Genomic DNA, 227,640 nt, shown 5'->3' on the forward strand with positions numbered 1-227,640 from the left:
GTACCTGACGGGCCAGATCGTTTTCCAGCGCCGACCGGCGCAAATCGTTGGCCGCAAACAGGTCGCCATGGCTCCACTTGGCGGAAATACCGGCCATCTCGACCTTCCAGATTTCAAACGAGGTGCGCGGACGCAGGCGCATGCCCGAATCAGAATTTTCCAGATCCAGCGGCTTGCGCGGATCGCCACTCCAGTTGATGTTTTCTTTCACTTCCGCCCGGAACCACAGCACGCCGTTGTCCACCGGTTTTGGCAGGCTCATGGCAAGTACGCCGCTGGCCACGTGGGGATACTGCGCGGCGGGTGGATAAACGCTGGCCAGATGGTGACTGGCGAACACCGGCTCGGCGCTTTCCTGCAACCATTTGTGCAGGGCGCGGATGTCTTCCGGTTCAGGGCAGTTGCCGTAACGATGCAATTGCTTGTCTTCAATGATTGCGACACCGCCGGCATCGGCCAGCGCCATCAGAACCTGTGGCTGATTGGCCAAGCCGTCGAAGACATTTTGCGGCGAATCGATCATGGCCTGATTGAGCAGCGCCAGCGCTTCGACCTTCTCTTCACGCTGGCGACTGACCTCCAGCGCCTCCATCGCGCTGATCTGCAGCGACAGCACCTGGCCGATGGTCTGGCAAGCGGTGCGCAATTCATGCGGTACATGCAGTGGCTGACGGTTGCCGCAACTGATCAGCCCCCAGAGCTTGTCACCCTTGAGCAGGGAAATGCTCATCGACGACAGCACGCCCATGTTCTTCATGTACTGGCAGTGAATCGGCGACACGCTGCGCAGCGTCGCAAAACTCAAATCCAGCGGCGTCTGCGTATCCGGACGCAACTTCGGTACAAGTGGCACCGGTTGATAGTCGGCGTTGGGGATGATCCGCAGCCAATTTGTCCGGTACAGCTCCCGCGCCTGCTCGGGAATATCCGAGGCCGGGAAGAACAGTCCGTTGAAGACTTCCATCGACGGATCGGACGCTTCGGCGATGACCTGGCCGTGTCCCTCTTCTTCGAAACGATAGATCAGCACCCGGTCATACCCGGTGATCGCCTGGATTTCCTTGACGCTGATGTCGTACAGCGCCTGCAGCGTCGTGGCCGCTTGCAGACGCTGGAGCATGCGCCCCAGATTTGTCTGGCTGCCGGCAACATTGCGCGGCTGGAAGTTTTCGACGTGAATCTCCAGCTCAAGAATCAATACGCCCTGATGTCGATGCAGCAACCCCTCGAACGCGGTGCCATTGAGGTGGAGGTACAACCGCGGCGCGTCGAAGAACGCCGCTTGCTGCAACGCCTCACGCACCTGTGCTGTGTGCACTTCACCCAGCAAATCCACCAATGGCTGGCCAATCAACGCCTCTGGCGCACGGCCCAGCAAGGTTTCGACGTTGGCGCTGATCTGAATGATCTCAAGCGCCGGTTCGCTCAACGTCAGCAGTAAACCGTGAGGCTGGATTGCGCCGGGGAAGCGGATCGGCTCGTCAGCACAGTTGGCCAGCAGTTCTTCAAAGTCTTTCTTGTCTTGCGGATTCATGCCAATACCTCCTGGCATTCGAGCCAGCGCTCGAAGCAACTGAATGTGGTTTGCGCGGCCAGCACGACCGCATTGCGCTCATCAGCGTCCATCGGGCGATTGCCCAGGTATTCGATGAAATCGCGCCAGCGACGGCCGGTGGCAGCGCCGTAGACATCGAGGAAGGCAGCGCCGTTGTCTGCTTCAAGGCCCAACCGTGCGGAGATTTCTCGACGCAGGATCTGTCCGCCGAGGGTTGCGCCTTCGAGCACGTACAGCACACCCAGGCACGCAGCGCTCGAATCAATCACGGGCAACTGATCGCAGATCGGCAGGTTTTCCAGCGAAGCGGGCGCTAACCCCAACGCTTGCAGATCGCCGCGCAATGTATGGGTTTTGAGGCGTGGCGTCAGGTCGAAATCGTCGGGGACTGAACCACTGCGCTGCAATGCGTTTTCCAGCGGGAAATAGAAGCCGTAATAGGCCGCTATCAAGCGCTTGAAAGCAGGTAAATCGAGCGTATCGGAGAAAAAAGGAAGGCGTTTTTCCAGTGCGATGTGCAGGTCGGCAGTGCCGGCCCGCAAATCTTGCAGCACCGGTGGCACATAAACCTCACGGGCCTTTGCTTGCATGTATGTCGCTCTTGGTGAGGCCGCCTGGGGCCATTCGGGGTGTAAAAACGTCGCGTGAAATTTTACACGTCAAACGACATTTCTGACCGCGCAGATCGTTTTTTCAGACGAAACCACGGCCCTCGGACATTTCAGAGTTCCCTCTGACGCGAAAAGTTCGACCCGATTTGATGCGCCTGGGGTTGCTGTACTGCGACAGCATTGCCTGATTGTATGGGCCTGCGAAGCGTGCTTAAGTCTGCGACGGACCTTTGAGTTCGACCTGATTGCCATCCGGGTCGAAACAGTACAGCGACAAGCCGTTGCCCTCGGCACCGAAGCGGGTGGCGGCTTTTTCCACGCTGAGGCCGTGTGCCCGCAAGTGCTCGATCAGCGCCGCTTCATCGAATGGCTCGATTCGCAGACAGAAGTGATCGACGTTGCGCCCCTCCGCACCCGCCGCTCCACCACCCTGGCGGCCGATGTCGCCCGCAAGGTCAACGAGATCGATCATCGACGTACCGGCGCGCAAATGCACCAGCCCCAGCGGTTCGTTGAATTTGACCACTTCGGCGCCGAACACCTGGCCGTAGAAATCGATGCTGCGTTGCAAGTCGGCGACGCGCAGGACGATGTGATCAATGTGCTGAATTACAAACGGATGCATTGGGCAGACCTCAACAAACTGTAGGAGCTGCCGCAGGCTGCGATCTTTTGATCTTGTTTGTTCAGGATCAACATCAAAAGATCGCAGCCTGCGGCAGCCCCTACAATAGTTCAGCGTTAGCCGGAATTCATTGTCGATTTTTCGGTGGAGCCATCGAGAATCTGGTTTTACTCTCACCCCATGAACATACAAACCGCTGCCCTGCCGCCCCACGCCGAGATGGTTCGCGCCATGCTCGAACGCGACACTGCCTATGAAGGCGTGTTCTTCACGGCCGTAAAAACCACCGGGATCTTCTGCCGTCCCAGTTGCACCGCACGCAAACCGAAACCGGAAAACGTCGAGTTCTTCGCCCATGCCGATGAATGCATGAGCGCCGGTTACCGCGCTTGCTTGCGCTGCAAACCGCTGGACGCTGCGGCCATTGCGCCGGACTGGATACAGCGTTTGCTCGCGGCCGTCGACGCTGACCCCGAGCTGCGCTGGAGCGATGCGCAATTGCTCGCCGAAGGCATTGAGCCGCTGAAGCTGCGGCGCTGGTTCAAGCAGCATTTCGGCATGACATTTCATGCCTGGCTGCGTACCCGGCGCCTGGGCATGGCGCTGGGCGGGATCAAGCAAGGCACCTCGATCGACCACGCAGCGTTCGATTCCGGGTATGAATCGCTCAGCGGGTTTCGCGACGCCTTCCAGAAATCATTCCACATCACCCCGGGCCGCACCGCCCACAGTGAACCGCTGTTGTTTACCCGACTGACCACGCCGCTGGGGCCGATGATTGCCATGGCTGAGCAACGCGGTCTGGTGTTGCTCGAGTTTCTCGACCGGCCGGCATTGACCCGGGAAGTCGAGGAGTTGCAGAACCGCTATGGCTACGTGGTCGCACCGGGGCATAACGCGCATTTGCAGCAGATCGAGCATGAGCTGGTACAGTATTTCGCCGGCCGCTTGACCGCGTTTACCGTCGCCTTGCACCTGCCCGGCAGCGAGTTCGCCCGGCAAGTCTGGTCGGCCCTGCAGCAAATCCCCTACGGCCAAACCAGCACCTACGGCGCCGTTGCCGCCAGCCTGGGCAAACCCGGCGCCAGTCGCGCGGTGGGCCTGGCCAACGGTCAAAATCGCCTCTCGATTGTGGTGCCTTGCCATCGGGTGATCGGCGCGGACGGCTCGCTCACCGGCTATGGTGGAGGTCAGCCGCGCAAGGCGTTCCTGTTGAGGCTGGAAAACGCCGCCGTTCAGCTCACACAACAACTGGCTTTCTGACGACTTGAATCGACTCATAAAAAGGGATTTCGATGGACGCATGCGACACTCGGATTGATTTCGCCAGGGCAATCAACCGCCCGGGCTGTCAGCGTGACTGACGCTTATAAAGCGGCCAGCTCATTCCTCGCCGCCCTCGATGCCGACTGGCAACGACACATCGCCGCTGTCGGCCCTTGCCTGCATCAACCGCATCCGGCGCGCGACCCGTACGAATCGCTGGTGCGGGCGATTGCCTATCAGCAACTGCATGCCAAGGCTGGAGATGCGATTGTCGGTCGGTTGGTCGGGTTGTTTCCCGGGCAATCGTTTCCGCGACCGGAGCAAATCCTCGCCACCGGGTTTGATCAACTGCGCAGCTGTGGGTTTTCGGCGGGCAAGATTGCGACGATTCAGGGGATTGCCCAGGCGACGCTGGATGGCGTGGTGCCGGATTACGCCACGGCGTTGGCGTTGGATGATGAAGCGCTGATCGAGCGGTTGGTCGGCCTACGCGGGGTCGGGCGCTGGACAGTGGAGATGTTGTTGATTTACAGCCTTGAGCGGATGGACATCTTGCCGGCGGATGATTTTGGCGTGCGCGAGGGGTATCGGCGGTTGAAGGGGTTGGAGGTGCAGCCGACGCGAAAACAGATGGTTGAGATTGGTTTGGGCTGGAGTCCGTATCGGACGGTGGCGGCGTGGTATTTGTGGCGGGTGGCCAAGCCGTAGACCGCATCATCGTTCATCGCTGGCAAGCTCCCACAGGTTTTGTGTCGGATGGAAAACTTGTGTTCGCCGCTAGACTCTGTGGGAGCTGGCTTGCCAGCGATGGCCTCTACACGTTCCGCACATGTTCCAAGACCAGACACTATCCCAATGTAGGAGCTGCCGAAGGCTGCGATCTTTTGATTTTGTCTTTAAAAAAACCAAATCAAAAGATCGCAGCCTTCGGCAGCTCCTACAGAGGAATGCGGTGGACTGTATCGCACTGTGTACCGCCAGGCGGCAGACACATCCAATGCACAAATTCGCACAGTGGCGACACACCAACGATACACCCCAACGCTCAAATCACCCGGTCGATCCCACTCACCCGATCCACCGGAGATTCCCCATGACCACCACCCTTTCGAGCGCCGTCAAAGGCTTGCACCTGAACCTTGACCGCGCCGGTGCCTGGCTGGCGCCGCTGACCCTGCGCGTGTTTATCGCCTGGGAATTTTTCGAGTCGGGGCTCGAGAAGTTCAACGGGCAGAACTGGTTTGAAGACATTCAGGACAAATTCCCGTTTCCCTTCGATCACCTGCCGGCGACACTGAACTGGGAACTGTCGATGTGGGCCGAGCTGATCTGCGCCTTGGCGATCCTTATCGGTTTCGGCACGCGAATCTCGGCCATTTCGCTGATCGTGGTGACCGTCGTCGCCACCGCCGCCGTGCACTGGCCTGCCGACTGGTCGTCATTGAGCGAACTGGCCCAAGGTTACGCGATCACCAACAAGGGCTTCGGCAACTTTAAGCTGCCGGTGATTTACCTGGCAGCTTTGGTGCCGCTGGTGTTCGCCGGCGCCGGCAAGTTGAGCATCGATGCGTGGCTGGCGCGGGTGTTGTGGAATCGCCGCGACCGCTGAAGCTCAATGCGCGCGATCCAGGGCCACCAACAAGGCACTGTCACGGCTGTAGATGTCTGGCGAATAACGCACATGACCGGCGCTGTCGACCTGCGCCGTCCAGTAGGTCATCAGGATCGGCACCGGCGCCGACAAGCGAAACTCATGGGTGGCGCCGGTGGCGAGCAAGGTGTCGGTGCGCGCCCTTTCCGCAGGGCTGAGCAGCAGATCGCGCAGTTGCATCGGGTGCTCGACCCTGACGCAGCCTGAGCTGAACGCCCGCGGCCCTTTGTCGAACAGTGCCTTGCTCGGCGTGTCATGCAGGTACACCGAAAACGGATTGGGGAAGCGAATGACCATCTGTCCCAACGGATTACGTGGCCCCGCGTCCTGGCGCAAAAGGATGTTGCCGGGGTGGTCCCAGTCGATGTCTGCGGCCGCCAACGGCTGACCGTTGGCATCCAGCACTTGCAGATTATGCCGACTGAGGAAGGTCTGGTCCTTGCGGATCTCCGGCAGTTTGTCTTCCTTCCAGATGGTTGGCGGCACGGTCCAGGTCGGGTTCAGCGTCAGGCGCGTGACGCGGGATTTGAGCAGCGGGGTCTGGCGCTCGGCACGGCCGACCTGGGTGCGCGTCTGCCACACCGGTTCCCCGCCCTTATACAAGGTCAGTTCCGCCGCTGCGACGTTGACCAGCAAACCATCGGGCTCCATGTCCTGGGCCAGCCAACGGAAACGCTCAAGGTTGACCCGCAGTTGCTCACGGCGGGTCAGCGGGCTGATGTTGAGTTCGGCAATCGTCCCCGGCCCGACCACACCGTCAGCCTGCAACGAATGATTGGCCTGGAAGCTTTTCACCGCGTCCACCAACGCGCCTTCGTAAACAATGTCGGTAGTGCCGACCGCGTGGCTCAGATAGCCTTCGCTGTACAAGCGCTGGGCCAGTTCCGGCACGCGTTTGTCTTCCATGGAGGGGCGCAACAGCGGCCCGCTGCCCACCGACTGCCATTTCGGCAAGGCTGTGAGCCGTTGCGCAGCGTAGAGCTGGCGCAATTTCTGATATTGCGCCAAGTGCGGACGGGCCAGGTCGAACGCCGCCGGAATGTCATGCATACCCGGCACGGCTATCGCCAGCAGTTCGGCCTGACGGTCACGCTGTGTGTCATCGGCATGCCACAACGGCTCGAAGTGTGATTGCAGCAGACGGCCGTAATGCAGATCCTGCAGGGCTTGCAGGTAATAGCGGCTGATATCGATATCGGCGCACAACTCGCCATCCTGCGGCGCGGCCAACGCGACCGGATAGCGTTGCGGGCTGAGCCCATCGTCGGCCAACAGCGGCAGTTGCGTCTGCAAAGCCTGCAATCGTCCCGACTCGCTGGTCCAGACCGGCATCCAGTCCTGTTGCTGATAGAAGGCTTGCAGCTGTTGCAACGACGGGCCGCTGAGCTGCTTTGCGAGCGCCGGGCAGGTCTGTGGCAGACCGATCAATACGGCATGCAATGGACTTTGCAACTCGACCGGCATTTCGGCAGGAGGTGTCGGCAGCGTCTGCAATGGCGGCAGTGATTCATCGGCACAAGCGACAAACGGCGCTGCGAGCAAACAAATGCTCAAGTAGGATGCGTACTTTTTGAACAACTGCTTTACTCCAATCCATGGCCAACTTGATGATGGCCACCTTACATCAGGTGCGCTGAACAGTCAGGCTCGAACTTCGGGCTTGCAGGTTACGACTGGACGTCAGGAGCCAAAGTGCCAAATAAGTAGCAAGTTGAGGACACTTTATAAATGTTGACGTATTTGCGCCGACTTCTGCTGACCACCGCGACCCTTGTCGCCGTGAGCAGTCCAGCTTTCGCCGCCGGCAAACCATCGCCGGTTCTCTTCACCAGCCTCGCGCACGCCGCGCCAGAACTCAATCCCCAGGCGCTGAAAGGTGCCTTGAGCGCCATGCAATGTGCGGTCAACAGCGGAGCCAAGCCGTCCCGCCACCTGGCGATCATCGACTATTCGCAACCGTCCACCGAACGCCGACTGTGGATCTTTGACCTCAACCGGAAAAAACTGGTGCTGCGCGATCTGGTCGCCCACGGTTCCAACTCCGGGGAAAATTTCGCCACCCAGTTTTCCAATGTCGAAGGCAGCTTTCAATCCAGCCTCGGCTTGTTCCGCACCCAGGAAAGCTACAGCGGCACTCATGGTTACTCGCTGCGCATGGATGGTCTGGAACCCGGCTTCAATGATCTGGCGCGTGATCGCGCTATCGTCATTCACGCCGCCGATTACGTGAATCCGTTGTGGAGCAAGCGTCAGGGCCGCATCGGTCGCAGCCAGGGTTGCCCGGCCGTCCGCCCACAGATTGCGAAACAGGTGATCGACAAACTGAAGAACGGCCAGTTCATGTTCTCGTGGTACCCGGATCAGCGCTGGTTGAAGAAGTCGCCGTATCTCAACTGCCAGCCGCAGCAGGTGGCGAGCATCATCAGTACCCACGCCAGCTAACGAATCACCGCAATCCCCGTGTAGGAGCTGCCGAAGGCTCGGGCCGCGATCGGACGATCTTTTGACTCTGCTTTTTTAAGATCAAAAGATCGCAGCGTGCCGCAGCTCCTACAGGGATTTGTGGTGCTTAGAAATTATCTGAGCCACGCAGACCTCCTATGGGAGCCAGCCCGCTGATCTGCATTCGGCTGATGATCAGGGCCATGACCATCAATGCCGTGCCCACACCGAAAGTGATGTGCATGCCACTGCCGATGACGGCGGCGGGCGCTTGCGTCGGGTTACCGGTGGCCACGGCAAACACCGCGCCCATCGCCGCCGCGCCTGTGATCAACCCCAGGTTGCGGGCCAGCCCGAGCAGCGCCGACACCACGCCGCGCTGGTCCTGACTCACCGCCGCCATCAGCCCGGTATTGTTGGCCGCCTGGAACAGCGCGTAACTGCCGGCGATCACCGTCATCGGCAACACGTAAGCAGGCAATCCGAAACTCATCGGCAGCAGCGCCAATAACCCGCAACCGCAAACCATCCCGAGCAAGGCACCCGGCACCACCCGCTGTGCGCCGAAACGATCGACCAGCCGTCCGGCAGGCACGCCACCGAGCGCAGCCAGCAACGGCCCGACCGACAACACCAGCCCGACCACGGTGGGGCTGAGACTCAAACCGCGACTCAGGTAAAACGGCCCTACCACCAGCGTGGTCATCATCACGGTCGTCACCAGCAACGTCAGCGCCAGACTGCCACTCAGGCGTAGATCGGCGAACAGTGACAGGCGAATCAGCGGTGCCCTGGCTTTCATCTCGATCACGATGAACAAACCCACGCCGCACAGGCTGATCAACAGCAACCTCAGCGTGAAACCTTCAAGCGTCATCGCCAGCGCATAGGTCGCCAGCGTCAACACCAGCACCCCGCTGCCAAGGTAATCAAACGCAACTCGCGGCGCTGCGGCCCGATCTGCGGGCAGATAGCGGTACACCAGCCATGCGTTGAGCAGTCCCAATGGCACGTTGAGTAAAAATATCGATTGCCAGCCAACATGCGCCATCAACAACCCACCCAGCGACGGGCCGAGGGTGGTGCCGGTGGCCGACATCGTTGCCAGCAACCCCATCGCACTGCCCGCTCGCGTTTTGGGCACCGCATCGGCCACCAGCGCGACCGTCAATGCAAACATGATCGCTGCGCCAATGCCTTGCACCGCCCGCGCGCCGATCAGCCAGCCAAGCCCCGGGGCCAGCGCGCAAAACAATGAAGCACTGGTGAAAATGCCTATCCCGATCAACAGCAATCGCCGCCGACCAAAGCCATCGCCCAGACGTCCGACGCTGACAATCAACGTGGTGATTGCCAGCAGGTACGCCAGAACAATCCACTGCACCTGTTGGAACGTTGCATCAAACGCCGCCGCCAGCGTCGGCAACCCGGCGTTGGCAATGCTGGTGTCCAGCGACGGCATCAACATCGACAGCGCCAGACTGGTCAGCGCCCAGCGGGCTTGGGTATCGAGGGGTTGTCTGGGCATGGCGTGCTCACTGTACAAAGGACATGCGCCATAGCCTGAGCCTCGACAATACAAGGCGCAAGACGCATGCTTTGCACTCAATACCTGCATGGAACGCCATATCATGACTACTCCGGATCTGAACCTGCTGATCACCCTCGACGTGCTGCTGCGGGAAGGCAGCGTCGCTCGCGCCGCCAAATGCCTGCGGTTGAGCCCTTCTGCCATGAGTCGCGCCTTGGCCCGTCTGCGCGAAACCACCGCAGATCCGTTGCTGGTGCGCGCCGGTCGAGGCCTGGTGCCAACGCCGCGTGCGCTGGAATTGCGCGAACGGGTCAGTCATCTGGTGCAGGAAGCCGAGGCGGTTTTGCGCCCCGCGCAAGTGCTTGATCCCGCGCAGCTACAACGCACCTTCACCTTGCGCAATACCGACGGGTTTGTTGAAACCTTCGCCGCCGCCCTGCTCGCCCGCATTGCCGCCGAGGCGCCCGACGTGCGTCTGCGTTTTGTGCAGAAAGCCGACAAGGACAGCACGTTGCTGCGCGAAGGCCGGGTGGATCTGGAGACCGGTGTAGTCGACGACAGCACCGACCCGACGCTGCACAGCCGCATCCTGTTTCACGATCACTGGATCGGTGTGGTACGTGAGGGTCATCCCTTGAGCGCAGGCAAGGTCAGCGCCAAACGCTTCGCCTCAGGCCAGCATATTCTGGTGTCACGGCGCGGGCGCAGCAGCGGCCCGGTAGATGAAGCGCTACTCGAGTGCGGACTGACGCGGGACATCGTCACGTCGTTCGGCGGTTTTTCGGCGGCACTGACGCTGGTTCGTGAATCAGACCTGATTGCCACCGTCCCGGAACGTCACACCAGCAAACTGCGCACGGGCCTGCACAGTTTCGAGCTGCCATTGAAGATGCCGCAGATCAGCGTGTCGATGCTCTGGCATCCGCGCATGGATGCCGATCCGGCGCATCGCTGGTTGCGCGATTGTGTGCGGGAAGTCTGCGCCTAGCGCGCATCGCCGCCGGCGGGTTTATAAAAGAGGAATTTTTTCGTCTCGGCGGTTTTCCGGTATTCCCTGGCCCAACTCGGGTGGACATTGCGGTCGTGGAAATACAACGCGCCGTTGGTGCGATCCTTGAGTTGACGGTTCAGCGCCTTGCCGGCAACTTCCTTGGCGAGCGCGTATTCGGCGTCTTCCTTGACCTGATCCGGACGCCCGTCACACCACCAGGAAAACTGGCAGCTCCTGGTTTCCGAACCTTGCTTGACCACGGCACACACCGTGTCTGGAAAACCTTCATGGCCGAGGCGATTCATCACCACACTGGCCACGGCCTCCATTTCCGGCGTGTCCTTGCCTTTGGCTTCCCAGTAGATGCTGCGCGCCAGACAAGTGATCGGATCATCCAGCGGCGCGGCGCCGGCAGGGTCGACCGCCTGCACTTCCTTCGGGGTGATCGCCTCGGATTTCGGCGCCGGTGCCGCGCTGACTTTATCGGCGGCCTTTTCTTCCAGCACCTGGGCTTTCTCTTCGGCCTTGGCTTTGATCGGCGCTTGATCGGTGGCCCACGCAGCGCTGGCCAACAGGGTTATTGCGAAGCAGCCAGCCAACCATTTCAATCCCATGTGAACTCTTCCGGCAGGGCCCGGTGCGGGCAAGGTGTTACGTCGGGGAGACGCCCGGATCCCGGGGTCTTGGCTGAGTGTAGACGGCTAAATCAACCGCAGCGTTCCGTAGAAAAAACTGTCGACGGAAGAAAAAGACATTGCACCCACCGGGGGCGTTTCGCGCATCATGGGCGCATTCAGCTCAAGGGAGAATTCCATGCGCTTCATGCCGTCCGTTTTGCGATTTGCCGCGCTGTCCGCAGGCCTGATGTTTGCCGCCTCGGCCTTGGCCACCGACGAGTTGCAACTGATCGAGTCGATCAACAGCTATCGCAGCCAGCCGCAACGTTGTGGCACGCAGGCGTCCAGTGAGTTGCCGCCCCTGTCGGCTGATCCACGCCTGAGGTTGCCGGCCAGCGGCGCCGTCAATCTGCAGCAAGCCATGGCCAGCGCCAGTTACCCGATGGTCAACGTACAGGCGATCACCCTCAACGGCCCACGCGATGCGGCGTCGGCGATGAAGGCGATTCAGGAGAGCTTCTGTCAGGTGGTGCTGGATCCACAGTTTGTCGATGTCGGCGTCAGCCGCGCCGATCGCGACTGGCGCATTGTGCTGGCGCGGCCGCTGCTGTCAGCCAAACTTGGCGACGCGCAGAGTGAAGGACAAAAATTGCTCGAACAACTCAACACCGCACGCAGCCAGCCACGCCAGTGTGGCGGCCAGGCCTTTGCCGCCGCCGCACCGCTGGCGTGGAATGCGACCTTGGGCACTGTCGCTCAGGATCACAGCCGCGACATGGCCAACAAAAACTACCTCGACCACAAAGACCGCGACGGCCGCACCCCCGGCGATCGCGCTGAGCTGTCGGGCTACAGCGGGCAACTGGTTGGTGAAAACATCGCCGCCGGCCAAGACACCGTGGGCAAAGTCGTCGACGGCTGGCTCGCCAGTCCCGGCCACTGCGCCAACCTGATGAACCCGCAATACAAGGAACTGGGGGCCGCTTATGCGACCGATCCGAAAAGCGATGCGGGGATTTACTGGACCGCGATGTTTGGTGCGCAATAACCCTCAGGCTCACGCCTGCAAAGTTCGGTGATGTGTACTGATTCTGTGCACACCACAAAATGTGTGGGAGCTGGCTTGCCAGCGATGGCGGTGGGTCAGCCAACATCAATGTCGACTGTGCGGCCCTCATCGCTGGCAAGCCAGCTCCCACAGGGTCTTGCGGTGTTCACGGATTTTCGACCAACACAGCTCCCACACTTGATCATCGACGCGATCAATCAGCCGTTAACTTTCACTGATTGGACGCCCATGGCAGTTACGCCTACCCTGCCCGTCCAAACCCGTTCATCAGCGGTTTCAATACTGCGAGGCTGTCATGACAGAGCGCGTCCTGGTCGATGCTCACAACCGCCGCGTCGACTATCTGCGCATGTCAGTGACCGACCGTTGCGACTTCCGCTGTGTCTATTGCATGGCTGAAGACATGCAGTTTCTGCCGCGCCAGCAAGTGCTGACGCTGGAAGAAATCTTTCAACTGGCGCAGAGCTTCGTCGCGCTGGGCACCCGCAAGATTCGCCTCACCGGCGGCGAGCCGCTGATCCGTCGCGGCGTGGTGCAGTTGTGCGAACAGATCGCCGCGTTGCCCGGCCTGCGTGAACTGTGCCTGACCACCAACGGCTCGCAACTGGGCAAACTCGCCGCGCCGCTGTTCGACGCCGGGGTCAAACGCCTGAACATCAGCCTCGACAGCCTCGATCCCGAGCGCTTCAAGCAGATGACCCGCACCGGCGATCTGGCGCAAGTGATCGACGGCATCGATGCCGCGCGCCAGGCCGGTTTCACCCGCACCAAGCTCAACTGCGTGGTGATGCAGGGCCGCAACGATCACGAGATCAATGATCTGGTGAGTTTTGCCATCGACCGTCAGCTCGATATTTCTTTCATCGAGGAAATGCCACTGGGGATCATCAGCGACCACAGCCGTGCGGAGTCGTTTTTTTCCAGCGTGCAGGTCCGCGAGAAAATCGCCGAGCGCTACACGCTGATCGACTCTACGGAATCGACTCAAGGCCCGTCGCGCTATTGGCGTCTGGCCGAGGCTCCGCAGATTCGCTTGGGGTTTATCTCGCCGCACAGCCACAACTTCTGCGGCACCTGCAATCGGGTGCGGCTCACCGTCGAAGGTCGTCTGCTACTGTGTCTGGGTAACGAACATTCGGTGGATTTGAAAGCAGTGCTGCGCGCTCATCCGGGGCATCCGCAACGTCTGGAGAACGCCATCATCGAGGCGATGAAAATCAAACCGTATCGGCATAACTTCGAAATCAACGACGACGTCCAGGTCGTACGCTTCATGAACATGACCGGCGGCTGATCCGCCGCTTTCCTGCGTTATCGGGACCGCTCTGCATGATCATAAGACCCAAGGTCAGCCAGTTCGCCATTCTCTTCACCCTCAAGGGCTCGATTGCCAAGCGCATCGCGTTGCGCACCTTGATGGTCACGCTGCTGGCCTCGGCCATCGTGCTGGTCGAAATTCTTCATCCGAGCAGTTTCACCAAGGTCAACGCCACGCCGTTCACTTTGCTCGGCTTGTCGCTGTCGATCTTCATGAGCTTTCGCAACAACGCCTGTTACGACCGCTGGTACGAGGCACGCAAGGCCTGGGGTGAGGTGATCGTGCACATTCGGTCGGTCATTCGCGAAACCCATGTCATCCGCGAATCCGCAGAACGCAAACCGCTGCTGCTCAACCTGTGCGGGTTTGCCCATGCGCTCAATGCGCGGTTGCGCAAGGAGAGTGAAGCCGACGCCAGCCGTCAGTAGATCACCCCAAAACACGATGCGGGGGTGCCGGATTACAGCGCGCGGATCCTGCAACAGGTCGGCCAGCAGTGTTCCGATCTGCATCAAAACGGTGAGCTGAGCGAGTGGCGCTACATGCTGCTGGCCAATCACCTGACCAGCCTGACGCAAGCGCAAGCCGTGTGCGAGCGGATCAAAACCACGCCACTGCCGTTTCCCTACACGCTGCTGTTGCACCGCACGATCTACCTGTTCTGCATTCTGCTGCCGTTCGCCATGGCCGAACCGCTGGGCTGGCTGACGCCCTTGTTTACCGCGATTGTCAGCTACACCTTTTTTGGTCTGGACGCGATTGCCGATGAACTGGAAGACCCGTTTGGCCGCGATGAGAATGATCTGCCGACCGACGCGCTGGTGCGCACGATCGAGCGCGACATTCTCGCCGAACTCGGCGTGGCGGATCTTCCGCCGCCGCTGAAGCCGGTCGATTATGTCCTGAGCTGATCACCCCGTTTCCAAGCGCGGGAGCCATGTCATGTTGATCGTTTGCGTCTCCGTGAGACCGGGCGTTCGTCTGCTGCGCTGAGCAACCGGTCACAGCGCATCCCGGAAACAGTCGTTTACACGCCCGCAGATTCCCCCTTACTATCCGGGCACACCGGTCGACGGGTCAGTCCCGCCGCCGACGTTTTCCGCCAACGGAAACATGCGTTATGAGCACGTCACTACAACAACCAGAATCGTTGACCGTCTCTACTCAGCGCGCCCTCTCTCACAGGGGCGGCGTATGAATCGTATCGTCAATCTCCCCATGGCCCTGCGCCGTTCCAAGCTGCGTCACTCCGCACGCCCGCCGGATATCGCCCGGACGCTCTGATCGCGCGCGTTTAAAGCCGCGACAGCCCCCTGCTCCCTGATATCCCCTGCCAGGACGCCCGCGCCTATTCTCGCGCCGCGTCTGGCCTGAACCTGCGCGCCTGTGCGGCGCCAACGTGAGTGTTTGCCATGAAATTCGCAGCCATTGAAGACGCACGCCTGTTCCTTGAACAAAACCCCGACATCGACATGATCGAGCTGTTCATCCTCGACGCCAACGGCGTGCCGCGCGGCAAGTTGTTGCACCGCGAAGAATTGCTCGCCGTGTATGAAAGCGGTCGCCCGCTGCCCAGCACCATCCTCGGTCTGACCGTGCAGGGTGAGGACGTCGAGAACTCCGGCCTGGTCTGGGATGTCGGCGATATCGACTGCCGCGCCTATCCGCTGGAAGGCAGTCTGGTGCGCCTGCCGTGGCGCAAGATTCCGACCGCTGCAGTGCAGGTCAGCATGCACCCGACCGAGGGCATGCCCGCCAGCATTGCCGACCCGCGACACCTGCTGATCAAGGTCATCGACGGCCTCAAGGCCGAGGGCTACAACCCGGTGATGGCCTGCGAGCTGGAGTTTTATCTGCTCGACGCCAAACGCGATCACAACGGTCGTCCGCAACCGGCACTCGATGCTGATGGTGGTCGACCGCGACATACCCAAGTCTACGGTTTGCGCGAGCTTGAGCAGATCGAACCGTTCCTCGCCGACCTTTACAGCGCCTGCAAACTGCACGGCATTCCGGCGCGTACGGCAATCTCGGAATACGCACCGGGTCAGGTGGAAATCACCCTCGAACACGGTGATGCGCTGGAGGCAATGGATCAGGCGGTGCGCTACAAGCGACTGGTCAAAGCCGTGGCGCACAAGCACGGCATGCAGGCGACATTCATGGCCAAGCCGTTCGATGATCTGGCCGGCACCGGCATGCACATGCATGTCAGCCTCGCCGATGGCGAGGGGCGCAACCTGTTCGCCTCCGAAGACCCGGCCGGCACGCCGCTGCTGCGCACGGCGATTGGCGGCATGCTCGCCTCGTTGCTCGATTCGCTGCTGCTGTTCTGCCCGAACGCCAACTCCTACCGACGCTTTCAGGCCAACAGCTACGCGCCACTGGCGCCGACCTGGGGCGTCGACAACCGCACCGTCAGCCTGCGCGTACCGGGCGGCCCGGCCAACACCCGGCACATCGAGCATCGCATCTGCGGCGCCGACGCCAACCCGTATCTGGCGGCGGCGGCGATTCTTGCCGGCATCCATCGGGGCATTCGGGAGAACCTTGATCCGGGCGCGCCGGTTGAGGGCAACGGCTATGCGCAAGCCAAGGAATTGCTGCCAACCGATTGGCTGACGTCGTTGCAGGCACTGGAACATTCGGTGTGGGCACGCGATGCCTTGGGCCAGGAATTTCTCGGGGTGTATCTGGCGGTGAAGCGTGCCGAATATCGGCAGTTCATGGCTGAAGTGGGTGAGCAGGATTGGCGCTGGTATCTGACCGAGGCCTGATTAAACCCCGCTAACCTGTGGGAGCTGGCAAGCCAGCTCCCACAGGGATCCCGATTAGCTTCCCGAATTTTGTGTGGACACTGACATGACTGAACGTTGCAATTCCTACTACACCGCCACCCTCAACCAAGAGACCGATTACCCGACCCTGCAGGGCCGGCACAAGGTTGATGTGGTGATCATCGGCGGTGGCTTCACCGGCGTCGCCACCGCTGTCGAACTCGCCGAAAAAGGCTTGAAGGTCGCCATCGTCGAAAGCAACAAGATCGGCTGGGGCGCCACCGGGCGCAATGGCGGGCAGGTCACCGGCAGCCTCTCCGGCGACGGCGCCATGCGCAAACAGATGCGCCCGACACTCGGTGACGAGGTCGACGATTTCATCTGGCATCTGCGCTGGCGCGGCCACGAAATCATCAAACAGCGCGTGGAAAAATACGCCATTGAGTGCGACCTCAAGCACGGCCACCTGCACGCCGCGTACAAGCCGAGTCACATGACCGATCTGCGCAAGGATTATGAAGAAGCGGTGCGTCGCGGTCTGGGTGACGAGGTCAGCCTGCTCGACCGCAGTCAGGTGCGCGATCTGCTGCAAAGCGACCTTTACCACGGCGCGATCAAGAATACCCGCAACATGCACCTGCACCCGCTCAACCTGTGCATCGGTGAAGCGCGGGCGGCGGAAAGTCTCGGTGCGCTGATCTTCGAAAACAGCGAAGTGCTGGAGATCATTCACGGTGACACCCCAGGCGTGAGAACTGCCCACGGCCAGATCGACGCCAACCAGGTGATGCTGGCCGGCGACGTTTATCACAAGCTCGAACCTGGCCAGCTAAAGGGCAAGATTTTCCCGGCCATGGGCGGCATCGTCACCACCGCGCCGCTGGGCGATCTGGCCAGGCAGATCAACCCCGAAGACCTCGCGGTGTACGACTGCCGTTTCGTCCTCGACTACTACCGCCTCACTGCCGACGGCCGTCTGCTGTTTGGCGGCGGCGCCAACTATAGCGGCAAGGACTCACGCGACATCGCCGCCGAACTGCGCCCGTGCATCGAGCAGACTTTCCCGGCGCTCAAAGGCGTGCAGATCGACTATCAGTGGAGTTGCGCGATGGGCATCGTCATCAACCGTATCCCGCAACTGGGCAAACTTTCGGACAACGTCTGGTACTGCCAGGGTTACTCGGGGCATGGCATCGCCACGACGCACATCATGGGCGAAATCATGAGCCGGGCGATTACCGGGCAGATGGCGCAGTACGATACGTTCGCGGCGTGTCAGCACATTCGCGTGCCGATGGGGGATTTGCTCGGCAATCCCTTGCTGGCGGCGGGGATGTGGTATTACCAGATGCTTGAAAAATTGCGTTGACGGCCCTGGCCCCATCGCCCGCCCCGTGCGCATTCCTGATCGGCCACGGTCACTGTAGGAGCTGCCGAAGGCTGCGATCTTTTGATCTTGTTTTTTACAATCAAAGTCAAAAGATCGCAGCGTGCCGCAGCTCCTACAGGGTTGAGCGCTGATTACAAAATTCAGTCAGGCAACTGCTCCACCTCAATCCCCAACCGCCGATAATCCTCGACACTGCCCGATGCCAGACGCTGTTCGGTAATCAGCGTATGCACGCGATTGCACGGCGTCACCACAAACGGCTCGACCGCCCCCAGCTTGTCCGCCGTGGTGACTGCAATCACTTGGGCGGCGCTCTCGAACAATGCCTGCTTCACCGGCACCTCATCGAAATACAGCGAGCTCAGCCCAACCTCCGGGTGAATCGCGCAGACCCCGGTAAACAGCACGTCAGCCTTGATACTTTGCAGCAGCCGCACGGTTTCGTGGCCGCTGACTGACATCGTCGCCAGATTGAGTTGCCCGCCCGCAAGAATCACCTTGATGCCTTGGTATTCGGCGAGTGTGATCGCGGTCATTGGCGACGTGGTAACGGCGGTAATCCGGATATCTGCAGGCAATGAGCGCGCGATCTGCAACGTGGTGGTACCGGAATCGAACAGCACGATCTGGCCGTCCTTGACCCTTCCGGCAGCGAGCTGCGCCAGGCGGGTCTTCACTTCATCGGTTTCGCTGATGCGGGTGAAGTAATCCTTGCCGGTGTCTTTGGGCCGCGGCAACGCCCCGCCGTGTACTCGCTGCACCAGCCCGGCGTTGTCGAGTTCGGCGAGGTCGCGGCGGATCGTATCTTCAGACACCGCAAAATGCTGGCTCAGCTCGGAGGCCATGACCTTGCCGTCGCGTTCCAGAATCAAAAGGATTTTCTGTCGGCGCAGGGACGGCAGTTCGGTGACGGAATGATCGTGCATGGTTCTGCCTGTTTATGCTTGTAGTTGCAGGTTTTCGCGCAGATTAGCGAAAGCCTCGGGCAAACACAAACAGGCAGGTATCGATTACTTTGATCATTGGAATCGACAAGGCGAATTTTTCCTTTGCATTCAACCTGTTCAGAATGACGCCACTCTCAAAAGCCTCAGGATGGGCACCGCATGAATCTCAATTTCGCCTTCGCTTGCATGATCGTTGTGTCTTTCGCGGTTGCCCTCGGGCACGCGTGATGCGGTCACATTCTCCACGCGCATATCAGGATCGTGGCGAGGGGATTTATCCCCTCACCGACATGATTTCACGCTCTCTCAAACGCTGACCACACGCGCCTTGCGCACGAACAGCGCTTGAGCCTTGTCCCAGAAATTCCCCCCCAGCACAAAAAAACTGCCAACAAACATCAAATCCCCAAGCAATTGCATTTGCCACAGGTTGGGCCGCAACCCTGGCCAGAAGTTATCGAAATACGGTTCCAGAAAAGACGATAGCAACGGCAGGCAAAACATCACCACGCCGATGCGATGGCGCGTCGGGCCAACCTCGTCCACCGGGGCTGGAATGATCCCCGAGACATAACGCCCGATCGTGTGCTTGAGTTCGGCAAATCCGGCCTTGCCCATCACCGCGATCACCACCAGCAACAACACCTTGTTGCTGATAAACAACACGCCAGTGAGTGCCGCGACTTTCGAGCCAGGCACATCAAGCGCGGCCGCCAGCGGCACCATCAACCACGAACCGAGCATCAGGCAAATAATCCCCACACCGACCTTGAAGCGCCAGGTTGCGGGTGCCGCCGGGGTCTGCGGATCTTGGGCAGTGTCCATGGTTTCTTACCTGTCTGGGTGGAGTTGCGATGCCTCAAAAGCGTAGCAGCAGATTCGCCCGAACAACTTGCAATTGGCCGTCTATGCTCCACTGATATTTACGGCCCGGGAAACAAGCAATGCCTGCAACAACAGCACTGCTGACGCGATCCGGTCATTTGTTATTGCTCTGCGTCTTGAGTGTGGGCGGTTGCGTGCGCCTGGGGCCGGATTTCCAGCCGCCCGCCGAAGCATGGAGCAAACAATGGAACAGCACGGCCTTGGAGCAGGCCAGTGAACGCGCCGCCCATCCCGATCTGCGCCAATGGTGGCAAGTCTTCGGTGACCCGGTGCTGGATCGCCTGATCAGCGAAGCCGATGCGCGCAACAGCAGTCTGAAAATCGCAGGCCTGCGAGTTCTCGAAGCCCGCGCACAACTGGGTATCGCCGAAAGCGGCCGCTACCCGCAATTGCAACAGGTCGGCGTCGACAGCCTTTACATCGACCGTCACCAGTCCGGCGGCAACAATCCGCAGGATCTGCACTTCTGGCAGCACAGCGCCGCGTTTGATGTCGGTTGGGAACTGGATTTCTGGGGCCGCTTCAGTCGCGCCATCGAGTCATCCGATGCCCAATATTTCGCCGCGCAAGCCAACTACGAAGACGCCCTCGTATTGCTGCGTGCACAAGTCGCCGACACCTACTTTTCCCTGCGCACCACTGAAGCAAGGCTGCGCGTCGCGCGGGAAAACGCTGTCCAGCAGAAGCGTAATTTCGAGATCACCGAAAAACTCTTCAACAGCGGCCAGAGCGCTGAACTCGATCTGCAACAGGCGAAAACCCAATACCTTGGCACGCTGAGCAGCATCCCGGCATTTGAAGATCAGCTGCTGCGCACGCGCAATGCGCTGGCGGTGCTGGTGGGTCAGCCGCCCGGTGGCGCGGCGTTGCTGGCCGAACAACCGGGGCTGATTCCGTTGGTGGATCGCGCCGTGCTGCAAGACGTACCGGCCAACCTGCTGCTGCGCCGTCCGGATGTGCGCGCGGCGGAACTGAATGTCGCCGCGCAATCGGCGCTGGTCGGTGTCGCTGAAACCGATCTGTATCCATCGCTGACCTTGCTCGGCAGCATCGTCTGGTCTACCGACTCCCTCAGCGCTACGCCGCGCAGCCTCGACCTGATCGGCGGGCCGAGCCTGCGCTGGAACATCTTCGATTACGGGCGTATCCGCAACAACATACGGGTGCAGGACGCACGCTTGCAGCAACTGATCGAAGCCTATCGCGACAAGGTTCGGCAAGCCGCACGCGAGGCCGACGACGCCGCCAGTGGCTTGAGCAAAGCGCTCGAACGCGAGCGGATTCTGCGGGAGGCAGAAGGTGCCGCGCGGCGTTCACTGGTGCTGGCCAACACGCAATATCGCGAAGGCTATTCGGACTTCCAGCGCGTGCTCGACGCGCAACGCGCGCTGCTGGAATTGCAGGACAACTATCTGGTCAGTCGCAGCAACGCCGTGAGCAACCTGATCGCTCTCTACAAAGCCGTTGGCGGCGGTTGGCAAGCCACTTCGCCGCAGATCGACGAACCGACCCGCCAACAGATGCAACAACGCACTAATTGGGGCGACTTGCTCACCGCGCCGCCCGCCCAACCGCTGTATCCACTCCCGTCGCAGGACCGCCGCCATGACTGACGCCGCACCTCCCCCTCCGGCGCCCACGCCAACCCCGACCGATCCGGCCAAAAAAGGCATCCGCTGGGTGCTGCTGTTGATTGTGCTGAGCCTGGCCTGGTACCTGCTCGCCGACCGCTACACACCCTACACCCAGCAGGCGCGGGTCGGCGCATTCGTGATTCCGGTGGCGGCGGAAGTCGCCGGCCGGGTGATCCGGGTCAACGTGCGCAACAACCAAGACGTCAAGGCTGGCGACGTCCTCTTTGAGCTCGATCCGCAGCCGCTGCAAATCGCCGTGGATCGGGCGAAAGCCGATCTGGAATCGACCCGCCGTCAGGTCGGCGCCAGCACCGCCGGCATCGCTTCGGCGCAGGCCTCGCTGCGTGCCGCGCAAGCCAACGAGCTCAAGACGCGGCAAGACAATCAACGCCTCGAAGGTTTGTACAAACAGGATCCGGGCACCATCTCCGTGCGTTTGCTCGAAGTGTCGCGAGCCAACCGCGAACAGGCGGTCGCCCAGGTCGCCGCCGCCCGGGCCGAAGTGCAGCGCGCGCAGGAGCAGGAAGGTGGCAACACCGACACCAACGCGCAGCTGCGCAGCGCGGCCTCGGCACTGGCCAAAGCCGAACTGGATCTGGCCAACACTCGCATCGGCGCACGTTCGGCCGGGTTGATCACCGACCTGCGCACCGATGTCGGCCAGTTCGCCGCTGTCGGCAGCCCGGTGATGACCTTGATCGCCATTCATGATGTGTGGATCAGCGCCGATCTGACCGAAAACAACCTCGGCCGCGTGCAACCCGGAACACCGGTGGCCATCGTCCTCGACGCGCTGCCCGGCGAAGTCCTCAATGGCCGAGTGCGCAGCGTCGGCTATGGCGTCAGCGTCGGCCAGACGCCAGCGCCGGGCACCTTGCCGAGTATCCAGAACAGCCGCGACTGGCTGCGTCCGGCGCAGCGTTTTCCGGTGATTATCGAGTTCACTGAGGAGGCGAAAAAACGCCTGGTCGACAACCGCGCGATCCGTGCCGGTGGTCAGGCTGAAGTCATGGCCTTCCCCACCGAAGGTAACCCGCTCAATCCGCTGGGGCGGCTGTTTGTCGGGCTGATGAGCTGGCTGTCGTATGCCTACTGAGCGCAGCGTCCCGGCGCAACGGGCGTTGCGCCTGGCGTTCGGCACCGCGCTGTGCACCGCCGTGAGTTATGCGCTGGCGCTGCCGCTGGCGTTTATTTCGCCGGTGCTGGCGGTGTTGTTGCTGGCCAGTCTGCCCCGGCCATTGCCGCTCAAAGGTGCGCTGGTGCTGGCGTTGGTCGCGGCGCTCACCACCAGCATCGGGCTGCTGCTGACGCCGCTGCTGCGTTACTACCCGGTGAGTGGCGTGTTGTTGATCGGCCTCGGTCTGTTTCTGGTGTTCCGCTTTGGCTTGCGCGGCGGCAACCCGTTGATCGTGACCTTTCTGGTGATCGGCATGACCATGATCTCCGCCGCCGGGTTCGCCGAATTCGATCTGGCGATGGCGGTGATTGGTGCGTTGGTCAAAGGCCTGTTGCTGGCGGTGGCGGTGGTCGGCGTCAGCCACGCGCTGTTTCCTGAGCGGCCTGATAGCCCGCTCCCACCCAAGCCGCCCGCCATGCCCGGCGACGAAGTCCCACGTGTGGCCCTGCGCGCCACGCTGATCGTGCTGCCAACCTTTTTGCTGGCCCTGAGCGACCCGGCAAGCTACATGCCGATCATCCTCAAAGCTGTCAGCCTCGGCCAACAAAGCTCCACGACCAACACTCATCACGCGGGGCGTGAACTGCTCGGTTCGACCCTGCTCGCCGGCGTTTTGGCGGTGCTGGTGTGGTGCGGATTAAGCCTTTTCGTGCACCTGTGGATGTTCTTTCTGTGGATGCTGCTGATCGGACTATGGCTGGCGCGCAAACTCTATCGCCTCAGCCCGACGCAACTCAGCCCGGGGTTCTGGCTCAACACCCTGATAACAATGATCATCCTGCTCGGCCAATCAGTGCAGGACAGCGCAGCAGGCAAAGACGTCTACACAGCGTTTGCCGTGCGCATGGCCCTGTTTATTCTGGTTACGCTTTACGGCGTATTGATGATGCACCTGCTCCAAGGGCACAGAACCCGCCGTCAGGGCGTGACCTGATAGCCGCGTCCTTGCAAACACCCGGCGTAGGCACTGGAACTGGCCGCTGCATCGGTTTTGCTCTGCGCGCGACGTTCTTGCCGCTGTCGAGAGCCACCGACTACCGCACCGGCCGCGGCGGTTTGCTGGGCCCGGTTCTGTCGGTAATCCTGTTTGCGATCATCGTCGACGCGGTCGTAAACCTCGTCGTGTTGACGGCCGCGGACTTCAGAACCTACTGCTCCGGCAGCGGCACCGACAGCGGCCCCCTTCAGACGACCACCCGCTTGGGGTGTTGAAGTCGGCGAAGACGAAGCGATGGAGTGGCAGTCGTTGATGTCGATCTGGGTTTGTTGAGAAGACTGGCCTTTCAGGGGAACGATGGACTCTGCCTGGGCAGGAGTTGTAGTGAAGGTTGCGAAGATGAGCAGGCTGAAGAATGGCAGGCGATTCATGATGATCTCCAACTGGGGGGGCCGCACCGTCAAGTGCAGGCAGATCAACAGTGTAGTTCCCCCGCCCATCTCCTTGCGCCCGGCCCTCGGCAGCCATTGCGGCTTCAGAACCAGGCCAAGGCCCCACTAACCTGTTTGAAAACGTTTGACATGTTTACGCTCGACGCGAACAACCAGGCAGTCCCGCAGCCGATGATCAATAAGCAGGCTAACGCTATCCCCAGTCGCCGACTACGGACGACATATCGTTGTTTTTGTTGAGCCAGTGCATTGAAAGCCATTTTCAGTTTGTTAAAAGCTTCCAACGTATTTTTCTGCTCATCCGTGCGCTTTTCCAATGTTTCGGTGAGCTGACTGATCTCAGCCCTGGATTGGAGATACGCAGCCTCTGTCTCGCCAAGCGTATTGTTGGCTGTGATGAACTGGCGCGACGTCATTGTGTGCCTGTCATTCAACGCCCGTAACTGCGCCTGCAGAGTTACGCCATTGGCTTCAGATACACTCAGCGTGTTGTTTGCCACCTCTAATCGCTGTGAAAGCTCGGTGCACGTCCCTTCCAGTTCTGCGCTTTTTATTCGTTGTTCATTCAGCGTATTCTGCAGAAGAACAACCTGCTCTTCGAGGTAAGGTTTGGAACTTGGATTGCTTAACACCACGCATTTCAGGAAGCCTTTCGGTCCCTCGAGAACATTCTTGATGAACATCTTGTGGGCCGCTTCACGTTCATCCGTTGTTCGCTCATCGGAAAACTTATAAATAAAAATTTCAGGAATATCGACTTCCACCACGGGCACAGAAAGGGCCCTGAGTTCGGTCTGCTTTTCTGCATCTACTGCGTGAGTGCTGCGCACTTCCAAATGAAGTTCACCCTCCCACTTGCGGCCAATGTGGCTGTCCGTCTCGAACTTCAGATATACATCAACGCAGCGGTGCCCTTGAGCCGCCGTCACCAACCGTTTCTCTGACTCCGCATGGGTGAACTGAACGGTGATATTTTCCCGACGTTGAGCCCGGGTGCCCGAATTGAAAATTAGGCTCAGCCTCGTCGTTTCGATCGTCAGTAGCGCCTCCTTGAACAATTGATGATTCAGGGACTCGCCACCTACACCGCCACCGATACCTTCACTGTTTATGTAAGCAAAAAAACTGGTATCACCTTTCATCACATGCTTGACCGGCTTTCGACTGCCAGGTTTGTGAGAGCTGTAAAAACTCTGCCCTGTGGGTTGCCCGTTGAATTCCTTCAGGCGACGACGTTCAACTTGCTTTGCCGTTACCTTGTCAGAGTACCCACCCCATTGCGACGTATACGCGAAACTCTTTGCCATCTTCAAAACAATCCATTCAGAAAAACTGCTCAACCCTGAGCAGTTACAATTTCAGATGCCACCGCAGCGACCAGAGTGTTGATCACTGCTGCCAAACCATCCGTTCGTAATGCCTGGCGTTTACTGCGTTCAGCGTGGGATGAGACGTGTTTTCCGGAGTAAGGGTTAATCAGGATTACATTTTCCTTGCCTTTGACCAAAACCTGGATTTCCTTATTCAGCCAACGCTCCAACTCATTAATTTTATCGATGCATTCACGCCGACTTTCTTTGCCCGCCGGATAGTCATCAATAGGCTCAAAGACATAGGTGTAATCACGATCTTCATGATCGATAATTTTATTTCGCACCTGGCTGTGAATCTGGTTATACGAAAAATGATTGCCGCAACGCGATATCAACGGATTGCAGCCATCGCGATTATCCCCGACCTTGCCAACGTATAACTGAATATCCTTTTCACCCTTGGCCACTACCACATAAACCGAATACTTTCGCTTGAGACTTTCACGATGCAATTTAAAAATGTGCGGCATAGAGCCCTCCTCCTTGAATCCGATGGTTAATTGCCAGTTCATTGCAATCACTTGTTAAGCCGGGGTCAATGTCCAGGCGTGAACCATATCATCAGGCGCCTTCGCGTCCCCTGCGCACCTGCACTAACAACGCCGGGGCGAAGTGCAGCAGCACCATCCGCGCCAGATGATGAGTCAGGATAAACACCACATTCAGTCCACCCGCGAACGCGACAATCGCAATCGTCTCGATCGCCCCCGGCATATACGCCAGCCACAGCGACAGCGGATCACTGTCCAAAAATCGCGCCGCCACTTCCGCAAATCCCGCCGCGACCACGATCATCAACCCGACCGAGACCAGCGCCGTGCGGCCATGTCGACCCAATTCCTTGACGCCCAGCCCCTGAAACCGCGAGCCGATTCGCACGCCAAGAATCAGTGCCGCCAGATTCAAACTCCACTCCGGCATGTGAAAGCCGTGCAGCCACCCTGATTTGACGAAAACCCCCGTGATGATGATCGCCGTGAGCATGAACGGCGCCGGTACGCCGATCACCAGCAGCAATCGACCGAGCAAGACGCTCAAGCCGATTACCGCGAATACGGTCAGCGCCATCCCCGTCGTCAACGGATCGCTTTCAACAGCAGCAACCGACACCTGCCCCGGAATCAAAAAGCTCACCAGCACCGTGATCAGCAGTAACCGCATCAGGTGCACGATGATGACTTTGCTCGAGGCCTTTTCCGACTCGAGCAAATCGAAAACCGCCGCCAATGCGCCCGGGTACACCGCCAACAATGCATCAGTGCGATTCCACCCTGCCCCGCGCGTCAGCCACCAACCCGCCAGCGCTATCTGCACGATCAGACACATCAGCAACACGCCAAGGCTCGGCAACATGGCCGATGCCGTCGCGCTGTCCCACGCCTCGAACATCAGCCCAGTGGCGATGCCCAAGGTGACCTGGATATAACCCAGCCCATAAGGCGTCTCGGGTGCGAAACCCGATTTTGTCACGACCAATGCCGTGACAAGAATCGAGCCCAACAGCAAACCGTGAGGCACACCGAGGGACTGCAACACCGCGCCAAACCCGGCGGCGATCAACAAACACAAAATGGATTTCATATTCGCCTTCCTGGCTATTCAACTGACCCAATACAAATCCCATGTAGGAGCTGCCGAAGGCTGCGATCTTTTGATCTTGCTTTTTAAAATCAAAGTCAAAAGATCGCAGCCTTCGGCAGCTCCTACACGACGGCGTCGCAATTTATGAGCGCAACCGTCCAATCGCCCGCCGATACTTCTCGATCCGCTCCAGATCCTCCCAACTCGGCGAGGCGATCCGCGACAGGTCGCTGTTCTCTTCCAGATCCGCCAATTTCACGACCCGGCCGATCGGGTTTTGCGCGGCGCGTTCGACGAAATCCTCATAGGATTCGCCCGGCACCTTGGTCACCGATTGGATCGCCGTCAGCACCTCTTCGCTGAAGCCTTCCTTACGCAGATCATCGAGACTGATTTCGCAATCCTCGACCACATCGTGCAGCACGGCGACGATGCGCTCTTCCAGCGTGGTCATGCGCAGCATCACTTTCAGCGGATGCAGAATGTACGGCGCCCCACCCTTGTCCACCTGCCCGGCGTGCGCGGTGGCGGCGATGGCTATAGCGCGTTCGAGTGTTTGAGTCATGAGCATCTCCGTTGGCGCGAGGCGGGAGAGTCGTTGCGACTGTTGATTTCAATCATGGGCAACTTCCACTCCTTGGGTGCGTTGAATGTTTCCGATTGTTTCGCAGTCTACGCGAACCGCGCAAATGAAAAACCCGATTGAACCTCCTTCATCTACGCCCTCTCGAAACCCTATAGCGCCAACTGAATGCTCAGAACCGGCGCCATTGAAGAGGAAATACCGATGAACATTCGATTCCTGCTTCTGCTCGCTACTTTCTGCGTCATCCCCACCTGCGTCATGGCCGAAGGCTGCGACGTCCAGACCCGTTCCTCCAGCTCCGCCGTGCCGACAGTGTCTGGACACAGTTGCTATGAGTACGAAGGAACGCCGGTCAACGCCATCGACTGGTCGTGCAGCAACGAAAGCAAAGACATGGTCAACGCCGTCAAGAAAAAGGTCCAGCAGTGCGACGACCACTACCAGGCTACTTGCATCGCCACCCTCACCCAGGAATCCCTCGCCAACCCGCACTCCACCAGCAAGGATAAAAACGCCAAGGCGTTGAACATCCCGGATGGTGCGCAGGTGACTACGTATTACTACGGTGCGGAGGATTTGGGGCAGGCGAAGATTGATTGTGAAAGTGGTGGGGGGAATTGGAAGGCGAAGTAGTGTTTGTGGCCCGCGCACCAAACAAAAGCCATGCCTTGAGATCGACCGAATTGGAGTCTGAAAAACGCGTAGGAAAACACCCCTTGTGGCGAGGGGATTCATACCCGATGGGTTGCGAAGCGGCCCCAAACCGGCGAGCTCATTTCTCCAGACACGCCGCAGGCCACGGATTACGACGAATGCGTCACCGAGTGGGAGCAAGCTCCCTCGCCACAGGGTCGGGTTTGCGTCCTACAGGTCGGTTGTGGCGGCAGGAATTGCTGCCTAGAGTGGGGCTGTCGCTGACCGCAGTTGGCGATGGGTTTCGCAGCCCTCAGAAGTGACACACACCGCTAGATGACAACTGTGGCAAAATCCGCCGCCGTTTCGTTATATGGCGGCTGTGTGTGGGAGACCTTCGGGTCTGCCGGTTTGACTCTTCTCCGGTCTGCGAACCCGCATACAGCTGCCACCCATTTGTTTCGCAGCAGAAAGGTGGCACTTCTTAATTATTTGAAGAGCAATCTTATGACGATCAAAAAACCGCTCCACCACTACGCCCACATGTCCCATCCCGCCACCGACAACCCCGTCCTACTCATCGACGCCGACGCCCCACTGCGCGAACTCCACGCCTGCCTCGCCGAACGCCTCAACGCCGTCCTCAAATACCTCGACCTCATCGCCTGCACCAGCCTCCCCGACTACGCCGAACACGACATCAACACCGTGACCAATATCGCCAGAATCATGGTGCAAGACGTGAGTGACGTGTTTCGGGTAATCGAACAGCGAGGCTTCGACGCGCCCACCTCATAACCAAAACGTTGCCAAAGTGCCAATTTCATAAACGCCCGGTCATCGAATCAGCGATAAAGTCGTTGGCACTTCGGAATAATCACTTCCTGACTTCCGCGCCCCTTGTAAGACGCTTCTGAAAATCAGCAACAGCGCACCGACGCCTCACTGTTCCGGCTTTAGTGGACGGTTACTCTTCAAGCAAGAGTTTTCCATTCAACAAAGCAGAGCATCCATGGCCAACCACAGTTACATGAGCATTACCGGAAACAGACGAGGACTGATCTCCGCCGGTTGTTCCGACACTAATTCAATCGGCAACAGGTGCCAACTGGGTCACCTTGACGAAATAATGGTACTGGCCTATTCCCACAACATGACCACCGGCAATAACGGCGGCGTCACCGCAGATCGTGGCCAACACTTGCCGATCATGATTACCAAGAACATCGACAAATCCTCACCACTGCTGTCCGCCGCACTTCATGAGCGTGAAGTGCTGGACTGCACCATCTTCTTCTACCGAACCTCACCCTCTGGCACACAGGACAAGTACTTCAAAATCCACATTGCCGGCGCAAAAATCGCCCACATCAACCTCCAGGTTCCCCACGCCATCCACTTGAACGACGCCCAGCCGCAAGAATTGGTGTCCTTTACTTATCGCGAAATCAGCTGGACACACCTCCAGGCGGGCACGTGCGGTTTTAGCCGTTGGGAAAATGAAGATGAATGAGGATTCGTGTGACATCAACGACGTTACCCGGGCTGCTTCCGATCTGGTCGCATTCGGGTGCCAGATCAGCGCGATTCGGTTGTACGATAGCTTCAGCCAACTCAAGCTTGGCGAGGTTGTTTCATCTTATGCGAATGAGATTGTTCGAGCGGTAGATGAAGGTGTTATTAGTGCAAAACAAGGATTTGATGCAATTAGCAGCGAGTATTCAGAGCTTTCAAGGAAATCTGCTTTCTACATCGAGAACGGAATAGGCGTGATCGCAGGAGCTATTCAGTTTGAGTCAGGCGTTTCCAAAATCAAAAACAGCCGAGGACACCCTTTATAATTGAGCGCGAAGCAAGACACATTTCCCGAACACTCACTAGTCCGCCACACCTTCGCCTCGAAAAAAAAGCGCAAAGCAATGTAACCATGCCGGATAATTCATTACGCCATCAGCCCTGCATCGTCACGCGCTCATTCAGAGCCTTCCTACAAATGAAAACCGACAAGCCTGCAAACCTTTCCTCGAGTCAAAAAAAATCCGACGCCCTTCAACAAGGCGTCGGATTTACTTACAGCGCATGGTTTTTACCTAAAGCATCAATCAGAAGTTAGCCGGCGTATTCGCACTAATAATCTCAGCCTCATCCGCCCCGATATTGCGAAACTTATGCGGCAACGTCGTAGGAAAGTAATACCCATCCCCGGCATTCAACACACTCACCGAGCCATCCACGGTCAACTCGACAGTCCCGCGCGTCACAAGCCCACACTCCTCACCTTCCGAGTGAACAATCGGCTCTTCCCCGGAGCTCGCGCCCGGTGCGTATTGCTCGCGCAGCAAGCGCATCTGGCGGCTTGGTACCGAGGCGCCGATCAGCAGCAGGCGCAGGCCGTGGCGGCCGAGGTCGGGCTGTTCGTTGGCGCGGAAGACGTATTGATGTTCGCGCGGTGGCTGGTCGAAGGTGAAGAAGTCGGCCAGGGACATCGGGATGCCTTCGAGCAGCTTTTTCAATGAGCTGACGGAGGGACTGACGCGATTCTGTTCGATCAGGGAGATGGTGGCATTGGTCACGCCGCTACGCCGGGCCAGCTCGCGCTGGGAGAGTTTGTAGCTTTCGCGTACTAGTTTGAGTCGAGAACCCGTATCCATGACTGCCTTATGTAAGAACGACTTAAGGGCGATGGGGGTGGGTGGCGGGTGACGCGCCGGGGCGCGGGTCACGTTGCTCCCGTGTCCCGGAACCGTGAAAGGCGGCTATTAAATCACGTTTGGTGGTGTTGCTCAGCAGGTTCGATGGGTGGTGGGGGAAAAGTCGCTCTTGCCTTGGTAATGCAGTCACTGTGGGAGCGAGCCTGCTCGCGAAAGCGGTGTGTCAGACGACGGCGATGTTGGCTGATATGACCTCTTCGCGAGCAGGCTCGCTCCCACAGTTGGATCTCTTTTGTGTCAGTTGGCTTTGTGGAGGTTGTCAGGCCGTCATCGCTGGCAAGCCAGTTCCCACAGGTTTTGTGGTTGTCAGTTGGAGTGATGGCGTCTTTACAGGCGCCATCGCTGGCAGGCCAGCTCCCACATTTTGAACATTACTAGCTTAGATGCCGAAACGATCGCGCAGCGAGTAGTAGACGGCGCCGAGGGCGGTCAGCGGGGCGGAGAAGGTGCGGCCGCCGAGCATTGGCATGTGTGGCAAGGACGCGAACGCGTTGAAGCGTTCGGCATCGCCGCGGATCATTTCCGAGATCAGTTTGCCGGCCAGGTGCGAGCAGGTGACGCCGTGGCCGCTGTAGCCTTGCATGTAGTAGGCGTTTTTCTCGATACGGCCGAATTGCGGCATGCGGGACATGGTCAGCAGGAAATTGCCGGTCCAGCGGTAGTCGATTTTCACGTCTTTGAGCTGCGGGAAGGTCTTGAGAATCTTCGGGCGGATCAGTTGTTCGATGTCGTCCGGTTCACGCGCGCCGTAGACCACGCCGCCGCCGTACAGCAAACGGTTGTCGGCGGTGAGGCGGTAGTAATCCAACAGATAGTTGCAGTCTTCGACGCAGTAGTTGTTGGTGATCAGGCTGCGTGCCTGTTTCTCGGTCAACGGTTCGGTGACGACGATTTGCGAGCCGCAGGGCATGCTTTTCGCGGTGACGCGGTTGTCGAGGCCTTGCGGCAGGTAGGCGTTGCCAGCGATCAACAGGTACTTGGCGCGGACCAGACCTTTGGCGGTGCGCACGACATTTGGCTCGCCGTAGGTGATTTCCACCGCGGCCGATTGCTCGTAGATCTTGCCGCCCAAACTCACGATGGCAGCAGCTTCCCCGAGGGCCAGGTTGAGTGGGTGCACGTGGCCGCCCTGCAAGTCCAGCAGACCACCGACGTAGGCGTCGGAGCCGACTTCGCGACGAATGTCCGCAGCGTCGAGCATCTTCAGATTGCGGTTGCCGTAGCGTTCCCAGTTTTTCTTCTGCTCGGCCAGACCATTCAGTTGTTTCTTGTTCATCGCCGCGAAGATACCGCCCGGACGGTAGTCGCATTTGATGTCGTATTGCTTGATGCGCGAACGAATGATGTCGGCGCCTTCGAAGATCATGCTGCCCAGGATTTCGGCGGTCTTGTCGCCGTAACGCTCTTCGATCACGTCGACGTCGCGGCTGTAGGAGTTAACCAGTTGCCCGCCGTTACGGCCGCTCGCGCCGTAGCCGACTTTCGCCGCTTCCAGCACCGTGACTTTATAGCCAGCCTCGGCGAGGAACAGTGCCGAGGACAGGCCCGTGTAACCGGCGCCGATGATGCAGACGTCGCAATCCACCGCTTCTTCGAGGGTCGGAAAGTCGATGACTTCGTTGCGAGTGGCGGCGTAGTAGCTGTTTACGTGTTGTTGTTTCATACGGTTCTCCGAGGGTCGCCGGCTCACGCCAGCAACCGCCGCTGTAAAAGAATTAGAGCTTGATCCAGGTCGCTTTCAGCTCGGTGTACTTGTCGAACGCGTGGAGCGATTTGTCGCGACCGTTGCCCGACTGTTTGAAGCCACCGAACGGCGCGGTCATGTCGCCGCCGTCGTACTGGTTGACCCAGACGCTGCCGGCACGCAGGCCACGAGCAAAGGTGTGCGCCTTGCTCAGGTTGCTGGTCCAGACCCCGGCGGCGAGGCCGAAGATGCTGTCGTTGGCGATCTGCAGCGCTTCTTCAACGGTGTCGAAGGTGATCAGCGACAGCACCGGGCCGAAGATTTCTTCCTGAGCGATGGTCATGGCGTTGGTCACGCCATCGAAAAGCGCAGGCTGCACATACAGGCCACCGGTTTCTTCAAGGGTGCGTTGGCCACCGGCAATCAGCTCGGCGCCCTGCTCGCGACCGATGCTGATGTAACGCAGCACGTTGTCGAGTTGACGCTGATCGACCACGGCGCCGACGGTGGTCGCCGGATCCAGGGCGTGACCGGGTTTCCACGCTTGCAGTGCTTCCACCAGCAGCGGAATGAACTGCTCACGGATCGAACGCTCGACCAGCAGACGCGAACCGGCGGTGCAGACTTCGCCCTGGTTGAAGGCGATGGCGCCGGCCGCTGCTTGCGCCGCAGCGCGCAAGTCCGGTGCGTCGGCAAACACCACGTTCGGGCTCTTGCCGCCGGCTTCGAGCCAGACGCGTTTCATGTTGCTCTGGCCGGCGTAAATCATCAGTTGCTTGGCAATCGCCGTGGAGCCGGTGAAGGCCAGCACGTCGACGTCCATGTGCAACGCCAACGCCTTGCCGACGGTGTGGCCGAAGCCTGGCAGGACGTTGAACACGCCTTTCGGAATGCCGGCGTCCAGCGCCAACTGGGCGATGCGGATCGCGGTCAGCGGAGACTTTTCCGAAGGCTTGAGGATGAACGAGTTACCCGCCGCCAGGGCCGGGGCGAATTTCCAGCTGGCCATGATCAGCGGGAAGTTCCACGGCACGATGGCCGCCACGACGCCGCAAGGCTCACGAGTGATCAAGCCGAGCTGGTCGTGCGGTGTGGCCGCGACTTCGTCGTAGATCTTGTCGACGGCTTCAGCGCTCCAGCGGATCGCGTTGGCGGTCGCCGGGATGTCGATGCTCATCGAGTCGCTGATCGGTTTACCCATGTCGAGGGTTTCCAGCAGCGCCAGTTCTTCCTGGTTCTGCAGGATCAGATCAGCGAAGCGGATCAGGATGCGCTTGCGCTCGGCCGGGGCCTTGTTGGCCCACACGCCGGATTCGAAAGACTGGCGCGCGACTTCCACGGCGAGGTTGGCGTCGGCTTCATCGGTGCTGGCGACGGAGGCCAGAAAACGGCCGTCAACGGGGCTCAGGCATTCAAAGGTGTCGCCGCTGATCGCCGGGCGGTATTCACCGTTGATGAACGCGCGGGATTCAATGGTCAGGGACTGGAAGCGTTGTTCCCAGTCGTTGCGGGTCGTTGTCATTGTTATGGCTCGACGAGGGGGTGGTGAGCAGCGGACGAACGCCGCCGATCAAAATCTGGTAACCCGATACCCTGTAGGAGCTGCCGAAGGCTGCGATCTTTTGATCTTGATCCTGAAAAACAAAGTCAAAAGATCGCAGCCTTCGGCAGCTCCTACAGGGGATGGTGCTGGGCTTTAAACGGTATGCAGATACCAGTTGTACTCAAGGTCAGAAATCGAGTTTTCGAACTCGGCCAGCTCGCTCTCCTTGCACGCGACAAACACGTCGATGTACAGCGGGTCGATGTAGCGGGCCATGACTTCGCTGTCGTCCAGCTCACGCAATGCGTCGCGCAGGTTGTTCGGCAGGCTCTGTTCGTTCTGCTCGTAGCTGTTGCCCTCGACTGGGGCACCCGGTTCGATCTGGTTGGTCAGGCCGTGGTGGATACCGGCCAGCACCGAGGCCATCAGCAGGTACGGGTTGGCATCGGCACCGGCGACACGATGCTCGATGCGCACCGCGTCTGCAGAACCGGTCGGCACACGTACTGCAACAGTGCGGTTGTCGATGCCCCAGCTCGGCGAGTTCGGCACGTAGAACTGCGCGCCGAAGCGACGGTACGAGTTGACGTTCGGGCAGAGGAAGGCCATTTGCGCAGGCAGGGTCTCCAGCACACCGCCGATCGCATGTCGCAGCGCGGCGTTCTGCTCGGGATCCTCGCTGGCGAAGATGTTGTTGCCTTCTTTGTCCAGGATCGAAATATGTACGTGCAGACCATTACCTGCCTGGCCCGGATACGGCTTGGCCATGAAGGTGGTGTCCATCTCGTGGTCGTAGGCGATGTTCTTCACCAGACGCTTGAGCAGGACGGCGTAGTCGCAGGCCTTGATCGGATCGGAGACGTGATGCAGGTTGACTTCGAACTGCGCCGGGGCACTTTCCTTGACGATGGCGTCAGCCGGGATGCCCTGCTCTTTCGCGCCTTCGAGGATGTCTTGCAGGCAGTCGACGTATTCGTCGAGGTCGTCGATCAGGTAGACCTGAGTCGACACCGGGCGCTTGCCGGAAACCGGCGAGCGTGGCGACTGCGGACGGCCGTTCACGTTGTCCTGGTCGATCAGGTAGAACTCCAGTTCGAACGCGGCGCAGATGGTCAGGCCCATTTCATCGAACTTGCGCACGACGTTAGCCAGCACTTCACGCGGGTCAGCGAAGAACGGCTGGCCTTCAAGTTCGTGCATGGTCATCAACAGTTGTGCGGTTGGGCGCTTCTGCCACGGCTCGATGCTGAGGGTGCCGGGGATCGGATAGCAGATGCGGTCGGCGTCGCCGATGTCCAGGCCCAGGCCGGTGCTTTCCACCGTGGAGCCGTTGATGTCGAGGGCAAAGAGCGAGGCCGGCAGGTTGATGCCTTTCTCGTAAACCTTATGAAGACTGGTGCGTTCGATGCGCTTGCCGCGCACCACACCGTTCATATCCGCAATCAGAAGGTCGACGTACAAAACCTCAGGATATTTCTTAAGGAATGCGTTTGCTTCGTTGAGTTGAACGGTACGCAGAGGGACCGACATGATGCACCTATTTAGCTGTTAATTATTATGTTCACTGCTGTTTCGCCGAGCCAGTCAACCCGAACGGCAAAGTGAAGTCAATAGCGAACACCCTGCCGCTCAGCCTTTATTTTTAGGGCTTTTCTTGACACCTGCGTGCCAAAACAGGCGCCAGACGCCTGCCAATCATGAAGATTTGATGAGCGGCGTTTAGAATTTTTTACACGGGAGTTGTTAATTAAAATCAACGACGCTAAGCTCCGGAAAAGCTCGTTCAAGTGTCAAACTTCGAGGTGAATAAAAATGGCATTCAAGCCATTGATCGGCGTTACTGCGTGCGTCAAACAGATTGGCCTGCACCCCTATCACATCAGCGGCGACAAGTACGTACGTGCTGTCAGCGTTGGCGCCCAGGGGCTGCCGGTGGTCATTCCTTCCCTTGGTAACCTGACTGAAATCGAGGACCTGCTCGGTCAACTCGACGGTCTGCTGCTGACCGGCTCGCCTTCAAACGTGGAACCTTTCCACTATCAAGGCCCGGCCAGCGTACCCGGTACGGATCACGACCCGGCGCGGGATGCCACGACCCTTCCTTTATTGCGTGCTGCCATTGCGGCGGGCGTTCCGGTGCTGGGCATTTGCCGCGGCTTCCAGGAGATGAACGTGGCATTTGGCGGCAGCCCGCATCAGAAGGTGCATGAGCTGCCGGGCATGCTCGATCACCGCGAAGCGGACAGCCCGGATGTGGCCGTGCAATACGCACCGGCTCATGCGGTCACGGTGCTTGGCGGCGGCGTGTTCGAAGCGCTGGAGTTGCCCGGCGAGTTCCAGGTCAATTCCATTCACAGTCAGGGCATCGACCGCCTCGCGCCCGGCCTGCGTGCCGAAGCGGTGGCGCCGGATGGTCTGATCGAGGCGATCTCGGTGGAGCACAGCCCGACCTTTGCCCTCGGCGTGCAATGGCACCCAGAGTGGCAGGTGCTGGACAACCCGAACTACCTGAAGATTTTTCAGGCCTTCGGTGAGGCTTGCCGGCAACGGGCGGCGCGACGCAACCAGCGCTGATATCAGCAAACAATACCTGACGATTTACTGCCCCCACGCAAGTCGGGTGTGCCTGCGCACATCCGTCATTCGTGAAAAACAACACCCGTAATAACAACAAGTACGACCCAGGCAGCCAGGACGGCGGCGCCGAACAAGCCGGATCGGTATGAGCAGTACCCGTTGGATCAATGCAAAACCCTGTGGGAGCTGGCTTGCCAGCGATGGCGGTGGGTCAGTCACCCTTTATGTTGAAGGTGACGGCCTCATCGCTGGCAAGCCAGCTCCCACAGGGTATTGCTCAGATCCGACCGGGAATGTGCTTACAGGCTTGCAATCCACTTAAGCCTGGCCACATTGGCCAGGCACTGAAACCTGTTGGGAGTTTCACATGGCAAACGCCTCCAGCACTTACAGGAAGGCACTTGAAGGTCATCAGCAACCGAAAAAGGTGTTGGTGAAGATCGATCGTGTCACCAAGAAGTTCGACGAAACCATCGCAGTTGACGATGTATCCCTGGAGATCCATCAGGGCGAAATCTTTGCCCTGCTCGGCGGCTCCGGCTCGGGTAAATCGACCCTGCTGCGCATGCTTGCCGGTTTCGAGCGCCCGACTGAAGGGCGGATTCTGCTCGACGGTGTGGACATCACCGACATGCCGCCGTACGAGCGGCCGATCAACATGATGTTCCAGTCCTACGCGCTGTTCCCGCACATGACCGTCGCGCAGAACATCGCCTTCGGCCTCAAGCAGGACCGTTTGCCAGCCAGTGAAATCGACGCCCGCGTTGAAGAAATGCTGCGTCTGGTGCACATGACCCAATACGCCAAACGCAAACCGCATCAACTCTCCGGTGGTCAGCGCCAACGTGTCGCCCTCGCCCGCTCGCTGGCGAAACGGCCAAAGCTGTTGCTGCTCGACGAACCGATGGGTGCGCTGGATAAAAAGCTACGTTCGCAAATGCAGCTGGAGCTGGTTGAGATCATCGAGCGCGTCGGCGTGACCTGCGTGATGGTGACTCACGACCAGGAAGAAGCCATGACCATGGCCGAGCGGATCGCGATCATGCACCTGGGCTGGATCGCGCAGATCGGCAGCCCGATTGACATCTATGAAGCACCCGTCAGCCGTATGGTCTGCGAGTTCATCGGCAACGTGAACGCCTTCGACGGCACGGTGGTTGAAGACCTCGAAGGTCACGCGATCATCCACAGCCCGGACTTGCAGCAGAAGATCTACGTCGGTCACGGCGTCAGCACCTCGGTGCAGGACAAGTCGGTCACCTACGCGATCCGGCCGGAAAAAATGCTCGTCAGCACGACCCAGCCCGAGTTCCGATACAACTGGTCCGAAGGCAAGGTGCATGACATCGCCTACCTTGGCGGTCACTCGGTGTTTTACGTGCAATTGCCGGGCGGCAAAATCGTCCAGTCGTTCATGGCCAACGCTGAACGCCGTGGCGCGCGACCGACCTGGGACGACAAGGTTTACGTCTGGTGGGAAGACGACAGCGGCGTGGTACTGCGCTCATGAGAACTTTCAATCAGCAATTCCTGCGCCTGGTGCCCAGTGGCCGAAAACTGGTGATCGGTATTCCGTTCATCTGGCTGTTCCTGTTCTTCATGCTGCCGTTTTTCCTGGTGATGAAGATCAGTTTCTCGGAAGCTGCGCTGTCGATCCCGCCGTACTCGGAGATTTACACCTACGCCGAACAGAAATTCCAGCTGCTGCTGAACATCGGCAACTACACCATGCTCGGCGAAGACGAGCTGTATCTGTCGGCCTACCTCGGGTCGTTGAAGGTCGCGGCGCTGAGCACGCTGATGTGCCTGGTGATCGGCTTCCCGATGGCTTATGCGATCACCAAGACCGGCAAGGAAACGCAAAATGTCCTGCTGCTGTTGATCATGATGCCGACCTGGACCGCGATCCTGATCCGCGTTTACGCGTGGATGGGCATTCTCAGCAACAACGGTTTGCTCAACAGTTTCCTGATGTGGACTGGCCTGACCGATCACTCGATCGAGATCCTCAACACCAACACGGCGGTGTATATCGGCGTGGTTTACGCCTACCTGCCGTTCATGGTGTTGCCGCTGTACGCCAACCTGGTGAAACACGACGGCAGTCTGCTTGAAGCCGCGTCGGACCTGGGTTCGAGCAACTTCAACAACTTCTGGAAAATCACCGTACCGCTGGCCAAGAACGGCATCATCGCAGGCTGCATGCTGGTGTTCATTCCGGTGGTGGGCGAGTTCGTGATTCCCGAACTTTTGGGTGGCCCGGAGACGCTGATGATCGGTCGCGTGCTGTGGCAAGAGTTCTTCAATAACCGCGACTGGCCGGTGGCGTCTGCTCTGGCGGTGGTGATGCTGTTGATCCTGATTGTGCCGATTCTGCTGTTCAACCGCAGCCAGGCCAAAGAGATGGAGGCACGGGGATGAAACGCTTCGGTTTTGCAAAGTTCATGTTGATCTTCGGCCTGACGTTCATCTATCTGCCGATGCTGATCCTGGTGATCTACTCGTTCAACGCCTCGAAACTGGTGACGGTGTGGGGCGGCTGGTCGATCAAGTGGTACACCGGCTTGCTCGACAACACGCAACTGATGGGTTCGGTGGTGCGCTCGCTGGAAATCGCCTGCTACACCGCGATTGCTGCTGTGGCACTCGGTACTCTGGCTGCGTTCGTGCTGACTCGGGTGACGCGCTTCAAGGGTCGCACGCTGTTTGGCGGCCTGGTCACCGCGCCGTTGGTGATGCCTGAAGTGATCACCGGTCTGTCGTTGTTGCTGCTGTTTGTGGCGATGGCGCAACTGATCGGCTGGCCGCAGGAGCGTGGCATTGTCACGATCTGGATCGCCCACACCACGTTTTGTGCAGCCTATGTGGCGGTGGTAGTCTCCGCCCGCCTGCGTGAACTGGACCTGTCGATTGAAGAAGCGGCGATGGATCTGGGCGCGAAACCGTTCAAGGTGTTTTTCCTGATCACCATTCCGATGATCGCGCCGTCGCTGGCGGCGGGCGGGATGATGTCGTTTGCCTTATCGCTGGATGACCTGGTGTTGGCGAGCTTCGTCTCCGGCCCCGGCTCCACCACCCTGCCGATGGAAGTGTTCTCGGCGGTGCGTCTGGGCGTGAAGCCGGAGATCAACGCGGTGGCGAGTCTGATTCTGCTGGCGGTGTCGCTGGTGACTTTCCTGGTCTGGTACTTCGGCCGCAAGGCTGAGGCCAATCGCAAGCGGGCGATTCAGGAAGCGATGGATCAGACGGCGAACGAGTCGTGGCAGCAACCGCCACGCGCCGCCACCGCATAACCTGTAGGAGCTGCGGCACGCTGCGATCTTTTGCCTTTGTTGTTGAAGATCAAAAGATCGCAGCCTCGTTTCACTCGACAGCTCCTACATAACGGGCGTAGTCGACCAGGTTTGGGCTTTGTGTTTTTGAATAAAAAAATGGAGTTGTACCGATGAAAATGTTTGGCAGGACTCTGCTGACACTGTCCTTAATGGGCGCAATCGTCATGGGCGCCCAGGCCAACGACAAAGTGCTGCGTGTTTACAACTGGTCCGATTACATCGCGCCGGACACCGTCAAGAAGTTCGAAGACGAGACCGGCATCCGTGTGACCTACGACGTCTTCGACAGCAACGAGACCCTTGAGGCGCGCTTGCTGGCGGGCAAATCCGGCTACGACATCGTCGTGCCGTCCAACAGTTTCCTGGCCAAGCAGATCAAGGCTGGCGTCTATCAGCCGCTGGACAAATCGAAGTTGCCGAACTGGAAGAATCTCAACCCGGTGCTGCTGAAAAATGCCGCCGCCAGTGATCCGGACAACGCTCACGCGTTCCCGTACATGTGGGGCTCGATCGGCATCGGTTTCAACCCGGCCAAGGTCAAGGAAGTACTCGGCGCCAACGCCCCGACCAACTCCTGGGACTTGCTGTTCAAGCCGGAAAACGCTGAAAAGCTGAAGGCCTGCGGCATCAGTTTCCTCGACTCGCCGACCGAAATGATCCCGGCCGCCCTGCACTACCTGGGTTACCCGGTGAACGACAAGGACAAGGCGCACATCATGGAAGCCGAAGCGCTGTTCATGAAAATCCGCCCCAACGTGGCGTATTTCCATTCCTCGAAGTACATCTCGGACCTGGCCAACGGCAATATCTGCGTGGCGGTCGGTTACTCCGGTGACGTCCTGCAGGCCAAGGCCCGCGCGGCGGAATCGGGCAACAAGGTGAAGATCGACTACAGCATTCCCAAGGAAGGCGCCGGCAGTTTCTACGACATGGTCGCCATCCCGCGTGATGCGGCGAACGTCGACAATGCGTATCTGTTCATGGACTTTTTGATGCGTCCGGACATCATCGCCGAGATCACCAACAGCAACGGCTACAGCAACGCCAACTCGGCGGCGACGCCATTGGTGGACGAAGCGATCCGTAACGACCCGGGCTCGTACCCCTCGCAAGCGGTGATGGCGACGCTGTATGCGGTGCCGGATCAGCCGATTGCGACCCAGCGGATCATGACTCGCGGCTGGACGCGGGTGAAACTCGGCAAGTGATTCAAGCGCAAATCAACTGTGGGAGCGAGCCTGCTCGCGAAGGCGTCGGCACACTTAACCCATTCATTGCCTGACCCACAGCTTTCGCGAGCAGGCTCGCTCCCACACTGGTTTTGTGCAGTGCTTTTCCGTTCACGCAGCGCCTTACCACCGCTGCATCCTGCATATGAACGGCCTCACCTGGCTCCCTCGGCTCAGGTGAATTTCAGGCGCCCTCGGGCGCCTTTTTTTGTCGCTCAGGTCAGTGGCCAATCCTGCAGAATCCGGTAGCGGCCCTTGTGCGATTCAAACAACGCAAAGCGCTCGGCACGCAGGAAAAACTCTGGCGGCGTGGCCGATTCCGGCTCCGGCGCCCGGTAGTCACGGGCCAGAGTCAGGTGCGGACGAAACTCGTGGGCCGTCTCTTCAAAACCGAATGGCAGCATCGCCTGTTCAAGCCCATAGGCTAATCGCAGCAACGCTTGCGGAGCCTGATCCGGCGCCAATGCCAACACCCCGGCACGGTGCCAGACCTGCAGGCGATCCAGTGAAATCTGCAACACCTCCCCCGGCGTGCCCACTTTGCCAGCCGCCTCACAGACTCCGCCGATCTGGGCCAGCGGCACTGCGCCGAGAAACAGCAGCGTCAGATGAAAGTTGTCCGCCGGCACTGACTTGCCGGTTCTCAGGCCCAACTCCGCGCGCCACTGTGCAATCGCCTTACGCTGTGCCGGCGGGCAGTCCAGCGCAAAAAACAGGCGTTTGGAGGGTTCATCCCTGTGCGCGTCATCGGTCATGGCCGGGCTCCTGCGTTTCTGGTAGTCGGCGTGATTCTACACAGCCTGATCTGACGACTCGCGACACCGGTCTATAGTTCAAGGATTGCCATCAACCGGAGGCCGCCATGCGCGAGGTCCTCAGCAAAGAACCGTGGTGGGCACGACCACCCAATCCCGGGCAGGCTCACCCCTGCTGGGTTTTTTTTCAAGGTTCGATGAGGTACTGGAAGCCGCCGAAGATCATCCGCTGTCCATCAAACGGCATCGGGTTGACGTCCGGTTGCATGCGCGGGTCTTCCATCATTTTCGCCATGCCGGTATCGCGAGTGGCCTTGTCGGGCCAGATCAGCCAGCCGGACGCGACGGTTTCACCTTCCTTGAGTTTTACCGCCATCGGGAACGACGTGAGCTTGCCGTCCGGCACATCATCGCCCCAGCATTCGGCCACGCTCAGGGCGCCGTATTCCTTGAAGATCACCGCTGCGATTTCAGCGTGCTTTTTGTACTGCTCGCGATTGGCGGTCGGGACCGGCGCTACAAAAATATCGATGTAAGCCATGATCATTCTCCTGGTACGTTGGGTTCGATCTGCTGGGTAGTCGATTCCGGCGGACGCCATTCGACACGATTCGCCCCAAACCCGACCGACGGCTCATCAAGCCCACCGAGATTGCGCTCGACCTGCCCGGCCATGTGCAGCGTGCCGGCCATCACGCCAGTGGTCGGGTTCTGCACCAGTTTCAGCCAGGCCTTATCGAAAGTGTTGCCCAGGCTGCTGCGTATCAGCGCCTCACTGTCGGGCCGGTCGTTGGCCTGGAGGATCGCGCGGATGCCCATCACGCCGACGGAAATCATCGCCCCGGCCAGTTTGCCCGCCGCTGCCGCGACTGCACTGGCGGCACCGCGGGGAGCCATTTCCGCCTCCATTCGCTGGCTCGCCCGCTTGGCGACGGGTGCCATGCCGGCGTCGGTCGACGCGATGCCTCTGGCGCCGCCGTCGGTGTGAATCTTGTCGATCAGAGCCGCGTATGCCGGCAGGCTGTTCAACGGTTCGGTGCTGATGACTTTGTACAGCGAGGCATCCCGCGCCGGCGGTGGTCCGAGGGCAATGGCCGGGATCTTCTGCAAACGACCGTTGAGCTGGGCAATTGGCACGCGGTGACGCTGGGCGATGAGCGGCATCTGCCGAGCCATCAGCTCTGCATAGAACGCCGTGGACTGGCCCAGGATCGCATCCGGGTCTACCTCCACCGCGACCGGCGCAAGCACCCTTTTCTGATACTGATCAAGCAGATACGTCGCCAGGCGCTTGGCCGAGGCATCCTGCTCGTCACCGGCGCTGATCGAGTACCAGCTGACCTTCATCGACAGCCATTCCTGGGTCCAGTAGCTGCTGAACCACGGGATGAAATTTTCTTCAGTTTGCTGATAGACGCGAGTGCGCCAATGTTCCATTGAGCCCCGGGCGAACAACTTGACCTGCTCGGTGGCTTGCTGCGATGCGTTGACGATTTCGCGGTCGATCTGTTGCCAGGTCGCGGGCGACACCACCACAGCCTGCACAGCGGTCACTGGAGCCCGGGCCGACGTGGCGCAGCCGGCCAGCAAAAACAGCGCGGCGACGACCAGCGCACGCAGGCTCACGGTGGGTGTGTCCTTTAAATGAGGAGGGAGCAGATTTGAGTATAGGTGGGTCAGTCGGCGGTGTTGCTGGATGTTCTGGCCGCATCGCTGGCAAGCCAGCTCCCACAGGTTTCGCGTCGTTCCTGAATTTGTATTCACCGAAGATCACTGTGGGAGCTGGCTTGCCAGCGATGGGGCCAGCCAAAGCGCCGCAAAACTCGACCATCAATGCCGTCGATATTCACCATTGCGACGATCACCTTCCGTCTGCCGCCCACGCAGGGCACGATGGCTACATCCGAACCGCAACGAGGAGTTCACATCATGATTCACACCATCGCACTCTCCGTGAGTTTTCCGGTGTTCGGCAGCAACTACTACGACCAGCAACCTGTGTCGCACAAGGCACAATCACTGGTGTTCAACGAAGATTTCGAAGATCTGCTGATGCCCGCCGCGACCAATCATTTCAGCAATGAAGTGGTCGGCATCAACGATCAGTTCCGCTTTCTGAGCGACATTCTCGCCACCCATTTGCTGGATCTCGAGGCCTCTGTGCCTGCGCGTTCCCGCGTCCAGGCGAGCGCTCGTTTTATTTGATGACTGAGTGCCAATGATCGAGGGCGTTCCTTTGCGGGAACGCCCTCTTGTATTCAATCAATCATCATCCCTATCGCGGTGATAGCGACGGCCATCGCGGCGGTCGTCATCGCGGTCGTCCCAGCGCCGGTCATTGTCGTAATGGCGCCCATGGTCGCGGTCGTAATGCCGGCCGTGGCGGTGGTCATCATCAAAATCCGCCACACAGCCGCCGAGCAATACGGCGGCGGTAACGGTCAGCAGCATCGTTGTAGCGCGCTTCATTCAACACATCCCTAAAACCAAGGTCTTGACGACGGAATCGGCCACGCCGCCCTCGCCTTCAGGACGCGGTGCGCGCAGCCGTCAATACGACCGGGTAAACCAGGGATGATTCAGTGGCCACTAATGACCGTTTATCGCCTCGCCCGCCCATCCCGAACAGCGGCGAGATGCCACCTATACTGCTTGCAGCCCAACCCCATGCAATGGATCTGCACCCTCAATAACAAAAAGCAGAGGTGGACCATGGTATGGCAGCAAATCTACGACCCGTTTGGCAATCCGGTGATCTCCACGCTCATGGCCGCCGTCCCGGTGGTGGTGATGCTGGCGGCGCTGGCGTTCTTTCACGTCAAAGCGCATCTGGCGGCGCTGCTTGCACTGGCTTCAGCGCTGTTGATCTCGATCTTTGCGTTCGGCATGCCCGCCTCCATGGCCGGTTCGGCAGCACTGTTCGGTGCGGCCAATGGCTTGCTGCCGATCGGCTGGATAGTGCTCAACATCATCTTTCTGCATCGCCTGACCACCGAGAACGGCTCGTTCAAAGTGCTGCAGGATTCGCTGGCGCGGATCACCGATGATCGCCGTTTGCAGTTGCTGCTGATCGCCTTTTGCTTCGGTGCTTTCTTCGAAGGTGCGGCAGGCTTCGGTACGCCGGTGGCGGTGACCGGGGCAATCCTCATCGGCCTCGGTTTTTCGCCGCTGGCCGCGTCTGGCCTGGCCCTGATCGCCAACACTGCGCCGGTGGCTTTCGGCGCACTCGGCACACCGATCATCACACTCGCCAAAGTCACCGGACTGGACGAGATGGAGCTGTCGATGATGGTCGGTCGGCAACTGCCATTCTTCTCGGTGCTGGTGCCGTTCTGGCTGATCTGGGCGTTCGCCGGGTGGCGCAAGATGCTCGAGGTCTGGCCGGCGATTCTGGTGGCCGGGGTCAGCTTCGCCGTGCCGCAGTTTCTGGTATCGAACTACCACGGCCCGATGTTGGTGGACGTGATCGCCGCGTTGATTTCCATGGCCTGCCTGACGCTGTTCCTGAAGGTCTGGAAACCGGCGACCATTCACACCTCGGCGGCGCTGTCCGGTCGGGTCGACAACTCCAGGGTCGATGAAGAAAAAGTCACCGCCAGCGCCGCATTCAGCGACCAGGCGCGCCCGGCCGTGATGCGCGCGTGGATGCCGTGGTTCATCCTCACAGTGTTCGTGTTCGCTTGGGGCACGCAGGGTTTCAAGAACCTGTTCGACACTCGGCCGGCAATTGATCCGGTCACGCAATCAGCCAAACTCGATCCGCAAGGCAAACCGATGCGCGAGGCCAATCCGATCTTCGCCCCGGCCATCGTGTTCACGACGCTGCATCAACAGGTCGAGAAGGTGCCGCCTGTGGTGCCTGCGCCGAAAACCGAAGAGGCGGTCTACAAGTTCACCTGGTTGACCAGCACCGGCAGCGGAATTTTACTGGCGGCGATTGTCGGCGGTTTACTGATGGGCTATTCGATCCCGCAACTGATCAAGCAATACCTGCGCACACTGTGGGTGGTACGTTTTTCGCTGATCACCATCGCGGCGATGCTGGCACTGGGGTTCCTCACGCGCTACTCAGGCCTGGACGCAACCATGGGCCTGGCGTTCGCGGCGACGGGGATTTTCTACCCGATGTTCGGCACCCTGCTCGGCTGGCTCGGGGTGGCACTGACCGGCTCCGACACCGCGTCCAACGTGCTGTTCGGCGGACTGCAACGGGTGACGGCGGAACAACTTGGCATCAGCCCGGTGCTGATGGCAGCGGCCAACAGTTCCGGTGGGGTGATGGGCAAAATGGTCGATGCGCAGTCGATTGTGGTCGCATCCACGGCAACCCGTTGGTATGGGCATGAGGGCGAGATTCTGCGCTACGTGTTCTTCCACTCGATTGTGCTGGCGATTCTGGTGGGCGGGTTGGTGACGTTGCAGGCCTACGTTTCACCATTCACCCACATGGTCGTCGGCGGCCACTAACCCCCCCTGCAGGAGCTATCGAAGGCTGCGATTTTTTGACTTTGTTTGGCAAGATCAAAAGATCGCAGCCTTCGGCAGTTCCTACAGGGAAGCGTGTCCATTTGCTGATTCATGAGCTGAGTAAATAACTCTATAGCGAAAATCCGCAAAAACCTTTTCCTCCCTCCAGCGGTCACTCCTAGACCGAGACTGGCAAACATGCCGGCATGCCCCTATGGGCCTTTCGCAAACCTGCCGCCTGATTGAGAGAAATAGGAATCGAACCATGCCGATTTCCCGACGTAAATTTATGATTCTCGGCGCCGTCACCGCAACGGCGTTCGCGATGCCGCCATTCATCAGCCTCAAGGCCTACGCCGCCAACCTGGAGCAACCGGCCATGAACAAAGTGACCATTCAAGTCAATGGCAAACCCCAGTCCCTTGAAGTCGACAACCGCACCACCCTGCTCGACGCCTTGCGTGAACACCTGCACCTGACCGGCAGCAAAAAAGGCTGCGACCACGGCCAGTGCGGTGCCTGCACGGTGATCGCCGATGGTCGGCGGATCAACTCATGCCTGACGCTGGCGGTGATGCACGAAGGCAGTGAGATCACCACTATCGAAGGCCTCGGCATGCCGGACAACCTGCACCCGATGCAAGCCGCGTTCATCAAGCATGATGGCTATCAATGCGGTTACTGCACGCCGGGGCAGATCTGCTCGGCAGTCGCCGTTATCAAGGAAATCCGCGACGGCATTCCCAGCCACGTCAGCCCCAGCCTGACCGAGTCGCCACAACTGATCGCTTCCGAATTCCAGGAGCGCATGAGCGGCAATATCTGCCGCTGCGGCGCCTACTCGAACATCATCGAAGCCATCACTGAAGTCGCGGAGGTGCCGGCATGAGACCGTTCAATTACAGCCGTGCCGACTCCCCTGCCGCAGCGGCGCAAGCAGCGCAGATCGAAGGCGCGAAGTTCATCGCCGGCGGCACCAACCTGCTCGACCTGATGAAACTCGACATCGAAACCCCGCTGCACCTGATCGACGTCAACCACCTGGGCCTCGACACGATCGAAGCCACGCCCGAGGGCGGTTTGCGCATCGGCGCGCTGGTGCGCAACACCGATCTGGCGGCCGACGCCCGGGTCAGAAAAGACTATGCGCTGCTGTCCCGCGCCTTGCTCGCCGGTGCTTCCGGACAGTTGCGCAACATGGCGACCACCGCCGGCAACCTGTTGCAACGCACCCGCTGCCCGTACTTCTACGACACAAATCAGGCCTGCAACAAACGCAATCCAGGCAGTGGCTGTTCGGCAATTGGCGGGGTCACCCGGCAGTTGGGGATCATCGGCGTCAGCGACGCCTGTATCGCCACGCACCCGAGCGACATGGCGATTGCGATGCGCGCCTTAGATGCGCAGATTGAAACGGTGAAACCCGACGGCAGCACCCGCAGCATCGCCATGGCCGATTTCCACCTGTTGCCGGGCAACACGCCGAACATCGAAACCAGCCTCGGTGCCGGCGAATTCATCACGGCCGTGACGTTGCCTGCGCCGGTGGGTGGCACGCACATTTATCACAAGGTACGCGATCGTTCCTCGTACGCCTTTGCCCTCGTGTCCGTGGGTTTGATCCTGCAAAAGGACGGCAGCGGCCGCGTCGCGGTCGGCGGTATTGCGCCGAAACCGTGGCGCGTGGAAGCGGCTGAAGCGCTGCTGCCCAAGGGCGCAAAAGCCGTCAGCGAACGCTTGCTCGACGGCGCCACGCCGACTCACGACAACCAATTCAAACTGACCCTGGTCGAGCGCACGCTCGGTTCGGTGTTGGCGCAAGCGAGGGAAGAAGCATGAAATTCGACACGCCCGCCACCACCAACCCGATCGATCAATTGAAGGTGATCGGCAAGCCGACCGATCGTATCGAAGGCAAGCTGAAAACTTGCGGCCAGGCGCCTTACGCTTACGAACAGCATGAAGCCGTGGCCGATCAGGCCTACGGTTTCATGGTCGGTTCGGCTATCGCCAAGGGTCGCATCAGCCACATTGATCTCGCCGACGCAAAAGCTGCGCCCGGCGTGTTGGCCATCGTCACCGCCGACAATGCCGGCAAACTTGGCAAAGGCCAGTACAACGCCGCGCATTTGTTAGCCGGGCCCGAGATTCAGCACTACCACCAGGCCGTTGCACTGGTGGTTGCCGAGAGCTTCGAGCAGGCCCGCGCCGCCGCACAACTGGTGAAGGTCGATTATGTCGCGAGCAAAGGCGAGTTCGATCTGGCCAGCGTGCGTGACCAAGGCGTCGAGCAGAAAGAAGAAATGCCCGACGTCACCCACGGCGATTTCGCGACAGCGTTCGCCGGTGCCCCGGTGCAATTCGACCAGACCTACACCACCCCCGACCAGTCCCACGCGATGATGGAACCCCACACGACTCTAGCCGCTTGGAAAGGCGACCAACTGACGCTGTGGACGTCGAACCAGATGATCGCCTGGAGCGTCGGCGACATTGCCGAAACCCTCGGCCTGCCCAAGGAAAAAGTCCGCTTGATCTCGCCCTACATCGGCGGCGGTTTCGGCGGCAAACTGTTTATTCGCGCTGACGCGATCCTCGCGGCCCTCGGTGCGCGCATGGCCGGCAGACCGGTGAAAGTCGCCCTCGCCCGCCCACAGGTCGCCAACAACACCACGCATCGCCCCGCCACTATCCAGCGTATCCGCATGGGCGCCACCGCGGACGGTAAGCTCACCGCCATCGCGCATGAAGGCTGGTCGGGCAATCTCGCGGAGGGCAAGGTCGAAGTCGCGGCGCAGCCGAGTCAGTTGCTGTACGCGGCGCAAAATCGTCTGGTCACCATGCGTCTGTCGCCGCTGGATCTGCCTGAAGGCAACTCAATGCGCGCACCCGGCGAAGCGCCGGGATTGATGGCGTTGGAAATCGCCATGGACGAAATGGCCGAACAGCTCAAACTCGATCCCGTGCAGTTCCGCATCCTCAACGACACCCAGGTCGACCCGGTAAAAACCGAGCGCCCGTTCTCGCAACGACGCTTGATCGAATGTCTGCAAACCGGCGCCGAAAAATTCGGTTGGGACAAGCGCAACGCCAAACCCGGCAGCCGTCGCGAAGGTCGCTGGCTGATCGGCATGGGCGTCGGCGCGGCGATCCGCAACAACCTGCTTATGAAGTCTGGCGCGCGGGTGCGGCTCGAGCGTGACGGCAAGATCACTGTAGAAACCGACATGACCGACATCGGAACCGGCAGCTACACGATCATCGCGCAGACCGCCGCAGAAATGATGGGCGTGGGCATCGACGATGTCGTGGTGCGGCTGGGCGATTCGAATTTCCCGGTATCGGCGGGTTCCGGCGGCCAGTTTGGCGGCAATTGCTCGACTGCCGGCGTGTATGCCGCGTGCGTGAAACTGCGTGAAGCGATCGCCGGAAAAATGGGCCTCGCGGCTGATCAGGCGGAGTTTGTTGACGGTCAGGTGCGGGTCGGCGGCAAGAGTGTGGCGCTGCGAGAGGCGGCAAAAAATGGCGAGGTGGTGGCTGAAGACAGCATCGAATTCGCCGACCTCGAAAAGCAGTATCAGCAGTCAACCTTTGGCGCGCACTTCGTCGAAGTAGCGGTGGATGCGGCGACGGGCGAAGTTCGTGTGCGGCGGATGCTCGCGGTGTGCGCGGCCGGGCGGATTCTCAATCCGAAAGCGGCGCGCAGTCAGGTGATCGGCGCCATGACCATGGGCGTTGGCGCGGCGTTGATGGAGGAATTGGCGGTCGATAAAAAACTCGGTTTCTTCGTCAACCATGATCTGGCCGGATACGAAGTGCCGGTGCATGCCGACATCCCGCATCAGGAGGTGATTTTCCTTGATGAGACCGACCCGATTTCCTCGCCCATGAAAGCCAAGGGTGTGGGTGAGTTAGGGATTTGCGGGGTGAGTGCGGCGCTGGCCAATGCGATCTACAACGCCACCGGAGCGCGAGTGCGGGAGTATCCGATCACGCTGGACAAGATTCTCGATTCCTTGCCGGCGATGATCTGAAGACCTGAAGAGCCCCTCACCCTAACCCTCTCCCACTGGGAGAGGGCTGGGGTGAGGGTCATCGGGTTACTCGGTGCGCGGATATTGCGCCTCACTCACCTGCTCCATCCACTCCACCACACGACCGTCCAGCATTTCAGCAATGGCGATATGCGTCATCGCCGTCGTCGGTGCTGCGCCGTGCCAATGCTTGGCCCCCGGTGCGATCCACACCGTGTCGCCGGGGCGAATCGCGCGAATCGGCTGGCCCCATTCCTGCACAAAACCTGAACCGGCAGTAACAATCAGCGTCTGACCCAACGGATGGGTGTGCCACGCCGTGCGTGCGCCGGGCTCAAAGGTAACGGTGGCGCCGCTGACTCGCGCCTCGTCGGTGCCCTTGAACGGCGCATCGACGCGTACGGTCCCGGTGAACCAATCGGCCGGACCCTTGGCCGAGGGTTGCGAACCGTTGGGGGTTACCGTCACACGCACTTGTTCATTGGCTTGAACCTCGCCAGCGAGCAAGGAAAGGGTCAGCGCAGAGGCAGCAATCGGGTTCATGGCATTCTCCAGAAAAATGATTGAATCCCCCTGTAGGAGCCGCCGCAGGCTGCGATCTCTTGATCTTGATTCTAAAAACGACGTCAAAACATCGCAGCCTGCGGCAGCGCCTGCACGAGACATGCGTTCACTCTACCGGGCTGCACTGTTTAGATAATCGACTAGAATCTGAAAAAACTTATGCAGGAAACTAATCAATGCTTCGTGAAAACGCCAGCGACCTGCTCGCTTTCCTAGCGGTGGCGCGCGAGCGCAGTTTTACCAAAGCCGCGGCCAAGCTCGGCGTCTCGCAATCGGCGCTCAGCCATACCATTCGCGCACTGGAAACACGCCTCGGCCTGCGTCTGCTCACCCGCACCACCCGCAGCGTCTCCCCCACCGAGGCCGGCGAACATCTGCTGCAAACCGTCGGCCCGCGCTTCGAGGAGATCGAGCAGGAACTCGCCGCCCTGAGCAACCTGCGTGAAACCCCGGCGGGCAAGATCCGCATCAGCGCCACCGACCACTCGCTGGACTGGCTGCTGCGCCCGGTGCTCAAAACATTCCTGCCGCAATACCCGGACATCGCCGTGGAGGTCTGCTGCGACTACGGTTTCGTCGATATCGCAGGCCAGGGTTTCGATGCCGGCGTGCGTTTGGGTGAAGACGTTGCCCAAGGCATGATCGCCACCCGCATCGGCCCGGACATGCGCATGGCCGTCGTCGGTTCGCCGGCCTACTTTGCCACTCGTTCAGCGCCAGACACCCCACGCGATCTGACCGGGCACGCCTGCAACAATCTGCGCCTGCCCACCAACGGCGGGCTGTACACCTGGGAATTCGAAAAGGACGGCGAAAGCCTGAACGTGCGGGTGTCCGGGCAAATCACCTTGAACGGCGTCTATCCGTTGCTCGATGCCGCACTGGACGGTTTCGGCTTGAGCTACATCCCGGAAAACCTCGTCGCGCCTCTGCTGGCGGAAGGACGCCTGGTGCAGGTGCTGGCAGACTGGTGCCCGACGTTTGACGGTTATCACCTCTACTACCCGAGCCGGCGTCAGGCGGCACCGGCATTTGCGCTGTTGCTGGAGGCGTTGCGATTTCGCGGTGAAAACTAACTCACCAACGCAATCAACTGATGACGCTGCGCATCGGTGAGCGTCGGCCCGAACCCGGCCTTGACGTTATCCGCCATGTAGCGCGGATTACCGGTGCCGGGAATCACGCAAGTGACCGCCGGGTGCGCCAGCAAAAATTTCAGCGCCAACTGCGGCCAACTGCTCACCTGCACATCCGACACCCACGCGGGCAGCGGCTTGCCCTTGAGGCTTCCCAACAACTCTCCGCCACCAAACGGCCGGTTGCAAATCACCGCCACACCGCGCTCGCGGCACAGCGGCAGGATGCGTTTTTCCACGCCACGATCATCGAGGGCATAGTTGATTTGCAGGAAGTCCAGTTGCTCGGCTTTCAGCACTGCTTCGACTTCGTCATAAGCGGACGACGTGTAGTGAGTGATGCCGATGTAGCGAATGCGTCCCTGCTCCTTCCATTCGCGCAGGGTTGGCAGGTGGGTTTGCCAGTCGAGCAGATTGTGAATCTGCATCAGGTCGATACGCTCGGTACGCAACAGACTGAACGACTGCTCCATCTGCGCGATGCCTTCCTTGCGCCCCCGTGTCCATACCTTGGTCGCCAGAAACGCCGGCGAACGTGGTTCGTGGATCGACAGCAGCTCACCGGTTGTTTCTTCGGCGCGGCCATACATGGGTGAACTGTCGACCACCGTGCCACCCTTGGCGAACAGTTCCTCGAGCACCACCGGCAATTGCCGGTAGGCCGGATCCCCCGACGCGACGTCGAAGCCGCGATAGGTGCCCAGGCCCACCACGGGCAGGGACTCGGAGCTTGATGGGATGGCGCGGGTCTGCATGGCTTGGCCTCCGGAAGCGGCGGACGACGTGGCAGTGGCCAACGCCCGATCAAAGGTGAACACCGCCGAAACGCCGGCAGCCAGGGTGAGCAATCGGCGACGGGAGTAACCCTCAGTGTGGCTCATGCTGGTTCCCCTGCAGCGTGGATCTGTTGCACGTTGTGTGCGCAGGCTGCCGCTTGCATCCGCTGGACTACACTGCGACAGCAAACCTTCATACCCCGTTAAAAGTAGCCGAATGTCCCGAACCCTGATGTCACTCGTCGCATTGATCGTCGCCGCGTACCTGGTGCTGTGCGCGGCGCTGTTCGTTTTTCAGCGCTCGCTGATCTATTTCCCGCAGCCCGGCGCCGTCGATTCGCTGGATTCGCGGCTGAAACTGTCGATGCCGGATGCGGATATCTGGGTCACCACCCGCGAACGCGTCGGCCCGCGTGCGTTGATCTATTTCGGTGGCAATGCCGAGGACGTTTCGCGCAATTTGCCGGAGTTCGCCCAAGCTTTTCCCGAGTACGCGTTGTACCTGCTCAATTACCGAGGCTTCGCCGGCAGCGGTGGTTCGCCATCCGAAGAGGCGATTGCCGAAGATGCCTTGGCATTGTTCGATCAGGTGTATGCCAGCCACACACAGATCGCCGTGGTCGGACGCAGCCTGGGCTCGGGTGTCGCCGTTCGCCTGGCCAGTCAACGCCCGGTGCAGCAGTTGATTCTGGTCACGCCCTACAACAGCCTCGAAGAAATCGCCGCGCGGCAATACCCATGGGTGCCGGTGAAGTGGTTGCTAAAGGATCGCTTCGAGTCAGGCAAGTACGCCGCGCACATCCGCGTGCCGACGTTGCTGCTGGCGGCGAGTGATGACGAGGTCATTCCCCGCGCCAGCACCGAGCGATTGCTGGGCAGTTTCCCCAAAGGTGTTGCGCTGCTCAAGGTTGTGCCGGATTCGGGGCACAACTCGATTTCCGAGCGGGGGGAATATTTGCAGTGGATGGGGGATGTGTTGAATCGCTGAGGATTATCGGGCAGGGAGTTTTTGTTGTCAGGGCAGGCCCCATCGCTGGCAAGCCAGCTCCCACAGGGTCCGGTTGTGCATCCGATTCTGGTGAGCAACATCGAACCTGTGGGAGCTGGCTTGCCAGCGATGGGGCCTGCCCTCGCAACACCAAAACCGACGGCCTTGCACTATGGGACCAGCGCGCAATCTTCAGGCAGCGACTTCCCCCCCCGCCACCATCGCCGAAGCCGCCAGCATCGCCCGCAGCAACACCGCGCACCCCGCCGCCAGATCATCCGGTGCGGCATTCTCGATTTCGTTGTGGCTGATGCCCCCTTCGCACGGTACGAAGATCATCCCGGCAGGCCCCAGTTCAGCGAGGAAAATCGCGTCGTGGCCGGCGCCGCTGACGATGTCCATGTTCGACAAGCCCAGACCCTTGGCGGCACTGCGCACAGCGTCGACGCAGCCCTTTTCGAAGTACAGTGGCGGGAAGTCGGCTGTCGGGGTCAGTTCATAGGTCAGGCCGTGTTCTTCGCAGGTGGCCTCGATGACTTGCTTTACCTCGGCGATCATCGAGTCCAGGCGCGCCGGTTCCAGATGGCGGAAGTCGAGGGTCATGCGCACTTCGCCAGGAATGACGTTGCGCGACCCCGGATAGGCTTGCAGGCAACCGACCGTGCCGCAGGCGTGGGGTTGATGGCCGAGGGCGGCGCGGTTGACGGCGCCGACGATGACCGAGGCGCCGACCAATGCGTCCTTGCGCAGGTGCATCGGGGTTGGCCCGGCATGGGCTTCGACGCCACGCAGCTTGAGGTCGAACCACTTCTGCCCCAGCGCGCCGAGCACCACGCCGATGGTTTTATGTTCGTCTTCCAGAATCGGACCTTGTTCGATGTGCGCCTCGAAATAGGCGCCGACCTTGTGCCCGCTGACTTTGCGCGGCCCTGCATAGCCGATTGAATTCAGCGCTTGGCCAACGGTGACGCCATCGGCATCGACTTTGGCGAGGGTTTCTTCGAGGGTGAATTTTTCCGCGAACACGCCAGAACCCATCATGCACGGCGCGAAACGCGAGCCTTCTTCGTTGGTCCAGACCACCACTTCCAGCGGCGCTTCGGTTTCCACGCCGAGGTCGTTAAGGGTGCGCAACACCTCGACACCGGCGAGTACACCGAAGCAACCGTCGAACTTGCCGCCAGTGGGTTGCGTGTCGATATGGCTGCCGGTCATCACCGGTGGCAGGCTCGGATTGCGCCCAGCGCGGCGGGCGAAGATGTTGCCGACCTCATCGACCGTGACGCTGCACCCGGCGTCCTTGCACCACTGCACAAACAGGTCGCGGGCCTGGCGGTCGAGGTCGGTCAGGGCCAGGCGACAGACACCGCCCTTGACCGTGGCGCCGAGCTTGGCCAGTTCCATTAACGACGCCCATAAGCGGTCGCGGTTGATGTGCTGATGGGTCGATTGCAGAACGTCTACAGCTGCGTTCATGGGGATCTCCTCAGGCTGCTTTTCTTATGGATATTGCTGTGGCGTTTGTGAGATCGCCATCGCTGGCAAGCCAGCTCCAACAGAGTTCAAGTCGTACACAAAATATGTGTTCACTCAAATACCTGTGGGAGCTGCGGTGCGACGATTCGACTTGCCAGCGATGAGGCCCTCCCTCACACCGCCGATTTCACGACCGAAGGCTGCGCTCGCATCACGCACAACCCGTAATAAATGATTCCACCCAACGCCGAGCCAGTGAACCAGCCGTAGCTGTAAAACCAGCTGAACGCATCACTGCCCAGCGACAGCAAGGTCAGCACCACCGGCACACCAAACGCGACGAACCCGGCCCAGTTCCAAGCTGGGTAAACGTCGTCGCGATACAACCCGGCCAGGTCCAGTTGTTGTTTCTTGATCAGGAAATAATCCACCACCATGATCCCGGCGATCGGCCCGAGCAGGCTCGAATAGCCCAGCAGCCAGTTGGAATACACGGTTTCGAGGCTGACGTCGGAAACGATCAGACCGAGTTTTTTCAACAGCTCATGGGCCATCAACACCAGCCCCACCAGACCGGTCAGCAACACGGCTTTGGTGCGGTTGATGACCTTCGGCGCGATGTTCTGAAAGTCGTTGGTTGGCGAGACGATGTTGGCAGCGGTGTTGGTCGACAACGTGGCGATGATGATCAACGCCATCGCCACCGCAACCCATACCGGGCTCTGAATGTGGCCGATCAGGGTGACCGGGTCAGCAACCGTCACGCCGACCAGTTTCACTGACGCGGCCGTCATGATCACGCCGAGGGAGGCGAACAGGAACATGGTCAGCGGCAGGCCAATGATCTGCCCGACAATCTGATCCTTCTGGCTCTTGGCGTAGCGACTGAAGTCAGGAATGTTCAGCGACAACGTGGCCCAGAAGCCGACCATCGCCGTCAGCCCGGCGGCGAAGTAACTGACCACGCTCGCACCTTCAGGGCGCTTGGGCGGGATCGCCAGCAACTCGGTCATCGACACATTGGGCATCGCCCACACCAGCAGGCCGATACCGACCGCGACCAGCAGCGGCGCGGACAAGGTTTCCAGCCACTTGATCGACTCGGCACCGCGGATCACCACCCACAGGTTCAGCGCCCAGAAGATCATGAAACCGATCACCTCGCCGGTGCCACCGAGGGATTTCCAGCCCTCGAACACCGAGCCGAGAAACAGGTGGATCGCCAATCCGCCAAACATCGTCTGAATGCCGAACCAGCCGCACGCGACCAGTGCGCGGATCAGGCACGGCACGTTGGAACCGAGAATGCCGAATGATGAGCGCAACAATACCGGAAACGGAATGCCGTACTTGGTGCCGGGAAAAGCATTCAGTGTCAGCGGAATCAGGACGATGACGTTGGCAAACAGAATCGCCAACAGCGCTTCGCCGACGCTCAGGCCGAAATACGCCGTGAGCACGCCGCCCAGGGTGTAGGTCGGCACGCAGATCGCCATGCCTACCCACAATGCGGTGATGTGCCATTTGTTCCAGGTTCGTTCGCGCACCTTGGTCGGTGCCATGTCGTGGTTGTAACGGGGACTGTCGAGGACGTCGCTGCCGGCTTCAAGCTCAAACAAGCCGTCGCGCTCGGTCACTTGCGATCTGATCTGTTGCATGGCCGCTCCACTGTTCTTCTGATTATTTTTTTGCTCATCAGGCGACTGGCGCATGGGGCGCGAGCCGGACGATGGCCGGAGGAACTGACAACTTTCATGCTCCGGCCATGGTGTCAGCGGCGGCATCAATAAACGTGCCGGGTGTACCGCTCAGCGCTCGGGCCGTGCATTAAACGCATTGCAACTTTCTGATATTGCTCGATTTTAATTATTCACCGGGTGAGCCTTTGGAAACTTGTCTGGGCGCTCAGGCTAAACGCTTGGCTAGTTGTCCGAACAGACAGGACTCAAACTGGTGCACTGCACTTTTTTTGTTGATGAGCGATCAACCGCAGCTCAACTTCAAGCGGCTGATTTCACATAAGAAATCTTGACCATATTTCCATCCTGTCAAGTGCGTCAAAATGGTGAGCAGGCTCACCATTTTGGTGATTTTGATTATTTTTCGTTAATTATCAGTAACTTAATTAAGATATAAGCTTATAAAAAATAATCTTGATCTATTGTAAAACTGAGGCTAGTTTCTATTCCTGACAGCGATGACAGGAATACGCCCTTCGCCGCTGTACATCAATAAAACATTTAGAACCGGCACAAGTCGGTCATGCCTGCGAGGAACTCGGAATGTCTCTGTTGATCCGTGGCGCCACCGTTGTTACCCATGATGAAAGTTATCGCGCCGACGTCTATTGCGCTGACGGCGTGATTAAAGCCATCGGTGAAAACCTTGATGTTCCCGCCAGCGCTGAAGTGCTCGACGGCAGCGGTCAATACCTGATGCCCGGCGGCATCGACCCACACACTCATATGCAACTCCCGTTCATGGGCACCGTGGCCAGCGAAGACTTCTTCAGCGGCACCGCGGCGGGTCTGGCCGGCGGCACCACCTCGATCATCGATTTCGTGATTCCCAATCCGCAGCAGTCGTTGATGGAGGCGTTTCATCAGTGGCGCGGCTGGGCGGAAAAATCGGCGTCGGACTACGGCTTCCATGTCGCGATCACCTGGTGGAGCGAGCAGGTACGCGAGGAAATGGCCGAACTGGTCAGCCATCACGGGATCAACAGCTTCAAGCATTTCATGGCCTATAAAAACGCGATCATGGCCGCCGACGACACGCTGGTGGCGAGTTTCGAGCGCTGTCTGGAACTCGGCGCGGTGCCGACCGTGCACGCAGAAAACGGCGAGCTGGTTTATCACCTGCAACGCAAATTGATGGCCCAGGGCATCACCGGGCCGGAAGCACATCCACTGTCTCGTCCTTCGCAGGTTGAAGGTGAAGCGGCGAGTCGGGCCATTCGCATTGCCGAAACAATCGGCACGCCGCTGTATCTGGTGCACGTTTCGACCAAGGAAGCCCTCGACGAAATCACCTATGCGCGCAGCAAGGGCCAACCGGTTTACGGCGAGGTTCTGGCCGGCCATCTATTGCTGGATGACAGCGTCTACCAACATCCGGACTGGCAGACCGCCGCCGGTTACGTGATGAGTCCGCCGTTTCGTCCACGCGGCCATCAGGAAGCGCTGTGGCATGGCCTGCAAAACGGCAATCTGCACACCACCGCCACCGACCACTGCTGTTTCTGCGCCGAGCAAAAAGCCGCCGGGCGCGACGACTTCAGCAAGATCCCCAACGGCACTGCCGGCATCGAAGACCGCATGGCGCTGTTATGGGATGAAGGGGTCAATACCGGGCGTTTTTCGATGCAGGATTTTGTCGCGCTGACCTCCACCAACACCGCGAAGATCTTCAATCTCTACCCACGCAAAGGCGCGATTCGCGTCGGCGCCGATGCCGATCTGGTGCTGTGGGACCCGCAAGGCACGCGCACCATTTCCGCCAAGACCCACCATCAGCAGGTGGACTTCAACATCTTCGAAGGCAAGACCGTGCGCGGTGTACCGAGCCATACCGTCAGCCAGGGCCGTGTGGTCTGGGCCGATGGCGACTTGCGCGCCGAACGGGGTGCCGGACGGTACATCGAACGACCGGCGTATCCGGCGGTGTTTGATTTGCTGAGCAAGCGGGCTGAGCAACATAAGCCGACAGCTGTGAAACGCTGAAATCCAGGCCTTCGGCCTTCGCGAGCAGGCTCGCTCCCACAAGGTTATGTGAGCACCATAGATCCCTGTGGGAGCTGGCTTGCCAGCGATGAAGCCATCCCGAACGCTACAAAAACCACTGCCCATCAGAGGCAGAGAACCTCAATAACCGTGAGGCAAAAAACCGTGATCGAGACCCTGAACCATCTCCCCCACCCGCACGAAAGCGCGGCCGCCCTCGCCGGTCATTTCACCGATCTGGCGCCGCCGCTCAATGCTCGGCAAGCCCATCTGGAAGCGTCGCGTTGTCTGTATTGCTATGACGCGCCGTGCGTCAATGCGTGCCCGAGCGAGATCGATATTCCCTCATTCATCCGCAACATCCATCAGGACAACGTGCCCGGTGCCGCGCAGAAAATCCTTTCGGCGAACATCCTCGGCGGCAGTTGCGCGCGGGTCTGTCCGACCGAAATCCTCTGCCAGCAAGCCTGCGTGCGCAACAACGCCCAGGAATGCGCACCCGTGCTGATCGGCCTGTTGCAACGCTACGCCGTGGACAACGCGCACTTCACCGAACACCCGTTCCAGCGCGCCGCTGCGACCGGCAAGCGCATCGCGGTGGTGGGCGCCGGGCCGGCGGGTTTGTCCTGCGCCCATCGCAGCGCCATGCACGGTCACGATGTGGTGATTTTCGAGGCGCGGGAAAAGGCTGGCGGGCTCAATGAATACGGGATCGCCAAGTACAAACTGGTCGACGATTACGCGCAGAAGGAACTGGATTTCCTCCTGCAAATCGGCGGCATCGAAATCCGCCATGGGCAAAAACTCGGCGAACACCTGACCCTCAGCGAATTGCATCAACAGTTCGACGCGGTGTTCCTCGGCCTCGGCCTCAACGCCAGCAAACAACTGGGCCTGGCCCACGAAGACGCCCCCGGCCTGCTCGCCGCCACCGACTACATCCGCGAACTGCGTCAGGCCGATGACCTGACGCAACTGCCGCTGGCCGAGCGCTGCATCGTCCTTGGCGCCGGCAATACCGCGATCGACATGGCGGTGCAAATGGCTCGCCTCGGTGCTCGCGATGTGAATCTGGTGTATCGCCGTGGCGCGGCGGATATGGGCGCAACCGGCCATGAACAGGACATCGCCAAAGCCAATCAGGTGCGCCTGCTGACCTGGGCGCAACCGGAAGAGGTGCTGCTCGATGATCAGGGCCGCGTGCGCGGCATGCGTTTCGCCCGCACGGATCTGGTCGACGGTCGTCTGCAAACCACCGGGGAAACCTTCGAACTGGCGGCCGATGCGATCTTCAAAGCCATCGGTCAGTCCTTCGACGGCAGCGCCCTCACCGACCCGATGGCCCGTGAACTCAAGCGTCAGGGCGAACGGATTCAGGTCGATGAAAACCTGCGCACCAGTATTCCCGGCGTGTATGCCGGTGGCGACTGCACCAGCCTCGATCAGGACCTGACGGTGCAAGCGGTGCAACACGGCAAGCTCGCCGCCGAGGCGATCAACGCTCAACTGATGCTTAACGTGGAGGCTGCGTAAATGGCCGATCTCTCGATAGTCTTCGCCGGCATCAAAGCCCCTAACCCATTCTGGCTGGCCTCCGCGCCGCCGACCGACAAAGCCTACAACGTGGTCCGCGCCTTCGAGGCGGGCTGGGGCGGCGTGGTCTGGAAAACCTTGGGCGAGGACCCGGCGGCGGTCAACGTGTCGTCGCGTTACTCGGCGCACTACGGCAACAACCGCGAAGTGCTGGGCATCAACAACATCGAGTTGATCACCGACCGCTCGCTGGAGATCAACCTGCGCGAAATCACTCAGGTGAAAAAGGATTGGCCGGACCGCGCGCTGATTGTGTCGCTGATGGTGCCGTGTGTTGAGGAATCGTGGAAATACATTCTGCCGCTGGTGGAAGCCACCGGGGCCGATGGCATCGAACTCAACTTCGGCTGCCCCCACGGCATGCCGGAGCGCGGCATGGGTGCGGCGGTCGGTCAGGTGCCCGAGTACGTCGAACAAGTGACGCGCTGGTGCAAGACTTACTGCTCGCTGCCGGTGATCGTGAAGCTGACGCCAAACATCACCGACATCCGCGTCGCCGCCCGCGCGGCGCATCGCGGTGGTGCGGATGCGGTGTCGCTGATCAACACCATCAACTCGATCACCAGCGTCGATCTGGAACACATGGTCGCCCTGCCCACCGTCGGCAGCAAAAGCACCCACGGCGGTTACTGCGGCTCGGCGGTGAAACCGATTGCGCTGAACATGGTTGCGGAAATTGCCCGCGATCCACTGACCCAGGGCCTGCCGATCTGCGGCATCGGCGGCATCGGCAGTTGGCGTGATGCAGCGGAATTCATGGCGTTGGGCAGCGGCGCGGTGCAGGTGTGCACGGCGGCGATGCTGCATGGTTTTCGGATTGTCGAGGAGATGAAGGACGGTCTGTCACGATGGATGGACAGTCAGGGTTACGCCAGCATCGCTGAGTTCTCCGGACGTGCGGTGGGCAACACCACGGACTGGAAGTACCTGGACATCAACTATCAGGTGATTGCGAAGATCGATCAGGAGGCTTGCATTGGTTGCGGGCGTTGCCACATTGCTTGCGAGGACACTTCACATCAGGCGATCAGCAGTGTTCGCGAGGCCGATGGCACGCATAAATATGAAGTGATCGATGATGAGTGCGTCGGCTGCAATCTGTGCCAGATCACTTGCCCGGTAGCGGACTGCATCGAGATGGTGCCGATGGAGACGGGCAAGCCGTTTCTGGACTGGAATCATGATCCGAGGAATCCGTATCACGTCGCGGTTTAGATCGCGTGCTGATCCCAACAGCCCCTCACCCTAACCCTCTCCCCGAGGGAGAGGGGACTGATTGGGGGATGCTTCAAAGCTCCGCCGGCCTGAAAGTGCCGTAGCGAATCCATAAACGCCTCGGTCTTTCAGGTCGACGTAGCCCGCCAGACACCACGGTTGTAGAGACCGGTACATCCTTTACAAATTAAACCGGGGACATCGTTTACACCTTTACAGGCTTGAAACGCGTTTGGCGCCGCTTTCAAGCCTGCCTAAACAGTGGCTGCAAAGGTACAGTTCCCAAGCGTCATCAGCCACTTCCTTCAGCGCGATGTCCTCTCCAATCAGAGCCTCTCCTAGAAAAATCAGTTGTCCTTTCCATTTAATTTCCCCATTTGACCGAACCTTGCGTACTTCAACATCGGAACCGTATTCAAGCGCAGGCAAGTAACCGGGATAAGCGCGTGTCGACGGGCTATAGACAGATGCCGGCGGTTTCATGCCCAGCGCGGTGTGCGGTCGGTGGTGGTTGAAGTCTTGGATGAAATCCTGAAAAGCCAGCTGCTGGCGCACCAGGTTTTCCGCCGGTGACACTGCTGCCTTTAGCGTTCGATGCATCCGTTCATGTCGACCATTTTGGTCGGGACGGCCAGGCGTAATCGTTTCGACATGGATTCCAAGCCTGATGAACCAAACTGATAACTTCGAAAGTCGCGCCAGACCTGTCGACGCGAAAGGAGCGCCATTGTCAGTGCGGATCACATCCGGCAGTCCATATTCTCGAAAAGCCCACTCGAAGCCTTCCCGCGTCGGCGCTCCGTGCGTACTGGGCAAAGCGCGACAGACGAATAAAAAGCGGCTCATCTGATCGGTAATGGTCAGCGGATAGCACCAGTTACCGTCCTGCATTTTGAACTGCCCTTTGTAATCAGCACACCAGGTCTGATTGGGTTGGTCGACCGGACGTAAATGTGTCGGAGCGCGGGGGCGCACGGGATAGGGTCGCCGCGCGGTAACGAGGCCAGCCTTCTTCAACCATATCCCGGCGGTGCTCGCAGCCGGCCAGTGGATATCCGGATCGGAGACACGTAGACGATCAATGATCTGTTTAGGCCCTCGATCAGGATGTTCGTTTTTCTTGGTCAGCAGCGTGGCAATGATTTCATCGGGAGTTTGATGAGGGCAGTTCAACGGCTTGCGCGATTGCTCTTTCAAGCCATCCACGCCCAACGCTGCATACCGTTCCAGCCACTTGTCGATGGTTGGACGGCTGACGCCATAGCGCCGGCTCAATTGGCTCTTGGTAAAGCCGCCGCTAAGCCAGTCGCTGACTAATTTCACTCGTTGATCCATTGGGGACTCTTGATTCCAGGGCATGGTCAGCACCTCCTGACCATGATTGATACCTGTAAACCATGTCCCCGGTCTCAAATGTAAAGGATGTACCCGGTCTTTACCCGGTCGGCCCCCTCTCCCTCCGGGAGAGGGCTGGGGTGAGGGTCAGCTTTTGATTTAGGGCTCCAGCCCGATCCCGCGCAAAATCACACTCGTCACCGTCTGCACCGCCCGCTCGAACTGCATGTCCGACAGCGGCTGGTGATCGTTCAGGATATTCACCTGATGATCAAAGTCGGCGTAATGCTGGGTCGACGCCCAGATCATGTACAGCAGGCTCGACGGCTCCACCGGTAAGATGCGCTTGTCCTCAACCCACTGGCGGATCTTCGCTTCTTTCATCTTCGCCCAGTCATACAGGCTGACATCCAGCGCCTCACCCAGCGTCGGCGCACCATGAATGATTTCATTGGCCCAGACTTTCGAGCCATACGGCCGACTGCGCGAGTGGTTCATCTTGGCGCGGATATAGCTGCTGAGCACCACCCGCGGGTCATCGAACATCTCGAAGCACAATGCGTCCTGCTTCCACACTTCCAGCAGATCAAACAGCACCGCGCTGTACAACTCACTCTTGGTGCTGAAGTAGTAATGCAGATTGGAACGCGGCAGTTGCACCTCCGCGGCGATGTCGGCCATGGCGGTGCTGCCAAAACCTTTTTCGGCGAAGACCTTTTCCGCGCCGAGGAGAATTTTTTCGACGTTACTGCGGCGAATCTCGATCTTGTGATTGCCCATGTGGGCTCCCTGACAACAACGTTTTCGAAGACTGTTGGTCAATGCGGCTGGGTATCCCCCGCCGCCGTATCAATACTTACCACCACCGACATCCCCGGTCGCAATCGTTCTTCTTCCTGCTGATCGGGATCAATGGTGATGCGCACCGGCACTCGCTGGGCGATTTTGACGAAGTTGCCTGTCGCATTGTCCGCCTGCAACAAGGCAAATTCAGAACCGGTGCCCGGCGAAATATGCTGCACATGCCCGGTGAATTTGCGGTGGTTCAACCCGTCGACGGTGAAGTGCACCGGTTGCCCGACCCGCACGTTGTTCATCTGGGTTTCCTTCATGTTGGCGATCACCCATTTCTGGTTCGGCACCAACGCCATCAACTGCGCCCCGGAGTTGACGTAAGCGCCGAGACGCACGCCGATCTGCCCGAGCTGGCCGTCGCGCGGGGCGACGATGCGCGTGTTCGACAGGTCGATCCGGGCCAGTTGCACGGCGGCGTCGGCGCTGGCGACAGCGGCCTCGAGTGAGCCGCGATTGACGATCACCGTTTGCAGGTCCTGACGGGCGATTTCCAGATTGGCCTTGGCCTGGGCGACGGCCGCGATACTTTGCGCGTCGGCCGCCAGTGCCACGTCCATTTCACGTTTGGACACGGAGCCGTCTCTCACCAGTTCCTTGTTACGGCGCAGATCGGCCGCACTTTTGCGTAACTGCGCTTCGCTGTCGGCGACCACTGCCTGACGCAACTTGATCGTCGCTTCGGCGCTGTTGCGTTGCTGCACCACGTTGGCCAGGGCGGCTTTCTGCACCGCCAGTTGCGCCAGCGATTGGTCAAGGCGTTGCTGATAGATGCGGTCATCCAGACGTACGAGCAAATCACCGGCCTTCACGAACTGGAAATCCTGCACCGGCACTTCATAAACATAGCCCGCAAGCTGGGGGCCAATGATCGTCACCTGCCCGCGCACCAGGGCGTTTTCGGTGGTCTCGACGGCACTGCTGAACGGCGGCAATTGCCAGGCATACAGCACGATCAATACGCCGACGATGGCAACCGCGGCAAAACCCAATGACGAGATGATCCGTACCCGCAGTGAACGCGGTTCGGTGCCTGGCGAGGATGGCGGCGCCACGCCTTCCGGGGTGGCGGCGATGGCATTGGTGGTTGTGGTGGTCGGTTCGGTCATGAAGTTGTGGCACCGCTGGAAGATACGGGAGGCGCAGGGGCGACGGCTTTGGTGGTGCTCATCAGCCACAGTGCGCGAATGGAAATCCAGATCATGGTCAGCACCGCGATCACCGCGATAAGCATGAACACATCGTTATAGGCCAGCACGTTGGCTTCGCGCGTCGCGGCATTGGCCAGGCTGCGAATCCCGGCCAGATTGCGCAGGCTCGGGTCGGCCAGTAGCGAGCCGTACGCCGAGCCGCCGCTCTGCACCCGCGCGGCCACTAACGGATCAGACAACGTCAGGTGCTCGACGATGTGGCTGGAATGAAATTTTTCCCGGACGATCTGAAAGGTGCCGAGCAGCGCCGCGCCGATCAGGCCGCCGAGGTTGTTGCAGATCCCGAACAGCACGGAAAAACTCACCAGATTGCGTGGATTGGTCAGCACATTACGGGTGCCGAGGACCATGGTCGGACCGAGGAAAAAGGTACTGCCGAACGCCAGCAAAAACTGGCTGAAATACAGGTTTTCAGGGCGGGTCAGGTTGTTGGAGAAACTGTCCATCACCGAGCCTGTGGCCATCAATGCCAGCGAAATAATCAGCGGCATGAGCAGGTGTTTCGGGTTGATCGTCAGCGCACTGGTCAACAACCCGGCGACGCTGCCGATCATCATCACCACGTAGAGGCTGTGTAACTGCTGGCTGCTCATGTTGAGGTTTTGCATGAAGCCGACCGCACCGGTGGATTGCTCCGAGGTGACCATGCGAATCAGGATGACCGCCAGCGCCAGACGAATCATCACCCCGCTGCCGAGCCAGCGCGTCATCAACAACGGGTTGCTGCGGTTGTGTTCGATGGCCAGGCCCGTGAGGATCAACGCGATCGAACCGGCCAGGGCGACGCCGAGCCAGTCGGCCTCCAGCCACCAGTCGATCCGCCCCAGCGACAGCACCGCGCAGAGCAGCGCCACACCGCTGGCCAGAATCGCGAAGGTGAGAAAGTCGAGTTTTTCGAAAGTCTTGAAGCGGTCTCCGGGCGGCAGCTTGAGCAGCAGAACACAACCCAGCGACAGCAGTGCCATGCCCAATTCGAACAGGTACAGCCCGCGCCATTCGGCAATCTGCAACAAATCTTCGGAAAACAATCGCGCCAGCGGCAAAGCCAATTGCGAGCTGCCGAGGCCGAGCACCAGTGCTTTCATCCGCCATTTCGCCGGAAACGCCTGGACCATGTAATACAAACCCAAGGAGCTCAACGCCGCGCCGACCATACCGTGCGCCGCACGCACCGCCACTGCCGAGTTCAGATCGTTGACGAATAAATGGCCAAAGGTCACCAGCGCATACAGCACCAGAAACACCTCGGTGAACGCACGCAAACCGAACTGCTGACGAAACTTCACCAGCAGCAGGTTCATCGACACGTTGGTCATCACATACGCCGCCGGCAGCCAGGCCATCTCCGCCGTGGTCGCACCGAGCGCGCCCTGCAGGTAAATCAGGTTGGCGACCACCAGCGAATTGCCCAAACCGCCAGTCAACGCCACCAGCAAACCCACCAGCGCATAGGCCAGTCGCTTGGGATTGGAGTGCAATGGCGTCGAGGGGGAGCCGGGCAAACTGGGCTTCTCGTGAGGCTGCCAGTTGCGCGGGGCGTATTGATCCATTGAAAAGCCTTGTGCGGGAGATGAACGAAGTTTGCCGCAAAACCACAGACAGCACATTCCATGGACAACAAAAAACCCTGTGGGAGCTGGCTTGCCAGCGATGAGGCCGGCAGATCCGGCATCTTTGTGTACTGACACACCGCTATCGCTGGCAAGCCAGCTCCCACAGGGTTCTATGTTGAATGGGCGATTTTTACCTCGAACGAGTCATCGTATAACTTCCTGTTGACTTTCCAGTGAAACCTAGGAAATATCCGCCCCTATGTTGTACGACGACGTATAACAATAATAAAAACAACAATGATCCAGGGAGCGTCACAGTGAGCACAATCGCCCGCAATTCCGTCCGCCCTTCCCGCTTTAGCGTCACTTGTCCTCGTGCCACCCTTAGCCTGATCGGCTGCAGCAGTCTCGTTCTCGCCTTGCCCATGAGCGCCGCCGCCGAAGGCTTTCTCGAAGACAGCAAAGCCACGCTGAACCTGCGCAACGCCTACTTCAACCGCAACTTCACCAACCCGAACAATGCGCAGGGCAAGGCTGAAGAGTGGACGCAGAGCTTCATTCTCGATGCCAGGTCCGGCTTCACCCAAGGCACCGTGGGTTTCGGCATAGACATGCTCGGGCTGTACTCGCAAAAGCTCGATGGTGGCAAAGGCACTGGCGGTACACAGCTGCTGCCGATCCACGATGACGGGCGCCCGGCAGACAATTTCGGTCGCCTCGGTGTGGCGTTGAAAGCCAAGGTGTCGAAGACCGAATTGAAGGTCGGCGAGTGGATGCCGGTGCTGCCGATCCTGCGTTCCGACGATGGCCGCTCCCTGCCGCAAACCTTTCGCGGTGGCCAGATCACATCCACCGAGATCAACGGCTTAAGCCTGTACGGCGGCCAGTTCCGCGGCAACAGTCCGCGCAACGACGCGAGCATGGAAGACATGTCGATGAACGGCCGCGGCGCATTCACGTCCGACCGGTTCAACTTCGGCGGTGGTGAATATGCCTTCAACGACAAGCGCACCCAGGTGGGCGTGTGGTACGCCGAACTCACCGACATCTACCAGCAGCAATACTTCAACCTCAGCCATAGCCAGCCAATCGGGGACTGGACGCTGGGCGCCAACCTCGGTTTCTTCACCGGCAAGGAAGACGGCAGCGCGCAGGCCGGCGATCTCGACAACAAAACCGCATTCGCCCTGCTTTCGGCCAAATACGGCGGCAACACCTTCTATGTCGGCCTGCAGAAACTCGGCGGCGACGATGCATGGATGCGCGTCAACGGCACCAGCGGCGGCACCCTGGCCAACGACAGTTACAACGCCAGTTATGACAACGCCAAGGAGCGCTCCTGGCAGGTTCGCCATGACTACAATTTCGTCGCGCTCGGCGTTCCCGGTCTGACCATGATGAACCGCTACATCAGCGGCGATAACGTCCACACCGCCACCACCAGCGATGGCAAGGAATGGGGACGCGAGTCGGAACTGGCCTACACCGTACAGAGCGGGCCACTGAAAAATCTCAATTTGAAATGGCGCAACGCGACAATTCGCCGAGACTTCAGCACCAACGAGTTCGATGAGAACCGGCTCTTTATCAGCTATCCGATATCGTTGTTGTAAGGCATCCGCCCTTTCTCTGTGGGAGCGAGCCTGCTCGCGATGGCGTCATGTCAGTCAATGCAAATGTTGCCTAAACCGCCGCCATCGCTGGCAAGCCAGCTCCCACAGTGTTGGTGGTGAACACAGGAATCGTACATGCCTTTGATACCTGTGGGGGCTGGCTTGCCAGCGATGAGGGCGGCAGATTCAACATTGATGTTGATAGACACTGCGCTATCGCGAGCAGGCTCACTCCTGCAGGGATCGCATTGTCAGGCGACAACCGGGCAATCAGCCCTTCCGTCATTTACACCAAAAGTCGCGTTGACAAGATCCGGAAACCCTACCGATACTTCAGCGCAGTCATACGACAACCTACAACAAACCTAATAACAATGAGTTCAGGGATTGCCATGACGTCCACCTCTACCTCACGCGCCCCATTCAATCGCCTGCTGCTGACCGGTGCTGCCGGCGGCCTGGGCAAAGTCTTGCGCGAACGTCTGCGGCCTTACGCCAATGTGCTGCGTTTGTCTGACATCGCTGCGCTCGGCCCGGCCGTGGATGATCGCGAAGAAGTCGTGCTGTGCGATCTCGCCGACAAAAACGCTGTGCACCAACTGGTCGAAGGCGTCGACGCGATCCTGCATTTCGGCGGTGTGTCCGTTGAACGGCCGTTCGAAGAGATACTCGGCGCCAACATCTGCGGCGTCTTCCACATCTATGACGCCGCCCGCCGGCATGGCGTGAAACGCGTGATCTTCGCCAGTTCCAACCACGTCATCGGCTTCTACAAACAGGACGAACAACTCGACGCCAGCTCCGCCCGCCGCCCCGATGGTTACTACGGCTTGTCCAAGTCCTACGGCGAGGACATGGCCAGTTTCTACTTCGATCGCTACGGCATCGAGACCGTGAGCATTCGCATCGGCTCTTCGTTTCCGGAACCACAGAATCGCCGAATGATGCACACCTGGCTGAGCTTCGACGACCTCACCCAATTGCTCGAACGCTCGCTGTACACGCCGAATGTCGGCCACACCGTGGTGTATGGCATGTCCGACAACAAGGACGTCTGGTGGGACAACCGCTTGGCCAGCCACCTCGGCTTCGAAGCCAAGGACAGCTCTGAAGTGTTCCGCGAAAAAGTCGAGGCACAGCCGATGCCGGCCGCCGATGACCCGGCGCGCATTTATCAGGGCGGCGCCTTCGTTGCGGCCGGGCCGTTTGGTGACTGACCTGTCCACTTGATCCCCCTCCAACAAGAACCAAGGGAATGAGTATGCAAGCCGAATTGATCGTCGACGCCCGCAACGCGGTCGGTGAAAGCCCGGTCTGGGTGCCGCAGGAAAACGCCCTCTATTGGGTGGATATTCCCAACGGTGGCCTGCAACGCTGGAGCGCCGACACCGGGCATGTTCACGCCTGGAAAGCCCCGCAAATGCTCGCCTGCATCGCCCCTCACAGCCGTGGTGGCTGGATCGCGGGCATGGAAACCGGTTTTTTCCGTCTGCACCCGAACGCGGACGGCAGCCTCGACAGCGAATTGCTCGCTACGGTCGAACACAGCCGCGAAGACATGCGCCTCAACGATGGTCGTTGCGACCGTCAGGGCCGTTTCTGGGCGGGCAGCATGGTGCTGAACATGGGTTTGAATGCGCCCGAAGGTCGGCTCTATCGCTACGGCGCCAACGAGTCCGGTGTGATCGACGCGCAACTCGACGGTTTCATCGTACCCAACGGGCTCGGCTTCAGCCCCGATGGCAAAACCCTGTACTTGTCCGACTCGCATCCCAACGTGCAACTGATCTGGGCTTTCGATTACGACACTGCCAGCGGCATACCGTCGAACCGTCGCGTCTTCGTCGACATGAATCAGCACTGCGGCCGCCCTGATGGCGCGGCAGTCGATGCCGACGGTTGCTACTGGATCTGCGCCAACGACGCCGGCTTTGTCCACCGTTTCACCCCGGATGGACGCCTTGATTATTCGCTGCCAGTGCCGGTGAAGAAACCGACCATGTGCGCCTTTGGTGGCGCCCGAATGGACACCCTGTTTGTCGCTTCGATCCGCCCCGGCGATGACCACGACCCGCAGTCTCTGGCCGGCGGCGTGTTCGCCCTGAACCCCGGCGTCAAAGGCCTGCCGGAGCCTTTTTTCAACGATTTGCTTTAACCCGCCTCTGCTGCACCGCTGTGCCTTGAACACAAAAATAACAAGACTGGAGACACCCCCATGGACTTCAAACGCACCTTGCTCGCCGCCGCACTTCCGCTGGCCTTCACCCTCAGCAGCGCCGCTCACGCGCTGGAAATCAAATTCGCCGACATCCACCCCGCCGGTTATCCAACGGTTGTCGCCGAAAAAAGCATGGGCGATGCCCTGACCAAGGAAACCAATGGCGACCTGACCTTCAAGTACTTCCCGGGCGGTGTGCTCGGCTCGGAGAAAGAGGTCATCGAACAGGCGCAGGTCGGCGCGATCCAGATGACACGGGTCAGCCTCGGTATCGTCGGCCCGGTCGTACCGGACGTGAACGTGTTCAACATGCCATTCATCTTCCGCGATCAGGCGCATATGCGCGCCGTCATTGACGGCGAAGTCGGCGATGCAATTCTCGACAAGATCAGCAATTCCGAATTCGGTCTCGTCGCCCTGGCCTGGATGGACGGCGGTACGCGCAACATCTACACCAAAAAACCGGTGCGCAAACTCGAAGACCTCAAGGGCATGAAGATTCGCGTGCAAGGCAATCCGATGTTCATCGACACCATCAACGCCATGGGCGGCAACGGCATCGCGATGGACACTGGCGAGATCTTCAGTGCCCTGCAAACAGGGGTGATCGACGGCGCGGAAAACAACCCCCCGACCCTGCTCGAACACAACCATTTCCAGAACGCCAAGTACTACAGCCTGACCGGTCACCTGATTCTGCCCGAGCCCATCGTGATGTCGAAAATCACCTGGGAAAAACTGACTCCCGATCAACAAGTACTGGTCAAGAAAGCAGCCAAAGCCGCGCAGGCCGAGGAACGCGCGTTGTGGGACGCCAAGTCCACCAGCAGTGAAGAGAAACTCAAGGCTGCCGGCGTGGAGTTCATCACCGTCGACAAAAAACCCTTCTACGAGGCCACCGCTTCGGTCCGCGAAAAGTACGGCGCGCCTTACGCTGACCTGATCAAGCGCATCGAAGCCGTTCAGTAACTCTCTGTCCTCAATGAAAGGCCCGGCAGCGCTGACCTCGTTTGGTGTCAGCGCCTGCCCGGTTACGGTGGAACCCGATGAAGAATCTACTGCTGAGCATCAATGACCGGATCTACATGGCCTGCATCTGGGTCGCCGGTCTGTCGGTGCTGACCATTTCCCTGATCATCCCCTGGGGCGTGTTTGCCCGTTACATCCTTGGCACCGGTTCGAGTTGGCCGGAGCCCACCGCCATCCTGCTGATGATGGTTTTCACCTTCATCGGCGCTGCCGCCAGTTATCGAGCCGGTGCACACATGGCCGTGGCCATGGTCACCGATCGCCTGAACCCGAACATGCGCAGAACCATGAGCATCGTTTCCCAGGTGTTGATGGGCATCATCTGCCTGTTCATGACCATCTGGGGCACCAAGCTGTGCCTGTCCACCTGGAACCAGTTCATGAGCGCCATGCCTACCCTGCGCGTGGGCATCACTTACATGCCGATTCCGGTTGGCGGCGCGCTGACATTGATTTTCGTCGTGGAAAAACTTTTGCTGGGTGACCAGAGCAATCGCCGCGTGGTGCGGTTCGATCTGGTTGAAGAAAACGAAGGGGCTGCCTGATGGACGCATTGATTCTGCTGGGCAGTTTTATCGTACTGATCCTGATCGGCATGCCAGTCGCCTACGCCCTCGGGCTGTCGGCGCTGATCGGCGCATGGTGGATCGACATTCCGTTTCAGGCCCTGATGATCCAGGTCGCGGGCGGGGTGAACAAATTCTCGCTGCTGGCGATTCCGTTCTTTGTTCTGGCCGGGGCGATCATGGCCGAGGGCGGCATGTCCCGGCGCCTGGTGGCGTTTGCCGGTGTGCTCGTCGGGTTCGTGCGTGGTGGCCTGTCGCTGGTCAACATCGTGGCGTCGACGTTTTTCGGCGCAATTTCCGGTTCGTCGGTAGCCGACACCGCTTCTGTGGGGTCGGTGCTGATCCCGGAAATGGAGCGTAAAGGCTACCCGCGTGATTTCTCCACGGCGGTGACCGTCAGCGGCTCCGTGCAAGCGCTGTTGACCCCGCCGAGCCACAACTCGGTGCTCTACTCGCTGGCCGCCGGCGGCACCGTGTCCATCGCATCGCTGTTCATGGCCGGCGTGGTTCCCGGCCTGTTGATGAGCGCGTGCCTGATGGTGCTCTGCCTGATTTTCGCGCGTAAACGCGACTATCCCAAAGGCGAAGTCATCCCGATGCGCCAGGCCCTGAAAATCTGCGGCGAAGCGTTGTGGGGTTTGATGGCGATGGTGATCATCCTCGGCGGCATCCTGTCGGGGATTTTCACTGCCACCGAATCGGCTGCCATCGCGGTGCTGTGGTCGTTCTTCGTGACCATGTTCATCTACCGCGACTACAAGTGGAGTGAACTGCCCAAGCTGATGCACCGCACCGTGCGGACGATTTCGATCGTGATGATCCTGATCGGTTTTGCCGCGAGCTTCGGCTACATCATGACCCTGATGCAGATTCCGGCGAAGATCACCACGCTGTTCCTGACCCTGTCGGACAACCGCTACGTGATCCTGATGTGCATCAACGTCATGCTGCTGTTGCTCGGCACAGTGATGGACATGGCGCCGCTGATCCTGATCCTCACGCCAATCCTGATGCCGGTGATTCTCGGCATTGGCGTCGACCCCGTGCAGTTCGGCATGATCATGCTGGTCAACCTCGGGATCGGATTGATAACACCGCCGGTGGGCGCCGTGCTGTTTGTCGGCTCGGCCGTTGGCAAGGTCAGTATCGAGAGCACCGTGAAAGCGCTGCTGCCGTTCTATGCGGTGCTGTTCATGGTTTTACTGCTGGTAACGTACGTGCCGGCGATCTCGTTGTGGCTGCCGCATCTGGTGTTGTAACGCAGTACTTGTGGCGAGGGATTTGCTCCCTCGCCACAGGGTTTCCCTCAAGCCCGCAACAACATGTACCCCGCTACCACCAGACACACACTCGCAAACCCCACCTGCAACGCACGTGCCGGCACCCTTGCGCAGAGCTTGCGCCCGATGATCATGCCGACAACGCTGGCGACAATGAACGCCGCACCCAGGCTGTCGATCCGCACCCCGGCATGAAACGCACCGATCACGCCGATCGCCGAAATAAGGCTGATCACCATCAATGACGTGGCAACGATGCCGCGCATCTGCACGTCGGTCAGCTGCTTGAACGCCGGCACGATCAAGAAGCCGCCACCCACACCCAACAATCCTGAAACCACGCCCGTCACCGCACCCAATGCCGCCAGGGTTGCGGTGCATTTGGCCGTCCAGTCGAAGCGTCCGGTCTCTTCATCGAGCATGCAATTCTTCTGGCCCCAACTGGCGTGGCCATGATCACTCGGCCCCGCTTGCTGACGCTCGCGCCGCAACATGCGCCAGGCAACCATGACCATCAGCAGGCTGAACAGAATCATCAGGATCTTCTCCGGCAACTGATGCGCGAAGTAGATCCCCAGCGGCGAAAACACCGCGCCGAGTGCGGCAATCAATAGCGCCGCGCGATAACGCACCAGACCATGACGCAAGCCATCGATAGCGCCGACTGCCGCCGCACTGCCGACGGCAAACAACGCCACTGGCGCCGCTTGCGTCATCGTCCAGCCGAGCCCGAGCACCAGCGCCGGTACCGCAAGAATCCCGCCGCCGGCCCCGGTCAACCCGAGGACCAACCCCATCACCACGCCAAACAGAATTGCCAGCAACATAGGGTTTTCTCAATCGACCTTGGACAGGCTGGTCAGCCATTCGCGACCTTTGAGCATGCCGTTCCAGTAGAACCACGGCAGCAGCGTTGCCTTCAACCACCATGCCGACCGACGTGGCACGGTCGGGTCCAGGGCAAAGGTCGGCAGCAATTTACCGGCATAACCGAACTCGGCGAGGATCACCTTGCCCTTCTCCACCGTCAGCGGGCAGGAACCGTAGCCGTCGTATTTCAACAGCAGCGGTTGTTGCTTGCGCAGGGCCAGCAGGTTTTGTGCGACCACCACAACTTGCTTGCGCACCGCCGCGGCGGTTTTCGCGTTGCTGGTGCCACAGATATCACCCAGTGCAAACACCTCGGGATAACGCGGATGCTGCAGGCTGTGCGGATTGACTTCGCACCAGCCAGCGGCGTCGGCCAATGTGCTTTGCGCAATGAACTCCGGCGAAACCTGCGGCGGCACTACGTGCAACAGATCGAAGGTTTTCGCCTCGCGGGTGACGTTGCCGTCGGCGTCCTTGACCTCGAACCACGCGGTTTTCGCCGGGCCGTCGACCTTGACCAGATTCGCGTTGAACGCCAGTTGCGCGTTGTACTTCTCGATGTATTTCATCAGCGGCGGCACGAATGTGGCCACGCCGAACAACGCGGCGCCCGCCAGATTGAATTCGACATTGATGTTGTTCAGCACGCCGCTTTTAAGCCAGTGGTCGCAGGACAGGTATAGCGCTTTTTGTGGGGCGCCAGCACATTTGATCGGCATTGCCGGCTGAGTGAACAGCGCCTTGCCGCCGCGCAGTTTCTGCACCTGATCCCAGGTGTACTGCGCGTGCTGATAACTATAATTGGAGGTGACGCCGTGCTGGCCGAGGCTGTCTTTCACGCCTTCGATTTTCTCCCAGGCCAGACGCAGGCCGGGACAGACGATCAGGTTTTGATAGCTGACACTGCGTTGATCGCTGAGGCTGAGTTGGCGGTTGTCCGCGTCGATTTGGGTGACCGCCGCTTGAATCCAGGTTGCCTGGCGCGGGATGACTTTGCTCATCGGTCGAACGGTGTCTTTCACGTCATAAGCGCCGCCACCGACCAGCGTCCACGCCGGTTGGTAGTAATGCTGGGAGCTCGGTTCGATGACGGTGATGTTCAAGTGCGGGTCGCGCTTGAGCAGGCTGGCGACGAAGGCGATACCGGCAGTGCCGCCGCCGATGACCACGATGTCTGCACTGATGGATGGGCCACAGTGTTGAACGTTCATTGCTTGTTCCTTATAGCTGCACGCAAGGTTACCCGTCATACACAAAACCTGTGGGAGCTGGCTTGCCAGCGATGGCGGAGTGTCAGTCGCCATCAATATCGAATGAAAAATCCTCATCGCTGGCAAGCCAGCTCCCACAGGGAATGTGGTGTGTTGGCGGATATTTACTGATGACCCAGGCTCTTGAGCACGGCGCCACAGTAGAGGCCGGACAATGTTTTCATCACCTGAATCACTTCAGGACTGGCCAGCCCGTAGAAGATGTATTTGCCCTCACGACGGGTCCCGACCAATCCCTCATCGCGCAGAATGCCCAGTTGCTGGGACAGCGTCGGTTGACGCACGCCGGTCATCTTTTCCAGTTCGCCGACATTGCGCTCGCCCTGGGTCAGCTGACAGAGGATCAACAGACGATCTTCATTGGCCATGGCCTTGAGCAGCGAACAGGCCTTGGAGGCCGAAGCGCGCAATTGGGCGACTTCACATTCGGTCAGAGTGGATTGCATTTGCATGATGCCTTCAACGTCACTTAAGCTGCGAACATTATGTTTTTACATAAAGTGTTGCAACTGACTTTTCCACCCTTGCACAGGTTCATGTCCATGACCGCGTTGATTGAAGCCTTTCTTGACCCCGCCTCCTCGACCTACAGCTACGTGGTCTACGAGGCCGACGGCGGACAATGCGCAATCGTCGACCCGGTGCTCGACTACGATGGCGCCGCCGGCCGCACCTGCACCGCTCAGGCTGATCGGATCATTGCGTTTGTCCGCGCACATGACTTGCAAGTGCAATGGCTACTGGAAACCCACGCCCACGCCGATCACCTGTCCGCCGCGCCGTATCTGCGTCGGGAACTGGGGGGCAAGATCGCGATTGGCGAGTCGATCAGCAAAGTGCAGAACGTGTTCAAGGCATTGTTCAATCTCGAGCCGGAATTCTGTGTCGATGGCTCGCAGTTCGATCACCTGTTCGCGCCGAACGAATCATTCACCATCGGCAACCTCAAAGCCACGGCGCTGCATGTGCCGGGGCATACACCGGCGGACATGGCTTACCTGATCGATGGCGAGCAGATTCTGGTCGGTGACACGCTGTTCATGCCGGATGTGGGCACTGCGCGCTGCGACTTCCCCGGCGGCAATGCCCATCAACTGTTCAACTCGATTCACAAACTGCTGGCCTTCCCTGCCAGCGTGAAACTCTACGTTTGCCATGACTACCCGCCAGAGGGCCGCGACGCACACTGCCAGACCACCGTTGGCGAGCAGCGTAAAAGCAACATTCATGTGCATGACGGCATTGATGAAGCGGCGTTCGTCGAGATGCGTACCAAGCGTGATGCCGGGCTGGGTATGCCGACGCTGTTGCTGCCGGCTATTCAGGTAAATGTGCGGGCGGGGAATTTTCCGGCGGCGGAAGACAATGGCGTGGTTTATCTGAAGATTCCGATCAACAAGCTTTAACGTCAAAAGATCGTCCGATCTTGCCTTTCAGACACCCAACGTCAACCCATTCGCCGGCAATGGCAACGCCGTTTTATAGCGCACCTGCTTGAGCGCAAAGCTCGACCGGATATTTGCCACCCCCGGCACTTTCGTCAGAAAGTCCATCATGAATCGCTCCAGCGATTGGATGGACGGCACCAAAACCCGGATCAGATAGTCCGGGTCGCCGGCCATCAGGTAGCACTCCATCACCTCGGGGCGATCGGAAATCGCCTCCTCGAAATGCTGCAATGCCTCCTCCACCTGCTTCTCCAGGCTGACGTGAATGAACACGTTGACATGCAGACCCAGCAGATCGGCGTCGAGCAGCGTAACTTGCTCGCGAATCAGGCCCAATTCTTCCATTGCCTTGACCCGGTTGAAACACGGCGTTGGCGACAGATTCACCGAGCGTGCGAGGTCGGCGTTGGTGATGCGCGCATTCTCCTGAAGGCTGTTGAGAATGCCGATATCGGTACGGTCCAGTTTGCGCATGAGACAAAACCACCTGTTTTTTATGTTTATGCAGATTTTTTATCTGCAAATCATCTCCAGCGCAACGAAACAGAGAGAAATATTCTTCTTGCCCGCGCCTATGATTGTTGTAGGACAAGATTTCTTCCAGCGAAGAATGACTGCCAGCTCACTACAAGAAATTCACAAGATCGAGCGTAGAAGCCATGACCCAAGCGTACGAACCGCTGCGTCTGCACGTCCCTGAACCCTCGGGCCGTCCAGGCTGCAAAACCGACTTTTCCTACCTGCATCTGACAGATGCCGGCACGGTGCGCAAACCTTCCATCGACGTTGAACCCGCCGACACCGCCGACCTGGCGCGAGGCCTGATTCGCGTGCTCGACGATCAGGGCAACGCCCTCGGCCCATGGGCTGAAAACGTGCCGGTCGAGATCCTTCGCAAGGGTATGCGCGCCATGCTCAAGACGCGTATCTACGACAACCGCATGGTGGTCGCCCAGCGTCAGAAAAAAATGTCGTTCTACATGCAGAGCCTTGGCGAAGAAGCCATCGGCAGCGCCCAGGCGCTGGCGTTGAACGTCGACGACATGTGTTTTCCGACCTACCGTCAGCAAAGCATTCTGATGGCGCGCGACGTGCCGCTGGTCGACCTGATCTGCCAGTTGTTGTCCAACGAGCGGGACCCGCTCAAGGGCCGTCAACTGCCGATCATGTACTCAGTCAAGGACTTCGGCTTCTTCACCATTTCCGGCAACCTCGCCACCCAGTTCATTCAGGGCGTGGGCTGGGGCATGGCCTCGGCGATCAAGGGCGACACCAAAATTGCCTCGGCCTGGATCGGCGACGGCGCCACTGCCGAATCAGACTTCCACACCGCCCTCACCTTCGCCCACGTTTATCGGGCGCCGGTGATCCTCAATGTGGTCAACAATCAGTGGGCGATTTCGACCTTCCAGGCCATCGCTGGCGGTGAAGCCACCACATTCGCCGGACGCGGCGTCGGTTGCGGCATTGCCTCGCTGCGTGTTGACGGTAACGACTTCTACGCGGTCTACGCGGCTTCTGCATGGGCTGCCGAGCGCGCCCGCCGCAACCTCGGCCCGACCATGATCGAATGGGTCACGTACCGCGCCGGCCCGCACTCGACTTCCGACGATCCATCGAAATATCGTCCTGCCGATGACTGGAGCCACTTCCCGCTCGGCGACCCGATCGCGCGTCTCAAGCAGCACCTGATCAAGATCGGCCACTGGTCCGATGAAGAACACGCCGCCGTCAGCGCCGAACTCGAAGCCGAAGTGATTGCCGCGCAGAAACAGGCCGAGCAGTACGGCACCCTCGCCGGCGGCCAGATTCCAAGCGCCGCGACCATGTTCGAAGACGTCTACAAAGAGATGCCGGAGCACTTGAAGCGCCAGCGTCAGCAGTTGGGGGTCTGAGATGAACGATCACAACAACAATATTCAGCTGGAAACCGCCATGACCACGACCACCATGACCATGATCCAGGCCCTGCGCTCGGCCATGGATGTGATGCTTGAACGTGACGACAACGTGGTGGTATTCGGTCAGGACGTCGGTTACTTCGGCGGCGTGTTCCGTTGCACCGAAGGCCTGCAGACCAAATATGGCTCGTCGCGGGTGTTCGACGCACCGATTTCCGAAAGCGGCATCGTCGGCGTTGCCGTCGGTATGGGCGCTTACGGTTTGCGTCCGGTGGCCGAGATCCAGTTCGCCGACTATGTCTACCCGGCGTCCGACCAGATCATTTCCGAAGCGGCGCGTCTGCGCTATCGCTCGGCTGGCGAGTTCACCGCACCGATGACCCTTCGCATGCCGTGCGGTGGTGGCATCTACGGTGGCCAGACCCACAGTCAGAGCATCGAGGCGATGTTCACTCAGGTCTGTGGTCTGCGCACGGTCATGCCGTCCAACCCGTATGACGCCAAAGGTTTGCTGATCGCCTCCATCGAAAACGATGACCCGGTGATCTTCCTCGAACCAAAACGCCTGTACAACGGCCCGTTCGACGGCCACCACGACCGCCCGGTAACCCCGTGGTCGAAACATCCTGCCGCGCAGGTTCCGGACGGCTACTACACCGTGCCGCTGGACGTCGCCGCGATCACCCGTCCGGGCAAGGACGTGACCGTGCTGACCTACGGCACCACCGTATATGTCTCGCAAGTGGCCGCTGAAGAAAGCGGCGTCGATGCCGAAGTCATCGACCTGCGCAGCCTGTGGCCGCTGGACTTGGAAACCATCGTCAAATCTGTGAAGAAAACCGGTCGCTGCGTAGTGGTTCACGAAGCCACTCGCACCTGCGGTTTCGGCGCAGAGTTGGTGTCGCTGGTGCAAGAGCACTGTTTCCATCACCTGGAAGCGCCGATCGAACGCGTCACCGGTTGGGACACCCCCTACCCGCACGCGCAAGAGTGGGCGTATTTCCCTGGCCCGTCCCGAGTGGGCGCGGCTTTGAAACGGGTCATGGAGGTCTGAATGGGCACGCACGTTATCAAGATGCCAGACATTGGCGAAGGCATCGCAGAAGTAGAACTGTCGCAATGGCACGTCAAGGTTGGCGATCTGGTGGTTGAAGATCAGGTGCTGGCCGATGTCATGACCGACAAGGCGATGGTCGATATTCCGTCGCCGGTGCATGGCAAGGTGATTGCGCTCGGTGGTCAGCCGGGTGAAGTGATGGCGGTCGGCAGCGTGCTGATCAGCATTGAAGTGGAAGGCGCGGGCAATCTGAAAGAGTCGGCGGCGCCGGCTCCGGTTACTGTCAAGGAACCTGCTGCACCGAAAGCCGAAGCTGTCGTAGAGACCAAACCCGCCGCCGCTGCACCGCGCTCGGCTGCCGTTTGTCAGGGCCCGATGGTTGCCCGTGAGGCGAATGAGCGTCCGCTGGCCTCCCCGGCCGTGCGCAAACATGCGCTGGATCTGGGCATTCAATTGCGTCTGGTGCGTGGCAGTGGCCCGGCCGGTCGCGTATTGCACGAAGACCTCGATGCCTATCTGGCGCAATGTCAGTCCAACGCTCAAGCGCCAGTCGCCGCCGCTTATGCCCAGCGCAACGACGAAGAACAGATTCAAGTGATCGGCATGCGCCGCAAGATTGCCCAGCGCATGCAAGACGCCACTCAACGTGCCGCTCACTTCAGCTACGTCGAAGAAATCGACGTCACCGCAATTGAAGAACTGCGCGCGCATTTGAACGAAAAACACGGCGCCAGCCGTGGCAAGTTGACCTTGCTGCCGTTCCTCGTCCGCGCACTGGTGGTGGCCCTGCGCGACTTCCCGCAGATGAACGCCCGTTACGACGACGAAGCCCAGGTCATCACTCGCCTCGGCGCCGTGCATGTCGGGGTCGCCACGCAAAGCGATGTCGGCCTGATGGTGCCGGTGGTGCGTCACGCCGAAGCGCGCAGCCTCTGGGACAGTGCTGCAGAAATCTCGCGCCTGGCCAACGCCGCCCGCAACGGCAAGGCCAGCCGCGATGAACTGTCCGGCTCGAGCATCACCCTGACCAGCCTCGGTGCGTTGGGCGGCATCGTCAGCACGCCGGTGCTGAATCTGCCGGAGGTGGCCATCGTCGGCGTCAACAAAATCGTCGAACGTCCGATGGTCGTCAAAGGCCAGGTAGTGATCCGCAAGATGATGAACCTCTCCAGCTCCTTCGATCACCGCGTGGTCGATGGCATGGACGCGGCGCTCTTCATCCAGGCCATTCGTGGCCTGCTCGAACAACCCGCAACGCTGTTTGTGGAGTGATGCAATGCAAACCTTGAACACCACGCTGCTGATCATTGGCGGCGGCCCCGGCGGCTACATCACGGCGATTCGCGCCGGGCAACTGGGCATTCAGACCATTCTGGTCGAAGGCCAATCGCTGGGCGGCACTTGCTTGAACATCGGCTGCATTCCCTCGAAAGCGCTTATCCATGTGGCTGAGCAGTTTCACCAGACCCAGCAGCACAACCAGCATTCGGCACTGGGTATCAGCGTTTCGGCGCCGACCCTCGATATCAGCAAAAGCGTCGAGTGGAAGGACGGCATTGTTGATCGCCTGACCACTGGCGTCGCCGCATTGCTGAAGAAGAACAAGATTCAAGTCATCAACGGCTGGGCCAAAGTCATCGACGGTAAAACCGTTGAAGTCGGCGACACGCGCATTCAGTGCGAGCATCTGGTGCTGGCCACCGGTTCGACCAGTGTCAACCTGCCGATCCTGCCGATTGGCGGACCGATCATCTCCTCCACCGAAGCGCTGGCGCCGAAAAGCGTGCCGAAACGTCTCGTCGTGGTCGGCGGTGGTTATATCGGTCTGGAGCTGGGCATTGCCTATCGCAAGCTTGGCGCTGAAGTCAGCGTGGTCGAGGCGCAGGAGCGCATTCTGCCGGCCTATGACGCTGAGCTGACGCAACCGGTGCATGAAGCGCTGAAGCAACTGGGCGTGAAACTGTATCTGAACCACAGCGTGCTGGGTTTCGACGGTACGTTGCAGGTGCGTGATCCAAACGGCGACACCCTGAATCTGGAAACGGATCAGGTGCTGGTGGCCGTCGGTCGCAAACCTAATACGCAGGGCTGGAACCTCGAAGCACTGAATCTGGACATGAACGGCTCGGCGATCAAGATCGACAGCCGCTGCCAGACCAGCATGCGCAATGTCTACGCTATCGGCGACCTCAGCGGCGAGCCGATGCTGGCCCATCGCGCCATGGCGCAAGGCGAGATGGTTGCCGAGCTGATCAGCGGCAAAAACCGCGAATTCAACCCAACAGCCATCGCTGCCGTGTGCTTTACCGACCCGGAACTGGTGGTGGTCGGCAAGACGCCGGACGAGGCCAAAACTGCCGGGCTCGACTGCATCGTTTCCAGCTTCCCGTTCGCTGCCAATGGCCGCGCAATGACCCTGGAGTCGAAAACCGGCTTCGTGCGGGTGGTTGCGCGTCGCGACAATCATTTGATTGTCGGTTGGCAGGCGGTGGGTGTCGGGGTTTCGGAGTTGTCCACGGCGTTCGCACAAAGCCTGGAAATGGGCGCGCGGCTGGAAGACATCGGCGGCACCATTCATGCGCATCCGACCTTGGGTGAAGCGGTGCAGGAAGCGGCGTTGCGTGCTTTGGGGCATGCGTTGCATCTGTAATTCAGGACTTTTGCGGATGGCCATGAAGGCCCCTTCGCGAGCAGGCTCGCTCCCACATTTGAAATGGGTTCTACCTGTGGGAGCGAGCCTGCTCGCGAATTCCTGAGGGCAACACGAATTATCTGTCTGTCATCCGATAGTCCGGGCTGCGAAACCGCTCAAGAATGAAGTATTGTTGTGCCCATCCAAAAAACGTCAGAAGCCTTGAACCGTTTCGACGGTTGTTCAGTGATAGAGGGTGTCATGGGTAACGAAAGCATCAATTGGGACAAGCTGGGTTTTGACTACATCAAGACCGACAAGCGCTATCTGTCGTACTTTCGCGATGGCGAGTGGGACAAAGGCACCCTGACCGAAGACAACGTGCTGCACATCAGCGAAGGCTCGACTGCCCTTCACTATGGTCAGCAGTGCTTCGAAGGCATGAAGGCCTATCGTTGCAAGGACGGTTCGATCAACCTGTTCCGCCCGGACCAGAACGCCCTGCGCATGCAACGCAGCTGCGCGCGTCTGCTGATGCCGATGGTCGAAACCGAGCAGTTCATCGAAGCCTGCAAAGAAGTGGTTCGTGCCAACGAGCGTTTCATTCCGCCATACGGCACCGGCGGCGCGCTGTACCTGCGTCCGTTCGTGATCGGCGTGGGTGACAACATCGGCGTGCGCACTGCGCCCGAGTTTATCTTCTCGATCTTCTGCATCCCGGTCGGCGCCTACTTCAAGGGCGGCCTGACCCCGCACAACTTCCAGATTTCCAGCTACGACCGCGCCGCCCCACAAGGCACCGGTGCAGCCAAGGTCGGCGGCAACTACGCGGCCAGCCTGATGCCGGGCTCGAAAGCCAAGAAAGCCAACTTCGCTGACGCGATCTATCTGGACCCGATGACCCACACAAAAATCGAAGAAGTCGGCTCGGCCAACTTCTTCGGGATCACCCACGACAACAAGTTCGTGACCCCAAGCTCGCCCTCGGTACTGCCGGGTATCACCCGTCTGTCGCTGATCGAGCTGGCGAAAACGCGTCTGGGCCTGGAAGTGGTTGAAGGCGATGTGCTGATCGACAAACTGGCTGACTTCAAGGAAGCCGGCGCCTGCGGCACTGCGGCGGTGATCACCCCGATCGGCGGCATCAGCTACAACGACCATCTGCATGTGTTCCACAGCGAAACCGAAGTCGGCCCGGTTACCCAGAAGCTCTATAAAGAGCTGACTGGCGTGCAAACCGGCGACATCGAAGCGCCAGCGGGCTGGATCGTCAAGGTTTGATCTGACGGTTGCTGATATCCAAAAGCCCCCACCGGGAAACCGGTGGGGGCTTTTTATTTAAAGCGAGATCAAAAGATCGTCCGATCGCGGCCCGAGCCTTCGGCAGCTCCTACAGTGACTCAGTATGCTTGGGACATTTGTGTATCGGGTGTTCACGCTTCCCTGTAGGAGCTGCCGAAGGCTGCGAGCTTTTATTTAAGCGCAATCCGTTTCCCGGAACGCCCGGCAATCCCGCTAGCCTGCCCATTCTGCTGCTTGCCCATCCGCGCCTGCGTGATCAGCCCGGGGATCAATTCCCCCTCCGGCAGGTTTTTCCAGAACCGCACCGGCAAATGGCCCTGCATCACTTTCGGATTCAGCCGCGCCGGGTTGAAGATGTGGCTGTAATAGGTCAACCACAGATCGCCGTGCGGATCGTCGACGTTCTGCGCCATTTGCTGCCATTCCACCGGGCATTGGCGCTCATGGATCAGTTGTTCGCCATCGAAATAAACGCCATCACGCGGGGTCGCGATCAGCCAACGGTGCCGGCCCATGCGCGCGACGAAATGCTCGCTGGCGCTATGCAGGATGTCGTGCGCCGGTTCGTGCCACGCCACATATTGCGGGCCGGGCAAATCCGTCGGCCGCTCGATGAAGCGCACGAAGGCATGCAGGTGATGGGCTTCGCGGCGTACTTGCTTGATCCGCCGCTGTAACTCGCTGCCCAGCTTGTCCCCAGCCATCATCGCCGTGCGATCACCGTGGCTGACTCGCCACAGCACCTCGTACAAGAGACTCCAGCGCTGGTCGCCACGATATTGTGCGGCTTGCCCAAGCGTATCGAGCAATGCACGCGGAATTCGCGCCTGAAACGGCCCCTGCCCTTCGGGCACTTGATGCTCACTGGCGAACAGATCACTGACGCCCTCGCTGGCCCAGCTCACCACACTCGGGTCGACTTCATGGCTAAGCAGCCAGCGTGCCTGCTGGCGCCAGGTATCGAACAGGTCGTCGCAATCGAGATTGATCATCCCCACAACCCCATCTGCTGCGGCATCGGCCGATCGCGCAATTGCTGATACAGCAATTGACTGGTGACCTCGGCCTGCTGCGGGTGGTAATCGCTGGTGATGATGAACGGCTTGGCCTTGGCCAGCACACAGCGCATGCGCGCCACATCTTCGTAACGGATGCGCCGCTGCCGGCGCAACTCCACCAGACGTTCCGTGGTGCGCAGGCCAATGCCGGGAATACGCGCGATCAACGAGGGTTCGGCGCTGTTCAGATCCAGCGGGAATACCTCGCGATTCTGCAGCGCCCACGCCAGTTTCGGGTCGATGTCCAACGCCAGGTTTCCCGGCCCCTTAAGTAACTCGCCGGCGCTGTAGCCGTAGCTGCGCAACAGAAAATCAGCCTGATACAGGCGGTGCTCGCGCATCAGCGGCGGTGCAGCCAGTGGCACGCTTTTCGGGCTATCGGGGATCGGACTGAACGCCGAGTAGTAGACCCGACGCAGCCGGAAGTTACCGTACAAGGCCTGGGCGCCATGGAGGATGGTGCTGTCGTCGGTGTCATCGGCGCCGACAATCATCTGCGTGCTTTGTCCGGCCGGTGCGAACTTTGGCGCACGAGGCTCGTTGAGTACGGTCTGCTCGCCGGTGTAGATGGTCTGCATCGCCTGCTTGATCGAACCGATGTGCTTCTCCGGTGCGAGGATTTGCAGGCTGGCATCGGTTGGCAGCTCGATGTTGACGCTCAGGCGATCAGCGTAGCGCCCGGCCTCCGCGATCAATGCAGGGTCAGCTTCGGGAATGGTCTTGAGGTGGATGTAGCCGCGAAACTCGTGCTCTTCGCGGAGCAATTTGGCCACTCGAACCAGCTGCTCCATGGTGTAGTCCGCCGAGCGGATAATCCCCGAGCTGAGAAACAGCCCACTGACGCAGTTACGGCGGTAGAAGTCCATGGTCAGCGCCACGACTTCCTCGGGCGTGAAACGCGCGCGAGGCACATCACTGGAGCGGCGGTTGACGCAGTATTGGCAATCGTAGAGGCAGAAATTGGTCAGCAGGATTTTCAGCAGCGAGACGCAGCGCCCGTCCGGCGTATAGCTGTGGCAAATGCCCATGCCATTGGTCGAGCCCAGACCACTCTTGCCCTCGGAACTGCGCTTGGGCGCGCCACTGCTGGCGCAGGAGGCGTCGTACTTGGCGGCGTCGGCGAGAATGCTGAGCTTGTCGATAATTTGCATGGCGCGGGCCCTTTACTGGTTGCATATACAGTATAGGGTCGACCTGTCAGGTTCAAGGTGAAAAAGTGCCCTTCGTCGGTAGATCAAAAGATCGCATCGTGCGATAGCTTCTAAACGTGATCACGGCCCGCTGCAGTTGCCGAAGGCTGGGGTCTTTTAGTCTGGCTGTTCTCAATCGGCAACGCGATACCGAACTTCGCACGAATTTCCTTGCGCCCCACCGCCGTCAACGCCAACGCCCGACTGTCCAGATCCTGCGTCACCCACTTGCGCTTGAGCGCTGCTTGCAGCAACGCCTCCCCCAGTGACCCGCCAAGATGTGGCCGGCGCATGCTCCAGTCCAGGCACGGGCAGGCAAATTTGCGCCGCAGTGCATTCAAGTCCTCGACCTCAATGCCCAACCCCGCAAACAGCGCCTCACCGCTGTCGCTCAAGCGATACGCCTGCTCGTCGGTTGCCACCAACCACCCCGCTTCGAGCAAACGGTCGTGCAGCATCACCGCCAGTGTCCCGGCCATATGGTCGTAGCACGTGCGGGCGAATTGCAGGCGATCGGGTGTGTGTGGCTTGAAGGTTGGCGCGGCGTTCTGGCTGATCACCATCAACGCTTCCAGCGCCTGTGCGACGCGTTTGTCGGCGAGGCTGTAATACCGATGGCGACCTTGAACATGCAGACGCACCAGCGCCAGGTCCTTGAGTTTGGCCAGGTGCGCACTGGCGGTGGAGGCGCTGACTTCAGCAACGGCTGCCAGCTCGGTGCTGGTGCGAGCGTGGCCGTCCATCAGCGAGCAGAGGATTTTCGTCCGCGCCGGCTCGGCGATGGCGGCGGCCACCTGCGAGACGCCGATGTCTTGATGTTCTGCGTGCATATTTCGCTCCCCGACGAATCATCGCCGTTACGGACTGCAGATAGTAGCAACACTTTCCTCATCGACAAGGCTGCGAACCATGGACCCGATCATCGCTGTGACTCACGCCGATCCTTATCCCTACTACGCAAAACTACGCAGCATGGGCGGACTGACCTTTGATCCCGAACTGAGACTGTGGGTCGCCAGCAGCGCTCGCGCCGTCTGCGCGGTATTGGCTCATGCCGACTGCCGGGTGCGGCCAGCGCTGGAGCCGGTGCCCAAAATGATTGCCGAGGGCATGGCCGGCAAGGTCTTCGCGCAGTTGATGCGGATGAACGACGGCGAACGCCAGCGCTGCCCACGTTCGGCATTCGAGCTGCCACTGGGGCTGATCGATCAGAACGAAGTCCGGGCGCGAGTCAACGCACGACTGCTCAGCACGGATGCGGACGGCTTGTACAAAGCCATGTTCCGCGGTCCGGTGTCGGTGGTGGCAGCGTTGCTCGGGTTTTCTCCGGCGCAGAGTCGGACGATCAGTGCGCTGACGGCGGATTTTGCGGCGTGCCTGTCGCCACTGAGCACCGACGTGCAACTGGCGGCTGCCCATGTCGCCGCCGAACAGTTGCGCGGGCAGTTCATAGAGTTGTTGGCCGAGCCCGCGGTGAACAGTTCTTTGCTTGCGGGTATCAGGCAGCGCTTTGAAGGGGATGAAGAGAACCTGATCGCCAACCTGATCGGCCTCTGCTCGCAGACGTTTGAAGCCTGCGCAGGACTGATCGGCAATGCGCTGCTGGCATTACATCGTCAGCCCGAGTTGCGTGGCGAATCAGTGGAAGCCTTGCTGAGTGAACTCCAGCGCTTCGACCCGTCGGTACAGAACACCCGGCGCTTTGTCGCCGCATCCTGCGAAATCGACGGTGTGCGCGTCGAGGCTGGCGCGGTGATTCTGGTGCTGCTGGCCTCGGCCAACCGCGATCCGGCCCTGAACGACAACCCCGACCAGTTTCTACTGGATCGCCCAAACCGCCGCAGTCTGAGCTTTGGCAGCGGTCGACATCAATGTCCGGGGCAAGCGCTCGCCATGAATATTGCCAGCGCGACGTTGCAGGAAATTCTCACTCACGGCATTGAACTGGAACACCTGAGCTGGCACTACCGCCCCTCCCTCAATGGGCGGATTCCACTGTTCACTGAAGTGAAGAATTAAGCGCTGTGCAGTTCGATGGTCAAGTGCGACAGCTCATGCACCGGTGCCAGCCGCGCGCGAACGGCTTCTGCGGTAACCCCTGCACTCGCTACCACGCTGACAATCGCCGCCCGTGCTTGCGGGCCAACCTGCCAGACGTGGAGATCGCTGATCCGCACGTCGCCCGAGGTTTCCAGCAGCTCGCGGATTTCGGCAGCCACCGGCTCATCGGTGGCGTCGAGCAACACAGCGGAGCTGTCACGCATCAGGTTGAACGCCCATTTGGCAATGACGATGGCGCCGACAATACCCATCGCCGGATCCAGCCAGACCCAGCCGAGATACCGGCCAGCCAGCAACGCGGCAATCGCCAGTACCGAAGTCAATGCATCGGCCAGCACATGAACGTAGGCTGAACGCAGGTTGTTGTCGTGATGGTGATGACCGCCATGTTCGTGAGCATGGTAATGATGATGGCCGTGGTCATGCCCGTGGTGGCCCATCAACACAAAGGCGCTGACCAGATTGACCGCCAGCCCCACAACGGCAATCACTGTCGCCTCGCCAAACGCCACGGTGGTCGGCTGGAACAGACGCAGGATCGACTCGCCGGCAATGCCCAGCGATACCAGCCCCAGCACCATGGCCGAGGCGAAACCGGCCAGATCACCGACCTTGCCGGTGCCGAAGCTGTAGCGCCTGTTGTTGGCATTGCGCCGGGCAAAACCATAGGCCGCAGCGGCAATACCCAGCGCGCCGGCATGGGTCGCCATATGAAAACCGTCGGCCAGCAATGCCATGGAGCCAGTGATATAACCGGCGGCAATCTCGCCGATCATCATTACAAACGTCAGCGCGACCACCCAAAGTGTGCGACGGGCGTTTTCATCGTGAGAGGCGCCGAGAAACTGGTGATCGTGGCTGTGGCGATCAATCTGTGGAGTCAGATTCATGATGTTGGCGCTCTATTTGGAATAACGGCGGATAGCCAGAAGCAAGTCTTCGGCACCTTGTGCGCGCGCTTCGTCGCTGAGGTCGGGGTGCGCGACGTGCTCACGGGTGTGAGCTTCGATGAATTGCTCCATCAAGCCGTTGACCGCCCCCCGAATCGCCGCGACCAGATGCAGGGTCTTGGCACAATCGGCATCACCTTCGAGCGCTTTTTCCACCGCTTGAACCTGACCGGCAATGCGCCGGACGCGGTTGAGCAGTTCATCTTTGTGTTCATGAATGTGCGACATACCTATACCCCCTACCCCTATACTTCTTGCATGCTCGCTGATTACATCGCCACCGGCAAGAGGCAACCGGATGAGAGGAGCAGACCCTTGCCGATCCTCCGCGTCTGCAAGATGGACGTGTGCGTATAAAGGTTATGCGGCATCGCTGATCGCCGACAGCGACGGCTTGAGCCTTGGTTGATGCAGTATTGGGATCAACCGTGACACTACCGGCCACTTCCGGCGGGCAGAACGGTGTAGTAGCGATTTCGGGCAAGCTGAGTTTCACCCGCACATTCGTAAATCAGTCGAAAACTCAGCTCAGGCGTTTCGACCTCGTTGACGAGAGCTCAAGATCCCGTCACACCCAGCAATTGCTGGCGCAGTTCGGGATTGCGCGTACGCGGATTCAACCAGATATCAAAAAACGCTCGGGCAAACTGCGGGTCGTCGATCTCATGCTGCAACTGCTGACCGACAAAAAAACGTGCGCCCTGCCCCGGCAAATACACCCCGGTGATACGGGTGCCGGCCTGAACATCGACGAACGCCTGCTGCATCTGTGTCTGCCAGCCGGTCAGTTGTGCCGGGGTGACGGAGGCTCCATTCAGACGTTTGATTTCATCAACGCTGGCTTCGACCAGATCGTCGCGAGAAATCTTGCGCTGGTAGATCAACTCCAGGGCAAAAGGCTGCCCGTCTGCCAGAGGCTGCGCGGCACTCCACAGCCGTGCGTTATAAACGTCGAAACCGAACACACTGAAATCGCCGGTACCAATGATCCTGGCGCCGGGCACTTCGTCCTGCCAGTTGGCCCAGACAGGCGCCACCAGCAAGGCCCAAAAGCTTATGGCACAGCACCCACGCAAAACATTTTTTGATCGGCTCATTACGTCATCGACTCTGCGAATCTCTCATAAGCAAAGCATAGCCGGATATCAGACCAAAAATCTTGTATACAAAAATTGCACGCATCTGCAGCAATGTACGTGCAGCAATGCTACCGTGGCCGTCTCTCACTCACGGAGACACCCGCGTGCTGATCCTCAAACTGCTGCTGATTCCCGGATTTTTGCTGCTGATCTCATTGGCCGGCAAGCGCTGGGGGCCTAGCGTCGCCGGTTGGCTGTCGGGTTTGCCGGTGGTGGTCGGGCCGATTCTGTTTTTCCTGGCGATCGAACAGGGGCCGCAGTTTGCCGCGCAGTCAGCAGTGGCCGCGTTGTCGGCGATGTTCGCCATGATCGCCTTCTGCATCACGTACGCGCAGGTCGCGCAGAAGGCGAACTGGCCGTGGGCGCTGAGCGCTTCGCTGGCGGTCTGGGCGACGCTGGCGTTGGTCTTGTCGCTGATCCCGGCGTCGCTGCCGTTTTCTATAGGGGCGGCCGCAGTTGCTTTATTGGCGGCGCCCTACCTGTTTCCCAAGGTGCAACCGGTACTCAATCGCTCGGCGCCAAAGTCGGACAAACTGATCTGGCGGATGATCGCCGGTGCGGGTTTGACGCTGCTGGTGACGATGCTGGCCAGCACCGTCGGCGAACGCTGGAGCGGACTGCTGGCAGTCTTCCCGGTGCTCGGCAGTGTCATGGCGGTGTTTTCCCAGCAGACCCGCGGCCCCGAGTTTACCGCGGCGTTGTTGCGCGCGACGGCGACGGGGATGTACTCGTTTTCGGCTTTTTGTCTGGTGTCAGCGCTGACCTTGCCAAGCCTGGGCTTCAGCGGATTTGCTATTGGCTTGGCCGTGTCAGTGGCCATGCTTGGCGTCACGCGCAAACTGCTGGCCAAACCGGCACCGCAGCCGCAAGCCTGACGAGACGTGCTGGAGTGCCGAGGCGCTGCGTGGGATGATCGCCCGCCTGGCATGACCACTTCCCGGAGATTCGAATGACATTGTTGAGCAAGAAAGCCGTCGTCCTGTTGCTGGCGGCGGTTGCCGGTCTCGGCGCCATCAACGCTCAGGCCGCCAAGGCCAAGGAAAAAACCGCCACCGAGAAGGTTTCGATGCTGGGCGGCAAATTCGCCTTCACCCTGCCCAAAGGCTTCGTTGCCGAACCGCTGCCGGCCAGTCCGACCGGTGCCACGGGCACGATGTACACCAACCAGACCAGCAAAACCGTGGTCATCGCCGCAGAAAACCAGATCCCCGAAGGCAACAACGTCAAGGACAACGACAGCGAGTTCCTGGACGGCAGCGTGTCCGATTTCATCGAAGCCCAGCGCAAAGCGCTACCGGACTTCAACAAACTCAGCGAAAAAAGCCTGACCCAGAAAGGCACTGGCCTGGGCTTGCGTCAGGTCGACAGCACCGCCAGCCAGGGCGGTGGCCAAACCCTCAACACGACGTTGATGGCGGGTTCCGGCACACGCATGGCGCTGGTTCAGGTGATCTCCCGGGTCAGCGACAAGAAAGGTCACGATGCGCTGGTGAAGACCATCCTCAAGGATTGAGCTGCTGCAACCAGGCGTTCAAGTCCCGCAGTTCGGCCGCACTGATGCTGTGGCCGACGCCGGGATACGCGTGAAACTGCGGTTTGTAATCCAGTTTCTGGAGTAATGCATTGGCCTCAGTACCGAGGTGATACGGCACTGGATCATCGGCCGTGCCGTGACCGATGAAGATGCTCAGCGGCAGCGGTTGTTGCCCTGTCTTCAGCTCTGCCTTCAACACCGGCAATAAACGCCCGCTCAACGCCGCAATACCACCCACCGCCACGGGTGGTCGCAGGCCCACCTCGTAGGTCATCATCGCGCCCTGGCTGAAGCCGATCAGGTACACCTTGTCCGGGGCAGCGTGATATTTCTTCGCCGCTTGCGCGACAAAATCCCGAAGTTTCTGGCCGCTGGTTTTCAGATCATCAGTCTCGCCGTTGTAGGCACCTTCGCCTTTCTTGCGAAACCACTGGAAACGCCCTTCGCCCAACGCCAGCGGTGCCTGCACCGAGAGGTAGTTGTACTGCGCTGGCAGCTGAAATTTCATGCCGATCAGATCGGCTTCATTGCTGCCGTAACCGTGCAGGAAAATCACCAACGGACGTGGATCGGCGTCAGGGTGAACCTGTTCGATGTACTTGAGCGGCAGATCAGATTGCAGTGTGATTTGAGCATGAGCGGCGGTGGACGCCAGGAGGGTCAGCAGAGCAAACGCCTTCAACATAAATCTTCCTTCACCGGGTGCAGGGTTCGGGGGGAGCCTAACATCCTGAAGCGAGGATCCAAATGTTGTGGTGCCGCTGATGCCGCCATCGCTGGCAAGCCAGCTCCCACAGGGATCTATGGTGCTCACATAACCTTGTGGGAGCTGGCTTGCCAGCGATGAGGCCAGCAAATACAGCAAAAATCGGTCAGTCGTTAGTCAATTTACCCGTGCGAAACGGTACCCGCCCCGCCACTTTCGCTTGCCAGATCCCCGGCTCGGTGTAACGCCCGCGATCAATCGCAAACAACACCCCGCTGGTTCCTGCACACACGGTGGTGACGCGATCTTGCAATGGATCCACCACCTCGAACAACGCATCCCCCTGCTCTACCCACTCGCCCGCCGAGCGCAGAAAACTCACCACACCATGGTGCGGCGCGAAGAGGTATTCGGTGCCTTCGAATGGCATGCCTTCGCAGCATTCGCCTGGCGCCGCCGGCCACTCACCGCTGATGAAACCCTGCTCCGCCAGAAACCCGAGAATCGCTTCGCAATTGGCCTGCGCCTGGTCGACCCGGGTATCGCCCATGCTGCCCAGCTCCAACGTGGTCGCAAGGTTGGCCGCTGGAATTGCCGCGTCCGGGAAGGCTCGTGCCAGACGCAGCCACGGCGTCGAACAAGATTCATCGAACGAGCTGCCGCCGGAATCTTCACACAGCAATGCCACGCCAGCCTTCAAGCGCGCCGCCAATGACTGCCACTGCGGCCAGTGCTGGGGCAGCGCATACAGGTGGATTGAGGCTTCGAAATCACAATGCAGATCGAGGGTGATATCGGCATCGCAAGCGTGGCGCAACAACAAACGATGCAGGGCTTGCAGTTGCGAGGCCGGGGCCGGCAGATCATCGAAGACCTGGAGCATGGTCTGGCGGATTAGCGCGATATTGGCGTCGGCATCAGAACCCAGGCGATCACCGACCAACGCTGCCACTGGCGCACTGAGTTCGACAAACGCTCGGTTGAAGTTCTTGCCGCTGCCCAATTCGAAGCGGCCCATGTGATTGCCTTGCAGATGCTGATCGAGTCCGATCGGGTTAGCCACCGGCACCAGTTCAATCACACCTTGCAAACGACCCTGCGCTTCTAGTGCATTCAGGCGTTGCTTGAGTTCCCACGCGGTGCGCATGCCCGGCAGTTCATCGGCGTGCAGGCTGGCCTGGATGTACACCTTGCGGGCACCCGCGCCGTAACGAAACACGCTGAGGGAACGTTCGCTGCCCAAATGGCTCCAGGGCAGAAGATGGTCGATGCGTTGCATAAGAAAACTCCGCGAACTCTGTAGGAGCTTCCGCAGGCTGCGGCAGCTCCTACATTGGAAAGGTGTTGTGCAGGATAAATCATGGGCATAAAAAAAGTGGCCACCGCGCAAACGGGGCCACTTTTTCTACGGCGTATTAATGGCCGTACACGTCAAAGTCGAAGTACTTGTCCTGCACTTTCTTGTACTCGCCGTTGGCGCGGATTTCAGTGATGGCTTTGTTGAACTGCTCAGCCAGGGCCGCATCGCCCTTGCGCACTGCAATCCCGGCGCCGCCGCCGAAGTATTTGGCGTCTTCGTAGGTCGGACCGACGAATTCGAAGCCTTTACCCGCGTCGGTTTTCAGGAAACCGTCGCTGAGGTTGACCGAGTCGGCCAGCATCGCGTCCAGACGGCCAGACGTCATGTCGAGGTTGGCTTCCTGCTGCGAGCCGTAACGCACCAGATCGATCCCGGCCGGCACCAGCACTTCGGTGGCGAAACGGTCGTGGGTACTGGCGCGCAGTACACCGACTTTCTTGCCTTTGAGCTGGGTCAGCGGATCGGTGACATTGGAGCCGGCCTTCATCACGAAGCGGGCCGGTGTGTGGTAGTACTTGATGGTGAAATCGACGTTTTTCTTGCGGTCGTCAGTGATGGTCATCGAGGACAGGATCGCGTCAATTTTCTTCACTTTCAGCGCCGGGATCAGGCCATCGAATTCCTGCTCGACCCAGGTACATTTGACTTTCATCTGCTCACACAGCGCATCGCCGATATCCACGTCGAAACCGGTGAGTTTGCCGTCAGGGGTTTTCATCGAGAATGGCGGATAACCGGCTTCGATACCGATGCGGATCGGTTTGGCGTCTTCGGCCACAGCGGTCAGGGACAACATCGACAGTGCCAGGGCACCGAACATCACTAGCTTCTTCATTTATTACTCCTGTGTGCGGAGGTTTTTATTGGCAGCTTTCGATTCAGCGTTCGGTCATGGCCATATAGCGGCAAAAAACCGAAGTGGTCGGCAGTCTATGGCGGCGCGCACAGGGCAAATTGTTTTTAAGCGACAATTACTTACAGAACTCCGGCGCACTGATTGACCGGGGTCAACAGGTGCGCCGTCGTGGTGCAAAGACTGTAGGACAAGCCCTCAATCGGTACCAAAAATCTCGTGTAGGAGCTGCCGAAGGCTGCGATCTTTTGACTTTGCTTTTTAGAAGCAAGATCAAAAGATCGCAGCCTGCGGCAGCTCCTACAATGGGATCAGCATTCGCAGCCGATTGCGGTTTTGGCGGCTTGCTCAACGCTCAATTGAAAACCTTCGTCGAGCCAACCTGTCACGCCACCGATCATCTCCTTGACCGGGTAATCCAGCGCCGCCAGTTTCACCGCAGCCTTGTTCGCGCCATTGCAATGCGGGCCGGCGCAATAGACCACAAACAGCGTGGTTTTCGGGTAACCCGCCAAACCTTCAACGGTCAGCCGCCGCGTTGGAATATTGATCGCGCCCGGTATATGACCTCGCTCGAAGGCCACTGGTCCGCGAACATCGACCAGCACAAAGTCGACCGCACCGGCCTCAAGACTGCTGAACACGTCGGAACAATCGGTTTCGAACGTCAGACGACTGCTGAAATGCATGAGGGCGATGGCCGACGGGGCGGCAGGGATTTCGCAAACCAGGCTGGTCATAAGGTGTTGCTCCTTCATCTGAGTGGGTGTGAACAGACTTTATCCAGCCAACGCTTATCGCTAAAGTGGCGCACAAGACACCCTCCGGGAATTTTCCGCCAAATGCCCACCTCACCAGGTTTGGTTGCGATTCTGGCCTACGACGGCCTCTGCACATTCGAGTTCGGCATTGCCGTGGAGATCTTCGGGCTCGCCCGGCCGGAGTTCGACTTTGCGTGGTACGAGCATGCAATTGCGGCAGTCGATCAAGGCCCGATGCGCGCCATGGGCGGGATTCAGGTGCTGGCTGACGGAGGGTTAGAGCTGCTGACCGAGGCCCGCACCATCATCATCCCCGGCTGGCGCGACCGGAGTGCTGCGGTGCCTCCACCGTTAATCGACGCACTGTGCCGAGCCCATGCCCGCGGTGCGAGATTGCTGTCGATTTGCTCAGGTGTGTTTGTGCTGGCAGCCACCGGCCTGCTCGACGGCTATGGCGCCACCACTCATTGGCGTTACACAGCGGAACTGGCGCAGCGCTTTCCAGCCATTGCAGTCGATCCGGATGTGCTCTACGTCGACTCCGGCCAGTTGATCACTTCGGCAGGCAGCGCGGCCGGCATCGACGCCTGCCTGCATCTGGTGGCGCGCGACTTTGGCACGCAGGTCGCCAACTCGGTGGCGCGGCGGCTGGTGATGTCGCCGCAGCGTACCGGCGGTCAGGCGCAATTCATTCCGACCCCCGTCAGCCAGACGCCGCGCAACGATCTGTCACGCGTGATGCAATGGGCGCGCGAGCGCTTGCACGAGCCGTTGGAGGTGCGCGACCTGGCGAGTGAAGCAGCGATGAGCGAGCGCACGTTTTTGCGACGCTTTACTGAGGCCAGCGGGCAATCGCCCAAGGCGTGGTTGCAGCATGAGCGGTTGGCGCGGGCGCGGGAGTTGCTGGAGAGCACTGACCAACACACCGAGCAGATTGCCGAGCGCTGCGGTTATCGGTCGGTGGAGAGTTTTCGCGTGGCGTTTCGCGGGGTGGTTGGAGTGCCGCCGTCGGTGTATCGCGAGCGCTTTGGGGGTGGAGTCAGAATCACTTCTTGAGGGGGTTTTCAAGGGCGCAATCGCGACCAGGCTTACTCCTACAGTGGAGCTGTGGTGTGATCGGTCCATGTGAACAATGTTGAAAATCAGCTCACGAAGATATCCCTGTCTGGAACCAAATAACTGGAAATCCGGAGGGCGCTTGATTTATATCGATTTCGATATAATCTTATGACCAGGTGATTGCTGCCATGCCTTGCAACACAACGCCGCACCACGATTTTAGTTGAGCGATTAGGCTTTTCCGGTCAAAACAGGAGAAGTCGATGCCAAGACACAAGGATGTGGTGTTTGTCGGGAGCGCACTCAAGGATCTGAAAGCTTTCCCGATCGATGCTCGCAGAGCTGCGGGATTTCAATTGGATCTATTGCAGCAGGGTGACGAACCCTTTGATTGGCGCCCCGTGAAAACAGTAGGTCGGGGCGTCAACGAAATCAGGATCACTGAGGATTCAGGAGCGTTTCGAGTGTTTTACGTGGTCAACCGACCCGAGGCGATCTATGTGCTGCACGCCATACACAAGACCACCCGCAAAACTGAAACGCGAGATATCGAATTAGCACGCACCAGATACCAGGAAATCATTTAGCCATGAAGGATCATCAAATCGCTTCCCAGCGTTTCTCAAACGTCTGGGACGCTCTGGAAGATACCCCGCAGGAGGCTGCCAATATGCGTTTGCGGGCCAAACTGATGCGCACACTTTGCGAGACCATCCGCGCCTGGGAGCTTCCACAAAAGGATGCAGCGAAAAAACTGGGGATCAGTCAGCCGCGCCTGAACGATGTACTCAATGGCAAGATCGACAAGTTCTCTCTGGATGCGTTGGTCAATCTGTCCGCCGCAGCGAAGCTGGAAGTGGACATCTGTTTCCCGCTAAATCCACCACTACAGTGGGCCTGACAGTCGCCTGCTCTCACAGGCATTGCATCGAACCTGCAGAGCTTGTTCGCGACTACGTCGACACATTCACCGCCGAAAGCCGGAGAGAATAAAGAGTGTATGTGCCCTGAGGTAAACCTCCACAGCATCCAGCGAGTTCAGCAGCTCGCTGGAGGACTCGGTACTGCCCTCATCGTCGTGACGAGTCTTGGCAAGAAGCCCTTTGCAGAGCCGATCGATGATTTGATTTTGATAAAGCACGGGCCACACATCCATTGATCTGTCCTTGATGGGTCAAAACAACGGCAAAGCCAGCCTCAATCCTCCCGCGTCAAAACCTCCAGCAACTCAATCTCGAACACCAGATTCGAATTCGGCGGAATTTTGCCCATGGTTCGTTCCCCGTACCCCAGATGCGCCGGCACCAGCAGTTTGCGTTTACCGCCCACCTGCATGCCCATCAGGCCCTGATCCCAGCCCTTGATCACGCGGCCGGTGCCGATCACACACTGAAATGGTTTGCCACGGCTGTAGGAAGAGTCGAACTCGGTGCCGTCTTCCAGCCAGCCGGTGTATTGGGTGGTGATCAGCGCACCTTTGACGGCAGCTTTGCCCTCGCCCGGTTGCAGGTCGATGATTTGTAGTTCGTTCGTCATGGCTGTTTCACTCAGTCGGGATGGCCCGGTAGGGGCACGGACGGCGTTTTTCGCAGAATTCGTTGCCGATGGCAATGCATGGAACCGAAACACGCATCGCTGCTCACATGTGTATCGACATCGTATTTAGCCAAGGAAGCTCTGATGACCGACTCACGTTTGCTGCGCAGTTTCATTCCGCCGTACATCCTCAATCGCATCATCGCCCACGGTTCGGAGCCGCAACGGACTGCGGCGATGCGCACCCTCAATCATGTGCGCAGCCTGCTGCCCAATCCCGGCCCGCCTTCGCGCCCGTTGGCCCAGGCAATCCTGCCGCCATCGAACAAACCCGGCATCGCACAGCGCAGCATTCATGATGCACAAAACAAAATGCTGCTACCGGGGATGGCGGTGCGGCTGGAAGGCCAACCGGCGACCGGGGACCCGGCGGTCGACGAAGCTTATGAGGCGCTGGGTGCCAGCTATGATTTCTTCTGGAAGGTGTTGGGCCGCGACTCGATCGACAACAACGGGTTTGCCCTGATCGGCAGCGTGCACTACGGTCAAGGCTACGAGAACGCTTTCTGGAACGGCGCTCAGATGGTATTCGGTGATGGCGATGGCGAAATTTTCCAGCGCTTCACCCGCTCGCTTGACGTCATCGCCCACGAACTGGCCCACGGTGTGACGGAAAGCGAAGCCGGTCTCATTTATGCGAACCAATCGGGTGCACTTAACGAATCACTGTCGGATGTGTTCGGCGTGTTGACCAAGCAATATTCGCTCAGCCACACGTCGGAGCAGGCTGACTGGCTGATCGGCGCCGATCTGCTGATGCCACAAATCCACGGAAAGGGGCTGCGCTCAATGTCGCATCCCGGCACGGCGTATGACGACCCTTTGTTGGGCAAGGATCCGCAACCGGATCACATGCGCAAGTTCGTCATTACCACCGAAGACAATGGTGGCGTGCATATCAACTCAGGGATTCCCAACCGGGCGTTCTATCTGGCGGCTCGAACCTTGGGCGGTTTCGCTTGGGAGAAAGCCGGGCGTATCTGGTACGACACGCTGTGCGACAAACGCTTGAGTCAGGACGCAACGTTTGAGGCATTCGCCGGGTTGACGGTCGAAAACGCTGGCAAGCGTTTCGGTGCCAGAGAGGTGACTGCAGTGCGTGAGGCCTGGGCTCAGGTCGGTATCGAATTGGTCTTGGAGGTTGTATGAAAATTCTGCCCGAATTGGGTGACGATTCCGTGGTGCGGGTATCCCGTCAGGGTGGCGTGGCGGCCATTCATAGCCTGAGCCGCCCGCGTGAAATCGAATTTGCGCAATGCGACATCAGCGAACGCAGCCGCATCTGTTCGGTGCTGGAGGGGTGTTTGCCGTTCGATAGCGTTGAAACCGGACGCGGTGACCAGCGCTTCTATCAGATAGAAGTGCGCTACCCGTCCGGCGAAATGGTGCTGAAAGTGCCGGAGGATCAGGCGCCGGGGGATCTGGTGCATCTTTGGGACAAGGGGCAGTTGTTGTAAGCGCGGAACAGCAAAATCAGCCATCCGTGGCTGATCATCTGAAGCGGCTTAACGCTCTACCGGCTGCATCTCGACAATCGTCCCGTTGGTGATCATCACCATCACGTACTGATCTTTGATCTGCACCCACTGCGCTTGCTCAACCGGTGCTTTCAAACCTTTCGCTTTCCAGTTTTTCAAGGCTTTGTCGCTGCGTTGATAAACGTCTGGCGCGCGGTCGTTGATCTTTAGTTCGCGATCGCTGACGGGGGACTGGACGGAGGGATCGTTCGAGGTTTGCGCCGCTTGAACAATCGGGCTGATCCCGGCAATGCCGGCGACCAGGGCCAGGCTGGCGAATAGGGTTTTGCTGTTCATCGGTGAACCTCCAGAGATATGTACTACCTGAACTCCGACTGCGCGGCGGCGAAATCATTCCTTGTTTTTTATTTGGACTGGCAGGGAGATTTCTTTCGTTAGACAGGCCTTCATCGCTGGCAAGCCAGCTCCCACAGGTTTCGATGGCGGTTACAAAACTTGAGCTCCTTACATATCTTTGTGGGAGCTGGCTTGCCAGCGATGGGGACGGCACTTCCAATACATTGCAATGCCCGAAAACACGGCTGTCGCGAGCAGGCGTTTGCGCTAACATGCCGCGCCCCTTTCTGCCGCGTGAACAAGGACATCACCGTGAACAGCACCCTCATTATCATTCTGGTCGTTGCCGGGCTCCTCGCCCTCTATGCCATCAAACTTTTCAACGATCTCGTCGCCCGACGCAACCAGATCAAAAACGCCTTCGCGCAACTGGAAGTACAACTCAAGCGCCGCTACGACCTGATCCCCAATCTGGTGACCACTGCCAAGGGTTACATGGCTCATGAGCGCGAAACGCTTGAAGCGGTGATTGCTGCGCGTAACAGTGCGGTAGCCGGTTTGCAGGCGGCTCAAACGCAGCCGGGTAATGCACAAAATATGGCGCAACTGGGTCAGGCCGACAGCGCATTGAGCAGTGCCATGGGCCGGTTGAATGTCACGGTCGAAGCCTACCCGGATCTCAAAGCCTCACAAAACATGCAGCAACTGAGCGAAGAGCTGAGCAGCACCGAAAACAAAGTCAGTTTCTCCCGCCAGGCCTACAACGATGCGGTGATGACCTACAACACGCTCAAGCAAAGTTTCCCCGCCGCCTTGTTCGCCCCGCTGTTCGGCCACGGTGCCGATGCATCGCCGCTGACGTTTGCCGACAGCGCGGCCATTCAGGAAGCTCCAAAGGTTTCGTTCTGACCCCTGGCCAACGGATGGCGAAATGAATTTTTTTGAACAACAGCGTCAAGCCAAGCGACGCACCCTGCTGCTGATTTTTTTGATGATGCTCGCGGTACTCAGCCTGATCGCGATGTCTTGTCTGCTCATGGTCATTCCGGTCGAGGATGGTGACGGAAACGTCATTATGGATCTGGAGCTGAATCGGCAACTGGTCGGCACCGTGTCGGCGGTGATCATCAGCATTGTGTTGATGGGCAGCCTGTCGAAACACTGGGAGTTGTCCGAGGGCGGCAAAGTGGTTGCGCGGCGTCTCGACGGCCGGCTGATCAACCACAGCGCGCAGACGCTGGAAGAGCAGCGATTGCTCAACGTGGTGGAAGAAATGGCCATCGCTTCCGGCACCGCGGTGCCTTCGGTGTACTTGCTGCCGGATCTGGGCATAAACGCTTTCGCTGCGGGACTCACGCCACAGAATGCGGTCATCGGCGTCACCCAGGGCGCGATCAATCTGCTAACCCGCGAAGAGCTGCAAGGGGTGATCGCCCATGAGTTCAGCCATATCTATAACGGCGACATGCGCCTCAATACGCGACTGGTCGCCATCGTCCACGGGATCATGGTACTGGGGTTGACCGGCTCCTATATCCTCCAGGGCACGGAGCACGTCGGTAAAACGCCAGTGAGTCGCAACAAGTTCGTGGCCATCCCGATGTTGATCGGCTTTGCACTGTTGATTGTCGGTATCACGGGGACGATATTTGGCAATCGGATCAAAGCTGCAATCAGTCGGGAGCGTGAGTTTCTGGCCGATGCCACCGCGGTGCAATACACCCGCAATCCGCAAGGCATCGCCGGTGCGTTGAAGAAAATTGGCGGTTATGAACTCGGCTCGGCCATCAAATCCCCCCGGGCCGAGGAATACAGCCACCTGTATTTCGGGCCGGGCGCCACAAGCTCTGACTCGTTGGCATCGCATCCGGATCTGAATGAGCGAATCCGCCGGGTCGACGCGCAATGGGATGGCAGTTTCAGCAAGATCGCAGCCCCGCTGACCGAGATCCAGCCCACCGTCGTTCTGCCCGTACCCGATGCGTTCGGCGGCGTGCCTGCTGCGGCCATGGCGGTGCTTTACGACATGAACTCGATTCAGGCTTCCGTTGCCGCCATCGGCGCGCCGCAAGCCGAACATCTGATCGAAGCGCGGCGCATGCTGGAAGACATTCCGCAACCGCTCAAAGCGGCAGCACGCACTGTCGACGGTGCGCAGGCCATCGTCTATGGACTGCTGCTGTCGCGCTCGGATTCCTTGCTGGGCGTGCAACTGGAGATACTGCGCGAGGCAATCGACGACAGTATGTTCAGCACCCTGAATCTGCTACGTGAACCTTTGTCGTCGCTCAATCCTGGCCTGCGTCTACCATTGCTGGACCTGGCCATTCCTAGCCTGCAACAACTCGGCAAAAAATCATTCGCCAAGGTCAAGCACAACCTGAATCTGTTGATCGAAGCCGACAACGAAACCGAGCTGCTGGAGTGGACGTTGTTACGGATTGTCGAGCGCAATGTCGAGGGCGCCGCACCTGTGCAATTCAAGTTTGGTTTGTTCCAGTGCGCCGAAGAACTCATGGCGCTGCTCACCGCACTCGCCCGCGCCGGGCAGCAGAACATGCCGGCAGCATCGCAGGCACTGCAATTTGCCTGGCAAGGCCTGACGTTCGAACGGCCACAGGAAATGCGCGTCGAGCTGGAGGAACTGACGGGGCTGGAAGCGGCGATCAAGCGTCTGCGCCACCTCATGCCAGAGGAGCGGCCCGCCCTGCTCAACGCCATGACCCGTTGCGTGATGCACGACGGCGTCGTCACTGTGGCAGAGGCAGAAGTTTTTCGCGCGGTGGCGGATTTGCTCGATTGCCCGCTACCGCCATTGCTGACTGCGCAGGCCTTGCGCTAGCGAGCCTGCTCGTGACGAAGCCAGCGTCGCCTGACCCACCGCCATCGCTGGCAAGCCAGCTCCCACAGGGATCGAAGGTGAACTCACTATTTGTGCACGTTGCAAAGACCTGAGGGCTGGAACGCCAGCCCCAAAAAGGATGGGTAATGCATTCAACAGTTGTGCACACCACAAAACCTGTGGGAGCTGGCTTGCCAGCGATGAGGCCGGCACAGGCAACATCTCCAGCGCCTGAACGCACGCCTTCGCGAGCAGGCTCGCTCCCACTGATGATCGCAATGCCAGCCCATTGATCCACTTTCAGCATCAATCCATGCCAACAATGCAATTAACAGATTGTTACATCTGCGCCACCATCCGCCTCAATAAAAACCGTGCGCCGCCTCCCCGTAGCGCACGTCATAAAAGCGGTGGAGTTCTTTTCTATGACAGCCTCAATCCCACACGGCGGCTCACGGGCCGGTGCCATTTTCCGAGTGACCTCGGGTAACTTCCTCGAACAGTTCGACTTCTTTCTGTTCGGCTTCTACGCCACCCAGATCGCGGCGGTGTTCTTTCCGGCGAGCAGTGAATTCGCCTCCCTGATGATGACCTTTGCAGTGTTTGGCGCAGGCTTCCTGATGCGTCCGCTGGGGGCGATTGTGCTTGGCGCCTACATCGATGATGTCGGTCGGCGCAAAGGGTTGATTGTCACCCTGTCGATCATGGCCAGCGGCACGATATTGATTGTATTGGTGCCCGGTTACGAAACCATCGGCCTGTTCGCCCCGGCGCTGGTATTGATCGGGCGACTGTTGCAGGGTTTCTCGGCCGGTGCGGAATTGGGTGGCGTGTCGGTGTATCTCTCCGAGATCGCCACACCGGGCCGCAAAGGTTTTTTCACCGCGTGGCAATCAGCGAGTCAGCAAGTGGCGATCATCGTCGCGGCTGCCTTGGGTTACGCCCTGAACGCGTGGATGGCGCCGGAAGTGGTTGCCGATTGGGGCTGGCGGATTCCGTTTTTCATCGGCTGCATGATCGTCCCGTTCATCTTTTTCCTGCGCCGTAATCTGGCGGAAACCGAGGAGTTCGCCGCACGCAAGCACCGCCCGAGCATGGGCGAAGTGTTCCGCACCCTCGGCCAGAACTGGGGCGTGGTACTCGGCGGGATGCTGATGGTCGCCCTGACCACCACCGCGTTTTACCTGATCACCGTGTACGCGCCGACCTTCGGCAAAACCGTGCTGCATCTGAGCACGTCCGATGCGTTGCTGGTGACGCTGTTGGTGGGTGTGTCGAACTTCTTTTGGCTGCCGATCGGCGGCATGTTGTCCGACCGCATCGGTCGTCGTCCGGTGCTGATCGCGATGTCGCTGCTGGCCCTGGCCACGACCTATCCGGCGCTGTCGTACCTGGTGCAATCACCGAGTTTCAGCCACATGCTGCTGTCGCTGTTGTGGCTGTCGTTTATTTACGGTTTGTACAACGGCGCGATGATTCCGGCGCTTACCGAGATCATGCCGGTGGAAGTACGCGTCGCCGGTTTCTCCCTCGCCTACAGCCTGGCCACAGCGATTTTCGGCGGTTTCACGCCGGCGATGTCGACCTTCCTGATTCAGTACACCGGCGACAAAGCCGCGCCGGGCTACTGGATGAGCATCGGCGCGCTGTGCGCGTTGCTCGCGACGCTTTACCTCTATCGCCGCGCGGGCGGCCGTCTGCAACCGGCTACTGCATAAGGAACCACGACCATGAAAAAACTGTTGAATCTGGGCGCCCTCGCCCTCCTCGCTTTCAGCGCCCTGGCGCACGCCGAACAAGTAAACGTGATGACCTCGGGCGGCTTCACGGCGGCCTATAAAATCCTCGGCCCGAAATTCGCCGCGGCCACGGGCAACACCCTCGACACCCAGTTCGGCCCGTCGATGGGCAAGGCGCCAGAGGCAATTCCCAATCGCCTCGCGCGTGGCGAGCATGCCGACGTGGTGATCATGGTCGGCTACGCCCTCGACGAATTGATCAAACAAGGCAAGGTCGACCCGGCGTCGCGGGTAGAACTGGCGGACTCGCGGATCGGCCTGGTGGTACGCGCTGGCGCGCCGAAACCGGACATCAGCAACGTCGAGAGCCTGAAGAAAACCCTGCTTGACGCGCAATCGGTGGCGTACTCCGACAGCGCCAGCGGCGTGTACATCGAGCAGCAGTTGTTCAAGAAACTCGGCATCGAAGATCAGTTGAAACCGAAGGCGAAGATGATCGCGAAAATCCCCGTGGGCTCGGTGGTTGCCACGGGTGATTATCAACTGGGCTTCCAGCAGGTCAGCGAATTGCTGCCGGTGCCAGGCGTGAGTTTCGTGGCGAAGATTCCAGAGTCGGTGCAGTCGGTGACGCGCTTCGCTGCGGGGATTCCGGTCAACGCGCAACATCCCGCCGAGGCCAAAGCGTTACTCGCCTACCTCGCTGCGCCGGCCGCACAGGCTGACGTGCTGGCGACCGGGCTGGATTCGGTCAAGCGTTGATAATCGGCGGCTGGACTTTCATTTCCACCACCAGCCGCTCCAGTTCAAGTGCCGCCGGGGTCAGCGTGCGATCCCGGCGCTTGATAATGCCAACACTGCGCATCACTTGCGGATCCGTCAGCGGTATCCGCGTCAGGATCGGATGATCCGGCCCCGGCATCGCCATCAGCGGCACCGCCGCTACGCCCAACCCTGCCTCCACCAGGCCAATCATCGTCGTCACATGCCGGGTTTCGCAGATGCTCTGACGCTGCGGCACCACGCTGCTCAAGGCCTGATCGAGTAAAAAGCGGTTGCCGGAAGTCTTGTCCAGCGAGATGTAATCCTGCTGGTAGAACTCGTCCCACGTCACGCTGTTGCGCCCGGCCAACGGGTGATCGCGACGACACGCCACGACATAGCACTCCTGCACAAGTGGTTCGAAGTCGACTTTGGCATCCTGCGTGCCCATAAAACTCAAACCGAAATCGGCCTCGCCATTGACCACGGCGCTCAATACGTCGTGGGCGCTGGAGTCGAGGACTTTGACCTTGATGCGCGGGAACTGCTGGTGATAGCGGGCAACCACACGCGGCATGAAGTAGTACGCGGCAGAGGGCACGCAAGCGACGGTGACGTGGCCCAGTCGGGTCGAAGCAACTTCGCTGATGCCCAGCAGTGCAACGTCCAGATCGTCCAGCAAACGTTCGACACTCGGCATGAAACCGCGTCCGGCCTGGGTCAGGCTGACTTTGCGCGTAGTGCGCTCGAACAGTTTCACGCCAAGGGCGTCTTCGAGCTTCTCGATGCGTCGACTCAAGGCCGGTTGCGAGAGTCGCACGGTGTCGGCGGCTTTGCGAAAACTGCCCTGCTCGACCACGGCGCGAAAGGCTTGCAGGTCGTTAAGGTCGAAGTTGATGGCCATGGCGGGACTCGGGGATTGATTCGCTTGGGTTATAAATGTAACCAATTGATGCAATATGTTACAGATCTCAATCGCTCCTACGGGGGGATTGTTTTGATCATCCGAATCAGGGGGATTTGGTTTGACGAGGTTTCAGCCTTTATCCTTGTCGCCCCCCCCGCCGTGCCGTTGTCAGGAGTAAACCCATGCCCCATGAAGGCAATTTGTTGCAAGCCGCTGTTGTTTTTCTGCTCGCGGCGGTGCTCACCGTGCCCTTGGCCAAACGTCTGCAATTGGGCGCGGTGCTTGGTTATCTGTTTGCCGGGGTGATCATCGGCCCGTCGGTGCTGGGCCTGATCGGCAACCCGCAGAGCGTGGCGCACATCTCGGAGCTGGGCGTGGTGTTGCTGCTGTTCATCATTGGCCTTGAGCTGTCGCCGCGACGCTTGTGGGTGATGCGCAAATCGGTGTTCGGTGTCGGTCTGGCGCAGGTGCTGCTGACCGCGTCGGTGATTGGCGTGCTGGCGTTGGCCGTGTTCGGTCAGCCGCTGAACAGCGCGATCGTGCTGGGCCTCGGTCTGGCGCTGTCGTCCACCGCGTTCGGCCTGCAAAGCCTTGCCGAGCGCAAGGAGCTGACCAGCCCCCACGGGCGCCTGGCGTTTGCCATTCTGCTGTTTCAGGACATCGCCGCGATCCCGTTGATCGCGCTGGTGCCGATGCTCGCTGGTGTCGATCATCACACCAGCACTGCCGACGATGTACGGCATAGTTTGCAGGTGCTCGGTGGTATTGCTGTGGTGGTGATCGGCGGGCGCTATCTGTTGCGGCCGGTGTTTCGCGTGGTGGCGAAAACCGGTCTGCCGGAAGTGTCGACGGCAACCGCGCTACTGGTGGTGATCGGCACCGCGTGGCTGATGGATCTGGTCGGTGTGTCGATGGCACTGGGGGCATTTCTTGCCGGTTTGCTGCTGGCCGATTCTGAATATCGCCATGAACTGGAAGCGCAGATCGAACCGTTCAAAGGCCTACTGCTCGGGCTGTTTTTCATCAGCGTCGGCATGGGTGCCAATCTGAGTCTGTTGCTCAGCGCACCGATTACCGTGCTGGGGCTGACGCTGTTGTTGATCGGCTTGAAACTGCCATTGCTGTTTGTGGTGGGACGTCTGGCCGGTGGCTTGAACAAGGTCAGTGCGATTCGACTCGGCATCGTGCTCGCGGCAGGGGGTGAGTTCGCGTTTGTGGTGTTCAAGATCGGGCGCGATCAGGGTCTGTTCGAGCCGCGTCTGTATGACCTGCTGGTGCTGACTATCACCCTGTCGATGGCCGTGACGCCGTTGTTGCTGTTGCTTTGCGCAAGGCTGGTCAGCCCAAAAGTGCAACCGGTGGAAGTACCTGAGAAATTCCGCGCGATCGACACGGACACGCCGCGCGTGGTGATCGCCGGCATGGGCCGGATGGGGCAGATCGTTGCGCGGATTCTGCGGGCGCAGAACATCAAGTTTGTCGCCCTCGACACCTCGGTGGAAACCATCGAACTGTCACGCAGTTTCGGTGGTGTGCCGGTGTTTTATGGCGACCCGATGCGCCCGGAAATTCTGCACGCAGCCAAGGTCGGTGAGGCGGAATATTTTGTGATCGCCACGGATGATCCGGAGACGAATATCAAGACCGCCGAGGTGGTGCGCAAGCTCTACCCGCACATGAAGATCATCGCCCGGGCCCGTAACCGTCAGCACGTTCACCGCTTGGTGGATGTTGGCGCCGAGGCGATTCGTGAAACGTACTACTCAAGTCTGGAAATGAGCCGGCGCACGCTGGTTGGCCTCGGGCTGACCCAGGCCCAGGCCGATGCGCGGATCAAACGCTTCAAGCACCACGATGAACAGGTGCTGGAGGCGCAACACGCGGTGTACGACGACGCAGCCAAAGTCCTGCAAACCGCCCAGGAAGCCCGGGCGGAACTGGCGCGGTTGTTTGAGTCGGATCAGCTTGAAGAAGAATCGCGCAAAACCTGAGAGATCAGGCGCCGCGCAGACCGCCATCGCTGGCAAGCCAGCTCCCACAGGATTCAGCGTCGTATACAAAATTTCGATACGACTCGGCCACTGTGGGAGCTGGCTTGCCAGCGAAGAGGCCGGCCTGTTCAACATCAATCTTGCTCAGGTCAGGCAGGTTCTAACTCGAGCGTCTGCTTGACCGCCGCAGTCTCGAAGCGATCCGCCAGAAACGGCGTGATGTCCAATGGCAGCGGCTCGTCGTTGACCATTTTATCCAGCAGCACACCGGTAATGGCCGAGGTCAGAATCCCGGTACGGAAGTGCCCGCACGCATTCAGATATCCCTCCACGCCACGCATTCGCCCAAGAATCGGCAACTCATCCGGCGAACCTGGGCGCAGTCCCGCCCAGGTGCGTTTGAGGTTGACGTGCGCAAGCTCCGGCAGGCAGCGCACCGCCCCCTGCACCAGCCCGGCGATTTCCGGGTAGGTGGTGGTGACGTCGAAGCCTTTGTCTTCGGTGGTGCTGCCGATGAGGATCTCGCCGTTGTCCTTTTGCGCCACGTAGCAGTCGCTGGTGGTCAGGCAGCCGTTGAGGATTTTCGGCATGCGCTCGGTCAGCAGAATCTGCCCTTTCACCGGTTTCACCGGAATGCGGATGCCGGTCGCCCATTCGCTCAGGTCCGCCGCCCAGGCACCGCTGGCGTTGATCAGCGTCTTGCAGTGGAACACGCCCTCCTCGGCCGTTTGTACGCCGGTGACCCGCGTGCCGTGGTGCAACACGCCGGTGACGTTGGTGTTGACGAAGATATCGACGCCATTCTGCCGCGCGCCTTCCATGTAGGCGTCGGCGAGGCGGAACGGGCTGACCTGATGGTCGCAGAGAAACTCCAGCGCCCCGCGTGCTTCATGACTCACGCTGGGCTCGGCTTCGCGCAGTGCGGCTTGATCGAGCCAGCGCACCTGATCGGCCAAATGCGGAATGCAGCCGACGATATGTTCGGCGTAGAGGCGGTCTTCATCGTCATAAATCACGAATTTGAGCCCGGTCTTTTCGAACTTGAAATCCATGCCGTGATTGTCTTTCAGTTCACGGTGCAGCGCCGGGTACAGCGCGTTGGACTGCAAGGCGAAATCAAAGAACGACTCTGGCAGGATATGCGGCGTGCTGGCGTCCACTGCCACCGCCGCGCCCTGGGTTTCGCGCTTGCGGTTGGCCGACATCATGCGGAAGAAAATCACCCCGCACCCCAGGCCCACCGACTCGCCGATCGCCCACAAACCACCGGCTGACGCGCGGGTCGCGTTGCCCGGACGCTTGGCGTCGATCAAGGCCACCTTGAGGTTTTCGCGTTTGGACAATTGATAGGCGCAGGACGCCCCGATCACACCACCGCCGGCGATGACCACGTCGTAGAACTTACTCATGGGTAGCGGCCTCCGTGCCGACAGACTGGAATGCGGAAAAAGGAATCGGATCAATCGGGAAGCGCGGGCGCAGCCAGCCGACATCCTGGCGTCCGGTGGACTGGCGCAAGCGGTCGCTGCAGTAGCCAACGCACATCCGCCCCTGACAGTCGCCCATGCTCACGCGGGTGCGCATTTTCAGGCTGGCAATGTCTTGCACGCCCTGCTCCAGCGCCAGATCGATGTCGGCGCGGGTCGCGTGTTCGCAGCGGCAAATCACTGTGTCGGCGTTCGGCAATGCGGTCTGGCCAACACCACGTTCGGTGTAACGATCCACCGCCGCGCGAAAACGCACGATGGATTTGAGTTTGCCCAGATAGCGGTCGCGTCGAACCTGCGCCAGATCCGCGTCGAGCACACCGCGTTGCAGCAGGATGGATGTCGCCGCGATCTTGCCGGCCAGCATCGCCGCTTCACCACCGCGAATCCCGCCCATGTCGCCGGCCAGATGGATATGAGGCTGGTTGCTCTGCTGCCAGACATTTGAATGGGCGCGCAGATAACCGTCGTCGCTGAAGCCATGATCCAGGCCCATTTGCTGACTGAGTTGCGTGCGCGGAATAAAGCCGTAACCGACCGCCAGGGTCTGTGCCTCGAAGCGCTCGACACGGGACATGTCCGGCGTCCAGCTCTGCGAGTACGGCGCGACACTGACGCTTTTCAGTTCGCCTTCGCCGTGGGCTTCGACCACACCCCAGCCGTAGTTCATCGCGATGCCGTGCAGTTTCAGGTAGGCGAGCATGCTCAAGCCGTCGAGGAACAATTGCGGCTTGTTCAGCAACGCCAGGCTTTCGCGGGCGATCTTGCCGAACGCGCAGGCCTCATACACACCTGCGACTTTGACGCCCGACGCATGCAGTTGCGTCGCCACCAACGGCAGCAGTGGGCCGGTCCCCGCGATAATCACCGGGCCTCGCGGTTTGACCACGCCACTTTTGATTTGCAGTTGCAGGCCACCGAGCAGAATCACCCCAGGCAGGGTCCAGCCGGGAAACGGCACGCTGCGCTCATGGCACCCGGCCGACAGCAACAACTGTGGATACTCGATCTCGTGAAGCTGCTCGTCAGCGTCCAGCACTACCAGCGCGCGGGTGCCTTCGGCGCCGACCACGCGGTGATTGAGGCGCACGTCGATCAACCCCGATTGCTCCAGGAAATCACCGTGCAGTTTGCCCAGCGCTTCGGAGTAACGTGGCCCGAGATAATCCAGCTGCACGCCGTCACGCAGCGGCCCGCGATAGACCACACCACCAAGGCGCGACGCCTCTTCCAGCAAGGTGCAGCGCACGCCATGGCGCGCCAGTTCGATGGCCGCCGCCATCCCCGCCGGACCACCGCCGACGATCACCGGTTGCAGGCTCATACGACCTCCTGCCCGGCGATGCGGTTGACCTGGGTTTCGATCTGCATGCCATCACGCACGACGGTCTGGCAGGCACGGCGTTTATGCCGGCCATTGATTTTCACCAGGCAGCACTGGCACACGCCCATGCCGCAGTACGCGCCGCTGATCTGATCATGATCGTTGCGCGCAATCTGGCGCACGCCGAGGGACTGGATAACGCTGAGGACGGTTTCGCCGATGGCGGCAGTGACCGGTTGACCGTTGATGTGCACGGTCATATCCGCCTGCGCCAAGGGCTGGATATCGAAGGTTCTTTCTAGGCAGTGCATTGCGATGTTCATCCGTGAAAAGGTTCGGTTGAGGTTGTGTCAGCTCCTTGCTGCACTACACCTTGCGTCCCGTTTGATTCTTGGCTCGGGCGGGCTCGCGAGGTACTCCGTCAGCGCAACGAGGTGCGCGCGAGAACAATGTAGTTCATGTTTTAGCAAAGGCCTGGATCATTTACGTTAGGCGATATCGCCAGCTGAAATATTGATCCAGGCCAGTGAAAGCAGTCGGATTGTTCAACGATCAGTTGGAGAAGACGAATTGGCCTTTGATCTTCTTTGCACCAATGAACCCAAGGTCGGGAAACAGTTTTGTCTTCAGCCAGGCAACGTAGAACACCAGTGCCAGAGTGATGCCCACCGCTATCGCCGTCGATACCGGATCCTCAGCGTAACCCTTGAACAGGCGCGACATCTGGCTGAGTGTCAGCAGGACGTAGGCGGTGTAAGCCGCTGCGGAGTTTTTGTAGAAACCCCACGCAAACAAAAGCGGGATGCCGCCAGCGATCAGCATGATGCTCAGGACCAAGCCGATGCTGAACGAATAGCCAAGCGTCAACGCCGCCAATGCAGTGAGCGCTGCCTGAACGCACATCAGTCCAACGAGGATTTTGATCTTCAGTGAATGGCGCTCGATGAGGACCGGATCCGGACGCCCAGCGATCCAGGCGGCCAACACCCGATCCTTGACCTTGCCGCCTGACAGCGCCTTGAAGGTTTCGGTCCTGGAGCGCCCGGCTTCGAGCATTTCCACCAACTGCCGTTTGATTTCCTTCTTGTCCAACGCATTCATCCTTAAACAGAACCTGAAGCGGCCCATCCGCTTGCGGCGCAGATTCTCGCTGTTGAACCCCCAGAAAGCAAAAAGCCGCTTCTACCCGAAGGTAGAAGCGGCCGAGGCATGAGCCTCAATAGAGCAATTAGTGTACGAACAGCGCAATCAGGATGATGATCGGGATCGGAATACCGAGGAAAAACAGCAGTAGTGAGCGCATGGTGATTCTCCCTATTTAACGAACTGGAGGCATTGTGGAGGTAGTGGTGTAGGTGTCGACTTCAACGTACTCGACCGCATCCCGACGACGACCGCCGAAGATGGCTGCAAAGCTTGCGAAGAACGCACCGGCCAACAGCGCAACGAACATCCACAGCGAGGTCATGGCAGCGACTTTCGCGGCGGTATCGGCGGCTTGCTGAGCTTTCAGCTTGGCGTCGGCAATGGCTTTCTGAGTGCGGGCATACACTTCATCGACACGACGTTCGGCATCCGCCTGACTCAGGTTGGTCCGCTGTGCGACCAGTTGTGCGAGGTAAGTGCGGTCTTCGGCGCTGAGCTGACCATCGGCCAGGCTCTGGGTGAAGATCCGGGCCACTGCACCGTGTGCAGCGTCATCGCTGACGGACGCTGGACGGTCATCGCGGAACAGGTTGTCGATGTAGTAACCGTACTGGTTGCTATCGGTATTGGCTGCAGCCGTCCCGGCCGCCTGGGTCATGGCGCTCGCTGCACCACCGGCAACACTGGCACCGGCCTGCACGCCGCCGCTGATGACACTGCTGACCGAACCAACGACCAGCACGGCCGTCACCAAGGTCGCCACACACCAGGCAAGGAAGCCATGGGCGGTGTCGCGGAAATACACTTCGTCACCGTGCATGTTCGCCCACTTCACCCGCAGGCGGCCGGCGATGTAGCCACCCAGCCCGGAGGCGATGATTTGCGTCGCCGCCAGCCAGACAATCGTTGAAATGCCCAGGCCCTTGGCGCTGATGCCCTCCCCGGCCCAAGGTGAAACGGCAGAGAAACCCAACCCGAAGCCCAGCAGCACCAGAATCATCGACAGTGCAGCGGCCGCCGCAGCACCTGCGAAAATCGCGCCCCAGGACACCCCTGAAACGTTGCTCGACTCTCCTTCGTAGGCAGCATAAAAACCATCAGAGGATCTATTCATTGTTGTAGTGCTCCAGGCATGAAAAATGGTGTTACAACTCGTCGGGTGAGGAATTGCAGCGACCGTGCCAGTTGCGCAAATTTAATAAATCCTTTTAATTCAACACGTTAGAAAATCTGAACTTCTTAGGACGTTGCAAATTGCAATAAGTCGCTGAATTCGGCGGGTTTTATGCATTGGCCAAAAGACGATCACTTACGCTTGTAACTCTTGTTGCCACTGGGGGTAAGACAGTACACCCCGCCCCGTGGCCCGGTGCAAAACGAACCCGTGCCACAGGCGCATCCATCGTCGCTTTGCAGCAGCGTTTGCGGTCGGCTCTGGCCCTGGTTGCCGTACATCGCCGCACAGCTTTTCTTCGAGCCACTGATAGAACCGTCGTTGCACAGAAACAGGTCGCCGTCGCAGCGATCAATTCCACCTTTCTTGCCCGAGCACGGGGTATTGGCGGCGACTGCCCAAGCGCTGAGCAAGGCCAGCAGCACAGCTATAACAGGCATCCAGCCAAAGCGATTGAACATGCGCACGGAACCACTCCCTGTTGAGGTTATGGCCAGATGATATCAATGTTCCGGAAAATTAATCCTCGACCCCGCCCAATGGCAGCTACAACATGAAAGTTAATTTAAAGCGCCACGGAAAATTCTTGGCAAAATGCTGCCATTCCGTTTGAACCGATCAAGGCGAGCCCTATGACACGTATTTTGACCATCGAAGACGATGCCGTGACTGCCCGGGAAATCGTCGCCGAATTGAGCAGCCACGGCCTCGATGTGGATTGGGTCGACAATGGCCGCGAGGGCCTCGACCGTGCCGTGAGCGGCAACTACGACTTGATCACTCTCGATCGTATGCTGCCGGAGCTCGACGGCCTGGCCATCGTCACCACCCTGCGCACGATGGGCGTCGCTACGCCGATTCTGATGATCAGCGCCCTCTCCGATGTCGACGAGCGCGTGCGCGGCTTGCGCGCCGGTGGCGATGACTACCTGACCAAACCGTTCGCCACCGACGAGATGGCGGCGCGAGTCGAAGTATTGCTGCGCCGGCAGAACAGCGGCGCCACCCAGGCCACCACTTTGCAGGTCGCCGACTTGCAACTGGACCTGATCAGCCACGAAGCACGCCGCGCCGAACAAGTGCTGACGCTGCTGCCGACCGAGTACAAGTTGCTGGAATTCCTGATGCGCAACAGCGGCCAGATCCTCTCGCGGATGATGATTTTCGAAGAGGTCTGGGGCTATCACTTCGACCCCGGCACCAACCTGATCGACGTGCACATCGGCCGTTTGCGCAAGAAGATTGACGCGGCGGGCAATGTGCCGCTGATCCGCACGGTACGAGGCTCCGGTTATGTCATTGCCGAACCCGTCTGACGGCTGGCGTTCTTCCAGCAGCCGCTTGCTGGCGCTGTACAGCTCGCTGTTCGTGGCCTGGAGCGCGATCCTCATGGGGGTCATGTATTACGAGGTTTCCGGCTACCTCGACAACCTCGCCAAACATTCGCTGATGCAACGTCAGCATCTGTTCTCGCACTTTCGCGGTGAGCAACTGGAAGACGCCCTCGCCGCCAGCATGACCTTCGATATTCGTGGCATCGACGCCTATGGCCTGTTCGATGCCCAAGGCGTCTACCTCGGTGGCGCCTTGCAGCAGATCCCCGAAGGCCTGCCGCTCGATGGCAAGATTCACATGCTCGCCGAATGCGCCGACTCCGATGATCCGACCTTGCCCAGCGACAGCTGCGACGCCGTCGCGACCCAGACCCGCGATGGCCGCTGGCTGGTGTTGCTGCGTGACAACGGTTCGCTGTTCGCAGTGACGAAGATCATTTTGCATGCGTTGTTCTGGGGCGTGTCGCTGACGATTCTGCCGGGGATTGCCGGTTGGCATTTGCTGCGACGGCGGCCGTTGCGGCGCATCCGGGCGATTCAGGCGAGTGCGCAGTCCATCGTGGCCGGAGACTTGACCCACCGTTTGCCGCTGTCCAATCGCCGCGATGAACTGGACATGCTCGCCGCCATCGTCAACGCCATGCTTGAGCGCATCGAGCGTTTGATGAACGAAGTCAAAGGCGTTTGCGACAACATCGCCCATGATTTGCGCACGCCGCTGACCCGCTTGCGCGCGCAGCTGTATCGCATGCAACAGCAGGCGGGCGAAGGCTCGCAAGAAGCGGCGCAACTGGATCTGGTGTTGGCCGAAGCGGACACCCTGATGGCGCGGTTTCGTGGGTTGTTGCGGATTTCCGAACTGGAGGATCGTCAGCGCCGTTCCGGTTTTGTCGAGCTCGACCCGGTGTCGTTGCTTGAAGAACTGCACGAGTTTTATCTGCCACTGGCCGAGGAAGGCGAACTGCGCTTTGAACTGAACATGCCGGAAACCTTGCCACCGCTCAATGGCGATCGGGCATTGCTGTTCGAGGCTTTGGCGAACCTGCTGAGCAATTCGATAAAATTCACGCCCCCCGGTGGCACGGTCATATTGCGCGGGGTGAATGATGCCGGGCACACGCGAATCGAAGTGCACGACTCAGGGCCGGGTATACCGGAGGCCGAGCGTGAAGCGGTGTTCCAGCGTTTCTATCGCGCCGAGGCTGGGCAACCGCAAGGCGGGTTTGGTCTGGGGCTGTCGATTGTGGCGGCGATTGTCAGCTTGCATGGCTTCAATCTGGCGGTGGGCAGCAGTGATGTGGGTGGGGCGAAACTGGTGCTGGATTGTCGGCAGAGTCTGATTCCACAGACTTGATCAATGGGCTCACTCCTCAGGTTTTTGGGTTGCCAGCAGACTCTGCGAACAGCACAAAAAACCTGTGGGAGCTGGCTTGCCAGCGATAGCGGTGTGTCAGTCGGTATGAATTTGACTGGTCTACCGCCATCGCTGGCAAGCCTGCTCCCACAGGGTTTTGTGTTGTGGCTATCAGGCCGGGAAGTTGGCGCGCAGCGCCTCTAGGCCGCCTTGATAGATGCCGGTAAACAGCGCCACCACTTCCTCATCACTCACGCCTTTGGCGGTGAAACGGCCCGACCAGGTGACCCGCGCGCCCTGCCCTTGGGCCTCGACCTTGATTGTCGCCAGATAGTCGGTGGCCGGGAACGGTGCCTGTTCAATCGAGTAGCTGTAGGTCTTCGCCGCGTTATCGAACGTTTGCAGACGCTCGACCACCACCGCGCCATCGGCGGTTTTCAAGCTGCGCACACGCCCGCCATCGCTCAGTTCGCTACTTGGAATAAACGGCAGCCAGTCCGGCAGCGTGTTGAAGCCGCCGATCAATTGCCAGACCTCATCGGCCGAAGCCGGAATATCGATTGTTGCTGATGCAGTTGCCATAAAAACGTCTCTCTTAAGAAATTCAGATAGTCAGGCTGTCGACCACACCGCCATCAACCCGCAGGGCGGCGCCAGTGGTGGCCGAGGACAGCGGCGAGGCGATGTACGTCACCAGGTGCGCGACCTCTTCAACATCGGCCACCCGCTGGATGATCGAGGTCGGACGGGCCTTGCGCACAAAGGCGTCGGCCTCATCGCGCAGGCTGCGGCCGGATTCGGCGGCGGCATCCTTGAGCATCTCCTCCAGGCCATCGGTGAAGGTTGGGCCCGGCAGGATCGCATTGACCGTCACGCCGGTGCCAGCCAGACGTTTGGCCAAGCCGTGGGAGACCGCCAGATTGGCGCTTTTGGTCACGCCATAGTTGATCATGTCGGCCGGCGTCGCCACCCCGGATTCCGAAGACAGGAAGATCACTCGCCCCCAGCCCTGTTCGACCATCGCTGGCACATAATGCCGCGCCAGGCGCACGCCGGAGATGACGTTGACTTCATAGAAGCGCGTCCACTCGCTGTCCGGTGCGTCGAAGAAATCGACGTCATTGAAGATGCCGAGGTTGTTCACCAGAATGTCGGCTTTCGGTTCCGCAGCGAAGAGTTTCTCTGAGCCTTGCGCCGTGCCCAGATCCGCAGTCAGACCGCGCAACTGTGCGCCCGGCACTTTCTGGCGAATGCTCGCCAGCGCCTGTTCGACCTTGGCCGTGTCGCGGCCGATCACCACCACAGTCGCGCCGGATTCGGCCAGCGACTGGCTGATGCCCAAGCCAATGCCTGCGGTGCTGCCGCTGACAATTGCCAGTTTCCCGCTCAGATCAATCTTCATGCTTTCACCTCATCGATGGGCAATGGTGCACGTTCGGACACCAGTTTCGCTTCACGCATGGCCTGCCAAAACCCCGCAGGAATTACCGCTGACAGTGCCGCGACATCTTCAGCAATCCGCCCCGGTTTGCTCGCCCCGGGAATCACCGCGGCAACCGCTGGATTGGCCAGAGAAAATTGCAGGGCCGCGGCTTTCACCTCAACGTTATAAGCGGCCGCAATGCGTTTGATCTGCTCCACTTTGGCGATGACTTGAGGGCTGGCCTTCTGGTATTCGAAGTGCGCGCCGCCCGCCAGAATGCCCGAGCTGTAAGGACCGCCGACGACGATTTCGACGTTTTGCGCCAGTGCCGACTCCATCAGGCGTTGCAGCGCACGTTCGTGGTCGAGCAGCGTGTAGCGCCCGGCCAACAGGAAGCCATCCGGCTGCGCTTCGGTCAGGTCCAGCGTCAGTTCACACGGCTCGACCTTGTTCACGCCCAGCCCCCAACCCTTGATCACGCCTTCTTCGCGCAAACGGGTCAGCACTTTGAAGGCGCCAGTGCGGGCCTGATTGAAGTATTCCAGCCATTGATCGCCGTAGAAGTCTTGAGCGATGTCGTGGACCCAGACGATATCGAGGCGATCGGTTTGCAGACGTTTGAGACTGTCTTCAATCGAGCGCAGGGTCGCGTCGGCGCTGTAGTCGTTGATGATCTTGTTCGGACGACCGTGTTCGAACACCCCGCTCTTCTCACCCAGATCACGGGCGGCAGCGTCTTCGATTTCATCGAGAATGATCCGGCCGACCTTGGTGCTGAGCACGTAGTCATTGCGTTTGTAATGTTTGAGTGCTTCACCCAAACGAATCTCCGACAGACCCGAGCCGTAAAATGGAGCGGTGTCGAAGTAACGCACGCCGGCATCCCATGCGGCATGCACGGTGGCTTGCGCTTCTTCTTGCGCGATGGCGCGGAACATGTTGCCCAAGGGGGCGGTGCCAAAGCCCAGCTGGCCGGGCAGTTTGTCTTTCAAGCTCATTGGATTGTCCTCATTCGTTCGTTGTCTGCGTGACCGTTGAGCAAATCCTAGATTGCGACAACTAGACCGTCCAAGACATAATTCGCAGCACTTGAGTCCCCAGAGGTCTGACATGATCGACATTCGCCAATTGCGCTACTTCGTCGCCGTCGCCGAGGAAGAGCACGTCGGCCGTGCAGCGGAACGCCTGCATATTTCCCAGTCGCCGCTGAGCCGGCAAATCGCCCAGCTCGAAGAGCGCCTGGGCCTGACGCTGTTCGAGCGCAGCCAGCAGCGCATTCGCCTGACCCGCGATGGCCAGACTTTTCTCGCTGAAACCCGCGCCCTGCTGACTCATGCCAATCGCCTCGAATCTCTCGGCAAGCGTCTGGGTCGTGGCGAAGAAGGCGGCTTGTGCATCGGCTACATCGAGAACGCCATGCACGCCGGCGTCCTGCCCAACGCTTTGCGCGTGCTGCGGGTCGATCGGCCCAATGTGCATGTCGCGCTGTACAACTTGAGCTGCGCCGAACAATTGGAAGGCCTGCGTCAGCGTAGTCTCGATATTGCCTTGGTGAGCGAGCCGCCGACCGATGACGATCCGGATCTGCTCGGCTTTCAGGTGCTGGATGATCCGATGCTGCTGGCATTGCCGGAACAGCATCCGTTGGCCCAAAAGCCCTTGCTGGAACCGGAGGATCTGGCCGATCAGGAATGGATCGGCGTGCAGCCGCGCCAGGGTGCAAGCGACGAGTTTGTCAGCGCGTGCATCCGCGCAGGCTTCACCCCGGATGTGCGCATGCAGGCCACCGAGCCCTTTACCGCGCTGGGGCTGGTGGCGTCGGGGCTGGGGATCGCGATGATTCAGAAGGGGCTGAGCCACAACGCGCCACCGGGTGTGGTGCTGCGCGAAGTGCCGTGGCTGGCGTTTACCACACCGCTATGGGCGGCGTGGCACCGGATCAATTTGCGACCGTTGGTGGAGACGTTTCGCGAAGTCCTGACGGACTCCAACAGCCTTGGCAACTGATCATCCGCAGCCCCTCACCCTAGCCCTCTCGCAAGGGAGAGGGTTAGGGGGCAGATTCCGACGCGGGCACTAGTCCGGAAGCTTAGGGGTCAGGTTTTTTGCAGTCGAAGTTGGCCGTCGCTGTCGACGCTGGCGCTGATTGCGTCGTAACTGGCCAGGGTCGCGTGCGAAGTTTCAAGCGGGTGCTGATGCGTTGTAGTGATGATCATCAGCGGCGCACCGGCGGCTTCGGCGGCCTGAATGCCGACGGTCGCGTCTTCGAAGATCAGGCAGTCGCCGGGCTCAATTCCCAGGCGGCTAGCCGCCAGCAGGTAACCGGCGGGGTTGGGCTTGCCGGCCTGTACATCCTCGGCGGTGATCAACAATGCAGGCGCGCCAATGCCAGCCGCTGCCATCCGGCGCAAGGCCAGATCCCGCGGGGCCGACGTCACCATCGCCCAGCGCTCGGCGGGCAGGCTATTGAGAAACGCCCTCGCGCCGGGAATCTCGACAACACCTTCAACGTCATCGATTTCCGCTTGCGCGATGAACGCCGCTTGCGCCTCGGCGTCCACACCCGGCAGGTTCAAGCGCCGGATGGTGTCGATGGCACGTGCGCCATGAATGGTCGGCAAAAACGTCGCGACGTCCACGCCATGACGCTCCGCCCACGCTGCCCAGACACGCTCGGCGGCTGCGATGGAATTGAGGACGGTGCCGTCCATGTCGAACAAAAACGCGCCAAAGGCGCGATCAAAAATAAAATCGTGAGCAGACAAAGGTTCGCATCCTCTGGCAATAGAGCGGGCTGGCAATGTAGCACTTGCCCGCCGCTTGCACCCAGCGCATCAATGCAGCAACGGCGCCTTCGACTTCAACGCGCTGTCGACACAATCGAGCAATTGCCCGAACGTCCAGGGCTTTTTGATGAATGCCACCGGATGCTTTACCCCAGAGGACTCAGGGGTTTCATAACCGGACATGACCATCACCGGTTTCTCCGGCCAGCGATCGCCGACCAGGTTGGCCAGATCCGCACCATTCATGGTGCCGGGCATGGTGATATCGGTCAGCAATAACGCTACTTGCTCCGCATGCTCCTTCAGATAGATCGATGCCGCATCGGCACTGGTATACGGCTCGACCTTGAAACCTTCCTCCTGAAGAATTTCGCAAAGAAACTCCAGAATCAACGGATCATCCTCAACCACCAGAATCAATCCGTCAGGAAGGTGCGTGTCCGCCATCGGTGTTGGGCACATGGAACTGCACTCCCTGAATTGCATTAACGATTTAGCGGCTCAAATCCGCTGCTTAACTGGTATGAGCGACGACTTTTGCAGAAATTCATTTTTGATACAGGTCTTTTCCGAAAGTCTTGCCGGTCTGCCCGCGACAGCCGTTCGCGATAGCGTGATTGTGGTTAAAATGCCGACCCTTTTGCTTGCCGACCGTGACCGATGAACCCTCAAGCCCTCGCCACCCTCCACGCCCATTTGCTGCCCGCGCTCGCGGCGGCGCCGAGCGAAACCCGTCGTCTGTTCCACGGGCGCGGGCGTTGCTGGCCAGGACTGGAACAACTGACCGTAGACTGGTTGCAAGGCGTGGTGCTGGTGTCGCTGTTCAAAGAGCCTGCGCCCGAACAGCTTGACGACCTCAAGCGCTTGCTGATGGACATCAGCGGTTCAACCGAGTGGCAGCAATCTGGCGCGCACACCCTGTTGATCCAGCATCGCTATCTGCCTCAAAGCACTGCCGAATGGCTGCTGGGGAATGAAATCGACGAAATGACCATCGTCGAGGGTGGCCTGCAATACCGCGTTGATCTTGGCCGCAAGCAAAACGCCGGGCTGTTTCTCGACATGCGTTATGGGCGCGATTGGGTACGCGAGCAGGCCAACGGCAAACGCGTGTTGAACCTGTTCGCCTACACCTGCGGCTTTTCGGTGGCGGCCATCGAAGGCGGCGCCAGCCATGTGGTGAATCTGGACATGTCCCGCGCGGCCTTGAGCCGCGGCCGCGACAACCATCGGTTGAACGGGCACGACCTGAGCAAAGTCACTTTCCTGGGCCACGATCTGTTCAAGTCCTGGGGCAAGGTGATCAACAGCGGCCCGTACGATCTGGTGATCATCGACCCGCCATCGTTCCAGAAAGGCAGTTTCCTGCTGACCAAGGATTACCAGCGCGTGCTGCGCCGCCTGCCAGAACTGCTGACCGCGCAAGGCACTGTGCTGGCGTGCATGAATGATCCGGCGTTCGGCCCGGACTTTTTGATCGATGGCGTGACGCAGGAGGCGCCGAGTTTGCGCTTCGAGCAGCGCCTGGAGAATCCACCGGAGTTTCCGGACATCGACGCCGAAAGTGGCCTCAAAGCCCTGATCTTCAAACACACATCAGCGGGCGGCTTAGCCTCGCGGTGATGAGTGTCTGAACCCAGCCTGGAATGCCTATGACTGATCAATGCACGGTCAGGCGCTGACGGACAAATTCTTCGGTATGACGCGTGGTCTGGTCCAAATGCCGATCACGCTGCTTCTCGGCATCGAGCATGGCGCGCTTGCTGTTCTTGTTCAGCAGATAAGTATGAATCTGCTGCACCTCCAGCGAACGGTAGATGGGCGTGGTGTCGATATATCCGCGCAGGCCGTTGCTGCGGTAATGCCGTGTACTCATCAGCACTTGCGTCTCGCGTTGACCGATCACTTCAAAGCCCAGCGCCTCGAAATACGGGACCTTGCCGACGGTGCACGCCAGTTCGGCGTGGGGATAGCGCCCGACCATCTCGCCAATCATCGCCCGCGCCACACCCTGACGCCGATGCCCTTCACGCACCGCCATGTAAGCAACGCTGCATGCCTCCCAATCGCCCTGCACCGGCAGGTACAACAGGAAGCCGATCACCTGTTCCGGATCTTCCTCATCGGTTGCCACCAGCAACTCCACCTCGGTGCCCTTCTCGCCATTCAACGCTTCCAGATACAGATGCATTTCGTAGCCAACCGCGTACTGATAGACGTTGTACAGCAGGTTGCTCGGGCCGAGGCCGACCGCGCTGATGTCAGTCAGGTAGTCGACGACCATCTGCAGAATCTGGCTGTTGACGGCCTCGGGGCAAGGGGATTTGTAGTGGGTGATGCAGTGCATGGCGGCTGAACTCCGACGGAAAACCGCGACATCATAACCTGTCAGAGCACTTGCCTCTGCAGGAGCTGCCGAAGGCGACCAGGTTGGGCTGGCTTCACTGCTGTGGCGCCACCACTTTGAACTTGATGGCGATGTCTTTGGACACCACGGTGTCAGCCCACTCCCCCGCGCCGAGGCCGAAATCGTCGCGTCTTAGCACAAGTTCGCCGTCGAAAATGCCGATGGCGTTGCCTGCTTTCAATTCCACCGGGGCCGCAATTTCTCGGCTGATGCCCTTGAGGGTCAATCGACCCGTGATCAGATAGTGGTTTTCGGAAACCTGCGTGAAATGGCTCGATTCAAACACCGCCACGGGAAATTTCGCGGTGTCGAACCACGCCGGTTTCACCAGTTCGGTATTGGCGTCTTCGCTGCCGGCGTCGATGCTGGTGAGGTCGATGTGCAACGTGGTGTGGGCGTTGGCAAGGTTGGCAGTGTCGAAGTCCAGCGTCGCGTCGAACTTGCCGAAGGTGCCGTACATCCGCGAGCCCATCTGGTTGTAGGTGAAACTGATCTGGCTGGCGGTGGTGTTGACCCGGGTGTATTCGACGGCCTGCGCGGCGGGGATGGCCCACAGGTAAAACGCGGCAGCGAGCAACAATCGGATTGACATGGGATTCTCCGGACAACGCTTGCCGTCGAGGGCCTCGATTGACTTAAGCAAACATCAGGCAGTTGCGCCAGCTGACCTGCCTACCCTGCGGCAGCTCCTACACCGGCTAAACAAGGCGTTCGATTTTCTGATGCTGCCAGACCAGTTTGTAATACAGCGTCTGCAACACCAGCATTCCCAGATAAGCCACCGGGAACGCCATCCAGACACCTTGCAAACCAAACTGCCCGTCCAGCCAATAGGCCGCCGGCAACTGCACGCCCACCACGCAGACAATGGCGATCACCACCGGCACCAGCACCGTGCCACTGGCGCGCATGATGCCGCCGATGATCGCCTGGAAGCCGAACAACAACAGGCTCCAGAGCATGATGTGCAACAGATGCTCGGCCATTGCCCGAGTCGAGTCCTCGGTCAGGAACAAGCCGAGCAACCAGTGCGACAGCAGGTAACCCAGCACGATCAAGCCGCCGGTTAAACACACGTTGATCAACAGACCGGTGCGCAAGATCGGCCCCATCCGTTCCAGTTGCCCCGCGCCGATGGCCTGTGCGCCGAGGATCGAAGCGGTGATCGCAATCGACAACGCCGGGAACTGCACATAGTTGACGATCTGCGTCACAGCGCCGTACGCCGCCGTCGCTTGCGAGCCGTGCTGGTTGACCAAGGCCAGGATCACCAACTCCGACAGCGACAACACAATCATCTGCACACCGGTCGGCAAACCGATACGCAGGACTTTGCCAAGAATCACCCTGTCGAGCCGCAACGCCGCAAAAAACTCCCGATCCGGCGCCAGTGGATGGTTCTTGCGAATCAGCCGCCACGCCAGCCACGCCATCGCCGCCAGGTTGCCCGCGAGCCCCGCATACGCTGCACTCTGAATGCCCAGTTGCGGCAAGCCGAACCAGCCACGAATGAATGCCGGTGTCAGCGCCAGCCCGACACAGGTCGACACCACCAATGCCAGCAGCGGCGACACCGTATCGCTGACCCCGCGCAGCAACTGCGTGAACAGCACAAACACCAGCAGCGACGGCAGAATCCACATCATCACGTGGGCGTATGCCACCGCATCGTCCAGGACATCCGCGGGCGTCCCCAACCCCGTCAACGCCTGCCGCGCAAACACACTGCCCAACACCGCCGCAAGCAAACCAATCAATACACCCAGCAACAGCGTCGCCCCGGCAATCGCCTTGACCATGTGCGGCTCGCGCGCCCCCCAGGCCTGGCCGATCAACACCCCCGCACCCGCGCCGAGGCCGATCACCAACGCGATAAAGAAGAACACCACAGGAAACATCCCCGACACCGCCGCCAGCGCCTGGGTGCCAAGCATCTGGCCGATGTAAATGCTGTTGACCGTGCCGGACATGGACTGCAGGAAGTTCGACAACACCATCGGCGCCAGAAACAGCAGGTAGGTTTGCCAGAGGGGTTTGGTGACGCTGGGGGTCTGCATTGAGTAGAGGTCCATCTCGACGGCGGGAAAGCTGATGGAGGATAGCTTCGGTGAGTTGTGAGCGGGGTGCAATTAACATTTAAGACAGGTGTTTATATTTGCCCATCAACCATCCCGGTCATTTGTTTAGCGGTCAGCGTGCATTGCAAATGGGCTGACCGATGACAGTAGGCCGGGCGGCAAGCAGGAGGATTGCCTGAAGGTTGAGAACGGGTGAAGGTCAAAAAATCGCAACCTGCGGCAGCGGTCAGTGCTCAGCCCTGAGGATGTCGAAGAGTGCCTGCGCCGCCGCCGACAGTTCATTGCCCGGTTCAGTCAGCACGCCAATCGCTCGCTCCACCGAGTCATTCAACGTCAGGCACCGCGCACCCAATTCCTGCATCTGCTCGGCACACAGCGCCGGCACAGCGCTCACGCCCAGCCCACTGGCAACCATCCGCCCCACGGTAGCCAATTGATGGCTTTCAAACTCCACCGGCAACTTCATGCCCCGCGCCTGCAAGTGCTCTTCGAGCATCACCCGCACCGTGGACGGCCGCTGTAGCGTAATGAAAGGTTCCTGTAACAACGTTTTCCAGTCGATCTCGGTGCGCGCGGCCAGCGGTGAATCCTGTGGCACCACCGCGACGAACCGGTCCATATAAAGCGGTGTGAATGTCATCGAGGTGTTCTGCATCGGTTCGAACGCCACGCCCAGTTCCACCTGGCGGTCGCGCACCATCTCCAGCACTTGCTCGTTGATCACATCGTTGACCGTCACGTTGACGTTGGGATAGCGCGCGCGAAAGGTCTTGAGGATCGGCGGCAGCAGGTTGCCGGCAAACGAAGGCATCGCCGCCAGCGTCACCCGCCCGCGTTGCAGGCTGAAGCGCTGACGCATTTCGTCTTCGGCGTTGTCCCAGTCGGCGATCAGGCGCCGGGCCAGCGGCAGCAGGGATTCACCTTCTGCGGTCAGTGCCACATTGCGCGTGTTGCGGCTGAACAGCCGCCCGCCCAAGCCCTCCTCCAAGGCTTTGATGGTCAGGCTCAGCGCTGATTGCGACAGGTGCAACCGCTCGCAGGCCACGGCGAAACTCAGGCTCTGGGCCACAGCAAGAAAGGCACGGATTTGTTTGATGGTCATGGGCGCTGTACGTCCTTAATGTAGGAGCTGGCGAAGGCTACGATCTTTTGATCTTGAAAAACAAAATCAAAAGATCGCAGCCTTCGCCAGCACCTACAGGATTTCGTCGATTCGGCTATTTCGGTCATTAGGCAAATCGCTGATTCAGTGAGCTTGGCGATTGTTGAGTTTTATCTATCAATCAACCTTAAAAATCAACTTAACAAATATATCCTTCAGCGAGACACTCCAACCATTCGGCTAGCCAGCCGCCCGCAAATAATAAAAGAGGTGCATATGGCAGGTTTCGACAAGCGCGTGAGTTCCTACGAGGAAGCCCTCGCCGGGCTTGAAGACGGCATGACCGTTATCGCTGGCGGCTTCGGTCTGTGTGGGATTCCGGAAAACCTGATCGCCGAGATCAAGCGCAAGGGCACCCGCGATCTCACCGTCGTCTCCAACAACTGTGGCGTCGACGGTTTTGGCCTCGGCGTGCTGCTGACCGACCGCCAGATCAGCAAAGTCGTCGCCTCGTACGTCGGCGAAAACAAGCTGTTCGAAGAGCAGCTGCTCAAAGGCGAAATAGAAGTCATCCTGACCCCGCAAGGCACCCTCGCCGAGAAAATGCGTGCAGGCGGGGCTGGCATTCCAGCCTTCTTCACGGCTACTGGCGTTGGCACTCCGGTGGCCGATGGCAAGGAAGTCCGCGAATTCAACGGTCGCAAGTACCTGATGGAAGAATCCATCACTGGCGACTTCGCCATCGTCAAAGGCTGGAAAGCCGACCACTTCGGCAACGTCATCTACCGCCACACCGCGCAGAACTTCAACCCGCTGGCCGCCACTGCCGGCAAGATCACCGTGGTTGAAGTCGAAGAGATCGTCGAGCCCGGCGAACTGGACCCGGCGCACATCCACACTCCCGGCATCTACGTCGACCGGGTCATTTGCGGCACGTTCGAAAAACGCATCGAACAGCGCACCATCCGCAAATAATTCAGGCCTACGGAGAACAACAACATGGCACTTACCCGCGAACAAATGGCTCAGCGCGTCGCCCGCGAAATGCAGGACGGCTACTACGTCAACCTCGGCATCGGCATTCCGACCCTGGTCGCCAACTACATTCCCGAAGGCATGGAAGTCATGCTGCAATCGGAAAACGGCCTGCTCGGCATGGGTCCGTTTCCTACTGAAGACACCATCGATGCCGACATGATCAACGCCGGCAAGCAAACCGTGACCGCACGTATCGGCGCTTCGATCTTTTCCTCGGCCGAGTCTTTCGCGATGATCCGCGGCGGCCATGTCGACCTCACCGTGCTGGGCGCATTTGAGGTGGACGTCGAAGGCAATATCGCCTCGTGGATGATCCCCGGCAAACTGGTCAAGGGCATGGGCGGCGCCATGGACCTGGTAGCTGGCGCAGACAACATCATCGTGATCATGACCCACGCATCCAAGGACGGTGAGTCCAAACTGTTATCCCGTTGCAGCCTGCCGCTGACCGGCGCCGAGTGCATCAAGCGTGTGCTGACCGACCTCGCCTATCTGGAAATCGAGAACGGTGCGTTCATTCTCAAAGAGCGCGCGCCGGGTGTCAGTGTTGAAGAGATCGTGGCCAAAACCGCCGGTAAACTGATCGTGCCTGATCACGTACCGGAAATGCAGTTCGCTGCCCAGTGAGGAATTTGAAAATGCAAGACGTCGTCATTGTTGCTGCTACGCGTACCGCGATCGGCAGCTTCCAGGGTTCCCTGGCCAGCGTATCCGCGGTCGATCTGGGCGCAGCGGTGATTCGCCAGTTGCTCCAACAGACCGGTCTGGACGGTGCGCAGGTCGATGAAGTGATCATGGGCCAGGTACTGACCGCCGGCGCCGGCCAGAACCCGGCGCGTCAGGCCGCCATCAAGGCTGGCCTGCCCCACGCGGTGCCGGCCATGACCCTGAACAAGGTCTGCGGCTCGGGCCTCAAGGCTTTGCACCTCGGCGCGCAAGCCATCCGTTGCGGTGACGCCGACGTGATTATCGCCGGCGGCCAGGAAAACATGAGCCTGTCCAACTACGTAATGCCGGGCGCACGCACTGGTCTGCGCATGGGTCACGCGCAAATCGTCGACACCATGATCAGCGATGGCCTGTGGGATGCGTTCAACGATTACCACATGGGCATCACCGCGGAAAACCTCGTCGACAAATATGAGATCAGCCGCGAACAGCAGGACGCCTTCGCTGCCGCCTCCCAGCACAAAGCCGCTGCCGCCATCGAGGCCGGGCGTTTTGTCGATGAAATCACCCCGATCCTGATTCCGCAGCGCAAAGGCGATCCGGTCGCCTTCAAGGTCGACGAACAACCGCGTGGCGAGACTACGGCGGAATCGCTGGCCAAACTGCGCCCGGCGTTCAAAAAGGACGGCAGCGTGACTGCTGGCAACGCATCGTCGCTCAACGACGGCGCCGCGGCGGTGATCCTGATGAGCGCCGAGAAAGCCAAAGCCCTGGGCCTGCCAGTACTGGCGACCATTGCTGCTTACGCCAATGCGGGCGTTGACCCGGCGATCATGGGCATCGGCCCGGTGTCGGCCACCCGCCGCTGCCTGGACAAGGCAGGCTGGTCAATCGAGCAACTCGACCTGATCGAAGCCAACGAAGCGTTCGCCGCGCAATCGCTGGCCGTGGCCAAGGATCTGCAATGGGATCTGGACAAGGTCAACGTCAACGGCGGCGCCATCGCACTGGGTCACCCGATCGGTGCGTCGGGTTGCCGGGTGCTGGTGACCCTGCTGCATGAAATGATCAAGCGTGATGCGAAAAAAGGTCTCGCGACCCTGTGCATCGGCGGCGGACAGGGCGTGGCCCTGGCGCTGGAACGCGCGTAACCAGAGTTCAACAGCGAACGGCGGATCCACGACATCCTCCGCTCGCTGGTAACAAAAACCCGGGGCGACTTGCGTTGCACCGGGTCTTTTTTTGCCTATCCAAATCATCTGTGAATGTGATGACGCCATCGCGAGCAAGCTCGCTCCCACATTTTTAAATGCATTCCATAGTGGGAGCGAGCCTGCTCGCGAAGGGGCCCATTCAAGCACCAAAGATCTAGGGCTTGCGCAGCAAATACGTATCCATGATCCATCCATGCTCCAACCGCGCAGCCTTGCGCACGCGCTCGATTTCGTCCGCCACATCGCCCAGTTTGCCGCTGATCAAGATCTCATCCGGCGTGCCCAGGTAAGCCCCCCAATAAATCTCTGTCTGCGGATCAGCCACGTGGCGGTAGGAATCTTCGGCATCGAGCATCACGACCAAACTGTCGGCATCACTCACCTGCCCTGCTGCCAGGCGACGGCCCGTGGTGATTTCAATGGAGCGGCCTATCGTGTTCAACGGTACTTTGTGCTGCGCGGCCAACGCCTGAACGCTGGTAATCCCGGGAATCACTTCAAACTCGAAGGCACAGCGACCCAACGCCAGAATCGCCTGCAGGATGCGAACGGTGCTGTCGTACAACGCCGGATCGCCCCACACCAGAAAACCTCCGCACTCGCCGTCAGACAATTCGTCGTTGATCAGCCGTTCGAAGGTTTGCTGCTTGGCGCGGTTCAGATCATCGACGCTGGCGGTATAGTCCACGTCGCCGCGCTCGCGTTCCGGGCTGTTGGCTTCGGCGAAGCGATACCCGGGATCGGTGATATAGCGCTCACAAATCTCGCGACGCAGATCGATCAGTTTGTCCTTGCTCTGGCCCTTATCCAGCAAAAAGAACACATCCACCCGATTCAGCGCTTTCACCGCTTGCATCGTGATGTAGTCCGGATTACCGGCGCCGATGCCGATCACCAGCAGCTGCTTCATCAGCGTGCTCCTTCAATGTCCAGACCAGGCAAGCGTAGCCGCCAGCGCCCGGTGAAGCGCAGCTCGACCACTGACAACGGCTCGACATCAATGTCATGAAAAGCCGTGCCGCGCAGGGTCTGGATCAACGCAGCACGGATGATGAACGGATGCGTGACCGCCACCATATGGCCTGGCGTGGTTTGCAGACTCTCCAGCCACTTCGACACACGCTCGCACACCTGCGCGATCGATTCACCGCCATGGGGCGTGGCGTCTGGATCATCCAGCCATGCCTGTAGCGCTGCGGTTTGCGAATGTTGCAGATCCTTGATCGCCTGCCCCCGCCACTGCCCCCAATCGCAATCGCGCAGCGCTTGATCGATATGTGCGTCGGCCCCCAGCCACGCGGCGGTCTGACGTGTACGCAGTTCAGGCGCACAGATCAGGCGCCGCGGGGCGTCGAGGCGCGCAGCCAACACGTCGGAAGCCAGGCCGATATTTTCAACAGGCTCATTCGTAGGAAAACGCGCCAGTTTTTGTGCGACGGTTCGCGCATGGCAAATCAGGGTTAAACGGGTGGTCTGCACGATCAATCACTCTGTCGAGAGTCATGAAAAACAACGGCGCAAGGCCGATTAGTGGGCAATTGTGCCGTACATCAAGGGCTTCAGGGCTGTCCGGTGCATCGCCCTATCACTTGGGTATGCCAAAAAATCGGCAATGTCTCACATCGTCATGGGACATGGACTACAAAGCTTGTCGCCTTCCGTGTAGCCCTTGTTACACGGGCATCTTGCCCCATTTTGAAGCCTTTTCAACACACTGAAAAATTCACTAGACATGTAGCGTCAGTTACATAAATACTGTTTTAACGGATTGTGAAGCGAATTCGACACCCCCATCCAGCAGGAGCCAGGATGCCCCCTCTCAGAGACCTGATCACCGATCCCGGCCTCGATCTGACACCGTCAGAACGCAAAGTCGTTCGCGCCCTGCTTGATCAATACCCACGCAACGGTCTGGGACCGATGGCACGACTGGCCGAACACGCCGGCGTCAGCGACCCGACCATCGTGCGACTGGTGAAAAAACTCGGTTTCGGCGGTTACGCCGAGTTCCAGGATGCGCTCCTGAGCGACATGGATCATCGCCTGCGCTCACCACGCACCCTGCTGCAACCTCGTGCCCAGCAAAACAAGGACGACGCCTGGAGTCATTATCTGGCCGACAGCCATCGCCTGCTGGTTGAAACGCAATCACTGACTCAACCTGAAGACGTACGCATCCTCACGGACTGGCTGCTCGATACCCGGCATCAGGTGTACTGCTTCGGCGGACGCTTCAGCAGCCTGATGGCGAGCTACTTGCTCAATCACTTGCGCCTTCTGCGCACCGGCTGCTTTGCACTGGAAGACAACGCGCAACTGCCTGATCGCCTGTTCGATCTGCAACGCCAGGATGTGGTGTTGCTGTTTGACTATCGCCGTTACCAGTCCCAGGCCCTGCGCGTGGCCAGCGCGGCGAAAAACAACAACGCACGCGTGGTGCTCTTCACCGACATCTACGCCTCGCCACTGCGCGAACTGGCCGACCTGATTATCAGCGCGCCCGTAGAGTCAGCCTCGCCGTTCGACACCATGGTGCCGGCGCTGGCGCAAGTCGAAGCACTGATCGCCAGCCTGACCCTGCGCACCACGAATCTGGCCGATCGCCTGGAAGGCATCGACGCCCTGCGCAACGACTTCAATACGCACCTTCTGGAGGATAAATAAGGATGTTCACCCTTCCACACCGCTCGCCGCGAGACCTGCCATTTGTCACCGACCACACGGCATTGTTGCTGGTGGACATGCAGCGTGCCTGGCTCGATCCGCAGTTCGACCCGCACCTCACTGAGCCGGGTGGTGAGTATTTTCGCAGCCGTGTGCGTACGCAGGTCGTGCCCAATCAACAACGTCTGCTGAATGGCTTTCGCGCAGCGCAACAGAACGTGCTGCACACCGTCATCGAGAGCCTTACCGCCGATGGCCGCGACCGCTCGCTGGACCACAAACTGTCCAATCTGAACGTCCCCAAAGGCAGCCCGCAGGCACAGATCATCGCCGAACTGACGCCCGCAGAAAACGAAATCTATTTGCCGAAAACCTCGTCCGGGGTCTTCAACTCGACCAACATCGATTATGTGCTGCGCAACCTCGCGACCCGCCATTTGATCATCGCCGGCATCGTTACCGACCAGTGCGTGGACATGGCCGTGCGCGATGCTGCCGACCGTGGCTATCTGGTGACTCTGGTCGAGGACGCCTGCGCCACCCACACTGCCGAACGCCATCACGCGTGCCTGAACGCAATCAAGGGTTACTGCTGGATCACCGACACCGACACCGTGCTCGGCCGGTTGCAGGAGATGCAGCCATGAGCGCCCGTCTGACGCCGCTGCCGATGACCACTATCGTCACCACTGACCTGATCGGCATTACCCGTGGCCGCTCGTTCCCCACCGACGAACTTGAGCATTATCAGGCCCCCGGTTGTGGCTGGGTGCCGGCCAACAGCGCCCTGACCCCGCAGGACTCCATTGCTTCGACCAGCCCGTGGGGTGCTTATGGCGACTTGCGTTTGATCCCGGATCTGGGCAGCCGCGTTACCGTGAGCAACGGGCCGGATGTGAACGCCCCGCCGCTGGACTTCATCCACGGCGATCTGCGCGAAACCGACGGTCGGCCATTCGGCGCCTGTCCACGCACGCTGCTGCGCGATGAGGTCGAGCGTTACCGCGACGATTTGGGCTTGCAGGTCAACGCCGCGTTCGAACACGAATTCAACCTGCATGCAGACCTGGCTGAACCCCCGGCGTTTTCGCTTGAAGCCCAGCGTCAGGGCGCCGAGTTCGGCGGCTGGCTGCTCAGCGCTCTGCGAGCCGGTGGCGTCGAGCCGGAAATGTTTCTGCCCGAATACGGCAAGCATCAATTCGAAATCACTTGCCGACCAGCGCTAGGGGTCGCGGCCGCAGACCGCGCGGTGAATGTGCGCGAAATTGCCCGGGAGATCGCCCGGCAAATGGGCCTGGACCTGAGCTTCGCACCGAAGACCGCCGCTGATGCGATGTGCAACGGCGTGCACCTGCACGTCAGCCTGCTTGATCTGGACGGCCAGCCGATGCTTTACGACGCGGGCACCAGCAATGGTCTGTCGAGCCTCGGCCAGCATTGGGCGGCGGGTATCCTGCATTACTTGCCGGCACTGTGTGCAATCACCGCACCGACACCGCTCTCGTACGAGCGCTTGCAGCCAAATCACTGGAGCGCCTCTTACGCCTGCCTGGGGCAGCAGAACCGCGAAGCAGCGTTGCGCATCTGCCCGACCTCGACGCTGGGCAACAAAGCCGTGGCGAAGCAGTTCAACCTGGAATTTCGCGCCATGGACGCCACCGCCTCGCCGCATCTGGCGATGGCCGCGCTCCTGATCGCCGGACGGCTGGGCATCGAACAGCGTCTGGCGCTGAACGCAATCACCAATGAAATCCCCGATTCACTCAATGACGAGCAACGTCAGGCGCGGGGCATCGTCGCCCTGCCCGCCTCGCTGGCTCAGGCACTGGATTGCCTGCGCGACAATGCAGCCCTCAATGAATGGCTGCCCAAACCGTTGCTCGACAGTTATTACGCCCTTAAAACCGAGGAACTGGCGCTGACGGAACAGCTCTCGATCGCTGAACTTTGTGAGCACTATGCACGCGTGTACTGAATCCGCCGAGCTGGGGTTGTTTACCAGACCGGTCTACAACCTGAGCCGCGCCGACTCGACGCATCCATTGATTCTGGTGTGCGAGCACGCCAGTCGCTACATCCCCGAGGCCCTGAATAATCTGGGCCTGGACGATACAGCCGCCCGCGAGCACATCGCCTGGGACATTGGTGCGCTGGAACTGGCCGAGCAATTGTCGGCAACACTCGGCGCCACGCTGTTGAGCGCCAACTATTCGCGGCTACTGATCGACCTCAATCGGCCAAGGCATGCCCCCGACAGCATTCCGCTGCAGAGCGAGATCTATCAGGTGCCGGGCAATCGTGAGCTGGACGAAGCCACGCGCGAGTACCGCCGGCAGACGCTGTTCAAGCCGTTTCACGCGCGCTTGCAAACACTGATCGACGCGCGCATTGCCAAGGGTCAACCGGTGCGCATAGTCGGGATTCACAGCTTTACGCCGGTGTATTACGGCCAGCCGCGCGCCATGGAAGTCGGTGTGCTGTTTGGCCAGGCCAGGGCGTATGCCCAGCGCCTGCTCGACGATCTGGAAAAACATCCGCTGATAGTTGCAGGCAATCAGCCGTACAGGATTGACCCGCTGGGCGACATGACAGTACCGGTACACGGCGATGCCCGCGGCCTGGATTCGGTGTTGATCGAGGTGCGCAACGACTTGCTGCGCAGCCCCGAAGCGGTGTCGCGCTGGGCCGGATACCTCGCGCCGTTGCTGTAACGAAAGCATTGCTGAAGCTGTAAACGATGGACCGATATAACAACTAAAAAACGACTGATTGGCTTACAAGGAGTTGCGCTTCATGGAAATTGAAGAATTCGGCTACAAGCAAGAGTTGAAACGTAGCCTGACGCTCACCGACCTGGTGGTGTACGGGATGATCTTCATGATCCCCATCGCCCCGTTCGGCGTGTATGGCTACGTCAACGCCGAGGCACCGGGGATGGTGCCGCTGGCGTACATCATCGGCATGGTGGCCATGGTGTTTACCGCGTTGAGCTACGGCAGCATGGCCCGCGCTTTCCCGGTTGCAGGCTCGGTGTATTCCTACGCACAACGCGGCCTCAACCAACACGTCGGCTTCATCGCCGGGTGGCTGATGCTGCTTGACTACCTGCTGATCCCACCGCTGCTGTACGTGTACGCGGCGATGGCGCTCAACCACTTGTACCCGGACATTCCGAAAGTCGGCTTCATTCTGGCATTCCTTGTCAGCGCTACTTTCGTCAACTTGCGCGGTATCACGTTTACCGCACGGATGAACATTGTCTTCCTGCTGGCGCAACTGGTCGTGCTGGGCATCTTCCTGTTCTATGCCTGGACCGCCCTGCACAACGGTGGCGGCAACGGCGAGCTGACGTTAGCGCCGCTGTACAACCCGCAAACCTTTAACTTCGCCCTGCTGATGCAAGCCGTGTCGATTGCCGTGCTGTCGTTCCTGGGCTTCGATGCGATTTCCACCCTCGCTGAAGAAATCAAGGGCGATCCGGGTCGCAGTGTTGGCAAAGCTGCGTTGATCACCCTGGTGGTGATGGGCACGATTTTCGTCGTGCAAACCTGGATCGCTACCGATCTGGCCGCCGGTCTGGGCTTCAAGTCCGCCGACACCGCGTTCTATGAAATCGCCGAACTCGCCGCCGGTAGCTGGCTGGCGACCCTCACGGCCGTCGCCACGGCGCTGTCCTGGGGTATCGCTGTGGCGGTCACTTCGCAATCTGCGGTGTCGCGCCTGCTGTTCGGCATGGCCCGTGACGGCAAGCTGCCAAAAATACTGGCCAGGGTTCATCCGAAACATAACACGCCGTACATGAGTATTTATCTGGTGGCGGTGCTGTCGCTGCTGATCTGCTACCTGTTCATCAACTCGGTCGACACCCTGACCTCGCTGGTCAACTTCGGCGCGCTCAGCGGTTTCATGCTGCTGCACCTGACAGTGATCAACTACTACTGGCGTCGGCAAAAGTCCGGTCAGGTTGTGCGCCACCTGATCTGCCCGGTGATCGGCTTCATCATCGTTGCGGCCATCATGGTCAACATGGGTGTCGATGCGCAGAAACTCGGCCTGATCTGGATCGCTCTGGGCCTGGTGTACCTGTTCTTCCTCAACAAGTTCAGCGCCACGACCGCGTTGCCTGACCCAAGCAACGGCTGACAAGAAAAAGAGCGGCGTCTGACAACAAATCAGGCGACCGCCGATTTAACGCGTGGAAACCGACAGTGATAGTCAGGTTCGGCAAATTTGCCGAACCTTTTGATACAGGAGTACATCCATGCTGGTCTTACGCCCAGTCGAGCAGACTGACCTGACCCAGCTCCAACAATTGGCCCGTGACAGTCTGGTGGGGGTAACCTCCCTGCCGGACGACAGCGAGCGACTGCGCGAGAAAATCGCCGGCTCCTGTGCCTCGTTTGCCAGTGACGCCACGGCCCACGGCCCAGAGAACTACTTCTTCGTGCTGGAAGACCTCGACAGTCAACGTCTGGTCGGCTGCTCGGAGATTCTCGCCACCGCCGGCTTCGACGAACCCTTCTACAGCCTGCGCAACCGTCACTTCACCAGTGCCTCGCGGGAATTGAACATCGAGCACGGCGTGCCGGCGCTGTCGTTGTGTCACGACCTGAACGACCACACGCTGCTGCGCGGTTTCCATATCGACGCCGCGCTGGTGCGAACGCCATTTTCCGAATTGCTCTCGCGGGCACGATTGCTGTTCATCGCGGCTCACGCGCCACGCTTCGCCGAAGCAGTGATCACCGAAATCGTCGGCTACAGCGACGAAAACGGGCAGTCGCCGTTCTGGGACGCCCTGGGCAAGCATTTCTTTGACCTGCCTTACGTCGAAGCCGAGAGGCTGTGCGGAATGCAGAGCCGCGCGTTTCTCGCCGAATTGTTTCCGCAATACCCGATCTATGTACCGATGCTGCCGCAAGCGGCTCGGGACTGTATTGGCCGTATTCATCCGGACGGCCAGGAAGCCTTCGACATTCTTGAGCGTGAAGGCTTTGAAACCAACAGCTACATCGACCTGTTCGACGCCGGCCCGACGCTGTATGCGCGCACGACGAACATCCACTCGATCGTCCGCAGCCAGATCGCGCCTGTGCAGCAACAGCCACACATTGATGCCCGTGGCCGTTACCTGTTGAGCAATGACACGCTGCACGGTTTCCGCGCCATCGTCGCCGAACTGGATTACCAACCCGATCAACCCCTGTCCCTCACCCCTGCGATGTGTGCGGCGCTGAACGTGACCAATGGCGGCCCGGTTCGGCTGATTGCCCTGTGAACCACGCCCGGTTCTGCACCCAACGACAGTGCCCGAACAGGCGCGCAGAAGGAGTTACAGCATGATTGTCCGCCCGGTTAAAGTCAGCGACCTGCGAGCCTTGATGGCGCTGGTAGAACAGGCCGGCCCGGGGTTCACCACCCTGCCGGTCAATGAAGATCGCCTGTCCCACCGGGTGCGCTGGGCACAACGCGCGTTCGCCGAGCAGGTCGAGCGTGCCGACGCCGATTATCTGTTCGTGCTCGAAGACGATGACATGCGTGTGGTCGGTGTCAGTGCATTGGCCGGGGCGGTCGGCCTGCGTGAACCCTGGTACAACTATCGGGTCGGGTTGACCGTGAGTTCGGCGCCTAATCTGGGCATTCAACGGCAGATCCCGACATTGTTCCTCAACAACGAACTGACCGGGCAATCGGAACTGTGCTCGTTGTTCCTGAGCCACGACCAGCGTCATGGCAGCAACGGTCGCTTGCTGTCGCTGGGGCGCCTGTTGTTCGTTGCCGAGTTTCCGCATCTGTTTGGCGAGAAGATGATCGCCGAACTGCGGGGCAGCGCCGATGAAACCGGCTGTTCGCCGTTCTGGGACAGCCTTGGCCGGCACTTCTTCCAGATGGATTTCTGCCATGCCGATCACCTGTCGGGGCTGGGCAACAAGTCGTTCATCGCCGAACTGATGCCGCGCCAACCGCTGTACACCTGCCTGCTCACCGAACAGGCGCAGGCGGCCATCGGCCAGGCGCACCCGAACACTGAGCCGGCGCTGAAAATCCTTCAGGCCGAGGGTTTCGCCCACAAGGGCTACATCGATATTTTCGACGGTGGGCCGGTGATTGAAGCGCCGATCCGCAACATCCGCACGGTACGTGACAGCCTGGAGCTGTCCTTGAGCCTTGGCAGCCCGGACGAACAGGCACCGCTGTGGCTGATCCACAACCGGCGCCTGGAAAACTGTCGTATCACCGTTGCTCGGGCGCGCCGGGTCGGCAGCAGCCTGGTCATCGACCGTCTCACGGCCAAACGCCTGCAACTGCAGCCGGGGAATTCGGTGCGGGCGGTGATGCTGCCCAACCAACAGCAGCAGGCCGCTGCGGCTTGAAGGCTTGCCAATGCCCGCAAAGCCACCGACAAACCGCTTCACTGAAGTGAATCCTTTCAGCACTGGAACCACTGTTAGCAGCAACCTCGAAAATTCGTCATGATCCTTGACCCATTCGCGTGATAGCCTTTTCATTCTTCGGCGTTGACACCTTTGCTCAAGCCGTTCCATTCCTTTGGTATTGGTGGAACTCGTATGACCAGGCTTTCTCATCAAGATTTGCGTCGTAATTTCCGTCAGCTGCTGGCCTCCGACACCTGCTACCACACGGCTTCGGTGTTCGACCCGATGTCCGCCCGGATTGCCGCTGACCTGGGTTTTGAAGTGGGAATTCTCGGTGGCTCCGTGGCCTCGTTGCAGGTGCTGGGTGCACCGGACTTTGCCCTGATCACCCTCAGCGAGTTCGCCGAACAAGCCACCCGCATCGGCCGCGTCGCCCAATTACCGGTGATTGCCGACGCCGACCACGGCTATGGCAACGCCCTCAACGTGATGCGCACCATCGTCGAACTGGAACGCGCCGGCGTCGCCGCCCTGACCATCGAAGACACCTTGCTGCCCGCGCAATTCGGGCGCAAATCCACCGACCTGATTACCGTGGCCGAAGGCGTTGGCAAAATTCGCGCGGCGCTGGAAGCCCGTGTTGATACAGAAATGGCAATCATCGCCCGCACCAATGCCGGGATCCTGCCGATTCAGGAAATCATCAGCCGCACCCGCCAGTACCAGGGCGCGGGCGCCGATGGCATCTGTATGGTCGGGGTGCAGGATTTTGATCAGCTTGAACAGATCGCCGAACATCTGACCGTGCCACTGATGCTGGTCACCTACGGCAACCCGGCGCTACGCGACGACAAACGTCTGGCCGAACTGGGTGTGCGCGTGACCATCGACGGCCACGGCGCGTACTTTGCGGCGATCAAGGCGACCTACGACAGCTTGCGTGAACAGCGACAGATCTTTACCCAGGCTTCGGACTTGAGCGCCACCGAGCTGACGCACACCTATACCCAGCCGGAGGAATACATTCTCTGGGCCAAGGAGTATATGAGCGTCAAGGAGTGATGTGCTGGCCGCACTGACGCCATCGCTGGCAAGCCAGGCTCCCACAAGTTGTGTGATTGGCGACAAACTTGCGTTCGCCATAAAACCCTGTGGGAGCTGGCTTGCCAGCGAAGGGGCCCGCCGCTACACCGGGGTTTTGTAAGCCTCCTCCCGCTGCGCCGCCCGCGCCTGAATCACATCCAGAATGGCACACCCTTCGCGCATCAGCAGATGCACCGCGCTGGTCACCCGCGTCAGGTCAAAGTCTGAAATACCTTTGAGGTTGAGGCTGGACAAGGTGTCCGCCAAATCGCGCACGACCACAAACCGATGCATTGCGCAGGCCGCCATGTCGCTGAGTTCTTTGTGGGTATTGATGAAGAGCACCGGAGATTCGGCGTCGTAGGTGTCGATGGGGAGGTAGCGTGGCATTACTTGGTCGGTCATAAAGTTCACTCCAGATGGGTCAGGTGCTGTATTCGACCGGCCAAGATCGTCGCGGAGGTTTTCGCGAACAGGGACTATAAGTGTGTCGATAGAGTGTCGCAACGAGAGCCTCTGTCAGACTTTTCGCTAATTTTCGTGCGTAGTTGAACCACTGTGGCGAGCGGACTAATTGGGAAATGCTCGGGACCAGCGCCGACGTGATACACCGCGCTGAATAGGATCTTGAATTCAAGTAGATCTTGCACCTTGGCGCATTAGCCACAAACAACGCGATCAGTCCCCTCTCCCCCGGGAGAGGACTAGGGTGAGGGGCGGCCACACCGCAAATCCGCTGTGGTGCCAGCGGGCGGATTTATCTCACGCCGAGTCCCAGCAACGGCTGCTTGGGCAAACTGTCGCAATTGCAGATCACCCGGTTCCTTCCACTCGCCTTGGCCTCATACAGCGCCTGATCCGCATCACTGAGCCAACGGGTCGCATCGGGGTGCGCCGGATCGTACGCCGCCAGGCCAATACTCAAACTGACCTTCAACGCCGGATTCTGCTCATAACCCAGTGTCGCGAAACGCTCGCGCAACGCTTCCATAGCCTGGGCGGCATTGAACAGCGGCAACTCCGGGAGAATCACGCAGAACTCATCGCCGCCGTAACGCCCGGCAACGTCGGTCGCGCGCAGGTTCTGCTTGAGCATCTTGCTCAATTGTCGCAACACGATATCGCCGGCCACATGCCCGTAGGTGTCGTTGATTGCCTTGAAATGGTCGATGTCGATCAATGCAATGGCCGCGCCCTGCTTCTGCCGTATGCAACGCTGAAAGGCGATTTCCAGTTGATCCTTCCACGCACCGTGATTGAGCAGACCAGTGAGGCTGTCGGTGCGACTCAGCGCCAGCAATTCACGTTTATGCACACCCAGCGTGTAGGCCTGCCGAAAGCAGATCCAGCCCAACGCCAGCGGGTACAGCAGCAGTAGCGGGAAACAGGCGTACATCTGCGCCGGCGTGGTTTGCGGAATGAACGCCGGGGCAAACACCACCAACCCTACGCCAACCCCAAGCAACTGCGCCGCAGAGCCGGCCAGCAGAAAACGCAACCCACCGATGGCGACGTTGTTCATTGCCATCATCGAGATGGTCGTGGCAGCGGGTAATGGATTGAAATGCATGGCAGCAACCCAGAAGCCGCCGAAAAAGGCGTCAATCAACAGGTTGCGATGTTCGGCATGAAAAGGCACCCGAGCGCGGCGCGCCAGCTGATAGGCCAGATGGGGCCAGACCAGACCATTGAACAACATCAGCGCCCAGACCCATAACGGCGGATCGAGCGAGTACATCGACACAGACACACACAAAAGCCCAAGCACCAGCCCGAGGACTCTCGAGGTGTACAGCCTCCTTGCCAATGAAAGTCCCTTTCGTCCCGTATTTCCCATAAGGGCCTCGACCACGACGGAACCTGCAAAGTGCAGGACAGATGTGCTCAAAGTCTAACAGGGTAACGTTAAATAGCCATCACCGGTCAGCGGCCCGAAAGACGCATGCTTTCCATGGATTTGGGCTCCCACAGTGCAAATCTTTGGCTATACATGAAGGGAGCAAAACGGAAAAACGACTATAAGAAGGAGGCCCATGCAGACTTATCAAGTGTTGATCATCGGCAGTGGATTTGGCGGTCAGTGCGCGGCGATCAACCTGCTCAAGGCCGGGATCGACGATTTTCGCCTGCTGGAACGGCGCGATTTCTTTGGTGGCACCTGGTGCCAGAACACCTACCCCGGCGCGGCGGTGGATGTGCCCTCACCGCTTTATTCGCTGTCATTCGCGCCGTACCGCTGGTCACAGATGTTTGCCGAACAAGCGGAATTGCATCGCTATACCGAGCACGTGATCGATACGTTCGGCCTGCGTGAGCGCGTGGAGCTGCAAGCCAACGTCGAACACGTCGAATGGGACGACACGGAAAAACGCTGGGCCGTCCACACCACCAAGGGCACGTACCATGCGCAGTTCCTGATCAATGCGAGCGGGCCATTGAGCCAACCGGTCATCCCGCGCTTCCCTGGGCAAGATCGCTTTCAGGGCAAGACATTTCATACAAACAATTGGGATCACAGCTACGACTATCGCGGTAAACGCGTGGCCATTGTCGGCAGCGGTGCCAGCGCCGCGCAGATAATCCCGGCGATTGCCCCGCAGGTCGAGCAACTGCATGTATTCCAGCGCACGCCGCATTGGGTTCTGCCGCGCGCCGATCGCGTGTTCGGGCCGTTTCAGCGCTGGCTACTCGGTTTGAAACCGGCCTACAAACTGCTGCGCTGGCTGATTTACTGGCAGTTCGAAACCCGCGTGATCGCCTTCAAATACTCGAAACCGGCGATTAACCTGGTGCAAAAGCAAGCGCTGCGTTTTCTCAAGCGCCAGGTGCACGATCCGCTGCTCCAGCAAAAACTCACGCCGGATTTCACCATCGGCTGTAAACGAGTGCTGGTTTCCAGCACCTATTACCCGGCACTGACCCGGCCCAATGTCACCCTGCACAGCCGCGAGCAGGGCATCGCCTCAATCGATGAAAACGGAATCAACACCCAGGACGGCGAGCACATCGATGTTGACCTGATCGTCTGGTCGACGGGTTATGACGCTACCGACGGCGTTATTTCCTACCCCGTGAGCGGAAAGAACGCCGTGCAGCTCAGAGATGTCTGGGCCGAATATCCTCGCGCCTACCTCGGCACCAGCCTGCCGGACTTTCCCAACCTGTTTATCGTCACGGGGCCCAATACCGGCATTGGCCACACTTCGGCGCTGTTCATCATCGAATCGCAGATGAACTACATCATCGACTGCATCCGCACCGTACAAACCAAAGGTCTGCGCAGCATCGAAGTGCGCCCCGAGGCAGAACGTACCTACACTGCAATGATTCACCGGGAGATGGAGCGTACGGTCTGGAAGTCCGGCGGCTGCCACAGTTGGTATCAAAGCAAGAGCGGTCATGTGATCGCGATGTTTCCCGGCTTCAGTTTCAGCTATCACCGTTTGACCCGGGCGCTGAAACCGGCCGATCACATTTTGTCCTGACTACGTATAAGGAAGACGTCGATGCTTTTGCTGTTTGTCGCCCTCGCGGTGTTCGTGGCCTGGAGCTGGTTGAGTTATCCGGCGGTCGGCCATTGGCTGTATGACCTGAACATGGCCATCGAGGCCAAGTTGTACAAACTGCACAAGATCGAAGTGCCGATCGCCGAGATGACCGTCTCGACGTGGCAGGGTGGGCCGTATGAAGCGGCCAGTGCGATCCTGATGCTGCACGGCTATAGCGGCGACAAAAACCTGTGGCTGCGCTTCTCCCGGCATTTCGTCCGCGAGTATCGGGTGATCATTCCGGATCTGGCCGGCCATGGTGAAACCGGCTTCAAGGCGGGTGGCGGCTATGACATTGCGGTTCAGGCCAAGCGCATGATCCAGTTGCTCGACGTCTGCGGCGTGGAGAAAGTCCACGTGATCGGCAACTCCATGGGCGGTTACATCGCGGCCTGGCTGGCGGCAACGTATCCGGAGCGGATCGCTTCGCTGGCGTTGATCGACCCGGCCGGCGTCACCGCCCCCGAGGTCAGCGACATGGAGCGCCACCTGGCCCGTGGGCACAACCCGTTTCTGATCAACTCCCGGGAAGAATTCCAGCAGTTTTATGCGATGACCATGGCCTCACCGCCGTGGGTGCCTAAGGCGGTGCTGGATGCGATCGCCCAGCGTTATGAAAACCAGCGCGATGAACTGGAAGAGATCTTCCGCGATTTCCGCGCCAGCCCGCCGATGGAACCGAAACTGCCGGACATCAAATGCCCGGCGCTGCTGCTGTGGGGCCGCAAGGACCGCTTGATAGATGTCAGCAGCGTGCCGATCTGGAGCAAAGGCATCGCCAATTTGCAGGTGGATGTCTGGGACCACGTCGGGCATATGCCGATGGTCGAACAGCCGGGGGACACCGCGCGGTTGTACCGGGAGTTTTTGGGCAAGCAAAAATGAACATTCTTTACGACGAACGCCTCGACGGTCGGCTGCCTGATGTCAACAAGGCCGATCTGCTCAAGGCCTTGCAACACGCAATCCCCGACCTCGACATCCTCTGGCGCGAGGAGGAACTCAAACCCTACGAATGCGATGGACTCTCCGCCTACCGCACCACCCCGATGCTGGTCGCCCTGCCCCGGCGGCTCGAGCAGGTGCAAACCCTGCTTGAACTCTGCCATAAACAAAACGTTCCGGTGGTCGCCCGCGGCGCCGGCACCGGTCTTTCCGGCGGCGCGTTGCCCCTGGAAAAAGGCCTGTTGCTGGTGATGGCGCGCTTCAACACCATCCTCCACATCGACCCGGCCGCCCGCACTGCACGGGTCCAGCCAGGCGTGCGCAATCTGGCGATTTCCCAGGCCGCCGCGCCATTCGGGCTGTATTACGCGCCGGATCCCTCGTCGCAGATCGCCTGTTCGATTGGCGGCAACGTCGCTGAAAACGCCGGTGGTGTGCATTGCCTCAAGTACGGCCTGACCGTGCACAACCTGCTGAAAATCGAAGTGCTGACGATTGAGGGCGAACGCCTGACCCTGGGCTCCGAAGCCTTCGACTCGCCCGGTTTCGACTTGCTTGCGCTGTTCACCGGTTCTGAAGGTTTGCTGGGGATCATCACCGAAGTCACGGTCAAACTGCTGCCCAAACCGCAGGTCGCCAAAGTGCTGCTGGCCAGTTTCGACTCGGTGGAAAAGGCCGGACGCGCCGTGGCCGAAATCATCGCCGCGGGGATCATACCCGGCGGTTTGGAGATGATGGACAACCTCGCCATTCGTGCCGCCGAAGACTTTATCCACGCCGGTTATCCGGTCGACGCCGAAGCCATTCTGTTGTGCGAACTCGATGGCGTCGAAGCGGATGTCCACGATGACTGCCAGCGGGTTCGCGACGTGATGACCGAGGCCGGCGCCACTGAGGTGCGTCAGGCGCGTGACGAAGCCGAACGCGTGCGTTTCTGGGCCGGGCGCAAAAACGCCTTTCCGGCCATCGGCCGCTTGTCGCCGGACTATTACTGCATGGACGGCACCATTCCGCGGCGCGAATTGCCCGGCGTCCTGCAAGGCATCGCCCGCCTCGGCGAGGAATACGGTTTGCGCGTGGCGAATGTCTTCCATGCCGGCGACGGCAACATGCATCCACTGATTCTGTTCGACGCCAACCAACCCGGTGAACTGCACCGCGCCGAAGCACTGGGCGGCAAAATTCTGGAACTGTGCGTGCAGGTCGGCGGCAGCATCACCGGCGAACACGGGGTCGGCCGCGAAAAAATCAATCAGATGTGCGCGCAATTCAACAGCGAAGAATTGACCCTGTTTCACGCCGTCAAAACCGCGTTCGACCCGCTAGGCCTGCTCAACCCCGGCAAGAACATCCCGACGCTGCACCGCTGCGCCGAGTTTGGCGCGATGCACATTCATGCCGGGCAATTGCCATTTCCCGAGCTGGAGCGCTTCTGATGACTGACATCGACGGCGCCAGCGCCCTGCTCGATCAGGTCAATGAAGCGCGGGCCAATGCCACGCCGCTGAAAATTCAGGGTGGCAACAGCAAGGCGTTTCTCGGCCGCGAAGTGGCCGGTGAGGTACTCGACACTCGCGTGCATCGCGGCATCGTGCGCTATGAGCCGACCGAACTGGTGGTCAGCGTGCGCGCCGGAACGCCACTGTCCGAGTTGCTTGCGGCACTGGATGCCGCCGGGCAAATGTTACCGTGCGAACCGCCAGCATTCGGTGAAAGCGCCACGGTCGGCGGCATGATTGCGACGGGTTTGTCCGGGCCTCGGCGGCCATGGTCTGGCTCGGTGCGCGATTTCGTTCTTGGTACACGAGTGATTACCGGTCTGGGCCAACACCTGCGTTTCGGCGGCGAAGTGATGAAAAACGTTGCCGGTTATGACCTCTCGCGGCTGATGGCCGGCAGTTACGGTTGCCTCGGCGTGCTCACCGAAGTCTCGCTGAAAGTCCTGCCCAAACCCCGGCAATGCCTGAGTATTCGCCTGGATATCGACTGCGCCAGGGCACTGGCCAATCTCGCCGAATGGGGCCAGCAACCGCTGCCGATCAGCGCTGCGTGCCACGATGGCGACAGTTTGTATCTGCGCCTTGAGGGTGGCGAGGGCTCGGTGACGGCGGCGCATCAACGCCTGGGTGGTGAACCGCTGGACTCGCTGTTCTGGCGTGATTTGAACGAGCAACGTTCGCCATTCTTTGACGAAGGCCTGCCGTTATGGCGCCTGTCGCTGCCGAACAATCTCGGCGTGTTGGATCTTCCCGGCGCGCAACTGATCGATTGGGCCGGCGCGCAACGATGGTTGAAATCCGACAGCCAACACATTCATAGCCTTGCCCAGGAACTCGGCGGCCACGCCACCTGCTTCACCCATGGCGCCACCTCGTCACCGTTCCAGCCGTTGCCGACGACACTGCTGCGCTATCACCGGCAACTCAAGGCGCAACTCGACCCGCAAGGGCTGTTCAACCCCGGCCGGATGTACGCGGAGTTTTAGCCATGCAAACAACCCTCAGCGAGCAATCCCGACAGTTGCCCCGCGCCGCCGAGGCGGAAAAGATTCTCCGTAGCTGCGTGCATTGCGGCTTTTGCAACGCGACGTGTCCGACGTATCAGTTGCTCGGCGATGAGCTTGATGGCCCGCGCGGGCGCATCTATCTGATCAAGCAAGTGCTCGAAGGCGCACCGGCGACCGCACAGACGCAACTGCATCTGGACCGCTGCCTGTCGTGCCGCAATTGCGAAACCACCTGCCCGTCCGGCGTCGACTATCACAACTTGCTCGACATCGGTCGGGCGGTGGTTGATCAGGCAGTGCCGCGTCCGGCGGCGCAACGCTTGTTGCGTGAAGGCCTGCGCGCACTGGCGCCGAATCCGCGATTGTTCAAAGGTTTGCTGCGAGTGGGCGCCACGTTTCGGCCGCTGTTGCCGCGAATGTTTGAAAGCAAACTGCCGCAGCCCATGCGGACGTCGGGGTTGCGTCCCGTCCCTCGGCATGCGCGCCGCGTCATGTTGCTGGAAGGCTGCGTGCAGCCGGGTTTGTCGCCGAACACCAATGACGCCACGGCGCGGGTGCTCGACCGACTCGGCATCAGCGTCATCCCGGTAGCCGAGGCCGGTTGCTGTGGGGCGCTGGATTATCACCTCGACGCCCAGGCCAAAGGCCTCGACCGCGCCCGGCAGAACATCGACGCCTGGTGGCCACACCTGCAAAACGGCGCCGAAGCCATCGTGCAGACCACCAGCGGCTGCGGCGCGTTCATCAAGGATTATGGGCATCTGCTCGAGGCCGATCCGGTCTATGCCGACAAGGCACGGCGGATCAGCGAAATGACGATCGATCTGGTGCAGATTCTCGCGCAAGAACCGCTGGAGCAGATCTGCGCCGCCAGCGAACAGCGGATCGCCGTGCATTGCCCGTGCACCTTGCAGCACGCGCTGAAACTCGGCGGTGCGGTGGAAGCGGTGCTGACCCGCCTCGGTTTCAACCTGACGGCGGTGCCGGACGGCCACTTGTGCTGCGGCTCGGCGGGCACCTATTCCCTGACCCAACCGACACTGGCGCGGCAACTGCGCGACAACCGCCTCAATGCCTTGGAAAGCGGCCGCCCGCAGTTGATCGTCACCTCCAACATCGGTTGCCAGAGCCACCTGGCCAGCGCCGGACGCACGCCGGTTATGCACTGGATCGAACGGGTGGATCAGTCGTTGGCAGAATGAAGTTCGTAGGATTCTTCGTTTGCCCGCGCAGGAGAAGGCTGCGATCTTTTCTCCTATCCATTACGTGACCGTGGCAGGAATTTATTTCATGACCGTGCAGCCTTTCGTCAGCCCCGACCTGATCCGCCAACGCTTCTCCAAAGCGATGTCCGATATGTACCGCGAAGAAGTGCCGCTGTACGGCGCACTGATGGAACTGGTGGAACAGACCAACCGTGACGTGCTTTCCCGAGAGCCAGGCATCGCCAGGCAGCTAGACAGCACCGGCGAAATCGAACGCCTGCACATGGAACGCCATGGCGCCATCCGCGTCGGCACCGCAACGGAACTGGCCACCCTCGCCCGCTTGTTCGCGGTCATGGGCATGCAACCGGTGGGGTATTACGACCTGACGCCGGCGGGCGTGCCGGTGCATTCGACGGCGTTTCGCGCAGTGCATGAAGATGCGCTGCAAATCAGTCCGTTCCGAGTGTTCACGTCGTTGTTGCGGCTGGAGTTGATTGAAGACCCTGAGCTGCGCGCTTTCGCCGAGTCAATCCTGGCCAAACGCTCGATCTTTACCGACGCGGCACTGCGTTTGATCGCCCAGGCTGAAACGGCTGGCGGACTCAACGAAACCGAATCGCAGGAATTCGTCCTGCAGGCATTGGAAACCTTTCGTTGGCATCACAGCGCGACCGTTACCGCTGCGCAGTATCAGACGTTGAGCGCCCAACACCGGTTGATCGCCGATGTCGTGGCGTTCAAAGGCCCACACATCAATCACCTGACCCCGCGCACGCTGGACATCGATATCGTCCAGGAACAGATGCCGGCCCATGGCATCACGCCCAAAGCGGTGATCGAAGGCCCACCTCGCCGGCAATGCCCGATCCTGCTGCGCCAGACCAGTTTCAAAGCGCTGGATGAGCCAGTCGCATTCACCGATCAGAGCGAAACCCGTGGCAGCCACAGTGCGCGGTTTGGCGAAATCGAACAACGCGGCGCCGCGCTGACACCCAAGGGCCGGACGCTGTATGACCGATTACTGAATGCTGCCCGCGATGAGCTCGGTGATTTCCCCAACGAAGGCAATGCCTCACGCTACAACGCGCTGATGACTCAACACTTTGGCGAATTTCCCGACAGCGTCGACGGCATGCGCGAACATGAGTTGGCGTACTTTCGCTATTTCGCTACGGAAAAAGGCGAGGCGTCGGGTAGCCTCGGTGACGCCTCGCTGGAGGATTTGTTGCGCAATGGTTATGTGAAAGCTGAGCCGCTGGTGTACGAAGATTTCCTGCCAGTCAGTGCAGCGGGAATTTTTCAGTCGAACCTTGGGGATGCGGCGCAGGCGCATTATGGCGAGCACTCCAATAGACAGGCGTTCGAACAGGCGCTGGGACGCCCGACCATTGATGAGTTGGGGTTGTATGCAGAGACGCAGAGGCGTTCGATTGAAGAGTGCGCGAAAGTGCTGGGGCTGAAGATAATCTAACGGCAGGTCGTCGATCGTTTGCTTTTGACTCATCGCACGGCCAATGATGGCCTTCGGCCGTACTGCGCAAGAAGTTGCGCAGTTTGCGCCAGCCCTATCCGATCAACTCGTCCGCCACCGCATACTTGACCACCACACGATTGCGATAAAGCCTTTCGCGCATCACCAATGCCCCCACCTGCCCTTTCTCCCGAACTTCCCGCCAGATCTCATTCTCCCGATATACCCGTTCCCCTTCGCGCACAAACCGATGCCCTTCCTGGAAAACGTGATACCGATACGCCCGCACCTGGTCACATAACAACTCCCCTTCCAGTTGCGTCTGGCCGACATTCAGCTTCAACTGAAAACACCGATCTGTCGGGTTATGCAGCACCAGGTCAATGTAGTTATAGAAAATCGCCGCACCGGAGCCAAACGGCAGTACTCGTCCCTCATCCGGAAACGGATCGAAGCTGTGATTGGAGCGCTCAACCACCACCAACGGTGAATGTATGGCCATCCAATGAATCAGATTGCTCAATTGGCATATCCCGCCACCGACGCCGGTACGGGCCTCGCCGAAGGACAATTCCATCCCTTCAACGTAGCCACGTTTACGCGTTGGGCGGCCGACGAGACGGCAGAAGGAGAAATGTTCGCCAGGCGCAATGATGACGCCGTCGATGGCAGCGACGGCGAGTTTGAGATTGATGACTTTGTTGTGTTGCAGGGCGAGGTCGGAGTCGCCGAGTTTACGGATGAGTTTCGAGGTGTGTTTGAGGTAGCGAAATGGCAGGCGTTCGGTCGACACAACGGGTCGAGCGTAACGCTTGCTGGAGCAGTGCCAGGCGATGTGCCGGAACAGTCTTTTTTGCCACACGCGCAGCCAGTACAAGGCCGGGTGGTAGAGGGAAAGTGGTTTCATCCGTGACGCAACGGCGATCGCCGCTTCTTCCTTGAATCGTGAATTGGACGGGCATTCTAGCCTGTAACCCGAGCGCGCCAAGCAAATACAGCCGCTTTCCCTCGACTCACTTCGACACATTCTGAAGCACTGCCAGACCTGCATATTAAGGTTCGGCTAAGGTTGCATCGCTACTATCCCGGTCCATGAGCCCCTGTCGTCATTGAACCGTGGATGAGTCTTTCTGTTATGAGTGCGTTTAATCTGCCAACCCAACCACAGCCGAACTTCAGCCTTGTCCTGGTCAATTACAAGACCGCCGACATTACTCGGATGTGCCTGGAACTATTGCAACAGCACGCCCAGGAAAAACGCATTCCAGTGTGGGTGGTTGACAACGATTCCGCGGATGAGAGTCTGGATTATTTGCGTTCGCTCGACTGGATCAACTTGATCGAGCGGCCTTCTCCGGGCAAAGAAGCGGGCCATATTGCCCATGGCAAGGCACTTGATCTGGCGCTGGAACAGGTTGAAACCGATTACTTGTTTTTGCTCCACACCGACACCTTCGTCTATGACAAAGAAGTGTTTGAAATGATGCTGCGCGAGTGCACAAAAAGTGCGGACATCGCCGCAGTTGGTTGTGTCGAGCAAATCAATCGGGGGATTGTCCGGGACACCTGGCGTTTAACTTCACGCTTTTGCAAGCATTATGTTCGTCAGGCAAAAGTTCGTCTGGGGATGAAATCCAAACCGCCAAGACCTTATAAGGAAACTCACCTGAAAAGTTTCTGTACGTTGTGGAACGTGCGACTGATGAAGTCTCATGGCCTGCACTTCTGCATGGATGACCGCGTACCCGGTTACACCCTGCAGGATCGAATGGTGAGCCTTGGATACGGCATCAAACTGCTGTCGCCGCGCAAGATCTTCCGTTATCTCGATCACATCCAGGCAGGAACGGTCGCCGCTGCAGGCACCTACGGGAAAAATCACCGTCGGACGAAAATGTACCAGGCGACTATCGAGCGTTTCCAGGGACAGCGAGACAAACGCGGGATACAAACATCGGTTTAACTCACGGCAATAAAAAGGGTGACTTTAAAAGTCACCCTTTTTTTTAACTGAAATTGTATACATTTGCTCCGATGGAGGTGTTCGCCCAGTGTAATGGCCTGGCAATCCATGCACCGGTAAAGAGCCCTGACACTGGGCGAACGCGAAGGATTTTAATAGAAGTTGGCGGATATGTCGCCATACTTCAATGTAAATATTATGTACAAGAAAGTTAATAGATATTTATCCATGAAATTCCACACGAACCTTTCACGAAACTTTCAGAAACCCTGAGCCAACTAATAGTATGACTACTCTAATACAAAGACTGTACAAGAGCAGTCATTGTGTAGAGCTATAACTCAACTTTCGTGCTGACTGGTCACTTTTAATACATCGGTATAAGTGACTACAACGCTCTGCCCGACTTTGAGATTTTTCAGTTTGTCCTGAATTTCAGGCCGTTCGACGTTGAGGGTTTTCGATACGCCGGCAGGGTTCTGCAGCGTCACCTGATTTGTCTTCAAATCAATTTTGGTGATTTTCAATTGCACCTGGACCTGACGGTAAGCCTCGCCGCCGGGATTGCTGCTGCCCGGGGCATTGCGCAGCTCGCCGGTTCGCTCGGTGGTGCCAGGCAGACCTTTATCCACATCGGTATCGAGATAGGCCGCAACGGAGCGCATGACCTCCACGGTAACCTGGTCGCCAACCTTCAGATTGGCGAGGTTTTTCGCCTTCTCCGTGAGCTGTACGTGAACCTGCTTGCCTTCGGCGCCTTCCAGCACAACCTGATGATTCTGCGCATCAACCGCTAATACTTTGGTGGTGACTTTGTCGGCTTCAACCGTTGCCGACAGCGGTATGTCGGCGGCAAACGCAGAGAGACTGGAGGCGGACAGCAGCGTTGCGAGGGCGATGGACCTGGCGAGTGCATGAAGCTTCATAAGCGTACTTTCCCTGTCGTTGAGTGGTAGCACCCGACGCCGGAATCATTTCAGGCGCGGGGTGTGTCACTGAGCATAGACGCTGGTCAGGGCTTGGCTTTGGTTTGTGGCGCGGCGGTTTCCTGTGCGGTCGATTCGCCACTGGCCGTGCCTTTAGCGCTCTCTTCACGCTGCTTCGGATCGGTAGGACGCAGAGCGTCGTTGTCGCGCTCGGTTTCCCCCGCTGGCCGGGGTTCGTCAGGATGCTGGTTTTCAGATTCAGGTTTCATCGGTGTTGTCCTCAGGCTTCAGGGTCGTCAAGTTCGCGGGCGACGTTTACGGCGGGAGAATCCTTGTGCAGGTCGTCGCTCATCTCTGGTCCTCAACAGGAAGTACCTTTTGTAGAGGTTCGACGGCCAAATGGAGTTCAACCGGATCCACGCAGGAGTCACATCAGTACCCGGTCATTTCCAGATACCCCTTGCCGCCGTGGCTGCCGCTGACACTCACCGGGCCTTCCCAATAGGGAATGCGCAGGTCCATCCATGCGTTGGGGTTGAGCGCCGAAAGGCTGATGTCGAGGTGCTTGTCTGGAATGCTGATTTTCCAGCGCACCGGCATCGCGCGGCCGGCGACCTTGGCGGTGTCTTGCGCGACAAGTTTGATCTGCTCGCTATGCAGCGTTTGCGTCTGGCCGTCAGCGCCGATCCAGGTGCCGGTCAGGTACGGCGCGCCCTCCTTCTGGCGCATGCGATAAAGCATCAGGTGTTCGCCGCTGTCCAGGTGCAAAGAGAACCAGTCCCAGCCAGTCTGGCTGGCTGTCAGCGGCTGGCTGCTCCACTCGCGGTCGAGCCAGGCAGGGCCGCTGACGGTGTAAGTCTGGCCATCGATCTGCAACGTGCCACTGGCCTGAAAAAACGGTTGGCTGTAGTAATACGACGCCTGCCCTTGTTCGGATTTCTGGCTGAACCCCTTGTCGCCCTGCAGCACCAACGGACGGCTGGAGGTGAGATGCAGTTGATAGGCAAATGATCTATCGCGCGCACTGAGTTGCAAGTCACTCAAAGGATCGACTGCCTGACTGCTGAACTGCCAATCATCGATCCACGCCTCGAACGGCACCAAACGCACGCCGGCCTGACCAACGCCGCCACGGGCATAACGCTCGGCGGCATGATGCGTAGTTGCCGAAGTCACTGCCGCATGGCCCAGCCAGATCGTTTGACTGCCCCAACCTGCCTGCTCCGGCACCGGTTTGAGGGCGCTGCGAAACAGCGTCCATTGCACGCCGAAATCATTGCCCTGCTGATCCTTGAGATTGGCGGTGACGTACCACCACTCAATGCGAAAACCCTCATGGGCACCGTGATCCGCCGGAAAGCTGAACACCCGCCCCGGCACCACCGGCGTAAATGCCTGTGCCTGATTGCCCATCCCGGCAAAGCCCTTTTGCTCGGGCACTGACTGATCGCAGCCGCCGAGTAACAACAGAACCATCAGCACAACGAAGTTAGTCCTCATGGGCAAACGTCCTCAGCAGATCCGCCGGTTGCGTGCGGTACAGCGAATACAACGGCCACGCCGACGCCAGCAATGTGGCCAGCAACGCCAGCCCCATCAGTTGCAAAAGCTGCCAAGGGAACACGCGCAACGGCAGACGCCAGCCAAACGCCTGTACGTTGATCACCGCGTCCAGACACCACGCCAGCGCAATCCCCAGTGGCAGCGCCAACACCAGCGTCAGCACCGCCAGCAGCCAGGTCTGGCCGAGGTTGAGCAGCATCAATTGGCGCCGTGTCACGCCCAGCGCCCACAACGGCGCGAGTTGGCCGAGGCGGCTTTGGCTCTGGGTCAACAGGCTGATAAACAGTGCCACGCCCGCGACCGCCAGGGTCAAGGTGTTCAAAGCCGCCGTGGCGGCGAAGGTGCGTTCGAACACTTCAACCGACCAGCCCTTGAGCCGCGCCTGATCGACGATGCGGCTGTCATCGAGTTGAAAACGCGCCTGTAATGCACTCAGAAATGGCGGAATGTTTTGTGGGTCGATACGCAGATTGAAACGGTTCGGCGTCAACTGCGGCCATCCGCGCAGCAGATGGTTGCTGTTGACCAGCAAGTGCCCCTTGGGATTGCCGTAATCGGCGTAGATGCCGACCACGCGCGGCGACCACGCGCCATTCGGTGCAGGAATTGTCAGGCGATCACCGACGCGCACCTGCAGGCGGCGGGCGAGTTGCTCGCTGAGCATCACTGCATCATCCGTCGCCAGATGCGCCCATGGATCACCGCCACTGGCATCGAGCAATGGCCAGTGCTGGCGATAGTAAGGATGATCAATCACCCCGTAGACATCCGCCGGCCAGCCTTGCAAGGTGACCGCGACTTGCCAGTTGGGCAGCACCGCCGTCACCAGTGGCTGCTGTTTCAGCCAAGTGGACATCTCGCGGGCCTGGGCCGGGTTGCTCGGATTGATGTAAAGCTCGGCGCTCAGGCGTTGTTCGAGCCAGTCGTTGAAAGTCTGGCGAAAACCGGCGGTCATGCTGCCAGCGCCGATATTGGCCGCCAGCGCCAGAAGCAACGCCATCAGCGCCAGGCTCAGTGCCGGCAATTGCTGGCGGCAGTCGGCGAGAAACCATTGGCCGAGCACCGAACGACTGCGCCCGAGCAGTTGATTCAACACGCCACTCAACAGCACCGGCAAGGCCAGCGCGGCGCCGAGCAGCAACCCCGCCATCAGCACAAAACCGCTGGCCAGGCTGTTGCCCCAAAGCAACGCCACCAGCGCAATCACGCCCAACACCAGGGCCAGCCAGCCCTGACGCCGCAACCAGCGCGTGTATTGCTGATGCCAGGCTTGCGGATCCGCCACCGCCAGCAGTGGCAAACGGGCAGCGCGAAGCAGGCTGTTCGCCCCGGCCAGCAAGGCGCCGAGCAGGCTCAAACCGATCCCGCTGAACCACCACCAAGGGCTCAGGCGCAACTGCCCCGCCACTTCTGCGCCATACAACCCGCGCAGGCTGGCGGCGACATCCGGCAGCAATACACTGGCCAGCCAGTAACCGCTGATCACCCCGAACACTCCGCCGACCAGCGCCAGCACACCCAATTCGAAAATCAGGCAACCCATCAACATCCGCGCGCTGACCCCACAGGCACGCAATGTGCGCAGCAAGCCGCGCCGTTGCTCCAGCGCCAGACCGATGGCCGCATGCACGATGAATAAGCCGACAACAAACGACAGAAAACCCAAAGCATCAAGATTGAGGTGAAAGCTCTCGGTCAGGCGCGCCAGATTGTTTTCCTCGCCACTGCTTTTGAGCTGCAACTGGCCTTTGAGCGTGGCCGGCAAGTCGCCGTGAAAATCCTTGGGCAACAGCAAACGCGAGAGTTGTCCGGGTTGTTCGAGCAGGGTTTGCGCGACGCCGATGTCGACCAATAACACGCCCGGCGCCATGTCCTTTTGCGCCAGCAACGGCGGCAACGTCTGGCCACTGACCGTTTGCGGCGTAGCGCCTTCGCGCAGGTTCAGGGCTTGCAGGGTTTCCGGGGAAATCCATGCACTGCCCGGCGGCGTGAAGAATTCGACGACACGCTCGATCGGCATCGCCTGCCCGGCCACAGCGGAATCCGCAGGCAGCGACACCGGTTCGATGCCCATCAGTTGCAGGCGTTGATTGTCGTGATCCTTGAGGCTCAAGCGTCCATTCAACAGTGGCGACACCGGCCAGCCCTGGCGCCGCAGGTCGATGAACCATTGTTGGGGGAACGTCGCACCGCTCGGTGTACTGAGGCTGGCTTGCGGTTCGCCGCCGATCAATTGGCTGGCGAGAGCGTAACTGTCGCGAGCCTGACTGTTCAGCGCCTCAACACCAGTCAACAGGCTGGTGGCCAGCCACAACCCGGTCAGCACACTGAAAAACTGCACCGGGTGCCGTCGCCAATGGCTGAGCAGCGCACGCAGGGTTTGCCGGAAGACAATCACGTCAAACGTCCGCTGGACAGCACCACCCGCTGCGCCAACCGCGCCGCCACCCGAGGGCTGTGAGTGACCATCAGCAAGGTCGTCGGCGTGTCGTCGAGCAGTTCCAGCAACAATCGCAGCACTTCGTCACTGGTCGCTTCATCGAGGCTGCCGGTCGGTTCGTCGGCCAACAGCAGTTTCGGCTGCGAGGCCAGCGCCCGGCCCAACGCGACACGCTGCTGCTGGCCGCCCGAGAGCTGCTCGGGATAGCGTTTGAGCAAATCGCCCAGGCCCAGACGTTGCACCAGATGCGCTTGCCAACGCGGATCGTGACGCCCGGCCAGGCGTGCCTGAAACGCCAGATTGTCTTCGACGCGCAAGCTTCCGATCAGGTTGAATTGCTGGAACACCAAGCCGATTTCCGTGCGCCGCCAGTTGGCCAGTTGCGCTTCGTTCATGCTTTCGAGCCGATGCTCGCCGCTGCGAATGCTGCCGCTGTCGACCTTGTCGAGACCGGCGATCAAGTGCAGCAAGGTGCTTTTGCCACTGCCCGATTCGCCCATCAACGCCAGACTGCTCCCGGGTTCCAGCGTCAGGTCGACGCCTTGCAGCACGGGTAACGGGCCTTGGGGGGTAAGGTAACTTTTGCAAACGTTTTGGATCTGGAGCATGCCGCCACCTGATGAGTCAGTGTGGGGCAAGAATAGCGGATGACGGTGACAGACCTGAATCCTGCGTTGAATCACACGGCCTCATCGCTGGCAAGCCAGCTCCCACAGGGTGCGAGGGTGAACGCCATAGTGTGAACACCCTCAATTACTGTGGTAGCTGGCTTGCCAGCGATGAGGCCAGTCCTGCCCATACAAAACCTACTGCCCCGCTGCCACACTTGCCGGCGCCTGCGTCGGCGTCACAATGCTGCCCAGATCAATATGTTTCCACTCCGGCTTGGCCCCCAACCGCGCATTGAAGCGATAGTTGAAGGTGAACTCATCCACCGTCGGCACCGTCAGCGGCTTGCCGTACACCGATTCGATGCCCGCCAGGTCATAACCCATCAACTGCAACAGTGTCGGGAAGATGTTGTAGTGACTGGAGCGATCCTTGTTCGCCGCCAACTGCGCCGACCAGTCGAAGGTTTTCAGATCGCGGCCCTGAATCACCACCAGCGGCACCAGGCCCTCCTCCTCCACCGGGTCCCCGCCGCAATGGGTATTGAGCCCCGGGTTACCGCGTTCGTGCAGATCCTGCCCGTGATCGGAGGTATAGATCAGCAGTGCATTGTTCAGATTACCCTTGGCCAATACCCGCGCGAAAAACTCGCCGACGTTCCATAAAACCGTGTTTTTGTAGGCGTTGCGATAGAGCATCCAGTCATCCACCTGACCATTGAAACCGTCGCGCTCACCGGTATCGGCGACTTCCGTGAACTGCCCGCGCGGCAAGGTCGGGCGGTAGGCCATGAAGGCATCCGGGTATTTGTCGTGCACCGGAAAATGCGCGCCGACCTTGTTGATCAGGATCAGCTCGGGCTTGTCGTCGTTGAGCAGTTCGATCAGCTTCGCGGCGGCGGCCATATCGCGGTCGCGCACGCTGGTGCGATCGAATTGGAAAAACTCGTCGATGTCCTTTTTCTCGGCGTCGTTCATCAGGTTCTGCAGGTTGCCACCAGTACGTTGGGCGTCGATGTACACCGTGCGCAGGCCGGCCTTTTTTGCGTACTGCCAGATCGACGGCAGAGTGCTGTTGATGCGCATGTAGTCGGCGCGGGTGCCACCGTAACGCAGGGTGATGTTGGTGTCGGCGCTGCAATTGGCAATGGACGCGGCATAACCGTAATTGAAAATGTCGACGCCTGCGTGGGCCTGTTTGAGGTTGCTGTGCACGCCAAACGGCGCGTTGATATCCAGATAATTGCCGGAGATGCTTTCGTCGATGATCAGCACGATGTCATGCCCCACCGCTTGCGAACTGCGCGCCAGCGTGACCGGCTCACGCGGGCCGACGGTGTTGTGCAGCGCTTCATAGGCAAACAGGTTCAGATAGGCCAACGGTGTGTACATGATCGGCAAACCCCGGGCACCCTCGCCCGCGCGCAAAAACAGCACCGCGCTGAGCAGCAGCACGCCACACAACGGTGCCGCCACGCGCAACGCGTTCGGCACCATGAGCGAATGGCGCGGCTTGAGACCGATGGCAAACAACAGCAGCAGGCCATCGAGCGCGCTGTGGATGATTGCGTCCCGGTACTGGTAGGCCGCTTCCTGAATGAAGCCGCCGGAATACACCAGCGAGACGAAATTGCTGTAGCTCAGGTAATCCGCGGTGACACGGGTATAGATGTCGAAAAACACCGCCGAACCAAACATCACCAATGCGAATAGATGTCGAATGAGTGTCTGACGTATATACGCCGTTAGATATAACGCCAAAGTTAGCGCCAAAAACATCGCGCCAAAAAGAAGTATAGAAAAACCGAGGCCGATAGCATTTACCCGCTCAATGTAATAAGCGGAGTAAAACAACAAATAGATAATTAAAAGCAGTTCTTTCGCATATCTGAACATGGCGATACCGGTCGTGCAAAAAAGCGGGGAGTCAAAGGTTTGTCGGGTAGAACCTGACACTAGCACCCAGCCATCAAAGCGCAAGAATTGACTGATTCTCCGGTAAAGCGTCAAAAAAACGTTGACTCAAATCTGACACACCTTCAGCGCCAGAAGCCTTTAAATGTAAGGCTTACAACCGTTTATCGCTTATTCTGAATCTGAACAAATCTGCAAAAAATCAACAAATCCAATCGCAGCAATGACTTGATGGCCAATCGCCAAAAAACCCTCAAGTGTTATACAGGTGCAACATGTCATTTTGCTGACACGCTTTCCAAACACTGCGCTATACCCCTTCTACGGTCTTCTAAAAACTTCTTCTTTTCGCTCTATCGAGGGTGCGCAGATGGACGTGAGCGTATTTGGCACGGGCTATGTTGGACTTATACAAGCTGCTGCACTTGCAGATGTCGGACATCGGGTTTTATGTGTTGACATAGACCCGAAGAAGATTAAACAACTGCAACAAGCCGTGCCGCCCATTAGCGAACCAGGGCTGTCCAGCGCACTTGAAGAAAACATCAAGGCTGCGCGCCTTCTGTTCAGCACTCAGGCCAGCGACGCGGTCGAACACGCCGAGCTGATTTTCATCGCGGTTGGCACCCCGGCCGATGAAGACGGCTCCGCGGACCTCAGCCATGTGCTCAACGTTGCCCGTCAGATCGCCGGTTTAATGGAGGCCGATCGTACCCTGATCATCAAATCCACGGTGCCGGTCGGTACCGCCGATCAAGTCCTCGCCACCGCCAACAGCGAATTGCTGCGCCGCGGCAGGACCGATTTGAACGTGCGCGTGGTCTCCAACCCCGAATTCCTCAAAGAAGGCAGCGCCCTCGCCGATTGCATGCGCCCCGACCGGATCATCGTCGGCACCCGCGATGAAGAGGCCCGCGAGCAAATGAGCGAGCTGTACGCGCCGTTCTGCCGCAACCACGAAAAACTCATGTTCATGGATAACCGCAGCGCCGAGCTGACCAAATACGCGGCCAACGCGATGCTCGCCACGCGCATCAGCTTCATGAACGAGCTGGCCAACCTCACCGAGTTGCTGGGCGCCGACATCGAATCAGTACGCAAGGGCATCGGTTCCGACCCGCGCATCGGTTATCACTTTATCTATCCGGGCTGCGGCTTCGGTGGCTCGTGTTTCCCCAAGGATCTGCGCGCTCTGCTGCACACCGCCGAACACAACGGCATGCCGTTGAAACTGCTGCGCAGCGTCACTGACGTCAACGACAGTCAGCGGCACATCCTTTTCAGCAAACTGAAAGCGCAGTTCCCCCAGGGCCTGGCCGGCAAGTCCATCGCGATCTGGGGCCTGGCGTTCAAGCCCAATACCGACGACATGCGTGAAGCCCCCAGCCGTTACTTGATGGATGCGCTGTGGGCCGAAGGTGCCAGCGTGCAGGCGTACGACCCGGAAGCCATGTCCGAGTGCCGGCGCCTCTATGGCTACCGTAACGATTTGCACCTGTGCGCCACCCGCGACGACACGCTGGAAGATGCCGATGCGCTGGTGATCTGCACCGAGTGGAAAAACTTCCGCGTGGTGGATTTCGAGTGGCTGGCCAGCAAGCTTCGAGCGCGGGTGGTGATTGACGGTCGCAACCTCTACAACCCGGAACATCTGGCCGCTGCCGGCCTGCATTACAGCGGCATCGGCCTGCGCCACATCGCCCCCGAAGGGCTGCGCCCATGAAAATCCTGGTCACCGGCGCGGCCGGCTTCATTGGTGCCCATTGCGTTTTGCGGCTGATGCGCGATGGACACACAGTGGTCGGTCTGGATAATTTCAACGCCTACTACGATCCGCAGCTCAAGCACGATCGCGTGCAATGGGTGCGTGAGCAGGTCGGCGATTTCCAGCTCGCTACGGTTGACCTGGCCGATGCGTCGGCCATCGAAGCGCTGTTCGTCCGGGAATGTCCACAAGTGGTAATCCACCTCGCCGCGCAAGCCGGGGTGCGTTATTCGCTGGAGAATCCGCGGGCCTACCTGGACAGCAATCTGCAGGGTTTCCTCAACATTCTGGAGAGCTGCCGGCAGCATCCGGTCGAGCACCTGATCTACGCCTCGTCGAGTTCGGTGTATGGCGCCAACCAGACCACGCCGTATTCGGTGAAGGACGGCGTCAATCATCCGCTGTCGCTGTACGCAGCGACCAAGAAAGCCAACGAACTGATGGCCCACAGCTACAGCCACCTGTTTGGCATTCCCTGCACCGGGCTGCGCTTTTTTACCGTGTACGGGCCGTGGGGCCGGCCGGACATGTCGCCGATCCAGTTCGCCAAGGCGATCAGCGAGGGGCAACCGCTGAAGCTGTTCAACTACGGCGAGCATCAGCGCGATTTCACCTACATCGACGACATCATCGAAAGCATCGCCCGCCTCATCCCGCAACCGCCACAAGCCAACCCTGAATGGAACCGCGAACAGCCCGATCCCGCCAGCAGCATGGCGCCGTGGCGGCTGTTCAACATCGGCGGCCAGCACCCGGTGGAACTGAAAACCTACCTGGCGCTGATCGAAAAACACCTCGGTCAAAAAGCCGTGGTCGAACTGCTGCCCTTGCAGCCGGGCGACGTCCTCAACACTTGTGCCGAAGCCAGCGATCTGGCCCAGGCCACCGGTTTTCAGCCCCGGATAGCGCTGGATGAAGGACTCGGGCGCTTCATCGCCTGGTTCCGTGACTACTACCCAACTGCCTATCGCCCACGCGCCGCACGCGGCTGACCATCAGTGGAGAACGTTATGACTGGACATGAGAAAGCGATGCCGATGCAGGAACTGCGTCGTGACAAGCGCATAGACCCCGAGCACCGCATGCGCCTCGATGCCGCGATTCATCGCCAGGGTCGCGGTTGGGTGACTGGCCGTGACGGTGGCCGGCCATGGCAGGTGTCGCGGACCAATCGGATTGTGGCTTGTCTCGGCGCCCTGGCGATTCTGTTGGTGTTTTCGCCGCTGTTGATCGGCCTGGCGCTGGCCGTCAAGTTCACCAGCCCGGGGCCGGTGATGTTCGTGCAGAAACGCACCGGTTATCGCGGGCGCAAATTCGGCATGTACAAATTCCGCACCATGGTCGCCAACGCCGAAGACCTTAAAGAATCGTTGCGCCACCTGAACAAGCACGGGGCCGACGCGATTGATTTCAAGATCGACAAGGACCCGAGAATCACCGGCATCGGCGGCTTTCTGCGCCGCACCAGCCTCGACGAACTGCCCAACCTGATCAACGTGATCAGCGGCGACATGCGTCTGGTCGGCCCCCGTCCGACCTCCTTCAATGCTTACCGCTACAAGGACAATCACCTCGCTCGCTTGAGCATCTATCCCGGAATGACCGGCCTGTGGCAGATCTCCGGACGCAGCAACATCGACTTCGACCAGCGCGTTGAGTTGGACCTCAGCTATATCGCCGAGCAGAGCCTTCTGCTTGATCTGAAGATCCTGTTGAAAACCCCCTTCAAAGTATTCAGCGGCCACGGAGCAAGCTAATGGACGGTTCAACCAATAAAAGCCTGAGCATCGCCAACCCCAGCGAATCGAACCTGACCTCGACCGTGCTGGATCTGGATCTGCGGATTCTGTTCCTGACCGCCGCCAACCCCGGCGCCGGCACCACCACCAGCGCGCTGGCACTGGCCAGTCAACTGGCGCAGATGAGCAGCGGCCAGGTGCTGCTGGTCGACGCCAGCCAATCGGCGAGCAACCTGACCCAGCAGATGAACCTGAGCAAGGAGCGCGGCCTGCGCGACCTGCTGTTCAACCCGGACAACCCGCCGCTGTTGCAGGACTGCGTGGTGCAGATTTCGAGCCTGCCATTCGACGTGCTGCCCAACGGCCGGCCGATCCGCACCATGGAACACCTGACCGCCGAGCGCCTGAGCCCGTTACTCGATCAGTTGGGCAGCCGGTACCGCTTCGTAGTGATCGATGGCGACGCGGTGTATTCCGCCGCCGACACGCTGGTCATCAGCACTCAGGTCGATGGCGTGGTGTTCGTGGTTCGCGCCGAAGACACTCGCTGGGAAGTCGCCCAGGCCGCCGTGCAACGCCTTACCCAGGCCGGGGCAAAAGTGGTCGGCAGCGTGTTCAACCGGCGCAAGTACTACATGCCCAAGTGGCTTTACAAAAATCTGTGAGCAACCGCAAAGGATGACGCCATGAACGCCAAAATGCTTGTCTTGCTGTTGCTGCCGCTTGCGGGCTGCTCCAGCAATTCCGATACCCGCAATATGCCGGTGAATATCCTCACCGCCACCCCGGCCAACGCCCAGGCAACCGATATGCCGAAGATCGAGCAGACCCTGCGCCCGCAGGATGTGCTGGACGTGATCTTCCGCATCAGCACCAGCGGCTCGGATGCCTACCGCGTGCAGTCGGGTGATCAGATCGGCCTGAATTTCACCGCTGCCAGCCAGCTCAACGGCAACCAACTGGTGCTGCCCGACGGCACCATCGAACTGCCGGGCGCCAATACCTCGGTGAAAATCGCCGGGCTGACCAGCGATGAGGCGCGGCAGGAAATCCAGCGGGTCTATCAGCGCAAACAACTGTTCCAGCCCAACCGTAATCAGCTGACGGTGCAGATCATCAGCCCGCTGACCAACGAACAGAACCTGAAAAATGCACTGAACCACCCGGCCACCGGCATGAGCCGCGAGATCACCGTCGGCACCGACGGTTACGCGAGCTTCCCGGAAATCGGCACCGTGCCGCTGCAAGGCATGACCGTCAATCAACTGGAAACCTTCCTCAATCAAAAGTACGCGCAACTGCCCGGACGGATGACTGTGGATGTGCTGCTCAAGTCCACCGCTGGCAACGAGATCTACGTACTGGGTGAAGTCGGCCAACCGGGTTCCTACCCGATCCGCCGGCCGGTGTCGGTACTCGAAGCGCTGACCCTGGCGCGTGGCACCAACGTCAAGGCACGGCTGGATTCGGTGGTGATCATGCGCCGCAACGGCAATCAGGTGCAGGCGGTGCACTACGACGTCGAAAAAGCCTTGTCCGGCGATGCTTCGCAAATCGCTTATCTGCAACCCGACGACATGCTTTTCGTGCCGAAAACCAAACTGGCCAGCGCCGGTGAACTGGCTCGGCAACTGGCGGACGTGGTGTTGTTCCAGGGCGTGGGCTTCAGCTTCGGCTACCGCGTCGACAACAAAGACAGCAACAACAACTGACTCTCAGGTGACCGACCATGAATCCAAAGGAAAACTACCTGCATGAGTTCTTCAGGATCTTCTTCGCCAACAAGCGTCTGGTGAAACGGGTCTTCCTGATCTTTGCAGTCATCGCCCTGCTGCTGCCGCTGGTGCTCAAACAGAGCTTCGATATCACCGCGCAGGTGATCGTGCAGTCGAAAAAACTCTCCCAGGGTGACGCCACCACGTCGCTCACGGTGGACAACGCCACCTTCATCCCGCCGTCGCTGGCGGACATGGAAACCGAGAGCAACATCCTCCGGTCGCCAGCGCTGATCCGCCAGACCATCAGCGAGTTGCGCGACAAGGGCGAATACACGCCTTCGCCGGGCATCTTCAGCAAACTGGTGAGCGAGCCGTTCAAGCGCTACGTCAGTTCGCCGCTGCGCGAATACGTGATCAACCCGACGCGCAACATGCTCGGGCTGGAGACCGATCCGGTGCGTGACACCACGCTCGATGCGCTGACCCAACAGGCCATCGATAGCCTGAAGATCGAGACCCTGCCCGGCTCCAACGTGATCTCGATCATCTACAGCTTCCCGGACCCGCATCAAGGCACGACGTTTGTCGGTGCCCTGCTGCAGAACTATCTGGTCAGCCGTCAGGCGCTGCAATCGATCGACCTGCCGCAGTCTTTCTACGAATCGAAGAAGCACCTCTATCAAGTGCGTCTCGATGGTCTGGAAGGCAACCGTCAGGCCTTGCTGGAAAGTGTCGGCGCCTCGGATCCGAAGGAAGAGATCACCTTCCGCCTGAACGCGATCAACACCGAAGAGCAGGCGCTGAACCTGTATCAGGATCGCCTGTTGCAGAGCCAGCGCTGGCTCGAATACCTGAAAACCGCTATGGCCGCCGCCAGTAGCAGCAAGCTCAACGATTACACCTTCCCCTTCACCTTCACCACCACCGTCGACAACGTGGCGTTCGAGGACCGGGAGATCAAACAGATGGGCGAACAACTGACCACGCAGGTCAGCCGTTACATGAACGATCTGGCGGTCTTCCAGCCTGGCAGTGAACCGATGCTGCTGACCCGCGAGCAAATCGCCCGCACCCGTCAGCAGTTCCTCAAAGTGGTGAGCAACCGCATCCAGGAACGCACCGCCGATCTGGCCGTGGTCAAGCAGGTGATCGACCAGAAAACCGCGCGCATCACCGAGTTCAAGAACCGCATCCACGAGTTGCAGCAAACCCAGAGCAAGCTGCGGCAGATGGACACCGAGATTGATGCGATGCACGCCGCTTTTTCGACCTACGCCCAGCGCTTTGCCGAAAGCAGCACCACGCGCTCGCTCAACGACGACCTGTCCAACGCCCGGGTACTCAGCCCGCCGTTCGAACCGACCGAGGCGGCCTTCCCGAAACCGGGGCTGATTATCCCATTCGGCCTGCTCACCGGGCTGTTGCTGGCGATCGCGCTGGTCTACGTGCGTGAGTTCTTCGATCACCGCTTCAAACACCCGGCGCAAATCAGCCACGAACTGGGCTTGCCGGTGCTGTTGGTGATCAACGACCAGAATGTGCTGCCAAGCAATCCGCACAAGAGCTGGACGGTGCCAAGCTTCCTGCACTGGGTGCGCAATTGAACACGGCGCCCGCCCCGAACGCCGCCCTGCCGATCATTCATTTGCTCAGCAGCGGCGGTTTCTATGGGGCTGAACGGATGTTGCTGGATCATTGCCTGGCGACGCCGGGGCAGCATCAGGTGCTGTTCCTCGACGCCCCAGCAGAGCTGATCGCGCGGTTTCGTGAGGCCGGGGTGGACTGCCGGGGCTGTGCCGGGCTGGGGGAGTTGCTGCGGCACTTGCGGCAGCGGCAAAGCGAGCAGCCGCTGATCAACACCCACAACTTCAAAGGCCTGTTGTTTGGCTGGGTCGGCGCAACGTTGTTGCGCCTGCCGCTGGTGATCACCCAACACGGCTTCACCCCGCGTAGCCGCAAGCAAAAGTTCTACACCTGGTTGAGCCTGCAACTGTGCCGCACCGCCTCGGTAGATCGGGTGGTCTGCGTCGCGGAAAGCATCGCGCTGCTGCACCGTCAGGCCAGCGTACGGGCGGAGAAGCTGCAGGTAATTCCCAATGGTTTGCCAGCCGCGGCGGCGCTGGTGCATGACGTCGGCCGGCAGCGCTGGCTCGCGGGTTATGTCGGACGTCTGAGCAGCGAGAAAGGCCCGGATCTGTTTCTCGATGCGCTGATCCCGCTGTGTCATCAACATGCGCAACTGGATGCGGTGATGCTCGGCGACGGCCCGGAACGCGAGGTATTGCAGGCGCGAATCGATGCCGCTGGCTTGCAGCAACGGATTCGTCTGCCGGGTTACCAGATCGCCATGCAACCGTGGTGGCAGCAACTCGATGCGCTGGTGATCAGCTCGCGCACCGAGGGTACGCCGATGATTTTGCTGGAGGCGATGCAGGCCGGTGTGCCGGTGGTGGCGTTTGGCGTTGGCGGGATTCCCGATGTGCTGGAACACCGACACAACGGTTTGCTCGTCGAACCCGTCGACAGCGCGGCCCTCGCCCGTCAGCTCGACACGCTGTTGACCGAGCCGAAACTGGCGCGGCAACTGCGTGATAACGCAAAACGCACGCAACTGGATCGCTACGACCTCAAGGCTCTCGCCGAGCGCTGGTCGCAGCTGTACATCCGCACGGCACGGGAGGCACGCGCATGATTTTCCCGCTCTCGATCGTCAGTCTGCTCAGTCTGGTCTGCATTGCTTTGCTGGCCAGCCCTTATCCGTATCTGGCGCCGGGGGCAGTCCTGGGTCTGGTAGGGTTTGCCGTGTTGTATCGCAAGCCGTCCTGGGGCTTGCTCGGCATCGCCGCCCTGGTGCCGTTCGAAGGTTTTTTCAAGGACAACATGCTGTCCGGAAGCAAGCTGATCGGCGCATCACTGGCGGTGATCCTGATGCTGCAACTGGCGCTGCACCAGATTCCCTCGGAGCGCCTGCGCAGTAATATCTGGCGCTACCTGATCTGGTTCATGGTTCTGTACTTTCTGAGCCTGTTCAACACCGATGACATGGGCATGTCGCTGGGGCACCTGCGCGAACTCGGTGTCGGTCTGATCCTGTTTGTCATCACCCTGCTGATCGGCCGCGAGCTTAACCTCGACCTGTTCGCCCGATTGGTGACCCTGGCGGTCAGCACCACCTGCGCCATGGCGATGTTCTCAAGCAAATTCCAGGACCAGGGCCGCGCCGCCGGGCTGCTTGAAGACCCCAACGCGTTCGCCCTGCTGATCGCCTTCGCCATTCCGCTGGGCCTGCTGCTGGTGATCCGCAGCCCGAACCTGTGGCATCGGTTGTTCTGGGGCGGTTGCTGCCTGCTGCTGTTGGGCGGCATGACCAAAACCGAGTCGCGTTCCGGGCTGGTGGTGCTGGCGTTGAGTCTGTTGATCGGCTGCTGGCACTACCGCGCGCAACTGAAGCGGATTCGCCCACGGCATTTGGGTTTTGCCATGCTTGGCGCGGCCATCGTGATTCCATTGGCGATCTATGCGATGCCTGCCGGTTACCTCGCGCGCATTCAATCGCTGAGCGTGCTGAGCGCGGGCGCCAAGGGCCACAACGACGAATCCCTGGGTCGCCGCGCCTCGTACATCGTGGTCGGCAGCCAGATGATCCGCGAGAACCCGCTGCTCGGCTCCGGCCCCGGCACTTTCCCGCTGCACTACGCGACCACCGGATACGCCAAGGCGTTTTCCGCCAACCGCAAGATCGGCGACCTGTACCGCCGTGCACACAACACCTACCTGGAAATCTTCAGCGAACTCGGGGTCCCTGCCGGACTGCTGTTTGTCGGCATGCTGGGCCTTGGGTTGTACAACCTGATCCGTGCGCGGGCCGCCTGGATGCTGCGCCGCGACTGGCAGCAGGCGGATCTGATGACGCATCTGGGCGTGAGTTTTCTGTCGCTGACGTTGTTTCTGATGTTCCTCAGCGCACCGAACCAGAAATACGTGTGGATCATGCTCGCCATGACGAGCGTGCTGCGCCTCAAAGCCGAACAAGCGCCATTGACGAAGGAGGCCCGCGCATGAGCCGGATCAGTATCGTCATTCCGATGTACAACGAGGCTCGGCACATTGGCCGCACGCTGCTCGCTGCGCAAAAAGCCGCGCACGCCGCCAATGTCGAGTGCGAATTGATCGTGGTCGACAACGGTTCAAGCGATCAGGGCCCGCAGATTGCCCGCCAGTTCGGCGCTCAGGTGCTGGTGATGCCGGGCCTGTTGATCGGCGCGTTGCGCAATCGCGGCACGGCGATCGCCAGCGGTGAATGGCTGGCGTTCATCGACGCAGACATCGAGATGCCGGAAGACTGGCTCACCCCACTGCTGGACATCGAAGCCAGCGGCCAGGCCGATGTTTTTGGCCTCGATCTGCACACGCCCGCCGCCGCGCCGTGGTACGCCAGCGCATGGCAGCGCCGCACGTTGCGCCCAACCAGCCACGCCAGCCATGTCGTCGATTGGCTGCCCAGTTCCAACCTGTTGATGCGCCGGCACTGGTTCGACAAGGTCGGCGGTTTCAACGAAAGCCTGCGTACCGGCGAAGACAAGGAGTTCACCTTGCGCCTGCGCGAGCACGGTGCACGCCTGCTGTCGGTCAATGAGCAGGTCGCGTTGCACTGGGGCTACGAAATGAACTGGCGCGAGTGGATGGGCAAGGAGATGTGGCGTCAGGGCAGTCATCTGCAACTGCTGCGTACCCATGGCTTGAGCCTGCGCCTGCTGCGCTTCCCCCTGCTGTCGATCACGGTGTGGGTTCTGGATTTTCTGGCTATTTCGGCACTGCTCGACGGCTTCCCGCATCACGCGACACTGATGGTCGCCTTGACCCTGGTGCCCGGCCTGGTACTGAGCATTCGCCAGAGCATCAAACACCGAAACATCGGCCTGACCCTGCAATTGTGGGGCTTGCACTGGATGCGCCTGCACCTGGCCGGTGCCGCGTTCATTCTGAGTCTGTGTCATTGGAACGCAAGGAGGCCTGCCCGTGGCTGAGTTCATTTTCTGGATGTGCCTGTTATTGCCGGTCTACGCCTATCTCGGCTATCCGCTGCTGCTGACGCTGCTGGCGCCGCTGTTCCCGGCCTGGCGCCATACTCCGGCGCCGCCGCTGAACATCAGCATCGTGATCGCCGCGCACAACGAGGCGCGGCACATCGAGCACAAGTTGCGCACGCTGCTGGCTCAGGATTATCAGCCGGCAACGTTGCAGATCATCCTCGCCAGCGATGGCTCGACAGATGACACCGTGGCTTGCGCGCGCAAAGTGGTCGACCCGCGCATCACCGTGCTCGACCTGTCCCGCCAGGGCAAGGCCGCGACCCTGAATGCCGGCGCCGCGCTGAGTACCGGCGATATTCTGGTGTTCACCGATGCCGACAATCAATGGTCACGCGACACCCTCGGCCATTTGCTCGCGCCGTTGAGCGATCCGCAAGTTGGCGCCTGTGCCGGGCACATGGTGATTCCGGTCACCGGCGGGGGCCTGAGCGTCGGTGACAGCCTGTATCGGCATTACGAAGGCTGGTTGCGCCGTATGGAGAATCGCACCGGTTGCATGGTCTCCGCCGATGGCGCCCTGCTCGCCCTGCGCCGCGAGTTGTTCCAGAACGTACCAGCGGAGGTCAACGACGATTTCTTCATCAGCACCTGCGCTCCGGTGGCACGCAAACGCATCGTCTACGTGCCCGAAGCGCAAGTGATCGACCATGGCGTCGACGAGGCGGGCAAGCAATTTCGCCGGCGTCAGCGCGTTACCGTCGGCGGCTTGCAGAGCCTGGCGCAACGCAGCGAGCTGCTCAATCCGTTCAAGCATGGCCTGTATTCGATCGCCTTGATCAGCCACAAATTGATCCGCCGACTGGCGCCCGTGCTGTTGCTGCCTTTGCTGCTGAGCAACTTCTGGCTGTGGCAAGAACACGGCTTTTATCGCTTGAGCCTGATCGCGCAGCTGATCGGCTACACGATTGCCATCGCCGGCCTGCTCGATTCGCAACACCGCTTGCCCAAACCATTCCGTCTGGCGGCATTTTTGCTGATCACCCTGGCGGGGATGAGCCTCGGCCTGTGGCAGTTCCTGCGCGGCCAGCGGTATGCCCAGTGGAATCCGGAACAGAATCGATAAAAAAGGACTGAGGCCATGGCGATCAAACAACTACTCAAACGCACCAGTGGCTGGCTCTATCTCAATTCGTCCGTGGGCCGCAATCAGCTGCACGGCGCCGGGGTGATCCTGATGCTGCATCGGGTGCTGGCCAACGATCGCGCCGCCGACCTGCCGCACCGCAACGAATTGTGCGTCGGCCCAAAAGCGTTCGAGCACTTGCTGGTGTGGCTGCGCAGGCATTTCGATTGCGTGCCGTTGATGGAGATTCTGCAGCCCAATTCGCTGCGCACCGAACGGCCACGCGTTGCACTGACCTTCGACGACGGCTGGCGTGACAACGCGGTCAACGCCTTCCCGCTGCTGCAAAAACACCAGGTGCCGGCGAGCATTTTCCTCTCCACCGACTTCATCGGCAGCCACCAGCGCTTCTGGTGGGAAAGCCTGGGCGAAACACTGTGGGGCAGCCATGGCGACAAGGCGCGGATGCATTTGATTGAATGCCTGCGCGTCTGCGGTCATCCCTTGCCGGTGCTGGTCGATGACATCGATGTCGACCGCCGAAGTCTGGCGCTGCTGCATTACCTGCAAAGCCTCAAGAGGCTTGCACCGCACGAGCTGGATCGCCTGACCGACGAATGCCCGCAGGACTCGCAACCGCAAGCGCTGGACTGGCATCAGGTGCGCGCACTCGAAGCTTCGGGGCTGGTGCGGTTCGGCCCGCACGGCGCCAGTCACGCGATCCTCACGGGTCTGGATGATGTGCGCCTGGACGAAGAAATCAAGCGCAGCCGCGATGCCCTGTACAACGGCTGCAATCGGCCATTACCGGTGTATTGCTACCCCAATGGCGACAACGATGAACGCGTGCGCCAACAGATTGCCGATCACGATTACCCGTTTGCGCTGGGCACCGGCACCGGCATTTATCGCGGTGAAGGCGACCCGCTGAACCTGCCGCGTTTCGGCGTCAGTCAACGCAGCGCGCGCAATCCGGAACTGCTGTCGTGGCGGATTTATCGCGGGGCACGGCCATGAGCCGCAATCACTATCTCAAACATTTGGCGCTGAGCATGGGCACCAAACTGGCGATGATCGCCCTGCGCCTGCTGCGCAACGTGTTGCTGGCGCGGATCCTCGGGCCCAGTGAGCGCGGTTTGTTTGCGCTACTGAGTACCTTGCCCGACCTGATCAGCGCGGCCACCAGTGGCGGGCTGAATTCGGCGGTCGGTTATCAAGCCGCCAAGCAACGGCCGATGGGCTTGCTGCTCGCTCAGGTGCTGGTGTTCGGCTGTCTGCTGGCGGGGCTGCTGACCTTGCTGGTGGTGGCGCTGGTGCGTGAGTTCGGTACTGAACTCGACATCACGATGCAACTCGGTCTGCTCGCCTGGCTGTTGCTGCTGGCGGTGCCGTTGACGGTGCTGAAAAGCGGCTTGCTGACCCTGCACAATGCTTCCGGCGGCGTGGTCGCGTTCAACGTCTTGCGCCTGACCGAATCGCTGGCGCCGCTGCTGCTGTTTCTTGCGCTGTTCTGGATGTGGAAAAGTGCAGCGCTGGAAGCGGCGCTGATCAGTTGGCTGGCCGGGATCAGTCTGGTGGTCCTGGCCGGTTGGGTCTGGCTCAAACGTGCGCAACCGATGCAACTGCAATGGGACCGCGCCAGCCAGAACGAGCTGCTGCGCTTCAGCGCCCGCAGCCATCCGGACCTGCTGTTCCAGCAAGTGATTCTGCGCTCGGATTACCTGTTCATCGGCGCCCTGCTGGGCAGCACCGCGCTCGGCCATTACGCCATGGCCAGCGCCGCCGCCGAACTGCTGCTGATCGTTCCCGAGGCGGTGACGACGCCGCTGATGAAGCGCCTGCTGCAACAGGACGCAGGCATGGACAAAGTCACCCCGCTGGCCCTGCGCCTGACCGCCACGGTGATGCTGGGCGCCTGCCTGACCATGGCCGTGATCGGCGAATGGTTGATCGTCACGCTGTTCGGCGCGGCTTATCAACCGGCCTATCCGGCGCTGCTGGCCTTGCTGCCGGGCCTGCTGGGTCTGTGCTACGCGAGCATTCTGCGTCTGGATCTGATTGGCAAGGATCGCCCCGGCACGGTGTCGTTGCTGATGGGCCTCGGCGCCCTGCTCAATCTGGCGCTGAACCTGGTGTTGATTCCGGCTTACGGCATCGTCGGCGCCGCAGCGGCATCGTCGATTGCCTATCTGGCGGTGACCGTGGCGATGCTGGTGCTCTATTGCCGTTTGAGCGGCGTGCCGTTCTGGCACACCCTGATCATCCTGCCCCGTGACGTGCTGCCGATGCTGCAGATCCTGCAACGGAAGGCCGCATGAAAGGCCTGGCCCTGCTGTTCGGCGTCAGCCTGTCGCTCGACGCCTTCGCCGCGTCGATGCGCTGGGGCGAGATTCGCGACGGCAGTCTGTACCTGCAAGCGGATCGCCCGGACACCGTGACAGTGCGATGGGTGCCGGCATGGCAGGCCGAGGCCAATGAAGAACATCTGTATCTGCTAGACGGTCAGGGCAAGCTGCAGGGCGAACGGCTGATCAAAGCCAGCGAAACTCGCGGTTCGCAGACCTGGACTTTGCTGCCCGGGGCTGCAAGCAGTCGACTGGAAATTCCCGGCTATAGCTTTCGTGGTTATCGGATTGAACATGACGAAAAAACCGTCGCGCTGTTCGCCCCGGCCAAAGTGCATTTCAGCGCCGAAACGCGTAACGGCGACGAGTTGTATTTCAAGGTAGCCGCCGGCGAGCGCGCGGTGCTGGCCGGCAAGTTTCATGGCGGCGTCAGCGGTTTGCAGGCACAGAGAGTGGGCGATAAGCAAACGCTGACGCTGGCACTGAAACCCTATCGCGCCTATTGGCAGTTCGATCAGGTCGCACTGCCGGTCAGCCAACAAGAGCAAGTCTGGCGCTTGCGTTTGCAAGGGAGCGGCAAAGCGGCGTTCTGGCTCGACGGCACCGCCAACCTGTTTGCGCAAACTGCGCAGCAGCTCAAACCGCTGCGCGAAGACGTCGGCCAGATTCACCTGGTTCTGCACGACAAAGTCCTCGGCCGAACGCCCGATCTGGGCATTGCCCTGCCTTATGTGATGCCGCCGCCGGCCAGTCATGCCGCGCTCGATGCGCTGAAACCGACGGCGGCGAGTTACTACAGCTTCGTCGACGTCACGGCGAAGAACCCGCATTTCGAAGACGCGTTCCGTCAGGTGTATCAGGAGCGTTTCGGCATCCGACAGGACATCACCCTGCTCGCCGGCAGTCAGCGTCAGGCCGATCTGCGCGCCGATGTACAAAGCAACAGCGGCCTCGATGCGTGGCTGGCCGGTACTCGGGCACTGGGTGGCAAAGGCACGCATTACATCGGTTTCGCCGATGAGCCGAACCTCAATTATTCGAGCTATGCGCAGTACCAGGCGATTTTCACCAGCATGGCCCGGCAAGTGCGCAGTGATCCGGCGAATGCCAGGGCCGGCGTGCGCATCGCCATGCCGGCCAGTTCACGGCTGGTGAACGGGCCGTTCGCCGACAACGCGGCGGACAAGCGCGGCATCGATTGGGCGCGGCGTTTGCTGAGTGAGTCGGCCGATCAGGTCGATGCGCTCGCGTGGCACGAATGGATGATCCGCGACCTGCTCGCCACCCGCGTCTACCGCGACAGCGTGCGCCGCGCTGCCGAACTGGTCGGCCTCGATGGCAATGGCCAGCCGCGCAAAGCCTTGCTTCTCGATCAGACCAATATGTCCAGCGGCTCCAGCCTCAGCCCCTACGATCAGGACACCCATTACGCCTCGCTGTGGTGGGCATCAGTGGTGATCAACGCCTCGCAGGATGGTTTGCTGACAATGCTCAACTGGTTCCAGGCCGCCGATGAGCCGCAGTACCCCAAGGGCATGTTGCGAGTGCTCGGCGACGATCATTTCGAACTGAAACCGGTGGGGCTGGCGCAGCAGTTCATCGCGCAGCATTGGCTGCAGCAAGTGCTGCAGCTGGACAACGATGGTTTTGAAGTCGATGTACTGGCGATGGCCGACGGCGAGCAGCGTGGCTTGCTTGGGGTGAACAAAGGCACGCGATTGCAGCGTGTGGAACTGAGCGGTGCCAGGTGCCCGTCGAACAAAGGCGCGTTGCGTTATTTCGGCGCCGACAACCGCAGCCGCGACGCACCGTTTCACTGCGAGGACGGTCGCGTGCGCTTCGCGTTGCCAGGACAAACCCTGTTCGCCCTGCACTGGAGCGCCTCATGACCGCCCTTTTGATGTTCTGCCGCGCGAGCCTTGAGCCGCGCGATGCGTCGTCATCAGGAGTGAACACCATGAAACTGCTGCGTAACCTCACTGAACATCTACGGCAGAAAGGACTCACTGCCACCGTAAAAAAAGCCTGGAACCATTACGTCTTTGCCCACCAGGAACTGCTGTGGATGGAGCGCGATCTGGCCAGCCCGGTACCGCCGCACAGCCTCAAACCTTATCCGCCATTGCGGGTGGTGAAGATCACGGCAGACAACGCCAGCGCCTTCGCCCGTTATTTCGGCGACCGCGTCGGCACCATGGCCGAACTGGCCAACGAAGGGCATACCGGGCACATGCACCTGGACGATCAGGGCGATGCCGTGGCGTTCATCTGGGGCACCGTGCGGGACTATTTCGACCGGCATTACTACGGCTGCCTGTTCCCGGTGAATGCCGGCGAGTTCTTCGAGTTCGGCGGCGAACTGACCCGTGCCTACTGGGGCACCGAACTGTCAGTGGATGTGCAGTTGGCGCTGTGGAAAGCCATGGCCGCGCAAGGCTGCGACAAAGTCGTCGACGTCTGCGAATTCCATAACATCCCGGCGCTCAAGCTGCACCTGCGCATGGGCTATACCGAACAGCAGCGGATCATGAATGTGTACATGCTGTTCGGCCGCTGGCGCTTCTACCGCGAGACCCGCTACAGCGGCTCGCGCCTGGAAGCACTGCGCAAACCTTCCCGCCCACCCGTAACGGCCACGGTGACCTGAGCTTATGGTGATGCGATTCGAATGGCGCACTTCGTTGTGCGCCGCCGATTTTCCGGCAGCGGCGTATGAAGCATTGCGCCAGCGGGTGACGGACCACACACCGTTCAACCACCTCGGTTGGTTGTGCGCGGCCGAGCAGACACTTGGCGAGCGTGAGCGCTTGCACATTCTGCTGGGTTGGGACGCGGACGAGTTGCGGCTGTGCCTGCCGTTGGTGGCGAGTCGCGAGCGCTACTTTGGCGTGCCGTTTCGGGTGCTGCATCATTTGGGCTATCCGTTGGCCGATCGACTGGCGCTGCTGTCATTGCTGGGCAGTGAGGACATGTGCAACGCCTTGGCGTTGATCCATCAGCGAGTGCCCCATGCGTTGCTGCAACTCAACGAATTGTCCGAACCTGCCGGTGAAGAAAGCGCCCTCACCGAATGGATGGCCCGCAGCTCCACGGGTGAACGACGCCTGAGTTGTCGAGTGCCGGTGCACTTGATCAGTGAGGCCGATCATCAGGAAGTCTCCGGCGATCCACGCTATAAACTGCGGCGGGCGCGCAAGCGGATTGCGGCGTGTGGTGCCGAGGTACGGCGCATCGTTCCGGACGCGATGTCGATGGGCCCATTGCTGCAAGCCATCAGCGAAGTTGAAGCGGTGAGCTGGAAAGGTGACGAAGGTGTCGGCATTTTTGCCAGTGATCGAAGTCGGCAACTGATCGAGCGCGCCTTCATCGCCCTCGCCGGCCAGGGCCTGGTGCGGCTGGTCACGCTGGAGCTGAACGGGCGTTGCATCAGCTATCGCCTCGGCCTGCTCGAACATGGCCGGCTCTACGACTACAACCTCGCCTTCCTGCCGCAATACGCTGATCTGGGCAGTGGCCGGGTATTGCTGGAGGAATGGATTCGCTGGGGCCTGGACGAGCATTGGCGCTGGATCGATGCCTCGCGCGTGAGCCTGGAAAATTCCAGCCATCAACTGCATGAACGCATGACCGGGCAACTGGAGCACTGGCGCTGGAGTTTCTATTCCTGGCGGCCCAGTGGCCTGACGCTGGGCCTGGCGTTGCGCCTGTGGCATCGACTCAAACCGACCGTGCAACAGTGGCGAGCCCGACGCGCGGCCAAAGCCGTTGCACCCACCGTCAAACCTGCCGCGATCACCCCGGAGGGCGAACATGCCTCGCCAAGTCATAGTCAACGCTGACGATTTCGGCCTCAGCGCGAACGAGAACGCGGTGATCTTCGCGGCGTTCCAGGCCGGGATCATCAGTTCCGCCACCACCATGGCCAACATGCCGGCGTTCGAAGCGGCCTGCGCCATGGCCCGGCATCCCGCGCTGGCGGGCCGGATCGGCTTGCACTTCAACCTGACTTACGGGCGCCCCCTGAGCCAGAGGATTGTCACGCGCCAAACGTTTTGCGACAGCCACGGCGTGTTCGACCTCAGCCTCGCGCGTCACAGCCTGCGGCTCAGTCGTGAGGATCGCGACGCGGTGCACGATGAGTTGCAGGCGCAATGGCAACGTTGTGTCGACCACGGCATGCGGCCGAGCCATATCGATTCACACCAGCACGTGCACAACATCTGGCCAATCGGCGAGATCGTCGCCCGCTTCGCCGCGCATCAAGGTGTACCGATTCGCCTGGCGCGCAATCTGGGGCAAAACCTCAACCTGGCCAAACGCGTGTTCAAAGGTTTGCTCAATTGGCGCTTGCACAGTCTGGCCGGGATCACCGCCGATTACGTCTGCACGCCGGTGGATCTGCGCAGCAACAGCGTGCCGATCGATGGCGTGCTGGAAATCGTCGCGCATCCCACGCAACTCGGGGCTGATTTCGGCGATGCCTATCTCGCCCCTCAGGAGTCTCTGAGCCTCGTGCTAGCGCATCGGCTGACCGGCGTTGCGCGGGTTTCCTATGCCGATCTGAACAAGGAGTCTGCACGCGGTACGGCAGCACTCGATTGAGTTACATAACTTGCAATCCTTCGAAAATGGCACTTTGAAATGAATTGAAAGGCTTGATCTATACCCACCCAAGCATCATCCACAACACCCTGGCTCCGGCCTCGGAGGGCATCATGAGCGTGATCGAAAAACTACAAGAACGCATCCGGCAAAAAGGCCTCGGGCGCACCTTCAGCACGTTGTGGAAACGTTACGTGTTCTTTCACTGGGAATTGTTGTGGATGGAGCGCGACCTTGTCAGCCCGGTGCCGCCGCACAAGCTGCGGCCCTATGAAGGCCTGCGCAAGGTCGACATCACGCCGCAGAACGCCGGGGCGTTCGCCAAGCACTTTGGTGATCGCGTGGAAACCATGGCCGAACTGGCCGCCGAAGGTCACACCGGGCACATGTACCTCGATGCGGACGGCCATGCGGTGGGCTTCATCTGGGGGAGCATTCGCGATTATCACGACCGCCACTATTACGGCTGCGTGTTCAAGGTTTTACCCGGCGAGTTCTTCGAATTCGGTGGCGAAATGATCCGCGCCTATTTCGGCAGCAGCCTGTCGGTGGACGTGCAAGTCGCCCTCTGGGAAGCCATGGCTGCGCAGGGCTGCAACAAAGTGGTCGACGTTTGCGAAACCCACAACATCCCGGCGCTGAAGCTGCACATCCGCATGGGCTACCACGAGCAGGGACGCGTCACTCACGTCTACTGCCTGTTCGGCCGCTGGAAATTCTTCCGCGAAACCCGTTATGAGGGCTCACGGCTTGACCCATTGCGCAAACCGGGGCGGCCGACCGTGAGCGCGGCGGCGGGGGCTTGATTCAGCTCTGAAATATTGTGGCGATCATGAGGCCGCCTTCGCGAGCAGGCTCGCTCCCACACTGGATGTGCGTCATGCACGCATTCAATGTGGGAGCGAGCCTGCTCGCGCAGAGGCCATTTGTCACAATGGAAAACTTCAGGCCTTGGTGGCAACCAGGGTGAAACACATCGGCAACTGCGCTTGCTGGTTCAGGTATTGGTCGTACAACTCTTCCCGATTCGAATGCGCATATTCCTTGAAGTGCGCAATGTTCAGCCCTGCCCCGATGGCTCCGCTGAAGATCGCGCCGAGGTTGTGCACGAACCAGTAGGATTTCGCCGCCTGCTGTTCGACCTTGCCGACATAGACGATCGGCTCTTCCTGCACGAACGGCTCTGCGCGGAAGTACGAAGTCGCGAGGCGATACGGGTCTTCGCCGTCAGGGTCGACCATTTCCAGAAACGGATGGGTTTCGTAGATCACCAGTTGTCCGCCCGGTTTCAGAACCTGCGCGACGTGGCGGAAAAATTCGCCAATGTCGGGCATCCAGTTCAGTACGCCGATGGTGATCAGCGCGACGTCGAAGCGGTTGTGCAAAGACGTCGGCAAATGATGGATATCGCTTTCGATGAATTCAGCACTGTGCGGTGAACGCTTGTTCAGCTCACGCGCCTGTTCGAGGAACGCCGCCGATTGATCGACACCGACCACACTGCGCGCACCAAGGGCGAACAGCGACAGGCTTTCGCGGCCGTTGTTGCAGCCCAGTTGAATCACGTCTTTACCGTCGACCGCCAGCAATCCGCTCAAAGTCTCATCAAGACAGGAGAAGTCCGCCTGAGCGACTTCGCTGAGCAGCGCCTGCCAGTCAGGCGAATCCTGATGGTGACGGGCGGAATCGTTCCACGCCTGACGATTGCTTTCGATGGCGGTTTTATTGTTTGGCACTTCCATGGCGCACTCCGGACGATGCTCGTGATTGAGCGGATCCGAGTCTAAATCAGCCCGCCAGTTGCGGTTGTTGCAAACTTGTAAGCCAACGCTGTAGGACCTGCCGCAGGGCAGCTATAGTTAATAGCCTTGGGGAAAACCGCACTCGCAGGTGCCGCCATGCAAATGTTCGAACGGCTGTTGTTGACCGGTTGTCTGCTCGCCGCCACACAGGCGCACGCGCTGGATAGCAATTTTATCTACTACGGGCCGAACCAGCCCTTCGCCCACCCCGCTCCGCCGTCGTTGTCCGCACAGCCGCCACGGCCGTTTGATGACACCGCGCCGCAGGATTTCGTGGTCATCCCGGATCGCCACGTGTTTCGCGATTCACAACTGCCGACCGTGGCGGATGCGACGGTGCGGGTGTTTGTCCGCACGTACGATGCCGAGCGTGGGATTTATGTGAATGATGAGGTGCTGGATCCGACGTGCCTGTTGGCTTGCCTCGCCCCACCGAATCAACACTAAACCCTGTGGGAGCCGGGCTTGCCCGCGATGACGGAGTGTCAGTCGCCATATCAGTTGACTGACAGGACGCCTTCGCGGGCAAGCCCGCTCCCACAGGGTTTTGTGGTGCCCAAAGCTCACCGGTTACCACTGGCGTTTGTCCGGTCGGGCAAGGCCGAGTTTTTCAATGCGATAACGCAGCATATCGCGGCTCAGGCCCAGCAAGCGGGCGGACTTGGTGACGTTCCAGTCGGTCTTGTCGAGCATTTTGCGCACCATGTCGCGCTCGACTTCCGGCAGGTTCATCGACTCCATGTTGCTGGCCGGACGCGGCTCGTAATGCGGCGCCGGTTCGTAATGCTGATGCTGATGCTGCGGCGGCAACTCGTCGCACAGGCTCATACAGACATTCAACTGATGCGCGGCGATGGTGTCGTTCGGCGCCAGCAGCACGGTTTGCTCAAGCATGTTGCGCAACTCGCGCACGTTGCCCGGCCAGGTGTAACTGAGCAGCAATTCTTCGGCCTGATCACTGAAATGCAGATGCGGTTTGCCATAGCGCTTGCCATGGCTGGCGAGGAAGTGCCGGGCAAGCAGCAGGATGTCTTCGCCACGAGTGTGCAGGCGCGGGACCTTGATCGAAATGATCCGCAACCGGAAGAACAGATCCCGCCGGAATTTACCCTGCTGCACCATTTGCTCAAGGTTGCAGTTGGTCGCGCTGATCACCCGCAAATTGACCTTGCGCTCCTTCACCGAACCCACACGGCGAATGGTGCGATCTTCCAGCAGCTTCAAGAGCTTGGCCTGCAACAGCAGGTCCATTTCGCCGACTTCATCGAGAAACAGCGTGCCGCCGTCCGCCGCTTCCACCAGACCGACCCGCCGATCCTTGGCGTCGGTGAACGCGCCTTTTTCATGACCGAATAACTCGGACTCCACCAGATTCGACGGAATTGACGCGCAGTTGAATTCAATAAACGGGCCTTTGCTGCGCGGGCCGTCGAAATGCAATGCACGGGCCACCAATTCTTTGCCGGTGCCGGTTTCGCCTTCAACCAGTACCGGCGGCAGATCGGTGTTGGCCATGCGACGTTCGGCGTCGAGCAACTGCCCGATGGTGTTCTTCAGGTACTGCATCGGCGCTGATTCGCCGATCAACGCCTGCACCCCGGATTTCTGCGCCTCGCGCTCCTGATAAAACGACAGCGTGCGCTCCATTCGCTCTGTGGCCAGGGCCTTGTCGAGGAGCAATTTGAGTTCAGGCAATGCGACCGGTTTGGTGACGTAATGAAAGGCGCCCTCCTTCATCGCCACCACGGCATCTTCGACGTTGCCGTAGCCGGTCATCATGATCACTTTGAGATCCGGCGCGCTGATGCGCAGCTTCTGGATCAGGTCGTGTCCACTCATGCCCGGCAGCGAGTTGTCGGTCAGCACGATGTCGGGCATAAAGGTTTCCAGTTGCCCCAGCGCGTCTTCGGCCGAATGGCAGACAGTCACCTCGAAGTCTTTGCGCTCCAGGTAGGTCTGAATATTGTCGGCCAGCAATTCGTCATCCTCGACCAGCAGAATGCTGTGTTCCATATTCCCCTCCCGATGCCACTTTAAAGTTGAGACTGACGCGGGTTCCCTCCTGCTCGCGGCTGGTCAAGACGACCGAACCCTGAAAACGCTCCATGATTCTTCTGACCAATGCAAGACCCACGCCGAGTCCGCCCTGCTTAGTGGTAAAAAACGGTTTGAACACCAACAGTTGCTGTTGCGCGCTCATGCCTTTGCCAGTGTCGCTCAGGGTCATGCGCACCTGATGGGGCTGGGGCGTTTCGATCTCGACCGTTAACACTCCGCCCTTGGGCATCGCCTCAAGGGCGTTGGCAAACAGGCTGTTGAGAATTTGCGTGAGCAGCACCTGCTGACTGACGATGGGCGGGCAATCTTGCGGGGTGAATCGCACGACAACCCCGTTGCGTCGAATCAGCGCCTCAAACGCGCCGAGGGTGTCTTCGACCGTCGCGAGCAAGTCCACCGCTTCACCGTCGTCACTCATCGGCCGTAACGACACCAGCAACTCGCGCACCCAGCGTGACATGCGATCCACCTGGCTGATGATGTCGCCGATATTGCGCTGGGCGCCGTCGCTGGCGATTTCCTGAGCGAGTTCGGCGCTGGAGCGAATGGTCGCCAACGGGTTACGCAAACTGTGCGCCACCGCCGAGGACATTTCCCCCAGCGCGACAAAGGTTTCGTTGCTGATCAGTTGCTGCTGCTGGCTTTGCAGCAACGTTGCGGTGCGGCGGACGATCCAGAACAGCGCGAGATAAATCGCTGCGCCGCCGAGCAGCGTCGCCACCCAGATCGAGGCGAATCCACGGTCGATCCGGTCGACAAGATCCGACGGCTCCTTGTAGATCTCGACCATGGCGACGACTTTGCTTTGGTCGGCATTGAACATCGGGATGTAGTTCTCGATAAACAGGTATTTCGGCTCGCGCGACAGCCGCTGCTCAGGCTTCTCGTCGTCGATCTTGTGGTAGCTGGAGGCTACCGGGACTTTCATTTCGAACGACTCGTCCAGCTCTTCATCGTCTTCAATCCTGACGTTGATCAGCTCCGGGTTGGTTGACCAGATGATCGTGCGATCGAGCGCATAAACGGTGGCCAGCAGAACGTCGGGCAAATGTTCGACATGATCGAGAAACTCAATGCGCGCCGCAGCGTGCACCCCCGGATTGACGTCGGGATAACTGTTGTCTTCGCGTGGGTCGAGCATTTCGCCCATGGTGCGGTTCGGATTGATTTTGGCGTGGCGCATCTCGGCTTCGCCGATGGCCTGGACGAATTGCGCGGTGAGCAGCGCATCACGCTCAACGCTTTCGGTGACCACAAAACGCGTGGAGATATAGCCCAACCCCAACGCTACGGCCGCGATGATCAGAAAACTGCCAAGCGAAAACCAGCGCAGCAAATTGAACTGCCCGCGCCAGCCTCTGCTGGCCTCTGCCGTTGCGCTCGGAGTCGATATTTTTTGTGATTCCAGTCGCTGCATGGACGTGCCCTGGAGTGCATGTATCAAATAGGTTGCGGCCGCCGGTACGTGTGAGTGTAGGTGGCAATGACCGCAACACACGGTTCAATGATGCTAATTTGCCGCTATTGCATACGGCTCACCGTTGCGCCTGAGGAACCTGGCTTTACAGGCGTTGACACACCGTCGGCGATCGGATGAACGGTGGAGTGCTGACGCTCGGTTTCGTCATCCAGATAATCAATGATCGACTGCGCCGACAGCTCGTCCAGGCGCAGGTTAGGCATCGAAATACGCTGGTATTGTTCGAACAGTTGCAGGGCTATCGGGTCTTTCTCCGCCAGCATCCGATCCGGTTCGCGGATCCAGCGATTGAGCCAGACCGGGTCACGCTGACGGGTCACGCCGAGCAGATCCGGGCCGATATTGCGCATGCCGATGCCCTCGCCATCCTGTGGGCCGAGGCTATGACAGGAAGCGCAGCGGGTGCGGAACAGTTCTTCGCCGCTGCTCGGCGGGCGGATTTGTGGCGCATCGGCGTAACTTTGTTCGACGCTGGCCTGCTTCCAGTTCTGCAAGGTGTTGGCCAGTTGATCGGCGAGAATCCACGGGTTTTCAAAAGGCGAGGCTTTCATCCAGCGCCCGGTGGTCTGGTTGCCGACGATCAGACTCAGGTTGTGATCCTTGGCACGGCCGTTGTCGACGCCGTCGATGAACAGCCCGAGTTTTTTGCGCAATTGGGTGACATCGGTGAACTCGCCGGTGAGAAACTTCCAGCCAGGCCCGACCTTGAATCGTTGAGCGTAGGCCTTGAGCACTTCGGGCGTATCGCTGAGCGGGTCGATGCTGATCGAGTAAAAGAAGATGTCCTGTCCGACCCGCTCTCCCAGCAGTTGCTGCACCTGGCGCAAACGTGCGGTTTCCAGTGGGCAGGAGTCGCTGCACGAGGTGAAGATAAAATTGATCACCACCACTTTGTCTTTGATCAGGTCATCGAAAAAATGCACCTGCTGACCGTCCTGATCGGTCAGCAGGGTATTGGGGAAATAGTCGCCACCCCATGGGGTGGCGGATTCGCTGGTCGCTGCCATTGCGTCGACGCTGGCCTGATGCGCGAGCAGCACGCGGCTGCCGAGCACGCAGGCCACCAGCACCAGCACCAGCACCAGGTGCATGCCCAGCGCCCGGGAGCGCGGGGTATGCACCGGTTGGCTGTCACCGTGCCGGCGGTTCATGGCTTGACCACCACTTGCGGGCCGAAGCCGTCGCCAGTGCGGAAGGTCGGCAGCGCGGCGGAGTTGACGTAGCGCACGCCATCCCAGCTCGGCAGTGGGGTCGGCATCAGTTGCAGTTGACCGGGTTTTTCCAGGTCCCAACGCAGCAGCATCGAGTTGTCCTCGTGTTGCGTGTTGTGACAGTGCTCCATGTACGTCCCGGCAAATTCGCGGAAGTTGATCGCCATCTCCACGCTGTCCAGCCCGTCGTTTTCCGAACCGATGCGATAGACGTCCTTGCGTGCCCATTTTTCCCATTCCGGCGGGGCTTTACCGCCCCGACTGAGGATGATCCCCTCCTCGAAATGCACGTGCACCGGATGGCTCCACCCCTTGCCGCCAGCCTTGATGTTCCACACCTCGAGGGTGCCGAACCCGGCTACACCGGCATCGGTCGGGCCGCTGGCCAGTTTGGTCGAGGCGTTGAGTCGGCGCGGGTCCATGTGGAAGCCGAAACCGCCATCGGTCTTGACCGTCCACGGCGCCAGATCGGTGCCATCGGTACGGCCGAACGTGAAGGTGCGGTGACGGGCATTGGCCAGCAGCGCCTTGTCGGCCGCGTTGTCGCGGTGGATCTTCAGCGGGATCATCACCATGCCTTCGGCCTTGCCCGGTTTGGCCGGTTCGTAAGCTGCCGGGTCCATGGCCAGATCCTGACCAGTGAACGCCTTGACGTTGAACTGCAAGACTTTGCCCACCGCCGGATCGCCTTTGTCCCACTGCGGGCCTTTGCTGGTCTGCTTGATCACTGCCAGATATTTCTCGGAGAGCACGTCGGCCAGCGGGACCACTTCTTTGGGACCTTTGCCGTCGTCGTGCGCCTGCAGGTTGACGAAGAACAGCTTGTCGCCGGGCTTGATACCGTTTTTGCCGAAGTTGACGATGATGTCGAAGCGCTCGGCGATGCCCTGGGTCGGCAGAATCGCGTTGTGGTTCTGTTTGTCGCCATCGGCGTCCAGATCCATCGAGCCGTCGAACGGCACGCTGTGCTCCATGATGTTGCCGTCGTTGGCGATCATGTGAAACGGCACGCGGCTATAGGAAACACCGGTGTTTTTCGGCCCTGGGTATTCGCCGCTGGTGCCCTTGATTTCGCGCACCAGCGCGAGTTTGAAGTAGCGCGACACCGAGCCGTTGAGGATGCGCAGGCGATAGCTGCGCGCACGCACGTCGAGGGCCGGTTTCCACTGCCAGTTGACCAGCATCTGATCACCGATGAAGCCGTCAGTGTTGAACGGGTTGAACCACAACTGACCTTGCTGATCCCAGGCCTTGTCGGCGAACACCAGGTTGACGTCGTAGTCGCGGTTGCCCCACGGCAAGGCGCTGCCGCTGGGCAGGCGCAGGTTGACCCCATCGTTCACCGATTCGTTGCCGCGATCGAGCGCGCTGTAGTAGTTCATCATCGCCGCGTTGCCCTTGTAGACGTTCTGCGCGGTGAAATCGAGCATGTGATCGTGGAACCAGTGGGTGCTCATGGTTTCGCGCCAGTCACCACGGATCTTGATGGTGCCGTGGTCGCAGGTCTTTTTCCCTGGTTGCAGGTCGTTGACCCACAGGGTTTCGCCCGGTGCGCAGGGGAACGCTGCGCGCGGGTCTTCAGCCTTGGTGTTGATGCTGTCGTAACCGGCGAGCTGGATCGGCCAGCGATAGTCGTAGAACTGGCCGGGAAAGAAAAACGCGTTGGCATAGCCGTCGCTTTCCGCTGGTGCATGGCCGTTGTGTTCGTGGGTGCTGATGGTGTGCAGACCAAAACCACGGTTCGCCGAAGGGTCGATCGGCAAGCCGTTGTAGTGACGCATCAGCACCGGTTGGCCGTAACGCACCATCAACAGTTTGGGCGGCAGCGTGCCGTCGAACGTCCAGACCGAGTTGTGGTTTTGCGCGGGCATGGCCGGGTGGAAACGCGGGTCGACGCCTTTGGCGGTGCCATCGGTCAGCGCTACGCCGGCGACGTTGTGATACAGGCCACCGGGGCCGAATTCGCCCACGGCGTAACCGTGCATTTGTCGACTGTCACGCAGGCCGCCGTTGAGGCGCGCACCGGTCTGCACGGTTTTGTAGGCGACTTGCGGGTAGAACTCGTTCCAGCGCTGGTGGGACCAGCCTTTGCCCGGTGGCCGGCCTTCGGCGGACGAACCGATATGGCGGTTGAGGAATACTTCGATCTGCGCCTGCCACGGATTGCGGTCGATCACGTTGGCGAACTGGCTGGGAAACGGTGTCAGCCCCGGTTGGCGCAAGAACGCGTCGAGTGCGATGCCGGGTGGCGCACTGCGCGCGATGTTGTTCGGATCCTGCGCCGGTGCCGGGCCAATCGCTGCCGGCGGAAAGCCGAGCGGCGCAGCCGGGGTGGTCGGATCGAGTTTTTCCGGGCCGAACTCTTCGAACAACACCAGTTGCTGAGTAAACGGCTGCGCACCGTAAAGCGGGCTCGGCTTGCCGTTGGTGGGGTAGTTGAAACTGGTTTGCACGGTGGGCGGCAGGATGTTTTCCGCGCGCGGCGTGTCCCGTGAACCTTTGACGCCGTCGGGCAGATCGAAGGAGTCTTCGTTGGCCTCGGGCAGGGTCAGCAGATTGTTGAGGGCGCCGGCGCGGTCTTCAGGCTCGTCATAATAAGACGAAGGGTCGGAAGGCTCGGGCTGGTTTTCGTCATCAATCTGACTCGCTCCAAGTCCACCGACATGGCCCAGGGTCAACATCAGGAAGACGCTCAACGGCGTCAGCAGGAACAGCTTGTCGGGGTAGCGCGTCGTTCTGTCCATCACCAGCCGCCTCATTCGGGAAGGGGTGATGGTGTTTTGCAACTACTGCGCCAATAAATTATTTCCAGTTGTAACAGGCATTTGGAAGCGCTGGGGTATTCCCCACTCCCCGGCGACTGGGGCTTGACACCCATTGATGGGGGAAGTTCATAAATTATTGCGGCGTCTATAAACCTGTGCAGCCGCTGCCGAACACGGCCCGAGCCTTAGGCAGCCCCTCTACGGGAAAGTTGTCGTCAGGGGACGCGTTGAAAGGCCAGACGCACGGAGGTGCCCTCGCCTTCGCGGCTGTCGAGGGTCACACCACCGCCATAGCGCTCCATGATCCGTTTGACCAGCACCAGGCCAACGCCGAGCCCGCCCTGTTTGGTAGTGAAAAACGGCCGGAAGGCCATGGTCCGTTGCTCTTCGCTCATGCCTTTGCCCGTGTCGCTGAGCACCACGCTGACGCTGCGGTTGTCGACCGGCTCAAGGCTGATGGTCAGCGTGCCGCCCTTGTCCATCGCTTCCAGGGCATTGGCCAGCAGGCTATTGAGGATCTGCGTCAGTTGCACCGGCTGGCTGAGGACCATCGGCGTGTTCTGCGGACGAAACGCCACCTGTACCTGGTTTTTGGCAATCTGTTGCTCGAAGGTGACCAGACTTTCATGCACGGCCGCCACCAGGTTTACCGGCTCCGGATCATCGTTGAGCGGCCGCAGGGATTGCAGCAGCTCCCTCACCCATTTCGACATGCGGTCAACCTGGCCGATGATGTCCTTGATGTTTTTCTCCGCCGGCCCGGCATCGAACTCCAGCGCCAGCTCGGCACTCGAGCGGATGGTCGCCAAGGGGTTTCGCAGACTGTGCGCCACTGCCGAGGACATCTCGCCCAGCGCAACAAATGTTTCGTTGGCAATCAGTTGCTTTTGCTGCGCCGCCAACAATATCGCCGCGCGCCGCACAATCCAGTACAAGCCCAGGTAAATCAGTCCGCCGCCAAGGGCCGTGGCCAGCCAGATCAGGACCATGCCGCGCTCCATGCGCGCGATCAGGTCTTTGGGTTCCTTGTAGATCTCGACCATCGCCGTGACGTTCTTGCCTTCGGCGTCGAACAACGGGATGTAGTTCTCGATGAAGATGTATTGCGGCGGCACGACGAATTTCTGCTCGGCGCGGTCCTCTTCGACGCCGTGATAGCTGGCCGACACCGGAATCTTTTGATTGAAGGCCCGATCGAGGTCTTCGTCGGCGTGAATGCTGGTGCCGATCAGCTCGGGGTTGGTTGACCAGATCACTCGCCGGTCGAGCGAGTAGATATTGGCGAGGATCACGTCAGGCAAATGCTTGATGTGATCAAGAAACTCGCCTCGCGCATCAGCCCGCGCTTGCGGGTTGACGTCGGGAAAATCCTTGTCCTGTAGCGGATCAAGCAGCTCGCCCATGGTCCGCACATTGGGAATCGAAACGTGGCGTACCTCGGCCGAAGCGATGGCCTGAATGAACTGCGCCGTGAGCAACGCATCGCGCTGCACGCTTTCCTCAATCACAAATCGTGTCGACACCGCACCGAGCGCCACCGCGACCGTGCCGATCACCGCCATGCTGATCAACGAAAACCAGCGCAACAGATTGAACGGCTTCGTTCGCGGGCCTGGCCGCAGGCTGCTCTCATCGACTGGAAGTGATTTCGACTGCATGTTCATGGCGCGACTTCCCGAAACTTCCCTATAGGGTTATAGCCCACGGTTGGGTGTTTGCCCGAATGCGGGGCCACGCGCCTGCTTGCGCTGATGGCCCAAACACCACAAGGCCCTGTGGGAGCTGGCTTGCCAGCGATGGCGGTGCGTATGGCGACATATTCGGGGCTGGAAGTCCGCTATCGCTGGCAAGCCAGGCTCCCACAGGGTTTGCATTCGGCTGGCCTTCGGCATTGATCCCCACCGGCCCCAATGCTGGGGACTGACGCCCTATACAGCCCGGTCCCCTGCCAGGCTTCCAAGCGCCATAACCCTCCTAAACCGGGCCTTTCAAGCCCATTCGCCAGACCTTGGCATGGAAGGTGTACAGGCCCTCTGCAACTGACCCACCCCCAAGGGGCAGGTACTTTGATAGAGGGCTTAACTCATGCACCCTTTACTGTCCAAAACCGCGACCGTCCTGGTCGTGAGCGCCTTGGCTCAGGGCATCGCCCAGGCCGCGTTGTTTGCTGTTGACCCCGGCCCCTACACCCCGGCCAACGGTGGTTTCGCCAGCTGGTATCAGGACTCCCACGGTCGCACGCTCGATTTGTGCCTGTCCAAAGCGCTTAGCTCGCGAGTGCCCAGCGCACCTGGCGCGCCTTCGTACATGTGCTCGCTGCTGCCGACCCCCGGTGTGTTCGACGACGCGCAGCCAATCGTTTTCCCCACCAACTTCCCCGATGAAGCGTTCTGGTTCACTGGCGAAACTGCACTGGTCGATGCGGCACGCGGGATCGACCTCGGTTACGTGAGCGCCATCGAAGCCGCGTTTGCCGCCGAAGAGCCGGTCGAAGGCGATCAGGTCAGCTTCGCGCGCGTGCGCATTCGGGTCGATGTGCCGACCGCCGGCACCTACGTGATCACCCACCCCTACGGCGTCGAAGTGTTCAACATCGACACACCCGGCCGGCGCGCGATCAACATGACCCGCGACATCGGCATCGGCACCCCTCAAACCTACGACGGCGCCCTCAAGGGTGACATCGGGCCGTTCCTGCGCAGCGTCAACGGGCCGTACACCGAGACCAATCCGCTGACCGGCGCCGCCGAACAATTCATTGGCGACCCGAACCTCAGCGAGCCGGTCACCGGCAGTCCGTTCAACACCAACTACGTACGGATCGAAGGCCCTAACGGTCTGGATTTGCGCACGACCACGTTTGCGGTCTCCGGCAAGTTGTCGACCGTCGTGCGACCAACGCCAATGATCACGCAGCGCAGCACCTACTCGCGCAAGGCCGGTGAAAGCACGCCTGAGGCCCAGCAAGACGTGTTCGTCCTCGCGCCGCCTGCGCCCGGCACCGCAGCAATCACCAGCAGCACCCCAGTGCTGAACATGACCGAAGCCAACAGCACCGGCAGTTGGTACGCGCAGTCCTCGGTCAACCCGACCTTGCCGACCACGTTGCAAGTGACCGCCGACAACCATCTGGCGATCGCCAGCAGCACGCCGACCACCCTGCCGATGGTCCTGACCGATCTGGTGATTATCCAGAGCGCCCAGTACAGCCTGAGCTCCGGGCAACTGACCGTGGTGGCCTCGACCAGTGACGAAACCTCGCCCCCCGTACTCACCGCCTCCTCCGGCAGTGGCGCCGCCATCGGTGCGCTGGGCGGCGACGGCGCGGTGAAAACCCTGGCCACCGGGATCTCGCCGATACCACCAGCCAAGGTTTTGGTGACGTCGTCCAACGGCGGCAGCGATACCGAAGAAGTGGTCATCGTGCAATGAACGCTCACATGCCCAGATCCGTATCAGGAGGCATCATGAACAAGTGGCCACGCTTCGCGCTCAACGCGCTCGGGCTGACTCTCTCGCTGACCGGCAGTGCCTACGCGCAACTCGCCGCCGTCGATCCCGGCCCCTACACCTTCGCCACCGGGAAATTCCCGATGTGGTATCAGGACAACAATCAACTGTCGATGGAACTCTGTCAGTCGCGCGCCGCCAGTTCGAGGGTGCCGGCCAGCGTGCCACCGGCCTACATGTGCATTCTGCTGGCCGAGGCGGGCATCTACGACGACGCCCAGCCGATGATTTTCCCTGACAACTGGCCGCCGGAAGCTTTCTGGTTCCTGGCGGAAACGACGATCCCGCAGATCGGCAACAGCGGCTATGAGCTGGAAGCGTACGTGGCCGGGATAGAAGCGGCGTTTGCCTCGGAGAATCCGATTGACGGTGATCAGGCAAGCTTCGCGCGGATCCGCATTCGGGTCTCGGTGCCCAGCGCCGGTACCTACACCATCACCCACCCGTATGGCGTGGAAACGGTCAACGTCACCACACCCGGTCGACGTGCGATCAACATCACCCGTGACATCGGCATTGGTGCGCCGGGCAACTTCAGCGGTGCACTCACCGGCGCGATCGGGCCGTTCCTGCGCAGCGTCAACGGCCCTTACACCGAGGTCAACCCGGACACCGGCGCCACCGAAACCTACGTCGGCGACCCGAACCTCAATGAAGCGGTGACCGGCAGCCCGTTCAACACCAACTTCGTGCGCATCACCGGGCCGGCCGGGACCATCCAGTCCAGTGTGTTCAGCCTGTCTGGCAAGGTGCTCGACAACCGCCAGCAAACCCAGGTCGAAATCGACCGCGCCACCTATCGCCGCACCGCCGCTGGCGTGCGTGCCGAAGTATTCGCCAAAGCGGATAACAGTTCGACCCTGTGTTTTCGCGAAAGCGTTGCGCTGCTGCCCGGCCCACCGCAGACACCGTGCCAGACCGATATGCTGGGCGACAACAATGGACTGTTCTTCGGCCAACGTCTGGGCAGCGGGACTGTGCCGCCAGTCATCGTCGTGACCGCGACCAACCCGACCGGCACCACACGTCCAACCGCCGTATCGGCCAAGCTCACCGACGTGGTGAAAATACAGACCGCGCGCTACAACTGGGCCAACCACAGCCTGCTGATCGAAGCCACTTCGACCGATGAAGTCGCAGTGCCAGACATGGTTGCCCAGGGTTACGGACGCCTGTCGAAAACCGGCACCCTGCAACGGATCACCGTCGCCGACCTGACTCAGCCACCGGCTACCGTGACGGTAAAATCCGCCGCCGGCGGCAGCGATAGCGAGGCGGTTGTTGTCGTCGGCACCGCGCCGGACACCGGTGAAAACCAGGCGCCGATCACCAACGCCGACACCGGCAGCACCACCTTCGGTGTACCGATTACCCTCAGCCTGTTGACCAACGACAGCGATCCTGACGGCGACACTCCACTGGGTATCACCGCGTTGACCCAACCCGCCGCAGGCCAAGGCACCGTCGCCCTCAGCGGTTCTGCGGCCGTGGTCTACACCCCGCCAGCCGTGGTGAACGTGCCACTGACCACAACCTTCACCTACAAAGCGCAGGACGCCAAAGGCCTGGCTTCGGCCAACCCGGCGACCGTGACGATTACCGTCGCGCCAAACCGGGCACCAACCGCCGTCGCCGACAGCGTCGCCACACTGGGCGTAGCGATCCCGATCAACGTGCTGGCCAACGACACCGATCCGGAGGGCAACGTACCGCTTGCGGTCAACAGCCTGACCCAACCGGCTGTCGGCCGCGGCACGGTCAACACCGACGGCACGGTGATCAACTACACCCCACCGGCCACCGTGACCACAGCATTCACCACGACGTTCACCTACATCGCCCGGGACAGCTTCGGCGCCCTGTCGACCCCGGCGGCCGTCACCGTGCAAGTGTCGCCACGACCAGCGACAGAGACCTTCGCGGTCACCGCATCGACGGTGCAGGCGCGGTCCGGCGGTCGCTTCAACTGGGACTTCACGGGCACCTCATCGGTTACCACCGGCAACACCATCACCGTGCAGGTCACCACCCCGACCGGGCTGGTAACGCTGGGCACGACCACGGTACCGGTGACCGGACGCTGGCGGCTGACGCTGGCCAACACGTTGATAGTGCCATCGGCTAACCCGACGGCGACCATCCGTTCATCCCAGGGCACCGTGCGCACGGTCTCGGTGAACACGCTCTAGCTCCGTTAATACCGGCATGCGCCCCACCCACTTTCGGGTGGGTGGGGCAAAAGCTCGGCCACATCCACACAGGACAACGCCATGAACACGCCGACCGCCGCCCTGCTTTGCCTGCTCGCCTTGTGCGCCAGTGCGGGTGTACGCGCCGACGATCTAATGGAGAACGATGACCTCGCGCCCACCAGCATCGACCTCGGCGAACTGCCACCCCCCGTGGGCCAGCAAGCCCTGATCGAGCAGATCGGCCAGGCCAACGTCGCCCTGCTGCAACAGAACGGTCAGTCGCTGCTCGGGCGGATCGTGCAATCGGGCAGCAATCAGGAGGCGTACATCCTGCAACAAGGCAGCGACCTGATGGCTTTGATCACTCAGAACGGTTACGGCAATGCCGCCTCAATCACGCAAAACGGCAACCACAACCGCGCGCAGATTTCGCAAAACGGCAACAACAACGACGCCAGCATCGAGCAGGCGGGCGCGGGGCTGCAAAGCGCCGTGACCCAGTCAGGCAACGGCATGAGCGTCTCGGTCAAGCAATACCGCTAAAGCACTGCAACCCTTTGGAGATTCCATCATGTTCAAATTGACGCCCCTCACCGCCGCGATCCTGGTCATGATCAGTGCCCAGGCCATGGCCGACGACAGCCTCTCCACTCAAAACCAGTCCGGTACCGCCAACATCGCCGATGTGAAGCAGACCGGCGCCCCGTTCAGCAGCGCTACCCAGACCCAACTCGGTCAGGGCAACGACGCTGCTGCCGTGCAAGACACCGCCACCAGTGTCATCACTCAGGACGCGGCCGGTGACTACAACGCCGGTTACGCCGAGCAACTGTTCGAAAACAACAGTGTGATCACCCAGCAACAGGTCGGCGCGTTCAACACCAGCCACGCCAGCCAGTCGCTCGGCTTCGGCGCCGGCAACCAGGCGCTGCAACAGCAGCAAGGCACCGGCAACTTCTCGTTCGTCTATCAGGACTCGCAGAACGGCAGCGAAGGCAAAACCTTGCAGTTCGGCGACAGCAACGAAGCCAACATCGAACAACTCTATGAAGGCAGTGGCAACAGTTCGGTGATCACCCAATACGGCACAGCCAACTACGGCACCGCCGAGCAGGTCCTCCACAACGGCGGGCAGATCGGCATCAACCAGGCCGGCGAAAGTAACTACGTCTACGCCGACCAGCGCAACGGCACTGGCGACAACATCACCGTCAACCAGTTGGGCAACATGAACGGCAGCGAAGTCTGGCAAGACTCGCAACTGGCCAGCCAAGCCACCATCAACCAATCCGGCGACAGCAACGAAACCGTGGTCGACCAAAGCTTCGGCGAAAACAACAACGCCGCCGTCACCCAGATCGGCAACACCAACGCGATCTATGCCGACCAGTTCGAGTCAGTCAACTCGACCCTGGCGCTGTATCAAGTCGGCAACGGCAACGTGCACTTCACCTACCAGAACGGCGACAGCCACGTGCTCAATGCCACCTCCGTGGGCAACGACAACAAGGTCTACGCCAGCAACTGGAAAGGCCCGCAATCCGGCGGCCAATTCGGCAGCAACCAGCGCGCCACCGTCACCCAGGCCGGCACTGGCAACATCGCCAACTTCACCCAGGATGGCGTCGGCCAGATCATGACCACCAGCCAGACCGGCACTGGCAACAAAACCACGGTCAAACAGGCTGATTCCTATAACGAGCTGTATTTTGATCAGAACGGCAGCGACAACATCCTGATTTCCGATCAGCGCGGCACCACCAACCTGATCCAGGGCTCGTCGAACGGCACTGGCAACAGTGCAGAATTCGATCAGTCCGGGACCGGCAACCAGGCGTACACCGCGCAGCTGTATGGCAGCGACAACATGATCACGGTCAAACAGGCTGACACCATGAACGTGGCGTATGTAACGCAAGGCGGGATGGGCAACATTGCCAATGTCGATCAGAGTGGCGTAACGCAAACGGCGAATATTCAGCAGTTTGGGTCGGCTAACCAGGCGAGTGTGTTGCAGCAGTAGGGGTTGGGTGTTGATGGGCCGCGATTCTCTGGTGAAGGGGGTCGCGGTTTTTTTTGCGCTGACGTTTGAGTTGCGTCCTACGGAAAACGGAACGTTCTCAGAAATTCGGGGAGTTTTCTGACAAGTTCTGGCGGTTGGCCGTCGGAAGTGCAGGCTCTAGGATTTGCCGGGACAACTTGATCCTCATGGAGCTTGGCCTACATGCAATTCATCCAGACAGCGACGACAGCGATACCATTAACGAATAGACTTCGAGGTACCAAACCCGGAGGTTCTATGATCGACCCGCCCTTGATCGACCCACTGTGCCCGGTTGTTTCGGATCTTGATCCCGAGGAGCAGGCTGCGAGTTATGACCGTTGGTTTCGGGCCGAAGTACAGGCCTCTCTCGATGATCCGCGTCCGAGTATTCCCCATGAGCAAGTGATGGAGGAAATGAATACCTTGATGGAATCAATGCGCAAAAGCGCTGATGCAGATTAAGTGGCGACCCAAGGCCCGGGTCGAACTCTCGAAAATCCTGAAGTACATTGGCGAGCGAAATTTTGTAGCGGCGACTGCACTTCACAAGTCCGTCGTAAAAACTACGTCTGCGCTTTGTTGGCATCCACACCTGTATCGCAAAGGCCGCTCTCCCGGCACTCGAGAGATTGTGGTAAGCCCGAACTATCTCGTCGTTTATCAAGTGGCGGAGCAAATTGAGATTGTGAGCACCTTGCATGCGCGTCAGGAGTACCCTCGACGCGACCCCGGTTAAGATCGCATCCTCGTCTCAACACAAGAAACCTTGCTTCCCGTGGAGGTACGGTTTTTTGATCGTTCCCACGCTCTGCGTGGGAATGCCTCTCGGGACGCTCCGCGTTCCAAATTGCGAATTTGACGCAGAGCCTCAGGAGCTGCATTCCCAAGTGGAGCGTGGGAACGATCTAATTAGCCATCCTTCAACTCGACGTGATCCAGCGCTTGATTCACCGCCAGCTCACCCAGCATCACGACTTGTGCGATACCGAGGGCCGTTTTTCGGTGTGAAGCAGGCAGCGAGGCGGCGAAGTTGTTGAGCATTTCACTGGCCGAGCCGAGGGTTTCGCTGGCGTTGGCCAGTAGAGACTCGGTGTTGTACCTGGGGTTGGCGAGGTACATGGGTTCCGGCTCGTTGGCGCTGGACATGATGTGGGCGGTGGGATTGAGGTAGAAATCGAGGGCACGGTCGGCGGCTTCATGGAGTTTTTTGCTGTCGACTGAGGCGTAGGGGGAAGTGGTGTCGGGGGTGGCTTCGGATTCTGGCGGGTTGGGTGTTGGTTTTTTCATGGTGAATCTCCGATCCTGAAGTGGAGCTGGCCCATCCGGTTTCCGAACGAATAGGTGGCAGCTGTACGCAGGCTGGAAACCCGGGGAACGGAGAACCCGGTTGACCCGAAGGTCTCCCGCGCACAGCCGCCATAACGGAGTGCACACAATAAAGGTGCGCAAGCATACGTCATGAAAAGCGCTAATGCGCTCGGTTCACGTCGGGGTTTCCAATCCCGGTCGCTGATTTGGCAGCGACGAACACAGGCTAGAGACCGTACGTCCGACGGACAACCTGAAAACATTGTGGGAAGCTTCCGCGAATTCGAAACACCGTTAAACATCCAGAATTGAAATACGCAAAGGCAGGAGCTGCCGCAGGCTGCGATCTTTTGATTTTTCAAAAGCAAGATCAAAAGATCGCAGCCTGCGGCAGCTCCTACAGGGATGCGTACAACCCAAAGAAATTGGTCGGCTGTCCGGCCGCCATCGCTGGCAAGCCAGCTCCCACAGAAAAACAAAAACAGAACGCACACCGCTACCGCTCCTCACCACTCAACAGGATGAGCGTTAGCTCGGCTGCAGCTTTTGATCTTGATCCACCGGCCCCGTCGGCAGGCTGAGTGGAGGGATTTATCCGGGGGTGGGAGCGCAGCGACCGTTTGGCGAAGCCAAACACATCGAGAGGAGGTGCAGCGAAGCAAACCGGAGACGATGCGCCCGGATGGATCCCGGAACGAAGGAACCCCGAGCCCCAGCGAGCGGGCCGAACGTTGGGGCAAGCGTTTTTTTGCTTACTTTTTTTAGGCGTTTGTAAAAAAAGTGAGTCGCCGTAAGGGCGAAACCCTAGGCAGCCGTTGCCGCAGGAATGGATATGTACTCAGTCAGAAAGAACCCCACCACCTGACAAAAAGCCTTCGCGAGCAGGCTCGCTCCCACAGTTGGAACTGGGTACATCTGCCAGAGATTGGTCGGCTGTAAGGCCGCCATCGCTGGCAAGCCAGCTCCCACAGGTTTTGGGGACATTGCCCCGCCAACCTCTGCAAGAACCTGGTCGGCCCGAAGGCCGCCACGTTCACTCAGCCTCCGGATCAACCTTGTTCTGACTCAAATACCGATTCAAAACATCATCCTGCGAAGGCGAAGAACTATCCCCCGCCACCTGCCACAACCGCCGCTCAATCCCCTGGGCCACCATATGCCCCACCGCCGCCTCAATCGCCGACAACACACAAAGCTGCGCCGGCTCGTTAGTCGTGTAACCCACCTCAGCCTCAAGCAACTTCTTGAACTCGATAAACTTGAACACCCCGGCACTGCGCGCCACCGAATAAATCGTCTTGCTGGTCATCACATTCGACAACACCTGCCCGCTACGCACATCCACCGCGCGCAGATTCACGGTCACCTGATCCACCCGATACTCCCGGGAAATATCGATCCCCAGATACCGCGCCCCTTCCCCACCGCTACGCACGTTCGTGTCATAAGCGATGATCCCGCCCTCAAGCATCATGTTCGCCGCCTGCAACGGTGGCAGCTCACCCTGAATATTCACCGGGGTATTGGGCTTCTTCTGCGACGCGCGAATGATCTTGCGTTCAGTCAGCAGGTTCTGCAGCCCCTCACGCTCCAGCACCACAAACCAGCCACTGGCCTGCATCGCGTCCATCAACATCGACGCCGCCCCCTGAGTCACGCTGGTGGAAAAAGAACTGGCAGGCGTCGGCTTGTACTGCCCGGTCTGATCACGGAAACCGTACACCACCGCCATCAAGCGACCCTTGGGCCGCGGCATCTTCAGCAAGTCATAGTAGGTTGACGCCCGTGGTGTCAGGGTCGGGGTTTCGGTGTCCTGCTCGGCCGACATCGGCTCGCGCAGACTGCACCCTTGCAATGTCGCCAACATCAGCCCTAGCGCGATTATTTTTTTCATGTCCAGCACTCCCCGGAACCGTCATCCCGTCATGGGTTGAGGCCGTTCACCTGAATTTCCGAAATTTCACCGGTCACTCGATCGGTCACTTCAATGCTCAGTGCCCCGGAGTCGTCGATGACGTTGACGATAAAAGAGTCAGTGGACAGGCTCCCCGTGTTGCCGGTGGAGATGTTGTCCAGCAACTGCCCTAGCAGTCGCGATTGCAATTGACTGGTGAAGCGCTCCAGCGCCGAAGTGCCGGCCACGCTCGAACGGCTCTTGAGGTCCGGATCGTCGTAATCGTTTTGTGCCTGGGCGTTGTTGAGCAGCCAGGTGCCGTTGAGCGGGTTGCCGCCGAACGACGGATTGACCGGCGTGTAGACAAGCTCGGTGGCCTGGGCGGCGACAACGCTGGCAAGGCCGACCAACAACCCCGAGATCCAGAATCCGCTGCGCCGTGAGAACGTTGTGGTTTTCATAATTCGTCCTTCTCAAGGTCGGTGGTGTCCTGCAACAGTGCCTCCAGCTTGCGCTGGACAACCTGGCGTCGAACCCAGTCGGCGGCCGCATAGGCCTCCTCCTTCAGTTCCACGGTGTTCGGTGGCAGGAAGCGCCGATACACCAGGCGTTGCTGATATTCCACGGTCACCAGGCTGCCCCAGCGCGCGTCGGGGCGCTCGCGCACCACCAGGTTGAAATCCATCGGGCTGGTGTCGCGCAGGCGTTCACTGAACGAGTAATAAAAGTCGTGGCCGATGTGCGAGATCGTGTCGTCGACGATGAAGCCCATCAATTCGTCTTCTTCACTACCCTGGGCGCAGCACGCCACCACGCCGAGGGCCAGCGCGCACCACCATTGACGAGTCATGGCTGCAACGCCTGCGGCAGGCTCGACTGCCCTTTGGCCGGGCCACTGGTGCCGTCGAGGAAGGCTTTTTCAGCGACGAACTGCCAGTCCGAATAACGCTGCATGCCTTCGAAATCCGACCACTGCGTGGGGAAGCCCGATTGCTTCATCGGCACCTCTGTCGAAGGGCTGTTGAGACCGGTGATGCGCCCGTCAAAACCGCGTTGCAATGCCCATTCGCCCTGGCCGATCGGATCCGGATAGAGCTGACGCAGGTGATGCCTGGCCTCGGGAAAACGCTGATCGTCGAGCAGGTCAGCAAGCTCTTTCGGGTACTGCGCCAGCCCCGGCGAACTGCGGTAGTAGCTGCGCAGCGCCTGGGCGTACTGGGTGCCGACCCAGAGCAATTGCTTCTCGCGATCGCGGCGCGAAGCGGTCGACCACAATTCGCCGGCACTGGCCAGGCCCATGCCCATCACGACGATCAGAAACAGCACGCCCAGGTAGGTGAAACCGCCCTGCTGCGCGTTATTACCACTCGGAATACTGGCTGCCATCACGCGCCCTCCCGGTAGCACCGCTCTTGATGTCGGCCACGCCGCCCGCCACACCGTCCGGTGGCGCGATCAGCACCCACTGGTCTTTGCGTTCGGTGATCGGATCCAGTGGTGCGTTGCGCAGGTAACGTTGTTCGATCAACTGCTCGATGGAGTCGGGATAGCGACCGGTGTCGCCATAGAAGTGATCCAGCGCTTCGCGCATCGCCGACAGGCTTTGGCGCAGCGTGGTTTCCTTCGACGCTTCAAGGCTGTTGAAGTAGCGCGGCAGCGCAATGGTCATCAGCGTGGCGATAATCGCCATCACCACCATCAGCTCCAGCAAGGTAAAACCTTTTTCGCGGCGCATGAGGTTCACCACTCGCGGTAGGCGATGCCGTTGAGGCCCTTGCCGCGGGCGTGGGAATAGACGTCGAAAACGTCCTCGCCATCGCGCGGATTTTGAGCCGAACTGTTGTAGGCACGTATGCCCCAACCCCCTTCGTCATCACGTTTGGCCGGCACCAGCGGATCACGCGGGATACGGCGCAGAAAGTAGAACTTGGCGCCTTTGGCACTGCGCACATCGCGCACGCCTTCGACCAGTACTTTCAGGTTCGGCGGGTAGCCGCTGCTGTTCAGCGACTTCTCGATGTAACCGGCATCGAATGCGCGTTTGTAGGCGTCGATACCGTCGCGAATCTGATACAGCGCGGTGCGCAATTCCTGCTCCTTGCCACGCCGCACCAGGGTCTCGGTCAGCGGTGCGGCCATGCTCGCCAGCAAGCCAATCAGGGCCAGCGTCACCACGACTTCGATCAGGGTGAAACCGCGCTGGGAGGCGTTCATGATCAAGGCTTCTCGACGGTGACACGGGTGGTGGCCACGGCCGACTCACCGACTGCACGCGGCTGCCCGGCAGGCGACGGCATCACGTAGCTCTGCGAACGATCCGGCGCCTGAATGTGCATGCTGGTTTCGGTGCCGGTGGAGAACTCCATGTCCGACGGGCTCTGGTATGGCAGGTTGCGCACGATCCGTGGGGTGATCGACAGCACCAGTTCCGACTTGCCGACGGTGTCCTTGTTGCTGCCGAACAAACGGCCCAGACCCGGAATATCACCCAGACCCGGAATTTTGTTGCCGGTCGCGCCGTGGTCGTTGCGCATCAGCCCCGCGAGGATCTGTGTTTCGCCGTCGTGCAGGCGCAGCGTGGTTTGCGCGTTGCGGGTATCGACCTGCACCGGAATCGTGCCCTGGCGGGTCGGTTCCAACGGCGTGGCGTTACTCACTTCGAGGGCAATTTTGATCGCCACTTCGTTATTCAGGTGCACGGTTGGCTGTACTTCAAGCTTGAGACCGACATCCAGATAAGTGACGCTTTCGGTGATCACCGGGCCCTGAGTCGAGGGTACCGAGGTGGCGCTGATGATCGGCACGCGCTGACCGATGTGGATACGCGCCTGCTCACGGTTGCTGACGCGGATCACCGGGCTTGCCAGGGTATTGATGTCGTTGTCCTGCGCGTTGATCTTGGCTTGCGGCGATGGCGAGATGCTGATGCGGCTGGAGTTGATGCCCTTGAGCTGATCGAGCAGGGTCACCGCCGAGCCGTCGCTGTTGACCACACCGAAAGTGTTGGGCCATTGCAGGCCAAGGTCGAGAATGCGCTGGGTGGCGACTTCCATCACCTCCACTTCGAGCACCACTTCGGGGTTGGACTGGTCTTGTGATTGCAGAAGCTTTTCGGCCATGCGCACGGCATCTTCGCTATCGCGCATGGTCAGGGTGTTGAGGCGTTCGTCGATGAACACGTCGCGGGTCTTGAGCATGGTCTTGACCATGTTCAGTGCGGTGTTGGCATCAATGCTGGTCAGGTAGAAGGTGCGCATTACCAGTTCCTGGTAATCCTTCACTTTCTGCGGCGAGTCCGGGTAGATCAGCAAGGTATTTTCGTTGACCACTTTCTGGTGCAACTGGTTTTGTTGCAGCAGCAGCGTCACCGCGTCTTCGATGCGCACGTCACGCACGAAGATCGTGGCTTTCATGTCGGGACGCAGGTCTTTGTCGAAGATGAAATTCAGCCCCGCGACCTGCGACAGCACTTCGAAAATGGTCTTGAGGTTGGCGTCGCGAAACTCCAGGGTCACCGGCCGGTCGAGCTTGGTGCGCAGTTGCGGATAGGCAATCACGTTGCGGCTCTGCACCAGACGAATGTTGCCTTGCAGCTCCAGCGCGCCGTCGTTTTTCGGGTCGAGTTCGAGGATCTGTTTGACCTGGCGGTCGGCGCCGTAGATGTCGCCGCGACGCAGGTCACCCCGGGCCAGTTCGAGCTTCTCGTCCATGCTGCGCAGGTACTCGAGCTGACGCAGCGCATCCTGGGCGCGGCGGTTGTTCGGCTCGATGGTCAGCACGCGGCTGTAAGCCGTGCGGGCCGAAACGAAATCGCGGCGTGAGCGGTCGGTGTCGCCCGAGGTCAGCAGTGCGGTGATTGCCTTGGCTCGGCCGCTGTTGAGCAGCAGGTGCAGTTCGGTATCCCGAGGGTTCTCGCGCAAGCCTTCCTCGACCCGCGCCAGACCCGCTTCGTACTGCCCCTGTTCAATCAGATCGGCGGCTTCCTTGTTGGCCACTTGCGCGGAGCTGCACGCGGTCAGCCCCGCACACAGGCCAAGGCTCATCAGCAAACGGGATCGGTTCATTGCGTACTCCCCACAGACAAGGTCTGCGACAAATGCAAAGGCAGGTAGACCAGACTCAGTTCCAGATCGGAAATACCGGTGATCTTCCAGGTGTCGTCGATCACATCCCCGTTGCGCACGACGTAGATTTTTTCGCCGTTCTGCAAAAACACCTGCAGGTCGCTGCGGTCATGCAGCTTGCCAACGAACTGAAACGGCACCGGTGGCAGGCTCGGGGCTTGCACCACGGGTGTAAGGTTGACGGCTGTTTCGGTGACCGTGGCCAGGGTTGGCGCGGCCTTCCACGATTTCCCGGCGAACAGATCGCCCGCAGGGGTCAGGTCCTTGATGGCCGCTGTTTTGGCCTTTGTGGTGCTGGCCGGCAAGGCGCCACGGGCGGCGGTTTTCGCTGGGGTGGCCACGGCAACATCAGTCGAATCCGCGTCGTCGCTCGGCGAAAAATATTCCGGCAACCAGGCCAGCGCGGCCGTCACGCCGAAGAACGCCACCCAACCCGTCACGCGCTTGGTATTCATCACGACCTCGACAGATAAAGGGTCATACGGATCCGGCCGTTGAGGTCGGTGTCGCCAATCTTCTTGCGTTGAAACTCGACGTCTTCCACCACCACCGCCGGCAACTGGCCGAGCAAGGCATGCAGGAAGCGGCGCAATTGCGGGTAACTGCCGCGCACCGGCAAGAGGATCTGATAGCGCGCCAGATGGGTTTTCGGATCGATGCCGAGGGCGTACTCACCGCGCGCCAGGGTGATGTGTTCTTGCGCCGCAAGGGCGTAGATGCGGTCGATGGCCACGGTGGCCTGGGGCTGCGCCGGCAGTTTGTTGCGAAAATCATCGAGTTGGCGTTGCGGCACCACCGGCGGCGCGATGCTGCCGTCCTCGACCTTGGCCAGGTAGGCACTGGCTTCCTGCGTCTGTTGGCTGAGGTGCTGCAACGATTGCCAGCCCGGCAGCAAGCCGCCCAGTGCCCAGGCCAATGCGATCAATACCAGCGCCAGCCCGGCCAGGCCCGGCAGGCCGAGGCCTTGCAGATACTCGTGAACGATCAGTCTAGGGATTCGCATCGCCAATCTCCCAAGTCGCCGACAGGTTGAACTGCACCGGTTGTTCCGGCGATTTGACGACGATTTCATGGCTGAGCAACGACACGTCGGACAGCTCGTCACTGGCCTCCAGGCGCTTATGGAAATCCAGCATCGCCGGCAGATCACGCGCTTCAGCGCTGATCCGCACTTGCCCCTTGCGTGCATCCGGGGTCAGGGTCAGCAAGGCAATGTCGTCGCGCGGCATGCTTTCGAGCATCGCAAACAGACGCTCCCAAGGGCGGCGCAACTGCTGCGAGACCTTGCGCATTTCAGCGAGATTCTGTGCTTGCTCGCGGGTTTCAGCCGGGCTGAGACTGGTCTTGGCGACGCTGTCACCGGTGAGCTGGCGCTGGGTGGTTTGCAGGTGCCCCTGCTGCTGTTCGGCTTGTGCATCGAGATGCTGTTGCACGCCCAGACACAGCAGCGCCAACAACACACCGCCGCCGAGCAGGCTCCAGCCCAACGGGCCGGAACGTGGGCGTGGCTGAAAGTCGAGATTCAGGGCGCGCATGTCAGGCCACCGCCCGGGACATGACGTACAAGCCGTCACGCACGGTCATCGAGTTGTCTTCGAGGGTGCGCAATTGCACGCCCGCCACTTGCGGCTGCGCATCAAGGCGCGCCGGTGCATGCAGATAAACGTTGAAGGCGCGTTCGCTGGTCGACGCCTGCAATTGCCGTTCGCGGCCGATCAAGGCATTGAGCGCTGCGTCGCTGTCGCTGCCGCCCACCGAACGCACACCGGCCCAGCGGCCTTCCCGCGCCAGCAGCAGGACGCTGCGTTGCGGTTCGGCAACGACGAACAAAAAGTCGCCGGCCTCAAGGCTTTTGTCGAAACGATTGAACGCCGTCATCAGATACGGCTGCACCGAATGCAGGCGCAGACGGCGACCGCTGACCAAGGCCCGCAGGCGATCAAGCAAGTCTTGCGGCAAGGCGCTGGCGATGCGGTCGCACCCTGCCGGTTCGGCGGACAGCACTAACCCCCAGGTTTGCGTCGGCGCGCCGAACAGGTCTTCGAAACACAGTTGTGCGAAGCCGCGCAGTTCCTCAGGGCTACTGATATGCGCGCTCCACGGCACCAGACAGAACCGGCAGAAGTGGCTGGAAATCACCACGCTCAACTCGGCACCGGCGCGGGCATGCTCACCGAGCAGACGGTCCAGAGTATCCAGCGCCACCGCGTAGCTCTGGAAGCCTTCGTCGATGTAGCCGACGCTGCCCAGCCACAGGGTGTCGCTGCCCCGCCGCTGCCCCAGGCCGACACCGCTGGCGCCGAGCACGGCGACAAATTGATCACGCGATAAAAGTGACACGATTGATCTCCTCCAGCGTGGTCCGACCTTGCTCCACCAGCTCCAGCGCCGATTCGCGCAACAGGCGCAAACCACGGGCACACGCCAGGGCTTTGATTTTGGTAATCGGTTGACGCTCGACGATCATCTGGCGCAGTTCGTCGTCCAGGTGCAGCAGCTCGGCAATCGCCGTGCGCCCGCGGTAACCGCTGCCCCGGCAGTGGCCGCAGCCTTTGCCGTGGACGAAGTGGTAGTGATCGACTTTTTGTGGATCAAGGCCCGAAGCGCGCAGTTCTTCATCGCTGGGGTTGACCGGCGTGCTGCAACTGGCGCACACCAGTCGAATCAGGCGTTGCGCAAGAATCGCGTTGAGCGCCGAGACCAGGCTGTAGGGGTCGATTTCCATTTGGGTGAAGCGGCCAATCACGTCGAACACGTTGTTGGCGTGGATGGTGGTGAACACCAGGTGACCGGTGAGTGCCGATTGCACGGCAATCTGTGCGGTGTCCGGGTCGCGGATTTCACCGACCATGATCTTGTCGGGGTCGTGACGCAGGATCGAGCGCAGACCACGGGCGAAGGTCAGGCCTTTTTTCTCGTTGACCGGAATCTGCAGGACGCCGGGCAACTGGTATTCGACCGGGTCTTCGATGGTGATGATCTTGTCCACACCGTGGTTGATCTCGGTGATCATCGCGTACAGCGTGGTGGTCTTGCCGCTGCCGGTGGGGCCGGTCACCAGCACCATGCCGTAGGGTTCGGCGGCGAGACGACGGAGCTGGCGCAGCGTTTCGTCTTCAAAGCCCAGCGCCTGCAATTGCACGCCGCAGACCTTGTCGGCCAGATCCTGTTTGTCGAGCACCCGCAACACCGCGTCTTCGCCAAAGATGCTCGGCATGATCGACACGCGAAAGTCGATCTGCCGGCCACTGATGCCGATCTTGAAACGGCCGTCCTGCGGTACGCGCTTCTCGCCAATATCCAGTTCGGCCATGACTTTGACCCGCGAGATCACCTGCTCGGCGAACTCGGCACCCTGAACCTTGCTGATGTTGTTGAGCACGCCGTCGATGCGGTATTTGATCACCAGACCGTGGCCGGTGGTGCCGAGATGGATGTCACTGGCGTGCATTTTCAGCGCGTCGTAGAGGGTCGAGTTGACCAGTTTCACCACGCTGCTGGCGTCTTCGCTGATGCTGGTCAGGGACAGGCTTTGCAGGGTGTCGATTTCGTTGTGGGTGTCGCCCTGGGCATTCAGCGATTCGACGGCGTGGAAGCTTTCTTCGTGACGGGCCAGATAGGCCTTGAGGTCGTCGGCGTGCACCAGATACAGCGGCGCGCCGTGCAGGCAGTCGTCAATCCAGGCCAGCCGCGCCGGGTCGAAGGGATCGGCGAACACACCGATGACTTCGTCGTTGTGGCGCAGCAGGATGAATTCACGCTTGAGGCATTGTGCGAGGGTGACCCGGTCAAATACCGGTGTCGCGGCAAACAGGCTGTCGGTGTCGAGCACCGGGTAATGCAGGGTCGCGCCGAGGCAATCAATGAACGGCATCGGCGCCAGTTCGCAGAGCACGCCGAGCGCATCCAGCACCCGTTCGCCGGAACCGGCGGCCCGCGCCCGGGCCTGGGACAGTTGTTCACTTGAAAAACTGGATGCAACGCTTTGCGCAACCTGCGGTTCGACGACAACGGACAGACGATCCATGGCTTGCTCTCCAACACCCGGGGCTTGAGGCCCTGACGGCGCGGGAGGCAATTGCGGCGAGTGCCGGAACGTCTATCGCGCCATTACTCCCCGGTGAGCATTTGATCGTCGTCCGGTGCCAGGGTCGCCAACCTGTTTCTTCGGCGATCCGCCAGCACCCAACTGCCATCGTACAACTGCAACGGGAAGCTCTCGGTCCTGCTCTGGCGTCGTTCGACGAAGCCCTCCGAAGGGCTCGCACCGGGTTTCGCTTCGCGCTGGATGCCCAGAAGGTCGCAGACAGCTCGGGCCAGTTCCGCCAATGGAAACGGTTTGAACAGGATGTGGCTGACGTCCAGTTGCCGCGCCCGCTCACAGACTTCAGCGGTCGGGTGACCCGTTATCAGCACAAAATGGCACGTCCTGTTCTGGCGGACCGCGTCGAGCACCTCAAAGCCTTCCATATCGGGCAAGCGGTAATCGAACACCAACACTTGGGGAGCGAACGTCTCGGCCAGGCCGATACCCGTCGCGCCGTCATGTGCAATCCGGACATCCAGCCCTTGCGCCGACAGATAATCCTGCAGGTTCTGTGCAAGCAGCTGTTCGTCTTCGACAACCAGTACTTTGTTAACCAAGGTCGACTCCTTGAAACCTGCAAGTCCGAAAACTGAACCCGCTGAAGTGCGCCTTACAATGGCTAACGCACAGTTCATGCCAGGCTGAGTGCCGGTAAATTTAAGTCTTCATGTCCTTGAATTTAATGACAATGCCCGCTCGTCCCGGTACCCCGTTCCCCAGAAACGGGGAAGCACCTGAATGGGCATCGAAGCCATTCCCCACTATTGGGGGGGAACCTTCAATCGTCGTCAATTCGTTCAATCCTGTTCTGCGCCCGTAATTGCGCGAGCACCTGGCGACGAGCCTGGGCCTGTTGCTGCCGGGCGAGCTGCGCCCGAGCCGAATCAAGTCCCTGCAAATCTGGGACATCGCCCACCTCCAAGTGGTTCGCCACATAGATCAAATGCCAGCCGAATGGCGAACGTACCGCATCACTGGCGAAGATCGCGCCATCAATGATGAAAGCTCGCATCTTCATCAAGCGTAGACGCGCCGCCGCATCCGTGGCGGCATCCGCTTGCGGCTCGACCCGAACCAGCAGGTGCCGCGGCTGCAAAGTGTTGGCGCGGATCAGTTGGGCGAACATTTGCTGCGCGGCCAGCTCACGGCGGGTGTACTCGGTGAACGAGGCTTCATCGAAACCGGCATCCTGCAAGCGCCGCACGAATCGCTCGTTACCGCCGATGGCCTGGCGGGTTTGCTCGACTTGCTGCTGCACCCTTTGGTCATCGATTGTCAGGCCGCGCTTGCGCGATTCCTGCCAGAGCAATTCCTTGTCGATCAGCGCATCGAGTGCGGCGTGACGCAGCTGTTTATAGGCCCTGGGGCTGCGAATGCTCGCCACCGCGCGGCCCTGATCCTCGAGGTATTCGGCAAAAAATCGCTCAAGACGAAACTCGGAAATCTCTTCGCCATTGACCCGCGCAGCCGCCGGACCATTACTGGCGAACGCCATCGGCAACCAGCATGTCAGCACTAATAACAGCATCTTGAGCTTCATGAGCAGAGCCTCCATTCAGGGGCTGGCGACAATCGGTTTGTAGGGTGCAACCAGATAGAAACGCTGATCGGGCAGATCCACGGTGACCACATGTGCGCCGCTCAAGCCCAGACGTCGTCCGGGGCCGAAGCTGATGCGCGGGGTCAGGCCGGTGTCGAAGTCGTGCAGGCCTTCCAGCGCTGCCACCAGTTTCTCGCGGCTGGCGTCACGTCCGGCCTGCTTCATGCCTTCGCCGAGCAGCAGCATCGAGGCATAAGCACCGACTTGCAGCACCGCATGCTGGGCGCCGAGGCCTTGATGCTCGCGCAGCAGCGTGAGGGCCATGCGCCCGGTCTGGGTCCAGTCGCTGGGAACGAAGGGATAGGCGAGGAACACCCGCCGTGAAAATCCTTCCGGCACTTGCAACAGATCCCCGGCCACCTGGCTCGACGCCGCAAACAGATACGGCACCTGCCCGGCACGCTGCAAACCCGCCGCCAGATGGCTGAAGCCGCCGCCGCTGCCCAGGTAGAACACCGAGCGCGAGCCCAGCGGCAACCTGTCACCTGCCGGGTCGTAGGCCTGAATCTGGACGTTCTGCCAGCCGTTCCTGTGCAGATACTCGCCAAGCACTTTGGCTGTCTGCGCCTGCGCAGGGTCGTCGGGATAAGCGATGAGTGTCGGCCCTTGCAACACGCGCAGGCTGGCGGTCGCGTAATCGGCCAGAGCGATCAGCTGTTCACGCAAGCCCGGCAACGGCTCGAAAATTTGTGGGCTGGCCTGCACCGCTCCGAGCAACGACAACGTGCCGATCAGCGGCACGCCAGCCTGTTCCAGCCGCAGGGCCAGTTCGCTGCCCAATGCCGGGGCCATCGGCGCGATCAGAGCGAACACTTGTTCATCGTCGATCAGCCGTTCAAGCGCTTGTTCGGCACTGGCGCGATCAACGCCAGGATCGGCGATGGTCAGGCGCAATTGCCGGCCATGAATTCCGCCAGCCTCATTAATCCGCGCCACACTGCCGTTGAGCACCGCAGCAACCGTCGCGCCCTCCTCGGCCAAGGGCCCCTGGCTGGGCAGCAAAGTGCCCAGATGCAAGGTCTCGGCATCGAGGCCGGGGTCGCGTTCATCGGCAAGGCGTTTGAGGTAGGCAGTGAGATTGCGCTGATCCTTCATCGACAGCACAAAGCGCGGCATGCTCGGGTCGAGGCGGTTGTTGCCGGGGTCGCGGCCCTGCTGAATGACTGTCGCAAGGCTTGCATCGTTGTAGGCCGGATAGTTGCGGCCGTTGACCTGTTGCTGGCCATAAGTGCTGGTCAGCCGCGACCAACTCAACTCAGGCGGACGCACTCCGCCTTCGGGCCGGCCAAGGCCATCGGCGCCATGACAATTGGCGCACGGCAGACTGGTGGCCGGCAGCAACATATCCGCCGCGCCGACCCGCGCCATGATCGCTTCACCGCTGGCCGACAGGCCTTCACGGTACAGGCGCTTGCCGGCCGCCTCCTCCGGCGTCAGCGGCAACGCCGCCGCGCCGAGGCTGACGCTCGCGAGCAGGATCAGGGCGAGGACATGGGCGCTGTTCATGGCGCGGGCTCAGCGACCGGCCACGGGCATTGTCAGCAACTGCAGGCGCTGGGCAATGGCGGCGGCCGGAGCATCGGGGCGAATCTTGCTCCAGCGTTTGTTGGCGACATCGCCGACGATCAACTGTGTGGAATGTTGCTCAGGCGTCGGCACGATCTGGCCGATACGGCTCAGCACCAGGTCCATCTGCGCCTTGTCGCCGGTGAGAAAAAGCCAATGAGGGTCATCGCAACCCTGCTTCAAGGTGTAAGCCTTGAGCACCGCCGGCGTGTCGCGCAGCGGATCACTGGTAAGGGAAATGAAGGTGATGTCGTCGGCCTTGTCCCCGAGCAGCTCGCGGACTTCCTTGAGCTTGCGCGTGATCAAAGGGCAGGCGTCGTTGCAACTGGTGAAAATCACGTTGAGCAGCACCACACGGTTTTGCAGTGCATCACTGTAAAAACGCAGGGTTTCGCCGTGCTGATTTTGCAGCGGCGTATCGGTGAACCAGGCTTGCGCGTCGTGGGTCCCCTTGGCGGGTGCGGCGGCAACCGCGGCTGGCGGCTCGGTTGCATGCTCCTCGTGGGCGAAAGCGACATTGCTGAACACCCAGAAACACACGGTCAGAGAGATCCAGTCGAGCATCCTCATGGCTGTTGCTCCATGGCGATAGCGGTGTGTTTGGCATGAGTGCGCTGGCCGCTGAGTTTTTCGACTTCCTTGGCCAGCACTGTCGGGTCGGTGAAGCCGTAGTAGCGCATCCAGTGACGGCTGTTGCCGTCGCCGACGAGGATCAGCGGCTGATGGTTCTTCAGGTCGCCGCTGAAACTGCCCAAACCCTTGAGGGTTTCATTGATCGATTGTGGCGAACCGGTCAGCCAGCTCCAGCCCGGGCCTTTCTGGAACGCGCGGGCGTAATCCTGCAAGCGCTTGGGGTCGTCGCGTTGCGGATCGATGCTAATCGACACCAACTGCACTTCGTTGCCAACCCGCGCGCCGAGCTGTTTCTGCACCTTGCCCATAATCGACGAAACCACTGGGCACACCGTGGTGCAACTGGTGTAGATGAAGCTGATGACGACGATTTTGCCCTGCACCAGATCTTGCTCCAGACGCACGGTTTTGCCGTTCTGATCAAGCAGCGGCACGTTGGCGAATTTCACCTGGGCGTGTTCCTGCGTGTTGCTGGCGGGCGCGGTGTGGCCGGCGTGTTCATCCGCCGAATGCGCCAGGACTTGCTGGACGCTGACGGCCAGCAGACACAGGCTGAGCAAGCCACGGCAAGTGATGTGTTTCATGGCGATGTCCTCTTCACTGATTCTGGCCGGGGGTTACCCGAACACTGGCAAATGTTTTGTCATCGAACCCGGCACCGAGCGATGCGGCGCGCACATGCAGATACCAGGCGCCGCTGCGGTCGAGGGTCACCGGCGCTTCATACACGCCATCGGCGACTTCGTGCGCGGCCACTTCGCGGGGGTGTGAAGTCGGCGCGAGGAAGTAACGCAACTGCACATCCTTGACGCCGCTGCGCTGGATTTTCTGCTTGCCCTGGACGATGCGAAACCGCACCACGTAGGGGTCGTTGAGCGCTACGGCGGTCTTGTCCAGAAGGAACTCGACCTTGGGCGCGCCGACATGTTTTTCCGGCGTACCGTCTGGCTCGATCTGCGCGGTGAAGCAATGGATGATGTTCGGTTGATTGAGCAGGAATGCCACGTCGAAACGCCCCGTCGCCGGCAGTTTCACTCGCGCGCTGTACAGCCCCGGCGAGACCTCGCGCAGGCTGCGGTCGATGACCATGGCGGCACGGGCGATCTGCCCGCGATTGGGGTAACCGGACATCGGCGCGTTCATGCCTTCGGCGTAGAAATAGGTGGTGTTGTCCACCGGGTTGACCACAAACACCGCGTTGTCATCGCGCGACACTGCAAGGCTTGAGGCGAGCGGCAAGTCCCCGGCCATGCGCGGCGGTTGCGGGCCGGCTTCGAAGCCTTGGCTGATCGGCTGGCGGCCCTCACCGAGCGAGGCCAGGTTGATCATGGTGACTTTTGGCGAGGCCAGTCCGCGCACGTAGGCGTAGGCCTTGGTGAACACCACTTGGTAGGGTTCGGCGGACACGTCCAGGTCATGGATCGCTGCATCGGTGGAGGCATCAATCACCGTCGCGCGGTTTTCCACGGTGTTGAGCACCACACCGAAACGCCCGTCGGCGCTGAAGCCCATCGGGCCGAGACCTTGCTGCAATTTGATCACGCGGCGCACGCTGTGGCTGGCACTGTCGACCACCGTCACCGTGCCGTCCTTGCCATCGGCCACATACACCGCGCCGGACAATGGCGAGTACGCGACCGACAGCGGGCCGGAGCCGGTCTTGATTTGCTCGACGATGCTCAGGCTGGCGACATCGACCACGCTCAGGGTGCCGTCGTCGCGATTGCTGACAAAGGCAAAACGGCTGTCCTTGCTGAAGGTTATTTCGTGGTGACCGAGGCCGGTCGCCAGATGCTTGAGCGGTTTCAGGCTTTGCGCATCGATCACGGTGACGCCGGATTCGTCGGGTTTGGCGGCATTGTTGCCGACCCACAACAGGCGCTCATCCGGTTGCAGCGCCACGCGCACCGGTTGGCTGCCGGCGCTGATCGAGTCGATGACCTTGAATTGTTCGCTGTCGATCACCGCCACTTCGCCCGCCGCTGGCATCGAGACGAATACGCGTTTGTTGTCTTTGGGCGTGACCCAATCCATCGGCGATTGCTTGAGTTCGATGCGCGCCAGGGTGCTGGTGATGCCGCCGACCGATACCGAAGGATCGACCACCGCCACACTGGCATCGCGGTTCATCACCAGCAGGAAATAGCTGTTGAGGTCCAGTAGTGGCCGCGCGCCGATGTTCGATTTGAGGTACACCCCGACCCGCGCTTTGCAACTCTTGTCGCGGCCCTGGGCCTGATCAGCGGCCAGCGCCTGCGCATCGATCCACGCCCCCGGTGCCACACCGGACAACGGCTGGCCCGATGCGCTGTCGCGGATGCGGAACTGCACGTCGGCAAACTCGCCTTCACGCAACTTGCCGTCGCTGGCCAGCGGCTGGAGATTGAACGCAATCGACACGCCGTCGCGGGCCAGGGTCTGGCCGGGCTCGGTCTGCGCCAGCGCAACCTCGCCAAGCGTCAGCAAAGCGCCTGCGATGGCCAGCGCACAAACACCGATGAAATTGATGATCCCGCTCATATCCTCTCCCCTGACTCTACTTGCAAAACACCGCCGTCCCCTGTGGGAGCTGGCTTGCCAGCGATGGCGGTATCTGCATCACCATCCAAAACCGCGTCGATCCCAATCGCTGGCAAGCCAGCTCCCACAATGAATGCGTTCATCCCGCATTCCCCCTGCATCCAGCTCCCACAATGAAAGCGTTAATCCCGCACTCCCCCTGCCATCCACTGAACCTGTGGGAGCTGGCTTGCCAGCGATGGCGGCATCTGCGTCACCGTCCAGCTACTGCGCGGGCGGTGCCGGTTCTGGCTCGTTGGTCACACGCAATAGTCCCCAGAGGCCCGAGGTATTGCCGAAGGCGCCGTAGTCGCGGAACAGGTAGTCACCCGGTATCGCGTTGCTGCCCCCGGCGCTCGGGATCATCGAGCTGAAGTGCGCCGCCGGCAGCACGCTCTCACGGGCGCCGATGTACATCGACATCGGGTTGTAACCGAACCGCACCGACCCCACGCCCGGCGTCCCCGTCGGATAGCCGCCGACATCACTCTTCTCGGCCAGGAACGGGTTGACCGACCACACGTGCCCATCCATCTGGAAGGTGCTGCCGCGGCTGCCACCGGTTGGCATCAGAATGTGTGTACGGAACGGTTGCCCCGGTTTGGCGTAAAGCACCGGCGTTTGCGGATCACCGCCGACCAGCGCGTTGCTGTAGGCCATGTGCGCGTTGAGCATGTCGCCATAACCGGCACCATCGGCATGTCCGAACGGTGCATCCGGGGCGAGGCCAAAGCGATACCACATCGGCTCGGTCTTGTAGTTGATGGCCATGCTCGAGTTGTCCTGCGGATCGGTCGGCACACCGAAGCCCTCGGCGGCAATGCCTTCCACCGGCCGGCCATTGGCCCAGCGAGTGTTCAACGCCTTGTGCCAGACCATCGCAAAATCGCGGTACACGGCTTGCCCAGGCGCGGTGACCGTGGCATTGGCCTTGCGCGCATCGTCGACCCAGGTAGAGCCGATCGGCAGGATGCTCATCGCGCCGCCCAGGCCTTTTTGCGATTGCTTGATCACGTCCGCCGGCGTGATATTCAGACCACCAAACTCGATGGCCGTGGCGTTGATGTTGTCGACACTGCGGCCCAACTGCGTCACTGGTTTGCCTTCACGCTCCAGGTGCCCGGCGTAGTACTGATAAGTACGAGTCGGGTACGCGCCGCTGTTGCCGACCCGCGGTGGTACGGTCTGGATCGGGTTGGCGCCGACGTTGACGCCGTCGGATTTGGTGATGTCATAGGCCAGCAGTTGCGCATGCAGACCAACGTGGCTGGACGGCCGCATCAGGTTGTTGCTGAAGGTGGTCGAGCCGAGGCCGCTGTTGCGGTCGCGTTTGACCATGCCTTGCATCACCGCGGTCTGGGCCAGGTCGGGCATCATGCTCGGCAGACGGTTTTCCAGGGTGATGTTGATGCAGTCACCGGCGGCGGCGCGCAGCACCAGCGGTTCGACCGGGATACCGGGTTTGAGCTTGCCGGTGGTCGCGTCGAGGTCGGATTTGCGCACATACAGAATCGCGGTCGGATCATGCAACGGCCCGCTCTGGCCGCCGATGGTGATGGTTTCGCCATCCTCCGGATCGGTCACCGTGACCTGCGGAATGCTCACGGTCCGCGAGTTCAGGACCAGAGTGCCGCCCGCCGCTTTCAATGGCCCGCCAACATGCTGGCCGAGACCTTCAGGGTCGCCGATGGTCAGGCCCAGCGAGTTGCCGAGGATGTCGTTGGCGAGTGCCGCGACTACTTCATAGTTGCGCTGCACGGTCGGCCGGGTGCCGATGCCGTTGGGGTTGGCGCTGATGCGTGGGCAACTGCCGTCGAACGCCACGGTGTTACGCATCCCCGTCGGTTTAGCATTGTTCGGCAAGGCGAACAGGTCACTGCGCTGCGCTGTGTAGTTGCGCATCACGCCCCAGATGCCGCTCCAATAGCCTTCGATCGAGGCGTCCATCGAGTACAGATAATCCCCGGTGGTGGCCGCCGAACTGGACAGCATCGACACGGGCGCAATGAAGCCCATCTGCTCGGAGATCCCGATCATCTGCGAGGCGCGCCAGCCCGAGTTGGAGCTGCTGCCGAAGCCGGAACCGCTTTGCAGCCATTTCACGCCGTGCAAGGTGACGTTGTGTTCCTCTTCGTGACCGCCGGCATGCACCCGCAGCCGCACGTTGTCGCCGGTGTAAGTGCGCAGCATCGGCGTGAACGGATCGCCAGGTTCCGCGCCGCCCTTGTTGATGTGCGGCGGGAACAACGTGGTGCCGCCGGTTGGGCCGGTGGCGGAAGTGATCAGGTTCGGCGCCAGGTTCATCGCCGGAATCGCCCGATCAGTGCGGCTGTGCATGGCGAACGAAAGATCACCGCCGAGGCCGTCAGCCTGCATGCCGCGCTTGCCGTCCGGGCCGAGTTTGTTCGGGTCGTAGACGCGCAGGGCCAGCGGCTCGTTGCGATAGTTGACGACGAACATGCCTGGGTCATCCACCGAGATTGCCTGCGGGCACGGCCGGCTCGGGCAGCCTGGGACCTGACCGCCCTGCACTTCCACTATGCCGTCGAGCAAGGTGCTGGCGTTGTTGCGCACCGGCGGGTTGATCGCGTAGCGGAAGCTGTCGGCCGTGGCCGGGAAGCTTTGCGCATTCGGCACGCCGTTCGGCCCGGCGCCTACATACACGCCAGCTTCATAGGCGTGCTGGAAGTCGCTGTATTCGAGGAAGAACTCGCGGAAGCTGTCGTTCTTGCCGTCGCCGTCGAGGTCGCCGGTGTTGATCACCGCTTGCCACGAAGTCGGCCCGCCGTCCTGACGCGCGCCGCTGTACAGAGGCTCACCGGTTTCGGCGTGGAACCAGGTAGAACCGGCCGGTTCCGCGAGCACGGTGGCGTACAGCCCGATCTGTTGGTGCGTCGATGGGCCGAGGTGGTCGTGGGTGAAGATGGTGCCGAGGCCGCGATCGACACCTTTGGCATTGACCACCGGGTCGACGAACCAGCGTTGCATCGCCGTGCGTGCGCCCATCCAGTCGCTGCGCCCGTACTGACCGAAGAACGGGTGCGCCTTGGCTTTCGGGCACGCCTGTGTGCCATCGCGCGGGTCGGTGCCTTCGCACTGGTTGAACTCGCGGATCGCGTGGATGCGCTCCTGCACGGCACCCGGCGAGAGCACGCCATCCTCGTAGTTCCAGCCATTGGACGAGCCGTCGGCCGAGGTCAGGTCCCATTTGGGCAGGTGAATGTGCTGGCCGATCACGTCGGTTGGCGTGCGCACCTGATAGTCGTCCATCTCATAAGTGGCCGGCACCAGGTTGGTTTGCTGGTATTGCACGCAGTCGAAGGTGTTCATGCGCATCACCAGTGGCTCTGGCGGACGCTGCTTGGTGATCACCGGCCACGCGTCTTCCCAAAGCGCCAGAATGCGCGCCTGCGGGAAGTGATAGCCAACCTTGTTGTACACCGCGTCGAACTGAATATTCGCCGCTTTGTAGATGCGCGGACGGTCGGCGGTGAAGGTCGAAGCGCCGGTGAAAGACATGCCGTCGATGCGTTCGCCGCTGTTGAATTCACCGGTGCCGGCGCTGCTGGTCAGGCGTTTGGCCCGATCATCCATGCACGGTTCGTAGTACGGCGCACCCGCCATCGGCAAGGCACCGTTGGTACGGAAAGCCTTGGCCACCACCTGGTTGCCGGGCAGCAAGGCAAAGCTTGGGTGATCCTTTTGCGCGTGGAAGGCCATCGCCGACTGCTCGACTTCGGTGCCTTCTTCCGGCAGATAAATCGGCTTGGCGCGGGTGACTTCCTTGGAGAAATCCAGCGAGGTGGTCACGGTGTTCGCCTCGCCACCGGCAGCTACGCCGTCCAGCGTATGGCGCTGCAAACCGCCATCCCAGCCGCCCGATTGCGCAGGGTCGAGGTTGGCCCACAGCGCTTTGCCGCTGGCCTTGAGTGCTTGTGCGGTGGCGGCGTCGAGCATGTCCAGCGGCGGAGTGGGTGGGCGTTGGCCGACCGAACTTTCCATGCCGCCGATCCAGAATGGGTAGCCAGGGTTTTTCAACGTGCCGTCAGCGTTGCGGTTGGCTTCGCTGCGATCCACCAGCGCCAGCGAGCCGATGGCTTGGCCAGCCGCGTTGCCGCCGTGATGTTCGCCGTCTTCATCGGTCTCTTCTTCGTCATCGTCGTTGCCGGCAACCAGGGTTTCGCCGATTTTCGGCACCACCACCACTTTGCCGGGCATCGGCGCCATGGCTTTGCCGGGCAGCGGCACAATGGCCGGGATCGGTGTGCCGGCAATGATTTCACCGTCCGGCAAGGCGCGTGCACCCGCTGCCGGTTTGCCGCTGCGCAAGGCGAACGGTTCGCTGTGATAGCCGTCTTCACCTTGCTGCGAAACTTCCAGGCGAGTGCCTTCTTCGAAGACGTCGTGCACGCGCCACATGGCCCACATGCCTTGGGCAAAATGCGGGTAGAAGTGGCAGTGATAGATCGCATCACCGGCTACCCGATTGCGATTGCCCGAACCGCCGTTGGCGATTTCATAGGTGTAACCGGCGCCCGGGCCGATGCCTTGGGCGTCGACGTAATCGGAGTTGTCGTCATTGGGATTGAACAGCCACTGGTGGCCATGCAGGTGGAAAATGTGCTGTTCGTGACCGTTATGGGTGTTGCGGAATTTGACGAAGTCACCGATGTAGCTGTGGTTGACGTTGGACGGTTCGGACGGATACAGCGCCATGGTTGCCTTGACGCCAATCTGATCGGCGCGCGGGATCTGCCCCGGCGCGATGTTCTCAAGCCCGGCGTTGGCCGGTACGTCGACCAGCATCGCCACGTCACCGACGGTGTGCGAGCTGAGGAAGAATTCTTCGTAGGCGCAGGACAGGCAGTCGTGCATCGGTCCCACGCCCAACCGGTTGGCGACCACTTCGGCGCCCATGCCGCCGGAGCCGTAGTTGATCATGAACGAGTCGCGGGTCGGCTCCAGCACATGCGCCATCACCGGGTCGGCCCAGTAGGCAGGAAACGCTTGAGTCGCCGCCGTTTCGTCCTGGAACTGCGAGGCAAAATCGCGGAACGGCTCCAGTCGATTGGGGATCGCCGGATTGCGTTTGCCCATCGACTCCAGCGGATAGGTACTGGCCGGAAAGCTGCCGTCAGCGTTGCTGCCCATCACGATGGCATCGCTTTCGCTGGAGATGATTTCGTTGCCATCGACCATATCGATGATCGGTGTGCCGGCCTTGCCTTCGCGCAGCCACGGTTCGCGCTGCGGGTAGCGCGCCTGGTAATCGACGATCGGATGACCGGCCGGCGTGCGCCCCGAAGTCGCCAGACGCATTTCTTCTTCAGTCAGCGTGTTGCGGTAAGTGCGGCCGCCCTTCGGCACCACGACCACCTGGCCAAACAGGCCATTGGCAACGTTACCCGCCGCGCCCTCGCCACCGAAGGTGGCACCACGGCTGCTGACGGCAAACGCACCTTCGCGCTCGGCATACAACGTATAGGAACGGCTGGCTCCCGGCACCACCAGGCTATTGGCGTTGCGGCCGGTGTACGAAGAAATGTCGTCGATGCTGTTCACCGCTTGCAGGCCGTTGACCTGGAACCCGACGTGGCGGTCGGCGACCTGCTCATCGACCTTGAACTGTTCGCCGACATTGGCGTTCGGCGCGCCCTCTGCGCCTTCCTCGCCCTCGTTTTCGAAGTGCTTGTTCGGGTTGGCCTGATAGTCGAGCAGGTTCTGCAGATTGATCGTCAGGCAATCCCCGGCGGCTACGCGCAACACCAGTGGCCGTGGACGCTTGTCGGCGCGCAACGAGACGTTGCCCGGCACTGCCGCGCCGCCGAAGGCCAGCGATACATCATGGTCATCGACCACGTCGCGGCGCAGCGCGTACATCATGCCGTTGGCGTTCTGCGCGCCGAGGCGGTTGAACATCAGCGGCTGATCGAACGCCACGACGTTGGCCACCAGGTTGCGCTCGCAGCGCACCGCCGCGCTGACCATTTCGACGCCAAGCATCGAGGCCAGCAACAGCAGCAGTTTGATGAGGGACGGAGCAGGATGAAGGCCGGCCATGATCAGAAACCTCGAAAGGGATGCTCGCAGGGAACGATTCTCGACAAAACCCTTGGAGCAATCCGCGTGCCACAAAAAAATCCGTTGTTTTTCAATGAGCTACTCAAACCATTTAAGAGCCCGGGGGATATTCCCCACCCGATTCCCCACTTTTCGCGCCTGCCGGGATTGCCCCGATAGTGGGGGAAACCGGGGACTTCCTTTACAACGGCGCGTCCACTGCCAGCCCTTGCAAGCGCCGGTACTGGCGCAAAACGCTGGGCACGTAACGCTGGGTTTCGGCGAACGGCGGGATCACCCGGCCACGGCTGAGCACAGCATCAGGCCCGGCGTTGTAAGCCGCCACGGCGAGGGTGATGTCGTTGTCGAACAGGGTCATCAGGCGCTTGAGGTATTTGGCCCCGCCCTGGATGTTGGCCTTGGGGTCGTAGACGTCGGTCACACCCATTTCCCGCGCGGTGGCCGGCATCAATTGCATGAGCCCGCCCGCGCCTTTGGGTGAGGTGGCGCCGGGGTTGTAACGCGACTCGGCGTTGATCACCGCGTGCAGCAGCGCTTCAGGTAATTGATTGACCTTGGCCGCCGCCGAGACCAGCTCCGCGTAAGGCTGGTTGGCGATCATTTGCGGCTGTTGATCGAGGCTGACCAGCGGCGCTTGCGCCTCGTGAATCACCCGTTCGTAAGTGCGTCCGGGGCGATGCACATTGGACAGAACGTAGCTGCCCTTGGCGTCCACGGAGATGAATACATCGGCTTGCGCGGCACCGCTCAGCAGTACACAACCGAGCAATCCGCCAGTGAGAAATTTCATGTCGGGCCTCCCCGGACCGACCCCGGAAAATTGGGGGAAATGCCCCAATGGCCGATCACGCTTGAGCCATACGCAAGCACTGTGCCGACTCGTGAGAGGCCCGCAATGCAAGGGCTTGCGGCCATCAACCGAGTTTTTGTCGAGCCTGAGCATGGCAATTGCATAGGCCCTTCAGGCGACTCGACTGACACTCACGGGAGGTCATCATGAAGCTGCATTTTCGTCCGCGTGCCCAACGCGGTTTCACCCTGCTCGAATTGCTCGTGGTGCTGGTGGTGCTCGGCCTGTTGGCCGGGATCGTCGCGCCGAAATACTTCGCTCAACTTGGCCGCTCGGAAGTGAAAGTGGCCAAGGCACAGATCGAAGGCCTGAGCAAGGCACTGGATCTGTATCGCCTGGAAGTCGGCCACTACCCGTCCACCGAACAAGGCTTGCAGGCCTTGGTGACTGCGCCGAGTGACGAGGCGAAATGGACGGGGCCGTACCTGCAGAAAAAACTTCCGCAGGATCCATGGGGCCGCAGCTACGCCTACCGCTACCCCGGCGAAAACAGCGAGTACGACTTGCTGTCGATGGGCAAGGACGGCCAACCCGGCGGTGAAGGCGAAAACGCCGAAGTGACCAACTGGCAGTGAGTGGAGCGCGGCCCATGCGATTTCATCTGAAAGCTGTCGGCAAGGCGGGCGTGGTCTCCTTGAGTATCGAGGCGCCGGGACATAGCGAAGCGCGGCACATTGCCGAGGATCAGGGCTTGCGCGTGCTCAGCCTGCATGCCGAAAAACACTGGCGTTCGTTGCGCCTGCGTCAGCGCGAAACGTTCAATCTGGTGCTTTTCAGCCAGGAGCTGACCACCCTGCTCAATGCCGGCCTGCCGTTGATCGATGCGCTGGAAAGCCTCGCTGAAAAAGAAACCGCCCCCGCTGCGCGCAAAACCCTGAGTGAACTGGTACGCCTGCTGTATGAAGGCAAATCCTTCTCGCAGGCCCTAGGTCAGTTGTCGGCAGTGTTTCCACCGCTGTACGTAGCGCTGGTGCAGTCCAGCGAGAAGACCGGTGCGGTCGGCGAGGCTTTGGGCCGTTACGTCAGTTACCGCCAACGCATGGACGAGGTGCGGCAGAAGATAGTCAGCGCTTCAATCTACCCATTGCTGTTGCTGGTGGTCGGCGGTGGCGTGGTGTTGTTTTTGATGGGCTACGTGGTGCCACGCTTCAGTCTGGTGTTCGAAGGACTGGGCTCGAACCTGCCGTGGCTGTCGCAGATTCTGATGAGCGGCGGCATGTTTCTGCACGCGCATCAACTAGAATTTTTCGGCGGGTTGGCGGCGATCGTCGTCGCCCTCGCCGTGGTGCAGAAACAACCGGCGTTTCGCCGTGGGCTGGATCGGCTGGTGGAGAAGCTGCCCGCCGTGCATCAACGGATTTTCATGTATGAACTGGCGCGTTTTTACCGTTCGCTGGGGATTCTGCTGCAAGGCGGGATTCCACTGGTGACCGCCATGGGCATGGTGCGCGGCTTGCTCACTGTAGCGTCACGGGCACGGCTGGATCAGGCGTGCGAACGCGTGCGCGAGGGACAGTCGCTGTCCACCGCGCTGGAACTCAATCGCCTGGTGACGCCGGTGTCCCTGCGCCTGCTGCGCGCCGGCGAACAGTCCGGCAATCTCGGGCAAATGATGGAGCGCAGCGCCGACTTCTACGACGAGGAAATCAGCCGCTGGATCGAATGGTTCGTGAGGTTGTTCGAACCGTTATTGATGACGTTCATCGGCCTGCTGATCGGGGTGATCGTGATCCTGATGTACATCCCGATTTTCGAACTGGCTTCGAGTATTCACTGACCGCGGGAACGGGTCGGATCAATCGCAACAACGCACATCCACGTTCCCACCCCAGGCAACAAGACGGAGAACGACATGCACATTAAAAAGCTCATGCTCGCAATGGCCATCGGCGCAGTTCTGTCGGCGTCTACCGTAATGATTCCAGACAGTCTGTCGGGAATTTCCAGTGTTCAGGCGAAGGACGGAGGGAGTGGCGGCGGTGGTAGTGGAGGCGGTGGTAGTGGAGGCGGTGGCGGAGGCCATGGAGGAAGCGGTGGCGGCGGAAGTGGCGGCGGCGGCCATGGCGGGAGCGGTGGCGGTGGAGGCGGAAGTGGAGGCGGCGGCCATGGCGGGAGCGGTGGTGGTGGCGGTGGCGGTGGCGGAAGTGGAGGTGGTAACGGTGGTGGCCATGGCGGCAGTGGAGGCGGCGGTAATGGTGGTGGCAGTGGAGGCAGCGGCCATGGCGACGGCGGCGGTCACAGTGGCAGCGGTGGTCAGGGCGCCGGACACTCAGGCAGTTCCGCATCCTCCTCGGGACGCAGCGGCACCCACTCGGAGCCAGGCGACGATCACGGTGTACACCGTGCCGGCGAAGTCGGTGATGACCACGGCGTCCATCGCGCCGGCGAAGTCGGTGACGATCGCGGCTTGCATGCAGCGGGCGAACCCGGCGACGATCGCGGCGTGCATGTCGGCGGCGAACCAGGCGATGACAAACGCACTAACTGAACCATTCTGAAAACACCGCAATCCCTGTAGGAGCTGCCGCAGGCTGCGATCTTTTGATCTGGTCTTTAAAAACAAGATCAAAAGATCGCAGCCTGCGGCAGCTCCTACAGTTGATTTGCATACTGCTTAAAGGGCGACGCTGCTCTGATTCAACCGTTCACGCAGAAACTCGACCAGCGCCTGCACCGGGCGTGAGGCCTGACGATGTTGCGGATATACCGCCGACAAAGTCAGCGGCTCTGGCCGCAGATCATCCAGCACCGGCACCAATCGCCCCTCCTCCAACGCCGCGCCAACAATAAACGTCGGCAGATAGGTAATCCCCATCCCCTGCACCGCCGCATCCCTGAGCAATTCACCGTTGTTGACGCGCATGCGCCCGGTGACATTCACCAGCAGCGGTTTGCCCTGCCCCGCGTTGAACCGCCACTGCACTGAACGCCCATGGCCATACGGCAAGCAGTCATGCCCAAGCAGATCTTCCGGTTTGACCGGCGTGCCGCGTTCGGCCAGGTACGCAGGGCTGGCGCAATACACCCGCTCGATGCTGGCGATGCGCCGAGCGATCAGCGTCGAGTCTTCCAGCACACCGATGCGCAGCGCCAGGTCGTAACCTTCGCCGAGCAGATCCACGGGGCGGTCGCTCAAATCCACTTCCACCGTGACCTCGCGGTAGCGCTGTAAAAACACCGGCAGCAGACAACCGAGGTGCGCCACGGCAAACGACAGCGGCGCGCTCAGACGGATCGTGCCGCGAGGCTCGGCGGTCTGGCCGGCGATGCCTTGTTCGACCTGTTCGACTTCGCCGAGCAGGCGCAGCGCCGATTCGTAATAGCTCTGGCCCAGCGGCGTAACGTCGAGGCGCCGGGTCGAGCGATTGAGCAAGCGCACGCCGAGGCGTTCTTCGAGCTGCATCAGTCGGCGGCTGACGAACTGCTTGGACAGGCCCAACTGATCGGCCGCTGCCGTGAAGCTGCCGGAGTCCATGACCTGGCAAAAAATACGCATGTCTTCGAACGGATTCATTGTCACTCTCTGGTGGACAGTTAAACGCTTTATAGCCGCTTTTTCACTTCGGGGCACCCTATTAATCTGTGTTCACGGTGTTGAAACCAACCCACAAGCCAACCGCGAACACAGTTGAAAAAGGAATTGAACATGATCATTAAAAAGACCCTGACCGCCACCCTCCTCGCCCTGTCCATCGGCAACGCTTTCGCCGCCGAGACCAGCGGTGTCGAGCACAACACCCAAGCCTTCCTCGACGCCCTCGCCGCGGGTGGTGGCAAACCGCTGGAGCAACTCAGCCCGAAGGACGCCCGTGCAGTGCTGACCGGCGCTCAGGCTTCGGTGAAAGTTGATTTGTCCGGTGTTGAAGTCAGCGACAAGGCGATCAAGGTCGACGGCCAGACCATCAACCTGAAAGTGGTGCGTCCGGCCAAGGTCAAAGGTGAACTGCCGGTGTTCATGTTCTTCCACGGCGGCGGCTGGGTGCTGGGCGATTACCCGACTCACCAACGCCTGATCCGTGATCTGGTGGTGGGTTCTGGCGCAGTAGCGGTGTACGTCGATTACACGCCGTCGCCAGAAGCGCAGTACCCGACCGCGATCAACCAGGCTTACGCCGCAACAAAATGGGTGGCCGAGCACGGCAAGGACATCAACGTCGACGGCAAGCGTCTGGCAGTGGCCGGCAACAGCGTCGGCGGCAACATGGCGGCGGTCGTCGCGCTGATGGCTAAAGAACAGAAAACCCCGGCCCTGCGCTTTCAATTGTTGATGTGGCCGGTGACCAACGCGCAATTCGACGACGGCTCGTACCAGCAATTTGCCGAGGGCCACTTCCTCACCAAAGGCATGATGCAGTGGTTCTGGGACAACTACACCACTAACCCCGCCGAGCGCGCGCAGATCCATGCCTCGCCGCTCAACGCCAGCGCCGAACAGCTCAAAGGCCTGCCTGCCGCACTGGTGCAGACCGCCGAGTTCGACGTGCTGCGTGACGAAGGCGAAGGTTATGCGCGGCACCTCGACGCGGCCGGTGTGCCGGTGACCTCGGTGCGCTACAACGGGATGATTCATGACTTTGGTCTGCTCAATCCGCTGAGTCAGATTCCGGAAGTGAAAGCGGCCGTGCGTCAGGCAGCGGCTGAGCTCAAGACGCATCTGAACTGAGTCCAGGCCCTCGCCACACCTCTCGGTGTGGCGAGTCTTTTTGTGCCCATGGGAGTGCACTTCATGAGTTTTTTCTCTGCCCACCTGTTGTCCTGGAGTGCTCTGCTTCTGGTGGCTGACGCGGTGTTGTGGCACTTCACGCCATTTAAGCATCGTGCGCCACGGGTCGGCGTGCGGCTGGCGCTGTTTCTGGCGTTTAGCGCGCTGATCATCAATGCCGGTGTCAGCCCTTTGCAGGCGCCGGTATTCGTCGATGACCGGGTGGCGCAGCTCGGTGCGACGGCGTTGGGCATTCTCTGGTGGCTGTACGCGGCGCGAGTGCTGACGGAGGTGATCGGCCTGGTGCTGATGCGCCGCATCGGTCACAGCGGTCGCCTGTTGCAGGACGTGATCGGTGCGCTGGTGTTTCTGGTCGCGACTGTCGCGGCGGCCGGTTACGTGCTGGAGCTGCCGGTCAAAGGCTTGCTCGCAACGTCCGGCGTGGTCGCCATCGTCGTCGGTCTGGCGCTGCAAAGCACCTTGGCTGATGTGTTCAGCGGGATCGTGCTCAACACCACAAAACCCTATCAAGTCGACGACTTCGTGGTGATCGATGGCGTCGAAGGCAAAGTGCTCGACATCGACTGGCGCGCCACCCACTTGCTGACCAGTGCCGGCACCATGGCCGTGGTGCCGAACTCGGTGGCGGCCAAGGCCAAGATCGTCAACCTCAGTCGCCCGGACAACATGCATGGCGTGTCGATCAGCATCAAAGTGCCCAACCACATCCGCCCGCGCCGCGTACTCGATGCCCTCGACCGCACGCTGCAAGGCAGCAGCAGCCTGCTGTTGTCGCCGGCACCGAAAGTGGTGTTGAAAGAGGCCGGTGAGGAAATGTCTGAATACGTGGCCAGCGGTTTTATCGCCGAGCTGGGCAAGAAAAGCGAAGTGCGCAATCAACTGTTCGACCTTGCTCATCGGCATCTTGAGGCTGCCGGGATTTCGCGGCACCCGGACGGCGTGATCGAGCCGACGACCCGCGCCCGCGCATTGCTCGATGAAGTGAAGATCTTCCGTTCGCTGAGTCCTGATGAACGCGACCGACTGGCAGCATCGATGGTCGCGCAGCAGTACAGTGCCGGCCAAGTCGTGCTGGACCTGAATGAAGTGCCGGACAGTCTGTTTGTGATTGCTACCGGCGTGGTCAGCGCGACGGTGCCGGATGGCGATCGGCAAACCGAGGCCGGACGTATGGGGCCGAGCGAAGTGATGGGCGAGCAAAGCATTCTGGCGGACACGCCGTCGCAGGCGACGTTTACGGCGCTGACGTCTTCGATTATCTACCGTCTCGACAAGACCCTCACGCGCGAATGCATGGAGCAGCGCACTGAGGTCGGTCGTGCGTTGAACAAGCTGCAGGCGGTGCGGCAGCAGAACAGTCGCCTCGCGTTGATGGCTGAACCGGTGGCGGTGAGAAAAGGTGGGTTTTTGGGGTGGTTGCAGAAGCGGTGAAAGCAAAAGATCGCAGCCTGCGGCAGCTCCTGCATTGGACTGCGTTCCCCCTGTAGGAGCTGCCGCAGGCTGCGATCTTTTGATCTTACTTAGCGGTGAACTTGGTATAGCTGTTGATCAGGTTGCGATAGTTCGGCAGGCGATTCGACAGCAGATTCGCCAGACCTTCCATGTCGTTGCGCCAGTCACCCTGCAACTCGCACGCTACGGAGAACCAGTTCATCAGTTGCGCACCGGCCGCCGACATTCGCGCCCAAGCCGCTTGCTGCACGGTGGTGTTGAAGGTGCCGGAAGAGTCAGTCACCACGAACACTTCAAAACCTTCAGCAATCGCCGACAGCGTCGGGAATGCCACGCACACGTCAGTCACCACACCGGCGATGGTCAATTGTTTGCGACCCGTTGCCTTGATCGCCTTGACGAAGTCTTCGTTGTCCCAGGCATTTATCTGGCCTGGACGTTGAATGAACGGCGCGTCCGGAAATTGCTCCAGCAGCTCCGGCACGATCGGGCCGTTGGGACCGGCGTCGAAACTGGTGGTGAGGATGGTCGGCAGTTTGAAGAACTTGGCGATGTCGCCCAGCGCCAGCACGTTGTTCTTGAACTCGTTCGGCGAGAAATCCTGTACCAACGAGATCAGGCCGGTCTGATGATCGACCAACAACACAACCGCATCGTCTTTGTTCAAACGTGTGTAAGGAACGCTCATGGGGAAACTCCTTGCTGGACCGATGGATGTTGCGTGAAGCGCCGACCGCGTGGCCGACGCATTTGAAAGAGATCAGAAGGCGAAACAGGAACAACCGAACGCGCCCCAGAACCCGGCGAAGTCACTGACCGGCGCATTCGACAAACGCGCTTTTTCATGGCTGTGCGAGTGCACGCCACACGGGCCGCTGCACTGATGCACTTGCGCCTGCAACGGCGAATTCGGCCGCCAGTGGCCCGGGACCTTGACCACGGGCGACCAGTCCGGCAGCACCGGCACGCTGGCCGGCCCGAGGTCCTGGAAGTCGCCGGCGGCGTAGACAATCTTGCCGCCGACCACGGTCAGTACCGATTCGATCCACTTGATCGCCTCTTCCTCGACATGGAAGAAGTCCGCGCTCAGCGCCGCCAGATCCGCCAGTTGCCCGACCTTGATCTGGCCCTTCTTGCCCTGCTCCGAGGAGAACCAGGCGCTGCCGTGGGTGAACAATTCCAGCGCGCTGGTGCGTGGCAAACCTTCTTCGTAAAGTGCCAGCCCACCGACGGTGCGACCGCTGACCATCCAGTACAGCGAGGTCCACGGGTTGTAGCTGGAAACGCGCGTGGCATCGGTACCGGCGCCGACCGGCACACCTTCAGCGAGCATGCGCTTGATCGGCGGAGTCGCCTCGGCGGCTTGCTTGCCGTAACGGTCGACAAAGTATTCGCCCTGGAACGCCATGCGATCCTGAATCGCGATGCCGCCGCCCAACGCTTTCACCCGTTCGATGTTCTGCGGGGTGATGGTTTCCGCATGGTCGAAGAACCACGGCAAACCGTTGAACGGAATGTCGCGATTGACCTTCTCGAATACGTCGAGCATTCGGCTGATCGATTCGTTGTAAGTGGCGTGCAAACGGAATGGCCAACGCTGTTCGACGAGGTGACGCACCACCGGCTCCAATTCCTGCTCCATGGTCTGTGGCAGGTCCGGGCGCGGCTCAAGGAAGTCTTCGAAATCCGCCGCCGAGAACACCAGCATTTCGCCGGCGCCGTTGTGCCGCAGGAAGTCGTCACCCTGATGCAATTTCACGCTGCCGGTCCAGTTCTGGAAATCGGTCAGTTCTTCTTTCGGTTTTTGGGTGAACAGGTTGTAGGCGATACGCACGGTCAACTGGTCATCCTTGGCCAGTTGTTCGATCACCTGATAATCGTCCGGATAATTCTGGAAACCGCCGCCGGCATCGATCGCACTGGTCAGGCCGAGGCGATTGAGTTCGCGCATGAACTGGCGGGTCGAATTGACCTGATATTCCAGCGGCAACTTCGGCCCCTTGGCCAGCGTCGAGTAAAGGATCATCGCGTTGGGCCGTGCGACCAGCATGCCGGTCGGGTTGCCGTTGGCATCGCGGACGATCTCGCCACCCGGCGGGTTCGGCGTGTCGCGGGTGTAGCCGGCCACGCGCAATGCGGCGCGGTTGAGCAGCGCGCGGTCGTACAAATGCAGAATGAACACCGGGGTGTCCGGCGCGGCCTGGTTGATTTCGTCGAGGGTCGGCATGCGTTTTTCGGCGAACTGGAATTCGTTCCAGCCCCCCACCACACGCACCCATTGCGGGGTCGGTGTGCGGTCGGCTTGCTCCTTGAGCATGCGCAACGCATCGGCCAGCGATGGCACGCCTTCCCAGCGCAGTTCGAGGTTGTAGTTCAGACCGCCACGGATCAGGTGCAAGTGCGAGTCGTTGAGGCCGGGAATGACGCAGCGGCCGTGCAGATCGACGACTTGCGTGCCCGGACCGCGCAGGGCCATGGCCTGGGTGTCGTTGCCGACGACCACGAAGCGGCCGTCCTTGATCGCCACCGCGCTGGCCAGCGGCTTAGTGCGGTCTACGGTATGAAATTGGCCATTGAACAGAATCAGATCGGCGCTCATCGCAGTTCCTTCGACAAAAAGTGAATGGGCTTCAGCGTGACGGGTGTTCTGTGGGATCGACGTGGGTATGGGCCTGACCGGCTTCCAGCCAGGGCGCGAACAAACGGGTCACGCGGGGCATGAATACGTACACCACCGACAGCACGATGGTCAGGGTGATCAGGAACGTGGCGACCACGTAGTTGGAAAGTAAGGGATGCAGCTTGAGCAGCGGCCCCCAGATCAGTGGCACCAGCAAAGTGTGCGGCAGAATCACCAACAGCGTGATCACCGCCTGCTTCCAGCGCGGCGGCGGCGAGGCGGCATCGGCCAGCGGGGCGAACCAGAATTCGTTGATCGGGGCGACTTCGGTCTGGTCGCCATCGGCCAGCATTGGTGTGGCTTCGTCGATGAGCGCCTGGCGCTGCGGCGACTCCAGCCACAGCTGCATTGCCTGGGTCGAAGAGAACCGCAAAACGCAGGTATACGCGTCGAGTCCCGCAAGCTTGCCGCGCACAACGTCCACGCCCAGGTGCCCTTGCCGCTGCCCCGCCACACGAACGATATTGCGCAGCCAGGCTTCATAGGGCTGTTCAAACCCGGCCTTGACCCGGTGCTTGACGATCAACGTTACGGTCTCACCGGACCCCGGTGCTGTTGAACTCAGGACTTCAGGCATGACGCAGCACTCCGGGCAGACGCGTATTGAGCGCCAGCCGTCCGGGGCCGGCGATGA

Annotated in this window: 214 protein-coding genes and 1 pseudogene (2 of these 215 running past the window's edge); 110 read left to right on the forward strand and 105 right to left on the reverse strand. The window is 60.2% G+C overall.

From position 1 onward, the window contains the following. From AB4P92_RS03695 to AB4P92_RS03705, 3 genes are all read right to left on the reverse strand, one after another. A protein-coding gene (locus tag AB4P92_RS03695) for an ATP-binding protein (protein WP_047300739.1) crosses the window boundary here: on the reverse strand, window positions 1-1,534 show its 5' portion. 704 nt of this gene lie to the left of the window's left edge; only the first 1,534 of its 2,238 coding nucleotides appear in the window; the start codon lies at window positions 1,532-1,534; its stop codon lies off the left edge, out of view. Beyond that, window positions 1,531-2,145, reverse strand: a complete 615-nt coding sequence (locus AB4P92_RS03700) for a biliverdin-producing heme oxygenase (RefSeq protein WP_395598902.1) — start codon at window positions 2,143-2,145, stop codon at window positions 1,531-1,533. Before AB4P92_RS03700 ends, AB4P92_RS03695 begins: the two co-directional genes overlap by 4 nt. A gap of 232 nt (window positions 2,146-2,377) precedes the next feature. Further along, the gene (locus tag AB4P92_RS03705) at window positions 2,378-2,791 is read right to left on the reverse strand and encodes a VOC family protein (protein WP_042558783.1); all 414 of its coding nucleotides are present in this window, start codon (window positions 2,789-2,791) and stop codon (window positions 2,378-2,380) included. Window positions 2,792-2,971: 180 nt separating this feature from the next. On the opposite strand from AB4P92_RS03705, the gene AB4P92_RS03710 reads away from it, so the two are divergent. The 3 genes from AB4P92_RS03710 to AB4P92_RS03720 all read left to right on the forward strand — a co-directional run bounded on the left by AB4P92_RS03710 (window position 2,972) and on the right by AB4P92_RS03720 (window position 5,666). After that, window positions 2,972-4,054 carry a bifunctional transcriptional activator/DNA repair enzyme AdaA gene (locus tag AB4P92_RS03710; protein WP_047300738.1) on the forward strand — a complete coding sequence of 361 codons (1,083 nt, stop codon included), beginning with the start codon at window positions 2,972-2,974 and terminating at the stop codon, window positions 4,052-4,054. Window positions 4,055-4,147: 93 nt separating this feature from the next. Continuing rightward, window positions 4,148-4,765, forward strand: a complete 618-nt coding sequence (locus tag AB4P92_RS03715) for a DNA-3-methyladenine glycosylase family protein (protein WP_395598903.1) — start codon at window positions 4,148-4,150, stop codon at window positions 4,763-4,765. 385 nt (window positions 4,766-5,150) lie between these two features. Further along, on the forward strand, window positions 5,151-5,666 hold the full coding sequence (locus tag AB4P92_RS03720; RefSeq protein ID WP_395598904.1) for a DoxX family protein: 516 nt from the start codon (window positions 5,151-5,153) through the stop codon (window positions 5,664-5,666). 3 nt (window positions 5,667-5,669) lie between these two features. Here AB4P92_RS03720 and AB4P92_RS03725 read toward each other — a convergent pair whose 3' ends face one another. Further along, window positions 5,670-7,286: a murein L,D-transpeptidase gene (locus tag AB4P92_RS03725; RefSeq protein ID WP_395598905.1), complete on the reverse strand. Its 1,617-nt coding sequence runs from the start codon at window positions 7,284-7,286 to the stop codon at window positions 5,670-5,672. A gap of 150 nt (window positions 7,287-7,436) precedes the next feature. On the opposite strand from AB4P92_RS03725, the gene AB4P92_RS03730 reads away from it, so the two are divergent. After that, the gene (locus AB4P92_RS03730; RefSeq protein ID WP_115146840.1) at window positions 7,437-8,150 is read left to right on the forward strand and encodes a murein L,D-transpeptidase catalytic domain family protein; all 714 of its coding nucleotides are present in this window, start codon (window positions 7,437-7,439) and stop codon (window positions 8,148-8,150) included. A 127-nt stretch (window positions 8,151-8,277) separates the two neighbouring features. Here AB4P92_RS03730 and AB4P92_RS03735 read toward each other — a convergent pair whose 3' ends face one another. Next, a complete protein-coding gene (locus tag AB4P92_RS03735; protein WP_395598906.1) occupies window positions 8,278-9,678 on the reverse strand; it encodes an MFS transporter in 1,401 nt (466 codons plus the stop codon). Window positions 9,679-9,781: 103 nt separating this feature from the next. Here AB4P92_RS03735 and AB4P92_RS03740 point away from each other — a divergent pair, with 103 nt between their 5' ends. After that, complete coding sequence (locus AB4P92_RS03740; protein ID WP_395598907.1) at window positions 9,782-10,669, forward strand: LysR family transcriptional regulator; 888 nt, start codon at window positions 9,782-9,784, stop codon at window positions 10,667-10,669. Here the strand turns inward: AB4P92_RS03740 and AB4P92_RS03745 are convergent. Beyond that, window positions 10,666-11,286 carry a cell wall hydrolase gene (locus AB4P92_RS03745; RefSeq protein WP_042558775.1) on the reverse strand — a complete coding sequence of 207 codons (621 nt, stop codon included), beginning with the start codon at window positions 11,284-11,286 and terminating at the stop codon, window positions 10,666-10,668. The two genes, AB4P92_RS03740 and AB4P92_RS03745, sit on opposite strands and share 4 nt — an antisense overlap. Before the next feature lie 199 nt (window positions 11,287-11,485). Here AB4P92_RS03745 and AB4P92_RS03750 point away from each other — a divergent pair, with 199 nt between their 5' ends. From AB4P92_RS03750 to AB4P92_RS03770, 5 genes and pseudogenes are all read left to right on the forward strand, one after another. After that, complete coding sequence (locus AB4P92_RS03750; RefSeq protein WP_210555155.1) at window positions 11,486-12,337, forward strand: CAP domain-containing protein; 852 nt, start codon at window positions 11,486-11,488, stop codon at window positions 12,335-12,337. Window positions 12,338-12,653: 316 nt separating this feature from the next. Then, window positions 12,654-13,652 carry a GTP 3',8-cyclase MoaA gene (moaA, locus tag AB4P92_RS03755; RefSeq protein WP_395598908.1) on the forward strand — a complete coding sequence of 333 codons (999 nt, stop codon included), beginning with the start codon at window positions 12,654-12,656 and terminating at the stop codon, window positions 13,650-13,652. 35 nt (window positions 13,653-13,687) lie between these two features. Beyond that, window positions 13,688-14,587: pseudogene (locus tag AB4P92_RS03760) on the forward strand (bestrophin family protein). Between the two features lie 501 nt (window positions 14,588-15,088). Then, window positions 15,089-16,453 (forward strand): glutamine synthetase family protein, encoded by a 1,365-nt coding sequence (locus AB4P92_RS03765; RefSeq protein WP_200615841.1) that lies wholly within the window; start codon window positions 15,089-15,091, stop codon window positions 16,451-16,453. 85 nt (window positions 16,454-16,538) lie between these two features. After that, window positions 16,539-17,822: an FAD-binding oxidoreductase gene (locus AB4P92_RS03770; RefSeq protein ID WP_339479683.1), complete on the forward strand. Its 1,284-nt coding sequence runs from the start codon at window positions 16,539-16,541 to the stop codon at window positions 17,820-17,822. A 161-nt stretch (window positions 17,823-17,983) separates the two neighbouring features. On the opposite strand, the gene AB4P92_RS03775 is transcribed toward AB4P92_RS03770, so the two are convergent. Next, entirely contained in the window at window positions 17,984-18,769 is a 786-nt protein-coding gene (locus tag AB4P92_RS03775; RefSeq protein ID WP_395598909.1) for a DeoR/GlpR family DNA-binding transcription regulator, read from the reverse strand. 327 nt (window positions 18,770-19,096) lie between these two features. After that, entirely contained in the window at window positions 19,097-19,615 is a 519-nt protein-coding gene (locus AB4P92_RS03780) for a transporter suffix domain-containing protein (RefSeq protein WP_042558768.1), read from the reverse strand. Window positions 19,616-19,734: 119 nt separating this feature from the next. On the opposite strand from AB4P92_RS03780, the gene AB4P92_RS03785 reads away from it, so the two are divergent. The 3 genes from AB4P92_RS03785 to AB4P92_RS03795 are packed head-to-tail and all read left to right on the forward strand — an operon-like array spanning window position 19,735 to window position 23,420. Next, entirely contained in the window at window positions 19,735-21,288 is a 1,554-nt protein-coding gene (locus tag AB4P92_RS03785) for an efflux transporter outer membrane subunit (RefSeq protein WP_395598910.1), read from the forward strand. Next, complete coding sequence (locus AB4P92_RS03790; RefSeq protein WP_395598911.1) at window positions 21,281-22,405, forward strand: HlyD family secretion protein; 1,125 nt, start codon at window positions 21,281-21,283, stop codon at window positions 22,403-22,405. Before AB4P92_RS03785 ends, AB4P92_RS03790 begins: the two co-directional genes overlap by 8 nt. Continuing rightward, complete coding sequence (locus AB4P92_RS03795; RefSeq protein ID WP_395598912.1) at window positions 22,395-23,420, forward strand: DUF2955 domain-containing protein; 1,026 nt, start codon at window positions 22,395-22,397, stop codon at window positions 23,418-23,420. Before AB4P92_RS03790 ends, AB4P92_RS03795 begins: the two co-directional genes overlap by 11 nt. Here the strand turns inward: AB4P92_RS03795 and AB4P92_RS03800 are convergent. From AB4P92_RS03800 to AB4P92_RS03820, 5 genes are all read right to left on the reverse strand, one after another. Further along, complete coding sequence (locus AB4P92_RS03800; RefSeq protein ID WP_395598913.1) at window positions 23,405-23,854, reverse strand: hypothetical protein; 450 nt, start codon at window positions 23,852-23,854, stop codon at window positions 23,405-23,407. The two genes, AB4P92_RS03795 and AB4P92_RS03800, sit on opposite strands and share 16 nt — an antisense overlap. A 104-nt stretch (window positions 23,855-23,958) precedes the next feature. Further along, a complete protein-coding gene (locus tag AB4P92_RS03805; protein ID WP_395598914.1) occupies window positions 23,959-25,182 on the reverse strand; it encodes a hypothetical protein in 1,224 nt (407 codons plus the stop codon). A gap of 29 nt (window positions 25,183-25,211) precedes the next feature. Beyond that, entirely contained in the window at window positions 25,212-25,760 is a 549-nt protein-coding gene (locus tag AB4P92_RS03810) for a hypothetical protein (RefSeq protein WP_395598915.1), read from the reverse strand. A gap of 49 nt (window positions 25,761-25,809) precedes the next feature. Further along, the gene (locus AB4P92_RS03815; RefSeq protein ID WP_395598916.1) at window positions 25,810-26,829 is read right to left on the reverse strand and encodes an AbrB family transcriptional regulator; all 1,020 of its coding nucleotides are present in this window, start codon (window positions 26,827-26,829) and stop codon (window positions 25,810-25,812) included. A 142-nt stretch (window positions 26,830-26,971) separates the two neighbouring features. Next, a complete protein-coding gene (locus tag AB4P92_RS03820) occupies window positions 26,972-27,394 on the reverse strand; it encodes an HD domain-containing protein (protein ID WP_042558761.1) in 423 nt (140 codons plus the stop codon). Window positions 27,395-27,616: 222 nt separating this feature from the next. On the opposite strand from AB4P92_RS03820, the gene AB4P92_RS03825 reads away from it, so the two are divergent. The 4 genes from AB4P92_RS03825 (at window position 27,617) to AB4P92_RS03840 (ending at window position 29,889) form a co-directional block, all read left to right on the forward strand. Further along, window positions 27,617-28,048, forward strand: coding sequence for a hypothetical protein (locus AB4P92_RS03825; protein WP_261736843.1), 432 nt, complete (start codon window positions 27,617-27,619; stop codon window positions 28,046-28,048). A gap of 507 nt (window positions 28,049-28,555) precedes the next feature. Then, window positions 28,556-28,846 (forward strand): hypothetical protein, encoded by a 291-nt coding sequence (locus AB4P92_RS03830; protein ID WP_047300721.1) that lies wholly within the window; start codon window positions 28,556-28,558, stop codon window positions 28,844-28,846. A gap of 214 nt (window positions 28,847-29,060) precedes the next feature. Then, on the forward strand, window positions 29,061-29,561 hold the full coding sequence (locus AB4P92_RS03835) for an Hcp family type VI secretion system effector (RefSeq protein WP_395598917.1): 501 nt from the start codon (window positions 29,061-29,063) through the stop codon (window positions 29,559-29,561). Beyond that, window positions 29,554-29,889, forward strand: coding sequence for a hypothetical protein (locus tag AB4P92_RS03840; protein ID WP_273878565.1), 336 nt, complete (start codon window positions 29,554-29,556; stop codon window positions 29,887-29,889). Before AB4P92_RS03835 ends, AB4P92_RS03840 begins: the two co-directional genes overlap by 8 nt. 261 nt (window positions 29,890-30,150) lie before the next feature. Here AB4P92_RS03840 and AB4P92_RS03845 read toward each other — a convergent pair whose 3' ends face one another. From AB4P92_RS03845 to AB4P92_RS03860, 4 genes are all read right to left on the reverse strand, one after another. After that, entirely contained in the window at window positions 30,151-30,699 is a 549-nt protein-coding gene (locus AB4P92_RS03845; RefSeq protein ID WP_042558757.1) for a cupin domain-containing protein, read from the reverse strand. Between the two features lie 439 nt (window positions 30,700-31,138). Then, window positions 31,139-32,422 (reverse strand): FAD-binding oxidoreductase, encoded by a 1,284-nt coding sequence (locus AB4P92_RS03850; RefSeq protein ID WP_042558756.1) that lies wholly within the window; start codon window positions 32,420-32,422, stop codon window positions 31,139-31,141. 52 nt (window positions 32,423-32,474) lie between these two features. Continuing rightward, window positions 32,475-33,965: an aldehyde dehydrogenase gene (locus AB4P92_RS03855; RefSeq protein WP_047300718.1), complete on the reverse strand. Its 1,491-nt coding sequence runs from the start codon at window positions 33,963-33,965 to the stop codon at window positions 32,475-32,477. Window positions 33,966-34,139: 174 nt separating this feature from the next. Next, window positions 34,140-35,516 (reverse strand): glutamine synthetase family protein, encoded by a 1,377-nt coding sequence (locus AB4P92_RS03860; RefSeq protein WP_047300717.1) that lies wholly within the window; start codon window positions 35,514-35,516, stop codon window positions 34,140-34,142. Window positions 35,517-35,798: 282 nt separating this feature from the next. Between AB4P92_RS03860 and AB4P92_RS03865 the strand changes: the two genes are divergently transcribed. The 5 genes from AB4P92_RS03865 (at window position 35,799) to AB4P92_RS03885 (ending at window position 41,106) form a co-directional block, all read left to right on the forward strand. Continuing rightward, entirely contained in the window at window positions 35,799-36,560 is a 762-nt protein-coding gene (locus tag AB4P92_RS03865; RefSeq protein ID WP_395598918.1) for a gamma-glutamyl-gamma-aminobutyrate hydrolase family protein, read from the forward strand. A gap of 370 nt (window positions 36,561-36,930) precedes the next feature. After that, a complete protein-coding gene (gene potA, locus AB4P92_RS03870) occupies window positions 36,931-38,073 on the forward strand; it encodes a polyamine ABC transporter ATP-binding protein (RefSeq protein WP_042558752.1) in 1,143 nt (380 codons plus the stop codon). Window positions 38,074-38,102: 29 nt separating this feature from the next. Beyond that, the gene (locus AB4P92_RS03875) at window positions 38,103-38,984 is read left to right on the forward strand and encodes an ABC transporter permease subunit (protein ID WP_164488122.1); all 882 of its coding nucleotides are present in this window, start codon (window positions 38,103-38,105) and stop codon (window positions 38,982-38,984) included. Beyond that, window positions 38,981-39,856, forward strand: a complete 876-nt coding sequence (locus AB4P92_RS03880; protein ID WP_042558750.1) for an ABC transporter permease subunit — start codon at window positions 38,981-38,983, stop codon at window positions 39,854-39,856. The genes AB4P92_RS03875 and AB4P92_RS03880 overlap by 4 nt, the downstream gene beginning before the upstream one ends. Window positions 39,857-40,008: 152 nt before the next feature. Then, the gene (locus AB4P92_RS03885) at window positions 40,009-41,106 is read left to right on the forward strand and encodes a polyamine ABC transporter substrate-binding protein (protein ID WP_042558749.1); all 1,098 of its coding nucleotides are present in this window, start codon (window positions 40,009-40,011) and stop codon (window positions 41,104-41,106) included. Window positions 41,107-41,342: 236 nt separating this feature from the next. On the opposite strand, the gene thpR is transcribed toward AB4P92_RS03885, so the two are convergent. The 3 genes from thpR to AB4P92_RS03900 form a co-directional block, all read right to left on the reverse strand. Further along, window positions 41,343-41,882, reverse strand: coding sequence for an RNA 2',3'-cyclic phosphodiesterase (thpR, locus tag AB4P92_RS03890; protein WP_395598919.1), 540 nt, complete (start codon window positions 41,880-41,882; stop codon window positions 41,343-41,345). A gap of 187 nt (window positions 41,883-42,069) precedes the next feature. Further along, window positions 42,070-42,423 (reverse strand): DUF1428 domain-containing protein, encoded by a 354-nt coding sequence (locus AB4P92_RS03895; RefSeq protein WP_042558747.1) that lies wholly within the window; start codon window positions 42,421-42,423, stop codon window positions 42,070-42,072. 2 nt (window positions 42,424-42,425) lie between these two features. After that, window positions 42,426-43,508, reverse strand: coding sequence for a hypothetical protein (locus AB4P92_RS03900; protein ID WP_395598920.1), 1,083 nt, complete (start codon window positions 43,506-43,508; stop codon window positions 42,426-42,428). A gap of 303 nt (window positions 43,509-43,811) precedes the next feature. On the opposite strand from AB4P92_RS03900, the gene AB4P92_RS03905 reads away from it, so the two are divergent. Further along, window positions 43,812-44,087 (forward strand): hypothetical protein, encoded by a 276-nt coding sequence (locus AB4P92_RS03905; protein WP_042558746.1) that lies wholly within the window; start codon window positions 43,812-43,814, stop codon window positions 44,085-44,087. A 57-nt stretch (window positions 44,088-44,144) separates the two neighbouring features. Here the strand turns inward: AB4P92_RS03905 and AB4P92_RS03910 are convergent, their stop codons facing one another. Further along, window positions 44,145-44,351 (reverse strand): hypothetical protein, encoded by a 207-nt coding sequence (locus tag AB4P92_RS03910; protein ID WP_042558745.1) that lies wholly within the window; start codon window positions 44,349-44,351, stop codon window positions 44,145-44,147. A gap of 243 nt (window positions 44,352-44,594) precedes the next feature. Here AB4P92_RS03910 and AB4P92_RS03915 point away from each other — a divergent pair, with 243 nt between their 5' ends. The 4 genes from AB4P92_RS03915 to paoC all read left to right on the forward strand — a co-directional run bounded on the left by AB4P92_RS03915 (window position 44,595) and on the right by paoC (window position 50,383). Then, on the forward strand, window positions 44,595-46,349 hold the full coding sequence (locus AB4P92_RS03915; RefSeq protein WP_042558744.1) for an L-lactate permease: 1,755 nt from the start codon (window positions 44,595-44,597) through the stop codon (window positions 46,347-46,349). A 265-nt stretch (window positions 46,350-46,614) separates the two neighbouring features. Further along, window positions 46,615-47,238, forward strand: a complete 624-nt coding sequence (gene paoA, locus AB4P92_RS03920; RefSeq protein ID WP_047300711.1) for an aldehyde dehydrogenase iron-sulfur subunit PaoA — start codon at window positions 46,615-46,617, stop codon at window positions 47,236-47,238. Further along, on the forward strand, window positions 47,235-48,188 hold the full coding sequence (locus AB4P92_RS03925) for a xanthine dehydrogenase family protein subunit M (RefSeq protein WP_047300710.1): 954 nt from the start codon (window positions 47,235-47,237) through the stop codon (window positions 48,186-48,188). Before paoA ends, AB4P92_RS03925 begins: the two co-directional genes overlap by 4 nt. After that, window positions 48,185-50,383, forward strand: coding sequence for an aldehyde oxidoreductase molybdenum-binding subunit PaoC (gene paoC / locus AB4P92_RS03930; RefSeq protein WP_395598921.1), 2,199 nt, complete (start codon window positions 48,185-48,187; stop codon window positions 50,381-50,383). Before AB4P92_RS03925 ends, paoC begins: the two co-directional genes overlap by 4 nt. A 66-nt stretch (window positions 50,384-50,449) precedes the next feature. Here paoC and AB4P92_RS03935 read toward each other — a convergent pair whose 3' ends face one another. After that, the gene (locus AB4P92_RS03935) at window positions 50,450-50,926 is read right to left on the reverse strand and encodes a cupin domain-containing protein (protein ID WP_395598922.1); all 477 of its coding nucleotides are present in this window, start codon (window positions 50,924-50,926) and stop codon (window positions 50,450-50,452) included. 197 nt (window positions 50,927-51,123) lie between these two features. Here AB4P92_RS03935 and AB4P92_RS03940 point away from each other — a divergent pair, with 197 nt between their 5' ends. Beyond that, window positions 51,124-52,023, forward strand: a complete 900-nt coding sequence (locus AB4P92_RS03940) for a LysR family transcriptional regulator (protein ID WP_395598923.1) — start codon at window positions 51,124-51,126, stop codon at window positions 52,021-52,023. On the opposite strand, the gene AB4P92_RS03945 is transcribed toward AB4P92_RS03940, so the two are convergent. Further along, entirely contained in the window at window positions 52,020-52,964 is a 945-nt protein-coding gene (locus tag AB4P92_RS03945; protein WP_395598924.1) for an aldo/keto reductase, read from the reverse strand. The two genes, AB4P92_RS03940 and AB4P92_RS03945, sit on opposite strands and share 4 nt — an antisense overlap. 112 nt (window positions 52,965-53,076) lie before the next feature. Here AB4P92_RS03945 and AB4P92_RS03950 point away from each other — a divergent pair, with 112 nt between their 5' ends. Next, window positions 53,077-53,847: an alpha/beta hydrolase gene (locus AB4P92_RS03950; protein ID WP_395598925.1), complete on the forward strand. Its 771-nt coding sequence runs from the start codon at window positions 53,077-53,079 to the stop codon at window positions 53,845-53,847. 192 nt (window positions 53,848-54,039) lie between these two features. Here the strand turns inward: AB4P92_RS03950 and AB4P92_RS03955 are convergent, their stop codons facing one another. Continuing rightward, window positions 54,040-55,323 carry a Zn-dependent hydrolase gene (locus AB4P92_RS03955; protein WP_047300624.1) on the reverse strand — a complete coding sequence of 428 codons (1,284 nt, stop codon included), beginning with the start codon at window positions 55,321-55,323 and terminating at the stop codon, window positions 54,040-54,042. 173 nt (window positions 55,324-55,496) lie between these two features. Beyond that, window positions 55,497-56,981, reverse strand: coding sequence for an NCS1 family nucleobase:cation symporter-1 (locus tag AB4P92_RS03960; RefSeq protein WP_261736830.1), 1,485 nt, complete (start codon window positions 56,979-56,981; stop codon window positions 55,497-55,499). A 624-nt stretch (window positions 56,982-57,605) separates the two neighbouring features. Here AB4P92_RS03960 and hydA point away from each other — a divergent pair. The 3 genes from hydA (at window position 57,606) to preA (ending at window position 61,853) form a co-directional block, all read left to right on the forward strand. Then, window positions 57,606-59,045 carry a dihydropyrimidinase gene (hydA, locus tag AB4P92_RS03965; RefSeq protein ID WP_042559665.1) on the forward strand — a complete coding sequence of 480 codons (1,440 nt, stop codon included), beginning with the start codon at window positions 57,606-57,608 and terminating at the stop codon, window positions 59,043-59,045. 165 nt (window positions 59,046-59,210) lie between these two features. Next, entirely contained in the window at window positions 59,211-60,578 is a 1,368-nt protein-coding gene (locus tag AB4P92_RS03970; protein ID WP_395598926.1) for an NAD(P)-dependent oxidoreductase, read from the forward strand. After that, window positions 60,579-61,853, forward strand: coding sequence for an NAD-dependent dihydropyrimidine dehydrogenase subunit PreA (gene preA / locus AB4P92_RS03975; protein ID WP_042559667.1), 1,275 nt, complete (start codon window positions 60,579-60,581; stop codon window positions 61,851-61,853). A 213-nt stretch (window positions 61,854-62,066) separates the two neighbouring features. On the opposite strand, the gene AB4P92_RS03980 is transcribed toward preA, so the two are convergent. From AB4P92_RS03980 to AB4P92_RS03995, 4 genes are all read right to left on the reverse strand, one after another. Continuing rightward, complete coding sequence (locus AB4P92_RS03980) at window positions 62,067-63,212, reverse strand: integrase core domain-containing protein (protein WP_261736165.1); 1,146 nt, start codon at window positions 63,210-63,212, stop codon at window positions 62,067-62,069. Window positions 63,213-63,347: 135 nt separating this feature from the next. Continuing rightward, window positions 63,348-63,968: a TetR/AcrR family transcriptional regulator gene (locus AB4P92_RS03985; protein ID WP_042559668.1), complete on the reverse strand. Its 621-nt coding sequence runs from the start codon at window positions 63,966-63,968 to the stop codon at window positions 63,348-63,350. A gap of 38 nt (window positions 63,969-64,006) precedes the next feature. Next, a complete protein-coding gene (locus AB4P92_RS03990; protein WP_042559669.1) occupies window positions 64,007-65,149 on the reverse strand; it encodes an HlyD family secretion protein in 1,143 nt (380 codons plus the stop codon). Beyond that, window positions 65,146-66,801: an MFS transporter gene (locus AB4P92_RS03995; RefSeq protein ID WP_042559670.1), complete on the reverse strand. Its 1,656-nt coding sequence runs from the start codon at window positions 66,799-66,801 to the stop codon at window positions 65,146-65,148. Before AB4P92_RS03995 ends, AB4P92_RS03990 begins: the two co-directional genes overlap by 4 nt. A gap of 320 nt (window positions 66,802-67,121) precedes the next feature. On the opposite strand from AB4P92_RS03995, the gene AB4P92_RS04000 reads away from it, so the two are divergent. The 6 genes from AB4P92_RS04000 (at window position 67,122) to AB4P92_RS04025 (ending at window position 73,489) form a co-directional block, all read left to right on the forward strand. Further along, the gene (locus tag AB4P92_RS04000) at window positions 67,122-68,417 is read left to right on the forward strand and encodes an OprD family porin (RefSeq protein WP_395598927.1); all 1,296 of its coding nucleotides are present in this window, start codon (window positions 67,122-67,124) and stop codon (window positions 68,415-68,417) included. A 392-nt stretch (window positions 68,418-68,809) separates the two neighbouring features. Then, window positions 68,810-69,634, forward strand: coding sequence for an NAD-dependent epimerase/dehydratase family protein (locus AB4P92_RS04005; protein WP_395598928.1), 825 nt, complete (start codon window positions 68,810-68,812; stop codon window positions 69,632-69,634). A gap of 44 nt (window positions 69,635-69,678) precedes the next feature. Beyond that, window positions 69,679-70,572 (forward strand): SMP-30/gluconolactonase/LRE family protein, encoded by an 894-nt coding sequence (locus AB4P92_RS04010; protein WP_395599654.1) that lies wholly within the window; start codon window positions 69,679-69,681, stop codon window positions 70,570-70,572. A gap of 60 nt (window positions 70,573-70,632) precedes the next feature. After that, window positions 70,633-71,604 carry a TRAP transporter substrate-binding protein gene (locus AB4P92_RS04015; RefSeq protein WP_042559675.1) on the forward strand — a complete coding sequence of 324 codons (972 nt, stop codon included), beginning with the start codon at window positions 70,633-70,635 and terminating at the stop codon, window positions 71,602-71,604. 77 nt (window positions 71,605-71,681) lie between these two features. Further along, window positions 71,682-72,209, forward strand: coding sequence for a TRAP transporter small permease (locus AB4P92_RS04020; protein ID WP_042559676.1), 528 nt, complete (start codon window positions 71,682-71,684; stop codon window positions 72,207-72,209). Next, complete coding sequence (locus AB4P92_RS04025; protein ID WP_210625005.1) at window positions 72,209-73,489, forward strand: TRAP transporter large permease; 1,281 nt, start codon at window positions 72,209-72,211, stop codon at window positions 73,487-73,489. Before AB4P92_RS04020 ends, AB4P92_RS04025 begins: the two co-directional genes overlap by 1 nt. Before the next feature lie 47 nt (window positions 73,490-73,536). On the opposite strand, the gene AB4P92_RS04030 is transcribed toward AB4P92_RS04025, so the two are convergent. The 3 genes from AB4P92_RS04030 to AB4P92_RS04040 all read right to left on the reverse strand — a co-directional run bounded on the left by AB4P92_RS04030 (window position 73,537) and on the right by AB4P92_RS04040 (window position 76,097). Continuing rightward, window positions 73,537-74,337, reverse strand: coding sequence for a sulfite exporter TauE/SafE family protein (locus AB4P92_RS04030; RefSeq protein WP_395598929.1), 801 nt, complete (start codon window positions 74,335-74,337; stop codon window positions 73,537-73,539). A gap of 9 nt (window positions 74,338-74,346) precedes the next feature. Further along, a complete protein-coding gene (locus AB4P92_RS04035) occupies window positions 74,347-75,591 on the reverse strand; it encodes an FAD-dependent oxidoreductase (protein ID WP_395598930.1) in 1,245 nt (414 codons plus the stop codon). A 164-nt stretch (window positions 75,592-75,755) separates the two neighbouring features. Continuing rightward, window positions 75,756-76,097, reverse strand: coding sequence for a helix-turn-helix transcriptional regulator (locus AB4P92_RS04040; protein ID WP_042559680.1), 342 nt, complete (start codon window positions 76,095-76,097; stop codon window positions 75,756-75,758). A 96-nt stretch (window positions 76,098-76,193) separates the two neighbouring features. Between AB4P92_RS04040 and AB4P92_RS04045 the strand changes: the two genes are divergently transcribed. Continuing rightward, window positions 76,194-77,057, forward strand: coding sequence for an MBL fold metallo-hydrolase (locus tag AB4P92_RS04045; RefSeq protein WP_047300614.1), 864 nt, complete (start codon window positions 76,194-76,196; stop codon window positions 77,055-77,057). 27 nt (window positions 77,058-77,084) lie between these two features. Here the strand turns inward: AB4P92_RS04045 and bkdR are convergent, their stop codons facing one another. Beyond that, entirely contained in the window at window positions 77,085-77,573 is a 489-nt protein-coding gene (gene bkdR / locus AB4P92_RS04050; protein ID WP_042559682.1) for a Bkd operon transcriptional regulator BkdR, read from the reverse strand. Window positions 77,574-77,758: 185 nt separating this feature from the next. Between bkdR and AB4P92_RS04055 the strand changes: the two genes are divergently transcribed. The 5 genes from AB4P92_RS04055 to AB4P92_RS04075 all read left to right on the forward strand — a co-directional run bounded on the left by AB4P92_RS04055 (window position 77,759) and on the right by AB4P92_RS04075 (window position 83,970). Then, the gene (locus AB4P92_RS04055) at window positions 77,759-78,994 is read left to right on the forward strand and encodes a 3-methyl-2-oxobutanoate dehydrogenase (2-methylpropanoyl-transferring) subunit alpha (protein WP_042559683.1); all 1,236 of its coding nucleotides are present in this window, start codon (window positions 77,759-77,761) and stop codon (window positions 78,992-78,994) included. A gap of 1 nt (window position 78,995) precedes the next feature. Next, a complete protein-coding gene (locus tag AB4P92_RS04060; RefSeq protein WP_042559684.1) occupies window positions 78,996-80,054 on the forward strand; it encodes an alpha-ketoacid dehydrogenase subunit beta in 1,059 nt (352 codons plus the stop codon). Continuing rightward, a complete protein-coding gene (locus AB4P92_RS04065) occupies window positions 80,055-81,329 on the forward strand; it encodes a dihydrolipoamide acetyltransferase family protein (protein WP_210625002.1) in 1,275 nt (424 codons plus the stop codon). Window positions 81,330-81,333: 4 nt separating this feature from the next. Next, a complete protein-coding gene (gene lpdA, locus AB4P92_RS04070) occupies window positions 81,334-82,707 on the forward strand; it encodes a dihydrolipoyl dehydrogenase (protein WP_395598931.1) in 1,374 nt (457 codons plus the stop codon). Between the two features lie 243 nt (window positions 82,708-82,950). Further along, window positions 82,951-83,970, forward strand: a complete 1,020-nt coding sequence (locus tag AB4P92_RS04075) for a branched-chain amino acid aminotransferase (RefSeq protein WP_042559687.1) — start codon at window positions 82,951-82,953, stop codon at window positions 83,968-83,970. A 191-nt stretch (window positions 83,971-84,161) separates the two neighbouring features. On the opposite strand, the gene AB4P92_RS04080 is transcribed toward AB4P92_RS04075, so the two are convergent. The 3 genes from AB4P92_RS04080 to AB4P92_RS04090 form a co-directional block, all read right to left on the reverse strand. Continuing rightward, the gene (locus tag AB4P92_RS04080) at window positions 84,162-84,983 is read right to left on the reverse strand and encodes a TIGR03915 family putative DNA repair protein (protein ID WP_232391893.1); all 822 of its coding nucleotides are present in this window, start codon (window positions 84,981-84,983) and stop codon (window positions 84,162-84,164) included. Beyond that, window positions 84,980-86,200 carry a putative DNA modification/repair radical SAM protein gene (locus AB4P92_RS04085; protein WP_042559689.1) on the reverse strand — a complete coding sequence of 407 codons (1,221 nt, stop codon included), beginning with the start codon at window positions 86,198-86,200 and terminating at the stop codon, window positions 84,980-84,982. Before AB4P92_RS04085 ends, AB4P92_RS04080 begins: the two co-directional genes overlap by 4 nt. A 110-nt stretch (window positions 86,201-86,310) precedes the next feature. Beyond that, complete coding sequence (locus AB4P92_RS04090) at window positions 86,311-87,069, reverse strand: ArsR/SmtB family transcription factor (protein ID WP_395598932.1); 759 nt, start codon at window positions 87,067-87,069, stop codon at window positions 86,311-86,313. A 79-nt stretch (window positions 87,070-87,148) separates the two neighbouring features. On the opposite strand from AB4P92_RS04090, the gene AB4P92_RS04095 reads away from it, so the two are divergent. After that, entirely contained in the window at window positions 87,149-88,258 is a 1,110-nt protein-coding gene (locus tag AB4P92_RS04095) for a cytochrome P450 (RefSeq protein ID WP_395598933.1), read from the forward strand. Here the strand turns inward: AB4P92_RS04095 and dmeF are convergent. The 3 genes from dmeF to AB4P92_RS04110 all read right to left on the reverse strand — a co-directional run bounded on the left by dmeF (window position 88,255) and on the right by AB4P92_RS04110 (window position 90,347). After that, complete coding sequence (gene dmeF / locus AB4P92_RS04100; RefSeq protein ID WP_395598934.1) at window positions 88,255-89,190, reverse strand: CDF family Co(II)/Ni(II) efflux transporter DmeF; 936 nt, start codon at window positions 89,188-89,190, stop codon at window positions 88,255-88,257. The two genes, AB4P92_RS04095 and dmeF, sit on opposite strands and share 4 nt — an antisense overlap. Window positions 89,191-89,202: 12 nt before the next feature. Continuing rightward, entirely contained in the window at window positions 89,203-89,478 is a 276-nt protein-coding gene (locus AB4P92_RS04105) for a metal/formaldehyde-sensitive transcriptional repressor (protein WP_210624995.1), read from the reverse strand. A gap of 329 nt (window positions 89,479-89,807) precedes the next feature. Beyond that, entirely contained in the window at window positions 89,808-90,347 is a 540-nt protein-coding gene (locus AB4P92_RS04110; RefSeq protein WP_042559694.1) for a chalcone isomerase family protein, read from the reverse strand. 146 nt (window positions 90,348-90,493) lie between these two features. On the opposite strand from AB4P92_RS04110, the gene AB4P92_RS04115 reads away from it, so the two are divergent. Next, window positions 90,494-91,264 carry a hypothetical protein gene (locus AB4P92_RS04115; RefSeq protein ID WP_395598935.1) on the forward strand — a complete coding sequence of 257 codons (771 nt, stop codon included), beginning with the start codon at window positions 90,494-90,496 and terminating at the stop codon, window positions 91,262-91,264. Window positions 91,265-91,338: 74 nt separating this feature from the next. Beyond that, the gene (locus AB4P92_RS04120; protein ID WP_042559697.1) at window positions 91,339-91,902 is read left to right on the forward strand and encodes a hypothetical protein; all 564 of its coding nucleotides are present in this window, start codon (window positions 91,339-91,341) and stop codon (window positions 91,900-91,902) included. On the opposite strand, the gene AB4P92_RS04125 is transcribed toward AB4P92_RS04120, so the two are convergent. From AB4P92_RS04125 to AB4P92_RS04140, 4 genes are all read right to left on the reverse strand, one after another. Further along, window positions 91,892-92,608 carry an alpha/beta hydrolase gene (locus AB4P92_RS04125; RefSeq protein ID WP_395598936.1) on the reverse strand — a complete coding sequence of 239 codons (717 nt, stop codon included), beginning with the start codon at window positions 92,606-92,608 and terminating at the stop codon, window positions 91,892-91,894. The genes AB4P92_RS04120 and AB4P92_RS04125 overlap by 11 nt on opposite strands. A gap of 187 nt (window positions 92,609-92,795) precedes the next feature. Then, the gene (locus tag AB4P92_RS04130) at window positions 92,796-93,908 is read right to left on the reverse strand and encodes a succinylglutamate desuccinylase/aspartoacylase family protein (protein WP_210624991.1); all 1,113 of its coding nucleotides are present in this window, start codon (window positions 93,906-93,908) and stop codon (window positions 92,796-92,798) included. 136 nt (window positions 93,909-94,044) lie between these two features. Next, the gene (locus AB4P92_RS04135; RefSeq protein ID WP_115146805.1) at window positions 94,045-94,824 is read right to left on the reverse strand and encodes an ABC transporter substrate-binding protein; all 780 of its coding nucleotides are present in this window, start codon (window positions 94,822-94,824) and stop codon (window positions 94,045-94,047) included. Window positions 94,825-95,153: 329 nt separating this feature from the next. Beyond that, the gene (locus AB4P92_RS04140; RefSeq protein ID WP_115146804.1) at window positions 95,154-95,582 is read right to left on the reverse strand and encodes a rhodanese-like domain-containing protein; all 429 of its coding nucleotides are present in this window, start codon (window positions 95,580-95,582) and stop codon (window positions 95,154-95,156) included. A gap of 102 nt (window positions 95,583-95,684) precedes the next feature. On the opposite strand from AB4P92_RS04140, the gene ftrA reads away from it, so the two are divergent. The 3 genes from ftrA to AB4P92_RS04155 all read left to right on the forward strand — a co-directional run bounded on the left by ftrA (window position 95,685) and on the right by AB4P92_RS04155 (window position 97,563). Next, window positions 95,685-96,659, forward strand: a complete 975-nt coding sequence (gene ftrA / locus AB4P92_RS04145) for a transcriptional regulator FtrA (protein WP_395598937.1) — start codon at window positions 95,685-95,687, stop codon at window positions 96,657-96,659. A 266-nt stretch (window positions 96,660-96,925) separates the two neighbouring features. Beyond that, entirely contained in the window at window positions 96,926-97,249 is a 324-nt protein-coding gene (locus AB4P92_RS04150; RefSeq protein WP_115146802.1) for a type II toxin-antitoxin system RelE/ParE family toxin, read from the forward strand. A gap of 2 nt (window positions 97,250-97,251) precedes the next feature. Continuing rightward, a complete protein-coding gene (locus AB4P92_RS04155) occupies window positions 97,252-97,563 on the forward strand; it encodes a helix-turn-helix domain-containing protein (protein WP_047300601.1) in 312 nt (103 codons plus the stop codon). 66 nt (window positions 97,564-97,629) lie between these two features. Here the strand turns inward: AB4P92_RS04155 and AB4P92_RS04160 are convergent, their stop codons facing one another. After that, complete coding sequence (locus AB4P92_RS04160; protein ID WP_395598938.1) at window positions 97,630-97,818, reverse strand: hypothetical protein; 189 nt, start codon at window positions 97,816-97,818, stop codon at window positions 97,630-97,632. Window positions 97,819-97,859: 41 nt separating this feature from the next. Beyond that, window positions 97,860-98,198, reverse strand: a complete 339-nt coding sequence (locus tag AB4P92_RS04165; RefSeq protein WP_210624988.1) for an FKBP-type peptidyl-prolyl cis-trans isomerase — start codon at window positions 98,196-98,198, stop codon at window positions 97,860-97,862. A 144-nt stretch (window positions 98,199-98,342) separates the two neighbouring features. On the opposite strand from AB4P92_RS04165, the gene AB4P92_RS04170 reads away from it, so the two are divergent. After that, entirely contained in the window at window positions 98,343-99,407 is a 1,065-nt protein-coding gene (locus tag AB4P92_RS04170; protein WP_395598939.1) for a M4 family metallopeptidase, read from the forward strand. After that, window positions 99,404-99,715, forward strand: coding sequence for a protealysin inhibitor emfourin (locus AB4P92_RS04175; protein WP_395598940.1), 312 nt, complete (start codon window positions 99,404-99,406; stop codon window positions 99,713-99,715). Before AB4P92_RS04170 ends, AB4P92_RS04175 begins: the two co-directional genes overlap by 4 nt. A 48-nt stretch (window positions 99,716-99,763) precedes the next feature. Here the strand turns inward: AB4P92_RS04175 and AB4P92_RS04180 are convergent, their stop codons facing one another. Next, window positions 99,764-100,072, reverse strand: a complete 309-nt coding sequence (locus AB4P92_RS04180; RefSeq protein WP_042559713.1) for an RcnB family protein — start codon at window positions 100,070-100,072, stop codon at window positions 99,764-99,766. A 312-nt stretch (window positions 100,073-100,384) separates the two neighbouring features. Between AB4P92_RS04180 and AB4P92_RS04185 the strand changes: the two genes are divergently transcribed. The 4 genes from AB4P92_RS04185 (at window position 100,385) to AB4P92_RS04200 (ending at window position 105,412) form a co-directional block, all read left to right on the forward strand. Further along, a complete protein-coding gene (locus AB4P92_RS04185) occupies window positions 100,385-100,981 on the forward strand; it encodes a LemA family protein (RefSeq protein ID WP_395598941.1) in 597 nt (198 codons plus the stop codon). Between the two features lie 22 nt (window positions 100,982-101,003). Further along, window positions 101,004-102,914 (forward strand): M48 family metallopeptidase, encoded by a 1,911-nt coding sequence (locus AB4P92_RS04190; RefSeq protein WP_395598942.1) that lies wholly within the window; start codon window positions 101,004-101,006, stop codon window positions 102,912-102,914. A gap of 425 nt (window positions 102,915-103,339) precedes the next feature. Next, complete coding sequence (locus tag AB4P92_RS04195; RefSeq protein WP_042559715.1) at window positions 103,340-104,632, forward strand: MFS transporter; 1,293 nt, start codon at window positions 103,340-103,342, stop codon at window positions 104,630-104,632. 12 nt (window positions 104,633-104,644) lie between these two features. After that, window positions 104,645-105,412, forward strand: a complete 768-nt coding sequence (locus AB4P92_RS04200) for a substrate-binding domain-containing protein (protein WP_261736813.1) — start codon at window positions 104,645-104,647, stop codon at window positions 105,410-105,412. Here the strand turns inward: AB4P92_RS04200 and AB4P92_RS04205 are convergent. Then, window positions 105,402-106,316 (reverse strand): LysR family transcriptional regulator, encoded by a 915-nt coding sequence (locus AB4P92_RS04205; protein ID WP_042559717.1) that lies wholly within the window; start codon window positions 106,314-106,316, stop codon window positions 105,402-105,404. The two genes, AB4P92_RS04200 and AB4P92_RS04205, sit on opposite strands and share 11 nt — an antisense overlap. Before the next feature lie 185 nt (window positions 106,317-106,501). On the opposite strand from AB4P92_RS04205, the gene AB4P92_RS04210 reads away from it, so the two are divergent. After that, window positions 106,502-108,310 carry a monovalent cation:proton antiporter-2 (CPA2) family protein gene (locus AB4P92_RS04210; protein WP_261736812.1) on the forward strand — a complete coding sequence of 603 codons (1,809 nt, stop codon included), beginning with the start codon at window positions 106,502-106,504 and terminating at the stop codon, window positions 108,308-108,310. Between the two features lie 149 nt (window positions 108,311-108,459). On the opposite strand, the gene hcnC is transcribed toward AB4P92_RS04210, so the two are convergent. The 6 genes from hcnC to AB4P92_RS04240 form a co-directional block, all read right to left on the reverse strand. Continuing rightward, window positions 108,460-109,719 (reverse strand): cyanide-forming glycine dehydrogenase subunit HcnC, encoded by a 1,260-nt coding sequence (hcnC, locus tag AB4P92_RS04215; protein WP_395598943.1) that lies wholly within the window; start codon window positions 109,717-109,719, stop codon window positions 108,460-108,462. Then, a complete protein-coding gene (gene hcnB / locus AB4P92_RS04220) occupies window positions 109,712-111,121 on the reverse strand; it encodes a cyanide-forming glycine dehydrogenase subunit HcnB (protein ID WP_395598944.1) in 1,410 nt (469 codons plus the stop codon). Before hcnB ends, hcnC begins: the two co-directional genes overlap by 8 nt. Beyond that, on the reverse strand, window positions 111,118-111,432 hold the full coding sequence (locus AB4P92_RS04225; protein ID WP_042562120.1) for a (2Fe-2S)-binding protein: 315 nt from the start codon (window positions 111,430-111,432) through the stop codon (window positions 111,118-111,120). Before AB4P92_RS04225 ends, hcnB begins: the two co-directional genes overlap by 4 nt. A 241-nt stretch (window positions 111,433-111,673) precedes the next feature. After that, a complete protein-coding gene (locus tag AB4P92_RS04230; protein ID WP_200616934.1) occupies window positions 111,674-112,213 on the reverse strand; it encodes a hypothetical protein in 540 nt (179 codons plus the stop codon). Window positions 112,214-112,439: 226 nt separating this feature from the next. Beyond that, entirely contained in the window at window positions 112,440-113,381 is a 942-nt protein-coding gene (locus tag AB4P92_RS04235) for a hypothetical protein (RefSeq protein WP_395598945.1), read from the reverse strand. Window positions 113,382-113,572: 191 nt separating this feature from the next. Then, on the reverse strand, window positions 113,573-113,881 hold the full coding sequence (locus AB4P92_RS04240; protein ID WP_390896400.1) for a hypothetical protein: 309 nt from the start codon (window positions 113,879-113,881) through the stop codon (window positions 113,573-113,575). Between the two features lie 192 nt (window positions 113,882-114,073). Between AB4P92_RS04240 and AB4P92_RS04245 the strand changes: the two genes are divergently transcribed. After that, the gene (locus AB4P92_RS04245) at window positions 114,074-114,757 is read left to right on the forward strand and encodes a response regulator transcription factor (RefSeq protein ID WP_042559723.1); all 684 of its coding nucleotides are present in this window, start codon (window positions 114,074-114,076) and stop codon (window positions 114,755-114,757) included. Then, window positions 114,735-116,129, forward strand: a complete 1,395-nt coding sequence (locus AB4P92_RS04250) for a HAMP domain-containing sensor histidine kinase (RefSeq protein WP_273875699.1) — start codon at window positions 114,735-114,737, stop codon at window positions 116,127-116,129. Before AB4P92_RS04245 ends, AB4P92_RS04250 begins: the two co-directional genes overlap by 23 nt. A 171-nt stretch (window positions 116,130-116,300) precedes the next feature. Here AB4P92_RS04250 and AB4P92_RS04255 read toward each other — a convergent pair whose 3' ends face one another. The 3 genes from AB4P92_RS04255 to AB4P92_RS04265 are packed head-to-tail and all read right to left on the reverse strand — an operon-like array spanning window position 116,301 to window position 118,550. Further along, a complete protein-coding gene (locus AB4P92_RS04255; RefSeq protein ID WP_200616915.1) occupies window positions 116,301-116,711 on the reverse strand; it encodes an SRPBCC family protein in 411 nt (136 codons plus the stop codon). A 22-nt stretch (window positions 116,712-116,733) separates the two neighbouring features. Then, on the reverse strand, window positions 116,734-117,531 hold the full coding sequence (locus AB4P92_RS04260; RefSeq protein WP_395598946.1) for an SDR family NAD(P)-dependent oxidoreductase: 798 nt from the start codon (window positions 117,529-117,531) through the stop codon (window positions 116,734-116,736). Beyond that, entirely contained in the window at window positions 117,528-118,550 is a 1,023-nt protein-coding gene (locus AB4P92_RS04265) for an aldo/keto reductase (RefSeq protein WP_395598947.1), read from the reverse strand. The genes AB4P92_RS04260 and AB4P92_RS04265 overlap by 4 nt, the downstream gene beginning before the upstream one ends. A gap of 112 nt (window positions 118,551-118,662) precedes the next feature. Here AB4P92_RS04265 and AB4P92_RS04270 point away from each other — a divergent pair, with 112 nt between their 5' ends. After that, entirely contained in the window at window positions 118,663-119,559 is an 897-nt protein-coding gene (locus tag AB4P92_RS04270) for a LysR substrate-binding domain-containing protein (RefSeq protein ID WP_395598948.1), read from the forward strand. An 89-nt stretch (window positions 119,560-119,648) separates the two neighbouring features. Here the strand turns inward: AB4P92_RS04270 and AB4P92_RS04275 are convergent, their stop codons facing one another. Together AB4P92_RS04275 and AB4P92_RS04280 are read right to left on the reverse strand one after the other, a co-directional pair. Beyond that, on the reverse strand, window positions 119,649-120,317 hold the full coding sequence (locus tag AB4P92_RS04275) for an HAD-IA family hydrolase (protein ID WP_395598949.1): 669 nt from the start codon (window positions 120,315-120,317) through the stop codon (window positions 119,649-119,651). Window positions 120,318-120,386: 69 nt separating this feature from the next. Continuing rightward, on the reverse strand, window positions 120,387-120,800 hold the full coding sequence (locus tag AB4P92_RS04280) for a response regulator (protein ID WP_042559730.1): 414 nt from the start codon (window positions 120,798-120,800) through the stop codon (window positions 120,387-120,389). Between AB4P92_RS04280 and AB4P92_RS04285 the strand changes: the two genes are divergently transcribed. Beyond that, window positions 120,799-121,002 (forward strand): hypothetical protein, encoded by a 204-nt coding sequence (locus AB4P92_RS04285; protein ID WP_047300581.1) that lies wholly within the window; start codon window positions 120,799-120,801, stop codon window positions 121,000-121,002. The genes AB4P92_RS04280 and AB4P92_RS04285 overlap by 2 nt on opposite strands. After that, a complete protein-coding gene (locus AB4P92_RS04290; protein WP_395598950.1) occupies window positions 120,999-121,961 on the forward strand; it encodes a class I SAM-dependent methyltransferase in 963 nt (320 codons plus the stop codon). Before AB4P92_RS04285 ends, AB4P92_RS04290 begins: the two co-directional genes overlap by 4 nt. A gap of 37 nt (window positions 121,962-121,998) precedes the next feature. Here the strand turns inward: AB4P92_RS04290 and AB4P92_RS04295 are convergent, their stop codons facing one another. The 4 genes from AB4P92_RS04295 to AB4P92_RS04310 form a co-directional block, all read right to left on the reverse strand. Continuing rightward, the gene (locus AB4P92_RS04295) at window positions 121,999-122,685 is read right to left on the reverse strand and encodes a GNAT family N-acetyltransferase (RefSeq protein WP_261737157.1); all 687 of its coding nucleotides are present in this window, start codon (window positions 122,683-122,685) and stop codon (window positions 121,999-122,001) included. Between the two features lie 94 nt (window positions 122,686-122,779). Further along, a complete protein-coding gene (locus AB4P92_RS04300) occupies window positions 122,780-123,337 on the reverse strand; it encodes a YceI family protein (RefSeq protein ID WP_395598951.1) in 558 nt (185 codons plus the stop codon). A gap of 106 nt (window positions 123,338-123,443) precedes the next feature. After that, window positions 123,444-124,802: an MATE family efflux transporter gene (locus AB4P92_RS04305; protein WP_261737155.1), complete on the reverse strand. Its 1,359-nt coding sequence runs from the start codon at window positions 124,800-124,802 to the stop codon at window positions 123,444-123,446. A gap of 247 nt (window positions 124,803-125,049) precedes the next feature. After that, window positions 125,050-125,925: a LysR family transcriptional regulator gene (locus AB4P92_RS04310; RefSeq protein ID WP_042559735.1), complete on the reverse strand. Its 876-nt coding sequence runs from the start codon at window positions 125,923-125,925 to the stop codon at window positions 125,050-125,052. 276 nt (window positions 125,926-126,201) lie between these two features. Here AB4P92_RS04310 and AB4P92_RS04315 point away from each other — a divergent pair, with 276 nt between their 5' ends. Genes AB4P92_RS04315 through AB4P92_RS04325 form a run of 3 tightly spaced genes read left to right on the forward strand, consistent with a single transcriptional unit; the run spans window position 126,202 to window position 128,783 of the window. Then, window positions 126,202-126,900, forward strand: a complete 699-nt coding sequence (locus AB4P92_RS04315) for a CoA transferase subunit A (RefSeq protein WP_047300578.1) — start codon at window positions 126,202-126,204, stop codon at window positions 126,898-126,900. Between the two features lie 24 nt (window positions 126,901-126,924). Continuing rightward, window positions 126,925-127,590 carry a CoA transferase subunit B gene (locus tag AB4P92_RS04320; RefSeq protein WP_395598952.1) on the forward strand — a complete coding sequence of 222 codons (666 nt, stop codon included), beginning with the start codon at window positions 126,925-126,927 and terminating at the stop codon, window positions 127,588-127,590. Between the two features lie 11 nt (window positions 127,591-127,601). Then, window positions 127,602-128,783 (forward strand): acetyl-CoA C-acetyltransferase, encoded by a 1,182-nt coding sequence (locus tag AB4P92_RS04325; protein ID WP_115146786.1) that lies wholly within the window; start codon window positions 127,602-127,604, stop codon window positions 128,781-128,783. A 217-nt stretch (window positions 128,784-129,000) separates the two neighbouring features. Here AB4P92_RS04325 and cobF read toward each other — a convergent pair whose 3' ends face one another. Together cobF and AB4P92_RS04335 are read right to left on the reverse strand one after the other, a co-directional pair. After that, window positions 129,001-129,756: a precorrin-6A synthase (deacetylating) gene (cobF, locus tag AB4P92_RS04330; protein WP_395598953.1), complete on the reverse strand. Its 756-nt coding sequence runs from the start codon at window positions 129,754-129,756 to the stop codon at window positions 129,001-129,003. Next, a complete protein-coding gene (locus AB4P92_RS04335; RefSeq protein ID WP_395598954.1) occupies window positions 129,756-130,325 on the reverse strand; it encodes a histidine phosphatase family protein in 570 nt (189 codons plus the stop codon). The genes cobF and AB4P92_RS04335 overlap by 1 nt, the downstream gene beginning before the upstream one ends. Window positions 130,326-130,655: 330 nt before the next feature. Here AB4P92_RS04335 and AB4P92_RS04340 point away from each other — a divergent pair, with 330 nt between their 5' ends. The 8 genes from AB4P92_RS04340 (at window position 130,656) to AB4P92_RS04375 (ending at window position 138,949) form a co-directional block, all read left to right on the forward strand. After that, window positions 130,656-131,510 (forward strand): MurR/RpiR family transcriptional regulator, encoded by an 855-nt coding sequence (locus tag AB4P92_RS04340; RefSeq protein ID WP_047300574.1) that lies wholly within the window; start codon window positions 130,656-130,658, stop codon window positions 131,508-131,510. Window positions 131,511-131,512: 2 nt separating this feature from the next. Continuing rightward, a complete protein-coding gene (locus AB4P92_RS04345; RefSeq protein WP_047300573.1) occupies window positions 131,513-132,157 on the forward strand; it encodes a cysteine hydrolase family protein in 645 nt (214 codons plus the stop codon). Further along, window positions 132,154-133,485 carry a glutamine synthetase gene (locus tag AB4P92_RS04350; RefSeq protein ID WP_395598955.1) on the forward strand — a complete coding sequence of 444 codons (1,332 nt, stop codon included), beginning with the start codon at window positions 132,154-132,156 and terminating at the stop codon, window positions 133,483-133,485. The genes AB4P92_RS04345 and AB4P92_RS04350 overlap by 4 nt, the downstream gene beginning before the upstream one ends. Continuing rightward, window positions 133,469-134,221, forward strand: a complete 753-nt coding sequence (locus AB4P92_RS04355) for an N-formylglutamate amidohydrolase (RefSeq protein WP_042559743.1) — start codon at window positions 133,469-133,471, stop codon at window positions 134,219-134,221. The genes AB4P92_RS04350 and AB4P92_RS04355 overlap by 17 nt, the downstream gene beginning before the upstream one ends. A gap of 82 nt (window positions 134,222-134,303) precedes the next feature. Continuing rightward, complete coding sequence (locus AB4P92_RS04360) at window positions 134,304-135,653, forward strand: APC family permease (RefSeq protein ID WP_042559744.1); 1,350 nt, start codon at window positions 134,304-134,306, stop codon at window positions 135,651-135,653. Window positions 135,654-135,771: 118 nt separating this feature from the next. Continuing rightward, on the forward strand, window positions 135,772-136,788 hold the full coding sequence (locus AB4P92_RS04365) for an arginine N-succinyltransferase (RefSeq protein ID WP_395598956.1): 1,017 nt from the start codon (window positions 135,772-135,774) through the stop codon (window positions 136,786-136,788). Between the two features lie 61 nt (window positions 136,789-136,849). Further along, entirely contained in the window at window positions 136,850-137,884 is a 1,035-nt protein-coding gene (astA, locus tag AB4P92_RS04370; protein ID WP_395598957.1) for an arginine N-succinyltransferase, read from the forward strand. Between the two features lie 195 nt (window positions 137,885-138,079). Then, window positions 138,080-138,949 carry an oxaloacetate decarboxylase gene (locus AB4P92_RS04375; RefSeq protein ID WP_042559747.1) on the forward strand — a complete coding sequence of 290 codons (870 nt, stop codon included), beginning with the start codon at window positions 138,080-138,082 and terminating at the stop codon, window positions 138,947-138,949. Between the two features lie 123 nt (window positions 138,950-139,072). Here AB4P92_RS04375 and AB4P92_RS04380 read toward each other — a convergent pair whose 3' ends face one another. Both AB4P92_RS04380 and AB4P92_RS04385 read right to left on the reverse strand, forming a co-directional pair. After that, the gene (locus AB4P92_RS04380; protein WP_047300569.1) at window positions 139,073-139,375 is read right to left on the reverse strand and encodes a hypothetical protein; all 303 of its coding nucleotides are present in this window, start codon (window positions 139,373-139,375) and stop codon (window positions 139,073-139,075) included. 352 nt (window positions 139,376-139,727) lie between these two features. After that, complete coding sequence (locus AB4P92_RS04385; RefSeq protein WP_042559749.1) at window positions 139,728-140,807, reverse strand: diguanylate cyclase; 1,080 nt, start codon at window positions 140,805-140,807, stop codon at window positions 139,728-139,730. A 196-nt stretch (window positions 140,808-141,003) separates the two neighbouring features. On the opposite strand from AB4P92_RS04385, the gene AB4P92_RS04390 reads away from it, so the two are divergent. The 6 genes from AB4P92_RS04390 (at window position 141,004) to AB4P92_RS04415 (ending at window position 148,648) form a co-directional block, all read left to right on the forward strand. After that, window positions 141,004-142,455 (forward strand): flavin-containing monooxygenase, encoded by a 1,452-nt coding sequence (locus AB4P92_RS04390; RefSeq protein WP_395598958.1) that lies wholly within the window; start codon window positions 141,004-141,006, stop codon window positions 142,453-142,455. A 21-nt stretch (window positions 142,456-142,476) separates the two neighbouring features. Next, complete coding sequence (locus AB4P92_RS04395; protein WP_210624960.1) at window positions 142,477-143,403, forward strand: alpha/beta fold hydrolase; 927 nt, start codon at window positions 142,477-142,479, stop codon at window positions 143,401-143,403. Continuing rightward, the gene (glcD, locus tag AB4P92_RS04400) at window positions 143,400-144,899 is read left to right on the forward strand and encodes a glycolate oxidase subunit GlcD (protein ID WP_395598959.1); all 1,500 of its coding nucleotides are present in this window, start codon (window positions 143,400-143,402) and stop codon (window positions 144,897-144,899) included. The genes AB4P92_RS04395 and glcD overlap by 4 nt, the downstream gene beginning before the upstream one ends. Further along, the gene (gene glcE / locus AB4P92_RS04405) at window positions 144,899-145,948 is read left to right on the forward strand and encodes a glycolate oxidase subunit GlcE (protein ID WP_042559753.1); all 1,050 of its coding nucleotides are present in this window, start codon (window positions 144,899-144,901) and stop codon (window positions 145,946-145,948) included. The genes glcD and glcE overlap by 1 nt, the downstream gene beginning before the upstream one ends. 2 nt (window positions 145,949-145,950) lie before the next feature. Beyond that, window positions 145,951-147,171, forward strand: a complete 1,221-nt coding sequence (glcF, locus tag AB4P92_RS04410; protein ID WP_395598960.1) for a glycolate oxidase subunit GlcF — start codon at window positions 145,951-145,953, stop codon at window positions 147,169-147,171. 88 nt (window positions 147,172-147,259) lie between these two features. Further along, the gene (locus AB4P92_RS04415; protein WP_395598961.1) at window positions 147,260-148,648 is read left to right on the forward strand and encodes a VOC family protein; all 1,389 of its coding nucleotides are present in this window, start codon (window positions 147,260-147,262) and stop codon (window positions 148,646-148,648) included. A gap of 94 nt (window positions 148,649-148,742) precedes the next feature. Here AB4P92_RS04415 and AB4P92_RS04420 read toward each other — a convergent pair whose 3' ends face one another. After that, window positions 148,743-149,555, reverse strand: coding sequence for a VanW family protein (locus AB4P92_RS04420; protein WP_395598962.1), 813 nt, complete (start codon window positions 149,553-149,555; stop codon window positions 148,743-148,745). Window positions 149,556-149,783: 228 nt separating this feature from the next. Here AB4P92_RS04420 and AB4P92_RS04425 point away from each other — a divergent pair, with 228 nt between their 5' ends. Continuing rightward, window positions 149,784-150,611: a glycosyltransferase family 2 protein gene (locus AB4P92_RS04425; protein WP_042559758.1), complete on the forward strand. Its 828-nt coding sequence runs from the start codon at window positions 149,784-149,786 to the stop codon at window positions 150,609-150,611. Window positions 150,612-150,952: 341 nt separating this feature from the next. Here the strand turns inward: AB4P92_RS04425 and AB4P92_RS04430 are convergent, their stop codons facing one another. From AB4P92_RS04430 to AB4P92_RS04455, 6 genes are all read right to left on the reverse strand, one after another. Further along, complete coding sequence (locus tag AB4P92_RS04430) at window positions 150,953-151,537, reverse strand: hypothetical protein (RefSeq protein ID WP_042559759.1); 585 nt, start codon at window positions 151,535-151,537, stop codon at window positions 150,953-150,955. Window positions 151,538-151,623: 86 nt separating this feature from the next. Further along, window positions 151,624-151,806, reverse strand: coding sequence for a hypothetical protein (locus AB4P92_RS04435; protein ID WP_042559760.1), 183 nt, complete (start codon window positions 151,804-151,806; stop codon window positions 151,624-151,626). 163 nt (window positions 151,807-151,969) lie between these two features. Next, window positions 151,970-153,037 carry a lipocalin-like domain-containing protein gene (locus AB4P92_RS04440; RefSeq protein ID WP_395598963.1) on the reverse strand — a complete coding sequence of 356 codons (1,068 nt, stop codon included), beginning with the start codon at window positions 153,035-153,037 and terminating at the stop codon, window positions 151,970-151,972. Then, the gene (locus AB4P92_RS04445) at window positions 153,027-155,498 is read right to left on the reverse strand and encodes an FtsX-like permease family protein (RefSeq protein ID WP_395598964.1); all 2,472 of its coding nucleotides are present in this window, start codon (window positions 155,496-155,498) and stop codon (window positions 153,027-153,029) included. The genes AB4P92_RS04440 and AB4P92_RS04445 overlap by 11 nt, the downstream gene beginning before the upstream one ends. Further along, on the reverse strand, window positions 155,495-156,148 hold the full coding sequence (locus tag AB4P92_RS04450) for an ABC transporter ATP-binding protein (RefSeq protein ID WP_210704854.1): 654 nt from the start codon (window positions 156,146-156,148) through the stop codon (window positions 155,495-155,497). Before AB4P92_RS04450 ends, AB4P92_RS04445 begins: the two co-directional genes overlap by 4 nt. A 198-nt stretch (window positions 156,149-156,346) precedes the next feature. Beyond that, complete coding sequence (locus tag AB4P92_RS04455) at window positions 156,347-158,044, reverse strand: sulfatase-like hydrolase/transferase (protein WP_395598965.1); 1,698 nt, start codon at window positions 158,042-158,044, stop codon at window positions 156,347-156,349. A 388-nt stretch (window positions 158,045-158,432) separates the two neighbouring features. Here AB4P92_RS04455 and AB4P92_RS04460 point away from each other — a divergent pair, with 388 nt between their 5' ends. The 17 genes from AB4P92_RS04460 to AB4P92_RS04540 all read left to right on the forward strand — a co-directional run bounded on the left by AB4P92_RS04460 (window position 158,433) and on the right by AB4P92_RS04540 (window position 177,193). Next, entirely contained in the window at window positions 158,433-159,785 is a 1,353-nt protein-coding gene (locus AB4P92_RS04460; RefSeq protein ID WP_042559765.1) for a UDP-glucose/GDP-mannose dehydrogenase family protein, read from the forward strand. Then, entirely contained in the window at window positions 159,782-160,819 is a 1,038-nt protein-coding gene (locus tag AB4P92_RS04465; RefSeq protein WP_042559766.1) for an NAD-dependent epimerase, read from the forward strand. The genes AB4P92_RS04460 and AB4P92_RS04465 overlap by 4 nt, the downstream gene beginning before the upstream one ends. An 18-nt stretch (window positions 160,820-160,837) precedes the next feature. Then, window positions 160,838-161,584: a sugar transferase gene (locus tag AB4P92_RS04470; protein WP_042559767.1), complete on the forward strand. Its 747-nt coding sequence runs from the start codon at window positions 160,838-160,840 to the stop codon at window positions 161,582-161,584. Continuing rightward, the gene (locus AB4P92_RS04475; RefSeq protein WP_042559768.1) at window positions 161,584-162,231 is read left to right on the forward strand and encodes a CpsD/CapB family tyrosine-protein kinase; all 648 of its coding nucleotides are present in this window, start codon (window positions 161,584-161,586) and stop codon (window positions 162,229-162,231) included. Before AB4P92_RS04470 ends, AB4P92_RS04475 begins: the two co-directional genes overlap by 1 nt. Window positions 162,232-162,252: 21 nt before the next feature. After that, complete coding sequence (locus AB4P92_RS04480; RefSeq protein ID WP_395598966.1) at window positions 162,253-163,278, forward strand: polysaccharide biosynthesis/export family protein; 1,026 nt, start codon at window positions 162,253-162,255, stop codon at window positions 163,276-163,278. 17 nt (window positions 163,279-163,295) lie between these two features. Continuing rightward, complete coding sequence (locus AB4P92_RS04485; protein WP_395598967.1) at window positions 163,296-164,888, forward strand: GumC family protein; 1,593 nt, start codon at window positions 163,296-163,298, stop codon at window positions 164,886-164,888. Further along, complete coding sequence (locus AB4P92_RS04490; RefSeq protein ID WP_210622493.1) at window positions 164,885-165,976, forward strand: glycosyltransferase family 4 protein; 1,092 nt, start codon at window positions 164,885-164,887, stop codon at window positions 165,974-165,976. Before AB4P92_RS04485 ends, AB4P92_RS04490 begins: the two co-directional genes overlap by 4 nt. Continuing rightward, window positions 165,973-167,346, forward strand: coding sequence for an O-antigen ligase family protein (locus AB4P92_RS04495; protein ID WP_395598968.1), 1,374 nt, complete (start codon window positions 165,973-165,975; stop codon window positions 167,344-167,346). Before AB4P92_RS04490 ends, AB4P92_RS04495 begins: the two co-directional genes overlap by 4 nt. Next, entirely contained in the window at window positions 167,343-168,311 is a 969-nt protein-coding gene (locus tag AB4P92_RS04500) for a glycosyltransferase (RefSeq protein WP_261737131.1), read from the forward strand. Before AB4P92_RS04495 ends, AB4P92_RS04500 begins: the two co-directional genes overlap by 4 nt. After that, complete coding sequence (locus tag AB4P92_RS04505; protein WP_395598969.1) at window positions 168,304-169,440, forward strand: glycosyltransferase; 1,137 nt, start codon at window positions 168,304-168,306, stop codon at window positions 169,438-169,440. Before AB4P92_RS04500 ends, AB4P92_RS04505 begins: the two co-directional genes overlap by 8 nt. A 15-nt stretch (window positions 169,441-169,455) precedes the next feature. Continuing rightward, window positions 169,456-170,457, forward strand: coding sequence for a polysaccharide deacetylase family protein (locus tag AB4P92_RS04510; RefSeq protein WP_042559775.1), 1,002 nt, complete (start codon window positions 169,456-169,458; stop codon window positions 170,455-170,457). Next, complete coding sequence (locus AB4P92_RS04515) at window positions 170,454-171,758, forward strand: lipopolysaccharide biosynthesis protein (protein WP_395598970.1); 1,305 nt, start codon at window positions 170,454-170,456, stop codon at window positions 171,756-171,758. Before AB4P92_RS04510 ends, AB4P92_RS04515 begins: the two co-directional genes overlap by 4 nt. Next, entirely contained in the window at window positions 171,755-173,674 is a 1,920-nt protein-coding gene (locus AB4P92_RS04520) for a hypothetical protein (RefSeq protein ID WP_395598971.1), read from the forward strand. The genes AB4P92_RS04515 and AB4P92_RS04520 overlap by 4 nt, the downstream gene beginning before the upstream one ends. Before the next feature lie 68 nt (window positions 173,675-173,742). After that, on the forward strand, window positions 173,743-174,432 hold the full coding sequence (locus tag AB4P92_RS04525) for an N-acetyltransferase (protein WP_042562123.1): 690 nt from the start codon (window positions 173,743-173,745) through the stop codon (window positions 174,430-174,432). Window positions 174,433-174,436: 4 nt separating this feature from the next. Next, window positions 174,437-175,624, forward strand: coding sequence for a GNAT family N-acetyltransferase (locus AB4P92_RS04530; protein WP_395598972.1), 1,188 nt, complete (start codon window positions 174,437-174,439; stop codon window positions 175,622-175,624). After that, window positions 175,596-176,387 carry a ChbG/HpnK family deacetylase gene (locus AB4P92_RS04535; protein ID WP_395598973.1) on the forward strand — a complete coding sequence of 264 codons (792 nt, stop codon included), beginning with the start codon at window positions 175,596-175,598 and terminating at the stop codon, window positions 176,385-176,387. Before AB4P92_RS04530 ends, AB4P92_RS04535 begins: the two co-directional genes overlap by 29 nt. Before the next feature lie 113 nt (window positions 176,388-176,500). After that, a complete protein-coding gene (locus AB4P92_RS04540; protein ID WP_210622484.1) occupies window positions 176,501-177,193 on the forward strand; it encodes a GNAT family N-acetyltransferase in 693 nt (230 codons plus the stop codon). A 138-nt stretch (window positions 177,194-177,331) separates the two neighbouring features. Here AB4P92_RS04540 and AB4P92_RS04545 read toward each other — a convergent pair whose 3' ends face one another. After that, window positions 177,332-178,129 (reverse strand): class I SAM-dependent methyltransferase, encoded by a 798-nt coding sequence (locus tag AB4P92_RS04545; protein ID WP_047300548.1) that lies wholly within the window; start codon window positions 178,127-178,129, stop codon window positions 177,332-177,334. A gap of 156 nt (window positions 178,130-178,285) precedes the next feature. Here AB4P92_RS04545 and AB4P92_RS04550 point away from each other — a divergent pair, with 156 nt between their 5' ends. Beyond that, window positions 178,286-178,636, forward strand: coding sequence for a hypothetical protein (locus AB4P92_RS04550; RefSeq protein WP_042559780.1), 351 nt, complete (start codon window positions 178,286-178,288; stop codon window positions 178,634-178,636). Window positions 178,637-178,759: 123 nt separating this feature from the next. Here the strand turns inward: AB4P92_RS04550 and AB4P92_RS04555 are convergent, their stop codons facing one another. The 5 genes from AB4P92_RS04555 to AB4P92_RS04575 all read right to left on the reverse strand — a co-directional run bounded on the left by AB4P92_RS04555 (window position 178,760) and on the right by AB4P92_RS04575 (window position 187,367). Then, the gene (locus AB4P92_RS04555) at window positions 178,760-180,202 is read right to left on the reverse strand and encodes a sigma-54-dependent transcriptional regulator (protein ID WP_395598974.1); all 1,443 of its coding nucleotides are present in this window, start codon (window positions 180,200-180,202) and stop codon (window positions 178,760-178,762) included. Further along, the gene (locus tag AB4P92_RS04560; RefSeq protein ID WP_395598975.1) at window positions 180,171-181,664 is read right to left on the reverse strand and encodes a sensor histidine kinase; all 1,494 of its coding nucleotides are present in this window, start codon (window positions 181,662-181,664) and stop codon (window positions 180,171-180,173) included. Before AB4P92_RS04560 ends, AB4P92_RS04555 begins: the two co-directional genes overlap by 32 nt. 104 nt (window positions 181,665-181,768) lie before the next feature. Next, a complete protein-coding gene (locus AB4P92_RS04565) occupies window positions 181,769-182,878 on the reverse strand; it encodes an SCO family protein (RefSeq protein WP_395598976.1) in 1,110 nt (369 codons plus the stop codon). Next, window positions 182,875-185,682: a multicopper oxidase domain-containing protein gene (locus tag AB4P92_RS04570; protein ID WP_395598977.1), complete on the reverse strand. Its 2,808-nt coding sequence runs from the start codon at window positions 185,680-185,682 to the stop codon at window positions 182,875-182,877. The genes AB4P92_RS04565 and AB4P92_RS04570 overlap by 4 nt, the downstream gene beginning before the upstream one ends. 236 nt (window positions 185,683-185,918) lie before the next feature. Further along, a complete protein-coding gene (locus AB4P92_RS04575) occupies window positions 185,919-187,367 on the reverse strand; it encodes a sensor histidine kinase (protein ID WP_395598978.1) in 1,449 nt (482 codons plus the stop codon). Between the two features lie 421 nt (window positions 187,368-187,788). Between AB4P92_RS04575 and AB4P92_RS04580 the strand changes: the two genes are divergently transcribed. The 6 genes from AB4P92_RS04580 (at window position 187,789) to AB4P92_RS04605 (ending at window position 194,185) form a co-directional block, all read left to right on the forward strand. Then, the gene (locus tag AB4P92_RS04580) at window positions 187,789-189,135 is read left to right on the forward strand and encodes a hypothetical protein (RefSeq protein WP_395598979.1); all 1,347 of its coding nucleotides are present in this window, start codon (window positions 187,789-187,791) and stop codon (window positions 189,133-189,135) included. A 35-nt stretch (window positions 189,136-189,170) separates the two neighbouring features. Beyond that, the gene (locus AB4P92_RS04585) at window positions 189,171-191,402 is read left to right on the forward strand and encodes an Ig-like domain-containing protein (protein ID WP_395598980.1); all 2,232 of its coding nucleotides are present in this window, start codon (window positions 189,171-189,173) and stop codon (window positions 191,400-191,402) included. 81 nt (window positions 191,403-191,483) lie between these two features. Further along, window positions 191,484-191,948, forward strand: a complete 465-nt coding sequence (locus AB4P92_RS04590) for a curlin (RefSeq protein ID WP_042559788.1) — start codon at window positions 191,484-191,486, stop codon at window positions 191,946-191,948. Between the two features lie 28 nt (window positions 191,949-191,976). Continuing rightward, window positions 191,977-193,428, forward strand: coding sequence for a curlin (locus AB4P92_RS04595; RefSeq protein ID WP_395598981.1), 1,452 nt, complete (start codon window positions 191,977-191,979; stop codon window positions 193,426-193,428). A 276-nt stretch (window positions 193,429-193,704) separates the two neighbouring features. Beyond that, window positions 193,705-193,911: an antitoxin gene (locus AB4P92_RS04600; RefSeq protein WP_261737117.1), complete on the forward strand. Its 207-nt coding sequence runs from the start codon at window positions 193,705-193,707 to the stop codon at window positions 193,909-193,911. Continuing rightward, window positions 193,901-194,185: a type II toxin-antitoxin system RelE/ParE family toxin gene (locus tag AB4P92_RS04605; RefSeq protein WP_261737116.1), complete on the forward strand. Its 285-nt coding sequence runs from the start codon at window positions 193,901-193,903 to the stop codon at window positions 194,183-194,185. Before AB4P92_RS04600 ends, AB4P92_RS04605 begins: the two co-directional genes overlap by 11 nt. 173 nt (window positions 194,186-194,358) lie before the next feature. Here AB4P92_RS04605 and AB4P92_RS04610 read toward each other — a convergent pair whose 3' ends face one another. Then, window positions 194,359-194,736: a DUF6124 family protein gene (locus AB4P92_RS04610; protein WP_395598982.1), complete on the reverse strand. Its 378-nt coding sequence runs from the start codon at window positions 194,734-194,736 to the stop codon at window positions 194,359-194,361. A gap of 329 nt (window positions 194,737-195,065) precedes the next feature. On the opposite strand from AB4P92_RS04610, the gene AB4P92_RS04615 reads away from it, so the two are divergent. After that, window positions 195,066-195,338, forward strand: coding sequence for a hypothetical protein (locus tag AB4P92_RS04615; protein ID WP_155401137.1), 273 nt, complete (start codon window positions 195,066-195,068; stop codon window positions 195,336-195,338). A gap of 452 nt (window positions 195,339-195,790) precedes the next feature. On the opposite strand, the gene AB4P92_RS04620 is transcribed toward AB4P92_RS04615, so the two are convergent. From AB4P92_RS04620 to AB4P92_RS04715, 20 genes are all read right to left on the reverse strand, one after another. After that, complete coding sequence (locus tag AB4P92_RS04620; RefSeq protein ID WP_395598983.1) at window positions 195,791-196,651, reverse strand: CsgG/HfaB family protein; 861 nt, start codon at window positions 196,649-196,651, stop codon at window positions 195,791-195,793. A gap of 29 nt (window positions 196,652-196,680) precedes the next feature. After that, window positions 196,681-197,112: a curli assembly protein CsgF gene (locus tag AB4P92_RS04625; protein ID WP_047300538.1), complete on the reverse strand. Its 432-nt coding sequence runs from the start codon at window positions 197,110-197,112 to the stop codon at window positions 196,681-196,683. After that, window positions 197,109-197,501, reverse strand: coding sequence for a curli production assembly/transport protein CsgE (csgE, locus tag AB4P92_RS04630; protein WP_047300537.1), 393 nt, complete (start codon window positions 197,499-197,501; stop codon window positions 197,109-197,111). The genes AB4P92_RS04625 and csgE overlap by 4 nt, the downstream gene beginning before the upstream one ends. Then, entirely contained in the window at window positions 197,498-198,037 is a 540-nt protein-coding gene (locus AB4P92_RS04635) for a type II secretion system protein (protein WP_395598984.1), read from the reverse strand. The genes csgE and AB4P92_RS04635 overlap by 4 nt, the downstream gene beginning before the upstream one ends. After that, the gene (locus tag AB4P92_RS04640; RefSeq protein WP_007919395.1) at window positions 198,012-198,386 is read right to left on the reverse strand and encodes a type II secretion system protein; all 375 of its coding nucleotides are present in this window, start codon (window positions 198,384-198,386) and stop codon (window positions 198,012-198,014) included. Before AB4P92_RS04640 ends, AB4P92_RS04635 begins: the two co-directional genes overlap by 26 nt. A gap of 5 nt (window positions 198,387-198,391) precedes the next feature. After that, window positions 198,392-198,865, reverse strand: a complete 474-nt coding sequence (locus tag AB4P92_RS04645) for a type II secretion system protein (protein WP_042559797.1) — start codon at window positions 198,863-198,865, stop codon at window positions 198,392-198,394. Between the two features lie 2 nt (window positions 198,866-198,867). Continuing rightward, window positions 198,868-200,715, reverse strand: coding sequence for a secretin N-terminal domain-containing protein (locus AB4P92_RS04650; RefSeq protein ID WP_232391801.1), 1,848 nt, complete (start codon window positions 200,713-200,715; stop codon window positions 198,868-198,870). Continuing rightward, on the reverse strand, window positions 200,712-201,230 hold the full coding sequence (locus tag AB4P92_RS04655) for a hypothetical protein (protein ID WP_115146746.1): 519 nt from the start codon (window positions 201,228-201,230) through the stop codon (window positions 200,712-200,714). Before AB4P92_RS04655 ends, AB4P92_RS04650 begins: the two co-directional genes overlap by 4 nt. Continuing rightward, window positions 201,230-201,778 (reverse strand): GspMb/PilO family protein, encoded by a 549-nt coding sequence (locus tag AB4P92_RS04660; protein WP_042559800.1) that lies wholly within the window; start codon window positions 201,776-201,778, stop codon window positions 201,230-201,232. The genes AB4P92_RS04655 and AB4P92_RS04660 overlap by 1 nt, the downstream gene beginning before the upstream one ends. Further along, window positions 201,765-202,310: a PilN domain-containing protein gene (locus AB4P92_RS04665; protein ID WP_042559801.1), complete on the reverse strand. Its 546-nt coding sequence runs from the start codon at window positions 202,308-202,310 to the stop codon at window positions 201,765-201,767. Before AB4P92_RS04665 ends, AB4P92_RS04660 begins: the two co-directional genes overlap by 14 nt. Before the next feature lies 1 nt (window position 202,311). Then, entirely contained in the window at window positions 202,312-203,115 is an 804-nt protein-coding gene (locus tag AB4P92_RS04670; protein WP_115146744.1) for a hypothetical protein, read from the reverse strand. Next, entirely contained in the window at window positions 203,096-204,802 is a 1,707-nt protein-coding gene (locus tag AB4P92_RS04675; protein WP_047300533.1) for a GspE/PulE family protein, read from the reverse strand. The genes AB4P92_RS04670 and AB4P92_RS04675 overlap by 20 nt, the downstream gene beginning before the upstream one ends. Before the next feature lie 83 nt (window positions 204,803-204,885). Further along, entirely contained in the window at window positions 204,886-205,419 is a 534-nt protein-coding gene (locus tag AB4P92_RS04680; RefSeq protein ID WP_042559804.1) for a response regulator, read from the reverse strand. Between the two features lie 221 nt (window positions 205,420-205,640). Then, complete coding sequence (locus AB4P92_RS04685; RefSeq protein WP_395598985.1) at window positions 205,641-206,402, reverse strand: SurA N-terminal domain-containing protein; 762 nt, start codon at window positions 206,400-206,402, stop codon at window positions 205,641-205,643. A 15-nt stretch (window positions 206,403-206,417) separates the two neighbouring features. Beyond that, window positions 206,418-207,968 carry an ABC transporter substrate-binding protein gene (locus AB4P92_RS04690; protein ID WP_395598986.1) on the reverse strand — a complete coding sequence of 517 codons (1,551 nt, stop codon included), beginning with the start codon at window positions 207,966-207,968 and terminating at the stop codon, window positions 206,418-206,420. 9 nt (window positions 207,969-207,977) lie between these two features. Next, complete coding sequence (locus AB4P92_RS04695; protein WP_042559807.1) at window positions 207,978-208,598, reverse strand: SCO family protein; 621 nt, start codon at window positions 208,596-208,598, stop codon at window positions 207,978-207,980. Further along, a complete protein-coding gene (locus AB4P92_RS04700; RefSeq protein WP_395598987.1) occupies window positions 208,595-209,245 on the reverse strand; it encodes an SCO family protein in 651 nt (216 codons plus the stop codon). The genes AB4P92_RS04695 and AB4P92_RS04700 overlap by 4 nt, the downstream gene beginning before the upstream one ends. 13 nt (window positions 209,246-209,258) lie before the next feature. Beyond that, window positions 209,259-211,181 (reverse strand): cytochrome D1 domain-containing protein, encoded by a 1,923-nt coding sequence (locus tag AB4P92_RS04705; RefSeq protein ID WP_261737104.1) that lies wholly within the window; start codon window positions 211,179-211,181, stop codon window positions 209,259-209,261. Between the two features lie 264 nt (window positions 211,182-211,445). Next, complete coding sequence (gene mnxG, locus AB4P92_RS04710; protein ID WP_395598988.1) at window positions 211,446-217,280, reverse strand: manganese-oxidizing multicopper oxidase MnxG; 5,835 nt, start codon at window positions 217,278-217,280, stop codon at window positions 211,446-211,448. 202 nt (window positions 217,281-217,482) lie between these two features. Then, complete coding sequence (locus AB4P92_RS04715; RefSeq protein WP_042558734.1) at window positions 217,483-218,091, reverse strand: lytic transglycosylase domain-containing protein; 609 nt, start codon at window positions 218,089-218,091, stop codon at window positions 217,483-217,485. Between the two features lie 206 nt (window positions 218,092-218,297). Here AB4P92_RS04715 and gspG point away from each other — a divergent pair, with 206 nt between their 5' ends. From gspG to AB4P92_RS04730, 3 genes are all read left to right on the forward strand, one after another. Continuing rightward, window positions 218,298-218,726 carry a type II secretion system major pseudopilin GspG gene (gene gspG / locus AB4P92_RS04720; protein ID WP_042558733.1) on the forward strand — a complete coding sequence of 143 codons (429 nt, stop codon included), beginning with the start codon at window positions 218,298-218,300 and terminating at the stop codon, window positions 218,724-218,726. A 14-nt stretch (window positions 218,727-218,740) separates the two neighbouring features. Next, entirely contained in the window at window positions 218,741-219,928 is a 1,188-nt protein-coding gene (locus tag AB4P92_RS04725; protein WP_042558732.1) for a type II secretion system F family protein, read from the forward strand. Between the two features lie 75 nt (window positions 219,929-220,003). Further along, entirely contained in the window at window positions 220,004-220,639 is a 636-nt protein-coding gene (locus AB4P92_RS04730) for a hypothetical protein (protein ID WP_395598989.1), read from the forward strand. A gap of 126 nt (window positions 220,640-220,765) precedes the next feature. On the opposite strand, the gene AB4P92_RS04735 is transcribed toward AB4P92_RS04730, so the two are convergent. Then, complete coding sequence (locus AB4P92_RS04735; protein WP_200614943.1) at window positions 220,766-221,665, reverse strand: LysR family transcriptional regulator; 900 nt, start codon at window positions 221,663-221,665, stop codon at window positions 220,766-220,768. A 132-nt stretch (window positions 221,666-221,797) separates the two neighbouring features. Here AB4P92_RS04735 and AB4P92_RS04740 point away from each other — a divergent pair, with 132 nt between their 5' ends. Together AB4P92_RS04740 and AB4P92_RS04745 are read left to right on the forward strand one after the other, a co-directional pair. After that, complete coding sequence (locus AB4P92_RS04740) at window positions 221,798-222,814, forward strand: alpha/beta hydrolase (protein WP_395598990.1); 1,017 nt, start codon at window positions 221,798-221,800, stop codon at window positions 222,812-222,814. A gap of 63 nt (window positions 222,815-222,877) precedes the next feature. Next, window positions 222,878-224,305 (forward strand): mechanosensitive ion channel domain-containing protein, encoded by a 1,428-nt coding sequence (locus AB4P92_RS04745; protein WP_395598991.1) that lies wholly within the window; start codon window positions 222,878-222,880, stop codon window positions 224,303-224,305. A gap of 85 nt (window positions 224,306-224,390) precedes the next feature. On the opposite strand, the gene ycaC is transcribed toward AB4P92_RS04745, so the two are convergent. From ycaC to AB4P92_RS04765, 4 genes are all read right to left on the reverse strand, one after another. Then, window positions 224,391-225,014, reverse strand: coding sequence for an isochorismate family cysteine hydrolase YcaC (gene ycaC / locus AB4P92_RS04750; protein ID WP_395598992.1), 624 nt, complete (start codon window positions 225,012-225,014; stop codon window positions 224,391-224,393). A gap of 72 nt (window positions 225,015-225,086) precedes the next feature. Further along, on the reverse strand, window positions 225,087-226,925 hold the full coding sequence (locus tag AB4P92_RS04755; RefSeq protein WP_395598993.1) for an amidohydrolase: 1,839 nt from the start codon (window positions 226,923-226,925) through the stop codon (window positions 225,087-225,089). A gap of 31 nt (window positions 226,926-226,956) precedes the next feature. Next, window positions 226,957-227,583, reverse strand: a complete 627-nt coding sequence (locus AB4P92_RS04760; RefSeq protein WP_395598994.1) for an antibiotic biosynthesis monooxygenase — start codon at window positions 227,581-227,583, stop codon at window positions 226,957-226,959. Beyond that, window positions 227,576-227,640, reverse strand: partial view of a DoxX family protein gene (locus tag AB4P92_RS04765; RefSeq protein ID WP_042558724.1) — the end only. Its footprint extends 352 nt past the window's final position; 65 of the gene's 417 nt are visible here — the last part of the coding sequence; its start codon lies beyond the right edge, outside the window; its stop codon occupies window positions 227,576-227,578. The genes AB4P92_RS04760 and AB4P92_RS04765 overlap by 8 nt, the downstream gene beginning before the upstream one ends.

Origin of the sequence: Pseudomonas sp. A0308, from assembly GCF_044218815.1 — a bacterium.
GTDB classification, from domain to species: Bacteria; Pseudomonadota; Gammaproteobacteria; order Pseudomonadales; family Pseudomonadaceae; genus Aquipseudomonas; species Aquipseudomonas iridis.

Bases quoted from the DNA above. Each gene is read 5' to 3' on its own strand.
- AB4P92_RS03730 (WP_115146840.1), top strand. From the start codon at position 7,437: ATGTTGACGTATTTGCGCCGACTTCTGCTGACCACCGCGACCCTTGTC.
- AB4P92_RS03705 (WP_042558783.1), bottom strand. From the start codon at position 2,791: ATGCATCCGTTTGTAATTCAGCACATTGATCACATCGTCCTGCGCGTC.
- bkdR (WP_042559682.1), bottom strand. From the start codon at position 77,573: ATGCGCAAACTGGACCGTACCGATATCGGCATTCTCAACAGCCTTCAG.
- AB4P92_RS04135 (WP_115146805.1), bottom strand. From the start codon at position 94,824: ATGAAGAAGCTAGTGATGTTCGGTGCCCTGGCACTGTCGATGTTGTCC.
- AB4P92_RS04120 (WP_042559697.1), top strand. From the start codon at position 91,339: ATGACATTGTTGAGCAAGAAAGCCGTCGTCCTGTTGCTGGCGGCGGTT.
- AB4P92_RS04190 (WP_395598942.1), top strand. From the start codon at position 101,004: ATGAATTTTTTTGAACAACAGCGTCAAGCCAAGCGACGCACCCTGCTG.
- AB4P92_RS04645 (WP_042559797.1), bottom strand. From the start codon at position 198,865: ATGAACGCCTCCCAGCGCGGTTTCACCCTGATCGAAGTCGTGGTGACG.
- AB4P92_RS04640 (WP_007919395.1), bottom strand. From the start codon at position 198,386: ATGCGCCGCGAAAAAGGTTTTACCTTGCTGGAGCTGATGGTGGTGATG.
- AB4P92_RS04425 (WP_042559758.1), top strand. From the start codon at position 149,784: ATGAGTGCGTTTAATCTGCCAACCCAACCACAGCCGAACTTCAGCCTT.
- AB4P92_RS04375 (WP_042559747.1), top strand. From the start codon at position 138,080: ATGACCAGGCTTTCTCATCAAGATTTGCGTCGTAATTTCCGTCAGCTG.
- AB4P92_RS04685 (WP_395598985.1), bottom strand. From the start codon at position 206,402: ATGAAGCTCAAGATGCTGTTATTAGTGCTGACATGCTGGTTGCCGATG.
- AB4P92_RS03835 (WP_395598917.1), top strand. From the start codon at position 29,061: ATGGCCAACCACAGTTACATGAGCATTACCGGAAACAGACGAGGACTG.
- AB4P92_RS04460 (WP_042559765.1), top strand. From the start codon at position 158,433: ATGGACGTGAGCGTATTTGGCACGGGCTATGTTGGACTTATACAAGCT.
- AB4P92_RS03960 (WP_261736830.1), bottom strand. From the start codon at position 56,981: ATGCAACAGATCAGATCGCAAGTGACCGAGCGCGACGGCTTGTTTGAG.
- AB4P92_RS03735 (WP_395598906.1), bottom strand. From the start codon at position 9,678: ATGCCCAGACAACCCCTCGATACCCAAGCCCGCTGGGCGCTGACCAGT.
- AB4P92_RS04170 (WP_395598939.1), top strand. From the start codon at position 98,343: ATGACCGACTCACGTTTGCTGCGCAGTTTCATTCCGCCGTACATCCTC.
- AB4P92_RS04345 (WP_047300573.1), top strand. From the start codon at position 131,513: ATGTTCACCCTTCCACACCGCTCGCCGCGAGACCTGCCATTTGTCACC.
- csgE (WP_047300537.1), bottom strand. From the start codon at position 197,501: ATGACTCGTCAATGGTGGTGCGCGCTGGCCCTCGGCGTGGTGGCGTGC.
- AB4P92_RS04595 (WP_395598981.1), top strand. From the start codon at position 191,977: ATGTTCAAATTGACGCCCCTCACCGCCGCGATCCTGGTCATGATCAGT.
- AB4P92_RS04300 (WP_395598951.1), bottom strand. From the start codon at position 123,337: ATGTCAATCCGATTGTTGCTCGCTGCCGCGTTTTACCTGTGGGCCATC.
- AB4P92_RS04705 (WP_261737104.1), bottom strand. From the start codon at position 211,181: ATGAGCGGGATCATCAATTTCATCGGTGTTTGTGCGCTGGCCATCGCA.
- AB4P92_RS04560 (WP_395598975.1), bottom strand. From the start codon at position 181,664: ATGCAGCGACTGGAATCACAAAAAATATCGACTCCGAGCGCAACGGCA.
- AB4P92_RS04580 (WP_395598979.1), top strand. From the start codon at position 187,789: ATGCACCCTTTACTGTCCAAAACCGCGACCGTCCTGGTCGTGAGCGCC.
- AB4P92_RS03935 (WP_395598922.1), bottom strand. From the start codon at position 50,926: ATGAACCCGATTGCTGCCTCTGCGCTGACCCTTTCCTTGCTCGCTGGC.
- AB4P92_RS04095 (WP_395598933.1), top strand. From the start codon at position 87,149: ATGGACCCGATCATCGCTGTGACTCACGCCGATCCTTATCCCTACTAC.
- AB4P92_RS03820 (WP_042558761.1), bottom strand. From the start codon at position 27,394: ATGACTCAAACACTCGAACGCGCTATAGCCATCGCCGCCACCGCGCAC.
- ftrA (WP_395598937.1), top strand. From the start codon at position 95,685: ATGCCCACCTCACCAGGTTTGGTTGCGATTCTGGCCTACGACGGCCTC.
- AB4P92_RS03905 (WP_042558746.1), top strand. From the start codon at position 43,812: ATGATTCACACCATCGCACTCTCCGTGAGTTTTCCGGTGTTCGGCAGC.
- AB4P92_RS04760 (WP_395598994.1), bottom strand. From the start codon at position 227,583: ATGCCTGAAGTCCTGAGTTCAACAGCACCGGGGTCCGGTGAGACCGTA.
- AB4P92_RS04305 (WP_261737155.1), bottom strand. From the start codon at position 124,802: ATGCAGACCCCCAGCGTCACCAAACCCCTCTGGCAAACCTACCTGCTG.
- AB4P92_RS04385 (WP_042559749.1), bottom strand. From the start codon at position 140,807: ATGGGAAATACGGGACGAAAGGGACTTTCATTGGCAAGGAGGCTGTAC.
- AB4P92_RS03745 (WP_042558775.1), bottom strand. From the start codon at position 11,286: ATGGGATTGAAATGGTTGGCTGGCTGCTTCGCAATAACCCTGTTGGCC.
- AB4P92_RS04450 (WP_210704854.1), bottom strand. From the start codon at position 156,148: ATGCTCCAGATCCAAAACGTTTGCAAAAGTTACCTTACCCCCCAAGGC.
- AB4P92_RS04660 (WP_042559800.1), bottom strand. From the start codon at position 201,778: ATGCGAATCCCTAGACTGATCGTTCACGAGTATCTGCAAGGCCTCGGC.
- AB4P92_RS04320 (WP_395598952.1), top strand. From the start codon at position 126,925: ATGGCACTTACCCGCGAACAAATGGCTCAGCGCGTCGCCCGCGAAATG.
- AB4P92_RS04140 (WP_115146804.1), bottom strand. From the start codon at position 95,582: ATGACCAGCCTGGTTTGCGAAATCCCTGCCGCCCCGTCGGCCATCGCC.
- AB4P92_RS03865 (WP_395598918.1), top strand. From the start codon at position 35,799: ATGGCATTCAAGCCATTGATCGGCGTTACTGCGTGCGTCAAACAGATT.
- AB4P92_RS04080 (WP_232391893.1), bottom strand. From the start codon at position 84,983: ATGATCAATCTCGATTGCGACGACCTGTTCGATACCTGGCGCCAGCAG.
- AB4P92_RS04755 (WP_395598993.1), bottom strand. From the start codon at position 226,925: ATGAGCGCCGATCTGATTCTGTTCAATGGCCAATTTCATACCGTAGAC.
- AB4P92_RS04245 (WP_042559723.1), top strand. From the start codon at position 114,074: ATGACACGTATTTTGACCATCGAAGACGATGCCGTGACTGCCCGGGAA.
- AB4P92_RS03845 (WP_042558757.1), bottom strand. From the start codon at position 30,699: ATGGATACGGGTTCTCGACTCAAACTAGTACGCGAAAGCTACAAACTC.
- paoC (WP_395598921.1), top strand. From the start codon at position 48,185: ATGAAATTCGACACGCCCGCCACCACCAACCCGATCGATCAATTGAAG.
- AB4P92_RS04470 (WP_042559767.1), top strand. From the start codon at position 160,838: ATGACTGGACATGAGAAAGCGATGCCGATGCAGGAACTGCGTCGTGAC.
- AB4P92_RS03885 (WP_042558749.1), top strand. From the start codon at position 40,009: ATGAAAATGTTTGGCAGGACTCTGCTGACACTGTCCTTAATGGGCGCA.
- AB4P92_RS04060 (WP_042559684.1), top strand. From the start codon at position 78,996: ATGAACGATCACAACAACAATATTCAGCTGGAAACCGCCATGACCACG.
- AB4P92_RS04045 (WP_047300614.1), top strand. From the start codon at position 76,194: ATGACCGCGTTGATTGAAGCCTTTCTTGACCCCGCCTCCTCGACCTAC.
- AB4P92_RS04740 (WP_395598990.1), top strand. From the start codon at position 221,798: ATGATCATTAAAAAGACCCTGACCGCCACCCTCCTCGCCCTGTCCATC.
- AB4P92_RS04540 (WP_210622484.1), top strand. From the start codon at position 176,501: ATGAGCGTGATCGAAAAACTACAAGAACGCATCCGGCAAAAAGGCCTC.
- AB4P92_RS04395 (WP_210624960.1), top strand. From the start codon at position 142,477: ATGCTTTTGCTGTTTGTCGCCCTCGCGGTGTTCGTGGCCTGGAGCTGG.
- AB4P92_RS03800 (WP_395598913.1), bottom strand. From the start codon at position 23,854: ATGAATCGCCTGCCATTCTTCAGCCTGCTCATCTTCGCAACCTTCACT.
- AB4P92_RS04610 (WP_395598982.1), bottom strand. From the start codon at position 194,736: ATGAAAAAACCAACACCCAACCCGCCAGAATCCGAAGCCACCCCCGAC.
- AB4P92_RS04085 (WP_042559689.1), bottom strand. From the start codon at position 86,200: ATGCAAATTATCGACAAGCTCAGCATTCTCGCCGACGCCGCCAAGTAC.
- AB4P92_RS04415 (WP_395598961.1), top strand. From the start codon at position 147,260: ATGACCGTGCAGCCTTTCGTCAGCCCCGACCTGATCCGCCAACGCTTC.
- AB4P92_RS04125 (WP_395598936.1), bottom strand. From the start codon at position 92,608: ATGTTGAAGGCGTTTGCTCTGCTGACCCTCCTGGCGTCCACCGCCGCT.
- AB4P92_RS03915 (WP_042558744.1), top strand. From the start codon at position 44,595: ATGGTATGGCAGCAAATCTACGACCCGTTTGGCAATCCGGTGATCTCC.
- AB4P92_RS04495 (WP_395598968.1), top strand. From the start codon at position 165,973: ATGATTTTCCCGCTCTCGATCGTCAGTCTGCTCAGTCTGGTCTGCATT.
- AB4P92_RS04475 (WP_042559768.1), top strand. From the start codon at position 161,584: ATGGACGGTTCAACCAATAAAAGCCTGAGCATCGCCAACCCCAGCGAA.
- AB4P92_RS03815 (WP_395598916.1), bottom strand. From the start codon at position 26,829: ATGAAATCCATTTTGTGTTTGTTGATCGCCGCCGGGTTTGGCGCGGTG.
- AB4P92_RS03940 (WP_395598923.1), top strand. From the start codon at position 51,124: ATGCTTCGTGAAAACGCCAGCGACCTGCTCGCTTTCCTAGCGGTGGCG.
- AB4P92_RS03840 (WP_273878565.1), top strand. From the start codon at position 29,554: ATGAATGAGGATTCGTGTGACATCAACGACGTTACCCGGGCTGCTTCC.
- mnxG (WP_395598988.1), bottom strand. From the start codon at position 217,280: ATGGCCGGCCTTCATCCTGCTCCGTCCCTCATCAAACTGCTGCTGTTG.
- AB4P92_RS04525 (WP_042562123.1), top strand. From the start codon at position 173,743: ATGAAACTGCTGCGTAACCTCACTGAACATCTACGGCAGAAAGGACTC.
- glcE (WP_042559753.1), top strand. From the start codon at position 144,899: ATGACTGACATCGACGGCGCCAGCGCCCTGCTCGATCAGGTCAATGAA.
- AB4P92_RS04075 (WP_042559687.1), top strand. From the start codon at position 82,951: ATGGGTAACGAAAGCATCAATTGGGACAAGCTGGGTTTTGACTACATC.
- cobF (WP_395598953.1), bottom strand. From the start codon at position 129,756: ATGAAGCAGCTGCTGGTGATCGGCATCGGCGCCGGTAATCCGGACTAC.
- AB4P92_RS04500 (WP_261737131.1), top strand. From the start codon at position 167,343: ATGAGCCGGATCAGTATCGTCATTCCGATGTACAACGAGGCTCGGCAC.
- AB4P92_RS04465 (WP_042559766.1), top strand. From the start codon at position 159,782: ATGAAAATCCTGGTCACCGGCGCGGCCGGCTTCATTGGTGCCCATTGC.
- AB4P92_RS04285 (WP_047300581.1), top strand. From the start codon at position 120,799: ATGGAACTGCACTCCCTGAATTGCATTAACGATTTAGCGGCTCAAATC.
- AB4P92_RS04655 (WP_115146746.1), bottom strand. From the start codon at position 201,230: ATGAATACCAAGCGCGTGACGGGTTGGGTGGCGTTCTTCGGCGTGACG.
- AB4P92_RS04380 (WP_047300569.1), bottom strand. From the start codon at position 139,375: ATGACCGACCAAGTAATGCCACGCTACCTCCCCATCGACACCTACGAC.
- AB4P92_RS04730 (WP_395598989.1), top strand. From the start codon at position 220,004: ATGCACATTAAAAAGCTCATGCTCGCAATGGCCATCGGCGCAGTTCTG.
- AB4P92_RS04435 (WP_042559760.1), bottom strand. From the start codon at position 151,806: ATGAAACCTGAATCTGAAAACCAGCATCCTGACGAACCCCGGCCAGCG.
- AB4P92_RS04585 (WP_395598980.1), top strand. From the start codon at position 189,171: ATGAACAAGTGGCCACGCTTCGCGCTCAACGCGCTCGGGCTGACTCTC.
- AB4P92_RS04605 (WP_261737116.1), top strand. From the start codon at position 193,901: ATGCAGATTAAGTGGCGACCCAAGGCCCGGGTCGAACTCTCGAAAATC.
- preA (WP_042559667.1), top strand. From the start codon at position 60,579: ATGGCCGATCTCTCGATAGTCTTCGCCGGCATCAAAGCCCCTAACCCA.
- hcnC (WP_395598943.1), bottom strand. From the start codon at position 109,719: ATGAGTAAGTTCTACGACGTGGTCATCGCCGGCGGTGGTGTGATCGGG.
- AB4P92_RS03810 (WP_395598915.1), bottom strand. From the start codon at position 25,760: ATGAACTGGCAATTAACCATCGGATTCAAGGAGGAGGGCTCTATGCCG.
- AB4P92_RS04340 (WP_047300574.1), top strand. From the start codon at position 130,656: ATGCCCCCTCTCAGAGACCTGATCACCGATCCCGGCCTCGATCTGACA.
- AB4P92_RS04260 (WP_395598946.1), bottom strand. From the start codon at position 117,531: ATGAAGATTGATCTGAGCGGGAAACTGGCAATTGTCAGCGGCAGCACC.
- AB4P92_RS04365 (WP_395598956.1), top strand. From the start codon at position 135,772: ATGCTGGTCTTACGCCCAGTCGAGCAGACTGACCTGACCCAGCTCCAA.
- AB4P92_RS03860 (WP_047300717.1), bottom strand. From the start codon at position 35,516: ATGTCGGTCCCTCTGCGTACCGTTCAACTCAACGAAGCAAACGCATTC.
- AB4P92_RS04325 (WP_115146786.1), top strand. From the start codon at position 127,602: ATGCAAGACGTCGTCATTGTTGCTGCTACGCGTACCGCGATCGGCAGC.
- AB4P92_RS04015 (WP_042559675.1), top strand. From the start codon at position 70,633: ATGGACTTCAAACGCACCTTGCTCGCCGCCGCACTTCCGCTGGCCTTC.
- AB4P92_RS04690 (WP_395598986.1), bottom strand. From the start codon at position 207,968: ATGAACAGCGCCCATGTCCTCGCCCTGATCCTGCTCGCGAGCGTCAGC.
- AB4P92_RS04635 (WP_395598984.1), bottom strand. From the start codon at position 198,037: ATGGCAGCCAGTATTCCGAGTGGTAATAACGCGCAGCAGGGCGGTTTC.
- AB4P92_RS04665 (WP_042559801.1), bottom strand. From the start codon at position 202,310: ATGCGCGCCCTGAATCTCGACTTTCAGCCACGCCCACGTTCCGGCCCG.
- AB4P92_RS03855 (WP_047300718.1), bottom strand. From the start codon at position 33,965: ATGACAACGACCCGCAACGACTGGGAACAACGCTTCCAGTCCCTGACC.
- AB4P92_RS03765 (WP_200615841.1), top strand. From the start codon at position 15,089: ATGAAATTCGCAGCCATTGAAGACGCACGCCTGTTCCTTGAACAAAAC.
- AB4P92_RS04485 (WP_395598967.1), top strand. From the start codon at position 163,296: ATGAATCCAAAGGAAAACTACCTGCATGAGTTCTTCAGGATCTTCTTC.
- AB4P92_RS04440 (WP_395598963.1), bottom strand. From the start codon at position 153,037: ATGAGGACTAACTTCGTTGTGCTGATGGTTCTGTTGTTACTCGGCGGC.
- astA (WP_395598957.1), top strand. From the start codon at position 136,850: ATGATTGTCCGCCCGGTTAAAGTCAGCGACCTGCGAGCCTTGATGGCG.
- AB4P92_RS03775 (WP_395598909.1), bottom strand. From the start codon at position 18,769: ATGCACGATCATTCCGTCACCGAACTGCCGTCCCTGCGCCGACAGAAA.
- AB4P92_RS03780 (WP_042558768.1), bottom strand. From the start codon at position 19,615: ATGGACACTGCCCAAGATCCGCAGACCCCGGCGGCACCCGCAACCTGG.
- AB4P92_RS04005 (WP_395598928.1), top strand. From the start codon at position 68,810: ATGACGTCCACCTCTACCTCACGCGCCCCATTCAATCGCCTGCTGCTG.
- AB4P92_RS04130 (WP_210624991.1), bottom strand. From the start codon at position 93,908: ATGCAACGCATCGACCATCTTCTGCCCTGGAGCCATTTGGGCAGCGAA.
- AB4P92_RS03910 (WP_042558745.1), bottom strand. From the start codon at position 44,351: ATGAAGCGCGCTACAACGATGCTGCTGACCGTTACCGCCGCCGTATTG.
- AB4P92_RS03945 (WP_395598924.1), bottom strand. From the start codon at position 52,964: ATGAGCCACACTGAGGGTTACTCCCGTCGCCGATTGCTCACCCTGGCT.
- AB4P92_RS04515 (WP_395598970.1), top strand. From the start codon at position 170,454: ATGAGCCGCAATCACTATCTCAAACATTTGGCGCTGAGCATGGGCACC.
- AB4P92_RS04350 (WP_395598955.1), top strand. From the start codon at position 132,154: ATGAGCGCCCGTCTGACGCCGCTGCCGATGACCACTATCGTCACCACT.
- AB4P92_RS04355 (WP_042559743.1), top strand. From the start codon at position 133,469: ATGCACGCGTGTACTGAATCCGCCGAGCTGGGGTTGTTTACCAGACCG.
- AB4P92_RS03895 (WP_042558747.1), bottom strand. From the start codon at position 42,423: ATGGCTTACATCGATATTTTTGTAGCGCCGGTCCCGACCGCCAATCGC.
- moaA (WP_395598908.1), top strand. From the start codon at position 12,654: ATGACAGAGCGCGTCCTGGTCGATGCTCACAACCGCCGCGTCGACTAT.
- AB4P92_RS04315 (WP_047300578.1), top strand. From the start codon at position 126,202: ATGGCAGGTTTCGACAAGCGCGTGAGTTCCTACGAGGAAGCCCTCGCC.
- AB4P92_RS04040 (WP_042559680.1), bottom strand. From the start codon at position 76,097: ATGCAATCCACTCTGACCGAATGTGAAGTCGCCCAATTGCGCGCTTCG.
- AB4P92_RS03990 (WP_042559669.1), bottom strand. From the start codon at position 65,149: ATGACCGAACCGACCACCACAACCACCAATGCCATCGCCGCCACCCCG.
- AB4P92_RS04520 (WP_395598971.1), top strand. From the start codon at position 171,755: ATGAAAGGCCTGGCCCTGCTGTTCGGCGTCAGCCTGTCGCTCGACGCC.
- AB4P92_RS04280 (WP_042559730.1), bottom strand. From the start codon at position 120,800: ATGTGCCCAACACCGATGGCGGACACGCACCTTCCTGACGGATTGATT.
- AB4P92_RS04555 (WP_395598974.1), bottom strand. From the start codon at position 180,202: ATGGAACACAGCATTCTGCTGGTCGAGGATGACGAATTGCTGGCCGAC.
- ycaC (WP_395598992.1), bottom strand. From the start codon at position 225,014: ATGAGCGTTCCTTACACACGTTTGAACAAAGACGATGCGGTTGTGTTG.
- AB4P92_RS04715 (WP_042558734.1), bottom strand. From the start codon at position 218,091: ATGAAATTTCTCACTGGCGGATTGCTCGGTTGTGTACTGCTGAGCGGT.
- AB4P92_RS04210 (WP_261736812.1), top strand. From the start codon at position 106,502: ATGCCCCATGAAGGCAATTTGTTGCAAGCCGCTGTTGTTTTTCTGCTC.
- AB4P92_RS03700 (WP_395598902.1), bottom strand. From the start codon at position 2,145: ATGCAAGCAAAGGCCCGTGAGGTTTATGTGCCACCGGTGCTGCAAGAT.
- AB4P92_RS04290 (WP_395598950.1), top strand. From the start codon at position 120,999: ATGAACCCTCAAGCCCTCGCCACCCTCCACGCCCATTTGCTGCCCGCG.
- glcD (WP_395598959.1), top strand. From the start codon at position 143,400: ATGAACATTCTTTACGACGAACGCCTCGACGGTCGGCTGCCTGATGTC.
- AB4P92_RS03830 (WP_047300721.1), top strand. From the start codon at position 28,556: ATGACGATCAAAAAACCGCTCCACCACTACGCCCACATGTCCCATCCC.
- AB4P92_RS04105 (WP_210624995.1), bottom strand. From the start codon at position 89,478: ATGTCGCACATTCATGAACACAAAGATGAACTGCTCAACCGCGTCCGG.
- AB4P92_RS04725 (WP_042558732.1), top strand. From the start codon at position 218,741: ATGCGATTTCATCTGAAAGCTGTCGGCAAGGCGGGCGTGGTCTCCTTG.
- AB4P92_RS03750 (WP_210555155.1), top strand. From the start codon at position 11,486: ATGCGCTTCATGCCGTCCGTTTTGCGATTTGCCGCGCTGTCCGCAGGC.
- AB4P92_RS03850 (WP_042558756.1), bottom strand. From the start codon at position 32,422: ATGAAACAACAACACGTAAACAGCTACTACGCCGCCACTCGCAACGAA.
- AB4P92_RS03710 (WP_047300738.1), top strand. From the start codon at position 2,972: ATGAACATACAAACCGCTGCCCTGCCGCCCCACGCCGAGATGGTTCGC.
- AB4P92_RS04565 (WP_395598976.1), bottom strand. From the start codon at position 182,878: ATGAACCGCCGGCACGGTGACAGCCAACCGGTGCATACCCCGCGCTCC.
- AB4P92_RS04225 (WP_042562120.1), bottom strand. From the start codon at position 111,432: ATGCACTGCCTAGAAAGAACCTTCGATATCCAGCCCTTGGCGCAGGCG.
- AB4P92_RS04240 (WP_390896400.1), bottom strand. From the start codon at position 113,881: ATGCCTGTTATAGCTGTGCTGCTGGCCTTGCTCAGCGCTTGGGCAGTC.
- gspG (WP_042558733.1), top strand. From the start codon at position 218,298: ATGAAGCTGCATTTTCGTCCGCGTGCCCAACGCGGTTTCACCCTGCTC.
- AB4P92_RS03980 (WP_261736165.1), bottom strand. From the start codon at position 63,212: ATGCCCTGGAATCAAGAGTCCCCAATGGATCAACGAGTGAAATTAGTC.
- AB4P92_RS04745 (WP_395598991.1), top strand. From the start codon at position 222,878: ATGAGTTTTTTCTCTGCCCACCTGTTGTCCTGGAGTGCTCTGCTTCTG.
- lpdA (WP_395598931.1), top strand. From the start codon at position 81,334: ATGCAAACCTTGAACACCACGCTGCTGATCATTGGCGGCGGCCCCGGC.
- AB4P92_RS04030 (WP_395598929.1), bottom strand. From the start codon at position 74,337: ATGTTGCTGGCAATTCTGTTTGGCGTGGTGATGGGGTTGGTCCTCGGG.
- AB4P92_RS04430 (WP_042559759.1), bottom strand. From the start codon at position 151,537: ATGAAGCTTCATGCACTCGCCAGGTCCATCGCCCTCGCAACGCTGCTG.
- AB4P92_RS04700 (WP_395598987.1), bottom strand. From the start codon at position 209,245: ATGAAACACATCACTTGCCGTGGCTTGCTCAGCCTGTGTCTGCTGGCC.
- AB4P92_RS04020 (WP_042559676.1), top strand. From the start codon at position 71,682: ATGAAGAATCTACTGCTGAGCATCAATGACCGGATCTACATGGCCTGC.
- AB4P92_RS04530 (WP_395598972.1), top strand. From the start codon at position 174,437: ATGGTGATGCGATTCGAATGGCGCACTTCGTTGTGCGCCGCCGATTTT.
- AB4P92_RS04625 (WP_047300538.1), bottom strand. From the start codon at position 197,112: ATGAAAACCACAACGTTCTCACGGCGCAGCGGATTCTGGATCTCGGGG.
- AB4P92_RS04110 (WP_042559694.1), bottom strand. From the start codon at position 90,347: ATGAGCCGATCAAAAAATGTTTTGCGTGGGTGCTGTGCCATAAGCTTT.
- dmeF (WP_395598934.1), bottom strand. From the start codon at position 89,190: ATGAATCTGACTCCACAGATTGATCGCCACAGCCACGATCACCAGTTT.
- AB4P92_RS04570 (WP_395598977.1), bottom strand. From the start codon at position 185,682: ATGGACAGAACGACGCGCTACCCCGACAAGCTGTTCCTGCTGACGCCG.
- AB4P92_RS03950 (WP_395598925.1), top strand. From the start codon at position 53,077: ATGTCCCGAACCCTGATGTCACTCGTCGCATTGATCGTCGCCGCGTAC.
- AB4P92_RS04195 (WP_042559715.1), top strand. From the start codon at position 103,340: ATGACAGCCTCAATCCCACACGGCGGCTCACGGGCCGGTGCCATTTTC.
- AB4P92_RS03785 (WP_395598910.1), top strand. From the start codon at position 19,735: ATGCCTGCAACAACAGCACTGCTGACGCGATCCGGTCATTTGTTATTG.
- AB4P92_RS04735 (WP_200614943.1), bottom strand. From the start codon at position 221,665: ATGAATCCGTTCGAAGACATGCGTATTTTTTGCCAGGTCATGGACTCC.
- AB4P92_RS04590 (WP_042559788.1), top strand. From the start codon at position 191,484: ATGAACACGCCGACCGCCGCCCTGCTTTGCCTGCTCGCCTTGTGCGCC.
- AB4P92_RS04165 (WP_210624988.1), bottom strand. From the start codon at position 98,198: ATGACGAACGAACTACAAATCATCGACCTGCAACCGGGCGAGGGCAAA.
- paoA (WP_047300711.1), top strand. From the start codon at position 46,615: ATGCCGATTTCCCGACGTAAATTTATGATTCTCGGCGCCGTCACCGCA.
- hcnB (WP_395598944.1), bottom strand. From the start codon at position 111,121: ATGAGCCTGCAACCGGTGATCGTCGGCGGTGGTCCGGCGGGGATGGCG.
- AB4P92_RS04510 (WP_042559775.1), top strand. From the start codon at position 169,456: ATGGCGATCAAACAACTACTCAAACGCACCAGTGGCTGGCTCTATCTC.
- AB4P92_RS03770 (WP_339479683.1), top strand. From the start codon at position 16,539: ATGACTGAACGTTGCAATTCCTACTACACCGCCACCCTCAACCAAGAG.
- AB4P92_RS04455 (WP_395598965.1), bottom strand. From the start codon at position 158,044: ATGTTCAGATATGCGAAAGAACTGCTTTTAATTATCTATTTGTTGTTT.
- AB4P92_RS04235 (WP_395598945.1), bottom strand. From the start codon at position 113,381: ATGAATAGATCCTCTGATGGTTTTTATGCTGCCTACGAAGGAGAGTCG.
- AB4P92_RS04200 (WP_261736813.1), top strand. From the start codon at position 104,645: ATGAAAAAACTGTTGAATCTGGGCGCCCTCGCCCTCCTCGCTTTCAGC.
- glcF (WP_395598960.1), top strand. From the start codon at position 145,951: ATGCAAACAACCCTCAGCGAGCAATCCCGACAGTTGCCCCGCGCCGCC.
- AB4P92_RS04265 (WP_395598947.1), bottom strand. From the start codon at position 118,550: ATGAGCTTGAAAGACAAACTGCCCGGCCAGCTGGGCTTTGGCACCGCC.
- thpR (WP_395598919.1), bottom strand. From the start codon at position 41,882: ATGACCGATGACGCGCACAGGGATGAACCCTCCAAACGCCTGTTTTTT.
- AB4P92_RS04420 (WP_395598962.1), bottom strand. From the start codon at position 149,555: ATGAAACCACTTTCCCTCTACCACCCGGCCTTGTACTGGCTGCGCGTG.
- AB4P92_RS04155 (WP_047300601.1), top strand. From the start codon at position 97,252: ATGAAGGATCATCAAATCGCTTCCCAGCGTTTCTCAAACGTCTGGGAC.
- AB4P92_RS04205 (WP_042559717.1), bottom strand. From the start codon at position 106,316: ATGGCCATCAACTTCGACCTTAACGACCTGCAAGCCTTTCGCGCCGTG.
- AB4P92_RS03955 (WP_047300624.1), bottom strand. From the start codon at position 55,323: ATGAACGCAGCTGTAGACGTTCTGCAATCGACCCATCAGCACATCAAC.
- AB4P92_RS03825 (WP_261736843.1), top strand. From the start codon at position 27,617: ATGAACATTCGATTCCTGCTTCTGCTCGCTACTTTCTGCGTCATCCCC.
- AB4P92_RS04675 (WP_047300533.1), bottom strand. From the start codon at position 204,802: ATGGATCGTCTGTCCGTTGTCGTCGAACCGCAGGTTGCGCAAAGCGTT.
- AB4P92_RS04090 (WP_395598932.1), bottom strand. From the start codon at position 87,069: ATGCACGCAGAACATCAAGACATCGGCGTCTCGCAGGTGGCCGCCGCC.
- AB4P92_RS04175 (WP_395598940.1), top strand. From the start codon at position 99,404: ATGAAAATTCTGCCCGAATTGGGTGACGATTCCGTGGTGCGGGTATCC.
- AB4P92_RS04010 (WP_395599654.1), top strand. From the start codon at position 69,679: ATGCAAGCCGAATTGATCGTCGACGCCCGCAACGCGGTCGGTGAAAGC.
- AB4P92_RS04695 (WP_042559807.1), bottom strand. From the start codon at position 208,598: ATGAGGATGCTCGACTGGATCTCTCTGACCGTGTGTTTCTGGGTGTTC.
- AB4P92_RS04620 (WP_395598983.1), bottom strand. From the start codon at position 196,651: ATGAAAAAAATAATCGCGCTAGGGCTGATGTTGGCGACATTGCAAGGG.
- AB4P92_RS04150 (WP_115146802.1), top strand. From the start codon at position 96,926: ATGCCAAGACACAAGGATGTGGTGTTTGTCGGGAGCGCACTCAAGGAT.
- potA (WP_042558752.1), top strand. From the start codon at position 36,931: ATGGCAAACGCCTCCAGCACTTACAGGAAGGCACTTGAAGGTCATCAG.
- AB4P92_RS04055 (WP_042559683.1), top strand. From the start codon at position 77,759: ATGACCCAAGCGTACGAACCGCTGCGTCTGCACGTCCCTGAACCCTCG.
- AB4P92_RS03720 (WP_395598904.1), top strand. From the start codon at position 5,151: ATGACCACCACCCTTTCGAGCGCCGTCAAAGGCTTGCACCTGAACCTT.
- AB4P92_RS04065 (WP_210625002.1), top strand. From the start codon at position 80,055: ATGGGCACGCACGTTATCAAGATGCCAGACATTGGCGAAGGCATCGCA.
- AB4P92_RS04650 (WP_232391801.1), bottom strand. From the start codon at position 200,715: ATGAACCGATCCCGTTTGCTGATGAGCCTTGGCCTGTGTGCGGGGCTG.
- AB4P92_RS04480 (WP_395598966.1), top strand. From the start codon at position 162,253: ATGAACGCCAAAATGCTTGTCTTGCTGTTGCTGCCGCTTGCGGGCTGC.
- AB4P92_RS04270 (WP_395598948.1), top strand. From the start codon at position 118,663: ATGATCGACATTCGCCAATTGCGCTACTTCGTCGCCGTCGCCGAGGAA.
- AB4P92_RS04160 (WP_395598938.1), bottom strand. From the start codon at position 97,818: ATGGATGTGTGGCCCGTGCTTTATCAAAATCAAATCATCGATCGGCTC.
- AB4P92_RS04025 (WP_210625005.1), top strand. From the start codon at position 72,209: ATGGACGCATTGATTCTGCTGGGCAGTTTTATCGTACTGATCCTGATC.
- AB4P92_RS04180 (WP_042559713.1), bottom strand. From the start codon at position 100,072: ATGAACAGCAAAACCCTATTCGCCAGCCTGGCCCTGGTCGCCGGCATT.
- AB4P92_RS04575 (WP_395598978.1), bottom strand. From the start codon at position 187,367: ATGAACATGCAGTCGAAATCACTTCCAGTCGATGAGAGCAGCCTGCGG.
- AB4P92_RS04255 (WP_200616915.1), bottom strand. From the start codon at position 116,711: ATGGCAACTGCATCAGCAACAATCGATATTCCGGCTTCGGCCGATGAG.
- AB4P92_RS03925 (WP_047300710.1), top strand. From the start codon at position 47,235: ATGAGACCGTTCAATTACAGCCGTGCCGACTCCCCTGCCGCAGCGGCG.
- AB4P92_RS03805 (WP_395598914.1), bottom strand. From the start codon at position 25,182: ATGGCAAAGAGTTTCGCGTATACGTCGCAATGGGGTGGGTACTCTGAC.
- hydA (WP_042559665.1), top strand. From the start codon at position 57,606: ATGTCTCTGTTGATCCGTGGCGCCACCGTTGTTACCCATGATGAAAGT.
- AB4P92_RS04310 (WP_042559735.1), bottom strand. From the start codon at position 125,925: ATGACCATCAAACAAATCCGTGCCTTTCTTGCTGTGGCCCAGAGCCTG.
- AB4P92_RS03795 (WP_395598912.1), top strand. From the start codon at position 22,395: ATGCCTACTGAGCGCAGCGTCCCGGCGCAACGGGCGTTGCGCCTGGCG.
- AB4P92_RS03740 (WP_395598907.1), top strand. From the start codon at position 9,782: ATGACTACTCCGGATCTGAACCTGCTGATCACCCTCGACGTGCTGCTG.
- AB4P92_RS04535 (WP_395598973.1), top strand. From the start codon at position 175,596: ATGCCTCGCCAAGTCATAGTCAACGCTGACGATTTCGGCCTCAGCGCG.
- AB4P92_RS04600 (WP_261737117.1), top strand. From the start codon at position 193,705: ATGATCGACCCGCCCTTGATCGACCCACTGTGCCCGGTTGTTTCGGAT.
- AB4P92_RS04035 (WP_395598930.1), bottom strand. From the start codon at position 75,591: ATGAACGTTCAACACTGTGGCCCATCCATCAGTGCAGACATCGTGGTC.
- AB4P92_RS04250 (WP_273875699.1), top strand. From the start codon at position 114,735: ATGTCATTGCCGAACCCGTCTGACGGCTGGCGTTCTTCCAGCAGCCGC.
- AB4P92_RS04390 (WP_395598958.1), top strand. From the start codon at position 141,004: ATGCAGACTTATCAAGTGTTGATCATCGGCAGTGGATTTGGCGGTCAG.
- AB4P92_RS04360 (WP_042559744.1), top strand. From the start codon at position 134,304: ATGGAAATTGAAGAATTCGGCTACAAGCAAGAGTTGAAACGTAGCCTG.
- AB4P92_RS04295 (WP_261737157.1), bottom strand. From the start codon at position 122,685: ATGCACTGCATCACCCACTACAAATCCCCTTGCCCCGAGGCCGTCAAC.
- AB4P92_RS03985 (WP_042559668.1), bottom strand. From the start codon at position 63,968: ATGGGCAATCACAAGATCGAGATTCGCCGCAGTAACGTCGAAAAAATT.
- AB4P92_RS03880 (WP_042558750.1), top strand. From the start codon at position 38,981: ATGAAACGCTTCGGTTTTGCAAAGTTCATGTTGATCTTCGGCCTGACG.
- AB4P92_RS04545 (WP_047300548.1), bottom strand. From the start codon at position 178,129: ATGGAAGTGCCAAACAATAAAACCGCCATCGAAAGCAATCGTCAGGCG.
- AB4P92_RS03790 (WP_395598911.1), top strand. From the start codon at position 21,281: ATGACTGACGCCGCACCTCCCCCTCCGGCGCCCACGCCAACCCCGACC.
- AB4P92_RS03995 (WP_042559670.1), bottom strand. From the start codon at position 66,801: ATGGATCAATACGCCCCGCGCAACTGGCAGCCTCACGAGAAGCCCAGT.
- AB4P92_RS04550 (WP_042559780.1), top strand. From the start codon at position 178,286: ATGCAAATGTTCGAACGGCTGTTGTTGACCGGTTGTCTGCTCGCCGCC.